The organism is Paenibacillus sp. FSL F4-0097, from assembly GCF_038593125.1.
GTDB lineage: Bacteria > Bacillota > Bacilli > Paenibacillales > Paenibacillaceae > Paenibacillus_AQ > Paenibacillus_AQ odorifer.
Genome location: NZ_CP151965.1, coordinates 4,556,044 through 4,786,729 on the forward strand (window position 1 = coordinate 4,556,044; position 230,686 = coordinate 4,786,729).

218 protein-coding genes, 3 riboswitches and 1 other annotated feature (1 of these 222 cut by a window edge) are annotated in these 230,686 nt (G+C 44.8%); of the genes, 36 read left to right on the forward strand and 182 right to left on the reverse strand.

Annotated elements, in window-relative coordinates; translation table 11 throughout:
• Window positions 1-321: 321 nt before the first annotated feature.
• The gene (locus MHH86_RS20450) at window positions 322-546 is read left to right on the forward strand and encodes a hypothetical protein (protein ID WP_143758706.1); all 225 of its coding nucleotides are present in this window, start codon (window positions 322-324) and stop codon (window positions 544-546) included.
• 323 nt (window positions 547-869) lie between these two features.
• Here MHH86_RS20450 and mglC read toward each other — a convergent pair whose 3' ends face one another.
• The 17 genes from mglC to leuC form a co-directional block, all read right to left on the reverse strand.
• The gene (gene mglC, locus MHH86_RS20455) at window positions 870-1,877 is read right to left on the reverse strand and encodes a galactose/methyl galactoside ABC transporter permease MglC (protein ID WP_036685697.1); all 1,008 of its coding nucleotides are present in this window, start codon (window positions 1,875-1,877) and stop codon (window positions 870-872) included.
• Window positions 1,878-1,969: 92 nt separating this feature from the next.
• Complete coding sequence (locus MHH86_RS20460; RefSeq protein WP_076101437.1) at window positions 1,970-3,481, reverse strand: sugar ABC transporter ATP-binding protein; 1,512 nt, start codon at window positions 3,479-3,481, stop codon at window positions 1,970-1,972.
• Window positions 3,482-3,627: 146 nt separating this feature from the next.
• Window positions 3,628-4,698: a galactose ABC transporter substrate-binding protein gene (locus MHH86_RS20465; RefSeq protein ID WP_143758707.1), complete on the reverse strand. Its 1,071-nt coding sequence runs from the start codon at window positions 4,696-4,698 to the stop codon at window positions 3,628-3,630.
• Between the two features lie 198 nt (window positions 4,699-4,896).
• Complete coding sequence (locus MHH86_RS20470; RefSeq protein ID WP_076101440.1) at window positions 4,897-5,919, reverse strand: substrate-binding domain-containing protein; 1,023 nt, start codon at window positions 5,917-5,919, stop codon at window positions 4,897-4,899.
• Window positions 5,916-7,745 (reverse strand): sensor histidine kinase, encoded by a 1,830-nt coding sequence (locus MHH86_RS20475; protein ID WP_081382622.1) that lies wholly within the window; start codon window positions 7,743-7,745, stop codon window positions 5,916-5,918. Before MHH86_RS20475 ends, MHH86_RS20470 begins: the two co-directional genes overlap by 4 nt.
• 2 nt (window positions 7,746-7,747) lie before the next feature.
• A complete protein-coding gene (locus MHH86_RS20480) occupies window positions 7,748-9,400 on the reverse strand; it encodes a response regulator (protein WP_076101442.1) in 1,653 nt (550 codons plus the stop codon).
• Window positions 9,401-9,594: 194 nt separating this feature from the next.
• Complete coding sequence (locus MHH86_RS20485) at window positions 9,595-10,059, reverse strand: GNAT family N-acetyltransferase (RefSeq protein WP_232061416.1); 465 nt, start codon at window positions 10,057-10,059, stop codon at window positions 9,595-9,597.
• On the reverse strand, window positions 10,049-11,239 hold the full coding sequence (gene purT, locus MHH86_RS20490) for a formate-dependent phosphoribosylglycinamide formyltransferase (RefSeq protein ID WP_038572395.1): 1,191 nt from the start codon (window positions 11,237-11,239) through the stop codon (window positions 10,049-10,051). The genes MHH86_RS20485 and purT overlap by 11 nt, the downstream gene beginning before the upstream one ends.
• 149 nt (window positions 11,240-11,388) lie before the next feature.
• Window positions 11,389-15,081: a dynamin family protein gene (locus tag MHH86_RS20495; protein WP_342479408.1), complete on the reverse strand. Its 3,693-nt coding sequence runs from the start codon at window positions 15,079-15,081 to the stop codon at window positions 11,389-11,391.
• A 338-nt stretch (window positions 15,082-15,419) separates the two neighbouring features.
• A complete protein-coding gene (locus MHH86_RS20500; RefSeq protein ID WP_036676334.1) occupies window positions 15,420-15,686 on the reverse strand; it encodes a hypothetical protein in 267 nt (88 codons plus the stop codon).
• Window positions 15,687-15,718: 32 nt separating this feature from the next.
• Window positions 15,719-16,399, reverse strand: coding sequence for an endonuclease III (gene nth / locus MHH86_RS20505; RefSeq protein ID WP_036676333.1), 681 nt, complete (start codon window positions 16,397-16,399; stop codon window positions 15,719-15,721).
• 313 nt (window positions 16,400-16,712) lie between these two features.
• Window positions 16,713-19,445, reverse strand: coding sequence for an S-layer homology domain-containing protein (locus MHH86_RS20510; RefSeq protein ID WP_081382623.1), 2,733 nt, complete (start codon window positions 19,443-19,445; stop codon window positions 16,713-16,715).
• Window positions 19,446-19,532: 87 nt separating this feature from the next.
• A complete protein-coding gene (locus tag MHH86_RS20515) occupies window positions 19,533-20,192 on the reverse strand; it encodes a GerMN domain-containing protein (RefSeq protein WP_036676330.1) in 660 nt (219 codons plus the stop codon).
• A gap of 116 nt (window positions 20,193-20,308) precedes the next feature.
• A complete protein-coding gene (locus MHH86_RS20520) occupies window positions 20,309-21,748 on the reverse strand; it encodes an N-acetylmuramoyl-L-alanine amidase (RefSeq protein ID WP_036676328.1) in 1,440 nt (479 codons plus the stop codon).
• A gap of 149 nt (window positions 21,749-21,897) precedes the next feature.
• Complete coding sequence (locus MHH86_RS20525) at window positions 21,898-23,490, reverse strand: N-acetylmuramoyl-L-alanine amidase (protein WP_342479409.1); 1,593 nt, start codon at window positions 23,488-23,490, stop codon at window positions 21,898-21,900.
• 186 nt (window positions 23,491-23,676) lie between these two features.
• Window positions 23,677-24,279, reverse strand: coding sequence for a 3-isopropylmalate dehydratase small subunit (gene leuD, locus MHH86_RS20530; RefSeq protein WP_036676325.1), 603 nt, complete (start codon window positions 24,277-24,279; stop codon window positions 23,677-23,679).
• Window positions 24,280-24,308: 29 nt separating this feature from the next.
• Entirely contained in the window at window positions 24,309-25,733 is a 1,425-nt protein-coding gene (gene leuC, locus MHH86_RS20535; protein WP_036676324.1) for a 3-isopropylmalate dehydratase large subunit, read from the reverse strand.
• 773 nt (window positions 25,734-26,506) lie between these two features.
• On the opposite strand from leuC, the gene MHH86_RS20540 reads away from it, so the two are divergent.
• Entirely contained in the window at window positions 26,507-27,418 is a 912-nt protein-coding gene (locus tag MHH86_RS20540) for a LysR family transcriptional regulator (RefSeq protein ID WP_076101451.1), read from the forward strand.
• Window positions 27,419-27,502: 84 nt separating this feature from the next.
• Here the strand turns inward: MHH86_RS20540 and MHH86_RS20545 are convergent, their stop codons facing one another.
• Window positions 27,503-27,700 carry a hypothetical protein gene (locus MHH86_RS20545; RefSeq protein ID WP_076104453.1) on the reverse strand — a complete coding sequence of 66 codons (198 nt, stop codon included), beginning with the start codon at window positions 27,698-27,700 and terminating at the stop codon, window positions 27,503-27,505.
• Between the two features lie 432 nt (window positions 27,701-28,132).
• On the opposite strand from MHH86_RS20545, the gene proB reads away from it, so the two are divergent.
• The 3 genes from proB to proC are packed head-to-tail and all read left to right on the forward strand — an operon-like array spanning window position 28,133 to window position 31,441.
• The gene (gene proB / locus MHH86_RS20550; protein WP_076101454.1) at window positions 28,133-29,236 is read left to right on the forward strand and encodes a glutamate 5-kinase; all 1,104 of its coding nucleotides are present in this window, start codon (window positions 28,133-28,135) and stop codon (window positions 29,234-29,236) included.
• Between the two features lie 38 nt (window positions 29,237-29,274).
• Entirely contained in the window at window positions 29,275-30,522 is a 1,248-nt protein-coding gene (locus MHH86_RS20555; RefSeq protein ID WP_342479410.1) for a glutamate-5-semialdehyde dehydrogenase, read from the forward strand.
• Window positions 30,523-30,571: 49 nt separating this feature from the next.
• On the forward strand, window positions 30,572-31,441 hold the full coding sequence (gene proC / locus MHH86_RS20560) for a pyrroline-5-carboxylate reductase (protein ID WP_036676316.1): 870 nt from the start codon (window positions 30,572-30,574) through the stop codon (window positions 31,439-31,441).
• Window positions 31,442-31,493: 52 nt separating this feature from the next.
• Here the strand turns inward: proC and MHH86_RS20565 are convergent, their stop codons facing one another.
• The 26 genes from MHH86_RS20565 to MHH86_RS20690 form a co-directional block, all read right to left on the reverse strand.
• On the reverse strand, window positions 31,494-32,219 hold the full coding sequence (locus MHH86_RS20565) for a hypothetical protein (protein ID WP_081388070.1): 726 nt from the start codon (window positions 32,217-32,219) through the stop codon (window positions 31,494-31,496).
• The gene (locus MHH86_RS20570) at window positions 32,216-33,322 is read right to left on the reverse strand and encodes a hypothetical protein (RefSeq protein ID WP_036676314.1); all 1,107 of its coding nucleotides are present in this window, start codon (window positions 33,320-33,322) and stop codon (window positions 32,216-32,218) included. Before MHH86_RS20570 ends, MHH86_RS20565 begins: the two co-directional genes overlap by 4 nt.
• Before the next feature lie 15 nt (window positions 33,323-33,337).
• The gene (locus tag MHH86_RS20575; RefSeq protein ID WP_141240287.1) at window positions 33,338-33,835 is read right to left on the reverse strand and encodes a hypothetical protein; all 498 of its coding nucleotides are present in this window, start codon (window positions 33,833-33,835) and stop codon (window positions 33,338-33,340) included.
• The gene (locus tag MHH86_RS20580; RefSeq protein WP_176462568.1) at window positions 33,826-34,434 is read right to left on the reverse strand and encodes a sigma-70 family RNA polymerase sigma factor; all 609 of its coding nucleotides are present in this window, start codon (window positions 34,432-34,434) and stop codon (window positions 33,826-33,828) included. The genes MHH86_RS20575 and MHH86_RS20580 overlap by 10 nt, the downstream gene beginning before the upstream one ends.
• Window positions 34,435-34,505: 71 nt before the next feature.
• Entirely contained in the window at window positions 34,506-35,258 is a 753-nt protein-coding gene (locus tag MHH86_RS20585) for a DnaD domain-containing protein (RefSeq protein ID WP_038572407.1), read from the reverse strand.
• A 31-nt stretch (window positions 35,259-35,289) separates the two neighbouring features.
• A complete protein-coding gene (gene asnS / locus MHH86_RS20590) occupies window positions 35,290-36,588 on the reverse strand; it encodes an asparagine--tRNA ligase (protein ID WP_036676308.1) in 1,299 nt (432 codons plus the stop codon).
• 21 nt (window positions 36,589-36,609) lie between these two features.
• Window positions 36,610-37,818 carry an acetate kinase gene (locus tag MHH86_RS20595; RefSeq protein WP_036676305.1) on the reverse strand — a complete coding sequence of 403 codons (1,209 nt, stop codon included), beginning with the start codon at window positions 37,816-37,818 and terminating at the stop codon, window positions 36,610-36,612.
• Entirely contained in the window at window positions 37,815-38,687 is an 873-nt protein-coding gene (locus MHH86_RS20600; protein WP_341160154.1) for a 3-hydroxyacyl-CoA dehydrogenase NAD-binding domain-containing protein, read from the reverse strand. Before MHH86_RS20600 ends, MHH86_RS20595 begins: the two co-directional genes overlap by 4 nt.
• A 133-nt stretch (window positions 38,688-38,820) precedes the next feature.
• Window positions 38,821-40,323, reverse strand: a complete 1,503-nt coding sequence (locus MHH86_RS20605; RefSeq protein ID WP_038572410.1) for an AAA family ATPase — start codon at window positions 40,321-40,323, stop codon at window positions 38,821-38,823.
• Complete coding sequence (locus MHH86_RS20610; protein ID WP_036676301.1) at window positions 40,316-40,858, reverse strand: hypothetical protein; 543 nt, start codon at window positions 40,856-40,858, stop codon at window positions 40,316-40,318. Before MHH86_RS20610 ends, MHH86_RS20605 begins: the two co-directional genes overlap by 8 nt.
• 410 nt (window positions 40,859-41,268) lie before the next feature.
• Window positions 41,269-41,787, reverse strand: coding sequence for a DUF5590 domain-containing protein (locus MHH86_RS20615; protein ID WP_036676299.1), 519 nt, complete (start codon window positions 41,785-41,787; stop codon window positions 41,269-41,271).
• A gap of 171 nt (window positions 41,788-41,958) precedes the next feature.
• Entirely contained in the window at window positions 41,959-43,260 is a 1,302-nt protein-coding gene (locus tag MHH86_RS20620) for an amidohydrolase (protein ID WP_076127547.1), read from the reverse strand.
• On the reverse strand, window positions 43,247-43,900 hold the full coding sequence (locus MHH86_RS20625) for a redox-sensing transcriptional repressor Rex (protein WP_036676294.1): 654 nt from the start codon (window positions 43,898-43,900) through the stop codon (window positions 43,247-43,249). The genes MHH86_RS20620 and MHH86_RS20625 overlap by 14 nt, the downstream gene beginning before the upstream one ends.
• A gap of 130 nt (window positions 43,901-44,030) precedes the next feature.
• Entirely contained in the window at window positions 44,031-46,892 is a 2,862-nt protein-coding gene (gene dinG / locus MHH86_RS20630) for an ATP-dependent DNA helicase DinG (protein WP_342479411.1), read from the reverse strand.
• 126 nt (window positions 46,893-47,018) lie between these two features.
• On the reverse strand, window positions 47,019-47,660 hold the full coding sequence (locus MHH86_RS20635; RefSeq protein WP_076223062.1) for a hypothetical protein: 642 nt from the start codon (window positions 47,658-47,660) through the stop codon (window positions 47,019-47,021).
• Window positions 47,661-47,771: 111 nt separating this feature from the next.
• Window positions 47,772-48,155, reverse strand: coding sequence for an aspartate 1-decarboxylase (gene panD / locus MHH86_RS20640; protein WP_036676288.1), 384 nt, complete (start codon window positions 48,153-48,155; stop codon window positions 47,772-47,774).
• Window positions 48,148-49,038 (reverse strand): pantoate--beta-alanine ligase, encoded by an 891-nt coding sequence (gene panC, locus MHH86_RS20645; protein ID WP_076223060.1) that lies wholly within the window; start codon window positions 49,036-49,038, stop codon window positions 48,148-48,150. The genes panD and panC overlap by 8 nt, the downstream gene beginning before the upstream one ends.
• The gene (gene panB, locus MHH86_RS20650; protein WP_038572415.1) at window positions 49,039-49,905 is read right to left on the reverse strand and encodes a 3-methyl-2-oxobutanoate hydroxymethyltransferase; all 867 of its coding nucleotides are present in this window, start codon (window positions 49,903-49,905) and stop codon (window positions 49,039-49,041) included.
• 337 nt (window positions 49,906-50,242) lie between these two features.
• A complete protein-coding gene (locus tag MHH86_RS20655; protein WP_051490911.1) occupies window positions 50,243-51,043 on the reverse strand; it encodes a biotin--[acetyl-CoA-carboxylase] ligase in 801 nt (266 codons plus the stop codon).
• Window positions 51,033-52,382, reverse strand: coding sequence for a CCA tRNA nucleotidyltransferase (locus MHH86_RS20660; RefSeq protein ID WP_038572416.1), 1,350 nt, complete (start codon window positions 52,380-52,382; stop codon window positions 51,033-51,035). The genes MHH86_RS20655 and MHH86_RS20660 overlap by 11 nt, the downstream gene beginning before the upstream one ends.
• A gap of 10 nt (window positions 52,383-52,392) precedes the next feature.
• Window positions 52,393-53,553 (reverse strand): N-acetyl-alpha-D-glucosaminyl L-malate synthase BshA, encoded by a 1,161-nt coding sequence (gene bshA / locus MHH86_RS20665; RefSeq protein ID WP_038572418.1) that lies wholly within the window; start codon window positions 53,551-53,553, stop codon window positions 52,393-52,395.
• A 234-nt stretch (window positions 53,554-53,787) separates the two neighbouring features.
• Window positions 53,788-54,480 carry a bacillithiol biosynthesis deacetylase BshB1 gene (gene bshB1, locus MHH86_RS20670; protein ID WP_038572419.1) on the reverse strand — a complete coding sequence of 231 codons (693 nt, stop codon included), beginning with the start codon at window positions 54,478-54,480 and terminating at the stop codon, window positions 53,788-53,790.
• Window positions 54,477-54,899: a methylglyoxal synthase gene (gene mgsA / locus MHH86_RS20675; RefSeq protein WP_036676275.1), complete on the reverse strand. Its 423-nt coding sequence runs from the start codon at window positions 54,897-54,899 to the stop codon at window positions 54,477-54,479. Before mgsA ends, bshB1 begins: the two co-directional genes overlap by 4 nt.
• Before the next feature lie 15 nt (window positions 54,900-54,914).
• Entirely contained in the window at window positions 54,915-55,718 is an 804-nt protein-coding gene (gene dapB / locus MHH86_RS20680) for a 4-hydroxy-tetrahydrodipicolinate reductase (protein WP_036676273.1), read from the reverse strand.
• Between the two features lie 34 nt (window positions 55,719-55,752).
• Window positions 55,753-56,274, reverse strand: a complete 522-nt coding sequence (locus tag MHH86_RS20685; RefSeq protein WP_036676272.1) for a tetratricopeptide repeat protein — start codon at window positions 56,272-56,274, stop codon at window positions 55,753-55,755.
• A gap of 59 nt (window positions 56,275-56,333) precedes the next feature.
• Window positions 56,334-56,663, reverse strand: a complete 330-nt coding sequence (locus MHH86_RS20690) for a nucleotide pyrophosphohydrolase (protein WP_036676271.1) — start codon at window positions 56,661-56,663, stop codon at window positions 56,334-56,336.
• A 167-nt stretch (window positions 56,664-56,830) separates the two neighbouring features.
• On the opposite strand from MHH86_RS20690, the gene MHH86_RS20695 reads away from it, so the two are divergent.
• On the forward strand, window positions 56,831-57,700 hold the full coding sequence (locus MHH86_RS20695) for a YitT family protein (RefSeq protein ID WP_036676270.1): 870 nt from the start codon (window positions 56,831-56,833) through the stop codon (window positions 57,698-57,700).
• A 60-nt stretch (window positions 57,701-57,760) separates the two neighbouring features.
• Here MHH86_RS20695 and MHH86_RS20700 read toward each other — a convergent pair whose 3' ends face one another.
• From MHH86_RS20700 to ltrA, 7 genes are all read right to left on the reverse strand, one after another.
• Window positions 57,761-58,663 (reverse strand): sporulation protein YpjB, encoded by a 903-nt coding sequence (locus MHH86_RS20700; RefSeq protein WP_038572421.1) that lies wholly within the window; start codon window positions 58,661-58,663, stop codon window positions 57,761-57,763.
• A 153-nt stretch (window positions 58,664-58,816) separates the two neighbouring features.
• Window positions 58,817-59,464: a DUF1405 domain-containing protein gene (locus MHH86_RS20705; protein WP_051490910.1), complete on the reverse strand. Its 648-nt coding sequence runs from the start codon at window positions 59,462-59,464 to the stop codon at window positions 58,817-58,819.
• Window positions 59,465-59,555: 91 nt separating this feature from the next.
• Window positions 59,556-60,428 (reverse strand): menaquinol-cytochrome c reductase cytochrome b/c subunit, encoded by an 873-nt coding sequence (locus MHH86_RS20710; RefSeq protein ID WP_036676267.1) that lies wholly within the window; start codon window positions 60,426-60,428, stop codon window positions 59,556-59,558.
• 26 nt (window positions 60,429-60,454) lie between these two features.
• On the reverse strand, window positions 60,455-61,126 hold the full coding sequence (locus tag MHH86_RS20715) for a cytochrome b6 (protein ID WP_036676266.1): 672 nt from the start codon (window positions 61,124-61,126) through the stop codon (window positions 60,455-60,457).
• Window positions 61,127-61,131: 5 nt separating this feature from the next.
• Window positions 61,132-61,686 (reverse strand): ubiquinol-cytochrome c reductase iron-sulfur subunit, encoded by a 555-nt coding sequence (locus tag MHH86_RS20720; RefSeq protein ID WP_036676264.1) that lies wholly within the window; start codon window positions 61,684-61,686, stop codon window positions 61,132-61,134.
• Between the two features lie 239 nt (window positions 61,687-61,925).
• Window positions 61,926-62,345 carry a DUF2487 family protein gene (locus MHH86_RS20725; protein ID WP_036676262.1) on the reverse strand — a complete coding sequence of 140 codons (420 nt, stop codon included), beginning with the start codon at window positions 62,343-62,345 and terminating at the stop codon, window positions 61,926-61,928.
• Between the two features lie 223 nt (window positions 62,346-62,568).
• On the reverse strand, window positions 62,569-63,831 hold the full coding sequence (gene ltrA, locus MHH86_RS20730; RefSeq protein ID WP_076317345.1) for a group II intron reverse transcriptase/maturase: 1,263 nt from the start codon (window positions 63,829-63,831) through the stop codon (window positions 62,569-62,571).
• Window positions 63,832-64,196: 365 nt separating this feature from the next.
• Here ltrA and MHH86_RS20735 point away from each other — a divergent pair, with 365 nt between their 5' ends.
• Window positions 64,197-64,331, forward strand: coding sequence for a hypothetical protein (locus MHH86_RS20735; protein ID WP_256720279.1), 135 nt, complete (start codon window positions 64,197-64,199; stop codon window positions 64,329-64,331).
• Window positions 64,332-64,426: 95 nt separating this feature from the next.
• Here MHH86_RS20735 and MHH86_RS20740 read toward each other — a convergent pair whose 3' ends face one another.
• From MHH86_RS20740 to MHH86_RS20765, 6 genes are all read right to left on the reverse strand, one after another.
• Window positions 64,427-64,606, reverse strand: coding sequence for an IDEAL domain-containing protein (locus tag MHH86_RS20740; RefSeq protein WP_036676261.1), 180 nt, complete (start codon window positions 64,604-64,606; stop codon window positions 64,427-64,429).
• Window positions 64,607-64,852: 246 nt separating this feature from the next.
• Complete coding sequence (locus MHH86_RS20745) at window positions 64,853-65,938, reverse strand: hypothetical protein (RefSeq protein ID WP_036676259.1); 1,086 nt, start codon at window positions 65,936-65,938, stop codon at window positions 64,853-64,855.
• An 89-nt stretch (window positions 65,939-66,027) separates the two neighbouring features.
• Window positions 66,028-66,615 carry a histidine phosphatase family protein gene (locus MHH86_RS20750; protein WP_036676257.1) on the reverse strand — a complete coding sequence of 196 codons (588 nt, stop codon included), beginning with the start codon at window positions 66,613-66,615 and terminating at the stop codon, window positions 66,028-66,030.
• 178 nt (window positions 66,616-66,793) lie between these two features.
• Window positions 66,794-67,240 (reverse strand): hypothetical protein, encoded by a 447-nt coding sequence (locus MHH86_RS20755; RefSeq protein WP_051490909.1) that lies wholly within the window; start codon window positions 67,238-67,240, stop codon window positions 66,794-66,796.
• A gap of 152 nt (window positions 67,241-67,392) precedes the next feature.
• On the reverse strand, window positions 67,393-67,980 hold the full coding sequence (locus tag MHH86_RS20760; protein ID WP_036676255.1) for a sigma-70 family RNA polymerase sigma factor: 588 nt from the start codon (window positions 67,978-67,980) through the stop codon (window positions 67,393-67,395).
• A gap of 551 nt (window positions 67,981-68,531) precedes the next feature.
• Window positions 68,532-68,669, reverse strand: coding sequence for a hypothetical protein (locus tag MHH86_RS20765; protein WP_342479412.1), 138 nt, complete (start codon window positions 68,667-68,669; stop codon window positions 68,532-68,534).
• A gap of 235 nt (window positions 68,670-68,904) precedes the next feature.
• Between MHH86_RS20765 and MHH86_RS20770 the strand changes: the two genes are divergently transcribed.
• Complete coding sequence (locus MHH86_RS20770; RefSeq protein ID WP_038572428.1) at window positions 68,905-69,471, forward strand: XRE family transcriptional regulator; 567 nt, start codon at window positions 68,905-68,907, stop codon at window positions 69,469-69,471.
• A gap of 219 nt (window positions 69,472-69,690) precedes the next feature.
• Entirely contained in the window at window positions 69,691-70,995 is a 1,305-nt protein-coding gene (locus MHH86_RS20775; RefSeq protein ID WP_081386863.1) for an MFS transporter, read from the forward strand.
• Window positions 70,996-71,485: 490 nt separating this feature from the next.
• Here MHH86_RS20775 and MHH86_RS20780 read toward each other — a convergent pair whose 3' ends face one another.
• From MHH86_RS20780 to MHH86_RS20970, 39 genes are all read right to left on the reverse strand, one after another.
• Window positions 71,486-72,580: a prephenate dehydrogenase gene (locus MHH86_RS20780; protein WP_036676253.1), complete on the reverse strand. Its 1,095-nt coding sequence runs from the start codon at window positions 72,578-72,580 to the stop codon at window positions 71,486-71,488.
• A 46-nt stretch (window positions 72,581-72,626) separates the two neighbouring features.
• Entirely contained in the window at window positions 72,627-73,724 is a 1,098-nt protein-coding gene (gene hisC / locus MHH86_RS20785) for a histidinol-phosphate transaminase (protein ID WP_076223090.1), read from the reverse strand.
• Window positions 73,725-73,784: 60 nt separating this feature from the next.
• Window positions 73,785-74,609: a tryptophan synthase subunit alpha gene (gene trpA / locus MHH86_RS20790; RefSeq protein ID WP_076101465.1), complete on the reverse strand. Its 825-nt coding sequence runs from the start codon at window positions 74,607-74,609 to the stop codon at window positions 73,785-73,787.
• Complete coding sequence (gene trpB, locus MHH86_RS20795) at window positions 74,606-75,805, reverse strand: tryptophan synthase subunit beta (protein WP_036676250.1); 1,200 nt, start codon at window positions 75,803-75,805, stop codon at window positions 74,606-74,608. The genes trpA and trpB overlap by 4 nt, the downstream gene beginning before the upstream one ends.
• Window positions 75,802-76,479, reverse strand: coding sequence for a phosphoribosylanthranilate isomerase (locus MHH86_RS20800; RefSeq protein ID WP_036676248.1), 678 nt, complete (start codon window positions 76,477-76,479; stop codon window positions 75,802-75,804). The genes trpB and MHH86_RS20800 overlap by 4 nt, the downstream gene beginning before the upstream one ends.
• Window positions 76,472-77,302: an indole-3-glycerol phosphate synthase TrpC gene (gene trpC, locus MHH86_RS20805; RefSeq protein WP_341031315.1), complete on the reverse strand. Its 831-nt coding sequence runs from the start codon at window positions 77,300-77,302 to the stop codon at window positions 76,472-76,474. The genes MHH86_RS20800 and trpC overlap by 8 nt, the downstream gene beginning before the upstream one ends.
• Window positions 77,292-78,332, reverse strand: a complete 1,041-nt coding sequence (gene trpD / locus MHH86_RS20810) for an anthranilate phosphoribosyltransferase (protein ID WP_339825220.1) — start codon at window positions 78,330-78,332, stop codon at window positions 77,292-77,294. The genes trpC and trpD overlap by 11 nt, the downstream gene beginning before the upstream one ends.
• A 41-nt stretch (window positions 78,333-78,373) precedes the next feature.
• A complete protein-coding gene (gene trpE / locus MHH86_RS20815) occupies window positions 78,374-79,939 on the reverse strand; it encodes an anthranilate synthase component I (protein WP_036676243.1) in 1,566 nt (521 codons plus the stop codon).
• A 432-nt stretch (window positions 79,940-80,371) separates the two neighbouring features.
• Window positions 80,372-80,746 (reverse strand): chorismate mutase, encoded by a 375-nt coding sequence (gene aroH, locus MHH86_RS20820; RefSeq protein ID WP_036676241.1) that lies wholly within the window; start codon window positions 80,744-80,746, stop codon window positions 80,372-80,374.
• On the reverse strand, window positions 80,740-81,843 hold the full coding sequence (gene aroB / locus MHH86_RS20825; RefSeq protein WP_339210380.1) for a 3-dehydroquinate synthase: 1,104 nt from the start codon (window positions 81,841-81,843) through the stop codon (window positions 80,740-80,742). The genes aroH and aroB overlap by 7 nt, the downstream gene beginning before the upstream one ends.
• Window positions 81,844-81,845: 2 nt before the next feature.
• Window positions 81,846-83,015 carry a chorismate synthase gene (gene aroC, locus MHH86_RS20830; protein ID WP_342479413.1) on the reverse strand — a complete coding sequence of 390 codons (1,170 nt, stop codon included), beginning with the start codon at window positions 83,013-83,015 and terminating at the stop codon, window positions 81,846-81,848.
• Window positions 83,016-83,207: 192 nt separating this feature from the next.
• Window positions 83,208-83,369 carry a hypothetical protein gene (locus MHH86_RS20835; RefSeq protein ID WP_169744788.1) on the reverse strand — a complete coding sequence of 54 codons (162 nt, stop codon included), beginning with the start codon at window positions 83,367-83,369 and terminating at the stop codon, window positions 83,208-83,210.
• Window positions 83,370-83,474: 105 nt separating this feature from the next.
• Window positions 83,475-84,278 (reverse strand): protein-glutamate O-methyltransferase CheR, encoded by an 804-nt coding sequence (locus MHH86_RS20840; protein WP_036676236.1) that lies wholly within the window; start codon window positions 84,276-84,278, stop codon window positions 83,475-83,477.
• A 27-nt stretch (window positions 84,279-84,305) separates the two neighbouring features.
• Window positions 84,306-84,749, reverse strand: a complete 444-nt coding sequence (gene ndk / locus MHH86_RS20845) for a nucleoside-diphosphate kinase (protein ID WP_036676234.1) — start codon at window positions 84,747-84,749, stop codon at window positions 84,306-84,308.
• Window positions 84,750-84,848: 99 nt separating this feature from the next.
• Window positions 84,849-85,817 (reverse strand): polyprenyl synthetase family protein, encoded by a 969-nt coding sequence (locus MHH86_RS20850; protein ID WP_036676233.1) that lies wholly within the window; start codon window positions 85,815-85,817, stop codon window positions 84,849-84,851.
• Window positions 85,814-86,674, reverse strand: coding sequence for a menaquinone biosynthesis protein (locus tag MHH86_RS20855; RefSeq protein ID WP_036676231.1), 861 nt, complete (start codon window positions 86,672-86,674; stop codon window positions 85,814-85,816). The genes MHH86_RS20850 and MHH86_RS20855 overlap by 4 nt, the downstream gene beginning before the upstream one ends.
• A 4-nt stretch (window positions 86,675-86,678) precedes the next feature.
• A complete protein-coding gene (locus MHH86_RS20860) occupies window positions 86,679-87,281 on the reverse strand; it encodes a flavin prenyltransferase UbiX (RefSeq protein WP_036676229.1) in 603 nt (200 codons plus the stop codon).
• Complete coding sequence (locus MHH86_RS20865; protein WP_036676227.1) at window positions 87,281-88,153, reverse strand: UbiA-like polyprenyltransferase; 873 nt, start codon at window positions 88,151-88,153, stop codon at window positions 87,281-87,283. Before MHH86_RS20865 ends, MHH86_RS20860 begins: the two co-directional genes overlap by 1 nt.
• Complete coding sequence (locus MHH86_RS20870; protein ID WP_094901689.1) at window positions 88,146-88,898, reverse strand: demethylmenaquinone methyltransferase; 753 nt, start codon at window positions 88,896-88,898, stop codon at window positions 88,146-88,148. Before MHH86_RS20870 ends, MHH86_RS20865 begins: the two co-directional genes overlap by 8 nt.
• A 3-nt stretch (window positions 88,899-88,901) precedes the next feature.
• Window positions 88,902-89,795, reverse strand: coding sequence for a heptaprenyl diphosphate synthase component 1 (locus MHH86_RS20875; RefSeq protein ID WP_235219377.1), 894 nt, complete (start codon window positions 89,793-89,795; stop codon window positions 88,902-88,904).
• 91 nt (window positions 89,796-89,886) lie between these two features.
• Window positions 89,887-90,429: a hypothetical protein gene (locus MHH86_RS20880; protein WP_036676225.1), complete on the reverse strand. Its 543-nt coding sequence runs from the start codon at window positions 90,427-90,429 to the stop codon at window positions 89,887-89,889.
• A gap of 92 nt (window positions 90,430-90,521) precedes the next feature.
• Window positions 90,522-90,770 carry a trp RNA-binding attenuation protein MtrB gene (mtrB, locus tag MHH86_RS20885; protein ID WP_051490908.1) on the reverse strand — a complete coding sequence of 83 codons (249 nt, stop codon included), beginning with the start codon at window positions 90,768-90,770 and terminating at the stop codon, window positions 90,522-90,524.
• Between the two features lie 115 nt (window positions 90,771-90,885).
• Window positions 90,886-91,158 (reverse strand): HU family DNA-binding protein, encoded by a 273-nt coding sequence (locus MHH86_RS20890; RefSeq protein ID WP_036676223.1) that lies wholly within the window; start codon window positions 91,156-91,158, stop codon window positions 90,886-90,888.
• A 377-nt stretch (window positions 91,159-91,535) separates the two neighbouring features.
• Entirely contained in the window at window positions 91,536-93,014 is a 1,479-nt protein-coding gene (gene spoIVA / locus MHH86_RS20895; RefSeq protein WP_036676222.1) for a stage IV sporulation protein A, read from the reverse strand.
• A 436-nt stretch (window positions 93,015-93,450) separates the two neighbouring features.
• Window positions 93,451-94,197 carry a hypothetical protein gene (locus tag MHH86_RS20900; RefSeq protein ID WP_341031313.1) on the reverse strand — a complete coding sequence of 249 codons (747 nt, stop codon included), beginning with the start codon at window positions 94,195-94,197 and terminating at the stop codon, window positions 93,451-93,453.
• Window positions 94,198-94,227: 30 nt separating this feature from the next.
• Window positions 94,228-94,596, reverse strand: a complete 369-nt coding sequence (locus tag MHH86_RS20905) for a 2Fe-2S iron-sulfur cluster-binding protein (RefSeq protein ID WP_036676220.1) — start codon at window positions 94,594-94,596, stop codon at window positions 94,228-94,230.
• Between the two features lie 34 nt (window positions 94,597-94,630).
• A complete protein-coding gene (locus MHH86_RS20910; RefSeq protein ID WP_036676218.1) occupies window positions 94,631-94,810 on the reverse strand; it encodes a DUF2768 family protein in 180 nt (59 codons plus the stop codon).
• 197 nt (window positions 94,811-95,007) lie between these two features.
• Window positions 95,008-95,283 carry a stage VI sporulation protein F gene (locus tag MHH86_RS20915; protein ID WP_038572437.1) on the reverse strand — a complete coding sequence of 92 codons (276 nt, stop codon included), beginning with the start codon at window positions 95,281-95,283 and terminating at the stop codon, window positions 95,008-95,010.
• Window positions 95,284-95,349: 66 nt separating this feature from the next.
• A complete protein-coding gene (locus MHH86_RS20920) occupies window positions 95,350-96,390 on the reverse strand; it encodes an NAD(P)H-dependent glycerol-3-phosphate dehydrogenase (protein ID WP_036676214.1) in 1,041 nt (346 codons plus the stop codon).
• Window positions 96,383-97,000 carry a glycerol-3-phosphate 1-O-acyltransferase PlsY gene (gene plsY, locus MHH86_RS20925; protein ID WP_036676213.1) on the reverse strand — a complete coding sequence of 206 codons (618 nt, stop codon included), beginning with the start codon at window positions 96,998-97,000 and terminating at the stop codon, window positions 96,383-96,385. Before plsY ends, MHH86_RS20920 begins: the two co-directional genes overlap by 8 nt.
• 12 nt (window positions 97,001-97,012) lie before the next feature.
• Window positions 97,013-98,338 (reverse strand): ribosome biogenesis GTPase Der, encoded by a 1,326-nt coding sequence (gene der, locus MHH86_RS20930; protein ID WP_036676212.1) that lies wholly within the window; start codon window positions 98,336-98,338, stop codon window positions 97,013-97,015.
• A gap of 176 nt (window positions 98,339-98,514) precedes the next feature.
• Window positions 98,515-99,837: a 30S ribosomal protein S1 gene (gene rpsA, locus MHH86_RS20935; RefSeq protein ID WP_170914203.1), complete on the reverse strand. Its 1,323-nt coding sequence runs from the start codon at window positions 99,835-99,837 to the stop codon at window positions 98,515-98,517.
• A gap of 175 nt (window positions 99,838-100,012) precedes the next feature.
• Complete coding sequence (locus MHH86_RS20940; RefSeq protein WP_036676211.1) at window positions 100,013-100,600, reverse strand: lysophospholipid acyltransferase family protein; 588 nt, start codon at window positions 100,598-100,600, stop codon at window positions 100,013-100,015.
• Entirely contained in the window at window positions 100,597-101,307 is a 711-nt protein-coding gene (gene cmk / locus MHH86_RS20945; protein ID WP_036676210.1) for a (d)CMP kinase, read from the reverse strand. Before cmk ends, MHH86_RS20940 begins: the two co-directional genes overlap by 4 nt.
• A gap of 206 nt (window positions 101,308-101,513) precedes the next feature.
• Window positions 101,514-102,167, reverse strand: coding sequence for a flagellar brake domain-containing protein (locus tag MHH86_RS20950; RefSeq protein ID WP_036676209.1), 654 nt, complete (start codon window positions 102,165-102,167; stop codon window positions 101,514-101,516).
• 134 nt (window positions 102,168-102,301) lie between these two features.
• Window positions 102,302-103,660, reverse strand: a complete 1,359-nt coding sequence (gene ypeB / locus MHH86_RS20955; protein ID WP_036676206.1) for a germination protein YpeB — start codon at window positions 103,658-103,660, stop codon at window positions 102,302-102,304.
• A gap of 322 nt (window positions 103,661-103,982) precedes the next feature.
• Window positions 103,983-104,678: a glutamic-type intramembrane protease PrsW gene (gene prsW / locus MHH86_RS20960; protein WP_036676204.1), complete on the reverse strand. Its 696-nt coding sequence runs from the start codon at window positions 104,676-104,678 to the stop codon at window positions 103,983-103,985.
• A gap of 153 nt (window positions 104,679-104,831) precedes the next feature.
• Window positions 104,832-105,446: a genetic competence negative regulator gene (locus tag MHH86_RS20965; RefSeq protein ID WP_036676203.1), complete on the reverse strand. Its 615-nt coding sequence runs from the start codon at window positions 105,444-105,446 to the stop codon at window positions 104,832-104,834.
• A gap of 234 nt (window positions 105,447-105,680) precedes the next feature.
• Window positions 105,681-106,052 carry a hypothetical protein gene (locus MHH86_RS20970; protein WP_036676200.1) on the reverse strand — a complete coding sequence of 124 codons (372 nt, stop codon included), beginning with the start codon at window positions 106,050-106,052 and terminating at the stop codon, window positions 105,681-105,683.
• 94 nt (window positions 106,053-106,146) lie between these two features.
• Here MHH86_RS20970 and MHH86_RS20975 point away from each other — a divergent pair, with 94 nt between their 5' ends.
• Window positions 106,147-107,043 carry a polysaccharide deacetylase family protein gene (locus MHH86_RS20975; RefSeq protein ID WP_076316415.1) on the forward strand — a complete coding sequence of 299 codons (897 nt, stop codon included), beginning with the start codon at window positions 106,147-106,149 and terminating at the stop codon, window positions 107,041-107,043.
• Between the two features lie 151 nt (window positions 107,044-107,194).
• Here MHH86_RS20975 and MHH86_RS20980 read toward each other — a convergent pair whose 3' ends face one another.
• The 3 genes from MHH86_RS20980 to MHH86_RS20990 are packed head-to-tail and all read right to left on the reverse strand — an operon-like array spanning window position 107,195 to window position 109,025.
• On the reverse strand, window positions 107,195-108,037 hold the full coding sequence (locus tag MHH86_RS20980; protein WP_076316398.1) for a metallophosphoesterase: 843 nt from the start codon (window positions 108,035-108,037) through the stop codon (window positions 107,195-107,197).
• Window positions 108,031-108,435, reverse strand: coding sequence for a hypothetical protein (locus MHH86_RS20985; RefSeq protein WP_038572439.1), 405 nt, complete (start codon window positions 108,433-108,435; stop codon window positions 108,031-108,033). Before MHH86_RS20985 ends, MHH86_RS20980 begins: the two co-directional genes overlap by 7 nt.
• Window positions 108,432-109,025, reverse strand: a complete 594-nt coding sequence (locus MHH86_RS20990; protein WP_036676197.1) for a CPBP family intramembrane glutamic endopeptidase — start codon at window positions 109,023-109,025, stop codon at window positions 108,432-108,434. Before MHH86_RS20990 ends, MHH86_RS20985 begins: the two co-directional genes overlap by 4 nt.
• 115 nt (window positions 109,026-109,140) lie before the next feature.
• Here MHH86_RS20990 and MHH86_RS20995 point away from each other — a divergent pair, with 115 nt between their 5' ends.
• Window positions 109,141-110,046 (forward strand): hypothetical protein, encoded by a 906-nt coding sequence (locus MHH86_RS20995; RefSeq protein WP_076316399.1) that lies wholly within the window; start codon window positions 109,141-109,143, stop codon window positions 110,044-110,046.
• A gap of 110 nt (window positions 110,047-110,156) precedes the next feature.
• Window positions 110,157-110,387: a binding site (T-box leader), on the forward strand.
• Between the two features lie 243 nt (window positions 110,388-110,630).
• Entirely contained in the window at window positions 110,631-112,223 is a 1,593-nt protein-coding gene (serA, locus tag MHH86_RS21000; RefSeq protein ID WP_036676193.1) for a phosphoglycerate dehydrogenase, read from the forward strand.
• Between the two features lie 354 nt (window positions 112,224-112,577).
• Here serA and MHH86_RS21005 read toward each other — a convergent pair whose 3' ends face one another.
• Window positions 112,578-113,411, reverse strand: coding sequence for an SDR family NAD(P)-dependent oxidoreductase (locus tag MHH86_RS21005; RefSeq protein WP_076316400.1), 834 nt, complete (start codon window positions 113,409-113,411; stop codon window positions 112,578-112,580).
• 159 nt (window positions 113,412-113,570) lie between these two features.
• Here MHH86_RS21005 and MHH86_RS21010 point away from each other — a divergent pair, with 159 nt between their 5' ends.
• The 6 genes from MHH86_RS21010 (at window position 113,571) to MHH86_RS21035 (ending at window position 119,950) form a co-directional block, all read left to right on the forward strand.
• Complete coding sequence (locus MHH86_RS21010; RefSeq protein WP_038572440.1) at window positions 113,571-114,527, forward strand: YafY family protein; 957 nt, start codon at window positions 113,571-113,573, stop codon at window positions 114,525-114,527.
• 121 nt (window positions 114,528-114,648) lie between these two features.
• Window positions 114,649-115,899 (forward strand): HAMP domain-containing methyl-accepting chemotaxis protein, encoded by a 1,251-nt coding sequence (locus MHH86_RS21015; protein ID WP_036676188.1) that lies wholly within the window; start codon window positions 114,649-114,651, stop codon window positions 115,897-115,899.
• 174 nt (window positions 115,900-116,073) lie between these two features.
• Window positions 116,074-116,170, forward strand: a riboswitch (cyclic di-GMP riboswitch).
• A gap of 155 nt (window positions 116,171-116,325) precedes the next feature.
• Window positions 116,326-117,966, forward strand: coding sequence for a thiamine pyrophosphate-binding protein (locus MHH86_RS21020; RefSeq protein WP_143766110.1), 1,641 nt, complete (start codon window positions 116,326-116,328; stop codon window positions 117,964-117,966).
• A gap of 10 nt (window positions 117,967-117,976) precedes the next feature.
• Complete coding sequence (locus tag MHH86_RS21025) at window positions 117,977-118,345, forward strand: carboxymuconolactone decarboxylase family protein (protein ID WP_036676184.1); 369 nt, start codon at window positions 117,977-117,979, stop codon at window positions 118,343-118,345.
• Window positions 118,346-118,552: 207 nt separating this feature from the next.
• Window positions 118,553-118,903, forward strand: a complete 351-nt coding sequence (locus tag MHH86_RS21030; RefSeq protein WP_051490905.1) for a hypothetical protein — start codon at window positions 118,553-118,555, stop codon at window positions 118,901-118,903.
• Between the two features lie 54 nt (window positions 118,904-118,957).
• The gene (locus MHH86_RS21035; RefSeq protein ID WP_076316402.1) at window positions 118,958-119,950 is read left to right on the forward strand and encodes a ketoacyl-ACP synthase III; all 993 of its coding nucleotides are present in this window, start codon (window positions 118,958-118,960) and stop codon (window positions 119,948-119,950) included.
• 76 nt (window positions 119,951-120,026) lie between these two features.
• On the opposite strand, the gene MHH86_RS21040 is transcribed toward MHH86_RS21035, so the two are convergent.
• From MHH86_RS21040 to mscL, 21 genes are all read right to left on the reverse strand, one after another.
• Entirely contained in the window at window positions 120,027-120,242 is a 216-nt protein-coding gene (locus MHH86_RS21040) for a DNA-binding protein (RefSeq protein ID WP_081384042.1), read from the reverse strand.
• A gap of 14 nt (window positions 120,243-120,256) precedes the next feature.
• Window positions 120,257-121,750, reverse strand: a complete 1,494-nt coding sequence (gene glpK, locus MHH86_RS21045; RefSeq protein WP_076273541.1) for a glycerol kinase GlpK — start codon at window positions 121,748-121,750, stop codon at window positions 120,257-120,259.
• A 118-nt stretch (window positions 121,751-121,868) separates the two neighbouring features.
• Window positions 121,869-123,305, reverse strand: coding sequence for an ATP-binding protein (locus MHH86_RS21050; protein ID WP_036676176.1), 1,437 nt, complete (start codon window positions 123,303-123,305; stop codon window positions 121,869-121,871).
• Window positions 123,306-124,022 carry a response regulator transcription factor gene (locus tag MHH86_RS21055; protein WP_036676174.1) on the reverse strand — a complete coding sequence of 239 codons (717 nt, stop codon included), beginning with the start codon at window positions 124,020-124,022 and terminating at the stop codon, window positions 123,306-123,308.
• Window positions 124,023-124,098: 76 nt separating this feature from the next.
• Window positions 124,099-125,361 carry a cytochrome c biogenesis protein CcsA gene (gene ccsA / locus MHH86_RS21060; protein WP_036676173.1) on the reverse strand — a complete coding sequence of 421 codons (1,263 nt, stop codon included), beginning with the start codon at window positions 125,359-125,361 and terminating at the stop codon, window positions 124,099-124,101.
• Window positions 125,358-127,043, reverse strand: a complete 1,686-nt coding sequence (locus MHH86_RS21065) for a cytochrome c biogenesis protein ResB (protein ID WP_076141320.1) — start codon at window positions 127,041-127,043, stop codon at window positions 125,358-125,360. The genes ccsA and MHH86_RS21065 overlap by 4 nt, the downstream gene beginning before the upstream one ends.
• Window positions 127,043-127,564, reverse strand: coding sequence for a redoxin domain-containing protein (locus MHH86_RS21070; protein ID WP_038572444.1), 522 nt, complete (start codon window positions 127,562-127,564; stop codon window positions 127,043-127,045). The genes MHH86_RS21065 and MHH86_RS21070 overlap by 1 nt, the downstream gene beginning before the upstream one ends.
• Window positions 127,565-127,684: 120 nt before the next feature.
• Window positions 127,685-128,443 (reverse strand): pseudouridine synthase, encoded by a 759-nt coding sequence (locus MHH86_RS21075; protein ID WP_036676166.1) that lies wholly within the window; start codon window positions 128,441-128,443, stop codon window positions 127,685-127,687.
• Window positions 128,444-128,463: 20 nt separating this feature from the next.
• A complete protein-coding gene (locus tag MHH86_RS21080) occupies window positions 128,464-128,808 on the reverse strand; it encodes an N-acetylmuramoyl-L-alanine amidase (protein WP_038572446.1) in 345 nt (114 codons plus the stop codon).
• A gap of 60 nt (window positions 128,809-128,868) precedes the next feature.
• A complete protein-coding gene (locus MHH86_RS21085) occupies window positions 128,869-129,402 on the reverse strand; it encodes a spore maturation protein (RefSeq protein ID WP_036676158.1) in 534 nt (177 codons plus the stop codon).
• Between the two features lie 7 nt (window positions 129,403-129,409).
• On the reverse strand, window positions 129,410-130,075 hold the full coding sequence (locus tag MHH86_RS21090; RefSeq protein ID WP_038572447.1) for a nucleoside recognition domain-containing protein: 666 nt from the start codon (window positions 130,073-130,075) through the stop codon (window positions 129,410-129,412).
• 36 nt (window positions 130,076-130,111) lie between these two features.
• Window positions 130,112-131,311 (reverse strand): D-alanyl-D-alanine carboxypeptidase family protein, encoded by a 1,200-nt coding sequence (locus MHH86_RS21095; protein WP_179088394.1) that lies wholly within the window; start codon window positions 131,309-131,311, stop codon window positions 130,112-130,114.
• Between the two features lie 250 nt (window positions 131,312-131,561).
• Window positions 131,562-132,050, reverse strand: coding sequence for a GerW family sporulation protein (gene ytfJ, locus MHH86_RS21100; RefSeq protein ID WP_036676154.1), 489 nt, complete (start codon window positions 132,048-132,050; stop codon window positions 131,562-131,564).
• A gap of 89 nt (window positions 132,051-132,139) precedes the next feature.
• A complete protein-coding gene (locus MHH86_RS21105; RefSeq protein ID WP_076101497.1) occupies window positions 132,140-132,847 on the reverse strand; it encodes a DUF2953 domain-containing protein in 708 nt (235 codons plus the stop codon).
• A 181-nt stretch (window positions 132,848-133,028) separates the two neighbouring features.
• Window positions 133,029-133,631 carry an SMC-Scp complex subunit ScpB gene (scpB, locus tag MHH86_RS21110; protein WP_036676149.1) on the reverse strand — a complete coding sequence of 201 codons (603 nt, stop codon included), beginning with the start codon at window positions 133,629-133,631 and terminating at the stop codon, window positions 133,029-133,031.
• A complete protein-coding gene (locus MHH86_RS21115; RefSeq protein ID WP_036676147.1) occupies window positions 133,600-134,391 on the reverse strand; it encodes a segregation/condensation protein A in 792 nt (263 codons plus the stop codon). Before MHH86_RS21115 ends, scpB begins: the two co-directional genes overlap by 32 nt.
• Window positions 134,392-134,527: 136 nt before the next feature.
• The gene (gene ribE, locus MHH86_RS21120; protein ID WP_036676377.1) at window positions 134,528-134,995 is read right to left on the reverse strand and encodes a 6,7-dimethyl-8-ribityllumazine synthase; all 468 of its coding nucleotides are present in this window, start codon (window positions 134,993-134,995) and stop codon (window positions 134,528-134,530) included.
• 36 nt (window positions 134,996-135,031) lie between these two features.
• Complete coding sequence (locus tag MHH86_RS21125; RefSeq protein WP_051490904.1) at window positions 135,032-136,285, reverse strand: bifunctional 3,4-dihydroxy-2-butanone-4-phosphate synthase/GTP cyclohydrolase II; 1,254 nt, start codon at window positions 136,283-136,285, stop codon at window positions 135,032-135,034.
• A gap of 62 nt (window positions 136,286-136,347) precedes the next feature.
• A complete protein-coding gene (locus MHH86_RS21130; protein ID WP_076104433.1) occupies window positions 136,348-137,016 on the reverse strand; it encodes a riboflavin synthase in 669 nt (222 codons plus the stop codon).
• A 54-nt stretch (window positions 137,017-137,070) separates the two neighbouring features.
• Window positions 137,071-138,171 carry a bifunctional diaminohydroxyphosphoribosylaminopyrimidine deaminase/5-amino-6-(5-phosphoribosylamino)uracil reductase RibD gene (gene ribD, locus MHH86_RS21135; protein WP_036676143.1) on the reverse strand — a complete coding sequence of 367 codons (1,101 nt, stop codon included), beginning with the start codon at window positions 138,169-138,171 and terminating at the stop codon, window positions 137,071-137,073.
• Window positions 138,172-138,389: 218 nt separating this feature from the next.
• A riboswitch (FMN riboswitch) is annotated at window positions 138,390-138,563 on the reverse strand.
• Window positions 138,564-138,751: 188 nt separating this feature from the next.
• Window positions 138,752-139,147, reverse strand: a complete 396-nt coding sequence (mscL, locus tag MHH86_RS21140) for a large-conductance mechanosensitive channel protein MscL (RefSeq protein WP_036676141.1) — start codon at window positions 139,145-139,147, stop codon at window positions 138,752-138,754.
• A gap of 459 nt (window positions 139,148-139,606) precedes the next feature.
• Here mscL and MHH86_RS21145 point away from each other — a divergent pair, with 459 nt between their 5' ends.
• Both MHH86_RS21145 and MHH86_RS21150 read left to right on the forward strand, forming a co-directional pair.
• Window positions 139,607-140,317 carry a response regulator transcription factor gene (locus MHH86_RS21145; RefSeq protein WP_342479414.1) on the forward strand — a complete coding sequence of 237 codons (711 nt, stop codon included), beginning with the start codon at window positions 139,607-139,609 and terminating at the stop codon, window positions 140,315-140,317.
• On the forward strand, window positions 140,314-141,417 hold the full coding sequence (locus tag MHH86_RS21150; RefSeq protein WP_076223036.1) for a HAMP domain-containing sensor histidine kinase: 1,104 nt from the start codon (window positions 140,314-140,316) through the stop codon (window positions 141,415-141,417). The genes MHH86_RS21145 and MHH86_RS21150 overlap by 4 nt, the downstream gene beginning before the upstream one ends.
• Window positions 141,418-141,846: 429 nt before the next feature.
• Here MHH86_RS21150 and MHH86_RS21155 read toward each other — a convergent pair whose 3' ends face one another.
• Complete coding sequence (locus tag MHH86_RS21155) at window positions 141,847-145,314, reverse strand: collagen binding domain-containing protein (RefSeq protein WP_340892121.1); 3,468 nt, start codon at window positions 145,312-145,314, stop codon at window positions 141,847-141,849.
• Window positions 145,315-145,557: 243 nt separating this feature from the next.
• Between MHH86_RS21155 and MHH86_RS21160 the strand changes: the two genes are divergently transcribed.
• On the forward strand, window positions 145,558-146,313 hold the full coding sequence (locus MHH86_RS21160) for a TIGR02206 family membrane protein (RefSeq protein WP_036676136.1): 756 nt from the start codon (window positions 145,558-145,560) through the stop codon (window positions 146,311-146,313).
• A 55-nt stretch (window positions 146,314-146,368) separates the two neighbouring features.
• Here the strand turns inward: MHH86_RS21160 and MHH86_RS21165 are convergent, their stop codons facing one another.
• The 12 genes from MHH86_RS21165 to MHH86_RS21220 all read right to left on the reverse strand — a co-directional run bounded on the left by MHH86_RS21165 (window position 146,369) and on the right by MHH86_RS21220 (window position 164,135).
• On the reverse strand, window positions 146,369-146,800 hold the full coding sequence (locus tag MHH86_RS21165) for a peptidylprolyl isomerase (RefSeq protein ID WP_036676135.1): 432 nt from the start codon (window positions 146,798-146,800) through the stop codon (window positions 146,369-146,371).
• Window positions 146,801-146,945: 145 nt separating this feature from the next.
• On the reverse strand, window positions 146,946-148,280 hold the full coding sequence (gene lysA / locus MHH86_RS21170; RefSeq protein ID WP_036676133.1) for a diaminopimelate decarboxylase: 1,335 nt from the start codon (window positions 148,278-148,280) through the stop codon (window positions 146,946-146,948).
• Between the two features lie 126 nt (window positions 148,281-148,406).
• A complete protein-coding gene (locus MHH86_RS21175) occupies window positions 148,407-150,041 on the reverse strand; it encodes a spore germination protein (protein ID WP_051490917.1) in 1,635 nt (544 codons plus the stop codon).
• 636 nt (window positions 150,042-150,677) lie between these two features.
• A complete protein-coding gene (locus tag MHH86_RS21180; protein ID WP_036676132.1) occupies window positions 150,678-151,103 on the reverse strand; it encodes a stage V sporulation protein AB in 426 nt (141 codons plus the stop codon).
• 2 nt (window positions 151,104-151,105) lie between these two features.
• Complete coding sequence (locus tag MHH86_RS21185; RefSeq protein ID WP_076316406.1) at window positions 151,106-151,762, reverse strand: stage V sporulation protein AA; 657 nt, start codon at window positions 151,760-151,762, stop codon at window positions 151,106-151,108.
• A 318-nt stretch (window positions 151,763-152,080) separates the two neighbouring features.
• Complete coding sequence (locus MHH86_RS21190) at window positions 152,081-152,959, reverse strand: carbohydrate ABC transporter permease (RefSeq protein ID WP_036676128.1); 879 nt, start codon at window positions 152,957-152,959, stop codon at window positions 152,081-152,083.
• Between the two features lie 27 nt (window positions 152,960-152,986).
• A complete protein-coding gene (locus MHH86_RS21195) occupies window positions 152,987-153,877 on the reverse strand; it encodes an ABC transporter permease subunit (protein ID WP_036676126.1) in 891 nt (296 codons plus the stop codon).
• 234 nt (window positions 153,878-154,111) lie between these two features.
• Window positions 154,112-155,830 carry an extracellular solute-binding protein gene (locus MHH86_RS21200; RefSeq protein ID WP_076316407.1) on the reverse strand — a complete coding sequence of 573 codons (1,719 nt, stop codon included), beginning with the start codon at window positions 155,828-155,830 and terminating at the stop codon, window positions 154,112-154,114.
• 107 nt (window positions 155,831-155,937) lie between these two features.
• The gene (locus MHH86_RS21205) at window positions 155,938-157,578 is read right to left on the reverse strand and encodes a response regulator (protein WP_038572455.1); all 1,641 of its coding nucleotides are present in this window, start codon (window positions 157,576-157,578) and stop codon (window positions 155,938-155,940) included.
• A gap of 18 nt (window positions 157,579-157,596) precedes the next feature.
• On the reverse strand, window positions 157,597-159,342 hold the full coding sequence (locus MHH86_RS21210; RefSeq protein ID WP_038572456.1) for a histidine kinase: 1,746 nt from the start codon (window positions 159,340-159,342) through the stop codon (window positions 157,597-157,599).
• Window positions 159,343-159,481: 139 nt separating this feature from the next.
• Window positions 159,482-162,934 carry a glycosyl hydrolase 53 family protein gene (locus MHH86_RS21215; protein WP_339809718.1) on the reverse strand — a complete coding sequence of 1,151 codons (3,453 nt, stop codon included), beginning with the start codon at window positions 162,932-162,934 and terminating at the stop codon, window positions 159,482-159,484.
• Between the two features lie 244 nt (window positions 162,935-163,178).
• A complete protein-coding gene (locus tag MHH86_RS21220) occupies window positions 163,179-164,135 on the reverse strand; it encodes a DMT family transporter (protein ID WP_036676118.1) in 957 nt (318 codons plus the stop codon).
• Between the two features lie 126 nt (window positions 164,136-164,261).
• Window positions 164,262-164,410: riboswitch (FMN riboswitch) on the reverse strand.
• 209 nt (window positions 164,411-164,619) lie between these two features.
• Between MHH86_RS21220 and MHH86_RS21225 the strand changes: the two genes are divergently transcribed.
• A complete protein-coding gene (locus MHH86_RS21225; RefSeq protein WP_036676115.1) occupies window positions 164,620-165,792 on the forward strand; it encodes a substrate-binding domain-containing protein in 1,173 nt (390 codons plus the stop codon).
• A 207-nt stretch (window positions 165,793-165,999) separates the two neighbouring features.
• On the forward strand, window positions 166,000-167,502 hold the full coding sequence (locus tag MHH86_RS21230; RefSeq protein ID WP_036676366.1) for an N-acetylmuramoyl-L-alanine amidase family protein: 1,503 nt from the start codon (window positions 166,000-166,002) through the stop codon (window positions 167,500-167,502).
• A 48-nt stretch (window positions 167,503-167,550) separates the two neighbouring features.
• Here MHH86_RS21230 and MHH86_RS21235 read toward each other — a convergent pair whose 3' ends face one another.
• The 4 genes from MHH86_RS21235 to MHH86_RS21250 all read right to left on the reverse strand — a co-directional run bounded on the left by MHH86_RS21235 (window position 167,551) and on the right by MHH86_RS21250 (window position 171,228).
• Entirely contained in the window at window positions 167,551-167,955 is a 405-nt protein-coding gene (locus MHH86_RS21235; RefSeq protein ID WP_036676109.1) for a VOC family protein, read from the reverse strand.
• Between the two features lie 23 nt (window positions 167,956-167,978).
• A complete protein-coding gene (locus tag MHH86_RS21240; protein WP_036676107.1) occupies window positions 167,979-169,451 on the reverse strand; it encodes a carboxylesterase/lipase family protein in 1,473 nt (490 codons plus the stop codon).
• A 19-nt stretch (window positions 169,452-169,470) separates the two neighbouring features.
• A complete protein-coding gene (locus MHH86_RS21245; protein WP_036676105.1) occupies window positions 169,471-170,625 on the reverse strand; it encodes an AI-2E family transporter in 1,155 nt (384 codons plus the stop codon).
• Between the two features lie 243 nt (window positions 170,626-170,868).
• The gene (locus MHH86_RS21250) at window positions 170,869-171,228 is read right to left on the reverse strand and encodes a (2Fe-2S) ferredoxin domain-containing protein (protein ID WP_036676102.1); all 360 of its coding nucleotides are present in this window, start codon (window positions 171,226-171,228) and stop codon (window positions 170,869-170,871) included.
• Window positions 171,229-171,377: 149 nt separating this feature from the next.
• Between MHH86_RS21250 and MHH86_RS21255 the strand changes: the two genes are divergently transcribed.
• The 3 genes from MHH86_RS21255 to MHH86_RS21265 all read left to right on the forward strand — a co-directional run bounded on the left by MHH86_RS21255 (window position 171,378) and on the right by MHH86_RS21265 (window position 174,457).
• Complete coding sequence (locus tag MHH86_RS21255; protein ID WP_051490902.1) at window positions 171,378-172,964, forward strand: AraC family transcriptional regulator; 1,587 nt, start codon at window positions 171,378-171,380, stop codon at window positions 172,962-172,964.
• Window positions 172,965-173,067: 103 nt separating this feature from the next.
• Window positions 173,068-174,084: an ABC transporter substrate-binding protein gene (locus tag MHH86_RS21260; protein WP_341070622.1), complete on the forward strand. Its 1,017-nt coding sequence runs from the start codon at window positions 173,068-173,070 to the stop codon at window positions 174,082-174,084.
• A 142-nt stretch (window positions 174,085-174,226) separates the two neighbouring features.
• Window positions 174,227-174,457 carry a hypothetical protein gene (locus MHH86_RS21265; protein ID WP_036676096.1) on the forward strand — a complete coding sequence of 77 codons (231 nt, stop codon included), beginning with the start codon at window positions 174,227-174,229 and terminating at the stop codon, window positions 174,455-174,457.
• A 6-nt stretch (window positions 174,458-174,463) separates the two neighbouring features.
• Here MHH86_RS21265 and MHH86_RS21270 read toward each other — a convergent pair whose 3' ends face one another.
• The 10 genes from MHH86_RS21270 to MHH86_RS21315 form a co-directional block, all read right to left on the reverse strand.
• Entirely contained in the window at window positions 174,464-175,561 is a 1,098-nt protein-coding gene (locus MHH86_RS21270; protein ID WP_038572462.1) for a GerAB/ArcD/ProY family transporter, read from the reverse strand.
• Window positions 175,562-175,597: 36 nt separating this feature from the next.
• Entirely contained in the window at window positions 175,598-176,803 is a 1,206-nt protein-coding gene (locus tag MHH86_RS21275; protein ID WP_038572463.1) for a Ger(x)C family spore germination protein, read from the reverse strand.
• Complete coding sequence (locus MHH86_RS21280; RefSeq protein ID WP_094902289.1) at window positions 176,800-178,314, reverse strand: spore germination protein; 1,515 nt, start codon at window positions 178,312-178,314, stop codon at window positions 176,800-176,802. The genes MHH86_RS21275 and MHH86_RS21280 overlap by 4 nt, the downstream gene beginning before the upstream one ends.
• A gap of 156 nt (window positions 178,315-178,470) precedes the next feature.
• Window positions 178,471-179,484 (reverse strand): iron-hydroxamate ABC transporter substrate-binding protein, encoded by a 1,014-nt coding sequence (locus MHH86_RS21285; protein ID WP_339809714.1) that lies wholly within the window; start codon window positions 179,482-179,484, stop codon window positions 178,471-178,473.
• Window positions 179,485-179,616: 132 nt separating this feature from the next.
• The gene (locus tag MHH86_RS21290; protein ID WP_076147000.1) at window positions 179,617-180,627 is read right to left on the reverse strand and encodes a helix-turn-helix domain-containing protein; all 1,011 of its coding nucleotides are present in this window, start codon (window positions 180,625-180,627) and stop codon (window positions 179,617-179,619) included.
• Window positions 180,585-181,241, reverse strand: a complete 657-nt coding sequence (locus MHH86_RS21295; protein ID WP_052097205.1) for a hypothetical protein — start codon at window positions 181,239-181,241, stop codon at window positions 180,585-180,587. Before MHH86_RS21295 ends, MHH86_RS21290 begins: the two co-directional genes overlap by 43 nt.
• A 144-nt stretch (window positions 181,242-181,385) precedes the next feature.
• Entirely contained in the window at window positions 181,386-182,426 is a 1,041-nt protein-coding gene (locus MHH86_RS21300; protein WP_036676089.1) for an NAD(P)/FAD-dependent oxidoreductase, read from the reverse strand.
• A 42-nt stretch (window positions 182,427-182,468) separates the two neighbouring features.
• Window positions 182,469-184,184 carry an ABC transporter ATP-binding protein gene (locus MHH86_RS21305; protein ID WP_036676085.1) on the reverse strand — a complete coding sequence of 572 codons (1,716 nt, stop codon included), beginning with the start codon at window positions 184,182-184,184 and terminating at the stop codon, window positions 182,469-182,471.
• Window positions 184,185-184,226: 42 nt separating this feature from the next.
• On the reverse strand, window positions 184,227-185,264 hold the full coding sequence (locus MHH86_RS21310; RefSeq protein WP_036676084.1) for an iron ABC transporter permease: 1,038 nt from the start codon (window positions 185,262-185,264) through the stop codon (window positions 184,227-184,229).
• Window positions 185,264-186,322: an iron ABC transporter permease gene (locus MHH86_RS21315; RefSeq protein WP_036676077.1), complete on the reverse strand. Its 1,059-nt coding sequence runs from the start codon at window positions 186,320-186,322 to the stop codon at window positions 185,264-185,266. The genes MHH86_RS21310 and MHH86_RS21315 overlap by 1 nt, the downstream gene beginning before the upstream one ends.
• Before the next feature lie 213 nt (window positions 186,323-186,535).
• Between MHH86_RS21315 and MHH86_RS21320 the strand changes: the two genes are divergently transcribed.
• Complete coding sequence (locus MHH86_RS21320; protein WP_036676075.1) at window positions 186,536-187,543, forward strand: ABC transporter substrate-binding protein; 1,008 nt, start codon at window positions 186,536-186,538, stop codon at window positions 187,541-187,543.
• 88 nt (window positions 187,544-187,631) lie between these two features.
• On the opposite strand, the gene MHH86_RS21325 is transcribed toward MHH86_RS21320, so the two are convergent.
• From MHH86_RS21325 to MHH86_RS21385, 13 genes are all read right to left on the reverse strand, one after another.
• A complete protein-coding gene (locus MHH86_RS21325) occupies window positions 187,632-187,853 on the reverse strand; it encodes a hypothetical protein (protein WP_036676074.1) in 222 nt (73 codons plus the stop codon).
• A gap of 46 nt (window positions 187,854-187,899) precedes the next feature.
• Window positions 187,900-189,861: an ABC transporter permease gene (locus MHH86_RS21330; protein ID WP_342479415.1), complete on the reverse strand. Its 1,962-nt coding sequence runs from the start codon at window positions 189,859-189,861 to the stop codon at window positions 187,900-187,902.
• A gap of 4 nt (window positions 189,862-189,865) precedes the next feature.
• Entirely contained in the window at window positions 189,866-190,633 is a 768-nt protein-coding gene (locus MHH86_RS21335; protein WP_036676070.1) for an ABC transporter ATP-binding protein, read from the reverse strand.
• 134 nt (window positions 190,634-190,767) lie between these two features.
• Complete coding sequence (locus MHH86_RS21340) at window positions 190,768-192,183, reverse strand: MFS transporter (protein WP_051490900.1); 1,416 nt, start codon at window positions 192,181-192,183, stop codon at window positions 190,768-190,770.
• Between the two features lie 199 nt (window positions 192,184-192,382).
• Window positions 192,383-193,387, reverse strand: coding sequence for a helix-turn-helix domain-containing protein (locus MHH86_RS21345; protein WP_038572467.1), 1,005 nt, complete (start codon window positions 193,385-193,387; stop codon window positions 192,383-192,385).
• Between the two features lie 165 nt (window positions 193,388-193,552).
• The gene (gene cheB, locus MHH86_RS21350) at window positions 193,553-194,656 is read right to left on the reverse strand and encodes a chemotaxis-specific protein-glutamate methyltransferase CheB (protein WP_341160166.1); all 1,104 of its coding nucleotides are present in this window, start codon (window positions 194,654-194,656) and stop codon (window positions 193,553-193,555) included.
• Window positions 194,657-194,697: 41 nt separating this feature from the next.
• On the reverse strand, window positions 194,698-196,296 hold the full coding sequence (locus MHH86_RS21355; protein WP_342479416.1) for a methyl-accepting chemotaxis protein: 1,599 nt from the start codon (window positions 196,294-196,296) through the stop codon (window positions 194,698-194,700).
• Between the two features lie 208 nt (window positions 196,297-196,504).
• The gene (locus MHH86_RS21360) at window positions 196,505-197,167 is read right to left on the reverse strand and encodes a response regulator transcription factor (RefSeq protein WP_036676060.1); all 663 of its coding nucleotides are present in this window, start codon (window positions 197,165-197,167) and stop codon (window positions 196,505-196,507) included.
• A gap of 37 nt (window positions 197,168-197,204) precedes the next feature.
• A complete protein-coding gene (locus MHH86_RS21365) occupies window positions 197,205-200,135 on the reverse strand; it encodes a PAS domain S-box protein (RefSeq protein WP_341160169.1) in 2,931 nt (976 codons plus the stop codon).
• Between the two features lie 96 nt (window positions 200,136-200,231).
• Complete coding sequence (sigF, locus tag MHH86_RS21370; RefSeq protein ID WP_036676059.1) at window positions 200,232-200,987, reverse strand: RNA polymerase sporulation sigma factor SigF; 756 nt, start codon at window positions 200,985-200,987, stop codon at window positions 200,232-200,234.
• Window positions 200,988-200,998: 11 nt separating this feature from the next.
• Entirely contained in the window at window positions 200,999-201,454 is a 456-nt protein-coding gene (gene spoIIAB, locus MHH86_RS21375) for an anti-sigma F factor (RefSeq protein WP_036676058.1), read from the reverse strand.
• On the reverse strand, window positions 201,451-201,804 hold the full coding sequence (gene spoIIAA / locus MHH86_RS21380; RefSeq protein ID WP_036676057.1) for an anti-sigma F factor antagonist: 354 nt from the start codon (window positions 201,802-201,804) through the stop codon (window positions 201,451-201,453). Before spoIIAA ends, spoIIAB begins: the two co-directional genes overlap by 4 nt.
• A gap of 175 nt (window positions 201,805-201,979) precedes the next feature.
• Complete coding sequence (locus MHH86_RS21385) at window positions 201,980-203,116, reverse strand: D-alanyl-D-alanine carboxypeptidase family protein (protein ID WP_235219379.1); 1,137 nt, start codon at window positions 203,114-203,116, stop codon at window positions 201,980-201,982.
• A gap of 364 nt (window positions 203,117-203,480) precedes the next feature.
• On the opposite strand from MHH86_RS21385, the gene MHH86_RS21390 reads away from it, so the two are divergent.
• The gene (locus tag MHH86_RS21390; RefSeq protein WP_052097210.1) at window positions 203,481-204,494 is read left to right on the forward strand and encodes a serine hydrolase; all 1,014 of its coding nucleotides are present in this window, start codon (window positions 203,481-203,483) and stop codon (window positions 204,492-204,494) included.
• A gap of 110 nt (window positions 204,495-204,604) precedes the next feature.
• Here MHH86_RS21390 and MHH86_RS21395 read toward each other — a convergent pair whose 3' ends face one another.
• The 9 genes from MHH86_RS21395 to MHH86_RS21435 form a co-directional block, all read right to left on the reverse strand.
• On the reverse strand, window positions 204,605-205,936 hold the full coding sequence (locus tag MHH86_RS21395) for a pyrimidine-nucleoside phosphorylase (protein ID WP_036676056.1): 1,332 nt from the start codon (window positions 205,934-205,936) through the stop codon (window positions 204,605-204,607).
• A gap of 161 nt (window positions 205,937-206,097) precedes the next feature.
• Window positions 206,098-206,916, reverse strand: a complete 819-nt coding sequence (locus MHH86_RS21400) for a purine-nucleoside phosphorylase (RefSeq protein WP_036676055.1) — start codon at window positions 206,914-206,916, stop codon at window positions 206,098-206,100.
• A 49-nt stretch (window positions 206,917-206,965) separates the two neighbouring features.
• On the reverse strand, window positions 206,966-208,144 hold the full coding sequence (deoB, locus tag MHH86_RS21405) for a phosphopentomutase (RefSeq protein WP_076223027.1): 1,179 nt from the start codon (window positions 208,142-208,144) through the stop codon (window positions 206,966-206,968).
• Window positions 208,145-208,386: 242 nt separating this feature from the next.
• A complete protein-coding gene (gene xerD / locus MHH86_RS21410; protein WP_076223025.1) occupies window positions 208,387-209,280 on the reverse strand; it encodes a site-specific tyrosine recombinase XerD in 894 nt (297 codons plus the stop codon).
• Window positions 209,281-209,439: 159 nt separating this feature from the next.
• Complete coding sequence (locus MHH86_RS21415) at window positions 209,440-209,673, reverse strand: DUF4227 family protein (RefSeq protein WP_036676052.1); 234 nt, start codon at window positions 209,671-209,673, stop codon at window positions 209,440-209,442.
• 162 nt (window positions 209,674-209,835) lie between these two features.
• The gene (locus MHH86_RS21420; protein ID WP_036676051.1) at window positions 209,836-210,300 is read right to left on the reverse strand and encodes a Fur family transcriptional regulator; all 465 of its coding nucleotides are present in this window, start codon (window positions 210,298-210,300) and stop codon (window positions 209,836-209,838) included.
• A 90-nt stretch (window positions 210,301-210,390) separates the two neighbouring features.
• Window positions 210,391-211,041 (reverse strand): stage II sporulation protein M, encoded by a 651-nt coding sequence (gene spoIIM / locus MHH86_RS21425; RefSeq protein WP_036676050.1) that lies wholly within the window; start codon window positions 211,039-211,041, stop codon window positions 210,391-210,393.
• Window positions 211,042-211,123: 82 nt separating this feature from the next.
• Complete coding sequence (locus tag MHH86_RS21430; protein ID WP_076223023.1) at window positions 211,124-212,323, reverse strand: endonuclease Q family protein; 1,200 nt, start codon at window positions 212,321-212,323, stop codon at window positions 211,124-211,126.
• Window positions 212,314-212,886 (reverse strand): NUDIX hydrolase, encoded by a 573-nt coding sequence (locus MHH86_RS21435; RefSeq protein ID WP_036676048.1) that lies wholly within the window; start codon window positions 212,884-212,886, stop codon window positions 212,314-212,316. The genes MHH86_RS21430 and MHH86_RS21435 overlap by 10 nt, the downstream gene beginning before the upstream one ends.
• Window positions 212,887-212,963: 77 nt before the next feature.
• Between MHH86_RS21435 and MHH86_RS21440 the strand changes: the two genes are divergently transcribed.
• Window positions 212,964-213,137, forward strand: coding sequence for a hypothetical protein (locus tag MHH86_RS21440; RefSeq protein ID WP_155288161.1), 174 nt, complete (start codon window positions 212,964-212,966; stop codon window positions 213,135-213,137).
• Window positions 213,138-214,384: 1,247 nt separating this feature from the next.
• On the opposite strand, the gene MHH86_RS21445 is transcribed toward MHH86_RS21440, so the two are convergent.
• Window positions 214,385-215,512 carry a tripeptidase T gene (locus MHH86_RS21445; protein WP_036676047.1) on the reverse strand — a complete coding sequence of 376 codons (1,128 nt, stop codon included), beginning with the start codon at window positions 215,510-215,512 and terminating at the stop codon, window positions 214,385-214,387.
• Between the two features lie 94 nt (window positions 215,513-215,606).
• Between MHH86_RS21445 and prli42 the strand changes: the two genes are divergently transcribed.
• Window positions 215,607-215,708, forward strand: coding sequence for a stressosome-associated protein Prli42 (prli42, locus tag MHH86_RS21450; RefSeq protein ID WP_094872112.1), 102 nt, complete (start codon window positions 215,607-215,609; stop codon window positions 215,706-215,708).
• Window positions 215,709-215,778: 70 nt separating this feature from the next.
• On the opposite strand, the gene lipB is transcribed toward prli42, so the two are convergent.
• From lipB to lpdA, 5 genes are all read right to left on the reverse strand, one after another.
• Window positions 215,779-216,498, reverse strand: a complete 720-nt coding sequence (gene lipB / locus MHH86_RS21455; RefSeq protein WP_076146996.1) for a lipoyl(octanoyl) transferase LipB — start codon at window positions 216,496-216,498, stop codon at window positions 215,779-215,781.
• A gap of 54 nt (window positions 216,499-216,552) precedes the next feature.
• Window positions 216,553-217,923, reverse strand: a complete 1,371-nt coding sequence (locus MHH86_RS21460; protein WP_340940703.1) for a dihydrolipoamide acetyltransferase family protein — start codon at window positions 217,921-217,923, stop codon at window positions 216,553-216,555.
• A gap of 144 nt (window positions 217,924-218,067) precedes the next feature.
• Complete coding sequence (locus MHH86_RS21465; protein ID WP_036676034.1) at window positions 218,068-219,054, reverse strand: alpha-ketoacid dehydrogenase subunit beta; 987 nt, start codon at window positions 219,052-219,054, stop codon at window positions 218,068-218,070.
• Between the two features lie 3 nt (window positions 219,055-219,057).
• Entirely contained in the window at window positions 219,058-220,089 is a 1,032-nt protein-coding gene (locus MHH86_RS21470; protein ID WP_036676031.1) for a thiamine pyrophosphate-dependent dehydrogenase E1 component subunit alpha, read from the reverse strand.
• Window positions 220,090-220,230: 141 nt separating this feature from the next.
• On the reverse strand, window positions 220,231-221,652 hold the full coding sequence (lpdA, locus tag MHH86_RS21475) for a dihydrolipoyl dehydrogenase (protein WP_076146989.1): 1,422 nt from the start codon (window positions 221,650-221,652) through the stop codon (window positions 220,231-220,233).
• A 167-nt stretch (window positions 221,653-221,819) separates the two neighbouring features.
• Here lpdA and MHH86_RS21480 point away from each other — a divergent pair, with 167 nt between their 5' ends.
• The gene (locus MHH86_RS21480; protein ID WP_036676028.1) at window positions 221,820-222,125 is read left to right on the forward strand and encodes a DUF2627 domain-containing protein; all 306 of its coding nucleotides are present in this window, start codon (window positions 221,820-221,822) and stop codon (window positions 222,123-222,125) included.
• 241 nt (window positions 222,126-222,366) lie between these two features.
• On the opposite strand, the gene MHH86_RS21485 is transcribed toward MHH86_RS21480, so the two are convergent.
• From MHH86_RS21485 to MHH86_RS21495, 3 genes are read right to left on the reverse strand one after another with little or no spacing between them, the layout of a single operon-like run.
• Entirely contained in the window at window positions 222,367-224,226 is a 1,860-nt protein-coding gene (locus MHH86_RS21485; protein ID WP_340892164.1) for an ABC transporter ATP-binding protein, read from the reverse strand.
• A complete protein-coding gene (locus MHH86_RS21490; protein ID WP_036676023.1) occupies window positions 224,207-225,940 on the reverse strand; it encodes an ABC transporter ATP-binding protein in 1,734 nt (577 codons plus the stop codon). The genes MHH86_RS21485 and MHH86_RS21490 overlap by 20 nt, the downstream gene beginning before the upstream one ends.
• Before the next feature lie 17 nt (window positions 225,941-225,957).
• The gene (locus tag MHH86_RS21495; RefSeq protein ID WP_139329853.1) at window positions 225,958-226,167 is read right to left on the reverse strand and encodes a hypothetical protein; all 210 of its coding nucleotides are present in this window, start codon (window positions 226,165-226,167) and stop codon (window positions 225,958-225,960) included.
• Between the two features lie 156 nt (window positions 226,168-226,323).
• Here MHH86_RS21495 and MHH86_RS21500 point away from each other — a divergent pair, with 156 nt between their 5' ends.
• Window positions 226,324-226,893: a thymidine kinase gene (locus MHH86_RS21500; protein WP_036676019.1), complete on the forward strand. Its 570-nt coding sequence runs from the start codon at window positions 226,324-226,326 to the stop codon at window positions 226,891-226,893.
• 64 nt (window positions 226,894-226,957) lie between these two features.
• Here the strand turns inward: MHH86_RS21500 and MHH86_RS21505 are convergent, their stop codons facing one another.
• Entirely contained in the window at window positions 226,958-227,476 is a 519-nt protein-coding gene (locus MHH86_RS21505; RefSeq protein ID WP_038572491.1) for a DinB family protein, read from the reverse strand.
• A gap of 137 nt (window positions 227,477-227,613) precedes the next feature.
• Between MHH86_RS21505 and MHH86_RS21510 the strand changes: the two genes are divergently transcribed.
• Genes MHH86_RS21510 through MHH86_RS21525 form a run of 4 tightly spaced genes read left to right on the forward strand, consistent with a single transcriptional unit; the run spans window position 227,614 to window position 229,260 of the window.
• Window positions 227,614-228,279: a hypothetical protein gene (locus MHH86_RS21510; RefSeq protein ID WP_076104397.1), complete on the forward strand. Its 666-nt coding sequence runs from the start codon at window positions 227,614-227,616 to the stop codon at window positions 228,277-228,279.
• Window positions 228,260-228,787 carry an accessory gene regulator B family protein gene (locus MHH86_RS21515; protein WP_342479417.1) on the forward strand — a complete coding sequence of 176 codons (528 nt, stop codon included), beginning with the start codon at window positions 228,260-228,262 and terminating at the stop codon, window positions 228,785-228,787. The genes MHH86_RS21510 and MHH86_RS21515 overlap by 20 nt, the downstream gene beginning before the upstream one ends.
• Complete coding sequence (locus tag MHH86_RS21520; protein WP_143759017.1) at window positions 228,784-228,903, forward strand: cyclic lactone autoinducer peptide; 120 nt, start codon at window positions 228,784-228,786, stop codon at window positions 228,901-228,903. The genes MHH86_RS21515 and MHH86_RS21520 overlap by 4 nt, the downstream gene beginning before the upstream one ends.
• Before the next feature lie 21 nt (window positions 228,904-228,924).
• A complete protein-coding gene (locus MHH86_RS21525; RefSeq protein WP_036676016.1) occupies window positions 228,925-229,260 on the forward strand; it encodes a LytTR family DNA-binding domain-containing protein in 336 nt (111 codons plus the stop codon).
• Between the two features lie 574 nt (window positions 229,261-229,834).
• Here MHH86_RS21525 and MHH86_RS21530 read toward each other — a convergent pair.
• Both MHH86_RS21530 and MHH86_RS21535 read right to left on the reverse strand, forming a co-directional pair.
• A complete protein-coding gene (locus MHH86_RS21530) occupies window positions 229,835-230,143 on the reverse strand; it encodes a hypothetical protein (protein ID WP_036676014.1) in 309 nt (102 codons plus the stop codon).
• A 122-nt stretch (window positions 230,144-230,265) separates the two neighbouring features.
• Window positions 230,266-230,686 carry the 3' portion of a helix-turn-helix transcriptional regulator gene (locus tag MHH86_RS21535; protein ID WP_036676012.1) on the reverse strand. It continues 239 nt past the right edge of the window, so the window shows 421 of its 660 coding nt (coding positions 240-660); the start codon falls outside the window, past its right edge — the gene reads right to left on this strand; it ends in the stop codon at window positions 230,266-230,268.

Below are 230,686 nucleotides of genomic sequence, written 5' to 3' on the forward strand. Positions count from 1 at the left end.
GCAACTATTGGGTCGAGTAAATCCTATTGGTGGAATATTAGATTTGATGGAGCAAGGGTGGCAATGTTGATTGAAGTTTGTGGTGGTAAATAATGTTGATGTTGATGTTGATGTTGATGTTGATGTTGATTTTAGTGTTGCTGGCGCTGTTTAGTTGTGGTTACATTTTCGCGGGTAGTTTTTGTGGTGTGTTTGTTTCATGTTGGTAGTAGCCATTGTTAATCTGTGTGTTGGTGGTGTTGACGCTATTTGGTCGTGGTGTCATCTTAGTGGGTATTTTTGGTGTTGTGTGTAGTTGGTAGTACTTTAGTTAGTGGTGTTTTGGTTGACAGTCCTGTGGTTGACAGTGCTGTGGTTGGCAGTACCGTAGTTAGTAGTACTTTAGTTAGCAGCGCTGTAGTTAGCAGTGCTGCTAGTGGCATTATTGGTGTAATTAATATTATTGGTGTAATTGATATTATTGGTGTAATTGATATTATTGGCGTAGTTGATGGTGGTGCCAATGGTACTAGTGGGAGCGGAATTGGTTTATCCCCAACTAATTAAACCAGTTTTTGTGGGTAGTTTTTCATACATAGTTATGGTGGGTAGTTTTCGTGCTCGTGCGTAGTTTTTCTATGCGAGGAGGAAGGGGGCGACGTTAAGTACTTGTGAATTGGTACTTGTGAAATTGTACTTTTAAATTGCTTTTTATGAATCGGTACTTTTAAATTGCATCTTATGAATTGGTACTTTAAATTGGTTCATATGAATTGCATCTTATGAATTGCTTCTTATGAATTGCTTAATCTCAGCAAGCGAAATGGACAAACCAAAAAGCGTTTGCCATAAATAGCAAACGCTATGATCACCATACATCCAACACGCAACTATTTCTTCGAAGAATACTTCCGCATATCAAACGCGACGGCGGCGATGATGATCAGACCTTTGATAATCAACTGATAGTAAGGGCTGATGCCAATGAAGGTCAGGCCGTAGTTGATTAAGGTAAAGATAATAACACCGACCAGGACACCTGGCACCGTTCCGATACCACCGGTTGTAGACACCCCGCCCACTACACAAGCAGCAATCGCATCAAGCTCATACATGTTCCCGTAGTTATTGGTTGCGCCACCTGTTCTTGCAGCCTCTAGCACACCCGCCAGACCATAAAGGGCTCCAGCAATGGCATAGATATAGATCAAGTTCTTGGAAACATCGATGCCAGATACTTTAGCTGCCTGTATGTTACCGCCGATAGCGTACATGTTCTTACCCAGCTTGGTTTTATTGAATACCACCCATACGATGGCGGCGACACCCAAGGCTATCAGCACAATATACGGGATTGAATATTGCCCCTTGCCAATAAACCCGGAACCGATTGTAGTGAAATCTGGACGCAGACCGCCAATCGGCTGCGATTGGTTCGGATCCATGTCAAAGTACAAGGAATTCAAGCCGTAGACGATAACCATCGTACCCAGTGTTGCGATAAACGGCGGGACGTTCAGCTTGGAGACGACAATACCATTGACGAGTCCGCAGAGAAGACCAGCGATGATAGCTATAAGGATCGGAAGCCACACTTGCACCTGCGGCAGATCAGGAAAAAACCGCCGGGAATAATCCGGAATTTGCAGCATCGAAGCAGAGATTACCGCCGTAAAACCAACCACACGTCCAGCAGACAAGTCCGTCCCAGCTGTGATAAGGATGAAGGCAACACCAAGCGCGATGATAATCCGTGTTGACGACTGAATTAGAATGTCCCGTAAAGTATTTACAGAGATAAAGGCCGGCTCATATAAGGCAATACCCATAATCAGAATTACCAAGACAATATAAATGGCATTTTGAGTAATAAAAGATTGGGCTCTTTTAGCGTTCATTAGTAGTGTTCCTCCTTAAAGTTACGCGAAGAGTAATTCTCTTCGTAAACCAATCTAGTTTCGCCCAGCAAAACTATCATTGAAATCCTATCCTAATGCTGTGCAGCGAGCCGCATAACTTCGGTTTCCGTAGCTTGCTCGCCTTCTAGTATTCCGGTAAGCCTACCTTCCGACATGACCATTACACGGTCAGACATTCCGAGCAGCTCCGGCATTTCTGAGGAGATCATAATGATGCTTTTCCCTTGCTGCGCCAAGTCGGCAATAATCGAATAAATCTCGAATTTAGCCCCTACGTCGATACCGCGAGTCGGCTCGTCCAGAAGCAGGATTTCGGGCTCGGTTAGAAGCCATCTGGCGAGCAGCACCTTTTGCTGATTACCACCAGAAAGATTCATGATCAGCGTTTTGGTTGTTGGAGTTTTGGTCCGTAATTTTTCAATCATTTTATCGACTTCTTCTTTTTTCTTTTTTCCATCTAGTAGAAGTAGTAGTTTCTGGTATCGATGCAGGTTAGCGATTGCGCCATTCTCATGAACAGACAAGACTGGAAAAATACCGGTGACACGCCGTTCCTCCGTAAGCAAAGCCATTCCGTGTTTCTTAGCATCCTTGGGAGATTGAATATGAATGCGCTTACCATCGATAGAAATCGTCCCCGATTTAATAGCCCTCAGGCCAAATAATGCTTCAATAACCTCTGTTCTCTGAGCGCCTACCAGACCACCAATCCCTAAAACCTCACCTCGTCTTAATTCAAAAGAAACATCTTTAAACGATCTTTCTTCAGGGGAGGTTAACCCTTCCACCTTCATATATACTTCGCCAGGCACGTTAAAGCGTTCTGGGAATCGATTGGTCAAGTCGCGGCCGACCATTTTGGAAATGATAAGGTCTGTAGTCAATTCCGCCGCTGGCCAGGTTCCGATTTTTTTACCGTCCCGCATAATGGTAACTTCGTCAGAAATCTCGAGAATCTCTTCCATTTTGTGGGATATATAAATAATAGCTACGCCTCTACTCCTAAGATCCCGTATGATCCGAAATAAATGCTCCACCTCCACACTGGTCAGGGAGGAAGTAGGTTCATCCATTACAATAACGCGGGAGTGAAAAGAGACAGCCTTCGCAATTTCAATGGATTGGATTTTGGATACAGACAGCTTACCCACTAATGTCTCGGGATTCAGATCGATATCCAGATCTTTAAACAAATTCTCCGTGTCAGTGTACATTTTCTTATGATCAATAAACTGAAAAGGTCCAATCCCTTTGGTTGGGAAACGTCCTAACCAGATATTCTCCATCACACTTCGGAACGGCACGGGATGCAGCTCCTGGTGAATCATGGATATCCCATTTTTCAAAGCGTCATTTGAGCTTCCGATAGAGGTCTTCTCACCCTCCAAAAAAATCTCACCGGCATCCGGTGAATAAATACCAAAGAGACATTTCATTAAAGTGGACTTACCCGCACCATTCTCGCCCATAAGGGCATGCACCGAACCTGGTCTGACCTTTAAACTAACTGCATCCAGCGCTTTGACGCCGGGGAATTCTTTAGTAATGTCATTCATTTCTAGCAAAAACTCAGCTTTTTCCATGTTGTTACGCCCCCTACGCTTTTTTCTTTTTTCATGAGAGGCACAGCGGTTTCATCCTGTTCCCTGCCTGAAAGAAATCCGAGGAGCGAATATCCGCTCCCCGTTGCTGCTATATGATCATGAATTCCATCTAGATTAGAGCGTTATTATTTGGCGTCATCGATATTATCTTTGGTGATCTTTTTATAGGAAATCCACACGTATTGGTTGTCTGTGATATCAAAGCCTACGTTATCTTTTGTAGGTGTCTCTCCTTTAGCAAGCAGAGCAGCAACTGTGATTGCAGCTTTACCTTGGTTGTTCGCATCATTCAGCACGGTACCAAGCATCGTTCCATCTTGTAGTGCTTGAATCGCAGGAGCAGTAGCATCTACACCTACTACCGGCATAAATTTATCACCCGTGAAGTAACCTGAAGCTTTCAGAGCTTCGATTGCACCGAGAGCCATATCGTCATTGTTCGCAAGCACAGCTTCAATTTTGTCACCATGGGAGCCAAGGAAGGCTGCCATTTTTTCTTGCCCTTTTACGCGGTCCCACATCGCAGTATCTTCAGCCAGCTTTTCTACCTTGATGCCGGCATCTTCAATTGCTTGGATGGAGTACGTAGTACGAAGTTCAGCGTCTTGGTGCCCCGGTTCGCCTTTTAGCATTACGTATTGGAGGACACCGTCGCCGTTTTTATCCGCTTCAGGATGTGCCTTCCAGTAGTCCACGATCAGTTGACCGGACATAGTTCCGGATTCTTCCGCTTTAGCGCCTACATAATAAACCTTATCCCATTTCTTCATATCTTCTGGCAGCGGCTCGCGGTTCAGGAAGACCACCGGAATATTTGCCGCTTTTGCTTTTTCGATAATAACGCCAGCCGCAGTACGATCTACCGGATTGATCAGCATGCCTTTATATTTTTTGGTGATGAACAAGTCAACTTTGTCATTTTGTGTGGGTTGAGAATTTTGGCTATCTACGATATCTACAGTAGCAATGCCTTTGGCAGCAGTGTCGATTGCGTTCCGAACACCTGTCATGAAGGTATCGTCAAATTTGTAAATGGCTACCCCTACTTTTGGCGATTCAGTGGAAGAACCCGCATTTTCAGTTTTTGGAGCATTGGTAGCTTTACCACTGTCTGCATTATTGTTGCTATTGCCACAGCCTGCCAGAACGGCACCCAGTATTGCGCTTGCTAAAAGAACGGAAGTGATTTTTTTCATTATTCATTGACCTCCTGTTTATACTTCTTTTTTTTGGTTTAACCCCGAATTCTCTCGGGCACATCCATATTATGCCTTAGGTGAAAACGGTTTCGAATATAAAATCCTACTCACTTTTATAAAAATTCTACTGAACCCAAAAAACGAATACCTCCCATTTTAAGGATGGCATTCGTCTTTTCAAAAATAAACCGTCCACTATCTGACGAAGGGAAATAACAATTTCTGATTCTCGGGCCACAGCATATTGTCCAAATCAATGAGTTTAGTGCCCGTATCGACACGATCAGGAACATCCATTCCTTCGATTACCTCAACGGCATGTTTTACGGCTAAATACCCGTTACTAAAAGGATTTTGGATTACGGTCGCTTGAACCGTACCCTCCTGCAGCAACTCCATCATTGACGGGGAGCTGTCGAACGCAACCATTTTAATATTATGCAGCCCTCGGCTCTGGATAGCTTTTGCCGCCCCTTGTGAAGCTGTCTCATTCAAGCTGGCGATCCCGCGAAGATTTGGATGTTTCAGCAGCATTAACCGTGTCAGCTCTTCAGCATCACTAATACTCGAAGTGGTATACGAAATCTCTACTACCTGTATGTTCGGATATCGGGCAGCGTAATTTAAAAATCCCTTTTCCCGTTCCTCTGCATCTCTTGCACCATATTCAATGCCGTTTGAAGACTCCTGCTCCGCCCCCAAAGATGAATTTGTGAAGTTAATGATGCCGACCTCCCCGTATCCATTTAGCAGCTGAATGAGTCTTTCTGCAGACTTTTGTCCTGCTTCATAGCCGTTTGAACCCACATAGGCTCTTACTCTGGCCGAACCGACTTCTGCATCCACAGACAATACGGGAATCTTGGAATATGCCGCCCGATCGACTACTTGTGCAAGTCCCATGTAGCTGCTGGCAGCTAAAATAATTACGTCCGCCTTCTCTTTAATGGAGTCTTCAACCATTCTGACCTGTTCCGCAATATCACTCTCAGCATTCGGAGCTTTGAACGTTAGTTTCACATTAAATTCCTGTGCCGCGGCTTCTGCACCCAATCTAACTGTATTCCAATAGTCGCCTTTGTTCATTTTCACAATAAGATGAATATTGCGGGTTTTGTTCGTGTTGATATAATTAGGTGCCGAATTAAAACAAGACGTGATCGTGGTCCATAACACCACACATACCAGCAGGGTTAGCCAAAAACGAACGATTCTCATACCGATGTCTCATCCTCCTCATGTCCAGGCTTGCCCTCGCCTGCTGCGAGTGCCGGGAAGATAAGAGTAACCGTAGTGCCTTCTTCAATTTCACTTTCAAAAGAAAGACCATAATCACGCCCATAATACAACTCAATACGCTCGTTTACATTTCTAACGCCTACCCCGGAGCCATGCATACTCTTACTGCCGCCAGTTAAAAGAACCTTCATAGTCTCCTCGGACATACCCAGTCCATTATCACGAATGCGGATGATGACAAGATCATCCTTCAGCTCCGCTTGGATCGAAATAAAACCTTCATCAGGCATCATTTCAATCCCGTGATACAGGGCATTCTCCACAATAGGTTGTAAAATTAGCTTAATAGTCTGACACTGCAGCACTTCATCCTGAGCCTCGATCTCGTAGCGGAACTTATTTTTGAACCGAAAGCTCTGAATCACAAGGTAATGACGAACATGATCAAGCTCTTCCTGCACGGTAATCATATTATTCCCTTTACTAAGGCTAATCCGGAAAAACTTCGATAAGGACTGAATCATCGTGACTACCTCCTCAGTCTTGCCGCGTTCAGCGAGCCGGATCACAGAATTCAGGGTATTGTACAGAAAGTGCGGATTGATCTGGGATTGCAGCACTTCAAGCTCACCTTTACGTTTGGTTTCCTGTTCATAAATAATCTGATCCATCAGTTGGCGGATACGTTGCAGCATAAGGTTAAACCGTTTGGACAGCTGTTCCACCTCATACGCGCCGCTGACATCTATTCGGGTGTTGAGGTCCCCTTCGCCCACCTGCTGAAGCGTCCGTTCCAGCTTGCGGATAGGGCGGGCAATACGTGCAGACAAAAAGACGGATACAATAATTACGCATAAAATGACTACCGCTAAAAACCAGGATAAAAAAGTGTTTAGATCACGTTTGGTGGTTACAATCTCATCGTAATAAGCCACGCCCACGATCTTCCAGCCTGTCTGTTCCAGTGTCCTTACGGTGATAAAACGTTTTTCACCCGTAGACTCATCCAAATAGCTACGAAAAGCATATTCCAGTACTGGCTCCACATTCTCATATTTTAAGCCAGCGTAAATCAGCTGCTGCTGGGGATGGTACACAATATTTCCTAGCTGATCGAGGATGTAAGCGTATCCTCTTTTGCCAAGCTTAACCTGCTTGCTCAGCTCATCAATGGTTCGAAAGTTAAAATCCATCAGCAGGATGCCGGTTTTTAAGACTCCGTTCTCCTTATATTGAATTAATTTGCTGATAGACACGACCCAGATATATTGACCTTTGAATAAATTCTGAATATGAGGTGCGGAATAGGAGAGCTCTGATGTTCTTTGCGCCGTCGTAAACCAGCTCTGAGTCTCCAGCTGTGTGTTGCTGCGCAGCTTCTGACCGGGTGTACCCACGACATATTTCCCCTGTGGTGTAAAAACAGCCGCCGAGACCAGATCCTCTCTGCTCCCCATTAGCATAGCCATTCTTTCCGTCAATAAAGCGGAATCCACGGAAGGGCTATTCGTAATCTGCTCCTCCGCTGTCTCAAAAATATTGCGCATTCCCTTAACATAAAGACCCAGATTGTAATTCACTTGCTCAATGATCTGCTGCATATTCATATTGGCATTCTCTTCTGCGGTCTTGGCAAACTTGTTGTACAGCATAAGACTGACAACGACAGCTACCAGCACGGCAACAGATGTAAAAGTGAGTGTAATCGTAACTTGAATGCTTCGGAGCTTGGAGGACAACCGACGTTTTCCGCCTTTGGGATGCTGCGGTCTTAGAGGAAAGGAATATGGTTTATCCTTCAGCATCTTTACCCTCCTCTGGAGCTGTTTTTATACTCTTTAGGAGATTGGCCATATTTTTTGCGGAAACAAAAGCTGAAATAGTTAGGATCGGCAAAACCTATTTTTTCTGCGATTTCAAAAGCCTTTAGCTCTGTGGACCGCAAAAGTTCCTTGGCTGCCTCTAACCTAATTTGCAAAAGATAACTAACGAATGTCATTTTCATTTCCTTCTTAAAAATACTGCTAAAATAGCCGGTACTTATATGTAAATGCTGACAAACCTTGCCGATGGAAATATCAGATTCAACATAGTGGCTGCGTATATATTCTTTAGCTTCATCAATAAGCAGCTTATAGGAAGATTGACGTTCTAATGCAATCGTATCCATTAAACCGCTACAGACTGCAATAATCCATTGCTTGGCTTCGGCCATACTATTAAATTTATTAATGGCAGTTAGCGACGAAATGCCAGAACCAATATACTTTGCAGCCTCACTGCCGGATTCTTTAGCCACTCGCAGGATAGATGTAAAAATCTCCAGCAAAAAAATCTGATAATCCTGTGTAGACACCTGCTCTGCGTCAAGACCAGCAAATAACTCCTCAACAACCTCTTTAAGTTCTTGCACCGTACCTAGTTTAATCGTCCGAATTAAGGATTGCTGGGTTAGTTCATCATAGGTTAGCAGTGTGCTGGAACGTGACTCAACGTCCTCAATCCAGATCACCCGGTTATTGCCGAGAATAAGCCGATAATCTAATGCCTGCATGGCATCCCCAAATGAATTAAATAACAAAGCAGGCGATGAACAGACCGTTCCGGAGCCTGCCGTTACCGTCAGCTTCAGAAAACGCTGTACGTTCTGGCGGATTTCTTCAAGAAGCTCAAAAGTCTTTCCAGTGATATCAGTTTCTTCCCCTTCTTCATGGATTGTGAGCAATACGACCTCATCACGATGAATAAACACCCTTCCAAAACCATGCTTCGAGCATATTTCTTCAGCAATATTCAGCACAGCGAATAGCTGTAAATTCTTTTCACCAGTGTCTCGTAAAGAAATTTGCCTGCCTGTTGCACCCCCAGCCGATTCCCGCTCAGGACGAATATAATCCACACTAATTACCGAAGCCTGAAACCACCGTCCCGTTAATTTTATGCCATATTCAGAGCTCTTCTCAGCAATTTCATCCGTACGCAGTCTACGCGAAATAAGGGACGATAAAAATTGCTCCCTTAACACAGGCAGACTTTTCCGGTAATGCTCACTGAGTACAAATACATTTTCCTTTTCTGCAATTTCAGCCTCAATAGTGACCCTAACCTTAAGCAGTACATCAATTAATTCCTGCGAAGAGAACGGTTTCAAAATATACTCGTCAATTTGCAATTTTATCGCCTTCTGAGCATATTCAAATTCATCATACCCAGTCAAAATGATAATCTTAGTGTTAGGATGATGACTACGAATCCATTCAGCCAGCTGAAGTCCATTCATAAAAGGCATTTGGATATCGGTAACTACCACATCCGGCAGCAAACGGTCTATGGCATCCGCAGCTTCCCGTCCATTCTCCGCCTGCTCAACAATCTCAAATCCGTAACGCTCCCAGTCAATCTGCCCGATAACGCCTTCCCTAACGTCTTCTTCATCTTCAGCAAGAACTAGCTTATACATGTCTCATCCCTCTTTGGAAACGTTTTAGATGTCATAAATTTTATTGTATATGATTCAAACCAATCCATCTATGGTTAAGTTATTTAAATAGTTTTAGGTATTAATATATTAAATACATATAAAAAAAGAGTTCCAGAGCAAAAAAAAACCATCCCGCCGTAGCTGGGATGGGGATGATCGGTAACCTATAAGTATTATAGCAACGCTTTGTTAAAGCGATAGCCTGCTGTCTTTTCGAAACCGATATGACGATAAAAAGCATGTGCCGGTGCGCGTTCTACGCGGTTGCCACTTCTGAGGAAAAGCTGACAGCAACCTTGCTCACGTGCCCATTCTTCTGCTGCGGCCACAAGTCTTTTACCGAGTCCGTTTCCTCTGAGTTCTTCTGATACGATAAGTGCAGTAATCTCTGTGATACAATCTGTCTGTTTGTAATACGAGCTTACCTGTCTAAGGCCGATCATACCCACAACTTCATTATTCAGCTCTGCTACAAGTGTGCATTGGAGATTGCTGTTCTCCATGCTTTCCAGTCTCTCTTTCATCACGCTTAGCGTTGTTGGATAGCCGAATTCCCGCAGAAGCGCTGTAACTCTCTCCAGATCATTCAAGCCGCATTTGCGAATTTCCAGTACAGGTGCCATGGTACTACTGTTCATCCTCATATACCTCCACTTTTAGCATAGACGCCGCCTGCTTGGCTATCGTCCGCGCGATTTCCACATCTTCCGCCGCACTTAACGCTACTGCCATCCGCCGACCAGGACGAACTTCCGGTTTACCAAATACGCGAACCTGAGTCCTGGGCAGTTCCAAAGCTCCTCCAATTCCGGTCACAGCAAAGGCTCGTCCTTCTCCATCAGCCTTCAGCGTAGCTGAGGCACCAGGTGTCAGCAATTGTATTGACTGGACAGGAAAACCAAGAATAGCTCTGACATGCACTGCAAATTGAGATAAATCCTGCGTCGCCATCGTGACCATCCCCGTATCATGGGGTCTAGGTGACACTTCACTGAACAATACGCCTCGATCTGTCAAAAAAAGTTCCACTCCAAAAATACCGAAACCTCCGAGCTGATCCGTTACTGCTTTTGCAATAGATTGCGCTTCTTCAAGCAGCTCTGGCTTCATAAAGTGAGGCTGCCAGGATTCCACGTAATCTCCATCCTTCTGAATATGTCCAATAGGTGGACAAAATACCGTTCCAGATACAGAACGCACCGTCAAAAGAGTAATCTCGCTCTCAAAAGTAACAAAAGCCTCCACGATAACTCGCGTTCCTTTAGCTCTCGCTCCATCCAAAGCAGTGTTCCAGCAGTTTTCTGCATCCTCAGGGCTTTTGCATACGCTCTGACCCTTGCCAGAAGAACTCATAATCGGCTTAATGACACAAGGAGTGCCTAGCTCGGCTATAGCTTGTTGCAGCTCTTCCAGACTATCCGCAAAACGGTAATCAGCGGTTGGCAGTCCAAGGTCTTCAGCCGCAAGACGACGAATCCCTTCTCTGTCCATGGTCAGCCGAGCCGCCCGCGCCGTCGGAACAACGAAAAAGCCTTCTTCTTCAAGCTCTTGAAGAGCATGAGTGGCAATTGCCTCAATCTCCGGAACAATGACATCCGGTTTCTCAGAGCGAATCAGCGCTTTCAGCGCCTCTGCATCCAGCATATCAATTACATGTGAACGATGAGCTACACCCATCGCCGGTGCATCGGTATAACGGTCTACAGCTACGGTCTCTACGCCAAGGCGTTGAGCTTCAATTATGACTTCCTTACCCAGTTCCCCGCTGCCCAGCAGCAACAGCTTGCGGCTTTGAGCTGAAAAAGGAGCTCCCCACATTGTCGATTCCAACCTCTTTCGGCAAATTGACTGTCTCGTTTTTATGAATTTCAGAAAACGTAACAGTTTCATTGTATATTTTCAGGCTTCTTTATTTTCATCCATCATACGCCAGATTGCAAGTGTTCTTCGACATTTTCCTACAAACTTCACAGAACTTTGTCGACTTTATCAACGAAAGTTTGTTCTAGACGTGATAATTGGTGGCTTATTTGGCCCCAATGATCTGCAGTCTCACCCCCTTTAAGGAGATCTAACATCGCTTTCTCTTGCTCCGCAAGCCCTTCTTGCAGGCTTTCGGCAGCAGATTTTAATTCTCTGCTGATATTCTCGACGTAATGAGCAATTAATTTTCCCTTCTGCACTGCCGCTGCAAGATTAACCGCTTCTTTCAAAAGCGGCTCTGCCGCACCTTTGACCAATTCCCGCCCAGTTCCCTCAAAGAAATAACGCGGGGATTTGAAATGGCCCCATAAAGCGGACCACTGCACAGGCTGAAGCTGGCATTCCAGATCCTTAGGAGATGGCCAAGCCTGCTCCTCATTCTCCATAAGATGAAATTCCTCCGTGGAAAAGAGTAGCTCTGTAGCTGCCGCTTCAGCAGCTTCATGAACAAGCCTGCGTCCCGTGCTCTCTAGCCGCAGCGTTGTTGCCCATAGCTCTTGCTCAAGCTCGCGCTGAGTAGTACGCATTAGTTCGGCACTACAGGCAGAGAAAATGGCTTTTAAATTCCCTGCATCCTCACGCAGTAAGGAGGGATGAAAAGATTCCTGAAAATTTCTATTGAAGGAGAAGCTAATCCGCTGGCACACATGATAGATCAGTTCTTCACTTTCGTGAATAAGATCTCTGCTAGGACGTTCCTCAGTCTCCAAAAGAGACAACCGCTTCATGGCGAACTGACGCCGTTCCTGCAGTTCTTTTAACCCGGCTTCACGCTCGCCCGCCGCCTTGGAAGCCAGATTCTGCCATTCCTCAGCCCGGCGCCGAACCGATGCGATACTCTCAGCAGCTGCGTTAAGTGAAAGCTGAGGAAGCTCATCACCAGCAAAGCTGGATAATGCTTGCTCAAATTCATTGAAGCGGGAGGTTCCATAAAGATCGTGATTATGTTGAGTTTTAGCTTCTAGAGCAAGCAAGCTGGACAAAGCATAGATTCTCGGAGACCGCAAACCTCCGGCACGCAGATTTTGAACGACATGTGCTTTAACCTCATCTAGTTCTTCTTCGCTTGAAGCGAGATCGGAGGCATTAATAATAAAGAACATTTTATCGAGAGCAAAGCTGTCTTTAATGCGGCCCAGCTGGGCCAAGAGGCCGCGATCCGACTTCGAAAAAGCGTGGTTATAATAGGTCACAAAACAGATCGCATCCGCATTTTTCATGTAACTAAAGGTTACGCCAGTGTGGCGTGCATGCAGTGAATCTGCTCCTGGTGTATCTACGAGCACAATCCCGCTCTCCGTCAAAGGACAGGCATAATAGAGGTCAATCCCCTGCACAAAGCAAGCTCGGGTCTCTTCCGCAACTAGGTTTCGATATTCTTCCAAATCAACGGTCCGCACCGTTCCTAGCAACGGCTCCGCTTCAGCCCAACCGGATGCTGCGGCTCTTAGAAATCCTGCATGCGGCAGCGCAGAGGGGTGGATTCCCCGTGTTGGCAGGCTCGCAAGTACTGCTGTCCACGTATCCTGTTGCGGCTCTCCAAGCTGCAGCACGCTAAAGGAATGGCAGATGTCATCCCAGAAATCGGCCATGCTCTTCATCGTTACAACCGCGCTGGCATGGCGGAAGTCTCCTTCCGGCGCCAATATGCGGTTAACTGCGGCCGTGGCAGGGTGTGGCGACACGGGCAGCACTTCTTCGCCGAGTAAAGCGTTGGCGAAGGAAGATTTGCCTGCGCTGAACGCACCGAACAGCGCAAGGGTAAAGCGGCCGCCGGCGAGATCCTCCGCCCGTGCGGCCAGACTGCGCGCCGCCGATGCCATCGCTGGCTCGCGGCGCAGCAGCTCTGCCGCAGCCGCCAGCGCGTCAGCGGCTGCCGAGAGCCGGCGGCGTCCGCCCGCCGGCGAAGCCGTTCCCGCCGCCCAGCTTGCGGCGGCGGCACTTCCAGCCGCGGCGCGTTCGCGCGGCTGGGTCTCCCGCGGTGCGGCGCTCTGCGCAGCCGCACGCAGGGTGACCTTCACCTCCGGCAGGATGCCGGGGGTGAGGGTCCGGCGCGGCGGCAGCAGCGCCGCTAGCTCGTGCGCGCGGGCGTCAGCCGCGCGGTCCAGGGCGGCTAGCGCGCGGGCAGCACTCGCCTGCCGCGTAAGGGCCTGTTCGCGGCGCTGGAGTTCCGCGCGCTGCTCCTCGATAAGCGATGGCAGCTTCGCCAGCAGCTCATCGCCAACTAACAGCGCAGCGCGGCGGAATTGGCTCTTCAGATCTGCCGCAAGTGTGCGGCAGAAATTGAGCAGCGCCTCGCCGCTATACCCCGTTCCCGGCTTAACTGCAGCCGCCAGCCATTCCTGGCTCACCGCCGGGAACCCTTGCTTCAGAGTCGTCTCTGCCTCCTCTGCCCACAGTCCGAGATTCTCCGCCCATTGACGTACCAGCTGAATCAGATGCCATTCCAGCTGTGCGGAAACCTCTCGGACCAGTAATCCTTGCCAGGCATCCAGTCGTTTGTCTTGTTCCTTCTCCCGCCGTCCGGCTGTAGAGAACAAACCTAAGCGGAAGCCTGGGCTGACACTCTCCACATAGCTCCCTGCCGCCTCTCTAATATCCGCAGGCATTAAGTTAGCATTATTGAGTAAGGCATCAAGATCACTTCGCAGGCTCGCTCGTGATTGCTGAGGCAGCTCCTCAAGCAGTGCCTTCTCTTCCTCCAGCGATTTCAGCTCTTCCATCACAACTGTAACCTCTGCACCCTCTAGCTCAGCTAAAAGAGTTTCCCGTTCCTCCTGCTGGTCTTCACGGAACGCGGTCAGCGAAGAATCTGCTGTATGATGAATGGAACGTGACAAGCTATATTGAAGCAATTGTTCCCTGTGCTCCAACAGCTCTGTTATAAGGTTCAGCAGATTATCCCAATGATTCAATGGGTGCTCTTTCATTTTGAGTGAGGTAAACAGAATCCCCGCACAATGAATCCCCCACTGCTCAAAAGCATTTTCAAGCTGGCGTTTATATTCTTCAATGGAAATTTCTTGTTCTCTGTGCTTGTCTATCTGATTAACAATAAGATAGAGCGGTTTGCCCCAGTCACTAAGATTTTTGGCAAATGCCAAATTATTCTCTGACTGTACATGGTTATAATCCATAACATAAAAGACGACATCAGCTAAATGCAGCGCGGAACGAGTGGCCGCCTGGTGGCCATCATCCGTCGAATCCACGCCAGGTGTATCCAATAGAACACCATGCTTCCCTAGAAGAGGAATCTCATTCCAGACTTCAATAGCGGAATATTCTCCGCCATTTCGACAATATTCCTGTAATCTTTCTGGTGTTGTCTCTACAGGGGCAGATTCATTTTCACTTCCCTCAACTCTTGGATAGATAAGCACTCGTGGAGCCCCGCTGCGGATTGAAACAATATTGGCACTAGTCGGCACAGGTCCGGAGGGCAACACTGAGCTGCCGCATAAAAGATTAATCATGCTGGATTTCCCTGCCGAAAAATGCCCACAAAAAGCAAGGGTCAGTTCATTCCCACCCTCTTTATTTTGTAAATCTTCATATATTCGTTCAGCACTCTCATCGCGCCAGTGGCGCATTAAATCTTTCAGTTGGGAAAGCAGCGATGCTGTTTCACTTAATGTCTCTCTCTGAATTCTAACCCGTTCCGCTCCCACAGACATTCCACCTCCACAGTTACCTTCTAATCATGCACTGATCTTAATCCATTCATGAATACTGATTTAAGCTCTTTTTTATGCAAAACTTATATAGGTGCAATTTCTGAACTTTAGCGCGGAACATTTTTATAAATAATAATTACAGTTTATCACCAGTTTGACACAAATTAAATACACACTACTTACAAAATAACCTATCATCTCCTACGAAATGATACCAAAAAAAGAAGCGACGTTGTCGTCCTGTAAAGCCAACAGTCGTTTCTCGTAGAAATATAAGGATATTCAATAAAAAAAGGAGCCAGCCCCAAGGGCTGACTCCATTTCAGGTCACTTCTCAATTATGCAGTTTCCAAAACAGGCAACAGAATTTCGAATACTTTTCCGTGCTGCAGAATAGTCAATCCACGAGATTTGTCTCTCATTACGACAACCTCTGGTTTTACAGACATACGCTCCAGATAGTGCTCAGGCACATCACCGGAATGACTGATCGTAATGCCCTCTACTTCTTGCTCTTCATTTTCTTCCAGCGGGCTTTCCACTACGCGGTCAAAAATATCCGAGAATACCTCAAAATTATCTGTGTATACAGAAATGCATTTCATCTCTATCCCATCCTCTTCTTCAACTCTAACTTTTAACTTTTTGGCGTATGATCTTTAGCTTTCCTGACGACAGCCGTTTTCATACGTTTTTTGCCCTCTCGACATACATCAAGGAGCGGACAAACCTGACATTTTGGATTCTGAGCCTTACAGTGATATCGTCCAAAAAAGATTAGCCGGTGATGCGTGAGCGTCCATTCATCACGTGGCACAGCCTTCATCAGCTTTTTCTCCACTTCCAGCACAGAATCTTTCCAGCCTGCCAATGCAAGTCGTTTAGCAACCCGCTCCACATGAGTGTCCACAGCAATGGCAGGAACTCCAAATGCGTTGGACACTACTACGTTAGCGGTTTTACGACCTACTCCTGGCAACGTTACAAGTAAGTCATGTGCCTCAGGCACTTCTCCGCCATACTGTTCTATGAGTATAGAGCACAGGCTTTGGATATGCTTAGCTTTGTTACGATATAAGCCGATGCGCCGGATATCCCCCTCCAATTCCTCCAGCGGCACAGAAATATAATCGATGGGGGCTTTGTACTTTTGGAACAGGTCCTCGGTCACTTTGTTCACCGTTGCATCCGTACATTGGGCTGACAGCAGCACCGCTATTGTTAATTCAAAAGCGTTACTGTGATTTAGCTCGCAATGTGCATCCGGAAACAAATCTCCAATCGTATCCAAAATGTGGCGGACGTCTGCAGCTTTCATAGTGTCCCCTCCACGGAGCAAAAACGCTCAGAAAATTCTAACGAGCGTCTCACCTCAAATGTTAGAAATATAAGCAAAGTACGTATTATAACGTATGGATTCATACATTTCAACACATACGATACTGGCATTATATTTCAAGTATTAACGCCTTGAATGTCCTTATAAGAACAGTAAGCGTTTAAGCGAGAAATATAAGACATACAGTATAGGAGCAATACTTATACTTTCTTATATTTCAAAAAAAACGTCTTGACGCAGGTAAAGCCCCCTGTGTCAAGACGGTGATTCACTCAGAAATCCACCATTGCAACTATTGTTTCACAATTTCAACCAATATATCATTATTGAAATACATTATAATATTATCATTTTCTTTCAAAGATTGCACGGATAAAGTCGAATCTCCCTGATGAATATATACATTAGCAGGAACAAAGAATTGATATTTATCGTTCAAATTAGGTCTCTTCGTCACCAATGAGTTTGTTGCACTCTCATAACGTGAGAATGTTCTACTGAGCTGAGACATAATACGAATCGTTGTAGATCCATCCGGATCCTTGCGAATCTCTACTCTGTCCCCTGCTGTCAAGTTGCTAAGAGCAGTCGTTGTCGAACCGTCACGAATGATTTTGACTCCTCCACTTACCGCTAAGGTCTGTGCTGCTCCAGCATAATCCTTCACAACTACACTATTCCCCGCGGCATCTACAGAACTTACCTGACCTGTTGTAAGCTTAACTGCTTGAATAGCCAGCGGTGAGCTACCATCAAAAGTCACATTAAGATAATCTCCCGCTTTTAAATCCGTTAGCTTAATGCTCTCACCAGCTTCATTGGTCAACGGGATTGCCAAAGTATTAATATCACTGGTTCCCCCATTCCATTTGATGCCCAAACGGTTGGTTCCAGAATTCACGGTTGCCGCTTCAACTTGCAGCACAGTCTTCACTTTCAATACCGCTATCAGATCCTGACCTGTAGTCAGTGAAGCCGTTACATTGCTTCCAATAGGAATATCACTTAGGGAAGGACTAGTCTTACCAAAGAGATCAACAAGTTGCGGATAAGGCATCGTTAAACTTTGTCCATCATTAAGCTTCAAAACAAGAGTTTTCGACGTAGAATTAACAGCTGTTAAAGTTCCTTCGTACTTTGTGACAATTTCCAAAGACAAAGCCCGCTGTCCTATTGCCTTCAGATTAACTTTGCGGTTCTCGATAAGTTTCGCACCCATATTAGTTAAGTTAGGCAATGCACCTTCATAAATCAGCTTTGTTTTCTCATCCAACTGAACCACATGGGCTTTTTTGCTGCTATCCATAACTGTAAGGAGCTGTGTTTTGCTATTATAATCCACAATTGTTGCTCCACTATACTGCTCAATTTGGCGGCTTAACACTTCAATTTTGGTGACTTGATCGCTGCTGTTTAAGGTAACCTGAATCTTGTCCCCACCTACTGCATCAGCAATAAGATCATCAGCTACTGCTCCACTCATGTTCGGAATAACAATCGTCGGTTTAGTGCCAAGCAGTTTAACCTCACGATTTCCGTCTGCTTTTTTGTAAACAACTGTGGAACTAGTCAGCTCGGTAAGTACCCCGTCAACTGTCCGTTCAACACCTTCTGTCACTTCTACAGTGCGGATCACATTATCTTGAATCGTATATTTGACCGCATTACCTGTCTTCAAATCTGCAGGTTTCAGCACTGATGCTTGAGAGCTGAATAATGAAGTCCCATCTTCCCATTTAAAAGTTTCTACAGTACCCGCAGTATTTTTGAAAGTAATGCTTTTACCAGTAAGATCTACACTTTGAATAGTGCCTGTTGTTGTTTTGTTAACAACCCCTGAAGTCACTTGAACCTTTACTACTTTATGTGAACCACTATACGTTTCACGTTGCAGTGAAACTACACTATCTGTTACCAGCGAAGCAGGTTCAATTCCAGCTCCATTTACATCCACAAAGGAAGTAGTCTCATCGTAGTAGTATTCTGTGAACCCTGTTGGTGACTTTAACCAAAGCTTATTACCTGGAGCTACCATGGCGAAGTTTCCTGACAGAGTCTCTACTTGTTGTGTAGGGTCAGTCACTTCAACATAAGCCGCGTTATATGTCGCGCCAATTACAGTAACCTTAGTGTAGGGTTGGACATCACTTAGATTGATTCTGCTTTCAGAAGCACTTGTGTAATAAGCAGTGCTTGCTCCCAGGGTATATGTAGAAGTCTTTCCGTTGTTATAGACGGATAGTTTCCCATCTGCTAATTGACTGATCGTTCCTGATACCGTGTTGTCGTATTCAACCGTATTGTGAGCTTCAGCGCGACTGAAAAAAGTCGCCAATTGCGCACGTGTTACAGCGCCTTGCGGATCAAAACGATTGCCATCAAGTCCATTGGCTAGGCCTAAATCAACGGCAACGTTGATGTAACCACGTTTGTTGGCAGACACTTTGGTATCATCTGCAAAGCCAGTTGGCTCACTAGCAGCCCCTGCTGCATCTGCGCTTTTTCCAAGGGAGCGGATTAACAGCTCCGCAATCCATTCCCGGGATGCTTTACGCTCTCCCCAAGAAGTCTTCAGATTATCTGGAGCCATTTCGGTTGCTTTATCGAGTAATCCTTGTTGAAAAGCCAACACAACATAATCCTTGTAATAATTCGTAACCTTAAAATCGGTAGGCAATGCTACCGCAGAAGAAGCATCCACTTTATCCTGCAACTTCATAAACCGCAGGGCCATAAGCACTGCTTCCTGTTGAGTTACAGAATCTCCAGGACGGAACAATCCATTATTCCCAACCACAATTCCTTGTGAAGCGAGTTTGTAAATATGTTTTTCAGCCCAGAAGCCTGTCTTCACATCGCTAAAAATCCCTACAGATTGAGTAGTGGTTGATGTCGGTGTAGTGGCAGCTGTGTCTGCAAACACTGCACTTGCACCACCAAAAACCATAACACCAGCCATAACAGCCGACACTGCTTTATTAGAATAAGCCTTCAATGGACGTTTTGACCTTTTTTGCGCGGACAATAGATTATTCCCCTCTCTATGACTCAAATAAATAGTATGTTTAAAAATTCGTCAGCTAGATGCCTAATTCCTTTGTTGCATGACCAATTAAGAATTATCTCTAGTCATAGGATGCAATAGGTCCACATGGCCCATCAGACTTTCTACCTTTTCACCATCAACTAAAACTTCGATACTCTTTACTTCCGCAAATTGAAAATAAGTTTTGGCAAGTGAAGTAATGGCAAAGGATTCTCCACCCGCACCAAGCTGAGCTTCATCTGGTTTATGAATATCCATTACGATTTGACCCTCTACGAATTTCAATGATTTCAGCTCAATTTTACCCCATAAAGGTACAAGATCTGTATTCTCATTACTTTGCAGTGCTTTGAACGTCTCTGTATATTTCTCAACATCGTCAGAGTAGTTAATCGTAGTCTTAGCAGGCACTAAATCCATAATTTGCGAATCTGTGTAATAAACTTCAATACTCTGGCTTTGCTTTTGTGTCTCATTTTCTACCGGCTTCGATGACGGCTGTGTTTCTGCATTAGTATTATCTGCTGTCGGTTGCGGAGTGCTAGCCACTTCGCTTTCCTGATCATCAGACGGAGCTGGGGTACTTTCTCCCGCACCACTTACAACGTTTGTAGTATCTTGCTCCACTCCATTAGCAGGAGCTGCAGTAGGCTTATCTCCACAGCCAGCAATCACTAGTAGAAGCAGCGCAGCAACCCCAACCATAGTCCATTTTTGTTTAAACATTAATAAACGCCTCCTCTAGATGAATACGGGCAGACAGGTACCGCAAAACCACTTCTTGCCTTTTTATAGATAAAAGCAGAAAGCTGACTTTGCGGCGCTCGTCTGCCACTGGTCTGTTATTTTATACCCAAATATTCCTTGATTCCACTCACTATTGAAGCAGCAACTTTGTTTTGTAATGCTTCCGTAAATAGCAATGTCTCATCCTTCTTATTGCTAAGGTATCCTACTTCAAGTAGAACAGCAGGCATTTTCGTTTCACGAATGACATGGAAATTCCCGTATCGTACACCGCGATCACTAAGCCCTGTAGCCTCAACTAGATACTTATGCATCACTTTCGCTAAGGCCTTACTGGCTTCCCGCTGATAATACGTTTCTGTCCCGCTTGCCGCAGAAGATGCGGAACTGTTGGCATGTACAGAAATGAATAGATCTGCTTTTAAATTATTAGCCATAGCCGCCCTATCCTTGAGCTCCAAGAATGTATCGTCACTGCGTGTCAGTACGACGTCGATATTACTTTCTTTTTTCAGCAATGCTGCTGTCTTAAGTACTATAGCTAAATTAAAATTCTTTTCGTATTTTCCTGTTACTCCTACTGCACCAGAATCTTTAGCTCCGTGCCCTGCATCCAGTACTACGAGCTTCTTGCCATCATTACCTGGCTGTGTTGAAGTATCATCCGTACTTTCAGCATTCAGGTCAATGATAACCAACTTAGAATCAGTTCCAGATACGCTTATGTTATAATTTTTAGGATAATTCAAATCAATTACAAAACGTACAGTATAAGGGTTGGAGCTATAAAGCGAATACCGGACGCCTGATACATCAGGATAATCCTTCACTTCCAGTTTGCCATTCAGATCAGGATCAAGAACTTGTCCCGTACCAAACAGATCTGAGAAAGTGGCATTAGGAAAATCAATAACTAACCGATCCGGCCCTGTCATTACACTTACTTTTGGCGCTGAATTACCTTCCATCGCAATGCTCAAACGATTCTCACTAAAGCTCAAACCATTTATCATGGTTAAATTCTTAGTAGGATCTACCGGCGGAACAACCTCAGATCCACCATTTCCAGAGTTTCCATCTGAACTTCCGTTTTCATTTGAGGATCCTGGGGTAATAAGGTACACGATCTTCTTTGCATTATCCCAAGTGACGGTGAGACCAAACTGCTCACTTATGAACCGTATAGGTACAAGTGTCGTATCACTCCGCAGGACAGGTGCAGTGGTAAGCTGTACTGTTTTGTCATCAACCGAAGCTGTCTTTTGATTAACAATAAGTTTGATGACCTTACCTTGCTGTTCAATCGTCACCGTTTTGCTTTTTTGATCCCAGCCCACGGTATAACCAAGACTCTCGGAGATCAATCTCAACGGTACCATGATAGTATCATTCACATTTTCAACCGGTACTTTTTGCCCTGCAGTAATCTCTTTGCCGTCCAGATAAATCTTGTTATTCGCGGCAGCAGCATGTCCATGCTCAGGCAAAACCAACACAAAGAGCAACAAAAACAACATCAAACTGAATTTCTTCATTCTTCACCTCTAAGAATCTAGTATTCGCCTGTGAATGGCGATCGTGGTGCCCTGTCTCCGTCAACCTCAGACCTCTATTAGACGCTGGTAATCTATAAAGGTTGCGAATATATTCCATAAAAATTGAGAAATCTCACCAACCTCAAGTCTTAAAGCCCCAGATATTCCTTAATCCCGGCAACAATTTCTCTCGCTAATTTCTCTTGAAGCTGCTCACTATACATCGCCGACTCATTCCCTGAATTTGTAAGATATCCTACCTCCAGCAAGACTGCCGGCATAGTAGTTTCTCGTGTAACATGTAGGCTTTTCGTACGAATCCCGTTGTCTTTAAAACCAGTAGCGGCTAATAAATGCTTATGCATAATCTGAGCAAGAGGCAGACTATCACTGCGAGAATAATAGGTTTCACTGCCATTTATTTTATCTCTATTTGGATATCCAACATCTAGCGAATTCGCGTGCACTGAAATAAAGAGATTCGCTTTAGCAGCCTCCGCAATTTTCACGCGATCCTGAAGCCCCAAGGTAGCATCATCCGTTCGAGTAAAGACCACGTCAACTAATGCTTCCTGCGTTAACAGCGTTTGTACTTTGCGGATGACGGCCAGATTGAAGTCTTTTTCCAGCTTGCCTGTGAGACTGACAGCTCCAGATTGAGTTCCGCCATGCCCCGCATCTAGAACTACAATGGGTTTACCTAACGTTCCATTAGCCCCTGGGGTGTTGCCTCCGCTGCTAGTTACATTCAAATCAATCGTAACCAGCCCGGTGCTTTCATCCGTACTAAGCTGGTACGGTTGATTTCCAACCGTTTGAATTACGAATCTGACAGTGGACGGACTCACACTGAACAGTGCATAACGGATCTCAGAAACGAGTGGGTAGCCGGCAACGTCCAGCTTACCTTGAGGACCGCCAGTGCTGGTAACACCCGAAAGACTTCCAATGAAATTCGGATCGAAAGCAGCACCCGGAAAATCTACGACGATTCGATCAGGGTTGCTCATTTTTGTAACGTTTGGCTTAGTAGCCCCCGATACAGCGATAATAAGCCGATTCTCAGTGAATACTGCCCCGTTTACTAGAGGGCCTGTTGGAATTCCTGCTGTGCTTCCTGGTGCCGTAGTTGTTTGTGGAACTGGTGTCGGGCTGGGTGAAGTTACTACACTGCCAGCAGTTGTCCCGTTGTCACTTCCCGGCGTAGCACTTGGAGTTGGGACAGGTGTAATAGTTGCTGTTGGATTGGTAGTATTCCTCTCAGGTGTCATTGCAGAATTGCTAACTTGTCCACCTGTCAAATAGACGGTTTTATCAACATTATCCCAGCCCACCTTTAAGCCGAACTGCTCGCTTACGAAACGAATTGGAACGAGTACTGTGCCGCCACTCTGCTTAGGAGCTGCATTTAAATCAAACGTCACCCCATCTGCATCAGCTGTTTTCCGTCCTACCGCCAGCTCAATGCTTTTACCATCCTGGTGAACGGTTACTTTCCGGGTCTGCTGCTCCCATAACACCTCGAATCCAAGATTCTCTACTACCACTCTGACCGGAATCATAACGCTACCATTTACGTTTTCGAGCTTAATTCCTTTTGGCAAAGCAAGTTCCTGATTGTCCATAATAATTCTGCCTGCGCTGCTACCAGCTGCGGCAGCTTCTTGTCCGGTGGATGATAATAATAATAATGGCAGTAACAAAAGCAGCAATATACGAAGCCCAGCTCTTCTCATTCTCATTTTCCGCTCCTTCTGCAAGTAATAGATCCTAGATAAGTATTTAGACGACAGAAATCACCAAATGTTTCCTTAATGACCAATGAATATATCGATTATAGCAAAAAAACTTCCATTTCCGACACCCGGAAATAGAAGTTTTGCGTATTTTTTGTAAAGTTTAAGAATCAGACCAGTTATATCCTCTTTTTAAGAGAATAGCTTTGCAGCATGACGCTCTTCATAAGCAGCAATTTCATCCGCATGTTGAAGGGTCAAACCGATATCATCCAAGCCTTGCAGCAGGAATTGACGACGGTGCTCATCCAGATCAAAGTTGATGCTCAGTCCGAATTCATCTTGTAAAGCGTTGTTCTCAAGATCAACTGTCAGCTTGTAGTCCTCATGCTCAGCTGTCCGTTTGAACAATTCATCCACTTGCTCTTCCGAAAGCTTAATCGGCAGAATGCCGTTCTTAAAGCAGTTATTGTAGAAGATATCCGCATAAGAAGGTGCAATTACAACTCTGAACCCGTAATCCATAATCGCCCATGGTGCATGCTCCCGAGAGGATCCACAACCAAAGTTAGCGCGTGAGATCAGAACAGAAGCCCCTTGATAACGTGGTTTATTCATTTCGAAGGCTGGATTATCGTTACCTTCTTCATCAAAACGCCATTCATAGAACAAAAACTGTCCAAATCCCGTCCGTTCAATCCGTTTCAAAAACTGTTTCGGAATAATCGCATCCGTATCTACATTTACCCGGTCAACTGGTGCAACAATTCCTGTTAATTTTTTAAAAGCATCCATAGTTTTATCCTCCCGTGTTCTCTCTAGTTCTATGAGCTGACGGCTTCCGTCTTATAATTCCAATCACGTACATCAGTGAAACGACCTTTGATCGCAGCTGCGGCTGCCATAGCTGGAGATACCAGATGTGTACGTCCTCCGCGTCCTTGGCGTCCTTCAAAGTTACGGTTCGAGGTAGATGCACAGCGTTGTCCAGGCTGCAGAACATCCGGGTTCATGGCCAAGCACATGCTGCATCCCGCTTCACGCCATTCAAAGCCAGCTTCAGTAAAGACTTTATCAAGTCCTTCTTTCTCAGCCTGCATCTTAACACGGCCCGAGCCTGGAACAACAATGGCAGTAACCTTTTCAGACACCTTATGACCTTTAGCTACCACTGCTGCAGCTCTCAAATCTTCGATCCGTCCGTTAGTGCAGGAACCAATAAATACATAATCAATCGGAATTTCAGAAATAGGTGTTCCAGGAGTCAAATCCATATATTCAAGCGCTTTTTCAGCAGCTTTACGTTCATTTTCAGTGGTGAAGTCAGCCGGATTCGGTACGCTGGAGTTGATGTCAGTACCCATGCCCGGGCTAGTCCCCCAGGTCACTTGTGGAATCAATGTTTCCACATCAAATTCAACAACCGTATCGTACTGAGCGCCCTCGTCGCTTACAAGACTCTTCCATGCTTCTACAGCAGCATCATAAGCCTCGCCTTGCGGTACGTATTGACGTCCACGCAGATAATTAAAAGTAGTTTCATCAGGGGCAATCAAGCCAGCTCTTGCTCCACCTTCGATCGACATATTGCAGACAGTCATACGTTCTTCCATCGACAATTCACGAATAGCTTCGCCTGTATACTCAATTACATAACCTGTGGCAAAATCAGTACCGTACTTAGCAATAACACCTAGGATCATATCTTTTGCTGTTACGCCAGGGTTACGTTTGCCTGTAAAGCGTACTTCCATTGTCTTAGCTTTGGATTGCTGCAAACATTGCGTAGCCATTACATGTTCAACTTCACTAGTTCCGATACCGAATGCCAGTGCGCCGAATGCACCATGCGTTGAGGTATGGCTGTCGCCGCAAACGATAGTTTTGCCAGGATGTGTCAAGCCGATTTCAGGACCCATTACGTGTACAACGCCTTGATCAATATCATTCAGATCGAACAGTCTTACACCAAAATCAGCACAGTTCTTAGAAAGGGTATCAATTTGTTGCTTGGAGATTGGATCTTTAATGTTAAAACGATCTTTAGTTGGTACGTTATGATCCATCGTTGCGAAAGTCAGCTCAGGACGGCGAACCTTCCGGTTGCTGAGACGAAGCCCTTCAAAAGCCTGTGGAGAAGTTACTTCATGAACCAAATGCAGATCAATATAAATAATGCTAGGTTTACCTTCCTCTTGATGAATAACGTGATTCTCCCAAATCTTCTCAAACATTGTCTTGTTGCTCATAATTTCACCTCATTAATAGAATCGTTCATTGGAAGAGAGCGTGGAGTCTCTCTTGAATGATCTAAATATAACACCCCTGTCTTTATAATTCCAAGATATGATATCTATAAAAGTGATAGCCTGAACCTATAAGCCGAGTTAGGGTATGTTGAGGCGCAATATGTAGGAGCGATGAGCAAGTGTGAGGTGTTGGTGCGATGCGCAAGCGTAGTGTGTAGAAGCGATACGCAAGTGTGATGTGTAGGTGCGATTCGCAAGCGTAGTGTGTAGAAGCGATGCGCAAGTGTGATGTGTAGGTGCGATGCGCAAGTGTGATGTGTAGGTGCGATGCGCAAGCGTAGTGTCTAGAAGCGATGCGCAAGCGTAGTGTGTAGGTGCGTTTAGTTGTATTTTGTACAGCTATATTCCTGTGAATCATTCGTTAATGAATATAGCTGCATTTTGTACAGCTATTTTCATGATTTATCGCGTTATAGCTGGGAACTCTAGTTTTTAGTTGTATAGAATACACTTAAAACCAAAATGATCCCTTTTGCATACGAAATAGCTGTACAAAATACAGTTATTTCATAGATACTCTCAAGATCCGGCGCTAAAAATATACTGTTAGAGGATATCGGATACTTCGGTCAGTGTTGGAGGGTTAATCTCTTGAAATCAAGCCCGCAAATCCTGAGGAGCGATGAAGTGAAAGCTCTTTCGGGTTGCCTATACAAAACTATAATCCAATAGGATATACTTATAAGTAAATCATTTTCCTAAGGAGTTCATACATGGAACTGAGACAACTGCAGTATGTGCTGCAAATCGCAGCCGAAAAAAACTTCTCACGTGCAGCGGACAAGCTGCATATTGCCCAGCCCTCGCTCAGCCAGCAGCTTTCCAAACTGGAAAAAGAGCTCGGCGTAATGCTGTTTCAGCGTAATACCAGCTCAGTTGAGCTGACCTACGCAGGTTCTAAATTTGTTGAACAAGCCCAGATTATCATTGACGCAGTGGAGCTGCTGCGGCAAGAAATGTCCGACATATCAGAACTGCGTACTGGACGTGTAGTTGTGGGTAGTATGCCGATTACAGGTGCACATCTTCTGCCGCATGTACTTCCAGTTTTTAAACAAAATTATCCTGAGGTAGAAATAACGCTGCTCGAAGACTCGTCAATGAACCTAGAGAAGCTCACGGCAAGTGGCCAAACCGATTTAAGCCTGCTCTCCTTACCCCTCGAAATTCCTGCACTAGCTTATGAAGAGCTTGGAGAGGAAAGAATCGATCTCGCTGTTCCTCCTGAACATCCACTCGCTAAACGAATCCTAGATGGAACACGGACCTCACTTGAAGAGCTTAAGGACGAACCTTTTATCGTACTTAAGGAAGGTCAGGGCTTCCGCAAAATGACTGTGGAACTATGCCGGAAAGCCGGATTCGAGCCACGAATCGTTTTCGAGAGCAATAATATGGAAACCGTTCAATCCCTAGTGGCAACAGGTATGGGCGTGACTCTTGTTCCTCGTTTTATCGCTCGTGCACCGCGGAGTGAATTTGTTCCAGTCTACTTACCGCTTGCTGATCCAGTGCCTAGTCGTACGCTAGTTGTAGCATATCGACGCGGACGATATTTGTCCAAAGCCGCAAAGGCTTTTGTAGAAACATTCAAATCAACCGTGTCTGAATTAACGGAAGAATAGAATATATACAAATAAAGTGCCCCAGTAACCATTCGTGTGGTTGTCGGGGCACTTTTCAGGTGAACCTCTTGTAACAGTACTAGATTATTTACGCAAATTACGCTGTGTAATCAGGCGGTTCTGATCATCCGACACACGTGCTTTACTTGAATCAGCCAATCCCTTATCAACTGGAGCCCCGGTGTGCTCTTCCACAAATTCACGAGTCACACTATTCTGAAGCTCTGCAACTTCGTTTGAATCTTGATTCTGTCCCTGCTCGGCTTTATTGTCTTTAGTCAATTTAATCCACCTCCTGGTAACAGATTATAAGTTCTTTACCCCTTCTCTTTGAGGTTAAACATAATATATAGAGCTTTCTGCATGAAGAAATATATCCTACGTTTTCCCTTTGCAATGCAACCAGCTCCATGGTATTCTATTGAAAATAAGTGAAACGTGCAGACGGGACCAGTAAGAATGAGTCTAACCGCGCCTAGAGAGTAGATTCCGACAGGCTGAAAGAATTTACCGCGGTTTTCGTTCCGAATCCTACCCCCGAGCGGCCTGTATCAAACAGGACGGATCCTCCCGTTATGAGAATGAAGTCGGATGATCCCTCATCAATGAAGGTGGTACCGCGGAAGTTTATAAGCTTTCGTCCTTTGCTAAGTCTAAGGATGGGGGCTTTTTGTTGTTTTCAGGACTTAATAAACGAAGAGGATGTGGACAGAAATGACGACGCGAATCGTGGTCAAAATAGGCAGCAGCTCGCTGACCGGACCCGAGGGCGGTTTGAATCGTGAAGCAGTCTCCTTTTTTGCCTCAGAGATTGCCGAGTTGAAGAAAAACGGCTGTGAGGTGTTGTTAGTAACCTCTGGTGCGGTAGCCGCAGGCTTCCGCAGTATCGGTTATCCAGCACGTCCGAAGCTGCTGCATGAGAAGCAGGCCGCTGCGGCTGTTGGCCAGGTGCTGCTGATGCAAGCCTATCAGGAAGCTTTTGCCCAGCATGGAATTACTACCGCGCAAATATTGCTGACTCGCACCGATTTCTGCAGCCGCAGAGCCATGAATAACGCTATGATGACTGTAGAAGAGCTGCTTCGCCAAGGAGCGGTGCCCGTATTTAACGAAAATGACACTGTCTCCGTAGATGAACTGAAATTTGGCGATAACGATACCCTCTCTGCGCTAGTAGCCAACCTGTTAAAAGCCTCTAGATTACTTGTCTTAACCGACATGGATGGTTTATACAGTGGAGATCCCCGCAAGCATCCGGATGCTGTCCGCTATCAGTTCGTAGATGACATTACACCGGAGATATATGCTATTGCTGGTGGAGCTGGCTCTAGTGTTGGAACAGGCGGTATGCGATCCAAAATCGATGCGGCCAAGATCGCTACTCGGGGTGGTGTTCCTGTCTTTGTCGGAAGAGCCACCGAACCTGGAGATTTACAGCTTGCTGCAACAGGAGAAGGTAGGGGCACTTATTTTGCAACGAAGCTATCCTCTCTCCCCGTCAAAAAGCAATGGCTTGGCTTTATGTCTACCCCTCTCGGCTCCCTGTACGTGGACGAAGGGGCTGTAGAAGCTTTGCTTCATGGCGGTCACAGCCTGTTGCCTGTAGGCGTCAAACAGACAGAGGGTAGCTTTCACGCAGGAGATGTTGTAGAAGTACTTGGACCCGACTCCAAATTGCTTGGACGTGGGATTGTAAATTACGATGATGCTCAGCTGCGCAGCATTCAAGGTCTACCAAGCCGTGAGATTGTACCAAAGCTGGGAGAAGTACACCGGCTTGAGGTCATTCACCGTGACGAATGGATTACACTGAGATAAACAATTTTTTTTCAATTCAAATATAGGGAGGAATCGTCATGAGTGAAGTAATTAATAAGAGTAAATTAGCCAAGGTGACTACAGGAGTTCTAGCAAGCTTAACAACTGGCCAGAAGAATGAAGCACTGCTGGTCATGGCCGATGCGCTTCGCCGCGAAGCTCCCGCCATTATCACCGCCAACGCGGAGGATTTGGAACGAGGAAGACTCAATGGAACTCCGGAATCCATGCTCGACCGGTTAGCGTTAGATGTGGACCGGATTAACAGCATTGCCGAAGGCCTGCAACAAATCGCTGTATTACCGGATCCTATCGGTGACACGCTAGAAAGCATTGAACGTCCTAACGGCCTCAACATCCAGAAGCTGCGTGTTCCGCTTGGTGTGATCGGCATCATCTACGAGGCACGTCCCAATGTAACTGTTGATGCTGCAGGTCTATGTCTCAAAACCGGCAACGCTGTTGTGTTGCGCGGGGGCTCCTCTGCCCTGTCCTCCAACCGTAAAATTGTCGAGGTTCTGCACAATGCTCTTGCTCAAACCTCAATGCCGCCTAACGCGCTTCAGCTGATTGAAGATCCTAATCGTTCTTCAGTAGATGAAATGCTAAAGCTGAACGGACTTTTAGATGTGATTATCCCGCGCGGAGGCAGCTCTCTTATTCAAAATGTAGTCCTTAACGCAACCGTTCCTGTAATTGAAACTGGAGCAGGCATCTGCCATACTTATCTCGACACAACTGCCTTGCCAGAAATGGCACGGGACATTAGTTTAAATGCCAAAGCTCAGCGCCCTTCGGTATGTAACTCTATGGAAACACTACTCGTTCATCAGGATTACGCGAGCAAATATCTGTTATCCTTAGCCGAAGCATTTCGTGAGGTTCATGTAGAACTTCGTGGCTGTCAACAAACTATCTCTCTTGTCCCATGGGTATTACCTGCAACCGTAGAAGACTATGCTACAGAATACAACGATTATATCCTTAATATTAGAATCGTCAGTGATTTGGAAGAAGCTATGCAGCATATCGCGCAGTATGGTACGAAACATTCGGAATGTATCGTAACAGAAGATCAGGAGAACGCCACACGCTTTTTACAAGAAGTGGATGCTGCCGCTGTTTATCACAATGCCTCAACCCGCTTCACGGATGGCTTTGAATTTGGATTCGGTGCAGAGATTGGTATTAGTACCCAGAAACTCCACGCTCGTGGCCCGATGGGTCTGCCTGCTCTAACTTCAACCAAATATAAGATCTACGGAACGGGACAAATTCGGGGTTAGTATACACGTTTAAGTTTTCTATCACACAACTTTTAGGAGGATTTTAGCCATGTGTCAGCAACCATCAGTTCCACTCATGAATCATAATATTGTTTTTTATGGCGCTGGCTCCATGGCAGAAGCCATCGTTCGCGGGATGATTAGCCGCAATATCGTGAAGTCCGATAATGTCATCATGCTCAATCGCAGCAGCAGTGAACGTCTGGCAGAACTAAAAAGCCGTTATGGTGTAATAGGCACAAATGATCCCGAACAAAAAATAGAATACTTACGGAACGCACCAGTAATAGTACTGGCAATGAAACCTAAAGATGCTGCAGAATCCTTACGCGGACTAGGTCCAATTCTTTCTCCGGATCAGATCGTAGTTTCTGTCATTGCAGGTCTATCTATTCGCACCATGCAAGGTCTACTTGGCAAAGCACAGCCTATTGTTCGCACAATGCCTAACACTTCCAGTTCCATCGGTCTGGGTGCCACTGGTCTAGCCTTCTCCAAAGAAGTAGACGAAAGAGGCCGTCGCCTTGCTCTTAATATCTTTGAGGCTGTCGGGCTTACAACAGTCATTGATGAGGAACGTATGGAAACCTTGACCGGAATTTCAGGCAGCGGGCCTGCGTATATCTATTACATGATGGAAGCCATGATCGCCGCTGGTATCCGTGGTGGGCTGCCACTTGATCAAAGCACCGAATTAACTGTTCAAACAGTGCTGGGTGCTGCCCGAATGGTACAACAGACGGGAGAAGAACCCGCAGCACTCCGTAAGAAGGTTACTTCCCCTAACGGTTCAACACAAGCAGCTATAGAAGTGCTTGAACGAGGGGAATTCTTTGAAACTGTGATTGCTGCAGTTAACCGATGTGCCGAGCGCTCACGTGAAATGGGTGCTGCCCTAGAGAAAGAGCTTCGTTCTTAACAAAAAAAAGATCGCAGCCCATCCCCTCATCGGGTGGGAAGCGATCTTTTTTTTATCTTGTTACAACATTTCCATAATTATCTCTTACGATTACCTTTAGATTTACAGGAGCCGCAATGGTCACGTTCAATGCATTCCTGGAGTTATCGAATACTAGATGTCTAGGTATGTCTCCTAAAATGACGTAAAATGTGTCTCCGACTTGTTTAGTTTGCAACAGCCGCTTCTCTTGCTCTTGCTTGAGTTGCCCTTCTGCCGTGGAATAACTCCCAAATACATTCAACTCGTTCCCAGCCGTTCGATCAACCATAATTCCATAAGGTTCGGCAGCCTGGATTATAAGTGTGCCTACACCCTGTGGAACATTCCCCTTCCATTCCGGCAAGGAATAATTCTCCTCCGTAGATGAGATCACATGTCTAAGTTCTTGTGTTAATCCTAAAGAGCTGACTCCTGCGAATACTAAACAGCACAATGCCAGAAATCCGACGAACAGAACACTTAGCACATCATAGTACATTTTCCCTTTACCACGGAACCATAAGGTGTAAATTACAATTTCTAAACCAAGTAAGATAAAAATGAGCGGCCACCAAGCAAGCGTTGTCTCGAACACATCCGCTCCTTTCCACTGAGAGACCATTATTAATGCCCCGAGAAATAAAAGGCTCAGTCCCATCGACAACGTACCTACACGCCAACTTCTAGATTTCCCTTCGTTCACTGGAAACTCGCTAGTTACCATGACTCCCGGCTCTACTTCTACTGGATTATTCAAGATTGACCCCCCGCCCCTTTTCTACTCTTATTATTCTTACTTCCAGTCATCAGCTTCACCCCACCACCAATCAATAACACGGAGACGACAATGGTCTTAAAATATTCATTTACGCGATATTCCAGCCGCCATTCTGGAAATCTGATATCGATGGCAGGAACTGCGACATTCACAACAATAAAGTATAATCCGAGACACATCAGGACTGCTCCGAGCCAGCCTTGATGATTTAAGAAACCTTCGATAACCGGCTTATCCTGCAAAGGTTCACGTCCATATCGGCTAACTAACTGTAAGCCATCGAATAAGCTATAGAACCAAATGACCGGGATAAGGAAAAAGAGCAATGTTAACCGCAATAGATCCATGACATAAATACTTCCTAAGAAAAGAAGCATGAGCTGGAGCCCTCTTTTTTGCAGTCCCAGATACATCTGTCCAGCACCAGGAAATGCGGATAGTAATGTCGCTAATACTTTGCTGCGTCGTCCTTCCTCACGTCCAGCCTCCATCTCTTCGAATAATGTGCGGTCAACAAGCATTTCTCCTGCTTGTTTACGATGGATCAACTGAACTGCATCAAACATGCAATACAGCCAAATTACTGGCAATACTCCAAACAGCAGCAAAAATGCATCACTCGAAGTAATTCCGGCCAAGAACAACATAACGGTCATGAATCCGAAAAAAGAAATCAGAAAGGATAGTCCACGCTGCATCAGCCCCATATGAAAATGACCCAATCCAGGAATGAAAGACAATAAGATGACATGCACACGTTCATTATCCTCCGTCTTTACGGGCATAGTAGAACTAAAATCCAGCATTGATCCATCAGGCGCTACAATTGGAGTGGGCATTTGCAGTAATTTAATTACCAGATGAATCATCGAAAGGATCCATAGAAGTAAGAATCCGATCACTCCCAATGCCAGAATTCCCTCATCCCCTTCAGCCATAGCGATTAAGAATGACATAAATAACACACCAAAGCTTAGCAAAAAATAAACAATCCCTTGTGGGCGTCTTCCCATATAATAATGACCTGCTCCAGGAATCATATTAAGAAAAAGACCCTTAATTTTATTACGCTGCTGTTGCATTGTTCATTTCTCCTCTCATTTCTGTCTTCCGTCCATAATCCGGCTCAACCATCCGCTGGTGGCTTGCATGAATTGTTCGCTATAAGATGGCGAATTATCTTTCTTAGGGACAATAAGCTCCATTTCACCCGTGAGTAACTTATCAAACATCCCGGAAGACATAATCAACAGCGTTAACGAAGCAGCAACGGCATAATGAAAGATTGTTTTTTCATACCAGCGATAACGCCGTGATCCTTCTTCTTTCCCCGCTACTTCTTCTATGACTACTGAAGATCTCACCGTAGCAACCCAATCTCCCATAACTCTCTCTGTAAAAGCAGACGAATTCTCCAATGAAGGCAGATCCTCCTTTAGCTCATCCAGCATCTCCATGTATGAAACAAATGTGTCTTCATCCTTGAGCAGCATTAGTTCCCATTCTTCTCGCTCTATACTATCTTCTTGCCCTTCAAGATAAGCTTTTGCCTGCTCGCGGCGAATTAGGTTTTCTCCACTCTTCATCATAGCCATTCGTCCTCCTTCCAATGTTTTCGCATCCATTGTCTCGCCCTATATAGTCTGGACTCCACCGTCTTCAGAGTAATTTCATTTTCAGCAGCAATTTGCTCATATTTTTTATTTTCCAGATAATAAGCCACCATAATTTCCCGATGACCCTCCGGTAAATTGTTGATCTCACCCGACAGACGATTCATCCGGTCACGACGGACAACAGTGGCTAGTACATCCTCCTCATTAGAAGGTGTCTGGCTCAGCACAAGCTCATAGTCAACAGGTAACTCTCGTAGCCGATCACGTTTACGTTTGGCATCAATAGCCTTATTTAAGGCGATCCGCGTAATCCATGATTTTAAGCCTTGATAACGGTAGTCAGGGAGAGATTTATACATCTGGAGAAAAGCTTCCTGAGCAGCGTCTTCAGCCCCTTTAACTTCACGTAATACAGAATAGGTGATTTTGTATATATGCTGACTGTATGTATTTACAAACTGGCGAAACGCATCTTCGTCTCCTTGGCAAATCCGCTTGATTAATAGCTCTTCCTCAATGACTCTCCCCTCCTTCCCACAGCAATAGACGCTGAGTTCTTCGCCTACCCCTGCACTTATCTAAAAAAATAAAAAAAGAACCGTACAGACTCTAGCAATAGCTAAAGCAATACGGTTCTCTCCTAAACGATCTATCTTCCACCATTGCGGAATTTTTGTGTATACGTCTTTACATCCTGAGCGTTCTTGACCCGGTTACGGGCCCATTCCAGCAATATCCGGTCGATATAACGAAAATGAACCTTCCCCGCAAATACGGATTCCTTGAGTGCTAACAGAATCAGCTCCTCAGGATATCGGTCTTGATCCACCCAGCTGGAAATCGTCTCACATTCCATTGGAGACAGCGGGCGCCCGAATTCCTTCTCGAAAATACTGAATAGATTCCGGCTCTCCTCTTTATCTCCAAGTGAAGAAGGAGATGTGGGGGGAGTTCCGAATCCTCCACCTGACGCAGCAGCCCGGGGAGCTGATGTTCCATATGCTCCCTTGTCCTTATCTTGCTCATTTTCTTGTACAGCTGTCGCAAGATAAGCACCTAGCTTTCCATATAGCCCTGAGAAATTGTAGCGTTCATAATGGATATCTCTTAGCTCATCGTTGTCTCCATCGATGCTAATGAAACCTTCCTTCATGAGCTTCTGCAATTCTCCGGCGAGAACGGAAATGCTACGACCAGTTACAACCTGAAGCTCCTCCAGAGAAGGGAACTCAATCCCTTCTACTTGCCTGAAGGAGAGCAGATGAATCAGCAGCATGGCTTCACTTCCGCTTAAATTCAGCTTCCGGTAATACTTCAGTAAAGCGTAAGGTATGACGGCCATTCCGTTCTCCAGACCGAAGGAGACGCCTTCGCTCCAGGTACTCCATGTCTTGCCGTCCATGTGCTTCCCCCTTTGTTCAAATCCTAAGAACTTATGGGTAGAGGCGGTACAGTGTACGTGGGAATGGAATAGTCTCACGTACATGGTCAAGACCACAGATCCAAGCTACAGTACGCTCAAGCCCAAGTCCAAAACCGGAGTGAGGTACAGATCCGTAAGTACGCAGATCCATGTACCATTTATAAGAATCCATCGAAAGATTGTGCTCTTTATAACGCTCTTCAAGCAGCGCAGGATCATCGATCCGCTGTGAACCCCCAATAATCTCTCCATAACCTTCAGGAGCGATCATATCAGCACACAGTACGACTTCAGGACGATTTGGATCCGGCTTCATGTAGAACGCTTTGAATGAAGCAGGATAATGAGTAATAAATACAGGTTTATCGTATGCTTCAGCGATTGCTGTTTCATGAGGTGCACCGAAATCATCACCCCAAGCAATATCTTCAAAGCCTTTATCATTCAAGAACTTGATCGCATCGTCATAAGTAATGCGTGGGAATGGTGCTTTGATATTCTCCAGCTTGGAAATATCGCGGCCTACCGCTTCCAACTCCGCACGGCAATTCTTCAATACGGATTGCACTACGAAGCTAATAAACTCTTCCTGAACCTTCAAGCTTTCTTCATGATCTGTGAAGGCCATTTCAGGCTCGATCATCCAGAACTCGATCAAGTGGCGACGAGTCTTAGATTTCTCCGCACGGAAGGTTGGTCCAAAGGAATATACACGGCCCAGTGCCATAGCTGCAGCTTCCATGTATAACTGTCCGCTTTGGGTCAGGTAAGCATCCTCATCGAAGTATTTCGTGTGGAACAAGTTAGTAGTTCCCTCTGCTGACGTTGGCGTCAGAATCGGAGGATCCACCTTTGTAAATCCGCTCTCGTTGAAGAACTGTTGGATTGCCCGGATAATCTCCGCACGAATAACCAGAACAGCCCGCTGCTTCGAGGCACGGAGCCAGAGGTGACGGTGATCCATCAAGAAATCAACGCCATGCTCTTTCGGAGTAATTGGATAATTCTCTGTAAGGTGCAGAACTTCAATTCCGGTAACAGTCATTTCAAAACCGGATTGACTGCGAGGCTCCTCACGAATAATACCAGTCACATACAATGAGCTTTCCTGCGTGAGGCTCTTAGCTGCGTCCCATACCTCTTCAGGCACTTCTGATTTCACTACAACTCCCTGAATATAACCTGTACCATCGCGAAGCTGCAGGAACTGAATTTTACCACTGGAGCGCTTGTTGTTTACCCAACAACCGATAACAACACTTTCTCCAACATGTTCATTCACGTTCTTGATTACACTCTTGTTAGCCATGCCTTCAATCTCTCCTCTAATTTAGCCGTTAATTCCTTGCACAATACGGTTTGTATCACGTGCGATGACAAGTTCTTCGTTAGTCGGAACTACAAGCACCTGCACTTTGGAATCTACCGTAGAGATACGACGCGGGTCGCCGGAGCGAACTTTGTTAGCTTCAACATCCAACTCAATACCCAGGAACGTAAGGTTATTTAGCAGTTTCTCACGTAGCAATGAAGCATTTTCACCAACACCAGCAGTGAATACGATAGCATCTACACCGTTCATAGCAGCCGCATAAGAACCGATATACTTGCGCAAGCGGTACTCATACATTTCAAAAGCTAGCGTGGAATTAGGCTCACCTTTTTCCATACCCTCAATAATATCACGCATATCACTGCTTACGCCCGAAATTGCTAGGAGTCCACTATGTTTGTTCAACATGGAGTTAACTTCTCCTACGGACAATTCTTCCTTGTTCATCACGTAAGGAACAATTGCTGGATCAAGATCACCACTGCGAGTACCCATCATCAAACCTTCCAGAGGAGTCATACCCATGGAAGTATCCACAGACACTCCATCTTGAACTGCAGTTACGCTACCTCCGTTACCGATATGACAAGTAATGATCTTCAGATCTTCCAACGGACGCTCCAAGTACTCCGCAGCAGCTTTGCTTACGAAGTCGTGTGATGTACCGTGTGCGCCATAACGACGAACTTTATATTTATTGTACAGTACTCTAGGAATCGCGTACATATAAGCTTTTTCAGGCATTGTTTGATGGAATGCAGTATCGAATACAACAACCTGCGGTACACCCGGCATATTTACTTCAGAAGCCGTAATCCCCATCATTGCTGCTGGGTTATGCAGTGGTGCAAGGTCAAACAATTGACGAATTTTAGTCTTGGCATCAGCGTCCACAAGTGCGGAAGCTTTGAAGAATTCACCACCATGTACTACACGGTGACCCACAGCATTGATTTCTTTAATGGATTCAATAACGCCATGCTCTTTATCCGTTAGGCAAGCTAGAACTTTACGAATCGCTGTGTTATGCTCCAAAATTTCACTTACTTCTGTTACTTCAGCTTTACCAGTAGGTTTATGGTTCAGAATGGAGGAATCCATCCCGATACGTTCCACCAAACCTTTAGCCAAAACGGATTCATCAGCCATATTGTACAATTGATATTTTAAAGAAGAACTACCGGAGTTAATTACTAGAATATTCATATACGGTCACCATCCTTGTCGTACTGGAAGAAGCCTTCGCCTGATTTCATACCTAATTGTCCTGCACGCACCATCTTCTTAAGGATCGTGGAAGGACGATATTTCAGCTCACCATATTCACGGAACATATTTTCGAGTGCAGCAAGAACCGAATCCAGACCAAATCTGTCAGCCATTTCAAGCGGTCCATATTGGAATTGATAACCAATACGCATAGCATCGTCAATATCCTGTGCGGAGGCAACGCCCTCTTGCAGTACATGCATAGCTTCGTTGATAAACAAGCAAATGAGGCGTGATGTTACAAATCCTGGGGATTCATAAATCATTACACCTTTTTTCTCAACAATTTCATCAACAAAGGATTTTGTATCTTCAAAAGTAGCATCTGAAGTTTTCAGACCGCGTACAATTTCAACAAGATCCACTTTAGCTACAGGGTATATGAAATGCATTCCGATCACGCGTTCCGGATACATTGTAGAACTTGCAAGTTCAGTCAAGCTAAGTGTTGACGTATTGCTGGCAAGAATAATGTGGTTTGGACATACTTGATCCAGTTGATTCAATATTTTTTTCTTTTCTTCTAAATCCTCAACGATTGTTTCGATAACCATGTCACAAGAGCTCAGCTCTGCGAAATGTGTCACTTTTTGAATGCGGCTAAGAATCAGCTTCTTCTCAGCTTGAGTGATCGCCCATTTCTCCAGTTGCTTATCTAGACTTGTCTCGATCATTTCGTAGGAGTAGTCCAGTTTCTCAGGGGATTTCTCCACCAGCAATACATCCAGGCCCTTGGCTGCCAGCATTTCGGCAATCCCTTGTCCCATTGTGCCACCGCCGATGACACCAATTTTCTTGAAATTCATAAAAAAGTCTCCATCCTTTCAGGTATCTATACTTTTGTATTGTACCTTGTCTGTCGCAAAAATTTATAAAGCCCGACATATAATGATATCTTAGCATGCCTGAAAAGTAAAAAAAAATAACCAGCATAAATATTTATGCTGGTAAACGCACGCTGTCACGAAATTGACATCGAAATTGCTCTCCAGAGAGCACTTCTTCCTTCATTAAAATGTCAAGGGAGTAATCAAATACATTTCGTTGCTTTTCAAGGTGATCGTGAGTACGAACCATCAGTTCATCCAAAATTTTACTGTTTTCCTTCATAAGCTCTTCAGTGGTAACCATTTCCAGCTTGGCGATACCCAACGAAGTCAATCCGGATTTCATCATGGTTTCGACAATATTCAGGGCCTGATCAAAATCACCACGCGAACCTGTGCTTCGTCCGCCATAATACATTTCTTCTGCAGCCGCTCCACCAAGTGCGATCATAATCTGATCTTCGAGATAATCTTTGGTGTACAAATACTGCTCTTGCTGAGGATTGTGACGTACATAACCAAGGGCTTGCCCCCGCGGAGTCAGCGTAACCTGACTAACACTTCCCGGACGCAGCAGCTCTGCCATAATGGCATGTCCCAATTCGTGGATCGCCACCCGTTTTTTCTCTTCGTGGTTAGTTTCTCTGTCCGTTTTTTCCCCCATCATAACCTTGTCAATCGCCATCGACAGATGCCGCTGCTCAACCTCTGTCAATTCCTCACGCATCATATAAATTGCTGCCTCATTCATAACACTTTCGAGCTGAGCACCGGAAAAACCATAGGCTTCTTCGGAAATTTTGTCGAGGTTCACATTTACATGAAGCGGCTTATTTTTGGCATGCAATTCGAGAATCGATTTACGGCCTTTTTTATCAGGCATGTCGACTTGAATATGACGGTCAAACCGTCCAGGACGCAGCAATGCTGAATCAAGCATTTCTTTACGGTTAGTGGCTGCTACCAGCAGAATGCGCGGCGTTTCGTTGTTATAGATCCCGTCCATCTCGGTCAACAGCTGATTCAAGGTCTGATCATATTCTCGCTGCTGTCCGCCTTCACGCTTACCGCCAATTACGTCAATTTCATCTATGAAAATAATAGCGCTTTGCTTGTTTTCCTTAAGGGCGCGGGTACGGGCATCCTTAAACAAATCGCGGATACGGCCGGCACCGACACCTACGTACATTTCTACAAACTCACTGCCTGATGCTGCCACAAATACAGAGTTCGTATAATGTGCTGCTGCTCTAGCCATAAGGGTCTTACCTGTTCCTGGAGGGCCTGTAAGCAGAATCCCTTTCAAAGGCCGAATCCCGAATTTGCTGATTTCCTCATGCCGGATCAGAAAATCCAACGCTTCACGAAGCTCCTGCTTTGCATTGTCTTGCCCGCCAATTTCTTCAAAAGTAAGCTTTGAAGGTCCATCCTTCTTGCGTTTCTTCCCGGCACCTGCATTCACCGCAAGTCCGCCTCTTAAATGAGCAATGATAAGTAAAGCCGTGAGCATCCCAGCAGCAATAACGATCGGGAATATATTAATGCCTAGAAAAGCCATAAAAATAAACAAGACAGGAACAAATCCGATTAGAATTTCTTTAAGGTATTTAGGCATTATTCCATACCCCCAATGTCGCAGGTTTGCGCGGCAAAATAATAAATTTGCTTTCTTTTCCATTACTTAAGCTTACATAGACATTATTGTCGTCAATTTCTGTTGAGGCTATCACATTTTTATATTGCGGATATTGCGCTTTGAGTCCATCAAGTTCTGTGGGTATAAGTGTATATTTACGGCTCTCCATGGCTTCAGCTACAGAGAACATCGCTTTATCCCAGTATTCATCCAGCAGTTCACTGGAGTTCTGTTCTACATCAAGTTTCAGTGTACGTCCATCAATCATCGATTTTCCTTCTTTAGAGACGTACTGAACCAGTTCACGTAATTTCGTGCCTGGCTGGAGATCAAGTTTCAAAGTGACCTCATTGCGGTTAATACTGATATGAGAATCATTGACGCCCTCATATTGAGATACAATCTTCTGAAGTGGTTCCTGCATTGCAAACTGACGATACAAAAAGAAGCCACCAAACAATAGAGTAGCCGACAGTAGAGACGTTATCAGCACAGGTACAAGACGTAATTTCAAGAAACGTCCTCCTCTCAAAGATGACAAAATATAAAGCTCAGTATAATAATTTATAGCTACTTGAGAGCTCATCAGAGAGACTGAAGTCTCTTATTGCTGTTCTAATTACAAGTAGTAGTATATCACAGGTGTATATACTAATTTCAAAATAAATGTGAATATATTTAAAATTTAATTTTTTAAATATTTCCATCAATACCAAATATATTCCTCGTTTTCGACAAAATCGGCCTTGATTTTTAATCAATCGGCCTATTTTTGTATGTGAATTTAAGAGAATATTCGGTGATAACCACCCATTCAGTATATCACTTAGTATATCACTTTTGTACATCAAATAAATGTAAACAAGCGAACTTATAATAAGTTCGCTTGTTTACATTGCCACCCTTAATTTCCTTATGTTCGGCTTAACTTTTAGGTAAACTGTAACCTTCACCCATTCGGGACCCATCCGAAAACCGATAAAATTGATAATAATACCGACCGCTCTGTTTATAAAAAAGCTGCCAAGCATACTCTCCGTTATATACTCCCGGCAGCAAGCGTTCAATCGTTATGTCCGGAAGATCAGCTTTGATAATGCCGCGTATTTGGGCTTCTGAGGTTCCTTTACTTAGTTCCTCAGCAAACACTGCGTCGTCGCCTTCAGCAAATTTTCCATCTACCGTAAAGCGGACCCAGACCATAAGAGCAGTCCCGGCTTCATTTTTTCCTGTTAAAACCCAGTACACTGCATTTTCATCCCAAACCGATTTTTGTGCTTTGGTTACCTCTGTTAGACCCGCTCTGGTTTTGGCAACATCCTTGGCGATATCCCGCTCGTTCCATTGATCTTTCATAATATAGGCATAGAACTGGATAAGTCCAAACCCCAGGAGCAGAATCAGAACTGACCCCAGGAGGATCCATTTTTTCCTTTTCTTCAAGGTACAGCTCCCTTTCTAGTAATATATCTTTTTTGATTATATAACACACCCGCGTGTTTATCCAAAATTTCATAATTTTCTAGCTTTCCCAGCCTTAAAATGTACAAAAGGCCGCAACTTTTGCTAAAAGCAAAAAGTCGCAGCCTATTATTTATTCGTTATTCTCCAGACTTAACGCTTCAATAAACCTTCGAAGGCTTCTTGCGCTTTACGCCGGATAGCTTCCTCATCCAGGGTTAAGCATTGTCCATGCTTGATGACCTGTTTACCATTCACCCACACATGCTCAACATCCTTAGCGCTAGCAGAGTAAACTGCATGAGACAACAGATCTGTGTGTGGCAGCAAATGCGGCTGATCTATATCAATTGCAATGAAATCAGCTTTCATCCCAACAGCAAGTCTACCTACATTATTTAAAAAGATGGACTGGGCGCCATATTCTGTAGCCATACGTAGAGCTTCTGGAGCTGGAACAGCCGTTGGATCACCGCTGACACCCTTATGAATGAGAGCTGCAAGCCGCATCTCTTCAAACATATCCAAGTTATTGTTGCTTGCCGCGCCATCCGTGCCAAGAGACACCTTCACACCAGCTTTTAGAAGATCAGTAACCCGAGCCACTCCGCTAGCCAGCTTCAAATTACTGCCCGGATTATGAGAGACACCCACATTATGGCGAGCCAAGATCTCAATCTCTTCATCATTTAAATGAACACCATGTGCAACTATCGAGGGACGTGTGAACATTCCAAGCTTCTCTAAGTGAGCTACAGGACGCAACCCGTAATCCGCCACATTTTGTTCCACTTCACGTTTCGTTTCGGACATATGCGTATGCATCGGTAAATCCAGATCATGCGCTGCCTGCACGAACTTAACCAGGAAGTCCGGAGGGCAAGTATAAGGGGCGTGCGGCGAGATCATAGTAGTAATTCTACCGTCAGCCTTTCCATGCCAGTTACGGGCAAAAGAAATCGCTTCCGCAAGCTTGTGATTCTGTACATCCTCTGGACATAACCCAATCACACCACGCATCAATACGGAACGGATACCTGATAACTCAGCTACCTCAGCTACTCGGTCCATATGATCATACATATCGAGGAAGGTCGTAGTTCCACCCTTCAGCATTTCCAATACAGATAAGGAGGTTCCCCAGTATACATCATCACCGGTGAACTTTTCCTCCATCGGCCACATCTTCTCCTGAAGCCACACTTGTAGCGCTAAATCATCTCCATATCCACGCAGCAAAGACATCGCCGCATGACCATGTGTGTTTACAAGTCCAGGCATGAACAGCAGACGGCTGCCATCAACCACTTGCACTCCAGCTTCCATCTGAGGCTCTTCTTTTCCTATGTAAGTGATTAAATCATCTTCAATAGTCATATATCCACTCAGAACCGGCTCATCCGTTCCCGGAGTCAGAAAATACCCGCCCTTAATTATCGTTTTATTGTTGTTCATGTTCGCTTTCTTCCTTTCCATCCCGCAAGTAATACGCAAGACTTTGCAGATCAGTTGTAAAATCAGCTGCATGCACCCGGATATTCGGTGGTGTCTTCAGAATCACAGGGGCAAAGTTCAAAATTGCTTCAATCCCAGAAGAAATGAGAATATCTGCTACATTTTGAGCTTCTGAATCAGGTACGGTAATAATGGCAATGCGAATACCTTGCTCACGAATCGTGCTGCCTAGTTCATCCATTGGTTGCACAGTAAGGGAGTTGATCTTACGTCCAACCTTAGGAGCGTACGAATCAAATATAGCGGTGATTTTCATAGTATCTTTGAGATATGCATTGTAATTAGACAAGGCATGTCCGAGATTACCTGCTCCAACTAAAGCTACATTAAGCTGTTGATCCAGCTTCAGGATATGACGGATTTTCTCAATAAGATACGTTACATCATAGCCGATACCTTTTCTGCCGAAGTCACCAAAATACGCTAAATCCTTACGAATCTGTGCGGGATTAAGATCAAGCTTTTGTCCAAGTTCCTGAGAGGAAACTGTTAATATTTCGCGATTCTGGAGATCATTCAAAAAACGCAAATACACAGGTAGTCTGCGAACAACGGCTTCTGATATTTTATCCGATTTCATATTTTTCCTCCTAAAAATAGTAATGTTCTTGTGAAAATCCATATTCAAACGTATACCTCTCCTTATTAAGGGCGGTACTGTAACTTACCGCCCTTAAGGATAAGGAGGAGCTAAACTGAAGACGAGCATTTTAAGAAGCGCCGCCATCCTCTAGCCATTCCGCTATGCGGGGGACCATTTGATCAGTCAGCATATGCTCCATTTTGGGACCAGGCAATGAATAAAGGAAATACTTCCCGTAATGAGATTCAATAACCCTTGTATCATAAACAATAACTATTCCGCGATCCTGCGCCGTGCGAACCAGTCTTCCGAATCCCTGCTTAAAGCGAATAACCGCTTGAGGAACAGACAATTTCATGAACGGATTCTTCTTCTGAGCCTGCAATAACTCCGACTTCGCTTCCGCCAACGGGTGATTCGGCGGTTGAAACGGAAGTCTCACGATGGCCAGGCAAGTCAGTGCTTCACCTGGAATATCTACACCTTCCCAGAAGCTGCTCGTCCCCAGCAGAACGGATGCTGCACTGTCCTGAAAGCGGCGGATCAGCTTGCTCCGGCTGCCACCTTCCACGCCTTGACCAAGCACCGTAATCTCTTGTGAGGCCAAAGCCTCTTTAAGCGGATCATATACCTGACGCAGCATTTTATAAGAAGTAAACAGAACCAGCATCCGCCCACGTGTTGTTTTGGCAGCTTCTGCTAACGACTGTACGAGTGTATCGACAAATCGAGCATCGCCCACACTGCCCTTCACACTAGGAAAATCACGCGGTATAACTAGAAGCGCCTGCTCGCGATACTTAAAGGGAGAAGGAAGGAGTGAGGTCATTAGACGTCCCTCTTCCGCAGCTTCGTTAAGTCCGAGATTATCAATCATAAACTGAAAAGATTTATCTACAGACAGCGTCGCCGAGGTAAGCACGATGCTTTTTTTCTTATCGAAGAACAACTCTTTAAGCTGGCTGCTAACATCCACAGGGACGGCATACATCTGCAGTGATTTGCTGCGGTAATTTCCATTTGCCTCCAGCCAATATACTACATTATCGTCATTCAGCCCCATAAAGAATCTTACTTGCTCACGTATGGAAGCCAAATCCTTAAATAAACCGCTAATATCAGTAACAAGACTGTCTGCTGAGGATTGGCTTTCCTGGTCACGCATCTCATTAAGCATTTTATCACCCTTACGGATGATGTCGCTTAACGTCAGATTCATAGTGTTCTCAAGCGCAACTAATTCATCCCAATCCTTCGACTTACGGGCGGGAAGCAAACGCATAACCAGTTGTCCCGCTTCCCCTGCTGCTGCATCACTGCGTTCCGGCAAAAGGCTGAACAGCTTGTCGCTGAGTGCATCCCAGGTTTCTTTGACAGTAAGCAGATCCGGGTAGATCCGATCGATGACTCCGCTCCATTCTGAAGCCTCTTCACTGCCTGACGACTGTAAGATCTGGCGCAGAGCAGGAAGCTGTCCGTTTCGGCTATCTTTATACAGTCGCGATAACGTGTGTGCCACAGTGAAATGCTTCATATGCATGCCAAGATGTTTACCAGCCACATCTTCTAAATGATGTGCTTCATCAATTACAAGATGCTCGTAAGCTGGAAGCAGCTGGTGCCCAGCTTTAACATCTGCGAATAGCTTGGAGTGGTTCGTAATGACCACGTCAGCAATCCCAGCTTCATGCTTGGCCCTATGATAATAGCATTTGCGGAACCAAGGACAGGAACGTCCCAGACAGGAATCGGTATCGCTTGCCACCGTCTCCCAGAAATCACCGCCCCGGCCGCTTAAATTCAGCTCTTCATCATCCCCTGATTCACTTTGAGTGAGCCATACGATCATCTGAGCTGCAGTAAGCGCATCTTCCCTTGGGCTTATAAAGTCCTTTTTATTAATTTTATGCTCAAACTTACGCAGACACAAATAATGTCCTCTTCCCTTAAAAATAGCAGCTTTAAACGGAAAAGGAACTACCTGCGTTAACAAAGGGATATCCCGCTCGCGCAATTGGTCCTGCAGATTAATGGTATGAGTGCTGACCATGACTTTTTCATTGGTGCGAACGCTTTGATAAATGGCAGGCAACAAATAACCGAGCGATTTACCGGTTCCTGTGCCCGCTTCGATCAGTAGGTGTTTGTCTTCGGCAAGTGCCGTCATCACCTCATTGATCATAATATCCTGAGCTTCCCGGCTTTCATACTGCGGTAATGTGTCTCTAAGTCGTTTGGTTACTTCGTCCATATAATCAGTAAAAGATAAATTCGCTAGCGGATTCTCTACATGCTCATCTCTAGGTGGCGCTAACTCCGTCCAGTCTCCTACTGCAAGCGCTAATTGACGATAGAAAGTCAGATCACCTTCGGGCTGTAGCGTCTCCGCTTCCCGCTCTCGCAGCAGACCATCAAAGTACCAGCCCAGATCACTATCCTCTTCGGTAAACAGCTCACAGAGTCTCTGGATCGTAAGCAGCGGCAGCTCGTAGAGCTCCTCCAGACATTTCAACAGCACTAAAGCAGTCGCAAGTGCATCACTATCTGCCTGATGCGGACGATCATGTGTCACTCCAAAATGAGCACTGACAGAGCCTAGCTGATAAGATGTGAGCGAAGGAAAGCAAATTTTCAGAAAATCAATCGTATCCAAAATCCGCCCTTGAAATGGCAAATAACCACAACGATCTAAAGCATTTTGTAAAAAATGGAAGTCGAAAGCGACATTATGCCCTACAAGCACAACATCATCCAAGAGCGGAACAAGCTCCATCATCATCTCATCCAGCTCAGGCGCATCCTTCACATCATCATCGGTAATCCCCGTCAGACCTGTTATAAAAGGAGGAATCGGCGTTCCGGGCTTGACATAGGAACCATATACCCGGGAGATGGACCGGTCTTCTTCTATAATTGCAAGGCCAACCTGGATAATTTCACCCACGGATTGGGTTCCTGTTGTTTCAAAATCAAGCACGGCAAATTTCATTATAATTCTATTCCCTTTCAATTGAGACTCTTAATCAGCATAACAGAAGTTGCGAAAAAAGGCGATGCACACCACTGGTTCAGGGGATGCATCGCTTGAATAGAAATTTCCAAAACCGTTATTCTTTTACAAGAGGGAAACCAGCTGATTTCCAAAATGCAGCTTCCCTCCACGACGGCGGCATACCTCTAAGTTAACGTTTGGCTCCGGAAGCGCCGGGTCATGCTGCAAGGCAAGGTCAAACAATTCCTGCGCTTCATTAAAACGTTCCTGTGAGGCTCGTATGCAGCCTAAAGCATTATATACCATGGCTTTCAGCTTGGTTTCCCGTATCAAGCCCAGCATATGGCTCAGATGACTCCAAGCGGCTTCACCGTCACCTTCCTGCAGATAAGAGATGGCTAAATATAATCGAGCAGCCAAGCTATCCGGGTATTGCGCAATAACTTCTTTAAACTGATCAATACACTTTCCATACATCAGCAGCTTATAATATCCCTGACCTCTTACAAAGGAATCCATACACAGCTCTGGTGCTTCCTGTTCCGGCACTTCCTCTTCGACCACTGCTGTAAAATCCGCACTTTCGCGAAAGTGACTTAGCTTCTCAGCAAAAGCGAGCCATTCATCCATCACTTTATCGCTCAGTCTATGCAGCATATTATAATTGCATAAAAGCTCGTTCCGGCGGGCACCCTCCGCTGTAGGGTAATCTGTTACGATCTCCTGAAGCACCTTGTTCATTTCAGCAAACAAATGTTGAAACATGGGCTATCCCCCCTTACTGAAGATGAAATCAGTTCAGCTTGCCTGACTTCATTTTCTGCGAGATCGGGGTCTTTCATCCCTGCCATTCATTACATGGCGTAAGTCCATACATTAAGCGATTGTAGCATGCAATTCATGATCAGCCAGCTTCACTGGTTTGTTATTCTCATCCACGAATACCACCGTTGGCTTATGTGACTCCAGTTCTTCCGAGGACAACATCGCATACGAAATGATAATTACTGTATCGCCCGGCTGAACAAGACGAGCTGCGGCACCATTGAGACAGATCACTCCGCTTCCACGCGGTCCAGGAATTACATAGGTCTCCAGTCGCGAACCATTGTTGTTATCCACAATTTGAACTTTTTCATTCTCAAGAATGTCCGCGGCTTCCATCAAGCTCTCATCAATGGTAATACTGCCCACATAGTTCAAATTCGCTTCCGTTACTGTTGCGCGGTGAATTTTGGATTTCATCATATGTCTAAACAAGTGCAGCAACCTCCTTTGGAATAAATACATTATTATCAATCAAGCGTGTTCTGCCAAACTTCACGGCAAGCGCTATAATAATTTCCCCATCCACTTCTGATAAAAGAGCTTCATCCTCTAATCCTTCAAGATCAGGGAATGTTAGGATCTCCGCATAATCAATCACCGCTAGAGGAGAGCTGGAAATAACCGATGTCAACAATTCCCGCACTTCAGCAACGGTTCTTACTTTTCCTTCTTCAATAGACTGACGTGCTTCACGTAAGGAACGAGATAACACCAATGCCTGACTACGCTCCTCTGGAGACAAGAATACGTTACGTGAGCTGAGCGCAAGTCCATCCCCTTCACGAACGATCGGACAAGGGATAATTTCGACATTCATATTAAGATCGGACACCATTCGGCGAAGGACAGCAACTTGTTGAGCATCCTTCAGCCCAAAGAAAGCATAATCCGGCTGTACAATATTGAAGAATTTATTAACCACTGTGGTTACACCATCAAAATGCCCAGGGCGGGAAGCCCCACATAGCCGGGTAGTAAGCTCCGATACCGAGACAGTAGTCCGAGTAGGCTGCGGATACATTTCTTCCACACTGGGGATAAATACAATATCTACTCCCTCACGTTCAGCGAGTTCCAAATCACGACGCTCGTCACGCGGATAGGAATCATAATCCTCGTTTGGCCCGAATTGCAAAGGATTCACAAAAATGCTCATTACCACTGTGTGGCTCATTTCTCCAGCCCGGCGAAGCAGACTGGCATGTCCGTCATGCAAGTATCCCATCGTAGGAACGAACCCAATCGGGGCGTGCCCGCCTTGTCTCATATACTCCAAAGCTTCGCGCAGCTGCTCAATGCTTCTGACCACTCTCATTTATTTCCCTTCCTTTCTGGCAGCGCCATATAAAGATTCCAAGACTGTTTCATCTGCATTAAAAACGTGACCTTCATCTGGGAAGGAACGTTCCTTCACTTCCTTCACATACTGGCTGATGCCCTCACGGATCACATTACCCACATCCGCATAGGTTTTGACAAAACGTTTCTCACGATAAGGTGAGGCATAACGCAGCAAATCATGGAAAACCAATACCTGTCCATCACAGTAACGGCCTGCACCAATCCCAATGGTTGGGATGCTAAGCGCTTCAGAGATTGCATGGGCTACTTCTTCCGTTACCAGCTCCAAAACGATTGCAAAAGCACCTGCTGCCTCAAGCGCCTTAGCTTCATCCATCAGGCGTTGGGCATCCTTGGCGTCTTTGCCTTGAATCCGGTAGCCACCAATCATATTCACGGATTGAGGAGTAAGCCCGATGTGTCCCAGCACAGGGACTCCCGCAGCCACAACCGTAGCTACAGTCTCACAAATCTCAAGTCCACCTTCCATTTTGACGGCATGAGCCCGCCCTTCCTGCATCAATCTGCGCACACCCCGCAGGGTTTCATCTATACTCCCGTGATACGTCATAAATGGCATATCAGCCACGATAAATGTACTTTGTGCTCCTCGAGTTACCGAGCGGGTATGGTACACCATATCTTCAATCGTTACCGGTAAAGTTGTATTGTATCCAAGGACTACATTCCCAAGAGAGTCACCAACCAAAATAAGGTCGATACCTGCTTCTTCTGCAAGAACTGCAGATGGATAATCATAAGCGGTCAGCATGCTCAGTGGCACACCTTCTGCTTTCATTTTTTTCATTTTTACAATATTTAGTGCTTGTTTGTTTGTCATTTCTCTTTTCGTCCTCCTTTTTTAAGTAACCTGCCCGTAAAAATCGCAACAAAAAAACCTTTTAGCAATCATTTGCTAAAAAGGTCCGAAGGGCAAAAAAGAGTCACTTGCGATCGTCCCTTCTGTCTCGGTCCTTACGGCTCAGAGCAGAATCCAACGTAACCGTCAAACGCAGTTATGAAGGTACTTTCAGTAATAAAAAATATAAAAAGTTCTACAATTCAAGAGTACAGTTCGATAAACGATACCGCCTCCGACCCATAGTATATCAAAAAGAGCGCGGAATTACACGAAAAAAATATGACAAGGGATGATACCCCTGTCATATAAATAAATCTTATAAAAGTTCAATTTCACCTGAGCATACGTTAGAGATCTCTCCTGAGCTGTTTTTAAGCAGTAGACCACCTATTTCATCCAAACCCACTACCACACCTTCAGAACGCCCCTGAGGGCTGTTCAGTGCGATCTGGCGCCCCAAAGTCACAGACATGGACTCCCAAAGCTCCTTTATAGGTTTAAAACCTTGCTTCATGTACAGATTGTAATGCATATCCAGTTCGTCCAAAACCGCCCTTACCAGCTCAGAACGGTCAACTGGAGCACCCCCCCGCTCAATCCGAAGTGAAGTGGCGACCTCCTGCAGATGATCGGGATAATCTTCCTCTGTCATGTTCGCGGAAATGCCAATTCCAGCAATGCAATAATGAAGCTCCCCTTCTCTTAGAGAAGATTCGAGTAAAATTCCACAAATCTTACGACCGCCTGCGAGCAGATCATTCGGCCATTTGATGCCGGCATCTACACCGGTCACCCGTCGAATTGCCTTGCAGACGGCAACTCCAGCCAGCAATGTCAGCTGCGGAGTCTCCGACAAGGGTAATTGGGGCCGTAACACAATACTCATCCAAATGCCCTTGCCACGGGGAGAGAACCACTTTCTTCCCATTCGGCCTCGGGCACCCGTCTGTTCTTCTGCGATGACGGTTGTTCCTTCCGGCGCGCCGTTTTCCGCTAAAAACTTAGCTTCTTCTTGAGTGGACACCACAGATTCCAGCAACTGAACGTTGCCTATCCAATTCGAAGCGGAGGTCTCTCGCTTCAGCTCAGTTAGCGACAGCGCTTTATCATCGCTCATGTCCATCCATCCTTTTTGCTTCAAGCAGCAATAATTGTTTATCGTTAGGTAAATCACCTGAAGCGACCGCTTGCAGGAGTCCATTTAACATTTTGCCGAGCCATGGTCCCGGACGTTTGTCCAAAGACTCCAGCAGCTCATTGCCTGTAATCTCAAGCTCCGAAAGGCTGGTTAGCGGCATTTGCGCGATCCATTCTCTTGCCGCTTGTACATTTACAGCGGCAGGTGCGGTTGCAGCCTCTGGCGATTCCACGATGGAAAAGGCAGAAGAGGCCGCAGTGGGAAGAGTAGGTGCGGCTGCTGGCAGTATCGCCAGCAGCGAGAGCCACCCTTCGGCGGCTTCCACGCCGAAGGCCAGCACGGCGGCGATCCATTGCCGCCGCAGACCTTCCATGCCGCCCATATCCGGCGGCATGCCCTCTAGCGCAGCGGTCCAAGCTTCGCGGACCCGCAGCACCTGGACGACGCCGCTCCGCGTCGTCCCCGAGAACGTCCATGCCCGCAGCAGCACATCGGCCTCTTGGGCCGACTGCTTCAGGGCATGGAGGAGAAGCGCCCACCGCAGGCGGGCGCTCTCCAGTTCCCCGATCCCGGCCGTTAAGGCGGCAGCAGCCGCCATATCGGTTCCGGTCCAGGGGAACGGGGCTTTGCCGCGCGCCAGCAGCTCACAGCGCGCTAGCATGCCGAGGCCGCGCAGAGGATGCGGCCCCTCGACGATGCGGTCCAGCTCCGCGCGGACACGCTCCACAGCAATATGCGCCAGCTTATCCCGCTGGCGCATCAGGCCCCTCCACGTGTTCTTCGCGATGGAGAAATCCAGCACCGATGCAAAACGAATGCAGCGAAGCATGCGAAGCGCATCTTCGTCAAACCGCTCCTCCGCATCGCCTACACAGCGAATCACCTGTAGCTGTAGATCCTTCTCACCTGCGAATGGATCAATAAGTTCCCCATTTAATCCACAGCAAATCGCGTTGATCGTGAAATCACGACGACGAAGATCCTCCTTCACATCGTTCACGAAAAAAACATGTTCAGGACGACGATGGTCTACATAACCACTTTCTGTCCGGTATGTCGTCACTTCAAACCCGCAACCATCCTGTATCACGGTGACCGTACCATGAGCTAATCCTGTTGGCACACTGCGCGCAAAGATAGCTATCACTTCCTCCGGCAGTGCTGAGGTTGTAATATCCATATCGTGCACTGGCCTACCTAATAGCTCATCGCGAATACATCCTCCAACCCAATAAGCCTCGTGGCCATTTTGGGTTAACTCGGAAATTACAATCTCCGCTGCAATTGCCATCGCAGAAGGTGCCATTGTCCATTCCATATGTGACTCCTTACCCCCGAACTGGGTCCAGTCCAAGTACCTTGCGCCCCAGCACCCGGTAATAAATATCTTCATATTGTTTCGTTATCGAATCCTTACAGAAATCTTTGCAGGCCGTTTGTAAACAAGCTTCTCTGAACTGTTGCACCATACGTTCATCCGACAGGAGCTTAACTGCATATTTAGCCATAGTCGTTGTATCGCCAATCGGTGCAAGGAATCCAGTCTTTCCATGCTCTATAAGCTCAGGAATGCCTCCGGTTTGCGAGCCAATCGTCGGTACGCCGCAAGCCATTGCTTCCAGAGCAACCAGACCAAAGCTTTCCTTCTCGGAAGGAAGCAGAAGCAGATCAGCTAAAGAGATCACCTGAGCGATTTCATCCTGCCTTCCCAGAAAACGAACTTTATCTTCCAGACCCATTTCGCTAATTTTGGCTTGAATTTTGGGAAGATCCGGACCTTCCCCTACAAGCAGCAGGCGGGAAGGCAGTTCACGATTCACTTTGGCAAAAACGTCAACAACATCGCTGACTCTTTTTACAGGACGGAAATTACTGATATGCATCAGAATCTTCTCATCAGGCGCTGCGAAATCTCCCCGCAGATCCGTTACATCACGCGGATAATAGACCCGATGATCCACGAAGTTATAAGTGAGATCAATGTCGCGGGTAATATCGAGGACATCCCTTGTTTCTCTAATAAGATCCTGAGAGACCGCCGTAACGGCATCACTTTCATTAATCCCCAGGCGAATCAAATCTTTAAGCGATTCATCCTGACCAAGCACCGTTATATCCGTGCCATGCAAAGTCGTTACAACCTTCATATCGTTCCCAAGCATTTGCTTTGCAAGGAAAGCACACACTGCGTGTGGCACTGCATAGTGAACATGGAGAAGATCCAGATTTTGCATTTTGGCAACCTGAGCCATCTTCGTAGCAAGCGCTAGATCGTACGGGGGATAGCGGAATACATAATAATCGTTTACTTCTACCTCATGGTAAAAAATATTTTTCTGAAACGTTCCCAACCGGAACGGGATACTATGTGTAATAAAATGAACTTCATGACCCTTCTCGGCCAAGAGTTTACCTAATTCAGTCGCAACTACGCCTGAACCGCCAAGAGACGGATAACAGGTAATTCCTATTTTCAGCATACGATCCATCTTCCTGTCTCCTTCTTCTCCAGTATTGATTCGTGTAATGAATCATCTATTGTTTGTCGGCCGCTTTCAAAAAAGCGAAGCGAACACCGTTTCTTTCAAAATCACAGGACTTCATTTCTCTAAGCTGTTCAAAAAAAGCTCTCAGGAGCGCAATGGCGTATTAATTCCAAGCACTCCTGGATCAATCATAATCAGCTTATTATATTATCATACAAACTTCGTTATATCCGTTCCTTAAGTAAACAATTCCACCGTATGAGGTACCTTGGTTGCAAACCCTTCTGCATAAGGAATCAGCCTGCGCTGGCCAAGCAGCATATCTCTCGAACGGACTCGTTCAATGTAGCCTTCCGTTAACGGTGTGGATACAGCATCCTCACCCGGAGGTTTGGTGAACTGGGAGCGATAGCAGGACAACGCCTGCTCCTTCAAGCCATATTGCTCAGTAACATCAACAATAAGATCGGTACGTCCTAAATCATTGATAAAATAGAAGTACAGCTGTGGAGCAGGAATTGCCGGCTTGTCCGGCATATATTTACGTAGCTTGGCATTAAAAACAGCCTCTTCCACCAGCTTGCTACAGGCGATATGATCGGGATGACGATCCTCCCAATAAGGAGCAAAAACTATCGTAGGAGAAAAGCGGCGAATTTCAGCAGTCACAGCCGCAACATGCTCTGCTGTAATAAAAAGCCCTCTATCTGGCAGACCCAGGTTTGTCCGCACGGATGCTCCGAGAAGGTCTGCAGCTTGCTGCGCTTCTTGCTTGCGAAGTTCTACTGTACCGTTCGATGACATTTCCGCGGCTGTTAAATCACAAAGTCCCACCTTAAGTCCCGCAGCGGTATGTTTTGCAATTGTTCCTGCCATACCGATCTCCGCATCATCTGCATGCGCACCAAATACAAGAATGTCCAGCTTCATTCATCAACACCTGGTTTGTATTTATGAACCAGTGCACGCCAAGCAAAATCACCACGATCAATCGCCTTCACAAGAACCTCCGCTGTGGCAATATTCGTAGCTACCGGTATCCCGTATACGTCACATAGACGAAGTAGAGCTGAAATATCAGGTTCATGTGGCTGCGCCATTAATGGATCACGCATGAAAATAATAAGATCCAGTTCATCCTGTGCTACCATTGCACCGATTTGCTGATCTCCACCTAATGGACCAGACATGTAACGATGAATTTTTAAGTTAGTTACATCCATAATCCGTTGGCCAGTAGTCCCTGTAGAAAAAAGTTCATGACCTTCAAATACATGTTCATAAGCTAATACAAAATTTACGATTTCATCTTTTTTACGATCGTGGGCAATAAATGCGATCTTTAACATGGTGTTCTCTCCTGTCTATTCTATAAAGTGCTCGAATCCATAGATCAAGCCTGTATATCCCATTACCTTTTCAATACCCATCTTAACGCCTGGCATATATCCCGCACGCTCATAAGAATCATGGCGAATCTTCAAGGATTGTCCGAATCCGCCAAAAATCACTTCTTCTTGAGCAAACACACCAGGAAGACGGACACTATGTATCCGGAATCCGTTATAGTAACCACCACGGGCACCTTCAATGGTTTCTTCCTCTTTAGGATTACCTTGACGAAGTTCCTCACGAACTTCCGAAATCATCTCTGCGGTTTTGACCGCAGTTCCAGATGGAGCATCCAGTTTCTGGTCACCATGATACTCTATAATTTCCAGATGCGGGAAGTACTTTGAAGCTTGCGCCGCAAATTTCATCAATAGAATAGCCCCAATGGAGAAATTCGGAGCAATAAGTCCGCCTATCCCCTGTTCTTGACACTGCTTGTCCAGTTCCACCATCTGCTCCGGTGTGAATCCGGTTGTACCGATAACCGGACGCACTCCGTACTTAATAGCTAGCGCTGTATTCGTATACGCTGACTGTGGTGTAGTGAAATCCACAAGGACATCTCCGTTGCTTCCCGCGAGGGCGGCCTCAAGATCAGAAGTTACAATAACGCCTGAGTCTTCCAGACCTACCAGACGCCCTGCATCAATATCGCCCGAAGAACGATCTACTGCTGCTGCTAACTCCAGCTCTTCGTCCTGCAATACAAGTTTAACAACCTCTTTACCCATTCTTCCGCCTGCGCCGGATACAACGACCCTGATCTTGTTATTCATATTTTTTCCATCCTCGCTCTCACTAGTTATATAGTTATTGCATATACGATTGTATGGATTTCTGAAGGTCTCTCATCAATTCCCGCAAGCCAGAATCATCCGGATGTAACGAAATCACTTCTTTTAAGGCAGTCATAGCCTGTAAATGTTCATTCACTCGACTATGCGCGATAGCAAGCCATACATAAGCATCCCCATATAATGGATCAAGGGTAATCGCCTCTTTGAGCAGTGTAATCGGATGATAAGGGTTGCGAGTTTTGTTGTCTTCATCTTCTATCAACCGTTTGGCTTCCTGTACATGCATCATAGCCTGCAAATGCTGCAGATGCAGACTATACTCAGGTTTGCTGGTGTCCAGCTTTACAGCAGCCTGAGCATGAACTAAAGCTTTATCTAGCATACCACTGCGGGCATACGTTATGGAACAACGATATCTAACCTCGGCATCAGCAGGGCTTGCCGCAATTGCAGACTCGAAGCAAACAATAGCTTCGGCAAAGTCACTGCGCAATATCGAGCGGTAAGCCTCTCTTACATAATCCTTATGATCCATATACTCACCATCCTCACGGCTAAATCCCGTTCGTTTGGTACAGCATATGTTATAGAGGCCTAATCGGTGTCTTTCGGTGTCCAACGTCCCGCATCACGGGTATTAAATTTATGCATTACCTTATTATGCGCTTCCGTCAGGTCTATCCCGAGAGAATTTGCAAAACAAACGGTAATAAACAGAATATCTCCCAGTTCAAGTTCAATGGAGTTCTCAGCTTCATCAGACTTCTTAGGCTTCTCACCGAACTCATGATTGACCTCTCTAGCCAGTTCTCCGACTTCCTCGGACATGCGGGCCAGCATAGAGAGTGGACTGAAGTACCCTTCCTTAAACTGCGATATATAAGCGTCTACTTCACGCTGTATGTCACCAAGACTTTTGTCCATAAAATGTAACTTCTCCCCCTCTGTATATCTTGCCTTCTGTTTGCCCCTATGTTATCGTAAAGACGTTTTGAAGACAATCTTTTTTGAATATTTTAACACACGCAAGAAAAGGTATACTTATTATAGGGAAAGAAAAACTGCCTACAAAAGGCCTAACGAGGGATTTCATGAATTCAAAAAAGGTAATTACAATCAGCAAGACAGTCGCTCCCATCTTGCTCGGAGCCGCAGTATATGCCTTCGGGCTACTGTATTTCATCATTCCAAATCAGTTGATGGAAGGCGGCGTAACCGGGATCACACTTCTCCTTAATTATGCCTTTAGTATTCCCATCTTTTTATCCACACTGCTGATCAACCTTCCTTTGTTTCTGCTGGGCTGGAAAGTCCTAGGCGGGCGGCAAATTGTGTATACAGGTGTAGGGATCGGGGCGTTGACCTTTTTCCTGTGGGTTTTCGAACGAATGATTACTGCGGGATGGATTATCCCCTTCAGTACCGAACACGACTTTATTCTTGCGGCACTGTACGCAGGAGTAACGCTTGGAACAGGGCTTGGGCTAGTATTCCGTTTTGGGGGTACAACAGGTGGTGTTGATATTGTCGCAAGAATTCTGGGACGGAATTTTGGCTGGAGCATGGGGCAGATTATTTTGGCCATCGACATTATTATTATTGGCTCTTCCATCCTCTACATTCCTAAAGAAAAAATACTTTACACACTTGTCGCAGTTTTCATCTCATCACGAGTTATAGATTTTATCCAAGAAGGTGCCTATGCTGCCAAGGCATTTACAATTATCAGTGATGATGCACCGCAAATTGCCGATCTGATTACAGCGGAAATGGATCGTGGTGTAACCCTCATCCCTGCCATTGGTGCTTATTCCAAGCAAGCTAAATATATGGTGTACTGTGTAGTCTCAAGGCAAGAAATTCGCCGGCTAAGTCTGCTGGTCAAATCCGTTGATCCACGCGCCTTCGTAATTATTAGCGATGTACACGACGTACATGGAGAAGGCTTTCGAGAAACCTAAATAAAAAGGAGTGTAGGCCATTTCAAGCCCACACTCCTTTTTGCTGTTTATAATTTCACCCTACGGAATCGGCTTCCAATTCTGATTCTGACCACGGTACTTGCGATAAGCTACATAGGCTAACGCAGCTATAATGAAGCTTGCTGCTAACCCTCCCCAAATCCCAAATTCTTGCGATGCCAGCGGCAAGGACAATGCGGGTTCATCCTTCTCTTTTCCGAACATCACTCTTACCGCATCCTGACCATAAGATACAATTTCAAGCAGGCGGGCACGTTCAACTTTTTGTGAGGACGAAGGAATGCCGGCCGCATATGAGAGCCAAGAATCAAAAGCACTCACAACTTCAGGCTGGCGGGAGACAATCACTGCCGGCCGGATGTTATCATACCTGCCCTGCAGTCTTTCCAGAGCTGTTTTCCAGCCCGCCAAATCATTTGCAACCGCACTTTGCTCCATCGCATTTAGATCCTCACGAATCAGCTTGTAGTACTGAAGCCAGATAGGCTGACGCGGATGATTAAGACTATTGGCAGCTAGACGTAGCTTGGCGGCTGCCGCTTCCCATTGCTGTGGATTTATTTTCGCGCCTGCCACGGTAGCCTTCAGGTCCATAATGACCCCTGACAACGCATTAATCCCCTCCACAGAGGTCATTCCCTCAAAGGATGTGGACACAAAGATCTTGGAGATCGCTTCGGTCTCCTGTCGAACCTTCATTACATCCCCTTCCAAAACATACCCATACAACGCCTCAGCGGCTTGTTCCAGCTGCTGTGCTCCAGTCTTTCCGCTCATTACTGCCAAACCGTTACCCGAACTAACGTCGGCGCTTTGCTTCGAAGCATTGCCAGACCCTTCGCCATCATCCCCTAGCGCTGCTGAAGCCTTTACAACATCCATACTGGTCAGTAGCCAGCAGAATACTAGCACAACCACTACATAATATCTCCCGCGGAGCATGAAACTCCCCTCCTACCCAAGAAGAAACGACGTTGTCGTCTTTTAAAGACGATATTCGTTTCTCGTAAAATTATAAGGATAAAGTATAGTATAAAACTTATACTTCTTATAATTCTAAATGTATGGCAGGGGGACAAGGGATAGAACTGCTTACTAACGTCTATTCTTGAACTGATAGATTGACTCTACCGGTCTTTGTCTTCTACTAAACAACCAAGCAGCTGCAACACTAAGCAGCGTAAGCGCCATAGTAAAGTACTGTACCTGAATTACATAATCGTTCAAAACAGAAGGTAACCACGGATAGATTCCGTAAGAATAATCCAGCATATCGTTGGCGAGTGTCCATAGTAAGGCTAATGGAATCATTTTGCGGAAAGAAAAAAACCTTGCATAAATCAACGCTTCAACTGCCATCCCCGTATGGGAGATTACCAGCATCCAATCTTTCCAAACCAAAACATCACCGTGATAACCCCCGGCAAAAATAATGCTCACTGCCCATATCCCGTACTTCACTGACGTAACGACCGCCAAAGCCTCAATAAGTTCCCTTACATTGTTTCCTGTGTAGCTTTTTGGAGGGAAGAGCATCAGCAACAGAGCTAAGGTAAAAAACAAACTTGCGGTTGGGCTATCCGGAACAAATGGAAGCAGCCAGTGTGGATAATTAGCCGCAGTGAACTCCAGTTGATTGCCATACCATATGTAGCCATAAATTGTGCCCAGGAAATTTACGATAAATAACAACCAAATAATTCCCCGGTTCTTAAACAGTTTGTTAAACCAATGAACTGGCATACAGATTATTAACCTCCCCAAGTAGTGGCACTTTACATTTAGACATACAAAAACCTGACCGCATGCACGATCAGGTTGCGTTATCATTATTTTACTGTTCGCTTTTTTGTTTGGCAAGCCAGCCGGCCAAGGTATCGATATCCGCTTCTGACAGACCTGCTCCCAACGCGGTATCGTACATTTTTGGCATCTGCCCTTGACCCTCTTTTATAATAGTAAGGATTGCTTCTTTGTCATGAGTGTCCCCAACTCCGCGAAGCGAAGGTCCGCCTGCCCCTTTCAAATCCGCTGCGTGACAGGTGATACAAGTGGCTTGTTTGTAGAGCCCCATAGCTGGATCATCCTTGTCCACAATCGCTACTTCTTTTGCCTTAACGGCGCTGGAGGTTGGAAGACCTTTTGCCCTGTTCTCCGCCGCCTTTTCTTCCCGTTGAACATCTTCAGGAATCTGACCCGTTTCAGCCATTTCATGTTTATATTCAGTCCAGGCTGTATTGGTCAAATAAACAATTGCTGCTAGGGACAAGAACATCAAAGATGAAGCAATCGGCCTACGGTAAAAGCGACGCTCTCTACCCGTATCCAGAAAAGGAGCCAACAGAAGTGAACCAAAAGCCACACCAGTAACTCCTAGTGTACCCAGAACGATATAATCGCCCGAAGCATAAGGGAGCTTCAAATACTGATAGAGAAACAAGAAATACCAGTCAGGAATCGGGATAACCGTAGCACTAGCATTTGCTGGAAACCCTAGCGGAGCTGGCTCTGAAATAGTAAGTACTAATATTCCTACAAGTACAACGACTCCGACCATCCATTCCTTCAATAGAAAGTTAGGGATAAAGGCTTCCGATTTGCCGGGGTAAGCCGTGTAGTCCGGAGGTGTGATAAATCCGTTCCCTTTGCGAACTCTGGAATCACCGACATATACAACCTTTTCCTTAGAATTGTTTCCATGCGCCATCCGTATTCCTCCTCTCTCAGATTAACTTACAACGGTCCGGAAATCCCTTGTCTGCGGATCATAATAAAGTGTCCTACGAGCAGACTAAGAAGCACCGCTGGGAGGAAGAATACATGTAGTGCGAAAAACCGAGTTAAGGTTTCGGCGCCAACAATCGTTCCGCCTTGCATCAGTTCCTTCAGCACCGGCCCCATTACTGGAACAGAATTGGCTATTTCGAGAGTTACTTTTGTTGCGAAATAAGCTTTATTATCCCAAGGCAACAAGTAACCTGTTAAACCAAGTCCCAACATTACGAAGAAAATCAGCATTCCAACTACCCAGTTCATCTCACGCGGCGCTTTGTAAGAGCCTGTAAAGAAGACGCGCATCGTATGAAGGAACATCATAACAATTACTAGACTTGCACCCCAGTGATGCATCCCGCGGACAATCTGTCCAAATGCAACACTTGTCTGTAAATACTCAACACTAGCATAAGCATTAATAATGTCCGGAACATAATACATCGTTAAGAACATACCTGATAAAATCTGAATGACTGTAATAAAAAAGGTCAGTCCGCCAAAGCAATACACGAACGCAGAGAAATGATGGGCCGGATTAACATGCTCAGGAACCTCGTGATCGGCCACGTCTCTCCAAATTGGCGTAACATCCAGACGTTCGTCAATCCAGTTATAGACATTTTTAAACATCAGAACTACGCCTCCTCACGAGCTACTGTATTTGGCACAATGTCTCCCAAAAGCACCCACCCGTTATCGAATTTCGTTTTATACTGATCAAGCGGCTTAGGAGCAACCTCGAGATTTTTGCCAAGCTTTGTATAACGTGCACCATGGCAAGGGCAGTGATATTCGTCCGGATGAGCTTTATTGTTGTTCCACCCGACCGTACATCCCAAATGTTTACAAATCGGTGAAAGCGCATAAATATCACCCTTCGCGTCTTTCCGGATCCACGCAGTGAGTGTCGCTGTACTGTCGTACCATCCGTCCTTCTGTTTCAATTCAAAAGTAAATTCCTGGGGCTCTTCGGTGATTTTGCTTATCTCAGCAACCTTGATAAAATCTCCAGCACCCTTCTTATGTAATATCGGATCTACGACAAAACGGACCATTGGAAGAATTGTACCCGCCCCCATAAAAGCAGTGGCGCCACCAAGCGTGTAGGTCAAAAATTGCCTGCGCGACATCTCTTTACGGCTGGGTGGTTGTTCAGGCCATGTCTCCTGTTGTTCATTATGGCTGCTCATACTGTTATATAACCCCCTTCTCAAGATATAAGAAAGTATCTGTGGTGTCCGATCAGAGATGTCTCAATATAAATAATCCGTTTTCAAATCTTTTCAATGAAATACATCACATACCATTTGGATTCAACCTAATAATAGCTTAGGCTCCAAAACCCGTCAAGAATATTGTCTAATTTGTGACAGGCTAAAAAGCGGTTTCAACCTGTAATTGTTGAATTTCTGTCACATTTATAAGGAGTTCATCTCCGCCACATCTCTTGAATTTTGATACTAATTCCACTGTTATTCTTCCCTTCTGGAGAAGCCTCAATGATAGGCAGAGAGAGAACTAAATCGCTTTCATAGATTTGGCTTTCTTGGAGAGGTACATCCGCTGTCAACACCACAACATGCTGGAAACCACTGGATTTGACTTTTTGGCAAATCTCATTAATTAAATTCACATAACCCTCTCCAGCATACTGAATGGCTGGGTAAGTCACGATCCGCCCCTTGAACGGTATTTCCACCATATCCATGAAATTACGTAATCTTTCGAGTGCCTGAACGGTCTCAGGAGGACTCTCAAGTCCAGTCAATCCTGTAAAAGGTATGAGACATGTATCATAGAATTTTCGATTTTCTTCCCAAGTGTCCACTTCAAAATCGCTGAATTTCATTCCCATTCATCTCCCTATGTATAATTGTTAATCTTTTTGATCTTTCGCAGATCTTCCTGAAGTTATAGAACCCATTATATTGAAGGAGGAGGATGAACGTCCAGATTTAGATTTTTTATTTTCGTTCGTTTAAGCAAAGTGAGTAGATTATAAATCGAGTAGGAGGGGGCGGCTAGCCCCCGACCTCTCACACCACCGTACGTACCGTTCGATATACGGCGGTTCATGAAATATTCCGTAAGGAGTTGTATCTGTCCAATACACTCTTTAATCCATTGGCTTCCCAATATTGGTTATTCAATACATGTTGTAGAATTGGACTCCCTGCAATTCGCCAATACCCTTTTCGGGTATTTCCCCACTCATAGGCTTTATCCTTAGGTACCCCTAAGGATATAAGTCTTTTGACTTTGGTTCTAGGGGTCTTCCACTGCTTCCAGAGGCACATTCGTAGCCTTCTTCGTATCCATTTATCCATATCTCGAAAGGTACTTGGGGTATCCGCCAGCGAGAAATAACCGCACCATCCCATGAGGTAGTGGTTTAGTTCCTTGATTCGCTCTTCCATCTTCATCGATCTCTTTCGAGAGGATATCTCCTGTATTCGAACCTTGACTCTCTGTAAGGATTGCTTCGCAATTCTCACCTTTGGTTCTTTGTCCACACTAAAACTAAATCCTAGAAACTTTCGTTTCCAGGGACGGTCTACCGCGCTCTTTACTTGGTTCACCTTCAGCTTTAGCCTCGTCTCGATGAATCGGGTGACCGTTGTCTTGACTCTCTCTCCTGCTCTTAGCGTTTTCACGTAAATATTGCAATCATCCGCATAACGAACGAAGCGGTGCCCACGTTTCTCGAGTTCTTTGTCGAGCTCATCTAGGACAATGTTAGATAATAACGGACTCAGTGGACCGCCTTGCGGGGCACCTTCCGTTGTCGGGGTTACTAACCCGTTCTCCATCACACCTGACTGAAGATATTTGCGGATAAGCAGGAGAACTTTCTTGTCCTCCACTTTCTCCGAAATCTTCATCATCAGTCGGTCATGGTTGACGCGATCAAAGAATTTCTCCAAGTCTAGGTCGACTACGAATCGATAGCCTTCTTTCATAAAGGTTCGAGCTTTCCTCACCGCATCATGCCCTCGTCTTTTCGGACGGAATCCATAGCTATGGTCGGAAAACTCTGGATCAAACAATGGAGTTAACACCTGCGCGATTGCTTGTTGGATCATTCGATCTGTCACGGTAGGTATTCCTAGTAACCTAACACCTCCGCCACCGGGTTTCGGGATTTCGACTCGGCGCACGGGGCTCGGTTCATAGGTTCCTTCTTCTATGGCATGCCGCAAGGTCTGCCAGTTTTGTACGATGTGTTCTCGTAAGGATTTTACGGACATCCCATCTACGCCATGACTTCCTTTATTCGCTTCAACACGCTTTAAGGCTTGCAGAAGATTTTCCCGTGATAGCAGTTGCTCCAACATTTTTTTTTTAACCTCTCTTTACGTGATTTATACCTTCCATTTGTGCCAAAGATGAACTCCGCCCTGCTGAAGTCCCCCACGGGATTCACCGTTTCCTTCTTCAGTCAGGTCCTTTCGGATTTTTTTTTCTGCATTCATCGCTCATCTTGAACGCCTGGATGTATAAATCCTATTCCATGTTCAGCCCTTCCGCAGCTGTTGCAACAGCTTGCGTACTATGGCGTCTGCTGACTTCTGTGCACTCAGCCTACTCTCACAAGTAGGGTTACGAAGTATACTCGCCTATCACACAGATCTCCCCAGGTAAGAACGCTATCTTCCCCTCCATCTATCTGCTTCATTTACTCTCGTACGCCTTTGGCAGTATGGACTTTGGTTTGTTGTGCAACCTCATCCAGCCTACGTTAGCCTTGTATGAAGTTCGTATTCCTCAGACCGGAGATTTGCCGCTGGCTTCCTTCAGATTCCACCTCGCGGTGGACACCCTTGCCTTAAGCTAATGGCTACTACTGCCTTCGCCATTCGGGACTTCAACCCTATAGATAGCGCCCATGCTGGGCGCACGCAAAAAAAGAAATGCGCTAAGCGCATTTCTTTATGCCAAACTTTTAAGTTCCTCAGTAAGATTTCGGAAAGCCATCTCATCTCCGGTAGCCAGCGCCGTGTCAATCTCACGGTGCAAGATGTCGGAGCGACGCTTTCGCAGCGCTTCATCCCACACCATTTCTGCCGCAAGTCCTAGCATCACTTCATACGTAGCCTTCATTTTGTCCATTCGATACACCTCCGCTGTTTAAGAGATCCTTTTTTCTTGTTATTTGATATTTTGATATCCATCAAGATGATTATGTTTTCGGTTTCAAGAGAAGCGGCACCTACTAAAGCATATTCATCAATCCTGTCTTCGTTCTACATATTTGCCCATTACGCTCAATACTTCTTCTATTGTACCCATCAGCAGCATTAACGGATTCCTACATCTGCGTATGTAATCCCCATAAGCCTTTTCGCATGCGCACCTCTACCGAAGATACTTAGGTACGGCTGTCTCTATCCCCCATGGCGTCATCATCACAGCGAGTCCACCAGAAGTCTCGCCCAATTTAAGCATCCCTAGGTGCACCATCATCCGTATTATTCGTTGCTCTAGAATAGAAGCAGCACTGTCATAATAAAACGGTTTAATTAGCCACCCCACACCATCCACTAAAGAAGGTACTGTCACCCAATTACTGGCGCTGATGCTTATCCAATACACAAGTGAAGGTAGATTTGGCACAGCCCCTTTATATAGTCTTAACCAAAAAGAGAATATCTGCATCAACGAATCACATTTTCCATCGTTTAACACAGCCTCACCGGTCGCAGTAAGCCTTAGCCGGAAGCCTTCCTCAGAGATCCAGCGGCGGTGACGAATATAGTCATACAAAAGCGCAAATCTTGGAGGATAATGCTCACAAGCTCTCCCATAACCAAATCTCCAACCGCCTTTGCTAAGAAGCTCCTCCGGAATATGAAGCGCGTTCATCACACCTTGCTGGTACCGCCTATACATTGCCCCTTCCTGATTCAGTTCTGGCTCATTGTCCTTAATATATCTCAGCAGCATTACCAGATCACTGATCATTAATTCTCCTTCACTGCGATACATAACAGGTTCAGGGCTAGTTGCGATGCTCTCTTTGATATGTGCACTCATCGTCTCCCGAAAACGTTCTTTTAAATCCTTGGGTACCTGGTACAAATATCTGGTCTGCTGTGAGGAACCACTAAAAAGCCAGCCTCCACTTTTGAAACGAGAGACCATCTCCCGGAAACCTCCAGTTTTCCCTTCAGGTGCATCAAAGGACGCTTGCCTTGCCACGGCCAACAAATCCTCAAGACTAAAGTAGGTGCGTTCATCAAAAAGCAATGTATTCAAAAACCGTAAATCCTCCGGAGCGCATTCCCGGATATGAGACTCCATAAAACTTCTGCTTCCAAGCATAATCAAAATACTTTGGATCAAGTCGTGTTTGGAATTCTGTTTGCATTCACACCGGTAGCGGCCCGCTATGGCGGTCAGCTGTCCAATATCTGCATAAGTAAGCATATCCGCCAGATTCATGTTTTATCGCCTCACCGTTTTACTACCATTATGGGGAATACTGCCTATTTTATTCCCTTTATTGCAAAAAAAATAACCCGAAGCCCGGGTTAATGCTGATTTTGCAGGATATGGCGAGTACAATTATATAAAATAGGATTCCATTCCCGCTCTTTCTTCTCCAGAATCGTCAAGGATAGATTGCCAATTCGTTCAGAATACTTATCCTTGTAAAGAGCAGTATACAGCTGAGCAAGAAATCCTCCATGGGATATGACGAGTATATTCCGATTGGGATGCAGTGCAGAAATATCTTCCATAAAAGCAAGAGCCCGAGCCTGAAGCTGTTCGTCGGTTTCTTGACCGAGGGAGAGCTGGCTCCATTCCTTACCCCACTTCTCTTCACGTTCTGCGGCAGTAAGCCCTTCTACCTGCCCATAAGCACGTTCCCGGATACGCTGATCAGGTTCTAATAGCGGAATTCCTAACTTGTCAGCAATAATCTTACCGGTCTCAGCAGCGCGGGAAAGATTACTAGTAACGCAGTAGTCCCAGCTGTACGGTTCCTGTAATAAGCGGTCAGCAAGCATTGCAGCTTGCATCCGTCCTTCATCATTAAGTGGAATATCACTTTGTCCCTGTATTTTCCCTATCGCGTTCCAGTCCGTCAATCCATGGCGTATCAAGCCGATTAGCATGTTGCCTCCCCCTTTTCAGCAAAGTATTTGTCTCTTAATGTAACATGGATGAAATAAAAAGTCTTCTTTTTATGAGTTTTACAATGCAAAAAGCCCCTCATTACATTAAGTAAAGGGACTCCTTCAATGTTCTGAATATTATAAACAACGGAAGCAAAGACATACGTCTAATAACCCTCTATGATCGGCGATAACGATTCAGCCTAGTTAATGAAAATACTGCAAAGCCTACACCTAACATCGATAACATCATCCAGTATTGAGGATGAGTGGGTCCCATACTTACAACAAGGGGTTCAATGATCCCACCTTCAGAGCCCAAGATTGGATACGTTGATTGCCATTCCATCGAGGATCCAGCGACACCTGTCTCCACAATTCCACTCTGAGCAACAACTGCATCACCTGGAGTTCTGAACATCGTAAAATAAAGAACGCTGGACAGAAATATTGCCAGAAAGCATGCGATCCATAAGCTAAGCCGATGGCGAACAATAGCAGAGGTCCCAGCAGATTTCCCGTCACCGGGCATCAACCATGGACTCTCTAAATAAATCCGCTCCATGACTTTAACATTTATGGCTTCAGCACGCTCTTCACTGATCTCTTCCCTCAAATCTTGCATAAGCAGGCTGCTCTCTTGCCATAGAGCCCATTCTGCAGCGCAGTAAGGACAAGTTTCAATATGTCTTTCAAGTAAAATCCGCCTAGGATGTGTGGGGGGAGCGTCCCACAAGAGCGGAATACATTCTTGCGCTTCCCTGCAATTCATTCGCCTTACACCCTCTCAACCTGCTCTTCAACTTCAGGCTCATTGAAATAGGATTCGAGTTGAAGCTTCACACTACTCCTGGCACGAAACAATAATGATTTCACTGAGCTTACACTCTGATCTAAAATTTCTGCGATTTCTTGATAGTCCATTTGATCATATTCACGTAGGATAAGTGCAGAGCGTTGTTTTTCGGGAAGATTATTTATCGCCTCACGGACCAAATTCATCCGTTCATTGCGCAATGCAGCCTGCTCGGGTGCAACTTCAAACGGTGCTACTGGTGTATATCCACTCTCTTCCAGAGATACATTACCGGCACGGTTCTTGCGAAGCTCACTTAGCACAGTGTTGCGGGCGATAGTGTACAGCCATGTTGAGAATGAAGCATCTACCTCTCGAAAGGAATGCAAGCTACGAAATGCCTTGTAGAAGGTCTCCGAACAAAGGTCCTCTGCGATAAGCTCCATATGTGAATTTCTAAGCATATGATATACAAATGCTAGTATTTTACGTTGATAACGACGCATTAATTCTGAATATAATTCTGTGTTTCCTTGTTTGATTTGCTGGATCAACTGGGAATCCGTCATGGTGAGATTGGCCCTCCTCGCCCTTGCACGTCTTTTCCCATCCGGTCCGTACTTATTATACCGGTTTGGGCTTTAAAAGTTGCGGTGTTACTGCAAATTTTTAGTTTTTTTATGAAATACACCTATGTATATTCAACTACCCGATAATTAAGGCATGATGTATATGAAGAAGACAAAAAGAAATAAGGCATACTTCTAATTTTAAATAAATATAGAAACGAATCTAGAAACATACCTGCTCTATTGTACCACATATTCTCATAGGATGACATTAATAGACTTAAGATAGGTCCTCTCGCCAACAAGACCCGACATTGGATTTCTGACATAGATTCCGGCTTTAAAAATAACACATTTATCAATTTTTAAAAACTGTTGACAAAATGTAAACGTATACATATAATAAAAGTACAGTATGGTTTCTCTCCACTCCTATCCAATACTTAACGGTTCCAATTTATTGTGAACTGTAGCCGCTTACTTTGTAAGCGGTCTTTTTTTGTCCTGAAAGCGCTCTACCTTTTTTAGATGGTCAATATCAGATTATTTTACTATAGCGAGCGAATTAGCTTCCACAAATCCCCACAATCATCTATTACCCCGTCTGCGTCCACTTGAAGAGGTATATGCTCATTACGTTTCCAAATGCCTTGCAGCCCTGCGTTACGGCTCGCTTGTACGTCATTCATTGGATGATCAACTACAAATATAGCCTCCTCTGCGCTCACCCCATTGGTATCCTTCCTTTTTCAAAAATAAAGGATTAAACCGGGGACGGTGATAAACCTACGGGCAGGTTCGTTACATAGACGTCAGATTTTGTTTAGCTGCGTGTGTTATCCACCCTCTAATCCTAATCGTATGGAAAAGAGTCAAAATAAACAATATACTAGCTATAAAGTTATTTATTGAGGTGAATTTGAAATGGATGAAATCGATGAATCAAAACAACTGGTACTACAAATCGGCGGTGCCTTGAAAAAGTACAGAAAAGAAAAAAACATGAGCTTAGATGACTTAGCGGAATTAACAGGCGTAAGCAAACTTACTCTGGGGAATATCGAACGTGGCGAGACAAATCCAACTTTGGCGATAATATGGAAAATTTCAAAAGGCATATCTTTGCCCCTATTAGCTTTGTTCAAATCTGAAGACCCTGTTAGTCTGTATCGAGCAGGTGAAGGTCTCCGGTTTTCTAATGATCAAAAGAATTGGATCATTGAACCCGTCTTTAAAAACGTAAGCAACGATATTGAAATGTGTCGGGCTTACTTACAGCCAAATAGTTCGTATCACCCTGAAGGTCATCATGTGAATACAACTGAAATTGCGACAGTAATGACTGGTTCCATTGAAATTCGAGTCGATGGAGAAATGTACACATTGAATCAATATGATACGATCAGTTTTCGTGCAGATCGCCCTCACTCTTATACCAATCATACAAATAGCGAAACAGTGCTCCATATCTCCTTAAAATATGGTTTCTAAAAGTCGAAAATTTCACCTATAAAATGCAACTCAGTATTCCATTCTATATGGATACTCTGAGTTGTATTTTTTTTAACTAATATAAGCATTTCAAGTTATAGAACTATCTCAACAAAAGTAAACTTTGAAATACTTATTGTTAAATTAAATATATTATACTATACTTTCATTGTCCGCGCGGATATTAGTACGCATTAATTCTGGGAGGGAAAATGAAGAATGCCGAATAAAAAATTTGTAACATCATCTTTAGGGCTGCTACTACTCGGCATTATTATTATTGCCGCAAATTTACGTGCTCCCTTAACCTCGGTCGGTCCTTTAGTGGGTCTCATAAGGGGTGACGTTCATATTTCCAATACTTTAGCAGGCCTGATAACAACGGTACCTTTACTTACCTTTGCTTTAATATCGCCTCTAGTACCAAAACTAGGACGTAGGTATGGAGTAGAACTTTTAATTTTGTTTGCCCTGATCTTTTTGACTGTTGGTATTGTAATACGTTCTTTATCTGGGGCTGCAAATCTGTATATTGGAACTGCAATTCTTGGATTTGCAATTGCCGTTTGTAATGTATTAATGCCAAGTTTAATCAAACGCGATTTCCCTAATAAAATCGGTGCCATGACTGGTGTATTTGCAATTTCAATGAGTTTATCTGGAGCGATCGCCTCGGGAATCAGTGTACCGCTAGCTGCAAACGCAGGTTTAAAATGGCAGGGTGCATTGGGAATTTGGGCGATCCTAAGCTTTATATCGATCCTCTGCTGGTTGCCTCAATTAAGAAAGCATACGAAGCAAACAGCCTCGACGAGTCAACAGATGGCCGGCAATGATGTGAATGTTTGGCGTTCCCCTCTTGCCTGGCAAGTAACCTTGTTTATGGGGATGCAGTCCATGATTTTCTATGTGCTAATCGCATGGTTGCCTGAAATTTTAAAACAGCAAGGCATTGACTCAAGCCAATCAGGATGGTACCTCTCAATAATGCAGTTAGCGCTGCTTCCATTTACCTTTATTGTCCCCGTTATTGCAGGGCGAATGTCAAATCAACGTTCGTTAGTGTTCATCACAACCATTTTGCTTTTGACGGGAACGCTCGGACTGCTTTACGGAAGCTCCAATATCATTCTGTTGTGGATTATCATACTCGGAATTGGTGGAGGCTGCGCCTTTAGCTTGTCCATGATGTTTTTCGGTTTACGTACTAAAAGTGCGCATCAAGCAGCGGAACTGTCTGGTATGGCGCAATCGATCGGATATCTGCTTGCCGCAATTGGTCCTGCCCTTATAGGATATTTGCATGACACGACAAATAGTTGGAACCTGCCACTTTTCATACTGCTTGGCGCTTCGGTTTTACTCTTTATTGTCGGTCTAGGAGCAGCAAGAAATCGTTTTGTAGGTAGCCAAGCTAGTTACGACGAAGAAAATTCAAGTACCAGAGAATTTCTTGGAAGAAATACTGATCGAAATGAAGAAAGCGAGTTTGGGAACAGTTGCAACAAACCAAACCTAAATTAGAGTCTGCGGGTATAAATCCGGAAGCATTTTGCGGCACTCCTTTCTTTTCTTCGTTGATCCAATAAACATTTAGCTTGTACGAAGACGCTATCGGACACAGATGACCTTAAATGCAGCATTAATCCACATTTGGGATGCTAACGGACCCCATAGCAGCTATTGTCACGAAAAACACACAATATAAGCCTCTTCATATGAAATAGTGTCAGTGGAGTCCGAAAGACTGCTTCAAAGGCAAAAAACGAGCAAATAACGTCATTAGGGTCCGTAAGTACTAGGTGGTACTTATAGTGGTACTTATAGTGGTACTTATACTGGTACTTATAGTGATACCGATGGCGATGGCGATACCGATGATACTGACGGCGGCATGTTGAAGTAAGCAGCCAACAAACCAACAAACAAAAAAAATAGCGATTCTCTATTCACATGAGAATCGCTGTTTTGCTGTTTATTACGATTTGAAAATGAACCTGAGCGAACCTTAATACTACACGTATACCGTATAATCATGATGCTGCAACAGGATCTTCGCCCGCTCCATATCGTTCTCCTGACGGAAAGAGAGACGCATAATCCCCGGAACATCTTCACGGCTTTCGATAATTTGTACGTTGCTAAGGTTAATTCCTTGATCCCCCAGCTCTGTAGCAATACGACCGATAATCCCCGGATGATCGGGTACATCAATATGTAGGTCAAATAAAGGTGCTATCATACCTTTACGCCGTTCAGGCAATTGACTACGGAAGCCATTAGCTTCATGAAATGCCTCTTCAATCCCAACACCATCTTCACTTTCCAGCAAACGAACAAAAGAAGAAACTTCCTCGTTCCAATCCTTCAACAATCGAAGCATCACTGAACGATTGTTTAACAAGATATCACGCCAAATAATTGGATCACTGGACGCAATCCGTGTAATATCCCGAAAGCCCCCTGCAGCTAACGTACTATACAAGGAGTCAGTATCATCATAAGCTTTAATCTGATTTACCAGCGCAACCGCAATAATATGTGGCAAATGACTAATGGCACCTACAATCTCATCATGACGTTCTGGATTAAGGCGTACAATCTGCGCTCTAGTAAGGTGGAGTAAGGACTCCAACGCGTGATAAGCCTCGTCTGGCACTCCCGGTGGAGGCGTTAATACGTAATAGGCATTCTCAAACAACAGCGATGAAGCTGCCTCAACACCTGAACGCTCTGATCCTGCCATAGGGTGACCGCCGATAAAATGTACTCCAGGAATATCCAAAGAGACTGCGCATGCGGCAATACTAGCTTTCGTACTTCCAACATCTGTAATGATGCAGCCGGGCTTGAGCGGCAATTTGCTTAACTGCTGCAAATAATCCTCTAGCATACCCACCGGCACACATAAAAAAATGAAATCGGCATCGATTGCCGCTTCCTCCACAGACAATGTGGCACTATCGACCACACCTCTGCTAATATACTTACTCGCGGATTCAGGACGGTGGGCATGGCCAACGACGGTCAGGCCCTCCTTGCCTTTAAAGCAAAGGGCCAGTGAGCCTCCGATCAGACCGACACCGAATATTGCTATTTTTGTCGTCATGTTCTTTGAACTACCTGCCTTCTTTAGTCTTGACTTGCTGTTATTACTAGGCGCGTACTCCACTCTCTATAAGAGTTTGTTCCAGCGCGGTGATAAAAGCTGTATTCTGCTCAGCCGAGCCCACAGTAACCCGAATATAAGTCGGATAAACCTGATGACCCGCTCTTACGATGATTCCTTTACGCATCAAAGCATCAAAGACCTCTGCAGCAGGCTTACGAACATCTACCATAATGAAGTTACCGTGTGCCGGGAAGGATTCTAGGCCCAGGCGTTTGAATTCACCTTGCAATTGAACAATACCCGCGCTATTAAGACGACGGCATTCCTGCACATAATCTTGGTCATTCAAAGCAGCAAGAGCTGCAGCTTGAGCAATACGAGAGGTATTAAATGGCTCGCGTACCTTGTTGATCAACGAAATGATCTCAGGACTTGCAACACCGTATCCAATACGCAATGCAGCTAAGCCATAAATTTTGGAGAATGTGCGAAGCACAACCAAATTCTTGTAACGAGTCAGTAACTGGATGCCATTGGAGTATGAAAGATCTGTTACATACTCACAGTATGCCTCATCAAGGACAACCATTACATTGGAAGGCACAGCATCCAGGAAAGAAACCAAAGCTTCCTCTGGTACAATCGTACCTGTTGGGTTATTCGGATTACAGATCCAGATAACCTTAGTACGGTCTGTTATACGGGCCAGCATTCCATCCAGATCATGTGTCCCTTTTACAAGTGGCACCTCAATAGATACCGCACTTTCGATGTCTGCGTTACTCTTATACACGGAGAAGGTCTGGTCCGCCATGATGGTCTCATCACCTGGCAAGAAAAAGGCACGAGCAATAAGTGCAATAATCTCATCTGAGCCACAGCCAAAAATAATATTGTCGTTATTCACGCCAAGACGGCTGGAAAGTGCTGAAGTCAATTCAACGGCTGAGCCGTCCGGATAAAGATAAAGATTCTCAAGTTCTGCTAGAATTGCCTCTTTTGCACTCGGTGAAGCTCCATACGGGTTCTCATTGGATGCAAGCTTAATAACCTCACTTAAGCCAAGCTCCTTCTTGACTTCGTCTATAGGTTTCCCTGGTTTGTAGACAGGGAGATTAACTATATTCGGTTTTGGATTCATTGAATAGTCCTCGCTCTCCATAGTTGATTACTCCACTATACACAGGTCAGAATGACACTGTTATGGTCTTTTTAATTGTGCCACAAATTCTCGAATTTGCAACAGCCCCTCATTCCGCGTAGCAGGATGATCGAGCAGCGGAATTACTTCTTCTATTTTGCGGACAATGGCACTCCCTACTACAACACCATCGCAAATCTGAGCAAAACGGGCAACCTGTTCGCCAGTAGAGATCCCAAATCCTACAGCCACTGGCAGATCCGTAGCTTGACGAACGGAAGCAATAAAGGCTTCTACATCCGCATGGAAAGAGGATCTTTCTCCAGTCACCCCTAATGAAGATACACAATAGATAAACCCGCTCGCACCGGATACAATCTTTGCAATACGTTCGCTTGAGGTTGGTGCAACTAAAGGAATGAGGTTGACTCCAACTTCATCACTACGGCGCCGCATCTCCGCTGATTCCTCAACGGGAAGATCCGGGATAATAAGTCCACTAATTTCATGCTTGTTCAGATCAGCAAAAAACGTATCAAGACCCATTTGCAGGATAGGATTGTAATAAGAAAACAAGATAAATGGCAAACTGCTGCCGGCTTCACGAGCCTTTAACGCGGTCTCCATGCAAGTGCGCAGGTGAACTTCACCCCGCAGTGCCCGGGCAGATGCTCGCTGAATTACAGGGCCGTCTGCAAGCGGATCAGAGTAAGGTACTCCCAGCTCCAGAATATCTGCACCTGCTGTCTCCAGTTCAGTAATGATGGCAAGAGTAGTCTCCAAATCTGGATCTCCAACAGTCAGAAAAGGAATCAATGCGGTCCGGTTCTCAGCTTTAAGCTTCCGGAATACCAAATCCATCCGGTTTGTAGTTTGGGTTGTCATTCAGTTCCCTTCCCTTCTGTATACGCCATAATGGATTCTACATCTTTGTCTCCCCGGCCTGACAGGCAGATGACAACAATATCATCCTTAGTAAGGGTTGGACCCATTTTTACAACATGTGCTATCGCATGCGCCGATTCTAACGCTGGAATAATGCCTTCCGTTACGCATAGCAGCTTCAATGCATCTAGCGCCTCTGCATCTGTAATCGGTACATATTTTGCGCGTTCGATATCTTTTAGATAGGAGTGTTCAGGACCCACACCAGGATAATCCAGGCCTGCGGAGATGGAATGTGCTTCTGTTACTTGTCCATGCTCATCCTGCAGGAGATAACTCATCGAACCCTGGAATACGCCATGAGTTCCTTTACTCATTGTTGCCGCATGAAAAGGGGTATCAATGCCTTTACCAGCCGCCTCTACACCAATCATACCGACACTTTCATCCTCAACGAATGGATAGAACATACCGATGGCATTACTGCCACCGCCTACAGCAGCTACGAGCAGATCCGGCAGCCTTCCTTCAGCCTCCAGAATCTGGCGCCGTGTTTCATCCCCAATAACCCGCTGAAAGTTACGGACCATCATCGGATAAGGATGCGGTCCTACAGCTGAACCCAATATATAGAAGGTATCGTCTACATTGCTAACCCAGTAGCGAAGCGCTTCGTTGCCGGCATCTTTTAAAGTGCGCGATCCGGAAGTAACGGGAATCACTTCTGCACCAAGCAGCTTCATCCGGAATACATTAAGGGCCTGGCGGCGCGTATCCTCTTCCCCCATAAACACCTTACATTCCATACCTAGCAGAGCTGCAACTGTAGCTGTGGCTACACCATGTTGACCCGCGCCAGTCTCAGCGATTACCTTCGTTTTTCCCATCATTTTGGCCAAAATCCCTTGACCAATCGCGTTGTTAATCTTATGGGCACCTGTATGATTCAAATCTTCACGCTTCAAATATATTTTAGCTTCTCCCAGATGTTTGCTCAGACGTTCCGCATAATACAGCGGGGTCTCCCGTCCGGAATACTGCTTTAATAGATAATCTATTTCTTCCTGAAAAGCTGGATCTGCCGAAAACTTACGGTAGGCCTCCTCCAACTCAATCAATGCATTCATCAAAGTCTCGGGCACGAAGCGGCCTCCGAATGAACCGAAACGTCCATGCTGGTCCGGTACTTGTATCATGATTGCTTCACCCTTTCCACAAAAGCTGTCATTTTTTGAATATCCTTAATGCCGTCAGTCTCTACTCCACTCGATACGTCTACCCCATACGGGACATAGGTATCAAGCAATTCACCAACATTATCTGAATGAAGCCCTCCAGCCACAAACAAGGGCAAGCCATGTCGTACTGCAATTTCTTGGTACTCAGGTAATTTGTTCCATGCGAAGGTTCGGCCAGAGCCGCCGCTCTGCAATGGATCATAAGTATCTAATAAAACCGCATCTACTGCAGCTGCGTAATCTTCCAAGGTATATTCATTTTCAGCTTTATCCCGCTCTTGATCAGCAACGGACAGTGCCTTCCATACCTGAACCTGTGGATAAGCTTGGCGAACCTGCTGGCAAAAAGCCGGGCTCTCCTGTCCATGGAGCTGAATTACATCTAAATGCACCACAGACAACAATTCGTTCAACTCATCCAGCTCCGGATTAACAAAAACTCCTGCAGCCTTAGGAATTTCACCAGTCTTCCAATTTGGAAGTTCTGCAATCAGTTCGGCAGCACGCTCTATGGATACCTTCCGGCGGCTAGGTGCAAAAACAAATCCGATATAATCTAGTGGTAAGTGTAACATAGATTTTAGCACTTCAACGTCCTGAAGTCCACAGATTTTTACTAATGTCTCAGCCATGCCGGACACGGTCCTTTCCGTTAGGAAGCTCACCGAGCAAACCGTTAACCGCATCCTCTACGTTAGCTTGACGCATTAGATACTCCCCAACGAGCACTCCGTGAGCACCAGTAGTTCTTAGGTAGCCGATGTCTTTTGACCCGGAAATTCCACTTTCGCTGATCACTGGAACACCTTGCGGCACAAGAGCTGCCAGCTCGGCTGTTGTCTCCAAAGAGGTCTCGAAGGTACGTAGATTACGGTTATTAATTCCTAGCAGGACGTTAGGTTGGGTTATCTTTTCTGTGCTCAGTACAACCGCCAGTTCATTTCGGTCATGCACCTCAATCAAGATATCCAATCCAAGCCCTGAAGCTATATCTATAAAATGAGACAGTTGTGCCGGTGTCAAAATAGCGACGATCAACAACAAGGCATCCGCTCCGAGAAGACGTGCTTCGTAGATTTGCTTCTCATCGATAATAAAATCTTTGCGAAGCAGCGGCAGATTTACAGCTTCCTTCACTTGCTGCAGATAAGCTGCGCTGCCCTGGAAATATTCTGTGTCCGTCAGAACAGATAAACAATCAGCGCCTCCAGCTTCATATCCTTTTGCAATGGAAACAGGATCAAAATCTTCACGGATCAACCCTTTGGAAGGAGAAGCCTTCTTCACCTCAGCGATCAAGCCCATATCTCTGTTCTTCCCTTGGGTCAGAGCCTTACGAAAGCCTCTTGTTGCCGGAAGAAGCGCAATATCACGCTCTGCTTGTGCCAACGAAAAGTTTTTACTGAGCAATTCAACCTCTTTAATCTTAGTCGCGACAATTTTATCAAGATACATAATTAAGTTCCTCCGTCATAGCTACAAGCTGATTAAGCTTGGATAATGCCTTGCCTGAATCCACTACATCTTTTGCTCTCTCTACGCCTCCGGCCATGGTATCTGCCAGACCAGCAACATATATACAGGCTCCGGCGTTAGCAAGAACGATATCGCGATAAGGATTAATCTGCCCTTGAAGGACCGAGGTAATAATCGCTGCATTTTCAGCTGCATCTCCACCCAGCACAGCTTCCAGTGGATGTCTGTTAAGACCTAATGCCTCTGGCGTTACCTCATACGTGGTTACGATGCCCTCTTTTAGCTCAGACACTAATGTAGGGGCCGAGATGCTGATTTCATCCAGACCATCCAAGCTGCTGACAACCATCGCACGCTTGGACCCCAGCTCCTTCAGTACATTAGCCACCGTCTCTGTCTTATTCCGATCATAAATCCCCAGCAGCTGACGGTCAGCACCCGCGGGATTCGTAAGCGGACCAAGCATATTAAAAATCGTCCGCACTCCAAGCTCTTTACGCGGTGCCGCCGCATGCCGCATCGAAGGATGATAGATTTGCGCGAATAAAAAACAAATGCCGATTCGATCCAAGCATTCCCGAGCCTGATCCGCATTCAGATGAATGTTGACGCCCAAAGCTTCAAGTACATCTGCACTTCCTGCTCTACCGGAAGCTGAGCGGTTGCCATGTTTGGCAACTCGTACAGAAGCCGCTGATGAAATAATCGCTGAGGCGGTAGAAATATTAAACTTATGGATGCCGGAACCGCCCGTACCACATGTATCTAGCAGACGCGCTTTTTCAGTAAGGACAGGTGTGCCGAAACCTCTCATGGCTTCCGCAAACCCCGTAATTTCCTCCACGGTCTCTCCCTTAATCCGTAAAGCGGTCAGCAGTGATCCGATTTGCGCCTGAGAAGCCTCTCCCAGCATGATTGCACCCATTATATCCCGTGCTTCTCCACGTGTCAGACTTTTGCCTTCGATTAGTCCAGCGATTCCTGATTGTATCAATTTTGTTGCATCCATAATGTTCATCCTCCCAGCCTTAATGTAATCTTTTATATTAATCAAACCACCTGTTCAGGGGTATATGTGTACATGTAATCTTGATTGATGACTTGTTTCTCTTTTATCTCGGGTGGGAACATAGCCTCTGCCATACGAATAGCTTTTAGCATGCCCTTCGCTTTATTCACCGTCTCTTCATACTCTTTCTCCGGAACCGAGTCCCAAACGATACCCGCCCCAGCCTGCACATATGCTCTGCCCTTACGGAAGATAATTGTACGGATGGTGATACAAGAATCCATATTTCCCGAGAATCCCAAATATCCAATCGCCCCCGCATAAGCACCACGGGCTTCTCGCTCCAATTCAGCAATAATCTCCATTGCCCGTAGCTTAGGTGCTCCTGAGACAGTACCGGCTGGCAGACAGGAGAGAAAGGCATCAAAGAAATCTTTATCCTCGCTAAGCGTGCCTGACACATTCGATACCATATGCATGACATGAGAGTATCTTTCAATTTCCATAAAGGAATCGCATTTTACAGAACCGAATTTGGACACTCTTCCTAGATCATTACGACCTAGATCAACTAGCATCAAATGCTCTGCACGTTCTTTTTCATCCTCCAGCAGCTCCGCGGCGTAAGCACGATCCGAAGCTTCACTTTCACCTCTTGGTCTTGTTCCGGCAATCGGCCGTGTCTCCACACGGTTTCCATCTACCTTTACGAGCGCTTCCGGTGAGGTTCCAACAATAATCTCTTCATCCATTTTCAAATAATACATATATGGAGATGGGTTAAGCGTCCTGAGCATCCGGTATACATGCAGTGGAGAAACCTCCGTTTCAATATGCAGGCGCTGCGACAACACCACTTGAAAAATATCGCCAGCCCGAATGTATTCCTTCGCTTGTTCTACGTTGTTGATATATTGTTCTTTAGTCAGGTTGGAATGAATCTCACCCAGCTCAATATCCTGCGGAATGCTGCGGCGGTTCACATTTTCCTTTGGCCCTTCCTTTTGCAGCTCTTCGGCCATATCCTCAAGCTTACGACTTAAGCTTTCGTAATTGGATTTGATATCTGAGTCCGTATCACCGTCTTTAACATGCAGGTTGCCAACTAGGAGAATTTGTTGTTTCACATGATCAAAAACAATGATGCGATCACAGAACATAAACCGGATATCATCCATTTGGAGATCATCTACTGGATGCTCAGGCAGCTTCTCATAATATTGCAGCAGATCATATCCAAAAAATCCGATAGCTCCTCCAGTAAATGGCGGCATCTCATCCAGCTTAGGGCTACGGTATGAACGAAGCAGTGCTTTAAGCTCCTCAATCGGCTTTCCATGCAGCTGTTTTTTCTTACCGTCGATCTCTACGTTAATTGCACCCTTTTTTCCCGATATCATTAAAAAGGGATCGCTGCCGATGAACGAGTACCGGGCCCATTGTTTGCCGCCCTCTACACTTTCTAGTAAGAACGCGCGGTCACGTTCAGCAAAACGTTGGAATAACCGGATAGGTGTTTCCATATCAGCCAGCAGCCGCTTCACAACAGGAATCAGATTATAATCCTGCGACAGCTTTACCACCTCTTGAACACTCGGATTCGTCATTTTTAGATGCCCCCTTAGTTATATAAATCTTTCCGAAAAACAGAAAAACCCTCTACCAAAGTAGAGGGTTTGTGTAAGTAAGTATATGTTTTTGAGCAATGATCAGCATCGTTATGTTGTGCCTACAGACTTATCTCTAAATAAGATACATCACGGATGTGAAATAACACTCCAGTACATATCAAAATAAAGACTCTGCGTACACAAAAACTGCTAATCAGGCATAAACGTCTTCAGCGTCCTTATAAGGACGGTAAGCGTATATGCGTGAAATATAAGAATGTATAGAACAAAGCTTATACTTTCTTATATTCGCAAAAATTTCTTGCACTCTGCTCAACTATACTCATCTCAACTCAACTAAACTCTTCTATACTCGGCTAATTACACTATACATGATGACAAGGGTCATTGACAACCCACAACTCAAATTTAAGACTTACTCTGCGACAAATCCGGACGAAGCTTCTGAGCTTCATTCAGATATACATGGCGGATCTCACGCTGTGATTTATCCGTATTAAACTGCACCATTAACCGGATACACATCGGCAGACTGCCTTTAACAGGGATCTCCGTTGAACACATAAGTGGCACCATTTCCCAGCCCTCAATCTCACGAATGGCTCTTGCCGGAAAAGTAGCATCCAGATCATTGGTCATCGTAATCCATACATTGCTAATATCCTCAGCTATAACATCATTACGTTCTACGATCTCCCGCAGCAGCACAACGGTTTCACGCAAAATCTCTGTTTCTTCGTTATTAATCACGGTAGTTGCTCCGCGAATCCCTCGATTTACCACGGTTTCCCCTCCTTTTTAAGCTCTGCGAGAACCTCTCGCACAAGCGATTCCTGTACATCGTTTACAATGCTTACGGCTCCTATGGCATCAGGCACAATAAAAGTCATTCTGCCTTCTTTGAATTTCTTATCATGCATCATTGCTTCCATTAGCTCCTCTTCATCATATTCAGAAGGAAGCTGTATAGGCAATGAAAGTGCAGATAACATAGATACTGTATCCTCATAAATGGATCGATCATGTCCAAGCTTTACAGCCAGCAGCGCCGAACCCGCCATACCAATCGCAATCGCTTCACCGTGCAAAAATACGCCATATCCGCCAACCGCTTCAATAGCATGTCCGATCGTATGTCCTAAATTCAGAATCGCCCGAAGTCCATGCTCACGTTCATCGTTCGCTACGACATGAGCCTTGATTGCACAACCGCGCTCAAGGGCATAGCCGAGTGCTTCAGCATTCAGAGCAAGCAGCTCATCAGCATGTTCACGGCACCAATATGCGAATTCTTTGTCCATAATCAGACCATGCTTCACTACTTCAGCCAGGCCAGAAGAGACTTGGCGTGGCGGAAGCGTGCGAAGGGTATCCAAATCGTAAAGCACCAGCGAAGGTTGATAGAACGCACCAACCATATTTTTGGCTAGTGGATGATTGACAGCCACTTTGCCGCCTACGCTGCTGTCATGGGCTAGAATCGTCGTTGGAATTTGTAGAAATCCTATTCCGCGCATGTAGGTAGCTGCTACAAAACCAGCTAAATCACCAACAACCCCGCCACCTAAAGCCAACACAGCTGAGTTGCGATCCAGTCCCGCTTGAATCGCGGTCGTCATAACCTCTTCATACACGGTTAATGATTTGGATGCTTCCCCTGCCGGCATAATATGGCTGACTACGGTATAGCCTTGCTGACGTAGAGCTTCTTCAAGCGACGGTAAATACAGTGGAGCTACTTCACTATCACTCACAACCAGTAGTGGGCTGCGAGTGGACAGTCCAGCCTCAGCACAGTACTGGCCAATGTTCTGCAGCAGACCACTACCGATGTGAATTGGATAAGAACGATCTCCTAAATCTACATTGATCGTACGCATGATTAATAACTCTCCAATTGTGCAAGATAGTTTTCATAGTTCGCTTTAATTTCTTCGAGAGAATCCCCGCCGAATTTATCAAGAAAAGCTTTGGCAACTTCCCATGCCACTACGCTTTCCAGAACCACACATGCCGCTGGAACTGCACATGCATCCGAACGTTCTACTTGAGCTGTAAAAGGTTCTTTCGTATCGATATCTACACTTTGAAGTGGCTTATACAAGGTAGGAATAGGCTTCATAACACCACGAACCACTATCGGCATACCATTCGTCATCCCGCCTTCAAAACCGCCTAAACGATTGCTTGCGCGATAGTATCCTTTAGAAGCTTCATACATAATTTCATCATGGACTTGCGATCCACGCAATTTACCTGCTTCAAACCCAATGCCGATTTCAACGCCTTTGAAGGCATTAATCGACATCACTGCCCCAGCGATCGCCCCGTCCAGCTTCCGGTCTGACTGTACATAGCTGCCAAGTCCGATGGGCAGTCCTTCGACGATACATTCAACGATTCCACCGATGGAGTCGCCCTCTTCCTTGATCTGATCTATGTAAGCCTCCATTTTCTGTTCCGTTTCTTTGTCGACAACTCTGACAGAGGACTGTTCTGTGCGTTCAATCAGCTCATCGATAGGCAGATCATTTGCAGGCGCTTCAATTTCACCAATACGAATGACTTGGCCTGCTACTTTCACACCAAAAGCTGCCAGCAGCTGTCTGGCTACAGCGCCACATGCAACTCTGGCTGCTGTTTCGCGGGCACTGGAGCGCTCCAGAACATTGCGAAGATCCGTATGATTGTACTTCAATCCACCATTCAAATCTGCATGTCCAGGACGCGGCCGATTTACCCGGCGTTTTTCTTCATCACTGCCTGGAATAGGTTCAATAATCATTATGTTCTTCCAGTGAGTCCAATCCTTGTTCTCTACTACCAAGGCTACCGGAGCACCTGTAGTATAGCCGTGACGTACTCCACCGACTATTTGTGCCGTATCTTTCTCAATCTGCATGCGGCGTCCACGTCCGTATCCCTTTTGTCGACGATGCAATTGAAAGTTAAGCTCTTCAAAATCCAAAGTTAAATTACTTGGCAATCCCTCAATAATAGCCGTTAGCTGGGGGCCGTGCGTTTCCCCCGCTGTTAAATAGCGTAAACTCATGATGTCTTCCCCCTTTTATACTTTTAAACTGTAAACCGCTAAAATCCTATGATCTTTGCTCATTATAGTATAGGGAATCCGCTTTGACAAGAAAGGGCTCTCCCTAGAAACACTCTATGTATATCGAAATAAAAAGCGCCATCCATACCCTTAAGAGTATGAATGGCGCTCCTCGGCTGGGTCCTCAGCTTGTTAGCTGCCGAGCCGCTGACTTGGTGGAGGGAATGTAGACTTACGCTCTTCCAGCTGCAGAAGGCGCTCCAATTGCATTTCTTCCACACCGAGAATTTGCCCGCACTCACGAACGGTGATAAAGCCTCGTTTGTACGCGGCAATGACCTTGCTTTTGTCCATCGGTTTAACTTTCCTTTCACTTAGCGTACAAATTCTACTATCCAGTATCACTGAACTTTTGCGAAAGTATACCTTTGAAGTTAATGGCGAAGGAGCAAAAAATATTTATTTTTTACGATAGAAAAAAGTTTCCGTCGATTCAAAACCGTATTGAGCCGGTGTAAAGATTTGCTCTGTGCTGCCCACAAACAAATAACCACCCGGACGTAAGCTAGCCGAAAACTTATGATAGAGCTTGTTCTTCGCCTCTTCAGTAAAATAGATCATTACATTGCGACAAATAATAAGATCAAAACCTTCGTCGAACTTGTCCAAGAGCAGATTCTGTTTGCGGAAATCTATGTTTTTCTTAAGTGAATCGCTGACCTTGAAAACAGGGCCTTCCGGTGTAAAGTAACGTGCTGCCACGTCTTTCGGCACATCCTTTAAAGAACGTTCCAAATAAAGACCTTGCTTTGCTTTGGATAAAGCGCCATCATCAATGTCAGTGGCAAGAATGCCTGTCTGCGCCAATATGTTCTTGTCCGACAAAATCATAGCCAGCGTGTAAGGCTCTTCGCCAGTGGAACACGCCGCGCTCCACAGCTTTAATTTGCGGCCCGACTGCTGGAGGTCAGGTAGGATAATATCCCGCAAAACTTCCCAGCGATTCGGATTCCGCCAGAACTCAGAGACATTGATCGTCATTCGATCTAAAAATTCATAAAATAAGTCCTTATTTTTCATCATCGCTGCAAAAAAATCACTGAAGGTATGATACCCATTCTTCATCCGAAGAGTCGTCAAACGCCGCTTCATCTGCGCTTCTTTATATTGAGCCAGATCAATTCCGGTGCTTTGTTTAACGTTGTGAATAAATCCGCTATAATCCGGATCTGTTGTTAATGCTGCAACATTACGATCAGACATGTTAATCCCCTGCCTCCCACCTGGACCTTACATCCAGACTGCGATGTCTTTGTTATACTGATTCAGTTCATCTGGAGCAAAGAAATTAGCAATTTCCCGTTCTGCACTTTCAGGCGAGTCTGATCCATGAATTAGATTAAGTGGTGTATGGCTGGCAAAGTCGCCACGAATCGTGCCTGGCAGAGCTTCTCCAACTTTTGTCTTGCCTATGAGTGTCCGGGATAACGTTACAACATCATCGCCTTCCCATACCATTGCAAACACTGGACCTGAAGTGATGAAAGAGACCAGCTCCGAAAAAAAGTCTTTGCCTGCATGCTCAGCATAATGTCTTTTCGCTTGATCCTCACTAACTGTAATCAGCTTAGCAGCGACCAATTTAAACCCCTTATCCTCAAAGCGGGTAACAATACGCCCTATTAATCCACGTTGAACTCCATCAGGCTTGACCATCAGATACGTCTTTTCCATAGAAGCACTCTCCATTTTCCCATTTGAAGGGTTGTTTTGACGCTATCTTAACAGAAACATTGCTTTCTGGAAACGTTTAATTTCAATCTCACCAGAAGATCAATAACTTCTTCCTGTTATAAAATAAGCAATATCACGCAGATTGCGCTTAGTCTTATTATTAGGCAATTGTTCCAGCGCCGCCAGCGCCTTGTCAATATAACGTGAAGCGAGCTCCTCAGAGCGGGCGATTCCGTCTCCGGAAAGTATAAGATCAATCGCACGTCCTACCGTGCTATGGCCCTCACGTATAGACTTCAGCTCCTCAAGCAATGACTCGCGCAGCCGCTCATCCTCAAGACTATAAATCACTGGAAGTGTAATGTTTCCTTGACGCATATCACTGCCCGGAGGTTTACCGATCTGTTTCTCTGTGCCTGAGAGATCCAGTAAATCATCACGAATCTGGAACGCCATACCCACGTTATATCCATAATTATAAAGCAGGCGAGCTACTTCTGGATCTGCCTCAGCAGCAAGTGCGCCGAGTTGGCAGCTAACTGCAATCAGCAGGGCTGTTTTGCGGCGGATACGCCGTAGATAATGACGTACACTTTGCTCACTGTTGAAAAAGTCACGAATCTGCTCCATCTCTCCGATCGACATTTCGATCATCGCCTTAGACAGAATTTGATGAATTCGTGGATTCTTCAGCTCCGTAGTCATAACCAGCGCTTTTGCATATATGTAGTCACCAGTGTACATGGCAATTTTATCGCCCCATTTTGCTTTCACGGTGAGTTCACCACGGCGCAATTCTGCATCGTCGATCACATCATCATGGACCAGTGAAGCGCTATGGATCAACTCTAACGGTATCGCCACCCGTTTCAGCTTTTCCAGATCATACTTACCGAATTTCCCGCCCATCAGGACAAATACGGGACGTAATCTTTTGCCGCCTGCCTTTAATAAATGCAGGGAGGTTTCTGTAAGCAGATCGTCATCCCCCTGTACACTACGGTACAGCTCTTTTTCAATCTGATCCATATCTCTGTTCAGTAATCCGAATATTTGCAGTCGTTTCATTCTTTCACCCGTGTCAACAGTTTATGGCTCCAAATCTCCATCTTCACTTCCTGCGGCAGCAGGCCCATCTCATAGGCATAGCGGAAATAGAGGTTCAAACCTTGCTGCTGCCTTTCTCCAAAATCATAACATAAATTGCGGAAGTACCCTTCCCAATAAGACTTTGTTCCTCCAATGTTAGAACAAGCTGCTTGTACAATAGGATCTAAATCTCTCAATCCCCGCATTTTACTCTCGGCAAAAGCCTCTGCAATCTCAGAAATAGCCTCCGGTTTGTCCTCAGCAGCCTTTCGGTTCACTGCCCAGACCGCAAAGGTCATCCCTAAGCCCGTCCATTTCTTCCAAACCTCAGCTAGATCTGTAACGATATAACCTTGATCCTGCCATGAGGCTTTAATAGCATTATCACCAATTAATAAGCAGGCATCCGCTTCATGCATCATGGCATCCAAATCAGGATTAGCGCTAATATATTCCGGTTTATTGCCAAAAGCTTTTTCCATTAAAATTTTCAGCAAATTTACCGAGGTTGCAGAAGTATTCGTAACAGCAATCTTACCGCTACCAATCTGAGCAAATGGCACCCTGGAAAAAAGGAATATTGATCTCACAGGACCGTCCGCGCTAACCGATAAATCAGGTAGTAGTAATAATTTGTCACTGGCCTCAGCATAAGCAAAAGAGGATAAAGCACCTACATGAATAGTTCCACGGCTCATCCCCTGATTAAGAATGGCAGGTACCTCACTCACCATCTCTGCAGGATATTTTAATGCAGAGGGATGAAAATTGTGAAATACCGGCCATGAGTTGGTATAGCTGATTTTGCCGATGATGGTGTGGCTGTTATTGTCCATCCTTTCAATCCCCCCATCTTCGAAATAAATTGTGTTCAATATTAAAGCTGTCAAGCACTTTGCCCACCATGAAATTAATCAGATCATCCATACTTTGCGGCCCGAAATAAAAAGCCGGCATTGCGGGAATCATCCGAACTCCCAGACGGGACAGCTTCAACATATTCTCTAGATGAATGGCATGCAGTGGAGTCTCACGAGGAACAAGCACCAGTGGGCGTCCTTCCTTGAGCATAACGTCAGCAGCACGTGTCATCAGATTATCAGAGGTCCCATTCGCTACCGCGGACAATGTTCCCATAGAGCAAGGCATAATAATCATCCCTTCCACACGAAACGAACCACTTGCAATGGATGCGCCGATATCCGCAACAGGATGATAAAGCAGAGAACCGGGATAGCCTTTGAACCTTTCGTTCAAAAAGCCCTCCCGGTCTGATGCGATATAGCCAAGTTCTTCTTTAAATACGCGCCAGCCCGCATTGCTAACTACCAAATGCACGGAGTAGCCTAGTGACAGCAAGGTTTCAGTTAGACGAACACCATATATCGCACCGCTTGCTCCTGTAATTCCAACCACGATGTTTTTCGGTTTAGTAAGCGTCATTAGTAGAACTGCACCACCAAGTCAATCAAAGTGAAAGAGAACACTACGATGCTCAATACGCCGTTCATAGTGAAAAAAGCAGTCTGCAGACGGCTCAGGTCACTCGGAGATACAATGTAATGCTCATAAAAGAGAATAATATATGCGATGATCATGCCTGCTACATACCACCAGCTTAAATCCGTCATAAACAGCAACGATACGAATCCAATCGCCGTGAGAATGTGAAATACGCGGGCAATAATGAGTGCACCTTGAACCCCGAACCGAACCGGAATGGACTTCAAGCCCTCTTTTAGATCAAACTCAACATCCTGACAAGAATAAATTACATCAAAACCTGCAGTCCAAAACACAATAGTGAAGTAAAATACCATTGAAGTCCAATTCACGCTACCGGTCACAGCTACCCAACCGCCTAAAGGTGCAAGCGCAATGGTCAGACCGAGGATAAGATGGCAAGCCCATGTAAAGCGCTTCGTAAATGAATAAATAACAAGAAGGAAAACTGCGATTGGCAAGAGCTTGGCCGACAAAGGATTCAGCTTAAAGGCTGCCCAAAAGAGTAAGAAAAACGAAATGCCGATAAAAATGACGACTTCACCGATCTTCAATAATCCTGCAGGAATAGCCCTTCCCGCTGTGCGAGGATTCTTAGCATCACTTATCCGGTCAATCAGTCGATTCAGCCCCATAGCAGCGCTCCGTGCCCCAAACATAGCCACTACGATCCAACCAATCTGGCTCCAGGAAGGTAGCGTGCCAGACATGACAACGGAACCAAGTAAAGCGCCCATAAAAGCAAAAGGTAAAGCAAATACCGTATGTTCAAACTTGATCATTTGTAAAAAGATACCGATTTTCTTAAACATTCCCGTTCTCCTTGAGCCCAATATGTAATGCCGCGATGCCTCCGGTCAAGGGGAAGGATTCCACTTTTTGCAGTCCGGTTTCACGGAAAATAGCAGCTAATTGCTCCCGGTCAGGGAACAGCGCCAGCGATTCTGGCAGCCATTTGTATTGCTCATACCTTTTAGCGAATAACTTGCCCAGCAATGGAAGTACACGCTGAAAATAAAAGAAATAGATACCTTTAAACGGTTGTTTCATCGGCTTGGAAAGCTCCAGGCAGACCACCATTCCTCCGGGTTTTACCACGCGTTTCATCTCGTTCAGCACTTGAACAAGATCCGGTACGTTGCGGAGTCCAAAACCAATCGTTGCATAATCGAATGCGTTGTCTTCAAAAGGCAACTCCATAGCATTGCCCTGTACGAGAGAGATCCGGTCCTGAAGCTTGCGCTCCTCCACCTTACGGCGCCCCACTTCAAGCATGCCAGCACTAAAGTCAAGTCCTATCACATTCCCTGTCTGTGTGGCTTCTGCCAAGGCAATGCTCCAATCGCAAGTGCCGCAGCATAAGTCTACAGCTGAATCCCCGCGCTTCATGCCCATCTTCTTCATCGTGAACTTGCGCCAAGCCTTATGGCGGCGAAAGCTTAAGATATCATTCATCAAATCATATTTACCTGCAATACTCTCAAACACCGAGTGCACAAACTGTTCCTTCGGCTTGCTGTTATCACCCACAGCAGTTGTAGTTTTGTCCATAGTCATCCACTAACCCTCCACGGCTGCTTGTCCTGAGACTTTCATCTGCAGGAGAATACGATCCAGCGCTATCTCAAGCTCTCTAAGCAGGCTTTCGTCTTTAACGCTTTGTAATAGTCCCTGAATCGACTGAATCGACTGATGGAGCTTGTCCGTCAGCAGAGAATCACATTTATATTTCATCTTCAGCATCTTCCAGTCCTTCTGATCAAGGTTCTGGTCTTGAAGCTGTTTGCGTTCTTCCTCTGTCGCTGACTCCAGCATCTTCCAGTAGCAATAACCATTGCTAGCATTCTCAAGGTTATCACAACGCTGAAGCTCTATGGCAACAGTTTCGCACTGACTGAATTCTGTCAATAACTTCTCCCACAACTCCACTAAGGAATTCTCGATCATGGGCGTAAAAGAAAGGAACAGCCGCATATTGAGCTGTACCATGTGCCGCAAGTATTGTTCAGCCGAAAGACGGATTCCTCTCATCTTCACATAGAGGTTCGCTTTCAAGACATTGAAATCAGCAATCGCCTTACTCAAGATTCCAACCATCTCAATTTGATCACTCTTTGCAAGCAGATGGTAAAACCAGCTACTGAAATAATCGCCAGCCAATACCTTTAATTGACGGGAACGCATAGGATCTCCACCGCGTCTATCATTCGAGCGGTCAATTACCTCATGTGTATCTAGTCCAAGTTGAATAAGTGCTGTTACGAGCGTATACAACTCACCAGCATTTCCTTTAACAGAAGATCCATGGTTTAGAAAAATATATAACAAATGACCCCGGCCATCAGAAAACGGTGGCAAATCCGTATGCTTCTGAATCATGTCGTAGTCGGTGTAGGGTTTTGCCAGTTGCGGTATGCAGTACGGTTTCATTTCAGCCTCCGAAGCCATTGACATTAATAATAATTCCTTTGTTCACAATCTTGTCTATTATATCACATGTTTTTTTGTCACGCACTGTGGTACGACTGAGTTTCTTTTATTCTTCTCAAGGATAAATGAACTGCTTCTTCCAGAGCTCAGTCTCACTAATACGGAAGCCCGTCTTGAGTCGCTCGGATATGGGGAGATTACCCGCAGACTGAAGTTCATTCTGGAGTTCAGCCGACCACTCCGTGCGTCTGATATCCCCTGCTAGCAGCAGCCGGCGGCTATCCAGCCATTTATCCATGACCACGATGCGCAGCAAAAGCTGATCCACATTCGAGGTTTCTTGAAAAGCAAAAGAAATAGCCTGCGCCATATTTCGATAAAGCTCCTGGGGTTCATGATCATTTCCGCTCACTTTTAAATCCAGTGACAGAACGTGATCCTCCCAGCCTACGCTATCAATGGATAAGGTCAATGGAAGTGCGCCAAGAACATCAACAAGATTATCATTGTCTAGCACTGTGTTATGGCCGCCAGTAAAAGTCTCTACTGCACCATTGCGTTGCTGTAAGGTAGAATCCATATCTGCCACTTTGGGCAATATTACAGCAGAGGTTGCAGTCAAGAGTAATACGGCTCCGACCCACCAGACCTTGTTCATGAACACGCCTCCTTATCCATAATTCCCACTCTTAGCTAATACGATCATTTATCTTTACTATATTTTGAAAAAAAGCAGGCTATGCCTGCTTTTCAGCTTTCACTTTCCAATTGTCCGTGCTTTGTCCATATTTCAGCCTTACCGCGAATCTTCATCGCTGAGGTATGATCAGTAAACTGGGCAATCAATACCTCGCCCTTATCCAGCTTCTCTGTATGATGAAAACGTGTATCTGTACCTCTGGTTAGCCCAATGACCTGAACGCCATTATCTTTAGCTTTAACCACAATATAGTCGCTGCCCGTTGGAAGCGGAGTAGTACCCGTATTTTTATCCATCATCACTCATCCTCCTCTAAACCTATTATACAGTTCATAGTATTTCAAAAAACAAATGCCGCCTTGGAGGGCGGCATAGTTGTTCTTAAAAGACTATGGGATAGGTATGTAGAAATCTTTATTTGATTCCGTCTTTCAGCGCCTTACCGGGTTTGAATGCCGGTACCTTGCTTGCAGGAATTTCGATTTCTTCACCAGTTTGCGGGTTACGGCCTTTACGTGCAGAACGCTCACGCACTTCAAAGTTTCCGAATCCAACCAGTTGTACTTTATCACCGCTTTGCAGTGCTTCTGTAATTGCTTCGAAAACCGCATCTACAGCTTTAGTAGCATCCTTCTTGGGAAGTTCAGTTGCTTCTGTAACTACATTGATCAAATCTGATTTATTCATGTTTTCTCACCTCCCTGAGTAAATTCTCCGGTATCATACACTGTTTCCGTTTCAACGTAAAATATACGTGATAATCCCGTTTAAAACTTAACTTTGGCGCCCTTAGACCTTGAAGCGCAACAAACTTATAGTAATACAGCCCATCCATAAATTCAAGCTGTTACTCAAAAAAGGAGCAGGAATTATCATCTATCCGTGCATATTTATCTAAATTCGATCTAATTTGTTAGACCTATAGGAGCAGTTTAGGTCTTTATTTCATCAGAATAATTGAGTCAGATTCACCGTTATTATAGGAACTAGGAATCAAGTTTTAGGATATATACAAATAAAAAGAGCAGGATTTCTCCCACTCTTTGAATTTATTTATATTCAGCTTAGAGAATAATTGCAATAAGTCCGCCGGAACCCTCGTTAATAATGCGGCCAAGCGTTTCTTGCAGCTTGTAGCGTGCATTATCCGGCATCATAGCTATCTTGCCTTGAATGCCTTCTCTAACAATGGAGTGCAGGGAGCGGCCAAAAATATCGGATTCCCAAATCTTAATAGGATCATTCTCAAAGTCCTGCATCAGATAACGAACCAGCTCTTCGCTTTGCTTTTCCGTTCCGATGATTGGCGAGAATTCAGACTCCACATCCACCCGAATCATATGAATGGACGGTGCAGTAGCCTTTAAGCGAACCCCGAAGCGAGAGCCCTGACGTATCAGTTCTGGCTCGTCGAGCGCCATTTCGGCTAAGGATGGAGCCGCGATACCATAACCTGTAGTCTTGACCATTTCCAATGCTTCTGAGAATCGGTCGTATTCTCGTTTCGCATGCGAGAACTCCTGCATAAGCTGGAGCAAATGATCTTTACCGCGGATCTCAACCCCGACCACTTCCATCAGAACTTGATCGTACAGCTCTTCTGGAGCATACAGGTCGATCTCTGCTACGCCCTGACCCATGTTCATACCACTTAGGCCAGCTTTATCAATAAAGTCATATTCGGTGAACTGAGATACGAGGCGGTCAACATCCCGCAAGCGGCGAATGTCTTTTACCGTATCGCGAACGGAGTTCTCATAACTACTACGCAGCCAGTGGTTTTCTCCAAGCACCATAACCCAGCTTGGCAGGTTTACATTTACTTCATGCACTGGGAATTCATAAAGCACTTCCCGCAGCACACCAGTTACGTCATCTTCGCTCATGTTTGCGGCGCTTAGCGTCATAACTGGGATATCGTATTTGATGGCTAGCTCGTTACGGAGCTGCTGCGCTTCCTCACTGCGTGGCCGGGTGGAGTTAATGACAAGCACAAATGGCTTACCCACTTCCTTCAGCTCTGCAATGACGCGCTCTTCAGAGTCCACGTACGAGTTCCGCGGAATTTCTGCAATCGTACCATCTGTTGTTACCACTACACCTAGCGTTGAATGCTCCTGAATAACCTTACGTGTCCCGATTTCTGCCGCTTCCTGAAAAGGAATAGGCTCTTCAAACCAAGGTGTAGAGATCATTCGTGGTCCATTTTCATCCTCGTAGCCTTTTGCACCTTCTACAGCGTAACCCACACAGTCTACCAGACGAACATTAACCTCAAGCCCTTCCGCAACCTTGATTTGGACTGCGTTGTTAGGCACAAACTTCGGTTCTGTCGTCATAATCGTTTTGCCTGCTGCGCTTTGCGGAAGCTCATCCACAGCTCTTACTCGATCAGCCTCATTCGTGATGTTTGGCAGGACAATTGTTTCCATGAAGCGCTTGATAAATGTCGATTTCCCCGTGCGAACCGCGCCGACGACGCCAAGATAAATGTCTCCGCCGGTACGCTCGGCAATGTCCTTGAAAATATCCACTTTTTCCAAAAGAGATCCCCTCCTCATATTACTCCGAAGAAAAAATGCCTGAAGAGCATCGACTTCGCGTTCCGCCGGTAATCTGACCCTTGCAGGACATCAACCGGACTTATCGTATGCCCGCCCGAAGCCTAGCTGCTTTCGACCGGGACGTACTTGCCCCGCGCTAAACTCCGAATGCTCGGACATGCATTTGGACTAGTATCATCATATGTATCCGGAACGAATTTATGACCCGTATTCGCGCATTTCCCAATGTAATTTCAAAAAAGTTAAGTCTGCGCGCCGCAAGGCGTCTGACGCCCGGAAGCTTACTCATCCATCTTATGAGCTAGGATTCTTTGATAGAACTATTTTTAGTGGATGCTGAGATTAAAAGGTTATAAACAAAAAACGCCTAATGCCCCGGATAAAACCGAAGCTTAGACGCTTTTAAACTATAACTCTAACTTGGAGGCTGTGGGATCGGCTGATTATTAATCCATAGATACGGCAAAGACTTTACGGGAACGTAATATGAAGCTTCCTCCAGATCCAGTCGCAAGTCCTGATTCTTGTCGCGCTCTCCACCCTTCTTATCGACGGCAGCCATGATATCAAAAACATAATCTACGTAGACAGTTCCATCCTTATCCATGATAAAGTCAAGAACTTGACCGGAATAGACACTAGTTAACGTTATAGAGCTTGTACCCGCCTGCTTATGATCAATAGTATACAATCCGGGGTATAGCTCATCAAGCACAGGCAGGTTGCCGCCATGAGCTGATTTATAGCGGTTAACCTGTCGTTGCACGTCATTCACCTTTTGAACCGTAACAAGGTCCATCACCTTCACCACAGGATCAATTTCCTCATTCAAAATAAGAAAATAAGCACTTCCACCCTGCTCAAAAGCGGTAGCCGGTATATCATCCAAATATCCCTTATTATTCAGCTTCCCCAAGTCGATACGAAACTTCTCATACCTTGGAGTAGTTTCATCCGCATTAAGAATGGGCAGTACCCCTTCCTCCTGTTGATAATCATCAACGGCTGCTTGTATCCGTTTAACACTTTCCCGATAATTAACACTAGCCCGCTTCTCTTCACCTGGGTATAGACAGCCCGAAAGCGTAAGCGCGAGCGATACCATCCCTAGCAAAATCTTGGCCTCTGCCTTCAGTTTCATTTTATATCCTATAAACTCCAACCGAGTCCCTCCCACGGTGACATTCTTACGCTACCACAGCTCATCTTCTTCCCCACGCCGCGCTGCTTCAAGCTTACGGCGCACCGCAGCCTTCAGTGGATCTTCCGGCACCTGAACGGTTACGTCGCTCCATACGGCAGCCTGACAGGCCAAACGCGTTCCTTCTTCTAAGGCCGATCCAAGCTTACGCCGCTCAATATCACCGGGAGGCCTTACTGCAGCAGCCTCTTCCTTCGCGACTGTAACCTTGCACATCAGACAGCCTGCTTTGCCTCCGCATCTAGTTGTTATTGGCACTCCTGCTTTACGAGCAGCCTCTAATAACGAAATGCCACGGTTCACAACAGCTTTACGGCCTTCTGGTTGAAATACAACGGTAACTCCTTTTTGAGATTTCATGATGTTACTTCCTTCCTCAACACTATGTAATTGCTTACATAATTGAAACAACTCCGCCCAATAGGCCCACTAACATGATGACAAAAGCAAGTATAGACAGTACAGCCTTAAGCAAGCCCTTGGTTTTGCTCCGAGCAAAAGTTATAAGAAATACTGATAATCCCATAATCAGCATCGCAATCAGGGATAACCACATTTTTGTCATCGGATCCATGGTCAAAGCCCCCATTCGCCTGTAATTTATTAGGGACTATTATATCATGACCTTATCCTTTTCTGTAAAAAAACATCATTTTTTATGTATTATTTTAAATAAACTACGCTTCGTGAAAATTATCAGGAATATAAAAAAAAGCAAAAGACGACGGAATCATTCATTGATCCGTTTTCTTTTGCTCACCCAACATAAAGCTATTTTTTAAGCATCATTTTCATTAAAGACTCCATTGTGCTGGAACCTGCGCCGCCTTTTTTAACGGCATTGATAATCTCCTGCACAGTAGCTTCACTGACCGGCACTTTCGCCATTGATGACACCTGCTTAATTAACTGGCGGAGCTGGGCTTCATTCTGCGTAGTTCCTGGCTTTACCGTACTGGCTAGCTTTTTGACGGCACTTTCCGTAATGTTCTTGCCCGCCTTTTTGTTAATGGCGTTCAATGCATCCTTGGAAAAATCTCTGCTCACTTTTCATCCCTCCTCCGTCAATCCCCATTACAACATATGAGAATTTGCGGAAAAAGGTGAACAGGATCAGGAATGCCACTGCTCCCAAGTTTCCTGGGAGATCGACTCAAGCTCAGGTTTACGATCACGACCCATCAAGGCTTCAACTGCACTGCGTGGGCTTCTTCCTTGAAAGAGCACATGATAAATCTGATCCGTAATCGGCATCTGCACACCCAGTTTGAGCGAAATTGCATAAGCTGCTTCGGTAGTACGAATACCTTCGACTACCATCCCCATGGATTCCAGCACCTCGGCCAGCGGCTTACCTTGACCAAGCATGGACCCAGCGCGCCAGTTACGGCTGTGCTGACTAGTAGCTGTCACAACAAGATCGCCAATTCCGGCAAGGCCGGCAAAGGTCAAAGGATTGGCTCCAAGCTCAACTCCCACCCGAGAGATCTCAGCGAGTCCACGGGTTAAAAGCGCTGCTTTAGCATTGTCCCCATATCCAAGGCCATCGGATAGGCCTGCACCAAGGGCAATAATATTCTTAAGAGCACCGGCAAGCTCTACCCCAACCTGATCACGATTCGTATATACACGGAAATCGTTGTTGATGAACAATTCCTGCGCTTCGGCGCTACGCTTGTCATCAGGTGAAGCAACTACAACTGTTGTAGGGCACAGACGTACAACTTCCTCTGCATGACTTGGACCGGAGAGCACAACGATCTGCCCTTCGTCACAGCCCAGTTCCTCTGCAATTACGATAGACATCCGCTTATTGCTTTCCGACTCAAAGCCCTTCGTAGCATGGACACATAACATGTCATCCTTCCAGAATGGCTTCAGACTGCGAGCAACCTGCCGCATTCCTGAAGACGGAGCCACAATTACAACCGCCTTAGAACCGGACACTGCCGTTTCCATATCCGTAGTTGCAATAATGTTAGCTGGCAGAGCGATGCCAGGTAGATACTTATTATTCGTATGAGAGCCATTGATCTCGGCAGCTTGATCAGAGTTGCGTGTCCACAGATAAACTTCCGAGTGGTTTGCAGCCAGCACACTAGCCAGCGCAGTTCCCCAGCTCCCCGCTACAAGTACGGTAACTTTATCAGACAACACGATTCCCTCCTTTAACTTTTGAGCCTATCTTGTTCTCACGGCCTTCTACGATCTTTACAATATTCGTCCGGTGCCGCCAGAAGGCGAAGACCGCAATAATAATACTGGTCCAGAGCACAGGTTGTGTAAATCCTGTCAACAATAAAGCCACTGGTGTCAGTGCTACAAAAATTAATGAGCCAAGGGACACGTAACGTGTGATAAAGATAGACAGGATGGCGATGATACCGGCGAGCAGCGCTGGCCATAAACAAAGCGTAGCCATAACACCGATCGTAGTAGCAATGCCTTTCCCCCCACGAAAACGAAAATAGAGCGGCCAATTATGTCCGATGATGGCAGCGATTCCGCAAAGAGCCGGAACCCAGGTTCCCCATCCGCCGACCCAGGTTCCTAACCATACAGCGGCAACCCCTTTCAGCACATCCAGCAACAGCACTAATATTGCAGGACCTTTACCCAATACACGCAGTGTATTGGTAGCCCCCGCATTTCCGCTTCCGTATTGACGGATATCAATTCCCTTTAGCAACTTTGCAAGCAGTACACTAAAGCTGACAGAACCAAGCAAATAGCTTACAACGATAACCAGAAGTTCAAGCGCCACACTTCTTCTCCCCTAACCTTCGTTTTCGGATTTGCGCCGTGTAAAGAGACGGATTGGTGTTCCTTCGAAATTAAACGCTGCGCGAATTTTATTCTCCAGATAACGTTCATAGGAGAAGTGCATCAGCGATGGATCATTCACGAACACCACAATCGTAGGCGGCTTCACCGCAACCTGCGTTACGTAGTTAATACGCAAGCGACGGCCTTTGTCAGTTGGTGGAGGGTTAATCGCGATTGCATCAGATACAACGTCGTTCACCAAATGTGTAGTAATGCGCAGTGCGTGCTGTTGAGATACATGCTGTACAACAGGCAGCAGTTTTTGCAAACGCTGTTTGGTTAAGGCCGACAAAAAGACAACCGGTGCGTAACTCATAAACAAGAAATGGTCACGAATCTTAGTCTCAAAGTTTTGCATAGTCTTATCGTCTTTCACAATGGCGTCCCATTTGTTCACAACAAAAATAGATGCTTTACCAGCTTCATGTGCATAACCAGCAATATGCTTGTCCTGATCGATGATGCCCTCTTCGCCGTTAATTACAACGAGGACCACATCAGCCCGTTCAATCGCACGCATAGCACGCATAACACTGTATTTCTCAATGTTCTCGTATACCTTGCCTTTTTTACGCATACCTGCCGTATCGATAAGCACATAACGTTGCCCATCACGTTCAAAAGGAGTATCGATAGCATCTCTTGTTGTCCCTGCAATATCACTGACGATAACACGTTCTTCGCCCAAAATCGCGTTGACCAAAGAGGATTTCCCTACATTCGGACGGCCAATCAAAGCTACACGAATGACATCCTCATCGTATTCATCATCTATTTTCTCAGGTAGGCGCTCAACTACAGCATCTAGCAAATCGCCGAGTCCGGTTCCGTGACTACCAGAAATTCCGATTGGATCCCCAAAACCAAGGCTATAGAACTCATAAATATCATCCGCACGCTTCATATTATCCACTTTGTTGATGGCAAGAACGACCGGTTTACCTGAACGGAACAGAATCTGAGCTACCTCTTCATCTGAATTCGTCACACCACTCTTTGCCTCACACATAAATACAATAACATCCGCTTCTTCAATCGCCAGCTCCGCTTGAACGCGGATTGATTTCAGAATTGTGTCTTCTCCATCAATTTCAATACCTCCGGTATCAATCACACTGAACGACTTACCGTTCCAATCTGAAATACCATAAATCCGGTCACGTGTAATCCCCGGTTTATCTTCTACAATGGCTAATCTATCGCCAATCAGCCGATTAAATATCGTCGATTTTCCGACGTTAGGCCTCCCAACGATTGCCACAACGGGTCTTGCCATATTCATTCCTCCTGTCATCCTTACGTTACTCATCATAGCAAAAAACATTTAAATTGGCTAACAATCATGTTAACTCTCATCAATCCTGCCGGTTCCGAAAAAAAGACAATCGGCGAACCCCCGTATCGAGGGCTCGCCGATTACTTTACCCGTATATTCAAAAGCTCGTTTAGGGATTAGTTATTACCCTTAAATTTGTCCAGCTTATCACCAAAACGTTCAGCAAGCGTAAAGCTAAGGCCTTCGTTGCTAAGGGAAACGTTAGGGTTGTTCAGAACTTCTTTAGGAGCTCTGTCTCTGCTATTGCTGCGTTCAGGTCTAGCAGATGGAGCTGGAGCTTCTTCAGTTTCTTTGATGCTCAGGCTAACACGTTTCTCGGATGGATTGAAGTCCAGAACTTTCACTTGAACTTCTTGTCCTTCTTTCAATACTTCGTGTGGAGTAGCGATGTGTTTGTGGGAGATTTGTGAGATGTGCACAAGACCTTCCACACCCGGAAGCAATTCTACGAACGCTCCGAAGTTCACAAGACGTTTTACAACGCCTGTTACAACATCACCGATGTTGATTTCGCCAGCAGCAGAGTCCCAAGGACCTGGAGCAGCAGCTTTGATGCTCAGGCTGATTTTTCCTTTTTCAGGATCAACCTTCAATACTTTAACACGTACTTTATCACCTTCGGATACTACATCAGAAGGTTTCTCTACGTGACTCCAAGCGATTTCAGATACGTGTACAAGACCGTCAACTCCGCCCACATCAACAAATGCGCCGAATTGAGTCAGACGTTGTACTGTACCTTCGATGATTTGGCCTTCAGATAGCTCAGCCATAATTTTCAGCTTGTTAGCTTCGAATTCTTCTTCAAGAACTTCTTTAGCAGACAAGATTACTTTGCTGTTCTCACGGTCAAGTTCTTTCACTTTAACACGCAAGGTACGGCCTTTGTAATCGCTGAAATCTTCAACGAAATGACGCTCTACCATGGAAGCTGGAATAAATCCACGAGCTCCAACATCAGCTACTAGGCCGCCTTTAACAACGTCAGCCACAGTAACTTCGAAAGCTTCTTGGGAAGCGAAGTATTTCTCAAGATCTTCCCATGATTTTTCACTATCAACTGCACGTTTGGAAAGAACAAGGCTTTCCTTGTTGTCGTTGATGCTGACAACTTTACATTCTACTTCCTGTCCAACTTCTACTGCTGCAGCAGCGTTGTCCAGTTGTACTGCGGACAATTCGCGAATTGGAATCACACCGTCGTATTTATATCCAATGCTTACATAAGCTTGGTTATCTTCGATTTTGACGATTGTTCCTTTCACGGTATCGCCTTTTTTCAGAGAAATGATTTCCAAGTCAGCTTGGTTAGTCACTTCTTCTTCGTTAACGGCAGCAACTTCTTCTACAGCTCCGTTATTTTCTGTCACAGCGGAATCCACCGCTTCTACGGATTCATTCTTTTCCGCAGCTTCCTGATTTTTAATTTCTTCAGACATGTGATTAGCCTCCTCGATTCAAAACCCCATTTATTTAAACCTGCGTATAGCAGAGTTCAAAACAAGCAATGCTTGATATTGCCACTTACACTTGATGATAGTATGTTCCAAAAAATAGCGGCTATGCCGTTATTTAATCAAAACATTGAGCAAAATTTATTGTTCTGCTCATCCCTTAACTAGCACTTGGTTTACCTGTCTCTTTCATCTCACGGATGCGATCCATAATGACATCGGTAACAGCCTCGAGAGATTCGCTCCCCGCACCGGCAAATTGACTAAGGTCTACAGGAGCACCGTAGACAACGACCATGCGTCGAAAGGGTTTATACTGGCCGATAATAGCCGCTGGAATAACTGCTGCGCCACTTCGAAGTGCAAAGCTAGCAGCACCCTTCTTGGCCACTCCGGCATCAGAGTTACGCGTACCCTCCGGGAAGATACCCATGACATTACCATTACGAAGTGTGTTAAGGGCCGTTTTTATGGATTCTTTGCTTACGCCGCCACGTTTCACCGGAAAAGCACCCAATTTATTAATGAGCCAGCCAAGCACCGGAACCTCAAACAGTTCAGCCTTAGCCATATACTTTACCTGACGGTCCAGCTTAATTCCAATAGTCATTGGATCAAGCAGACTAATGTGGTTAGCGCAGAGCAGTACCCCGCCCTCCTTTGGCACATTTTCTTTCCCCACAATCTTAAGCGGGAAAAGGATTGCGTAAATCAAGCGAAGCAATCCAACACAAATTGCATAAATCATAAATGATTTCTCTCCCCGTCAACATGAGATCTACAGTGGGATACAATGGCCTCCACAACTTGATCGATATTCATTAAGGTCGTATCCAGAAGAATAGCATCCTCTGCACGGCGCAGCGGTGAAATCTCCCGTCCTTCATCCAGACGGTCCCGCTTTGCAATATCGTGTTCAAGCTGCTGAAGCGTCACCGATTCCGCGTCTCTCAGTTCCTTATAACGACGGAGAGCTCGTTCTTCCACACTTGCCGTCATAAAAATCTTTACCTCGGCATCCGGCAGCACGGTTGTACCGATATCGCGGCCATCCATTACCACGCCTTTGCGAAGCGCCATCTGACGCTGCAATTGACTCAGTCTGGATCTTACATCCTCGATCTTCGCATACTGCGACACAAGGCCGCTAACCTGAAGGCTCCGAATATGTGGGGTCACGTCTTCCCCATTAATCAGCACCTTCTGAATGTCTCGTTCCGGAATAAGTTCAATCACCATGTCGCGAACCTTCTCGTTCACTCGCTGCTGATCTTCCGGTTCAATGTCTTCTTGGATCATATACCAGGTGATTGCCCGGTACATTGCACCAGTATCAACATAGATATAAGACAACTTCTGGGCTACCAATCGGGCTACAGTGCTCTTGCCTGCCCCGGCAGGTCCGTCGATGGCGACGTTTATTCTGTCATAAGTATGTGTACCCTGCCTATCCAACGGGGCATTCCTCCTCAAACACTCTTTCATAAAAAAACATCTAGCGTTACGAAAACTATTCCTGCAATATCAAGGAGCACACATAAATTGTTATGCTTGATGATATTATCAAGAAAAAAGCAGGCATTGCCTGCGACTTATAAAATTATACCACAGTTTATACTTCAGTGCAAAATCAGACAGCTTAATAGAGCTGTTAAAAATGCTTATCTGTTGCGGAAATCAAACTGACGTTCGAAGCAATAACGGATAATTTTCTGGCGTTCCAAATCTGAAATAGCGACAAATTTCAACATGGCTAAAAGACGTCCATTCTCAAGCTTTTTAATGCGCACTACTTCACCTTCAAAATTGACATGCTCCGTGCTTCCGTTTCGATAAGGAACCAGTACCCAGCAGGACAATTTATTACCAACCTCCAGCTTAACCTGGTTATCCACCAAAAAGGAGATTCCTCCGCCACCAATATCATCTGTACGAACCAGGAACCGTTTGCCAAGGCTATCCTTCACAGCAAGCTCTAGATCAGCATTCACTCGGAAAAAGCTTCTTCTCTGGATCTTAAATATCGAATCTGTCTCCGGCTTTTGAATCCTGACCATACGAATTACATCTTCTTTAAAGCCCAGCACATAAGTATTAAAGTAATTTTTAATGCCACCCTCAGTTAAAAAATAGACCGAAAGCTCGTCCCCCATAAAGAGCCTTTTTAGACGACCATTGCTCTCCTGCATAGGAATTTCAATCAGAAATGCGTCTTCTTCCGTCTCTGCAATTCTGGATCTATATTCAACTTCTGCTTCAGCAGCGTCACTGGAAGCAACCTGTATGTATAGATATTCGTTAATTTTAGGATACAAAGATGTCACCGCCACATCAGTTTAGTAATTATCACTAAGCCTGATTATAGCATGGGAATATCAGCCAGTCAGATATATTTTATAGATATTGCAAAAAAAAGGGACGCACCCAACTGCTGGATGCGCCCTCCCTTTTATTTTGCCTCAGACCCCGAAGAAGGTCTGATTTCTTCCACAGACTCTTCAATTCCATCCTCAGCGTTAATATAAATACGATACTTTGAGCCATTGACCCCTCCACCGAACTCGTAAGTCAAGACCTCGACGGAATCATCATTTTTAATCCAGGACAAGCGATTGTATTGCTCCTTGAAATCAGAATTCAGAAATTTTCTCGCCTCAGCAAGAGTAAGCTTTGGTTTTGGAAGCTGACGGTTGTCCTTATGCTCTTTAACATATTCGCTGGCCTCAAAACCGATGGTATCACCTGTATCCAGCCCCATACGAATAGTCATTTTTTCAGGATAAATCAATACATCATTCTGTTTGGTCACAAAGGTCAAATTCCCGATATTATCATAACGATCAGCGCTGACTGCAGTCATATGGGGATATCCTTTTTTCTCAAGAAACTTCTCGGCTTTGGTAACTGCTTCTTTAATAGATACCTTGGCAGGTCCAATCTCACGGTTATCATAATAAGAGATCAGCAATCCGCCATTTTTTGTGAAATCCATACTGATGGTGTGCTTTTCATTCGAACCACTAACTGTTGCCGTATAGGATGGCCATTCGGTGTTCTTCCCATTTTCTTTAACATCGACTTTAGCGTTGGAGCCCGCATCCGCGAACTTCAATGCCTTACGTTTGATGTCTTCGGCAGTCACGGGGTTACCTCCGAGCATTTTGACGGAACGTTTATCGTAAATGCTTGCTACTGAAGGGCCCCAGTCTAGCTCAGGGTATGCGCCAACACGTTTATCCACCGTTTTGAAACCGTCAATAATCGTGTTGTCCTCCGCTTTATTTTCTGTTGCCAATGCCGTTTCAACATCCATCCAGCGCAGCCGGTTGCCAATGACTTTATTCTGTACCTCTTGCAAATCCTTAGAGATTTCTCCCGAGTTCTTATACAATGCTTTTAGATTACTCAATTCTCCATCTGTCAGAGGTTTTTTAGTGAAGTCACGAATCCCGGCTTTATAAGAAAAGTTGGAGATTTTGGACAGAAACTCCTCTGTTTTGCTAAATGGCAGCAAGGTCAGCGGCAGCTGATTAATCTCATTTTGGGCCTCACTGGTCATCCGCCACACATTGACGAGTCCTTTGCGGTGCATTCCGTTAGAAGCAGAATTAACCGCAAGCGTATTTCCAAGCTCACCATGAAGACGGTCCACATGATAGGACAAATCGTGAAAGGCGCGTTGATATTGGTTTTCCGCCTTAATTAGTATTGAATTCTTCTCCTGGTTCTCCTGATAACCCCACACAAGCGCACCAATCAGCAGCAGCGCGGTCAGCGGGAACATTACAGCACTTAATCTTTTGTACATAGGGCTACAAGACTCCTTTCGATAGCTTATTGGCGTTAGTTTGACAATAAACTAGGAGTCTTATGCACTGAAGTTGCTACACCATGTGACTATAACGTCCGCTCATGCTCTTTCTTCAATCTCAAAGCCACTGCTATTACTGCAAAGGCATTGTTTAAAGCCGGTTTGAATGATACCATGCTCTTTAATCCCTCTTAATATGTAGGTCTCACCGCACTGTTTGCAAACGATACGTACTTTTATACGCAAAAAAAGACACCTCTCTCCTCTCTGGAATTCCTTACTAGGAACTGCCCTTCGAATATAAGTGTGTCCATCTCGATTATAGGTTAACCTCTTCTTCACGTTTCAGAAAGCGGAAAGGAGAACGGCTGTTGGCCCTAGCTACCTTTCCCATACCTCCATACCATAGGATAGCCATCAGAGGCACAATAAACCATATCCAATAGTTAGCTGTCGTACTCAAAATAAAGTCATATATCCCATGCCACATCCATGGCAACAGTAGCGAAAAAACCAGAATTCTCCGGGTCTTAACACCTTTTGTGAACTTCGCCCTCCCCATATGGTAGCCCATGATCACACCAAACATAGCGTGTCCAGAAACCGGAAGAAGTGCTCTCAGAAACATTGATCCGATTGAAGCGTTGCTATACCAAGCGTACATTACATTTTCTATTGTTGCGAAGCCGAGCGAAATCGCCACAGCGTATAGTATCCCATCATATGGCTCGTCAAATTCGGTATGATTGTAAATCATATGGTAAAGCACAAACCATTTTAGACATTCTTCCACGCCAGCGGATATGAGAAACGACTCCACATACGGACCGCCATTTAGTCCCAGCATCAGCCCTCTCTGAATGATCATGACAGGAAACACAATCAGAAGGCCGAGCAAGAATACTTTAATGACTACATGAAGCGGTTCTTGATCATACTTGTCTTTCAGATAAAAAAAGGTCAACAGAGCAAGTCCCGGCGCCACTGCCGACGAAATAACCGATAACACGAGCACCGAATAACCTCCCTACACCCCTAAACCCTATTACTGCCGTTACACAGCAAGGTAGATGATAACTTTGATACAAGAATGACCGACATATCACCAACAACAAGACTAGGGCTGATCGGCCTAAACAATGGTCATCAGCCCCTAGATCTTGCCTAATTACTCCTGACGCTTAAAATGAGTGCACAATAACTGGACCGCATTCTCCGGCATCACTGTTTTCCCATATTCATCGAGAACAGCTTCTGTGACCGGTGAGGAATCTCCAAACTCAGCTAGTACGCCAACAAGACCTGACAACGCCGTTTCTTCAAATTCCTTTGGATCGAAATACAGATACCATTTATTGTTATAAGAATACAGTTTCCCCTGGGAAGTAATATTACCGATGAGCACATGGGCCGCTTCAACCAGAACCTCGAAATCGCGGAATGCATATACAATGGAGTCGCTTTGTTCAAGAGTAACTTCCATTTCATAAATCTCTTCTGGCAATTCTTCTTCCCCGGACGCACCGTACTGATGGTGATCATATTTTCCTCGGGTCACTATAACGACCATACCTTGCGCGGGCAATGCGAAAACTTCTACGGCAAGCGGACCCGTGGCATCAAAACCTAGTTCACTATATGCTTGATCCATCATCTCCGTAAACAGGTCATGAACCTTAGGAACTTCCTGCCACATGTCTTCCTTCTGGATGCCCCGCTCGCTCAGGTCGTCAAAAGTGAGGAAAATCCGTATCTTATCTTGACTTAATCGCTCTATTCTCATGACAGGATCCTCCTTTTGCAAGCTCATTTATTATAATGTATGATGAGTCCCGAGTAATGAGCCAAAAATGGTTACTATGTAAGTATGTTATCATTTTGCCGAGATAAATGCACGTAAATAAATATATAAAATCCTCTCTATTGAATAAACCATTTTCAGAGCCCTGAATAATAAAAAAGAATCATTCTGCGGAATATTTCATCCCCAAAATGATTCTGATGGAGTCCTTTACGGTTACAATCCCGGTATGGTTGTATGCGTTTCTTTAAGAATCTGCTCTACTTCGCTCTTCACTTCAGGATTGCTGCGAATGAATTCCTTTAACAATTTAAGATTGGATTCCTTCGACTTCACTGGTGATTCAGTCTTATGCTCAGTGGTTCCGCTACTTGAACCGTTACTTTGAGCATTACTGCTTGAAACAGCAGTGTTACCAAAACCAGTCGTGGCCATACCGATTATTTTTTCTTTTGCTTTATCTGCAGCTCCACTCATGGAACCACCCGATTGCCCTAGCGAAGACATTAAAGAATTCCGCTTTTTGGACATAATCATACTGGCTGCGGCGCCCATCAGCACCCCGCATAAAAATGACGAAGTATTCATATTTCCAGCCTCCTTGTATGGTAAAATCATGTTTAGTGTTCGCGGAAAGATTCCGGCTCATACAACCTAATAACAAGAAAGCGAGTTGAAAAAAGTGGGTAAAATGACATCAGTGCTCCTATTGGCTACCTTGTTGCTTACTGCCTGTGGCAACAGCGGTGCAAATGGAAATACAGCTAAGGAAACAAATGCCTCAAACAATCCGCCCACGGCGGCAGCTACACAAAGCGCAGAAACTACGGCGCCATCACCTGAAGCAACAGCCAGTCCTACCCCTCAAGCAACAGCAGATGGAGGTACTACAGGAAATAGTACAGCCAGTAAGAGCGAAGCATCCGCTGAAATTCCACTGCTGTACCATATGAACAAAAATTACGATATCGTCCCTAATGAGGAAGCTACAAATAAAAAAGTGGTTTTGCTCACCTTTGACGACGGTCCTAAAGATGCGGCAATGATTAACCCTTTGATGGATGTTCTGGACAAACATCAAGCTAAAGCCATCTTTTTCGTGAATGGTTATCGTGTTAAGGAGCATCCTGAGCTTCTGGAGTTAATACATAACCGCGGTGGAATTATCGGCAACCACAGCTGGGATCATATTGTATTGAAAGACAAGTCCTATACTGAGGTTAAAAAGCAAATCGAAAATGTTCAAAATATTGTCAAAGAAACGCTGGGAGAAGCTCCTCACTTTTTCCGTCCGCCACATGGTGCTGGCGGGGATGTTGGCAAGAAGGTCGCTGCCGAGAATGGAATGTTATACATGACCTGGTCTGTAGGCTCTCTTGACTGGGAAATGAAAGAAAAAGAAACGGGTAAGACAGAAAAATTGATCAGCAATGTTACCGATCAGCTGCATTCTGGCAGTAATATCCTGATGCATGAGCTACCATGGACCGTTGAAGGTCTGGATACCCTGCTCACTACACTTGAGGGCAAAGGATATAGCTTTGTTGATCCGCGCAGCATTGAGCTAAAAATGCGTTGATCTCATTATCCGTACATGTCCGATAATTGCTTCGTCAGTGCAAATGTTTCAAATCAAACGAAAAATAGAAGGGGGTTCCAAAAGCCATTTGCATGGCTTTGGACCCCCCTTTTTTTACGCTACCTATTTTTCTTACTGGAAAGAGCAAGCACTATTGGGTTGATTTACGCAGTGTCAGCACATGCATTTCAGCAGGACTGCCCCAGCGAATTGGCAGATGTGCTGTTCCAAACCCTCTGCTGATCAGCAGCAGCGCATTTTTTGCGGAACCGTCACCTCTTGGCCAATTAAACTTTCCAGCGTCATATTTATGATAGAAATGCTCAACATGTCTTTGACCCACAAACGGAAGGATCACCTGGCCCCCATGCGTATGACCTGCCAGAATCAGGTCCGCTGGCACACTTTGGCGCTTGGATAACCAAAGCGGATCATGTACAAGAATTATACGACAGGTATCTTCAGCAGAAGTGTTTGTGGTTAATTGCGGAAAAGGACGGTATGGAGTTTTGCCCCCATTTTTCGGAAAATCAATTCCGGTTAACCAAAGTTTAGCTCCCTCACGTTCAAAAGCCACATTTTCATCCATTAACAGTTTTGCACCACTGTCCTGAATAATCTCATCCACCCTTGTAATATTAGCCCGATAATCATGATTTCCATGCACTACATAGGTAGATGCAATAGAAGTAACTAGAGTCATATTATCGACAAGACGATTTAAAGGGCTATCTTTTTCCGTTAGATCTCCTCCCAGAAAGACAACATCTACTCCACCCTTTAATGGCATCAGAAGCGCGGACGGAAGGCGGCGGCGATGGATATCTGTTATAAACAAGATACGAAATCCATCGAACTCTTCAGGTAGCGAATCTAGCATTATTTCCTCGGTAATAATTCTGTTTCTAAACGCGTTGATCACCATGATTATAACAACAGCCGCAGCTATCAATAGAATGGCCAAGACCACTCCCCATGCCCATGTACTCACCATAATGTACTCAGCGGAGGCGCTCCTTCAATTCCCCACCAAAGCAGCCCTATTAGCAAAATAACAAAGATAAAAATCAAAGAGTTCACAAACATCTTGCTTAGACGAACTTTTTCTGAAGAATAAGTATCTGAACGAGAAGGAACCGATTCTTCGTCCTTCTCTTTACTTCCTGTGGAAGAGCGCTTTGCAGAACCTGCTGGGCGGCGAGCTTTTCTTGATAAAGTTGCCGTAGAGACCCGAGCGGTAGCATTTTTCTTTATAGGAGTAGACTTCTTTTCAGGAGTAGCCTTTTTTACAGCCTCCGAAGTCCGCTTCTCTTTTTTACTTTTGCCAGGATGTTTGCTTTCACTTTTGTGTTGTTTTTGTCGAGACTTTACCCGGCTTAATTCCTCACTCATGATTCCCTCCTATAGCGGATCACCAGACCTGAGATCAGGTCGATGAAGAAGTGACATAGTATAGGGGCCCAGAGGCTGCCCGATTGAATGTAAATATATCCAAGACCATAACTGCTTAAGAACACCCAGCCGGTAGGTACAAAGTGACGTAAATAACGGACATGAATAAGAGCAAATACTATACTCGTCCAATAAGGGCCAATGGAATATTGGATGGCACCGCGGAATAAGAGCTCCTCACATACCGATACAATTGCTGCTATGACGATAATATGCCACACAGGGCGATTTCGAAATAAAAGGTCGTTTATTCCACCATCATCCATGCTTTCCTCAGGGACAATATGTGTCAATAAATAGTCAACAATTAGCATTGCAGCAGCAAGTCCGAGGCCCCATGCCACAAAATGTACTTTTTCTGGAATAATTAATAGCTGAAAAGGATTTCTTTTCTGAAATAATATCCATATCAAACCGATAATTAATGTGAGCCCCTGAGTGATATAGAGATTGAGCAGCAGAAGACGGTCTGTCAACTGGCCTGGTTCTACCTTTTTAACCTTAATCTCGCCAAATTTGAATTTTTTCATCGTGACCTGCCTGTTCTTTATTTTTTTCGGGCAGCTCCGAGAGAGAAACCGTCCATAGTGTTGCTATCAATACATAATACATAGGATAATCCCCCCAGAAAAAGGAGCATTTATTATGAGCAAACGTAAGTCCCGCAATCAAATGTTATACACGCTAGTTTTTTTGTTTTTCCTAGTTTGCGCCTTCGCCGCATTTTTTACTGGTGTCAAGGTTGGCGCAGACAAAACTGAAGCCAAATATGACAATCAATCAAGTATGAATGGTTTAGTAGAATTCACGGGCTCTTATCAACAGCAGGATCTGGTTACTTTCTATCATAACGTATTTTTGCCCTATCGGGAATTCAAGCGGAATTGGAACATTCAAGTAGATAAGTTAGCGCGCAGCACAGATGCTCGTATGAATGCGGCAGTAATGAAGAATCTAAGTATTCTAGCAGACCAGCAATATAAGAGAGTTAATCAAGATTCTATTTTCACTAGCTCTCCTCTATTACATCAGTCACAGGTCAATGTACTCAAAAGCTTAACTTTATTTTCTAAGGCCTCCGGCAAAGTCTCTACTAGTGCATCTGGTGCAGAGACCGCAAAGTTATTGAAAAATGATGAATTTACAACTGGCGCCGTGAAGTACGGTCTGTTAGCACAAAAGAACTTCTATGATTCTATGCTAAAATGGGGCTCTAAGACAAACCAGAAAATACCTTCTGCACCTGGCGAACTAAAAACGATGTCTTTCATTCAGTGGAAAAAAATGCCCCTTCTTTTGAAGAATGCTTCTATCGCTGACATGATGTTGAATCGCGGAATTTTTGCAGGTTATGATCCTCAGGACATCACTGCTAAAATAGACGATATGATTTACTCAGGCACTGCAAACTCATTAAATCTTTCGGATATCCAGTCCTCAGTAACCTTGTTGATTTCTACAGGTGCTGTGCAGGAACAGGATTTTATAAAATGGCGGGAACAGTATTATAACAGGGAGACACTCCCTCAGCTTCCGTTCTTTTTTGAATAGAACCAGTTATTGAATCATAACGAAAAATGAAGTTCACTTCAAGAAACGCTACTTGTAAAGCCTATTGACACAACTTGCATACCGTGTTACATTATGAAAAAATTAATCATTCAAAACCGATGATGGAACAAAGATCCTGGAAGTCTTCAGAGAGCCGGTGGTTGGTGCAAACCGGTGACGAACAGCTATCTTTAGCGCTCCTGAGATATTGTATCGAACCTTAAAGTAGGTACAATCGGATCAACTCCGTTAACAGTGTGGCCTATGCAGGCCAATGAGGCTGCTTCTTCCAAGTTGCAGTGAATTAGGGTGGTACCACGAAGATAACTCTCGTCCCTTACTACGGCAGTAGTATGGGGTTGGGAGTTTTTTTAATTCCCTAATCCCCCATAAATACTACCTTATGCCCAAAGTTACCGATTTCGCGGTACTCTTGCACGCTGTTTCTTTTGTGCGACACCGCGTTGATCTACTATTATTACATGTTTTTCTCTACTAGTTCGTGAACCTTCTGGTATTGTGGACTGCCCATCAGGGCGTCCTCGACATATAAAGCTTTTCAACTTTAAGGGGGATAAGAAACCATGTTTAAAGTATTAGTATCGGATCCAATCAGTGATTTGGGCATTCAGCAATTGATGGACGCAACAGATGTAGTTGTAGACAAAAAAACAGGTCTCAGTGAAGATGAGCTCGTTGCAATCATCGGTGAATATGATGGTCTACTCGTCCGCAGTCAAACTACAGTAACTGAAAAAATTATCGAAGCTGGAAAAAACTTAAAGGTCATTGGTCGTGCAGGTGTGGGTGTAGATAATATCAAGCTGGAAGCTGCTACTCAACGTGGGGTTGTTGTTATCAACGCTCCTGATGGAAATACCATTACAACTTGTGAGCATGCTTTTGCAATGATGATGGCACTGGCCCGTCACATTCCACAAGCTTATGCAAAAACAATTGGTGGAACCTGGGATAGAAAAACCTTCGTGGGTGTAGAGCTTCGCGGCAAAACTTTAGGTGTACTGGGAATGGGCAGAATCGGTAGCGAAGTGGCTAAACGTGCCAAAGCTTTCGGCATGGAAATCCTTGCTTTTGATCCTTTCTTAACTGCTGAGCGTGCTGAGAAACTGGAAGTGAAATTAGCTTCCGTTGACGATGTAGTCCGCGGAGCAGACTTCATTACTGTGCACACTCCACTTACTCCGGAAACACGCCATATGATTTCCCGCCCGCAATTTGAAGTTATGAAAAAGGGAATGCGCATCATCAACTGTGCCCGTGGTGGTGTAATTGATGAAATGGCGTTAGTAGAAGCTATTGATAGCGGTATTGTTGCTGGCGCTGCATTTGACGTATTCGAAAAAGAGCCCCCACAAGCAGATCACCCATTCTTGTCGCATCCAAAAATTATCGTGACTCCTCACTTGGGCGCTTCTACAATTGAAGCTCAGGAGAATGTAGCGATCGATGTATCGGAACAAGTACTGCATATTCTGCGTAATGAACCGTTCATCAATGCTGTAAATATTCCTCCAGTTGCTCCAAGCGTAATGAACAAACTCCAGCCTTACTTCACACTTGGTGAGAAGCTGGGCAGCTTTGTTACCCAAATTACAGATAGTGCTATTCGTGAAATCCATGTTGAGTATGCGGGTGATCTGTCAGATGTCGATACCCAACCACTTACTCGTTATATTGTGAAAGGCGTGCTCTCCCGCCACTTCGCTGAGGATGTTAACATCGTTAACTCCATGCACTTGGCAAAAACACGCGACGTTAATGTAGTAATAACTAAAGCTTCCAAAACTAAAGGGTTCACTAATCTGATTACCGTGACCCTTAAAACAGATCACGACCAAGAACGTCTCGTAGCCGGAACATTGCTGCAAGGTTACGGAGAAAGAATTGTTCAAGTGAACAAGTTCCCAGTTGATATCGCTCCTGAAGGACATCAAATCGTCGTATCCCATAACGACAAACCAGGGATTATCGGACTTGTGGGCACATTGCTGGGTGAAAATGATGTCAATATCGCCTCCATGCAAGTGGGACGTAAAATCGTTGGTGGCGAAGCAATCATGCTGCTGACCGTTGATAAAGCTGTACCTACTCATGTGCTTGTGAAGCTTGCTGGCCTGCCAGAAATCAACACTGCCGAAGAAATCATTCTTCTGTAAGCAATAAGATAGAAATCAAACAACAGAGCAGCGACTCTCCCCTTATAGGAGTTTCGCTGCTTTTGTTGTTGATCGTCGACCTATTTCGGCTTCATTTACAACACCGAATCGAGTTCCCCTGGAGACTTACGGAACCAGATGGCCTTATAAGCAATAACTTCACCTTTGAAGCAGTGTTTCGGACTCCAGTGCCGCTATTCCTCAAAAAGAGAGCTAAATCAGGTGTTTTGCCTATCAATAGCGTCTATGGGGACCGATAGCGTCCTAAATATACGAAAATGCTGCATTTAAGATCAGCTCTGTCCTTTACTGCTTCGTACACAGAAATGGGATCAAACAGATCAAGTTTGCTGTTTAGACTAAGAATGCGGGAACAGTCCGCCCATCGATGTCGGTAAATCCATACTTTTCAGCGAGCTTAGCAACCTGCTGCGGTTGACCGGTCATAGACATAACCTCAGGATCGGTTGCGAGAGCAGCGGCTGCCCTACCGATATAGGTTGTGGATTCAGTCATCTGCAATTCTTCAACCTCATGCCAATGCTCCTCATCCGTGTTCATGCTCTCCAACACCGCCTCTGTCCTCATCCAGCCCGGAGTAAGAGGAATAACTGCAATGTTGTCCTCTTTAAGCTCAATCGATAACCCGTAGGCCATGCGCACAAGTGTATTTTTAGAAAGATCATAATAGAAGTTTCCGAGATATTTGTAATGATCCCAAAAGGTTGTGTGGATGATTAGACCGCCAGCTTTTGCCTCGCGCATTAAAGGTATGGCGTTATAATTTGTTACCAACTGTGCCCTCACACCCGCATTAAACATATTGTCCCAATGCGCTGTTGGAAGCTCCCAGAAAGACTTCTGCTCAATAAGTAAATCGTTGCCGCCCCATACATTGTTGACTAAAATATCAAGCCGCCCTTGCTCTGAAGCAATCTGGCGAATGACCGTCTCTGTCTCCTGATCTTTTGTATGATCACATCGTATGGCGCTGCCGGACCCTCCCTCCGCTTTTATTTCCCTAAGCACGTTATCAATGCTCCGCTTGCTTTGCCCTGTGCCAGAGGCCTCTGTCGTTCTGCCCGTAATATAAACGAATGCACCTTTCCTTGCCAGCTCCAATGCAATTCCTCTACCAGCACCTCTGCTGCCTCCGGTGACCAATGCTACTTTTCCTTTTAAAGTCATGTTCTCAATCCTTTCTACATTTGTTTTTCACTAAATGTTCTATATTTAATCCTTACCTTATATAAGTATAATTCTTTAATATGACATCAACTGACATATATAATATAATAATTAATTAAGAACTGACTAACATTTATTAGGAGGAGGAATGTTCCCTTAATGAGAGCCGATCGTTTGTTATCCATCTTACTTTTGCTGCAAAATCGTGGAAAGATGACGTCCCGTGAGCTAGCCCAGACCTTAGAAGTGTCTGAACGAACTGTGTTTAGAGATATGGAAGCCTTATGTACAGCAGGAATACCGATTCTTGCCGAACGGGGACGCGAAGGGGGCTGGATGCTCACGGAAGGATACCGAACCTCGTTAACGGGTATGAAGCCCTCAGAGATTGCTACTCTGCTGCTGTCCGCAGACTCCTCGATTTTAAAAGATCTGGGTATACAAAACGACTTTTCTTCTGCCGTACTCAAGCTGGAGGCTGCTTCGCCATCTAGGACGAATAATCCAGCCAGTTACCTAAGCCAGCGCATCCATATTGATGGTGCCAGCTGGCACCCTTCCGACGAGACCTATCCGTTCCTATCTATCCTGCAGGAAGCTGTTTGGGAAGATCGTAAAGTAAAGATCACTTACCCACGGAATGACGAGACGAAGGAACGTTTTATTGAACCTCTTGGGTTAGTCGCAAAACGTGGAGTTTGGTATGTAGTGGCACGAACCGAGGATGAAATGCGGACTTTTCGCGTGTCAAGATTAATACAAGCTGAAGCAACTAATGAATCATTTGTCAGACCTGAGACTTTTGATTTAAAAAGCTACTGGGAACAGTCGACTTTAGCTTTTAAAGCAGCTCTGCCAAAATATGTAGTGAAATTAAAGGTGAATGAGTCTATTCTTAAAGAATTACAACGTGAAAGATATGTAACTATAACTTTAGTAGAACCCTCTGCTAATACTGGGTGGATGAACGTAGAGGCCGAGTTTAATACTATAGAATCTGCCTGTCGTATCGTACTCTCTTTTTCTCCTTCAGTTATTGTTTTAGCTCCTACCGAACTAGTAGGGATGGTAAAGTCTGCTATTAAAACAATTTCCACAATATATGAGGAATTTTGACATGAATTCTAAATATCTACTACTTAAAGAAGATTTATGACACTTCTCTATAGACCAATGACCTATAAATCCCCTATAATAACACCATTACATAAAATTTAATAAGGGGGACATTTTACCAATGAGCTGGATGCACAAACTTCCGTTAAAACAAAGAATTGTTGCCGGATGTTACCTCGTTGCCGCACTGTTTGCTATTCCTGTCTTAGTTACGTTAATGATTCTAGGTCAATTTCTCGTAGGAATTATACTAGTAGTTGTTCTTGCAGGTCTGACTTTACCTGTTGCTCGCTTCGTGGAGAGAACGCTTACATCATCTTTTGATGATATTGCTAATGTATCTCACAGTATTTCGAAGGGGGATTTCACTAGCAGAGCGGACGAAAATGGTTCAATGGGTGACGTAAGCCGCTCCTTTAACACAATGATTGATAAGCTCAAGAAGATTCTGACCGATGCATCGCAGATCACCCGTCAAGTAATGGATGCAAGCCGCGGAATCGAAGATAAGAACCAGAACCTGAAAATTGTTATGGCACAAGTAGCCTCTTCTTCTACCGAGCTCGCTCTTGGTGCAAATGAAATATCTACGGATATCGCTGATATGACAGAATCCATTAAAGACATTGAGACCAAAGTATCCAATTATACGAACTCCACCAAAGAAATGAACAGACGTTCAATACATACCTTAGAACTTGTTGAGCAAGGGCGCCAATCCGTAGATACACAGGCTGAAGGCATGCGTAAAAACATAGAGGCTACACAAAAAGTGGCTGATACTATTGAAGCTCTCTCACAAAATGCCCGCGGGATTACGATGATCACCAAGACCATCACAGAGATCGCTGAGCAGACCAACCTGCTGTCACTCAATGCCTCCATCGAAGCTGCTCGTGCCGGAGAGCATGGTCGGGGTTTTGCCGTTGTCGCTCAAGAGGTTCGCAAGCTTGCTGAGGAATCTACGGCTTCCACAAAAGAAGTATTCGGTTTGGTCCGCAGCATTGAGTCAGATATTAAACAAGCCATCGATAATATCGCCATCAATGAAGAGGTTGTGCAGGTTCAGAATGAAATGATCACTCAATCTGCCCATATTTTCGCACAAATTGTACAAAGCGTGCAGTACATTACCGAGCAAATCTCTTCATTCTCTGCGGAGAGTGATCTTATGCTAGAAAGTGCCTTGAAAATTTCCAGTGCAATTGAGAATATCTCAGCAATCACCGAAGAAACCGCTGCAGGCACTGAAGAGGTATCGGCGGCTATGAATGAACAGATTAATGCCCTGCAGTCTGTTGCAGAAGAAACGGAAAAAATGACCCAGGCCGTATTTAATCTGCAAAAAACCATTCATATCTTTAAATTCTAGTTCAAAACTATCAACTGCCACCTAAGCTGAGTCTTAGGTGGCAGTTTTTTTCGCGAGGCAAAACTTCATCTCTTGGACAAGACTTTCGTCAAATTTCGAGTTTTTTTAGCGGATTATGTTGACAAAAATTAATGAGGAATATATTGTAAAGGAAAATTATTCTTATCAACTATAAATTAATATTGGCAAAATCCTCGAAAGAGGATGACGCAAAACCATGGATCTACAGCCTCATTTTTTCGTTTGAGGCCATGATTGCCAGGTTGCAGAGGAACCAGGACGGCTGAACTATTGTTCAGTCTTAGCGGCGCCTTATGCCACCAACCTGTGCTTACTATAGAGCACAGGTTTTTACTTTTTGAGTATATTGATCTATCGTATCTATTCGGTAGATTAATAACTAATATATATCAAAAAACTTGTGAGGTGTTTCTTTTGAAGACAGTCGCAGATTACATGGCGGAAGCACTACGTAACCTAGGAGTCACCCATTCTTTTGGGATCATTGGCAAATCGATTTGTCCAATAGTTCTAAAGATGGTCGATTACGGTATTGAATTTATTCCCGGCAGACATGAAGCAAGCTCCGGATTCGAAGCAGCAGGGTATGCGCTGAAAACGGGTAACCTAGGCGTAGCATTTGGTACTTCTGGTCCTGGTGGAACTAACCTGCTCACAGCAGCAGCTCATGCGAAAGCTAACAACCTACCTGTCCTGTTTATTACTGGCCACCAATCCATTACAGAGCTTGGAATTCCTCAATGTCAGGACTCCACCTCTTTTCTGGCTGATTTAGCTGATATGTTCAGACCTGCCACCTTGTTCAGTAAATTGGTTGAACGTGGGGATCACTTTGGTACTATTTTTAATCATGCGATTTCTGTGGCCCTGGCCAAACGGGGTCCTGTTCATCTTTGTATTCCTTTTGATGTACAAACTGAAGTATTGGAAGAATGCAATATTGTAATCCCTGAAAGAGAGTCTCTAATTAGTCAAGCAAATATCGATAGAGTCATCGATGCTATTCAAGCTGCTAAGAATCCTTTGATTATTGCGGGTAAAGGAATTAACCGCTCCGGAGCACATAAAGAGCTTGTTCAACTCGCAGAAACTTTTAATATTCCTGTAGTAACATCTCCTGGTGGAAAAGGGGCTATAGTCTGGGATCACCTGCTCTATCATGGTCCTATTGGCGTTGGCGGTTCGACCCACGGGGATGATTTATTGAATAAAAGCGATCTGTTTATAGTGCTTGGATCACGTTTAAGTGATATGACCATCTGTAATCTTAAACGGGAGAATCATCCAGCAACTTTAATTCAATTTGATATTGATCCAACCTTTGTCGGAAAAATCCTATTGTCCAAAACGATACCGGTCACTGGGGACCTGCGCGATAATTTGGTGCACTGCCTAAATCATATTGACCCCAGCACAATCACCAAACGTGAGGCTTTGGCCGATGCTGATTATTCAGAAGAGCTTCCAACCCTCAAGAATCTTTCACTGGCTTCAGTAATGAGCACTTTAAGTGATTTGATCCCTTATAATAATTCAATTTTCGTTGATGATGGAAGCCATGGATTCCACGCTGCAAAATGGTACAAGGTTAAGAAACCGGGCAGCTTTGTTTTTGATGCTTATTTTGCTTGCATGGGTAATTCGATCGGCATGGCTATTGGTGCAAAAGTTGCAGCTCCTGAAGAAACTGTCCTCTGCATTACAGGTGATGGTTGTTTCATGATGCTCGGCGCTGAGATTAACACCGCTGTCTGCAAAGATATCCCTGTCATCTTTATCGTGGTCAATAATAAGCAACTAGATATGGCTCTTAAGGGTATGGAGAAAACCACAGGTCGTATCGATGGAACTCTATATGAAGTGCCAATGGACGCCGTGAAATTCGCTGAATCTCTAGGTGCTAAAGGCTACAAATGTGAGACTGCGGATGAATTCACAGCTGCAATTAAAGATGCGGTAGCTCTAAACCATGTTGCCGTTATTGAACTACTAACAGACCGTGATGAAGTCCCTCCGACTGCACACCGTACTTTGAACCTAAACTAGGAGGCTAACCATGAAGGAAAATATCAACAGTGGTCTCAACCACTTCACGAATCTATCAGGAGACTATGGCGCAAAAGCACTAGCTCCAATTAAAGACCACTTCCCTGACTTGGCTGAATTTATTATGGGGAATGCCTATGGCGATATTTTTCAACGTAATACTATAGCCCCTGACTGGAAGGAAATCGCAGTCATTTCATCTTTAATTTCAATGGGTCAATTCGAACAGCTGGGTGTTCATTATGTTATGGCCCTTCGTGTTGGAGTCACCGTAGAACAGCTTAAAGGCATTCTATTACACTTAGTACCCGTTATAGGGGCACCTAGAATCATCACAGCTTTTAATATCCTGCTTGCAACCATAGAAGAAATCCAATAACCCAACAGTTCGACAACAATATACAAAATTCGACTTTATTATTGCATGCACTTGAAAAATATGCCTATAATAGAGTCGGAATATCCCAATACTTGCTGTATAGTGTCGAATTTTGACTTTTATAAAACAGCTAAGTGGATATATAAAGGGCTGGATATTGCAGTCGAACTGTTTTGGACAAATTCAATCTATGGGAGAGATTTAGGCATGGGAAGTTTCGTTTTGAAGACAGACACTGCAAATAAGGTTATTAACATTGAGTTGGATGGAACATTTTCTGAAGAAGATGGTCTAAAATCTATTCAAGCTTATCAACAAACTATCAATCCAATTACTCCAGCTGACTATGAACTAAAAATCGACTGCAGAAAGCTAAATGTAACTGCACCAGATGTGGTACCACTTTTAGAAAGCTGCTTTGTAATGTTTAAGAATGATGGTTTTGTAAAAGTAAATCTAACGCTAGAAAATAACCCGATCCTCAAAATGCAGCTTTCCCGTCTTGGCCGTAAAGCTGGACTCGATAACATCGAGATCATTTCTGCGGTTACAGTCTAGATCTTTTAATCTTAATATGTAGGCCACATTTTACTGCTTTCCTGGAGGCGTATTATGACCGGAATTCGTATTAAAGGCATTGATATCTATCATCCCAGCAATATAGTTGGTAACGACTTTTTCATTAAGCATTTTGACGAAAAAGGCATTGATATTCGAGGTCTATTATCCGCATTAGGTCGTATTACACGGTATAGTATTAAGGATGCGGATGAGAATTCCCTTACGATGGCTTTTGAGGCTGCCCGGAATGTTCTGGAGAAAAGTGGTCTCACAGGTGCCGATATCGACCTTATTGCCTATGCAAGTCAAACTCCTGAGTATATCTTTCCTACCAACTCATTAATGATTCACCGTTTGATCAAAGGCGCATCCCATACAATCTGCATTGACAGCAATGCTAATTGTGCGGGTATGACGGCTTCAGTGGAACAGGTTAGCCGTCAGATGCAAGCGAATCCTAGGATTAAACGAGCGTTGATAATCGGCTCCGATTATGTAACCCCTCATGCCGATAAGAATGATCCAGTCTACTACGCTAACTTCGGTGATGCAGCGGCGGCAGTCATTCTTGAACAAGCTGAGGATGTAGTCGGTTTCATTGACTCTATCTACCAAACGAATCCTTGTGTTTGCGATAATTCCAAGTTCCCGTGCGCAGGCCTGGCTAAACTGGGTAAACAAGGTGTAGCGGCTGGAGAGTTTAATGTGAAGTTTATTCCTTTTGATGATTCCATTTGCATAGATGCTGCTTCTGAGTCTATTCGTACTCTACTGTCTAACAACAATATCGCGCCTGAAGCCATTAAAGCAGCCTGCTTCTCACAGTTTTCATTGCCTAATATCTTAGAGATGTGTGAGAAAGTCGGTATTGATCGCAATGTAGCGGTATACATAGGGGATGAATTCGGATATACCTCTACCAGCAGCCCATTTATTGCTCTACATAAAGCTTTAACTACTGGAAAGATCGAACGTGGTGATAAAGTCCTGTTCTGGACAGTGGGCGCCGGTTGGCAAAATGTAGCATTTGTTATTGAATATTAGGAGCTATATAACAAAAAGCGGCAAGCTAGGGATTCACCTAAGCTTGCCGCTTTTTGTTATAAATATGAACGCAACATCAGGACTTACTTGCAAAGGTGAGCCCCTTTTCCGCGAGAGCACTCCGCAGTAGAACGATCGCCTTTGGCCCCAATCCATGTAGCTGCAGAAGCTCTGCCTCCGTAAGCTTGCTGAATTGTTGAAGCTGAACATATCCAGCCCCATGCAGGGCTCGAAGCGCCGGCTTAGATAGTCCGCCCGGCAGATCAGATTCGTTTCCGTTAACCATAGACATATACAGCCCCTTTATCACTGATATCCTTCATGCTTCTCCCAACCCATGGTACGCGCTACAGCGTCCTTCCAGGCGTTGTAACGACCTTCCCGCTCAGTAATACCCATCTCAGGCGAGAAGACCCTCTCAGCCTTGTTGAAGCTCTCTAGCTGGGCACGTGTCCAGACTCCGGACGTTAACCCGGCCAGAAGCGCTGCACCTAGCGCTGTTGTCTCCGCATATGTGGTTCTAGTAACCTCACTGCCCAGGATATCAGACTGGAACTGCATCAGCAAATCGTTACGCACAGCTCCGCCATCCACACGAAGGCCGGTCAATGGCATGCCTGCGTCTTTTTCCATAGCTCCTATTACATCTCTAGATTGAAAGGCTAAGGACTCCAATGTAGCTCGTACCAGATGTCCTGAGGTAGTGCCTCTAGTAAGACCAAATATGGCTCCACGGGCATACATATCCCAATAGGGTGCCCCCAGTCCGGTAAACGCAGGCACAACGATAACCCCTTCACTGTCCTCTACTTCCCGTGCTTTATCTTCTGAGCCTGATGGCTCCTCTATAAGACCAAGCCCCTCCTGCAGCCACTGAACGGCCGCTCCGGCCACGAACACACTGCCCTCGAGAGCATAATAGAGTTCATCTCCCATACCCCAAGCTACAGTGGTCAACAAGCCATGGCTGGAGGCTACAGCTTCTGTGCCTGTGTTCATTAGAATAAAGCAGCCTGTACCATAGGTGTTTTTGGCACTGCCGGGTTCTAGACAAGTATGTCCAAACAATGCGGCCTGTTGATCTCCAAGTACAGAGCGAATTGGAATATCCGCCCCAAACCACTGTTTGTCTGCTATTCCAAATTCGCCGCCAGACATTCTTACTTCTGGCAGAATGGTACGCGGAATACGAAGCTCTTGCATTAGCTCTTCATCCCAGCACCGTTCATGAAGATTGAACAGCATCGTACGTGAGGCATTGGTAACATCAGTCGCATGTACGGCTCCGCAGGTAAGTCGCCAAATTAGCCAGCTGTCGATCGTACCTGCCAGAAGCTCCCCTCGATTCGCCCGCTCTCGGGCACCATCCACGTGATCCAGTATCCAGGAGATTTTGGTAGCTGAGAAATAAGCATCTACAACAAGGCCCGTCTTGCTCGCAATAACTTGCTCCAGCCCTTTACTTTTAAGTTCTTCACATTGCTCTGCAGTACGCCTGTCCTGCCACACGATCGCAGGGTATATCGGTTTGCCCGTTGTTTTATCCCAGATTAAAGCCGTTTCTCTCTGATTGGTTATTCCGATGGCAGAGATCTCCTCAACCGCTATGCCACCCCGCGCAATCGCGTCTCTTGCCGCTGCGAGCTGTGACTCCCAGATTTGCTCAGGGTCATGCTCTACCCAGCCTGGATGGGGGAAGGATTGCTTAACATCATATTGACCTTGTGAGACCCATTTAGCCTCCGTATCGAACAATATGGCTCGTGAGCTGGTAGTACCTTGGTCTAAAGATAAAATCATTCTATGCCCTCCCAAGCAAAACCTACAAGATATGTTCCACGATGAACAAGATTAATGTGTTTGTTTCAACAAAAAGCACCTCTGCTGTCAGAGGCGCTATCACACATTGTGTTTGGAATTACTGTTTTTCGACAGGAAGTCTTAGCGTAAAGGTTGTACTTTCGCCTAGCTTGCTTGAAGCTGAGATGGTCCCGTGATGCGACTCTACAATATTTTTAACAATCGCAAGCCCAAGTCCTGTTCCACCTGATTCTCCCCGTACACGCGCCTTATCAGCTTTGTAGAAGCGGTCGAATATATACGGCAGATCCTCTGGTGGAATTCCCACCCCTTCATCCTGAATTTTAATCTCAAGATAACGACGACCTTCTAATACACAAGTTCCTGTATGAACTGTGATTTTTTTGCCACCCTGTGTGTGGCGGAAAGCATTATCGAGTAAATTGGTTAGGACTTGTTCCAGTTTATCCTCATCCGCTGCCTTCAGAACAGCAATATCGCTCTGTTGCTGCAAGTGAAGATGGATATCGCGCTCTTTGGCACGTACAGAAAATTTACGGTAGACTCGTTCCAGCAGTTCATTCATGTCCACCTGAGCTTTCATCATATCCGTATGTCCGGCTTCCATTCGGGCAAGATCAAGCAAATCCTTAACCAGACGCCCCATACGCAGTGATTCGTCATGAATGACCTGGATCAGCTCACTGCTTTCTTCGGGGGATGAAGCCATCCCGTCCAATAAAGCCTCACTGTACCCTTGCATCATCGACAATGGAGTGCGTATTTCATGGGAGACGTTAGCAACGAAGTCTCTGCGCATCTTTTCCAGACGCACCTCTTCCGTCACATCCCGCAGTACAGCAACTACTCCCCGGATGCTGCCTTCAGAATATAATGGTGCCATATGAACAGACCAGACGCCCTGCCGCACATGTACATTGGAGCGGTCATCGCCACCTTGTTTAAGGGTGCTTAAAAATAAAGGACGCAGGGGAGGCGGAACACTGCTCTCAGACGTTTCGGGATGGAGCTCAGCATCACTCGCATGTTCCCACTGCAAATCGCTCCAGCTCTCTAGCAGAGCTTGGCCGTGCGGATTGGTCAAAATAATCTGCCCTTCAATATCAAAGGTGATCACAGCATCGCTCATACTGCGCAGTACGCTAGATAAATGCCCCTTCTCATGATGCAGACTGCGAATATTCTCTTCAAGCTCCTCAGCCATATGGTTAAAGGAAGTCGCCAACTGGCCAATTTCATCACTTGTGACAAGCGTAAGCCTTGTTCCGTATTCTCCCCGGCGAATGTTATTCGCAGCTTCAATGACACGCTGCATCGGCTGAGTGATTTTGGTAAACAAAAATAACGCAAAAAATGTAGTCAAAGAAAATCCGATCATACAAGTATACATAAATAAACGTTTGATATCTCCGGAATTGGCAAAGTTACTGTCTATGTAGGGAAGCAAAAATAACCCCAAGGTAATAAGTACGACAGCGACCAGGCAGATGATCGTAACCCACAGTTTGCCGACAAGACTTCTCCAGAAGTTCACTTATTTAGGTACCTCTAGTTTGTAGCCTACGCCCCATACGGTCGTAATCATCGCTGCGGATTCCGGTGATACTTTATTCAGTTTTTCACGAAGGCGTTTTACGTGAGTATCTACAGTACGCAAATCTCCGAAAAATTCATAATTCCAGACATCCTTAAGCAGTTCTTCACGAGAAAATACTTTATCCGGCGAAATAGCCAAATAATGCAGAAGTTCATATTCTTTAGGTGTCAAACTCACTTCTTCACCACCAGCAGTCACACGGTGAGCATCATGCTCAATAATAAGATGAGTAAATACAATGTTATTGCTGGAATTGCTCTCCTTGGACAAGAAAGCAGTTGCCGAAGAACGGCGCATAATAGCCTTCACCCGGTAAATGACTTCACGTGGACTGAAGGGCTTCACAACGTAATCGTCTGCGCCCATCTCAAAGCCCTGAACACGGTTGATCTCTTCGCCTTTAGCTGTAAGCATTAACACCGGTGTTGACTTCACTCCTCTGAGTCTTGTCAGCACTTCCATCCCATCGATGCCAGGTAGCATAACATCCAGCAATATTAGACCGTAGTCATTTGCTGTTGCTTTACGAAGAGCGATTTCTCCGTCTTCCGCTTCATCGATTTCATAACCTTCTTTTTCAAGATACATCTTTAGCAGGCGGCGAATACGTTCCTCATCATCCACTACCAGAATTCTGTTTAAATGATCTGCCATTTCACTACAACCCCTTCATCAATACAGTAGAACGTAATCTTTAAACCATTGTGCAACGTTAACAGGTAAACTATGCTCAGTCCGTCCCCGCGTAAGAATGAAGTCCGGCGATGACTAAATTAACGCCAACCAGAGTAAACATTACGACCAGGAAGCCAAGCACAGCCAGCCAGGCAGATTTTCTTCCTTGCCATCCACGAGCCAAACGTAAATGAAGATAAGCGCTATAGAAGAGCCAAGTGACAAGCGCCCAGACTTCCTTAGGATCCCATCCCCAGAATCTTCCCCAAGCGATTTGCGCCCATATCATTGCAAAGATCAAAGCGCCTAATGTGAAAATAGGAAAGCCAATGGCTATCGCCCTATACGTAATCTCATCTAGATCGCCCTCATCAATTCCGTCCATCACTGGGTGTAAAGCAGTGCCCAGCGGTTTACGTACGATCAAGCGAAGAACTCCGTAGAGGATTAATCCGGAAAGGAGTGACCAAATTACAGTATTAAACTTCCGTCCAGCATTTACACCATTCATCCAAGATGGTGCCTCAAAGAGTGGTTCTTTTATGCCAAGAAACGACTGGAAGCTCTCAATTTCGCTATTGTGAGGTGCCACAATCGGCGGCATTCGATAACTCACTTTCTCTATTGTACTATTTTCCTGCCCGGGGCTGTCAATCGTAACGTTCGGACGGACAAAAACAGTTTCGTAGCCTGCTCCGCGGAATGCAAAAACAGAACCCAGAAACCCAATTATAACAATGATTGAAAAGAGAGTAAATTCGACCAGCCTCTGTTGCTTGCGATCCGCCTTCTCTTTACTGGAAAAATTGACTGTTCGCAGCAGATACATCAGTCCCGCCGCAAACCCTACTGCGAAGAAGGATTCACCTAGTGCAGCCAGTGTTACGTGAATCTTTAAATAGTTCGATTGAAGAGATGGAATCAGCGGCTGTACTTCCTGTGGAAATACTGCGGCATAAGCCATCACAATAATACTGATTGGAACTGCAAAGAGACCCAAGATTACCTTACGATAAATAGCGTACATCACAGTAAAGGCAACCATGACCATCATCGATAAAAAAGTCATGAACTCGTACATGTTGCTGACCGGAATATGCCCTGAGCCCGCCCAACGTGTAAAGAAATAAATAAGATGAAAGATAAGACCTATTGAAGAGAAAATAAAAGCAATTTTGCCCCAACGTGCGGTATGTTCCTCCGGCTTGCGGCCTGACCACTTGCGACCCATGATGGCGATAGTGAATAACATAAACGAACCGCTGTATAATAAAAATGCGGCAATAAAGACAGCGCTGCTGATGTCGAGCAAGCTCATGAAAGGCCTCCTCCATTATCTAATGATTTTTCATCGACTACCAGATCTACTTTTTCTAAAATAGAAACGATCTCACGGCGGAACCCGAACCAGTTCTTGTTCGTATGTCCTCCGAGGATAAGCTCCCCGTTAGCAACGGTAAGCCAGATACGTCTATGCTGCCAGTAGAAGCCAAGCACTAAACCCAGCATCACGATTGCTGCACCTAGCCATACAAACGGCATTGCACGATCAATACGTATATTCAAGTAAGTAGTCGATTCCGAAAAATCAACGTCGCTCATGTTGTCCACTTCAAGCTCAAGAAATCTATTGCTCCCGCCAAGCTTATCGTTAATGGCAGCCTGTTGAAACTGCGTCTTATCCACCTGTTTAGGAAAATAGAAATACTGCTGCCCTTCCGCCGGGAGATCCGGACCTTGTATCAGGAACAAAAAAGCAGGTGCATTCGGATAAGGTGATTTGGAAATCGGCTGTCCATCCTCATTTAGACCAAAATCCATATACTTTTCTTTCAAAGTTAAAGTATAAGGACCCGCCTGAATTGCCCGCGGAGGATTCTTCATGTCCAGCTTAAATTTGCCGAACGCCTCGCCAGTGGTGGAATTCTTAAGCTCAGGCTGTACCGAACGCAGCACCGGGGTCAGATCATAATCAAACTGATACGCTTTCAATCCTTTATAATCCAAAGGTGAATTTACTTGGATATCATGTTTCGTCACCTCGGATAGCTGTGGTTCCTTCGAAGGGTCTCCACAATCCGCGGTGCATTCATAAAGCACAGCTTGGGTCTGGAATAGCTTTGGAAGTATTTTTTTGCCTCGAAATTCCTCAGGCATCTCTTCCTCCGTATAAAACTCCACGGTGAATTTCTCATTTTTCAAATAATAGGTGGTGTCCGGAATCTGTGTGATCTCCCCTTGCGGGAAAGCAAGATGCTGATCCATGTTCAGTCCCGGCAATCCTCTTGCTAATACAGCAAGTAAAAAAATAATTAAGCCAATATGTATTACATAAGGTCCCCAGCGGCTGAAGCGATGTTTCTCTGCCAGCAGAGCTCCTCCATCCGTCTTCACGCGATAGCCCTTTTTACGCATTGGCTGAATTACCCGGGCTACCCAAGCTTCTGGTTCCTCTTGTACTTCAGTCACTAACACAGCTTTTTGCCGAGTTAAGAACTGGCGATGTTTCCGAATCTTCTGTCTGGTTAAGGCCTTATAGAGCGGAAGTACTCGATCCAAGCTACAGATCACAAGTGAAGCGCCGATCATTACGAGTAGAGTTACAAACCACCAGGATTCGTATGTATGTGAAAGTCCAAGTTTGTGATAAATATATCCGGCTGTTCCGTACTCTTGCTTGTAATAAATTGAGGCATCAATATTAAGAAAAGTACTCTCCTGCGGGAAAATCGTCCCTAACATAGAGCCTATAAGTGTCAACACAATCAGATAGATCGCTATTTTGACGGAAGAGAAAAAGTTCCACACCCGATCAATAATCCCCGGGTTAACGCGCTGAGAACGGCGAGCTACGCCATCGTAACGCATTTCCAAATTCTCGCCCCAGTCTGATTCTTTACCCAACGGCTTCCCGCATGCTTCGCATAAAACAGTGCCTACAGGGTTCTGGTGACCACATTCACATTTGGTATTGGTTATAAATGCCTCGCGTTCACTCATCAATCCACCAGCTTCCCAATTTGATCATCAAGTGAATTCAAATCAAGCTGGCCGATATGAATGTTGTCAATTTTACCCTTGGAATTAATGAATAAGGTAGTTGGCAGCGGAGAAATACCATAACTTCGTACAGCATCACGTCCAGTGTCCATCAAAATCGGAAAATCGATGTTTACTTGCTTCACAAAATTCTCGACAGTCATCCGGTCTTCGCCCACATTAATGCCTAAGACCACTACGTCCTTGTCCTTCCATTTCTCCCATTGCGCTTGGAGAGCCGGCATTTCTTTGACACAAGGTGCACACCAAGAGCCCCAGAAATTAAGCACAATAGTCTTGCCCTTATATTCGTCTAGGGTATGAGCCAGACCGTCAAGCCCAAGCAAATCAAAGGAAGGTGCTTTGCTCCCTTCCTCTGGTTTGCCGCTTCCCCCAAATACAGAGGAACCGATGGCATAACCGCCCACTATAACAATTAGAAACAGAATCACGATTTGAATTGGTTTTCTTGCTTTACCCACACGTAAAGCCCCCTTCTGTGACGCAACTCATACTTATGTTGTAAGGTGTGAACATCCTATGAACATTATAGCGAATTTCGTCACAGCTTTAGGGGGTTTAATTGTGAATATTTTGTGTCTTTATGACTCTTTACGTGGAGTTCTTTCTTTAAGCAATCCTGCTTTGGCAATTTGCTGCAGATGGTTAATTTCATCCTTGGTCAAATGACGGTATGAGCCACGTTTGAGATTTTGCAGCATAATATCCCCGAATGAAATCCGTTTCAGACGGAGTACGGGGTGTGAAATCGCATCAAACATGCGTCGTACCTGACGATTACGTCCTTCGTGAATCGTGATGCTGATTACCGCTTCTTTATTTGCTTCATCAATATCCTTGTACTCTACTTCCGCAGGCGCTGTCATGCCATCTTCCAGCTTAATGCCAGCTTTCAGCTTGTCCAATGCAGTACCATGCGGTATACCCTTGACCGTAGCATGATACGTCTTAGGTACATGGTGCTTCGGATGGGTTAGCAAGTTAGCAAAGTCCCCATCATTTGTCAGCAGCAGCAAACCTTCCGTATCGTAATCGAGCCGGCCTACAGGGTAAACCCGTTCAGTAATTCCTTTTAGGTAGTCAGTTACAACCTTACGACCCTTTGGATCGGAAGCGCTTGTGATAACTCCCTTAGGTTTGTTGAACATAATATAGATTTTGTTCTCGCCCCGGATCAGTCTACCGGAAACTTTAATAATATCTGTTGCGGGGTCCACCTTCGTGCCAAGCGTAGTTACGAGTTCCCCGTTGACTTCCACTTTACCGGCCAAAATCATTTCTTCACACTTACGTCTGGACGCCACACCGGCCTGCGCCAAAATTTTCTGTAATCTTTCCATATTCGACTAGTCACCTCAGATCAATGATAACCATCAGAGGGATAAATCACAAGTTCATTCCAAGGAAAAAATGCTCCTGGGCAGGAATTATTGTGGGGTTCGATGATTAAAGGGGAGATTTGGTAGCGTTCTACTAATTCTAAAACAAGTTTAGCCGTTGCAAAAAGCTGCTCCTGCCTTCCGGATATTGGAGGATCGCCCACTTCCTTACCAAAATCACCTTCCAAACAAATATGAATATACTCCGGATCTGTCAGTAGCGGTGCTGCATAAATCGCGCCATCCACTCCTACCCAGAAGTCAAAACCTTTACCGTTAATGGATGTGCAGCTAGAATGATGCAGAATAAAACCTTTATAGTTCATTGCGGAATGCCCCCCTCCACATTGCTGCAATAGCATATGTTCAGGGGGGCAAAGGGGTGATTATCCAAATAATAGCAAACACACAGCGATCGCGGCGACAAAGCCGACAACATCGGAGAACAAGCCAACCTTAAGCGCATAACGCCCATTCCGTACGCCTACAGCTCCAAAGTAAACGGTCAAAACATAAAGCGTAGTATCTGTGCTCCCCTGTATGGTGGAAGCAATCATACCAATTAAAGAATCCGGGCCATGTACACGGATTAGATCCGTAGTGTAAGCAAGCGACCCAGTCCCCGTAAGCGGCCGAAGAAGACCAAGCGGCAATACTTCGGCAGGAACACCAAGCCCCCGTAGGGCTGGGGATATGAAGCCCATAAAAAAGTCCAGCGCACCAGAAGCGCGAAAAACACTGATCGCAACCAGCATCCCCACAAGATGGGGAATAATCGCAATGGCCGTGCCAAACCCATCTTTCGCGCCTTCAACAAAGGATTCGTAGACTGGCACTTTGCGCGTAAAAGCATAGAGCGGGATGAACGTGATCATGACCGGAATCGCCCATGCCGATATGAGACTGATGAACTGGTACAAATCACGTTCACCCTTTCAATGAGGAATTAGGGAGTATTGTCTTCGTCAAAGGAGGAACCCCAGACTTTGCTGAAGGGGGCTTCGGCGGTTTGCGCAGTAAAGTCAGCCTTCGGAAAAACCGGTCTGCCGCAATCGCTGCAAGTGTCGCCACGGCCGTTGCTGCAAGTGTTGTACCTACTATGCCTGCGGGATCGGCTGAACCATAGTTTAACCGGATGGCAATCAGTGTGGCTGGGATAAGCGTAATGCTTGCTGTGTTAAGTGCTAGAAGAGTACACATGGCTGGTGTGGCGGTCTCTTTATCAGGGTTGAGCTTTTGCAGCTCCTGCATCGCCTTGATGCCCATTGGCGTTGCGGCATTGCCTAGTCCCAGCAGATTAGCACTCATATTGGAGAGAATATATCCAATGGCAGGATGCCCTTTCGGCACATCAGGAAATAAAAAAGCTACGACAGGGCCAAGCACCTTGGCAATCTTTTTAAGCAATCCTGCATCTTCTGCTATCTTCATGATTCCAAGCCAGAACACAAGCACACTGATTAAGCCAAAACTTACCGTTACCCCACTCTTGGCTCCGTCGAATACGGCGGCTGTAAACTCATCCATTCTGCCGTTAACGGCGGCGAACAGAAAACCGATGATGATCATTCCTAGCCAAATCCCGTTAATCATGGATACGCCTCCTTCTTCATTCATCAGCCCATTTTCTTATTTCGAACTCGCTCCCATTTCAAATAGAGCTTTCAGCGCACTGCCCAGCGCCTGGAACCAATTGTTTGCCGGATAAGACTGGGCTAGTGTGGGACTATACTTTTTCATATAAGCAGATTGCTCAGGAGGCAGATTCTCAGGAGTATACAACGGCACGCGGCCTATTTCTTTTCCGCCCAGCTCCAGCACAAGCGCCCCTTGCAATCCAAAATTCGCTCGCGTAGCTTCGGCTGAAGCCGTTTCCTTCTGATTTAAAACAAGTTTCGTAATCACTCTATTTTGTTCACCTTGTCCAAGTGGATAAGCAAAGGTTTTGGAGGTTACAAAGTTATAGCCCGTCACGGCATCCCCACGTTCAATCAATGTTTTGAGCGGATAGTGATTAAACCCAAAGTTTAGCAGGGAAGCATGATCATTCCAGTCATCGCCATCATTTATAGTAACTGCGACAAGCTGCTGGCCGTTTCTGGTGGCAGAGCTGACAAGGCAGCGCAGAGCTTTTTTGGTATAACCTGTCTTTACACCGTCCGCTCCCTCGTATAAATACAGCATCTTATTTTTGTTTCTCCATTTGTAATCCCATTTCTCATTTGGATTGTCTGCAGTTTTCTCCTGCGTCTTCACAATTTCTTTAAATACAGGATTATGAAGAGCATAAGCGGTCAGAACAGCCAAGTCGTTGGCACTTGAATAATGCCCTTCAGCGTCAAGACCATGGGGATTAGCAAAATGAGTATGGGTTAGCCCTAGCTCCTCAGCCTTAGCGTTCATAAGGTATACAAAACCTTCCTCAGAACCACCGATATGCTCAGCGATCGCCGTTGCTGCATCATTCCCTGAGCGCAGCATCAGGCCATACAGCATATTTTCCAGCGTCATCTCTTCCCCCTGCTGCAAGTAAATAGAAGAGCCTTCTTTCGCATAGGCATTTTTTCCTACTTTGACTTTAGAGGCTAAATCACCATTCTCAATGGCGACGAGGGCGGTCATAATTTTGGTCAAGCTGGCAATAAGCATAGGCTCATCCCCACGGCTGCTGTACAAAATACGCCCGGATTCCACATCAATCAGTGCCGCTGCTCTTGCATGTGTAGAGATAGAGCTGTTCTCGGCCTGAATTGAAGATAGCGGCGCCAGAAGCAGCAGCGAAAGGCACAATATTAAGGCGAATGGCCATTTACGGGTTATTGTCTTCATGTTCATCCTCCGGCTTCTTATCGGATCTTAAGTAAAAGTGTTTATGTTGTACAAGTGTATGCGGACCAGCCTTAGGGTATGTCCACTCCTTGGGATGTTCCACACAAAATATCCCCACAACGTGAGGCCTTGCTTCGATATTTTCTCAGGTAATTTGCGGGAAACAAAATATCCTTTCTGATACGTCAAAAAAGGGACACCGCCTGATGTATGGCGATATCCCCGAGGCTATTTGTAGAATTATGTGTACCTAATGAGTTGAAGATTGAGATGTACTTGGATCGGTTTTAACAGGTGCTGCTGCTGGTGTGGCGGGTGTTGGCGGCGTTTGAGCTGCAGCATTGCTGGTTTGGAACATGGTTTGAATTTTGTCGATGAGCCCTGGTGTTGCGTCGATGATTTTTTCGAATAGGTGAGTTTGATTGTCCAGAGGGACAATATTCACTCCATCCTTACCTACCACTAAAAAAGCGATCGGTCGAATGGAGACGCCTCCCCCGCTACCTCCACCAAATGGAAGCATTTTGACTCCACCTTGGGAGCTTGAACCACTTATAGAATCTTCTACTCGATAATCACTACCACCAGCAGCAAATCCAAAGGCAACTTTACTGATAGGCAGGATGATGCTGCCGTCAGGAGTTTGTACTGGATCTCCGACAATGGTATTCACATCTACCATGCCCTTGATATTTTCCATCGCTGTTTGCATTAGGCCTTGAATAGGATGGTCGCTCATATTGTTTCCTCCTTTAATTGAGTACGATTTCTCTTTCTTCTACAGCGTATATCATCCCCACTTCCGCCCATTTGTATGTAACTTTCATTTTAAACTTTCCCATGTGGCTCCTGACGCATCTGTTTCAGCAGATTTCTCCAATGGCCGATCCCACCTTTTTCACGCAAGACACGCCGAGATAGCCGCATTAAGGCATACAAAGTATAGCCGACTGAGATTTTCCCCTTACAGACAAACTCCATTGCAAAACAAAGCTCATCTTCAAAAACAGGCTTAACAAAAATTCGAGGGTGCTGCTGCAATTTCACCCACTGCGAAATAAAACCAACAATACTCCACTTCAGGCCCCAAACCGCTCCCGATGCGGTCGCAGTATCTGCTGCATCACCAAGAGAGAAATCGGTGGACCAATCGAGCTTTGATATTTTCACATGAGCTACAGTCTCTTTTAACCATTCCTTCAACCCGCGTGTAGATTTTACAGCTTGGTTAACATTGTCGCGCCAGTGCATTACTCTTTCTTTATCGAATATCTCTTCTTTTACGGTATCTACACCTGTCGTCGCAGTCCCTGTCTCTTTAAACTTTCCCCACACACCCTGCTCCAATCCCTTAAAAACCAATTGGGGAAGTTCATAGTGAAGCTTTATCAGACCAAAAAGAGAGGTAATATCTAATTCGAGCAGGTCATTTTTTCCATGTTTATAACACCGTATGCGGAAATCGATAGATGAAGACAGGACCAGGATCAGTGCCAGCACAAGCAAAACGAGGGGAATTGCAAGCCATAACGTCACGTATTTACCTCCAAGAAACCTTAATAATGGGAACCTTTGGTTTAGTATGGCAATTTAAGCTGGAAAAAATTCGGGGTTTGCATAAAAAATATGAGCTTAAATAAAAATAGGGACTGTCCCAAACCACATAAATGGTTTAAGGGCAGTCCCTTCAATACAATTATTAGCGTTCTCGTACGAACTAAGGCAGCTCGACATCCTCAAATGTCATTTGAGTATCCAGCTTATTGAACAATAGCTGCGTCTCTTCTTCCAAATTATCCGTGGACTCAAAGTTTGTTGGTTCCGGCAGATCCTTTAGACTGGCAAGACCAAAGCTCTCCAAGAAGGATTTAGTCGTCCCGTACAAAATTGGCCGGCCTACCGCTTCCGCACGACCAACCTCATGAATCAAATCCTTATTATTCAGCGTATGAATTGCGCGTTCCGACTTCACACCCCGGATTTCTTCAATCTCCACCCGCGTAATCGGTTGGCGATAAGCCACGATTGCGAGAGTCTCTAAGGCAGCCTGAGACAAGGTTGATCTGGATGGTGAATAGGCCAGCCGCTCAAAATAGTGGGCATGATCAGGCAATGTAGCCAGCCGATAGTTCCCGGCAATTTGCACTACCTGTAAGCCCCGCTCCTGTGCTACATAATCTTCTTTCAGTTCCTCTAATGCTCCGGCCGCAAGCTCTGGGCGCTGTTCCGTAATTTCAGCCACTTGGCGTACAGAGATTCCTTCATCCCCTGATAGAAACAGCAGGCCCTCAATAATCGATTTCAGCGTTTTGTAATCCATTGAAGTGTTCTCCTCCTCTCCACTCCATTACGATGTCATCAAACAATTTCTCTTGGTAGCAAAAAATCGCCTTCATTTTCATCAGTTCCAGAATTGCAAGAAAAGTAACTACGATTTCGTGCCGTGCCATTTCATCGTGAAGCAGTGCGGAGAAATGCAGCTTACCGCCTGTTCCTCTACGCTGCAGCGCATCTGATACATCACGTATACGATCTTTTACCGATATTTCATCCCGGGTGATCCGCTGGTAAGAAGACCTTCTGGCAGCCTTACTTAGCGCTTTACGAAAAGCGGCTATTAAGTCTGAGGTATGTAGTCCTTTTAGCGTTTGATCAATCTCTTCTGGCACGAATGGACCCAAATCCTCAGGCTCCTTCGTAAAAATCAAGCTCCGCTCGCTCTCCATATCCATTAGATGTACAGCAATACTCTTGAACTTACGATACTCAATCAGTCGCTGAACAAGTTCAGCTCGTGGATCAAATTCATCCTCTTCGTAATATTCAAAATCATCGATCTCAATGACCGGTGGTTTGGGCAGCAATAGCTTGCTCTTTATAGATAAAAGGGTAGCGGCCATCACGAGAAATTCACTCGTAATATCCAATTCAAGCTCCTGCATGCTACGCAGGTATTCCATATACTGTTCGGTGATCTCGGCGACCGGAATGTCCTGGATGTCGATTTCCGCCTTATCAATTAAATGCAAGAGCAGATCCAGCGGACCTTCAAACGTCTCCAGCTTGTACAATACAGTCACGAAGCATCCTCCCGCCAAAAAAAGTAAAGTGCAGCGCCCGTCTGGACGCTACACAAGTAGAAAGGGCTCTTATAATCCATGCTTTCTTCTTATACTATAAATAAGCACGAATTCGACTGATTCGTCAATAGCTGACTTACTTAAACAGTTTGTTAAGATTCGCCATTTCAATCGCAGCAGTCGCAGCATCCCAGCCTTTATTGCCTGCTTTGGTTCCTGAACGCTCGATGGCCTGTTCAATATTTTCAGTAGTAACTACGCCAAAAATGGTCGGCACGCCGGTCTTAAGATTGATAGCGGCTACTCCTTTGGCAACTTCATTACATACATAATCATAGTGTGTAGTGGAACCACGGATAACCGTTCCTAAGGTGATTACAGCGTCGTATTTGCCGCTTTCAGCCATTTTTTGCGCGATCAATGGAATTTCAAATACCCCTGGAACCCAAGCAACATCCACTTCATCATCACCGACACCATGGCGTTTAAAGGCATCAAGTGCACCTGACAAAAGCTTACTGGTAATAAATTCATTAAAACGCCCTACAACAACTCCGTATTTTAACCCCTCAGAAACTAAGTGTCCTTCTAAATATTTCGGCATATCCATCATCTACCCTTCGTTTTTTATAATGTATGGTTAAGCTTTCGAATCCTCATTTTGTTCAATATCGTCAAAAGACAGCATATGTCCAAGCTTCGCTTGCTTCGTGTGAAGATAGTTGGTGTTGTCCTTGTTCTCCGGCATTTGTATCGGCACGCGCTCAACGACTTCCAATCCATAACCCTCCAGCCCTTTGATCTTACGCGGGTTGTTCGTGAGCAGACGGATTTGGCGCACACCCAGATCCTTCAGAATTTGTGCTCCAATTCCATAATCACGCAGATCTGCTGGAAAACCAAGCTTTAGATTCGCATCTACAGTGTCAAGACCTTCCTCTTGCAGCTTGTAAGCCCGAAGCTTATTGATAAGGCCAATGCCTCTGCCTTCTTGGCGCATATAGAGCAACACGCCCCTGCCGGCAGTTTCGATCTGCCGCAGTGCAGCTTCAAATTGCGGGCCGCAATCGCAACGATGGGAGTGGAATACATCACCCGTCAGGCATTCGGAATGAACACGTACAAGTACTGGCTCATCGCCGGAAATATCTCCTTTTACCAAAGCTACATGCTCTTTATCATCCACTTCATTTGTATAAGCTATGGTCTGAAAATCCCCAAAGTCGGTAGGAAGTCGAACAGACACTTCTCGCGTGACGAGTTGTTCTTTTTCATTGCGATAATGAATAAGATCCTTGATGCTGATCAGCTTAAGATCATGCTTGCGGGCAATTTCGATTAGATCAGGTAAGCGGGCCATTGAGCCATCTTCCTTGATAATCTCGCAAATGACACTGGCTGGATAAGCGCCACACATCCGCGCTAGATCAACAGCAGCCTCCGTATGTCCGGAGCGGCGCAGAACGCCACCTTTTTTCGCAATCAGCGGAAACATATGCCCCGGTCTGCGGAAATCAGCAGGTTTCGCTTTTGGATCGATCATGGCCTTAACGGTCAAAGATCTTTCCCCCGCAGAGATCCCAGTGGTTGTATCAATATGGTCAACAGATACGGTAAAAGCCGTACCGTGATTATCGGTATTGTGGGTTACCATGGCTTGCAGTTCAAGTTCTGCCGCACGCTCCTGGGTAATAGGCATACAAACCAATCCACGTCCCTCAGTAATCATAAAATTGATGACCTCTGGTGTCGCCCGTTCAGCAAGGGCTATAAAATCCCCTTCATTCTCACGATCTTCATCATCCACTACAATGATGACTTTACCGCGCATTAAGTCATATATTGCATCTTCAATCGGATCCAAGACACTTTCCTTTTTCGATTGCTCGCTCATGATCCTATCCTCCTAAAAGCTTTACGAAAGATTATTCCCTTCTTCGTAAGCAAACTCTTTATTTAAACAAACCCGTTCGCCGCCAAGAAATCATGACTAATCCCGGAGCTGCTCTCGCCTTCCTCATCTTGGGCGGCTGAGCCATAATGCAACAGATGATCTACATATTTGCCAAGTACATCACACTCGATATTCACACTATCCCCGGCCCGTTTGTGCGTCAGTACTGTTTCCCCTAACGTATGCGGAATAATGGACACTGCCAGCGATGAGGCCGTAGTCTTCACTACAGTTAAACTAATGCCGTCGATCGTGATCGATCCCTTAGGGATAATATATTTAAATAGTGATTTACGATCCGGTGCAATCTCGAATACGACAGCATTTTGATCACGTTTTACACTCTTAATAATGCCAGTGCCATCAACATGTCCTTGAACAATATGTCCTCCAAAACGCCCGCCAGCTGCCATCGCTCGTTCCAGATTCATCCGGCTGCCGGGCTTCAGTTCCTTCAGGTTGCTATTCCGGTAGGTCTGTGGCATTACATCCACTGTAAAGGAATGATCGCCCAAAGTTGTCGCCGTAAGGCAAACCCCATTGACGGACACACTGTCACCGATTTTTAGATCATCCATGATGACCGAAGCGGCAATATTCAGCACCATCATTTCCCCACCGGCGGAGACACTGCGCAAAACACCAACCTCTTCAATTAATCCGGTGAACATGATATCCCTCCTAAAAAGCATTACTTCCTCAAATTCACTTCGCTTAAAACTTTTTTAGCGTACCGGAGTACCGCTGATACATACATTATCTCCTAGCACTTTTACTTCCAATCCTTCAAGTGAGATCGCATCCTTCATCAGCTCTACACCCGGGAATACGAAAGTCCCTTTCGCTTCTGTACCACCACCGACAATTTTTGGAGCGAAGAAGAGAATCACACGATCCACTAGCCCGCTTTCCAGCATCGCACCGTTCAGCGTTCCCCCGCCTTCAAGCAAAATAGAGCCAATTTCCATTTCGCCAAGGGATATCATGGCCGCCTTCAGATCCACTCTTGGACCTGCTCCGCACACAACGATTTGAACACCTGCTTTCAGCAGTGCAGCCTTCTTAGCAGGATCTGCAGCATCGGTTGTTACAATAAGAGTAGGCGCTAGGCCATCACATACAACTGCCGAATCCAGAGGAATACGTAGCCCGGAATCAATGATGATCCGCGTCGGGTTAATGCCAGGCACTTCTGTTCTTGTTGTCAGAGAGGGATTATCAGCAATCACTGTATTCACACCGACCATGATGCCCTGATGCCGATGCCGCAGCGTATGTACGATCTCCCGCGCTTCCCCATTCGAAATCCATTTACTGTCACCAGATTTGGTAGCCAGATTGCCATCAAGCGTGCTAGCACTCTTCAGCGTAACAAAAGGTTGTTTTGTCAAAATATATTTGATAAAACGCTCATTCAATCGAAGCGCGCGATCACGCAGCAAACCAACTTCGACCTCAATCCCTTGGTCTCGCAGCATTTGGATTCCTCTTCCTGCCACCTGTGGGTTGGGGTCTTCACAAGCAACCACAACTCTAGCTACCCCTTCATCGATCAGCCTTTGGCTGCAAGGTGGAGTCTTTCCATAGTGGCTACACGGTTCTAGTGTGACATATGCCGTACTGCCCTGTGCCTGCCCAGCTGCCATATTCAAAGCGTGCACCTCGGCATGCCCCGTACCTCGCTGCAAATGAGTTCCGAGTCCAATCATTGCTCCATTCTTCACCACAACGCAACCAACAACAGGGTTAATTCCCGTTTGCCCTTGGGCACGTTCGGCCATGTCCAGTGCTAGCGACATATAAAACTCATCATTCATGTTGTCCATCTCTTCCTCCTATCCACTGCTGTCTATTCTTAAGCTAAAAAAACAGAAAAACCCATCTCATTCTCCAGGAGGAGTTCAAGATGGGTTATGCGAGAGTTAATCGGCAGTCCAAATAAAAGTGTGCTTAAATAGCCGTCAATCGACGGGCATTGTGAAATATCGCACATAATTATATGAAAACACTGCGATCCGCCAGTCCATTGCAGACAAGCGGTCAACCTCTCCTTCTTCCATCCAGACTATACTGTCGGTCCCGGAATTTCACCAGGTCCACCGTTCGCGTCAACAACGCGAGCCGGGTAGCGGACTGAGCACTGTAGATGAACTTAATAAGTTACTTCTACAACAGCATCACCGCCGGTAGGGAATTACACCCTGCCCTGAAGGATTGATCCTTTATTTAATTGAGGTTCAAGTTTTCCTTACTAACAAAATTATCACTTACACCAGCGAAATGCAAGTGCGTTTATTATATTTACTTAAAATTTGTAACTAGATTATAGATTGTACTGAGTTTATAAAAGGAAACCAAGAAGCGCCAGGGCAAGGACTCCTGGCGCTTCTTGGTTATATTTCATGATTACAAACCACGTTCTTGTTGTTTCAAAAGATCACGAATTTCCGTAAGCAGCACGATATCCTCTGCAGGTGCTGGAGTCTCCACCACTTCAACTTTAACGGCTTCTTTGCGCTGAAATTTATTGGCCAGCTTGATAACCAGAAAAATGGAAAATGAAATAATAAAGAAATCCACAACCGATTGTAAAAATAGTCCATAAGGTATTTTCAGGTCCGTACTGACTTCAAGCACCCGATCCTTCAAATCTATCCCACCAGTAAGCAAACCTGCAATTGGCATAATAATGTCATTTACTAATGAAGTTACAATCTTTCCGAATGCAGCTCCAATAATGACCGCAACCGCTAAATCAAGAACATTTCCTTTCAAGGCAAAAGCTTTAAATTCCTTCCACATATTCCAAATTACCCCCAACATATTTAATTTGAAATTATTATAGCATAGTAGCTTCCTAATTCTTAAGACTTGTTAAGAAACTATTAAGTTTCCCTTTACTTTTATCTGCCAGCGTTGTTAAGAAGTCTCCTGTTAAATAGGGTTTAAGCACTACAAGGAAGGAAGATTTCTATCATGACAACTCTTAAAAAAGATTCCAGAACTGCATGTTAGGGGCATGGCTGGGAATGTATTATCACAGATCAAAACATGGATTGAGGCACAGCGATCAGAGCAAGCTAAAAAGAAAAAACAAACTGGCATAATGCTGTGGGCGATTTGGTCTTTTATTCCACTAATTTATGAGCTGCTATACAGTTCCTTTGCCTTCACCGGTCTTCAAATGAGGCTTCCAAACAAGAAAATGTTGTATACTTCTTATAGCAAGATTGCTTTACAAGCAAGAAAGGACGCTGAGAAATGCACAACGCAACGCTGCTATTGGTGGACGACGAAGCCGAGATTATTAAACTAATGCAGATCTATCTGGAGAACGAGGGCTACCGGCTGTTAACTGCCAGAGACGGGCTGGAAGCACTCGAAATTATCAATAGAGAGACTATAGACCTAATGGTTCTTGATATCATGATGCCTAATATGGACGGCATTGAGGCTTGTATTAAAATTCGTGAAACGCAAAAATTTCCGATCATCATGTTATCTGCTAAAGGGCAGGAACTTGATAAAATCACCGGACTTAGCGTAGGTGCAGATGATTATGTTACGAAACCTTTTAGTCCGCTGGAGTTAGTTGCCCGTGTTAAATCCCAGCTGCGCAGAACTCGAAATTACATGGCAGATCTAAACGCCAAACAGGATGAAGTCATCATTGATGGCTTGGTTATTAATTCGGTTACGCATGAAGTTAGTGTGGATGATCAGCCAGTTAAACTTACCCCGCGAGAATTTGCGATTCTAGAGCTGCTCGCCCGTAATAGAGGACAAGTCCTAAGCATGGAGCAGATCTACGCCAAAGTATGGAAAGAACAATTCCTGGAAAGCACCAATACACTCATGGTGCATATTCGTAAAATCAGAGAAAAAATAGAAGAAGATCCGCGTAAACCACAATACTTAAAAACGGTATGGGGCGTTGGCTACAAACTGGAAAAAGGAGGTCCTTCTAGTTGAACTTTAAACGATTCGATACCCTATCCTGGAAAATAGTTGGCTTCAGCTTAACAAGCCTAGCACTCACCGCTTTAATCTTAATGGGCAGCTATTATGGCACTTCACTATTGCTGTGGTTAAATCCTTCGCGCTCCTTTTGGGGAGTCAGACTCATTCTCTGGGTGATCAATACTATTGGATCGACGCCAGTTGTAATTCTTATAGGGATTCCTTTATTTATTTTTTTCATCCTAAAACTGTCCAGAAATACAACTAAGAATCTTCATAACATTACGAGCGGAGTTCAGGCCATTGCGGATGGCAATTTGTCTTTCAAGGTGCCGGTATCAGGTACGGATGAACTCGGAAAGCTCGCTGAAAATATGAACACAATGGCTGGCAAGCTAAAATCTGCTATAGAGGAAGAACGAGCCGCTGCAAAAGCCAAAAATGACCTAATCACAGGTGTGTCCCATGACCTCCGAACCCCACTAACCTCTGTTCTCGGATTCCTTGAATATGTGGAGAAGGATCGTTATAAAAACGAGGTTGAGCTGCGTTATTATGTGAATATTGCCTATGAGAAATCTCTGACTCTTAAAAAGCTAATCGACGATTTATTTGAATACACACGCGTCAGCAGCAGCGGATTACCGCTAAATATTGAGCCTGTAGATCTCGGCAAGCTGCTCGAACAGCTGATTGAGGAATTTGCACCCGTACTGGAACAAGCAGATATGATCTACCGCATTCATACGGATACAGCTCCTCTGATCATCAACGGAGATGCGGACGAGCTGGTGCGATTGTATGAGAACCTATTTACCAATGCCGTAAGATACGGAAAGGAAGGAAAAATTCTAGACATTTCTGTTGTTAGAAAAGACGGTAGAATAGTTGCTGTATGTACGAATTATGGTACTCCTATCCCTGCATCCGACCTCCCCCACTTATTTAAACGCTTTTATCGTGTCGATAAATCCCGCTCCCGAGAGACAGGCGGAAGTGGCTTAGGGCTCGCCATAGCCAAGAGTATTGCAGAGCTTCACGGCGGAACCATTACAGCCAAAAGCACACGCAAACAAACTGAATTTGAAACCTCTTTCCCTGTGAGCGAATGATGCTTGCGGGGATTTTTTGTACAATCTCATCCATTAAGAAAATGATAAGATTTCATAACATAAAGCCTTAAGATCATTTCATACCAACTCTGCTATAAGTGAGGAATTCCTCTAATATTATTATCCATCTTATTTAACTATGCTAGGGGCCATTTCATTCATACCGCGACAGCTAAGCATCGCCGACCGCTACTGATCTTTAGCTTAAGCACGCCGAGAACACCGTTACTATGACTGTGGGCAGTGTCAAAGCACTCGTGAACGGGAAAGCTCTCACCATTGATGCTGCGCCACTACTGCCAGGAGGAAAAGTTTTAGTCCCGGTACACTTAAGAATCAGCCATAAATTTTTCAAAAAAAGCACAAAAGCACCCGGCATTTATCATGCTGGGTGCTTTTGCATAAAAGCTTAAATCACACTAATCTCAATCACTCCGTCTTACCCCTACGTCTAAATACTCGGTTCAAAACAAAGCCTATCGTTATCAACCCAATTCCCGACAGATACAGTGGCATTGGACTATTCTCACCTGTCTTCGGCAGCTGAGGAGCAACCGAAGTGCTATTGTTCACCGTACCCTTTGGTACTTCTTCATCATCGATATCAACTTCTCCTAAAGGAATTTCATCTTCGGTTATCTCTTGCTCAGGAATTCCCTCATCGGTTGATGTCGCGGATCCTAGATCGGCGGCAATTCCAGGACCAGCAGGAACAGCTGGATCATTAATAATTACCCCTGGTACGGGCGAACTTGTAGACGTGGGTACCACCGAACCTCCAGATGTGCTGCTTGTAGGGATTGGTGTAGGTGCAGTAGTCGCTTCTGGTGATGGAGAAACCGTCGGTTCTGGCGTTGTTGATGGTGCAGGTATTACGGTTGGCTCTGGTGTTGTTGTTGGAGCATCGGTTGGTTCTGGTGTTGCCGTAGGCGTTGGCTCCACTGCTTTTTGATTCGTAATCACCAGTTGAATCGCTGACGAGGAACGAATCTCCACTGGATGCTCGGATGTATCGAGCACGTAACCATTTGGAGCTGCTGTCTCCACCAATACATAGCTACCCAGCCATATTTTATTGAATGTAGCTGTACCCTCTGCATCTGTAGTTAGACTGTTAATCAATACACGTTCCGCTCCATTTAGTCGATACAATGCAAAAGTCGCATCACCAAGCGCTTTTAAGTTATCTGCAGCATCTAGCTTCTTAATATTGAGGGTGCCTCTAACCCCGCTGCCTGTGCCAGAACCGCTGGAGACCCCGACAATAATTTCTTTGGAGGTCTCTTTACTTATTTCGCTGCCGTTAAAACCACTGAAATGTACAGTATTTATTACTTTGTCTCCAGTGTTAGCCACAATCAGGGATTGATATTCGAGAATGTAAGCCCTGCTGATTTCCTTGGCAAAGCTTAACTCAAAGGATTGTTTTCCATCGGCATCCGTTGTAATAACTACGCTATAATCAATACCCTGAATCAATTCAGGGCCGCTTTTCGTGATATCTCCGTTCACAGCTACAGCCGTAGGATATAGATGGAATGAATTCTGCAGCAAAATTTGATTAGCACTAGGAGTATCTTTGATTAAAGCATCCTTTACAGTAGACTGCCCCCGGTTAATTTGCAGGCTCCAGTCGATTTTATCCCCGTTTTGTGTACCGTCCTTCAGCACATAATCCTCTCCAAAAGGAATTTTTACGGAGGCGGTCAAATCTTTGGAAACCATTTTTGTTCCATCATAGAGAGTAGCTTTATTATCAATAGTAGTGCCTATTATTTGCCCTTCAAGACTTGTGTTAAATTCAATGTAGAAAGCGGAGTTAATCTTTTCTGTAAAAATAACCTTTAATTCATTATCGCTATTTACGCTGTGGGTATATTTATTAGGATTCACTTCTGTACCCATGGTAGGGTCACCATTCTTTGCAATATTCATAGTGTAAACTTTAAGTGAACCAGGAACCAAGGTCTGGCCTGATTTTAAAATATCTGCAAGCGCCGGAGCTTCGAGGGTTTTGCCGTTATAATTGGCGCCTATCGTCCAAGTAATTTCTTTAGTTGAAGCATCGTAGGCTCCCCCTTTAAATCCATTGTTTTTCGCTTCAGGTCTAGGAATGAATAACCCTTCTGCTTCTATCGTGCGTAAGGCTTCAGTAGAGTCCATCCAGTCTAAGCGAACTTTGTTGTTGAAATTTTCAGTTTTAGCCCAAATCCAATCCTTGTTAAATTCTGTAGAATAGCTAATCGTGTAAAGTCCAGATATTGGTGAATTAAACACTACCTTGAAGCCTTTATTAGGCTCGACAGGTAAGTTGTATACTAGATTATAGTTATTCGGATTTAAAACATTTCCATTCAGATTTCTAATCACCAGTGATTCCGGAATAAACTTTAGGCCGCCAAATGGGAAGGATTCGGTAACTGCAACATGGCTCATCGGGTAATTGTCACTATTCAATGTGACCTTCCAGCCCAATGTTTTATTCTGATAATCTACGGTTGATAAAGTCTTATAAAGAATGGAAGACCGGATTAATCGGGTAGCCTGATTACTATACGTACTATCGGAGACTGTATTAGTTATGGTGACATCCTCAAACACGCGCTTTATCGCTTTTGTCTTATATTCGATTCGATATGGTGAAGTAACATCGTGTACAAATTGCAATACAAATCCAGCCTTATGAACGTCTGAGGTGGAAACAACCGTGTAGTCAACATCCTTTGTCAAAACATTGCCTAACGTTGCACCACCGGAAGAATCCAGCTGCACAGCATATACTTTTAATGAATCGGCTACCAGCTCTTGAGAATCATCGAACAAATCTGTTAACACAGCGTTTCCTTGCGGGATGTTCTTTTCACTGTAGTTATATTCAATTGCCCAGGAAATGATCTGCTTGCCCCCATCATAGCTTGTGGAATACTTTTTCAAGCTTCCTCCACGTTCTACACTCACTGTGGCAGAGGAGCTGGCAGGCTCTTGCCCATCTCCTGAAAAAGTTGCAGTATTGGTGAAGCTTAGCTGATGGTCATTAGTAATCCCTGTGGAATATACAATACGGTAAGCCTCTTTAATCACAGGCTCCGTAAAACGGACAATCAGTGACCCTCCGGAGAGCTCTGCAGAGTATTTGCTTGTGTCGAGCAATGCTCCTTCCGTTACTGAACCATCCAATTGAATGCTCAGTTGATACACGCTCACAGTGACTGGAGTATTTAATGATAAGCCTGAAGGGATGGGGTCCGTCACAATGGCATTCCCCACGGCTTCCAAAGACTTATTGACATCAACAGTCCATAATATTTGGTTCGCATTGAAGCCTTCGGGAATACCTCTCTTCTCTATGGTCGATCCAACACTTGGCTTAAAATTCACTGTCACTGTCTGAACGCCACCGCTCACGGGAAATAAAATATTCTGAATAGTACTGCCCGAGATTTTCTGTTTATCGAATTTAGTATTTAACCGCAGCGTTCCCTGCACGTCATCATGCATTTCTATGTAGTCATTAAAAGTCATTATCACTTCATGTGAATTTTGCCTGACTTCAAAGCTCCCTACATCTCCATCCTCAGAGACTAAGGGTCCGTTAAAATCATTAAATAGCTGGAACTGTTCCGGTAGCTGAAAAGTAAAAGTGTCGCCCTGCTTGTAATTATGATTTTTAGGAAGAGACCAATTATAATCCAAGGTAACATTAGCATCTTGTTCGTATACGCTATTCGTGACTGTGATTCCATCCGGCCCGTAAACAGCCATCGAAACACTGGTGATGATATTTCTTTCGTCATCAATCGCAGCCGCTTTTACTTGCGGAGCAAATCCGATGCCATAGGCATATTGTGCCACAAGCATCAAAATAATGACCATTACACTTATTTTTTTCTTAAACATGTTCTTTTTGCCTCCATTTTCTTGTTCTAATTGTTTTCCACCCCTGTTTGTTCAAAAGCTTCATATGTAATTCCGCACCCAGCGCCCCATCTTATGTTAATATAATGAAAAGTCTTCCTTATGTGGTGGAGTTGACAGAACATATACATATATACCCAATTTATGGATATCTAGAATCAATATTATTAAAATTCTCAAACTTTATTTTTGATGGATGTTTTCACGTTCAAAGGAGGTTTGTCTATGCAGCTTTCATCTTTTTTTGATCGCCAGCACGCGGAGGATTTCATCATGTTCTCATCTTCGCATTGGGTTGCGCTGTCTATCATTACGTTAAGTTGTCTACTGCTCTATGGCTTACGGTTTGAAATTCGTGCAGATTCAAGACTTCGGCAAAGTGTGCGTTTGCTGCTAATCATTCTACTTGTAGTCTCAGAAGCCGGGCTGCAAATGTGGTACATCTCTCAGAACATCTGGCGCTCCAGCTCCTCATTACCGTTCGAGCTCTGTGGAATCACTCTACTGCTGTCTATTATCATGTTAATTTCACGCAGTCGAACCCTTTATTCCTTTCTCTACTTTGCCGGGATCGGCGGAGCATTTATTGCTTTGCTTACCCCTAACCTAGTTTATCCGTTCCCTCATTTCCGCTTTCTCCTGTTTTTTATAGCTCATGGTTCTATTATTCTGGCGTCTCTTTATATGACCTGGATTGAGGGCTACAAGCCGACTTGGAGATCGTTACTCATCACCATGCTTGGCCTCAATATTGTGGCTGCCTGCATCTGGACTGCTAATTACTTCCTAGGCTCAAACTACATGTTCCTATCCCAGAAGCCTAGCACCTATTCCGTATTGGATTATTTTGGACCTTATCCTTATTACCTGCTTGTTGAAGAGCTGTTTGCCTTCACTGTGTTTCTTGCCATGTATTTGATATTCTTCTGGCTGCCAGAACGGCGCAATTCGCGGCGTACACAGGTTAGGCGGATTCTTTAACAACACAAAAAAGCCAGCCCCGATATTCGGAGACTGGCTTTTTAACTATTAAATCTTAAGCTTCGATGATTTCTACCGAAGTCATTTTGTCGCGTCCTTTGAAAGCATCAACAAGATCCATGCCTTCTACTACTTTACCAAACACAGTGTGTACTCCATCCAAGTGTGGTTGTGGAGCGTAGCAGATGTAGAACTGGCTTCCGCCTGTGTTCTTACCCGCATGTGCCATAGCAAGTGTTCCGCGTTCGTGTTTGTTTGGGTTAATTTCGCAGTTGATTGTGTATCCTGGACCGCCAGATCCAGTTCCGTTAGGGCATCCGCCTTGAGCAACGAAACCAGGGATAACACGGTGGAATGTTAATCCGTTGTAGAAACCTTCTTTTGCCAGCTTTTCAAAGTTGGCTACAGTGTTAGGTGCATCTTGATCGAACAAGTCCAGCAGCACTACGCCGCCATTTTCTAGAGTGATTTTCGCTTGCTTTGCCATATGTAAATGACCCCTTTCAAAATTAACAAATTTAGAATACCTCAATTATATTACTATGAAACCACGCACAAAGCAAAGCAAGCAGGAGACTTTCCTGCTTGCTCTGTATGCTGCTCAACCTTACCCACCTTACAGCAGCAGGCTTTTACTTAGCAACAACTGTCTGTTTGGCGATACGCTCTGGAACAATATCGTTGGCAATAAGATCCGTATAGCTTTCACGACGCACTACAAGATCGCTTTGTCCGTTCTGTACGAATACTAAAGCCGGACGGCGAAGACGGTTATAGTTGCTGGCCATGGAGTAATTATACGCACCTGTGCAGGCTACAGCCAACAAATCGCCGCTTTCAGCCTTCGGCAGCTCTACATCCCAGATCAACATATCTCCGCTCTCGCAGCATTTACCAGCGATGGAGACAGTCTCAGTTGCGTCTTCGTTAGCACGGTTAGCAAGCAATGCCTCGTATTTAGACTGATACAAAGCAGGGCGTGGATTATCGGTCATTCCACCATCAACAGCAACGTACTTACGCACGCCAGGAATGTCCTTGTTAGATCCTACAGTGTACAATGTAGTACCTGCATCTCCAACAATACTACGGCCCGGCTCCACCCAAATTTCCGGCAAAGCACTATAAATTCCCGCAAAATGAGTCTTCACTGCATCCGTAATCGCTGCAACATATTCAGAAACATGTAGTGGGGTATCTCCCTCAACATAACGAATGCCGAAACCTCCGCCAAGATTGACTACACGGAAGTCCACTTCCAAGCCTTCTTTAACACTGCGGGCAAAAGTTGCCACACGCTCAACAGCCAGCTGGAAACCATCGGTTTCAAAGATCTGCGAACCAATATGGGAATGCACACCAAGCAGCGTGATATTCTTTTTGCTGACTGCTGCTTTCACTGCTTCATAGGCCGATCCGTTACCGATATCAAAACCGAATTTGGAATCCGTCTGGCCAGTTGCGGTATATTCATGAGTATGCGCTTCTACACCTGGTGTCACCCGCAATAAGATGTTCACATTAACTTCTTTACGTGCGGCAATGGACTGCAAAAGGTTAAGCTCTACCAGATTATCGACTACAAAGCAGCCGATTTTGGCATCAATCGCCATTTCAATCTCTTCAGATGTCTTATTGTTGCCATGAAAATGAATACGTTCTGCCGGGAAGCCAGCTTGCAAAGCTGTATATAGTTCGCCGTCAGATACAACATCCAGTGACAAACCTTCTTCATCAGCCAAACGAACCATTGCCATTACTGAAAACGCTTTGCTTGCGTAAGCTACTTGGAAACCAAGGCCGGAGGCTTTAAAAGCATCCATATATTCCCGGCAACGTTGTCTAACCAATTGCTCGTCCAATATATATAGCGGGGTTCCATATTCCGCTTTCAATTCAGTTACATCACATCCGCCGATCTCCAAATGCCCAGCATCGTTAATGCGGCTAGTACCGTGTAGAAACATTCTTTAGTCCTCCAATTTCTGTGGAATATCAAGGTTCCACCCTGTCTTAGTGTATTCAGTATAACAGACAGTGGGAACTCCATTGAATGGACTAATTTGCAGTAGTTTTGTATTTTCCTACGATTGTTACTCATTCTCTTGAGATGGCGGCATTCTAGTATTGTCTCTGGTTTTGTTAAAAGACGGTCTTTCCTTCGAACTTAGGACCGGTTTACGCAATAGAATTTCACTCATTGCCTTTGCATTAAAGGGTATAAACGGCCACATATATGAGGAGTTATAGGACCGATGAGTGGTTAAGAAGATAGTCAGCAACGTCGTGCCAATCATAAAGCCTGGTACCTGGAACGCCGCTACGGCAATTAATAACACAAGCCTGACTATACGATTCGCCAGACCCAGCTCATAACTCGGAGTCGCGAACATACCGATTGAGGCTACCGCCATATATAGTACTACTTCGTTTACAAACAGACCGCTCTGCACCGCTATATCACCAATCAATATGGCTGCAATCAGACCCATCGCTGAGCCTAAAGGTGTTGGGGTATGCACGGCGGCCATCCGCAGTAAATCAACCCCAAGCTCTACAATCAGAAACTGAGCGAGAATAGGAATTCTCGCTGTCTTTTGCGGCCCGATAAAATCCAGCATAGCAGGCTTTAACTCAGGATGGATAACAAGCAGCATCCATAACGGGAGCAGGAACATGGAGGCGAAGATGCCGATGAAACGGACCCACCGCAGATATGTCCCCATAAAAGGAGTCTGACGATTCTCCTCCGCATGCTGGCAAAGATCAAAAAAGGTGGTCGGAAGAACAATTACAATGGGTGAGGTATCCACGAATAATATGACCCGTCCCTCCAATAAATTGGAGGCAACAACGTCAGGGCGTTCAGAATAACGCACCATAGGATAAGGGTTCCACCCTCCGCCGATAATCGCTTCCTCCAATTGCTTATCCGCCAGTGGAATACCATCGATATCGATGCTGTTGATTTTATCGATGACAGACGTAACCTGTGTTTTATCAACGATATCATCGATGTAAGCCACACAGACATCTGTCCGTGTCCGCCGTCCCACTTGAAACATTTCAAGCTTCAGCCCCGGATCACGTATCCGTCTTCTTACAAGTGAAATATTACTAAGCAGGGTTTCTGTAAAACCATCACGCGCACCACGTACCACCCGATCAATCGAGGGTTCATCAGGACTTCGCATTGGGTAAGATCGAGTATCCATTAGGATAACTTTGTTCTCACCCTCAATAAATAGTGCGCTCATTCCTTTTAATACTTTATCGAAACATTCACTTAATACACTACCCTCTTCAACTTGAATATGAGGGATGTATTCGTTCATAAAGCTACCTAACACACCTGCGGACAAATTTTCTGAAGAAAGGTAGGTTAGTCGTTTCAGAATTTCATCCGTTACATCTTCGTTGGTGAATCCGCTTAAACAGAGTAAAGCTGTCTTATGTCCCCCAAAGGACATTTCTCTAAACGTCACATCAAAACTTGATCCCAGTCCCATCACTTCGGTCAGCGTGTTTTTTGTTTCTTGTAGAGAACCTGGGATATGATCATTGCCTTGCCAATAAATAACGGATTCCTTTAATGAGTTAGAATGCTCACTATCGCGTTTGTCTTGCAGCTTATTTTTCCCTTTGTTCTGAGTCTGCTGCTTCGCCTGCTTCTTCGAAGGCTTCGGTTGAGCTTGAGAACCCTCCCCGGTTCCGGTACCGTTATCTATGCCTCCTGCTGCCTGAGCATTCTGATCCTGTGCCTCATCATCTGATTCCGAATCCTCTGAATCCATACCAAATAACCTGGCAAAAAAACCTTTACTCGGCTCATTGGGCTCCTGATTGCCGAGCTCATCCGATGCTTCTGCATCCTGCTGCCCTGTTCCCTGCTCCGCAGTGGCATCTGCTGCATCCTGCTGCCCTGTTCCCTGCTCCGCAGTGGCTTCCGCATCCTGCTGCCCTGTTCCCTGCTCCGCAGTGGCTTCCGCATCTTGCTGCCCTGTTCCCTGCTCCGCAGTGGCTTCCGCATCCTGCTGCTCTGTTCCCTGCTCTGTAGTCGCTTCTGCATCCTGCTGCTCTGTTCCCTGCTCCGCAGTTGCATCTGCGTCTTGCAGCTCAGTGCCTAATTCGGCTGACGCCTCTGCATCCTGCTGGTCTTGGCTAGTTTCAGATGTTGTAGAATTTTCCGCTGAATCTTCACTTTCCCCGATAGCTGAAGCTCCTACAGGTTCTGTGTGATCTGCAACTAGATCCGCTGCAGTTGTCTTCATTGCTGCAGCAGCTGCAGCATTATCTTCCAGATGGTCATCTTCCGGTGCAGAATCACCGCTGTGAATAAACTTGCTCATTTCATAACCCCCTGTTTACTGTCGGTATACAAACCAGTCGAACAAAGAACCCGCGACCTTCCCACTCACCATCGCCATTAACAGACCGAATAGATAATGTGTCATATTTAAGCGTTTAGCAAGTATCGGCAGCACATTTAATACCTCGGTCAATGCTGCAGCGAGCATCCCGACAAAAATCCCATCAAATAGTCCTACACCAAGTTCAACTAGAGGACCTGAGGTAATCTTCCAATTCCAAAAATCACTAACAGTACCTACTAAAGATCCACCTACCATCGCGCCTTCGTACCAATGAACTTTATCGTAAGAAGAGGTTAATTGCGCCAGACGCGGCACCATATCGAGCACAACAAATAGAGCGATCACTCCGCCGCCTACAGCAATACCACCCGCAATGCCCAGCAGCAAATTTAGTCCCAGTGCTATGGGTGCCGTCATCTTCAGTCCTCCGTATTCTCAGATTCGTTTTCACTTCGGCGCCTCATCTTGCTGTATTCCTCATTGATGACATATTGGTCGATGTTCTTCTGATACAGATACATTTCCACTTCCAGCGGAGTAGGCTCCTCGTTCCACTTCTTTTTAAATAAATGGTTGAAAAAAATGACCATCCCAAACCCGATGCCCAGAGAATAAGCAATCTGAAATATATAGGGATGCTCATCCCGATGACCCGTTAGCATCTCCACAATTCGAATTTGTACCTCCAGCATATTTACATCAGCATGAAAGTTCATAATTGTCAGAGCAGACCCAAAGAAAAGCAGCAGCCACACTAAAACAAACATCGCCACCGAAGGTTTCCGTCTCTCCACCTGACTCTCAATCTGCACAATCGTCCTCCCTTCACCGATCGGTTCAATGTCCGCATTCGGTATAAGTTCATATATCCGGGGGATAACCATCAACAGATCAATCAAAATCAGATTGCCGTCACTTTGCTCCGGCTTCATTAAGAGAATTGTCTCCAACGACTCTTTCAGCTCAGGCTCCGCTATCAAAAAAGCAATATCACCCAATGTGACACCTTTACCCTTGGGAACCATCACCCGATTTTTAAGCTGTATATAGATGGTGGGAGCAGAATGTTGTTTCATCCGCATTCCTCCTAAAGGTTATGGTGAAGCTCAGGTCCAAGATAACGGTAGTATGGGAGTAAAGCCTTATTTTTACTCTTGCTGCTCTGAATCAATTTCCTGAAATACTGAAATGTTGCTTGTTTATAGGTATCAGGAAAGGCCAATCCTTCTTCTGGAAATTAAAAAGAAGACAGCTCAAGGTAATTAACCTTAAGCTGTCTTCTTGTTTCTGCCAATTCATCAGTTAGATCGCAAGTAATCCAACATACCGTGCCTGTTCAATTTCATCCAGAAACGAGATATCCATTCCATTGATAAATGTGGTTGTCATCATTGCTACTCCTTTACAGAACCAAGTGTCATCCCTTTAACAAAATATTTTTGCAGGAAAGGATATACGATCAAAATTGGAGCGGCTCCGATAAATATTTGCGCGGCTCTCACCGTCGTCTGCGAGATCAGCTCCATTTCCTTTGGATTGATGCTCATGGAGCTCATATCCCGTTGAATGATAACCGTCTGCAGGAATGTCGCCAGTGGAAATTGTTTGGAATTATTCAAATACAATAGTCCATCAAACCAGGAGTTCCAATGGAACACCATACTAAACAAGGCAATCGTAGCGATCGATGGTAAAGAAATCGGCAAGTAAATGCTGAACAACGTACGGAAATGTCCGGCTCCGTCTATAAGCGAGGCCTCCTCCAGATCTTTTGGAATACCACGGAAGAAGTTCAGCATCAGAATCACCAAGAACGTATTTACCGCACCTGGCAGAACAAGTACCCAGAAGGAATCCATCAAACCAATCTTTTGAATCACAATGTAAAATGGAATCAATCCGCCGTTGAACACCATACTGAAAACGAACAACCAAGAGTAGACATTACGGCCCTTGAAAGCTGAGTTTTCTTTGGACAACGGATAGGCTGCCAGAAAAGTGATTAAAAGTGTAAGTCCAGTCCCGAGTATGGTTCTTTGTACAGATACCCAGATGGAGTGTAGAAAGATCGGATTGTTTATTGTCTTTTTATAAGCTTCCAGAGAGAATTGCTTTGGCCATAACCCTACCAAATTGGCATCCGCTGCCGACTTCGCACTAAAGGATACAGCCAGCACGTGAATCAAAGGTACAATACACATCAGTGCGAGCAGGATTAGAAAGCAAGTATTAAACACGTTGAATATACGATAACCTCTTGTTTTGTAATACATAAGTTGTCTCCCTCTTCCTTTGGTAGATTAGAAAATGCGATATCCTGCCCACTTCTTAGCCAAACTGTACGAGACGAGAATTAGGATCATGCTAATGGCCGACTTAAACAGTCCGATTGCCGTACCAAATCCCATCTCACCATTCAGAATAGCCGTGCGGTACACGAAGGTATCAATAATATCGCCTTTCTGATAGACCAGTGGATTGTAGAGGTTGAAGATCTGGTCAAACCCTGCGTTCAATACATTTCCGAGAGCCAAGGTACCTACCACCACAACCATTGGCAATAGAGATGGCATTGTGATAAAACGTGTCTGCTTCCAGCGGTTAGCGCCGTCTATTTCAGCAGCCTCATATAATGAAGGATTGATTCCTGCTAGAGCAGCTAGGAAGACGATCGTATTATAACCAAATTCCTTCCACACATCTGTGAGAATAACTGTGAACCGGAACCAGTTGTTATCCCCTAAGAAAAAGATGGGTTTGAAGCCCATGCTGCCTAAGATCTGATTGACAAAACCATCTGTAGCAAGCAAATCCAGCAATATCCCGCCGAGAATAACCCAAGATAAAAAGTGAGGCAAGTAAACCAGCGTCTGAATAGTGCGCTGTATGTATACCTTGCGAATCTCATTTAACAAAATGGCGAACACAAACGGTACAGCCAGATTGAAAATCATTTTTAGAACAGCAATAATCAATGTATTCCAAATGACCTGCATACTGTCATTACGTTCAAATAGATAACGGAAATTGTCCAATCCAACCCATGCCGAGCCTGAAATTTTCAGCCATGGCTTATAATCCTGAAATGCCATCACAATTCCGCCCATTGGAATAAAGCTGAAGATGATCAGGAATATCATCGCCGGCAATAACATCAAGTGAAAAGGCCATGTTTTTTTTAGTGTTCTCATCCTTGGTCCCCCATATCGTGTCAAGTTCTTCTGTAACCATACTCAAATTATAGCAACGCCCGAATTCCTCAAATAGCGAGCAAAACCAATATATATGGTACAAAAGCAATCTCTTTATCACATTGAAAAAAGAGGACTTCAAACGCAAACAGGGACCCTCCCTAAAGCCTAATGCTACGGCTGAAGAGATGGTCCCGTTTACTGCTTTTTACCTAGTTAAACTTAATCCAAACCTTATTTTACGCTGTCATACCATTCGTTAACTTCTTTAGTGATTTGATCGCCACCACCTGATTTCCAGGTTGCTACAAAGGAATCAAATGCATCCAGCGGTTTGTTGCCATAGATGATTTCATTAAACGTTTGGTTCTCAATTTTGTTCAGATAGTCCATCTTCGATTTCATAGTTTCGGTCGTAGGACCTGTGAACATATTCTTAAAGGATTTATCCTCTTGCGCCAGCAGAACTTTGGCAGCCGCAGGGGTATCTTTACCATAATTCACAGCTACGTCCTTCTCCAGTCGGGTTGTTGGCTCTGCGCCATCTGCCAGGTTAAGGAGTGCTTTCATTTGGGCATCCGGGATCCGGGCACCGTCACGAACCAGCATATAACGAACGCTATTCACATAACCGCCAGCAATTTTATCATTTTCGATCATCTTGCCGTTCGCGTCTAGCTCATAGTCGTATCCTGCAAAAAGACCGTTATCCAGTTCACTGCCTGGCGTTGGATTAGCAAAGTTATCGAACAGATAGTTTTGATAAGTAAAGAAGGCTTCTGGATTTTTCATTTTCGTGCTGATCAAAGTTACACCGTTAGTGAATTGTGTGCCATGACGCATAACTTTTCCATCCGGACCCGCTGGAATTTCAATTGGAGCCCATACTGCATCTGGAGAGTTCTTCACGGTATCCTGAAGCGGCCAGCCGCTCATCCAGTAAGGACCCGGGAGAATCCCTGCTGTACCTGCAACTGCTGGTTCGGCAGTTTTGTTCTCATCCCAAAGAGCTGCTTCCTGAGGAATATAACCTTTCGCCAACCATTCCTTCAGTTTTTCTAGCCCTTGCTTCATGCCAGCATTTACCGAGCCGTATTCTAGTTTACCATCAGCATCTAGATTCCATTGCTGTGGCAAGGTTCCGTAAGCACCAAAGATCCAAGAAGGGTCGCCCATCCAAGTGTTCATCGTTGTTTTAAAGCCGATACTAAGTGGAGTTACCTTGTCTGGTGCCAAGCCATCAGGGTTCTGATTCTTGAACGCATCCATCACTTTTTCCAGCTCATCGATCGTCTTCGGTGCTTGCATATTCAGCTTATCCAGCCAATCTTGGCGGATCCACAGAATGTAATCATGGTTATATGCATAATCGAGAACAGGCAGACCCATTCTTTTTCCATCACGGCTGTATTGGTTCCAAACGTTAGGATCCTGTGCCATCGCTTCTTTCCATGTATCTGAAGCATATTTATCAAACAAAGTTCCTACATCAGCATACATGCCGGAATCGATCAAATCCTGTGCAATTGTGTTGTCGGCTGTACCGATGGTTACGACATCAGGCATGTCCTGACCTGAAGACATGGATAAACGCAGCTTCGTACCAAATGAGCCGTTCGTATCTGTGATGGACCAAAGGGACTTAATGTTGATGCCGAATTTTTCTTTAGCCCATTTTGTAGCCACGTTATTCTCAATGCTTTCACCGTTTTTGAATTTAAGCTCAGGGTCCACGCCCCATGCGGTTGTAAATGTCACCTCAGGATCGTATTTATCCTTGTAGGCGTTTTCAGAATTGGAAGCTGTATTTGCAGTCGCTTCACCAGCTGTTTTATCTCCAGCAGTGTCTTTACTATTAGCAGCGTTATTGCCTGAACAGCCCGCAAGGCTACCCGCCAAAAGCATGCTCATACACAGGAGCGGCAGCCATCTTTTTCTCTTCATCGCGCTCATTTTGTTCCCCCTTGGATTCCATAAGTGTTGGTTACAATTTAATTATAGGGAACGATTCTAAGCCCGAATACGTCATTTAAACAAGGTTTCTGCACCTTTCTCAACCTCTATCCGTCCCGGAATTCATTTGGTGTCATATGGTAGTGTTTTTTGAACATCTTACTGAAATATTGCGGATTTTGATATCCAAGCTCAGAGGTGATTTCATAGATTTTTTTATTCGTATTTTTAAGCAGATAAAGTGCCCGTTCCATCCGCATCCGAATAATATAGTCCCCAAGCCCTTCCCCAGTCTCAGCCTTATAAATCTTGGACAAGTAGACAGGATGCAAATATACATGATCGGCAATGGTTTTGACGGACAGCTCATGACCCGAATGGTTTCCTACCAGCTCATGGACCTGCTTGATAATATAACTTTTCGTATTCTGATCGCTTTCGGATAGCTCCTTCTGAAGCTTATCGAGCATATCAAACGCCCATTCTTTAAGCTTATCAAAAGAAACAATAATACTCTGCGTCAACAACGGATCTAAAGCGTATTGGTCAATCTTGGAGATGAACTGGCCACTCTTATGCGCTATATACATAAATGCATTCGTTATCGATAGAAAGACCTCGTACAGATGTTCACTAGAAAACCGTGCATTCTCCATATCCCGGAACACGTCAGCAATTTTTTGCCTTGCTGTATCCCATTGTTTGGATTCCAGCAGATGAATGAGTGTAGGTGGACGATAAAGACATTCGAGCGATTTGATGCTCATCGTCTCCTGATGCTGGCGATCATCCAAAAACAGCACGGAACTGGATTCATCATGTGCTGCCAAATACATCGAGCTAAGGCCGCTTCGATAGGCAGCCGTCATCCCCTCTGGAAAGGTGAACCACTCCGTTACAATCAGTGAAATCTCACCCTTGAGGTAATTGCTTACACTAATTTGGAAATTCGCGATCACCGCTTTTAGGACTTGCTGCCTTGCAGCTTCATAGTTAGCCATTTGCTCCAATCTCTGCTGAACTGCCGGCTTTAATTCAACAAGCAGAATCAAGCAATCATGCGGCGCTTTGCAGAACCAGACATGGAACTGCTCCTTAAAAAGCTCCTCGGCAATGTTACCGATCGCATATTCCATTAGAGAAACCGAATGGTGATCCATGGCGGCATAATGTTTACCAAGCTGAATCAGCAGCATCGCCGCTTCAGCGTCCGGCTGGAAGGAGATTTCATATTCCTTCAGCTTAATGGCCAGCGTCCGCTCGGACAGCACCCTGCCGAGAAGCAATTCGTGCATCAGATTAGCCCGCAAAACACTGTAATCGGCTTTGCGATTATACAGCAGCAAATGATATCTATCATGGGCTTCCCATTCATCTTTCAAAGATTCAATCGCACCGGATACGCTTTTGATAAACTCGTCATCACTTACCGGCTTCAAAATATAATCAAATGCCTGCAGTTGAATAGCTTTTTTCGCATATTGAAAATCGGAATAACCCGTCAATAAAATGGACCGAATATTTGGCCATTTCTCGCCTACGGCTTCTATTAATTGCAGGCCAGTCATTCCTGGCATTGAAATATCAGTAACCATAATATCTATAGCCTGCTGTTCCATAATTTGCAGAGCTTCAGCACCCGATGCCGCTTGATGCACCTGCTTCACCCCGATTTCAGCCCATGGAATAGTACGAGCTAAACTTTCCGTAACATAGGGCTCATCATCAACTAACAACAGCTCTATCATTCTTTCCCCTCCTAGATGTCATTCCATTTCATTGTCTGTGTAGGGCAGCAACCACTGCAGTGTCACCTGTAACCCTCCGAGTGGAGAAGGCGAGATGCGCAAACCAGACGTCTCCCCAAAACGCAGCCGCATTCTCTGATGCACATTCCATAAACCGCAGCCCATTTCTTCATCCATCGCCCTGCTTAGTTTATTTTCCAGTTCTATAATTCCCTCTGGCGTCATTCCCTGACCATCGTCCTCAACCGTAAGCGTCATTTCTCTGCCTACACATGAACCCGTAATCCGCACCAGGCCCTCTTTGGCGATGGGCTCAATTCCATGTATAACCGCATTCTCCACCAGAGGCTGCAGTACGAGCGGCGGAAGCTCTCTTTTGCGCATTTGCGGTGGGATATTGATCTCATAACGAAGTCTGCTCATCCTCATCTTCTGGATCTCCAGATAATGATTCACAAATTCCACCTCTTCAGACAGCGCAACCAAATCACGTTCCTGACGAGTGGTGTATCTGTAATATCGGGACAAATTATGCGACATTCCAACGACCGCACCCATATTATCGAGCTTCGCCATACTTGTAATAAAGGAGAAGCAATTATAGAAAAAATGTGGATTAATCTGTGATTGAAGCTGCTTTAAGCGGGCTTCGCGAACGTGGATTTTCTCCATCAGCACATTCTCGATCAGCATCTGAATCTGTTCTACCATACTGTTAAACCGGCCGGACAGAAAGCTGAATTCATTCTTCCCTTTAATCTCCACTCGCGTAGAATAGTCCCCTTGCTTCAACCGTTGAAAGCCTCCAACCAATAACCTTATAGGTACCTGCACTTGAACATATAACAGATAAGCTACGAGACAGCTCATTAACAACAAAGCACTGATCGCAAAATAAAATAAACGATTAGAGGTCAGGATCGGATGTAAGATTTCAGTTAGCGGCATATAGTCGATCAAATACCAGCCCATTTTGTCCGAATAGACGATATTTACACTGTAGGATTCACCTTCTATTTTGACCGTGCGATTCTCACTAGGTTTCAGTTGGGTCTCTTCCAGCCTGTCTACCAATTCTTTGGCTAACACCTTGTCGGCACTGCGGTTAAAAATAAGTCCTGTTCCCTGCTTATAATAAAAAGGATCTCTTCTGCCATCACTCTTGAATTTATCCAGCATATCTTCTATGTTCCGGCTGTCGAACTCTACCTTCATAATCGTTTTGACTTTTTCCGGAGCGAATTCTGACATAAAAGGTGTAAAAGAAAACCACGAGAATACGAAGCGGTCACCCTCCTGCCCTTCAATCTTCTCCACATGCCAGCCTGACTTCACTTCCCGCTTCAGATCCTCATCTTCGTATAATTTCGCATCATTTTCAGATACCATACGGTGAATGGATGGGGAGTATAAATACAGCTTACTTTTCCAATTGGAGGAGCTTTCTTGAATGCTGATTTTGGTCTGAATCCGTTTGATCAGGTTTATCGTATCCAGATTCAAACGCCCTTTTTCCAGATAAGTATCCTTAAGGCTGAGGATATCAGGATCATGGATCAGCAGAATCGGCCACGAGGACAATAACTCCATATTACTTTCTACCTGATTCTGAAAAAAACTAAGCTGATTATTATTCGAAGTATTTAACTCCGTACGCAGCACATCCGTGGTCGTTTTATTGGAATAGAAGTAAAGGATGGTTATCGGGATCAGCATAATGACCATGATACTCACGATTTTGGTAAATAAATTATATCTATACACGTTCCTTCACTCTCCGGCTCAAATGTCATAGCCCCTATTGTACAAACAATCCCTACTTGCGAAAAGATAAATATCTAAAAAATGTGGTAAAGACAGGCCCTAACTGCCTTTTCGAGCACAGTTATTGCCTGTCTGCCTATTATTGCTGCAAAAGATTGAGTATGATGTAAGCTGCTTCAGCGCGTGTTGTATGGGCTTGCGGGCGGAAATTGCCATCTTCGAATCCATTGATAATCCCAGCCTGCGCAAGCGCTGTTATCCCTTCACTGGCATACATCGAGATCAGGTCTTTATCTTTAAAAGAAATAACGTTCACATCCGTCTGATCGTTCACTTTCTCCACCAACTTAAGCGCACGATACGAAATAGCTGCCATTTCTTCACGGGACAATTTATCATTCGGGCCAAAGGTGCCATCCGCATGTCCTTGTACAACACCCAATTTCCCAGCAGTAATCACAACAGAGCTATACCACGCATCAAGGTTCACATCTTTAAAACTGCCTGTTCCTCTTTCTGCTTTTAGCTCCAGCGCGGACAGCAGCATGCTGACAAATTCAGCGCGTGTAACCTCCCCTTGCGGATTAAAGATCCCGTTTCCTATTCCTTGCACGATCCCTTTAGCCGTCAAGGATTCAATCGCTAACGTGGCCCAATCTGCTGCTTTTAAATCTGTGTACCCCACCTCTGCGTACCCCGCAGCATAAATGCTGAAATGACTTGGATTAAACACAATCTGTTCCGCTGTTGGGTTGTACCGCACAGCTTTGATAACTTCGAGTTTTCCATCAGCAAGTATCGAATAAACAGCAATCCGCTGGCTCTGCTCCCCGAGCTTCAGCTTGTAGTGGAAGGCTACCGATATTGCTCCTTTTTTGAAAACATCGATAGAAGTCCCGTCTACTGACACATGGATGTTATAGGCCGGGTAGTCTTTTGCTCCAGTTGCCAATGGTGAAGGCAAGGTTGGCGTAGCTACCTGAACCAGTGAGAGCGTTAGTTCCTTAGCTCCCGTCTTTATAATTCCTGCACTAGCTTCCGTAGAAACCGTAACAGAGGCCGCACCATATACAATTACTATTTGAGGATGTTTGCCCTGCTCTAGTATAGAACTCAACGGAAGATGAACGACTGCTCCCTTAAGCTCTCCCGTCGATGGCAGAACAGAAATAACCAGTTTTTCATCCGCCGGAAGCGTCGATAGCGCCTTATTGATATCCTCTATACTTAGCGTGATATCAGCTATGCCGGAAATTCCTGCTTGTGCCTTCACCTGAAGTTGTCCTGCCGCTGTATGTTCGACCACTGCTTTATTTGCTGAATTTACAACGCTTGAATCTCTGACCGTGATGACAGGATCAGGATTAACTCCCGTTCCGGGTTCTTCACCAGTGCCAGGATTTCCTCCCGTTCCGGGTTCCCCACCAGTGCCGGGATTATTTCCTCCCGTTCCGGGTTCCTCGCCAGTGTCAGGATTTCCTCCCGTTCCGGGTTCCCCACCAGTGTCGGGATTTCCTCCCGTTCCCGGTTCCTCTTCGCCCCCCTCACCGGCCACCGGGGTTTTGAAGACATTTAATGAAGAGAGTGCATTCCCTGCAAAATCGAACATTGCCTGATTCTCCCAAGCATTTCCTTCGCCTACCTTCCAGCCTACACCTTGCACTGGAATCCAAGCTGGTTCCCAATAGAACAAGCCTGTTCCTTTACCATCGGGTACTTTGGACAATACATTCATTACTGTTTTGACCTCAGCCATTTGACCTGCAACCGTAGCTGGGAAGCCACTGCCGTCTAGCTGATCCTGACGAGCGATGTTATTCTCAAAGTTGTCGCCGTCCTGCAACGTGTAAGGATATGCGGTTTCCGTCACAATCACTTCTTTACCATATCGTTTAGAGATATCGTCCAAGTTAAACTGCAGGCTATCCATCGTTCCGCTCCAATACGGATAAAAGGACGCGCCGATCACGTCATAATCAAGATTCCGCTTCGTTAATTCGTCAAAGAACCAACGAAACATATCATTTTTGCCACCTTCAGCAAGATGGATCATAATTTTGATATCCTGATCTGCACTCTGGCTGTCTCTAACTCCCTTCACTCCACTCTCTAGAAGCGGAACAACCTTCTCAAAAGCATTCTCTTGATCATAGGATTTGCCGTCAGGCCATAACAAGCCACCATTAATCTCATTTCCGATTTGGACCATATCGGGTGAAGCTCCCTTTTCCTTTAGCTCATCCATAACATCTTTGGTATAGTCATATACCGCTTGCTTCAATTCATCATAGGAGTAATCCGCCCATGCTCCCGGCTTGTTTTGCTTTCCGGGGTCAGCCCAGAAATCAGAATAATGGAAATCAAGCAACAGCTTAAACCCTTTGGCTTTGACGCGCTGCGCCATTTCCACAACATGCTCACGGTCATTATAGCCGCCAGCTTCCTGAGGATCATTCCATAAACGTAGCCGAATGTAATTTACACCCCGGCTTTTAAGAATATCCAGCAAATCCTTTTCTACTCCATTGTCGTAATACTTTCCACCGGCATCCTCAATCGCTTCCAGTGTGGAAATGTCCGCACCTTTTATGAACCCGGATTGCAGCACAAGCGGAGTAACCTGAATATCAGCTGTGGGTTGTAGGTCTGTCCCTGCAACTTTCCCCATTACGCTGTAAGTTCCTTCAACCGCGTACTCCGCCTCAGTAAGGTAATCCCAGGTTACAGGCAGCTGTTTGCTTGACCCATCTTCGTATATAGCCGTTACCGCTGATGGCAATAAAGCAGGCACATCCGTAATTGTGCTGACATTTATGCTCTCAAATCCGACAATAGGCGTACTGCTGTCACCTACTACTGTTACCTTCGCCACTGCCTTCTGCACAGTACCTGAGATAGAACCGCTTACTGTAAAGGTTCCGGGACGGGAATACTCTGCTGGCAGGATCACATCCCAAGCAACCTGAGCATCCTCCGTGTCAGAATTGCTATATACCACAGTTACAACACTTGGAAGCTCAGGGGCTTGCCCAATTTCCGTGTCCAACCGTACTGGCAGTACAGTTTGTATTTCACCCTGTGCCGGCTCATGCGGCGCGCTGTCTGCGGGAACACCCCAGACCTTCAGATCATTAATGGCTGCCCATTTTCCGCCGTTGATGCCGGTCAGGTTGACCCTTACATAAGAAACATTCCGCAGCTTGAAAGCATTGTACTGAGTTTGCTCTACACTGCTGCTCTGACTTTTGTCCACAACTGTTGTCCATACCTTATGATCACGTGATACTTCAATCGTATATTGATTAATGTAACTCCATGCATTCCAGATGACGGTTGCACCTGACAAGTCATATGCTCCTAGCAAATCAACTTCCAGCCAATGAGGAAAGCTCCCGTCATTCGCCGTCCAATGTGTGTTCCATTCATCGGAATCTACTGCGTTACCCGCTTCATACCCTGCAAGCTCACTATCGGATATAGCAGGCTTTCCTAGGGCAATATTCTCATCTCCTGCCGCTTGAGCAGACTGCCCAAACGTAAAAGGGGAAATAAGAAAGGTCAGAATCATAAATAATACAAATGATTTCTTCAATGTCTGCTTCCTCCTAAATAATTTAATCATGGATTATGTACTCAGCGGCACAGTCATTTTGTGCACTTCCTAATTGTAAACGCTTTATTAAATCTGCTATATGTTACGTTAGAAACATTTCAGCAGTTTTTGCAGTCGATTTGATCTAAGCAAGGAGTAAAATCACATACAAAAAAAGATGATCCGAAAGCCATACGGCTTCGAATCATCTTTATATAGGTAGAACCATTCCACTACAATCTGCTCAGAGCGTTTGTGGTTTGGACTGTTGATTAGATAAAAAGAATAAAGCGACCCAGATCAAGGCAAATCCGAGAATCTGCGGGATAGTGACCAGCTGTTGGAACACAATCCAGTTGATGATTACTCCCGTCATAGGAAAGCTGAGTTCAGCCAATGTGGCGAAGGAAGCTTTGGTCGTGCTAAGTCCTTTGTAATACAACAACATACTAAGAAGTCCTGGCAGCAAAGCTTGCAGCAATAGATTAACCGCAATAGCTGCCGATGCACCAAACCCGCCATGAATCTGCCACGGGGCACCTTCTAGCGTAGTGATAACGAAAAGTAAAGGAAGCGCAAGGATAAAGCGCAGCGAAGTCACTGTCTCATATTTCATAGAACCGAGCAGATAACGTCCCATGACTGTCGATCCCCCCCACAGTGCAGCTGCTCCCAAGGCCATCAGACTGCTAACCCCAATAAAGTTATTCACATGTCCGAAAGGGATACTCCAGCCAAAGGTCAGCAGATAGGTTCCTACCAGCGCCAACACAATGAGTGGTCCGAAATTTTTTGGCAAACGTTCTTTAAGAATTAAAGCAGCGAGACCGATAGCGAATATTGGCTGAAGCTTTTGCAGCAACAGCACCGCATTCAAATCCCCACTGGAAAGTGCCATCGTAAATAGGATCGTCGCCCCGGCAGAACCTCCCCATGAAACAATCAATAAAGCACCAATCTGGCGAAATCCAATTCCTTTAAGCTCCGCCCGGTGACGCCAAAGAACAGGTGAAGCAGCCAAGAAAAGCACCACATGCTCCAGAAGAACAATTTGCGATGAGGTCAAAGATTTTAACAGGATGATACGAAAGAGCGGATCAACGCCCCATAATGCTGCACCAATCACAACGAGCCAAAATCCACTGCGTAGCGCTGATGTACTGCCAACCTTAGATGATGATGAAGCTGTAACATTACTCATAATTTCATTCTCCTTGTCGATACAAACCCTCGATAAGAGACCAAAAACCCCCGAATTACCAAAAAGGTAAACTCGGGGGCATTATCAATAAAGACGTACAAGGATAGACTCCTAGCGTCTTTATCTTATGATCCTCTCCCATCCGGACTTTACCGTCGGCTCTGGATTTACACCAGATCAGTCACTTCTCTGCAAGCAGAACAAGTGAGTCGCGGGCTCAGTTCGCTTTGAACATTACCGCCGGTCGGGAATTTCACCCTACCCCGAGAATCTTGTATTCCGTTGTTTTTTTCACAATCTCAGAATAAACCTCTTCTCGCCATTCGTCCAGTACTTTATGAAAATGTACACATTACTTTCATGTTTCGCAGCATTTTATTACATGTTTGTTCGTAATTGTCCTACTGCTTCATCCAAAAAACTTCTGTATAATGAAATTATGTTGATTTTTCCATAGTTTAGTAATCATGTCGAGGAGGTTGTTATGAAAGAAGCATTCTGGACGAAGTTATTGTTCTCCATCTTTGCCGTTGGAGGAATAGCCTTTTTAGGATTCATAGGTGCTATAATTACTGCGCTTTACGGAGGACTGCTGTTTTATACCCCACTTGTGGCGATCTTAGCAATCGTATTAGCCATCTATGTTGTACTCATCATATTTAATGTGTTGTCCCGAAGAACAAGCAATATTGTATTGTTATCTATCCTCGGACTTAGTCTGCTCGCGACCGCAGGATATGAGATCAAGCAAGCGTACGTCAACAGAATTGCCATGGTCGATGATCGGGAGGTTAATCTGCTACAGTATGAACCCTTTGCTGAGAAGACCAAAGCAGTGAATCTGGACGAACCTTCTTCCTATCATATCGATAGCGATCTTCCAAGATTGGACGGCGCAACCGCACTTTATCCACTGTATTCAGCTTTCGTTCAAACTACTTATCCTGAGGGTTATTATAATCCGTATGATTTTCAAGCAAGTCAAGTAATTTGCAGCAGCACACCTGAAGCTTACAAGAGATTAATTGAAGGAGAAACCGATATTATATTTGTAGCGGCTCCGTCAATTGCACAACAAAAAGAAGCTAAGCGCAAAGGTGTCGAACTGAAGCTAACGCCGATCGGCCGCGAGGCCTTCGTATTTTTTGTAAACAAACGAAACGACGTAACCGGACTTTCCACCGCTCAACTTAAAGATATTTACGCAGGCAAGATCACAAATTGGAAAGATGTAGGCGGAGCTAATAACCGAATCCGTGCTTTTCAACGACCTGAAGATAGCGGAAGCCAGACGATGTTGCAAAAGTTTATGAAGGACACTCCACTCATGAAGCCGCCTCAAGAAGACGTAGCGGATATTATGAGCGGTATCATTCAACAAACCTCCAGCTATCGCAACTATAAAAATGCACTGGGCTACAGCTTCTTATTTTACGCCTCAGAAATGAATCGAAACGGGGAAATAGCCCTGCTGGCCATCGATGGTATTCAACCAGACAAGGAAAGTATTCGTAGTGGACAGTACCCTTTGGCAACAGAATTTTATGCAGTGACCGCGGGAAGCGACAACCCTAATATTCAGCCCTTTCTGGATTGGATTCAATCTTCTCAAGGTCAGAAATTGGTAGAGAAAACAGGTTATACATCGTTAAAATAAAATCCCTCTATCAAATGAGAGCTATCCCAAATGTTTGGGAAGGCTCTTTTTCTATTTTTATACCGAAAATTTTCCTTTTTATTTGTTGTAGAGCGCAACTTTTGGAAACTATTGTCGTTTATACTTTATACGAGCCTTAAACGGCATCAAAGGAAGAAAAAGTAAGAATTGCTAGAGACCAATAAACGGGGATGGTAGGGATTGCAGATGAAAAAGTTTGGTTTTTTGGCGTTACTGCTGCTTTTGTTGGTGCTGGTTCATCCAGGAACTGGTTATGCCGGCTCTGCGGAAACACACATCAACCTAGACGGCAACGATCTTAAGATTTCAAAAGAAGCACAGGTACAAATTGTAAATGGCAGTGTAATGGTTCCTCTTCGTGTTGTTGCGGAACAGCTTGGTTATACCGTGAAATGGGATAATGTGGCCAAGACGGCGATCATTGAGCAAAAGGGAACTACTTTAAAGCTGATCGTGGATAATACGATGGCAGAAGCTTCAGGGAAACAAGTCAAACTGGACAACCCTCCGTTTCTCAGTGGCAGCACAACCCTTGTTCCTTTAAGATTTGTTGGGGAACAGACAGGAACTACTGTCGGTTGGGACAATGTAACCAAAACCGTATATTTAACCTCTCCAGTACCTGAGATTGGGGGAAGCGATCCGGAAATTACGGTTCCACAACCCACTCCAACAGCACCTTCAGACAACGGATCAAACGGGAATACAGCAACTGAAGGGAATAGCTCAGTAGCTACAGTCACCAATCTTAGCTTCATCGACAACCAGCTGGTTATTGCAGTGAACGGCAGTATAAAACCTACCGTGTTCACTATGACAGACAAAGACCGAATTGTCGTGGATTTACCGAATACTGGCTTTGGAACCGACTTCCATCAGAATCTGTCCGTAGGAAAGAACCAAAGCGGACAGTTAACGGTTACCGACTATCCTAATGTTACTGCCGTTCGCTATTCATTGTTCAGCAGTTCCCCATCGACCATTCGGATCGTCATTGATCTAAACAGCGCTAATAGCTACAGTCTGATAAATGCTAACGATGGACTTATTATTGTGGATCTAAATGGGACTAGCGTTACGCTTCCTGAAACCACCTTACCAGAAGTACCGGTTACAACTCCTCCACCTTCTACCGGCAACACAGACAAGAAGATAATCGTCATTGATGCAGGACATGGTGGGAAAGATCCAGGGAGTTCAAGTGTTAACAAGCTTAAAGAGAAAGATTTCACCTTGCCGACAGCACTGAAAATTGCAGAATTACTAAAGAAAGAACCAAATATCGAGGTTATACTCACGCGCAGTGGCGATACATACCCAACTCTACAGGACAGATCTAACCTCGCCAACAATGTAAAAGCCGATCTATTTATCTCTGTTCATGCCAATAGTATTCCGGCGGGCAGTAAAAGTAATCCTAGTGGCACAGAGACCTATTACACACGTAATGATAGCTTATTATTCGCTCAAACCGTTCACAAATACCTCGCAGTTGCTACAGGACTGCAGGACCGAGGGGTTCGTCAAGCTAACTATCATGTAACAAGAGAAACCAAAATGCCTGCAATATTATTAGAATGTGGTTACTTAAGCAATACCAAGGATGAAGCATTACTCTTTACCCCGGACATCCAGAATAAAATAGCCGAAGCAGTAGTTTTAGGAATCAAAGAATATTTAGGTCGTTAAAAAAATGGGTGTCCCATTAGCCGTTTAGGCTGATAGGACACCCATCTTTTATTCGGTAGCAGTGTTCCAAACACTCATTCGTTCCCGCAGATTCGAGGTATGCAGCTCTAGCTGTATACCATCTGGATCTAGAAAATTGACCGTCCAGCCTATACCCCGTTTGATTGGCCCTCTAATTATGAGCACATTCTGGGTTTGCAATCCTTGGACGGCTTCCTCAAAATGTTCCTCTGCAATACTAAAAGCGATATGGTCTACCCCAACCCCTTTATCTGCAATCGCCATATAATCAGACTTTTCAAGAAGACATATCCAGGCACTTCCCCATTCCAGATAAGCATCAGTTTTACCTCTATGAACTAGCTGAAGGCCCAGAATTCCTGTGTAGAAATTCAGGGAATTTGCTAAATTACTGACATTTACGGTCACATGGTTAAAGCCTTCTACCTGCATTTTTATTCAGCCTCTCAATCTTCTTAAGCCAGCATAGTGACAATTCTTTTGCGTTTCTCTGATTCAGGATCATAAGCTACATGCGTATCTTCATCAAAGATCAAGGTAGCCCGTTCCTCCAGATTGTATTTCGGCCATAACCTCGCAGCTGTAGCCGGATTTCCTTGATGAGCGAAAGCAATCCAAGCGTCATGCATAACCTCAGCCAACTTCTGCATTGTTGGATTAATTTCTGCCCTAAGATGGGTTAGATGAGATAGATTATTAAAGGCATAAACGATTTCTGCACTATGCACAGCTTTATTTAACAAAGGATGACCTGGGATCGTGCCGTCAAAACGGTACATCCAGACAGGTGCATAATTCAATTGGTTTTCCGCTAGAGACACCGAGGCTGCCCAGAAGTAAAGATCCGTTAGAATTTCGGCTTGTCCCTCCCAGGTGGAAGAATAATGGTTAGCAATCTCTTTCAGACTCCCAGTACCCATCATCTGCTCCAGCGCCTTAAGTGATTCGTCAAAGTCTGCCTCAGGTGATTCTTCTCTGAAGAACAAGTTGCCCTCATCACGATTGGTTCCGATCAATAGCGGAATACCATGTGCCGATCCTTCTGCCACAGCCTGTGCAGGTTCTACAGGAAGTGTATCCCCATCAATGACAGGCTGAAATAACATGCCAATTGAGCCACCCGTTAACTTTTTAGTCATTCTTGCGGCTGCATCGATAATTTGTTCAGAAGAAAATGTTTGCAGAAGACTGGCATCTCCATCTGGAGCAATCCCTAATTCAGCTAGCAGTGCCGCTGCAATGTACTTTCCTTGCTCGGAAGGCAGTGTCTGAGCAGCTCCACTTTGCATAATCGCACCAGCGAACAACCCCTTCGCTGCTGGCATGGCCAAAAGAGCTGCGATACTCATACTCCCTGCTGACTCTCCGAATATAGTTACCCGCTGCGGGTCCCCGCCAAAAGCAGCAATATTCAGCTTTACCCATTCCAACGCGGCGATTTGATCCAATAATCCTTGATTAGAAGCAAGCCCATGGCCAAATGGAGACAAATTCATGAATCCAAATGGACCCAGCCGATAGTTAATGGTCACTAAAATTACTTTGCCGCGCTCAGCGAAGCTTGTGCCGTCAAACTGCGGCTGACTTCCAGCCCCGGTCACAAACGTCCCCCCGTGAATCCAGAACATAACAGGCAGGGGCTCATCATGAACTGCTGGCGCCCAAATATTTAAATACAGACAATCCTCGGAATGAAGCGGCGTCTTGCCACCGAACCGAGTACCTCTCGTATCCGCTGGCTGATGACTAACCGGACCAAATTCAGAAGCATCTCTAATCCCATCCCAGGCTTCTGGTGGCTGTGGTGCACGAAACCGAAGTTCTCCAACAGGTGGAGCTGCAAAAGGGATCCCGCGCCAAATGTTCACTTCCCCCTCCTGTATTCCTTGAAGCTTACCATAAGAGGTTACTGCTATTGGTGCTCCCATTACATTTCACCCTTCCACATTATTCCTTATTCTCTTCAATCTGTTTATATAAGCCGGATCGAAACCGGAACCATTCAAAAAGATGTGTAAATACCACCTTAAGTACCGCATAACCCGGAACTGCAAGGATAATCCCCAGAATTCCAAACATTTTACCTGCGAATATAATTACAAAAATAATGGTTATCGGATGAATCTTCAACGTCTTGCCCATGATCTGTGGTGAGATAAATTTCCCTTCAATCAGCTGAACAGCTGTCCACACGATAATCATCTTCAACAACATAAATGGAGAAGTGACCATCGCCACAATTAGGGCAGGTGTAATCGCGATTGCCGGGCCCAGATAAGGAACAACTGCTGTACAAGCAGCAGCAATAGCCAGAACGAGAGAGTATTCCAAACCAATGATTAAATAGCCAATATAGAGCAGCAGACCAATACAGCAGCTGACAATAATTTGCCCGCGTATGTAAGAGGATACCTGACTGTTCATCTCCGACATGACCATACGAGTCTGCGGCTGCAGAGAAGTAGGTACAAACTTCAGAATATAATCCGGCAATTTTTTTCCATCGCGAAGCAAGTAGAACAAAATAAATGGCGTCGTTACAACCGCCAAGACAATCTCTGTAAGGGCTCCTACAAAGCTGCCAACACCCGTCAAGGCATTATTCAGAAAAGAACTGCCCCACGCCGTAATCTTAGATGTTATCTCACTAAGGTTCGTTCCGATACTATCTTGAACTTGCCCAAAGAACTCCGTTCCGGTCAGATCCATAAACCGTTCTTGAATTAATTCACTATACCTTGGAAAATTGTCGATCAAACCTGATAGCTGAGTCCGTATAATTGGAATGACCATAAACAAAACCAGCGTGATGAGACCAGCAATCAACAAATATAGGATGATTATTGCATATACACGTTTTATTCGGGATCTTTTCTCCATCCGATCTACCAACGGATTCAGCAAATAATAAGCTATACCTGCCAGTAATAATGGTGCGGCCACGGTGTGCAGCAATACTGATATCGGCTTAAAAATAAACGGTATTTTGGAGAATACCAGAATATTAATTCCAACCAGCAGCATAATGAGCAGCACTACTACAAATTTATTATTCAGAAAAAATTTTTTGAACTTCTCTGGCCACACCTGCAGCCTCTCCATCGTACCCTCTCCCCTATAAACCATCATATATACTGTGTTATTTCATTCACTTTTTAATAGCATAGTCAACGTTAGCCCTGCAAGTCAAATTTGATGTCCTTAATTAAGCACACAGTCCTATTACGAGTCTGGTCATGATCCGATTCAATCATAATCCTCCCCTGTTTATAAATAAATAACCCTGCACGAGATATTCCTCTGTACAGGGTTAGAACCGCAGCTAAAAGGTACTTACAAGCCTTGCTATTTTTTCTTTTTCCCTTTAGCGCCCTTTTCATTTGAAGCAATCAATTGTCCATCATAGGTGTATAACAAGTGATCTTCAAGCTTCTCCCCCTGCAAATGTTTCCGCACTAATGATTTCGCCAGCTTAGGTGTAATCTCTTTGTACCACACACCTTCGGGATAAGCGATCACCACACAAGCATCTGAACATCTTCCATTACAACGGGTCACAGTCGTATGTATAAGACTTTGTGCGCCCTGCTTCTCAATCTCGTCTTCTATCGCTTCAGCTACCTCTTCACCTTTGTGTTTCTTGCAGCTGCTACCGTTACATATTAATAAGTGACTTACAGTTCCTTGTAAATTCCAGGTCGTCATGGATGACTTCAACCCCTTCTTATCAGCTAACCCTATTCCGTTCGTGGATTATTTTAAACACTATCATAAGCATCATTATAGTCAATAGTAAGAAAGACTGTTATACTATAAATGAGAATGATTATCAATGAAAAGAAGGGGATTACTACATGCAGATCCAATCTGACGGGATGCCTTATCCATCCCATCCTTTTTATATGCCCCTTCGGGTCATCAGCTTATCGGGAATAACCAACTACTCAGCCTCAAACATTTCTTCTACTAATTCCAGCCTTATGATGATCTGGGATGGGAAAGGTTTTCTTGAAATAGACGGTAAGATACACAAGGTCATGGCCGGAAGCTTAATAGCCCTTAGTAGTTCTTCTTTATTGAAGATGGAACCTGAATTACAGTTAAAGGGGATATGGATTGAGTATTCCTGTATACCCCAGAGTAAAAATGAGGACATTTTTATAAATGACAACTCCCCTGTCCACCATGCCTCCACTCGTTTGATAGCCTTGGCAGGTGAGCTTTACAGTGCCTGGATAGACGCTGATAAACAAAAGCCGTTTAGGGTCCAGCAGCTATTCACCCAGTTCATCGTGGAGCTTCATGGTGAACTGACATCCCATAAAGAAAGATCAAGCAGTTGGATGGAACGGGTGACTGAGTATATAGAAGCTCATTACAATGAAGATATCACGCGGGATCAAATGGCTGCTTTAGCTGAAGTGAGCCCCGAGCACTTTTCGCGAACCTTTCGCAAATCAATAGGTCTATCCTTCAGTGCTTATATTACACTACTAAGAATCCGTAAAGCCCAGCAACGAATCCTCACCAGTTCTCCCAATCTGACAACATTGGCACATGAGGTTGGTTACGAAGAGGGAACTTATTTGAGCCGAAAATTCAAGCAGCTTGTTGGCGTTTCACCTACAGCCTACCAGAATAAGAATAAACGGGTCGTTGCCCTGAACTATAATCACACCGCTAGCCTGCGAGTACTGGAAATCATGCCTCAACTCGGGGTTTATTCCGAATGGCAACATAGCTTGGAACAAGTTCCCGCTTCCAAACAGCTTCAAATGAGCGAAGGTAAATTTTCATTACTCTATGACTCAGTAGCTGCGGTAAAACCAGATGTCATTATCGGCTACAGTCTACCCGACAATAAGATTCTGACTCCTGTTGCTCCGGTTATCGAGCTGCCCTTTATGCAAATGAGTTGGCGAGAGCAATTTGCTCTGATTGCCGAGGTTGTGAATCGACGACAGCGTGCTGAACAGTGGCTAAGTCATTATGACAGACTTTGTCTTACCGCCAACGGGTTATTAAACCATGCTATAGGAATGGAGAGAGGTACGGCTATCGTGTGGGAGGTTAGCTCCCGATCCGCCTACTGTTTCAGTAGCAGCTTCGGCAGAGGTTGCCAAATTCTATACGGTGATCTTGGCTTCAAGCCCCCCTCCGTAATTATTGAAAAAGGGATCACAGATTCCGGGTACTTAGAGGCATCTATTGAGGATATCGTATCGTTTCCTGCTGACCATATTATTATCACTAGCATCCCTTCATCATCTGAGGGAAGACAACGTTTTACTCGCCTACTACATTCTAAAGCTTGGAAGCAATTAGATGCAGTCCGAAACGGACGGGTATATATTCTGAACCAGGCTGATATGTTCTACGGATTTGACCCACTGTCCTCACAGGCACAGCTTCAAGAATTGCTACGGGTAATGACATCATAAATTTGCATAAGCTGAGATCATATCCGTCCATAGTAAATACCCGGTGAAGCTTGTAAAGTTCTTATTGAGAATGATAATCAATATACATAGGGGGAACAACAAATTGCATAATCCAGGAAAAAATAGCTCCAAACAAACCCATTGGCTTCTTTTTCCCTTCATGCTGGCATTAATTCTAGTCATATCAGCTTGCGGGAATTCCAATAATTCTGTGGGGAATACAGGCAGTAACACCAGCAACACATCATCGGCAACTGCAGTACCTACCGAAACTAGTCAACCAACAGAAACTACGGAAACAGCTGCTCTTAAAAAGGTCACTACTATAAATGGTGATATTGAAATCCCTGTTCAACCTAAAAGGATTGTCGCTGAGGAATATCTGGGCAGTCTGATTGCGCTAGATACCATTCCTGTTGGTGCTCCCGGATTAACACTGGAGAATATGTATTTTAAGGAGGCACTTACTGGAGTTGCAGACACTGGAACTTACGGCAAAATGTCACCTGAAAAAATCATCGCACTTAATCCTGATTTGATTATTTCTGGACAAGCTGAAAGCTATGAAGCACTAAGCAAAATTGCTCCAACCATCGTTGTGCCATATGGTGATCTGAAAGATGCTCATGCCGAATTAACCTATTTCGGAGAACTCCTTGGTAAGGAAGAGGCAGCCAAAAGCTGGCTTGCAGATTACGACAAACGGATAGCTGAAGCTAAAGCCAAAGTAGACAAAGTAATCCCTGCAGATGCAACATTTTCCATCATGGAAGACGGCGGAAAATCCATTTGGGCCTATGGCGATAACTTTGGCCGAGGCGGACAGCCTGTCTATCAGGCGCTGGGTCGTAAGCCCCCTACAGCTGTGGCCGCAGAAATTATGGAGAAGCAATGGGCGGAAATCTCTACAGAGGCACTCGCTAAATACGCAGGAGATTATATTATCTTAACTTCCAATAACCGTACAGAAGCTGATTACAAAGCTGATCCAATCTGGAGTAGCCTACCCGCTGTAAAAAATGGCCATCTCTATGTATGGAAAGAAGAACGGTCTTGGTACTATGATCCAATTGCCGTGTTATCCCAGACCGAAGAACTGGCTGCTTGGCTTATACAATAAAATGCGCTTAAATTAGAATCCCCTACTGCTTCCAACAACGTTGGAGCAGTAGGGGATTTGTTATTTCTTTTGACTACAAACACACTCAAGAGGTAATAATACATTTAGCCTAAGGTTAATCTAGCAAATGGAGTTGATCAATATGAAATTACTATTACTATATTTCATGCTTGCTTTTATGGGGTTGCTGATGGCAGTAATCATCGACCTTTTATCAGGAGAAAACCTCACCGCTTCAATGCGGACGATCTATGACTCCTTTGCAGCTACAAGCATACAGGAATCAATAACTATGCTCGTTTTTATCTCCTTACCTTTTGTTATTACAATTACATCCTCTATCCGAAATAGAAGCAATAAATCCATCAAATAAAATAAACTAACCTATGCTCCCTAATTTTCTGCGGATGTAATGAACGATGCACAAGAGAATAGGTACAGCGGCACAGAAATACGGCAAAATATATTTCAGAAATATCCTTCCTTCGTCCATATGTATCGGATAATTCGCTGAACTAATAAAAGCCCCGAACAAAACAACAATACCAACGGGAACGGCGAGCTTTCTGCTGTCTTGCACCTTGAATAGATCCGCGGTGACTACCATTGCAGCGTAGCAATATACTGACATTTTAAAAAAGACTCCAATGATTAAGGTTAAGAGCACAAGCGCGTCCAAACGTTGAATGAAATTGGCCAGGTTTACTAACGTTATCGTAGTGAACATCGGAAAATTGGCTCTACTGTAGATTTCTGTTCCTAGAACGGATATTTCGATGGCATGGGTAAAACTGAGTAATAATCCGCATAAAGTAATTGCGATGATTCCGGTTCTTTTTGCTACCTTGGTTTTTTTGATATGAGGTAAAATCGTAGTGAAACATACCATCTCCCCGAACGGAAATAGCCATATATTTAGATAGGCTGATTTCAATGCATTCTTCCAATCCGAGGCCTGTAACGGAAACAAGTTATCTAGTTTTACAAGTCCGGCGGCAATAACCAAAAAGCAACTGGTCAAGCCCAACAATATTATAATCAGCATATAAATCTCAGCCGCCCGCGCAAACACCTCAATCCCCTTATTTAAGATGTAAATTACCGCAACAACCATCATTGCATAAATGATGAACACGGGTGTTCTGTCGTAAGAAGCAGCTATTAACAACTCACCTGATTCATGCAGATTTCGGGAGCCATTGAAGAGAAGGATTGGAATATATGTTAAGCTTAACGGCCAGCCTATAACATTGCCCAGTATCTTTCTTGTATAACCGCTAATAATCATGCCCGGATATTGCCGGTATAAATAAACATAAATCAAATACAAAAGAAGTCCACCGGGCAAAGCTAACAGAATAGCAATCCAGACAGCATGGCCACTTTCAAGTCCAATCGGTACCACAAGGGCCGTTCCCAATTCAAACAAAAAAATCAAAGCAAATAATTGACTCGCGCTGATGGTTTCTTTTTTCATAAAGTGGCCTTCTCCCACCTTTCTCACTGAACACTTTCATTTTTCCTTTAACAATTTCGGCTCTAATCTCATTCCAACACTGCGAATATAGGCTTCTACAGAAACATCCACTTCCGCTTCCGCGAACACTGACTCCCAATCGTCCTTAACAGTCTCCCATGCTTTTGGATTTGTGCGCTTCAGTTCATTCCCGAAATTGAAAATATCGCATTTCATAGTTTGAGCAGCCTGTAAGGCTTGGGTTATTTCCTGTTTAGTTTTAAGAGCCACTTGTTGTTCCAACTGAACGATTACCTCTCTATCACTTAGCTCAATATAACTCTGTGCCTCACTAAGCGTCCCCTCTTCCACAACATTTACATGAATGACGGGTACTTTATTGCGGAGTTCAATCTTAATTTTTGTTTTTGAATAATTAATGTTAACGGCTATCGAATCTTTAACCTCATTTGAATCTACATTAATACTGGTTTCATTAATCTCGTTCTGTACCCATAGTGCCCCCCGAGCAAGAGGGCCATCCAGCCACCCCTGAAAAACCCCTTTTTTCAATACGCTAAGCCCGCTCATTGTGACAAGTGCTTTTACTTTAGTTTGCTCCATCCCGGATTTTTTAGTTCCTTCTTCAGCGTCTCCAAGAATTCTGGCTCCGGATATCACCACTGACCCTTCTCCACTGAGACCATTAATTAGCTCAAAAACATTGATATCCCGGCTTTCTCCATATATTCTAGCGGTATTTTTACTCTTTTTAATAATCCCAATTGCAGGCAGGCTTTCTACGGGAAGCAATAGTTTCAGAATAGAGGATGCTTCCGTATCTCTGGCTACAATAACATTCGTGTTGAGCCGCAGCTCATGGGACCTTTCAAAGATGTCAAAAATCCCATCAATACCGCTCTTCACTGTAGATTCGCCTAAAACTAATAGCTGCGTGTGTGCAAAAAACATCTGTCTTGCCGCCTTTTTTGAAGTCTTGCGAAAAGCGCCAAAGATCGTACGGTCCGTAGAAGAATAAATAGTGACCGTGGGTTGTCCGGTGCTAGCTCCTGCACTTGTGGCTGTTGAGGATGGATTCACAATCTGAAAAGTAACATGATATTCCTCTTTATTCGGCACCTTATCCACACCTATACCAGTCACAATGCCTAAATTGTTTAATTCCCGACTGTTCCAGCAGCTTGTCAGCAACATTAAGCAGCATATACAAATAAATGAACGCATCATCCATCCGACCTTCATTTGCCACTCCCCGGCTTCCCATCATTCACCTTAAGTCGAGTATTATTTTTTTGGCTAACAAGACGCGGCCGAGTTTTCATATATTTCAAGGGCACACGCAAGATCGAGTCCTTCTGATTCTCAGCGATAAAAGGACCAAATGGAGACATATACGGAAAACCCAACGATTTCAAGCTACACATATGAGCAACCAAAATAAAAGTAAAGATCGTTATTCCATAAAGCCCCATAAAGGCTGCGATAAACATAATGATGAAACGCAAGATACGTATGGAAAGAGCCATATTAAAAGCGGGAGTAGCAAAGCTGGATATTCCTGTAAGTGAAACTACAATAACCATTGCAGGAGAGACAATACCGGCTTGTACGGCTGCCTGTCCTAACACTAAGCCCCCAATGATCGACACAGTTTGGCCTATAGGGGATGGCATACGAATTCCTGCTTCACGTATAATCTCAAAGGTAAATTCCATCAGCATAGCCTCAATAAAAGCCGGAAATGGAACCCCCTCCCTTTGTGAAGCAAAATTAATAAGTAAGGCCGTTGGGATCATTTCTTGATGAAAGTTTAGAATTGCAATAAATAACGCTGGGCCAAATAACGAAATAACAAGGCAAATAAATCTCAATAATCGGATCAAAGTCGTAATATCATAACGCTGGTAATAATCTTCTACGGCATGTAAAAACATAAAAAAGGTTGTAGGTGCAATCAGCACAAACGGGGTCCCGTCCACAAAAATAGCAACTCGACCTTCTAAAAGATTTCCTGCAACACTGTCAGGACGTTCCGTATTATATAATGTTGGGAATGGAGAAAAGGGAGTATCTTCTAAAAATTGCTCAATGTATCCAGATTCCAGAATCCCGTCTATATCAATGCTTTGCAGCTTAGTTCTGAGCTCCTTTAAGGTATTATCATTGACGATTCCATGAATATACATAATAGATACATTCGTTTGCGTGACGTCACCTATCTTCATCGACTCCACCCAGAGATTAGGGCTTTTTATTTTCCTGCGCACCAGAGAGATATTCGTCCCAATAGATTCTGTGAAGCCTTCCTTGGAGCCACGAATGGCTACTTGAGTTGTAGCGTCCGATACCGCTCTAACCTCACCGCCGCTTGTATTCCCTCTGATAGCTGCCCTTATCCCGTTGACCCAAAGAATGGTATCACCAGAGAATAAAGCCTCAAAAAGCACATCCCAATCTTCAAGTGTCTGTTCTTCTCCGATCCCTCTCGCCACTTCTTTCATATACAAAAAGATATCTTCAGCGGATGTTACCACCGGGTTTTCTTCACTTAGCTTATCGAACGACATCGCATGCTCCACAAACTCGTTGACCATTAATTTTTCTATTAATCCCTCAATATATACAGCAGCTACCTCAACCTGTGTGGTAGTGGATTTAATTCTACGAATAACAATATCAGGGCTATGGCCAAGCCTTTCTTGAAGCTCTTTAAGATTATCGTCCAAAATAGTAGAGTTAAAGGGGTCCATCATTAACACCTCCTGCTCATACTATTTGTTCTACACCGCTTTTTTATGCAACAAATGGAATCTATAACCTCCCTTAACTTGGAATATAAATACGCAAAAGGGATGTCCTTGAGCTACTATAGCTCAGCGAACATCCCCTTTTACTCTTTTGAAATTAACTTATTGAAGAGACTTCAGCAACGTAACTATCTCATCCAGCTGCTTGTCCAGCGCATAAGCATCGGATAGATAATAAGTTTTTAGATCGTAGGTGAATACATGACCCGACTTGACAGCAGGTAGGTTCTGCCAGAAGACACTGTCCAGAATGTCCAGCTTATCCTGCTCCACACCACGGCTGAAGCCTTGGAAGATATAATCAGCTTCACCTAAGTACTCGGGCAACGCTTCAAGTGAGAGGGAAGCCCAGCCTTCTTTAAAGGCTGCCTCTTGGACAAGATCAGGTGCATGCAGCCCCAATCCGTTATATATAATCTCTCCACCGCGCCCATATGACGAACCGTATAAATACAGCTCTTTACCGGCAATTTCAAAGATCGCCACCTTTTTGTCAGCTGCGATCAGATCAGCCAATTCCGCTTTTTTCGCTTCCAGCTTCTGATTGAAATCCGCCACCCACTTTACAGCCTGCTGCTCCTTGTTCAAGATTTTCCCGATCTCGATCAATCGTTCCTTATAGTCGTATTTGCCCCAAGGAATAAAGACAGTCGGAGCAATCTTAGAGATTTGCTCATAGGTATCTTCCTGATAAGTGATAATCAAGTCCGGTTCGAGGCTCGTTATTTTCTCCAGGGACACCGTCATGTCATCGCCTACTACTTCTACACCTGTCAGCGCCTCTTTGAAATATGGATGGTTCAAGATGTCATTCCCGGCAACGGCAATGGGCGTCACGCCAAGCGTCAGAAGATCACCAATAAAGTCTTGTACCGGAATCACAACTCTTTGTGGATTGCGTGGGATCTGCACCGGGCCTTTGTCGCTTTCGTACGTCCAATACTCTGCATCAGCAGCCGGCTCCGTGCTGGCAACTACAGAATCATTATTAGTAGCCGACGTGCTAGCTGGAGCATTCCCCTGATTAGCAGCTTGTCCGCATGCGCTCAACAGCAGCACCAGCGTAAGCATAACAGCTATCATGCTTGTTTTTCCTAACGATATAATTCTGTACAATGTAAATCCCCCTTGAGACTTTATATTATTATGATATTGATAATCAATATCATTAAGATCTTTGTTTAATATACCGTCTCCGCGGAAAAACATATATACACGCTAATACATCAATTTAGCTATGGACGATTGTCAGCTTAATTTATGGCCGGTTAACAAATCTGTCTGTATTTCCAGCTGGCGTTCGAGCGCAAGCCCTTCGCTGCCCCAAAATTCCTCAAGCTTCAGGTAATATATGCATTCATTCCTGAATGCTGGAAGATTGCGCCAAACCGCGCTTTTACTAATGCGTTTACGTGTTCTCGACATCCAGTCCTCTTGTCCTGATACAACCACAAACATATGGTCAGCCGCGTATATTGGCAATTCCGACAGTGAGATGCATAAATGATCATTCCGCTCCAGAACATCTGACCTTACCTTGTCCGGTGGAGTTACCCCCAGCATTGGATACAGATTGTACACCCCTCGGGCTGTATAATTCCAGATATAAATACTGTTATCTTGCCTAATCTCATACACCGCTACCGTTTCACCAGATTCAATTAATGAGGACAAGCGCTGCTTGGCCAAATCTATTTTCAAATGATAGTGCCTTATCCATGCCTCTGCCCGCTCCTCTTCTCCCAGCAGTCTGCCGAATAAACGAATCTGTTCCAGGCGGTCCATTTTATCACACTCCACAGTAACTAGTGGACCCAACTTTTCCATGCATTTAAGCTGACGAGGGCTCAGATAGGTCGGTGCAATAACTAGATCGGCATCTAGCCCAGACCAGTCCGCTTCCGCCGGACATCCCTGCAACTCAAATGATCGCACACCCGCCAGTTCCGGCAGCAAAAGCAAGGAGTAGTTCATCACATCTTCTTCAACCGCGACAGGCTTCACTCCCAGCGCAAGTAAATCCCCTAAAAATTGTAACGCTACTATCCGCTTCGGTTTGGGACGTAAACGGAATTCTGTTGGGGTCATCCCGGTGACTTGCTTGAATTTGCGGCTCAGATATAGTCCATCTGTATAGCCTACTTTTTGCGAAATTTCCTGTATTGTTGCTTTGCTGGACATCAAGTGTTTTTTCGCTTTATTTACTCTTAAATGAGTTACATATTCGGTGAAGCTCCAACCCGTCTGCTTGCGAACCATACTGAGAAATAACGAGGATTGAAGCCCATCATTCGAGACATCATCTCCCGCGTAATCTCCCTTTGGAAATTCTGGTGGATATAAGAGAGCATTCTGAAATATGAACTATCCGTAATGTCTGCTTCAGCGTCAGCCTCTACGACCAGTTGATGTAGCTGATACAGCAAGGATTGAATTCTATCTGCCTGTGCTTCTAAATTATTGGCAGCAACATCTTCCAATTCGCTGAATAAGCGGGTTATTTTATTCGTCGTACGTATAGGTAAAATCCCATTGACCGGAAAAATTTCACGGCAAAGTCCATAGACCAATTCTTGCTCCGTGCTATTGCTTAGCCCATATACCTCATAGGAAATTGCTAGAACAGAGATAACAGTCTCTAATGGAGCATTAATTTGATAAGTCGCACCTGCGCTTAGAAAAAGAATTTCACCATTTTTCAGAGCTACTGTCTCTCCTTCTATGGTTATTTGAACGATAGCTTCTATTGGTGTCAGGAAGAGTGGGGACTGGGCAATCTGGGGTTTATTGATGTGACCGCCGCCGCATTGGCGTTTCCCTGCCTCTTTTAACAGATAAATTCTATGAACCGGGTTATTATTTGATAGCTTCATTCCTGCTCCCTTCCAGACTGCTAGACTTAATAACCCATAAAATAGAAAGCAAGCGTATAAGGGTTCTCTCCGCTCGAAATGGATAAGATCCCCTATACGCTTTATATAAAACTTCAGATTTTATGGTTTGAGAAGCCTCTATCCTTAGTGGTCGTCAACGACTCCAAGCGCTTTATTCTTCTCTTTGAACCGTTCATTGTGAGAAGATACGTAAGCGACTTTGGCCGCGGTCGGGTCAATGTACAGCTTTGCGCTATTAAGCGCCAGAGCCGCATCAGTGAAAGCGCCTGCGATCAAACGAACCTTGCTCGCATAATCCACAAAGTCACCTGCTGCGAATATACCCGGAAGATTGGTCTCCAGCTTATCAGTTACATTCGCACACCACTCGCCCATATCAAGGCCCCATTCTTTTAACGGACCAAAATCGCTCTTCAGACCATGATTCACAATGACAGCATCCACTTCAAACTGCTCTGTTTCACCTGTCTCTATATGGCTGATCGTAACCTGATCTATCGTTTCACCATTACTGCTGTGTAATTGGCTTACTGCATATGGCGCACGGACATTGACTGAGGATTCCTTCATCCGCACAATGTTTTTCTCATGTCCGCCAAACTGTTCGCGGCGATGCGCAATCGTCACACTTGCAGCGATGGGCTCCAATTCATTCGCCCAATCTACTGCGGAGTTGCCTCCACCGGAGATTAGCACTCTTTTACCGCGGAACGGCTCCAGCTCTTGAACGGTATAATGAAGATTCGTCACCTCATAACGATCTGCACCTTCAATTTCAAGCTTTGCCATCTGTAGAATTCCGTAACCAATTGCCAAAATGACTGTGCGGGTCCAATGTTGTTCCCCAGTAGAAGAGGTCAAGATGTACGTCCCATCTTCTTGTCTCTCTTGATTCATAATTTGCTGACCCAGCACAATAGTCGGATCGAAGGTTTGAGCTTGCTCCTTGAGCTGACCGATCAGTTGATGGCAAAGAGTTGGGGTTACGCCTCCTACATCCCAGATCATTTTTTCGGGATAAATAAGCATTCTTCCTCCGAGCTCATCCTTCGCTTCAATTAACTTTGTCTTCAAGTCTCTCATTCCACTATAAAAAGCTGTATACATCCCAGCAGGTCCGCCACCAATAATGGTTACATCGTATAATTCCAGTTGCTTATTCATCGTGTCCCTCCAAAATTATATTCTAGTGATCCCTTCAGCTACTTAAGCTCCAAACTGCGCTTCATGCAATCGGCTGTAAATTCCGGCAGTCTGCAGCAGTTCCTCATGCTTACCTTGTTCTGCGATGCCGCCTTCCGCAACGACAACAATACGGTCCGCATTTCTGATCGTTGCAAGGCGATGAGCAATAACAAGTGTTGTGCGTCCTTCAGACAACTCGGCGAGAGCCTCTTGTATAGCGGACTCCGTTTCAGTATCCAATGCAGAGGTTGCTTCGTCCAAAATGAGAATCGTCGGATTCTTCAAGAACATCCGGGCGATGGACAACCTCTGCTTCTGGCCGCCAGAAAGCTTGACGCCTCTCTCACCGATCATTGTATCCAGCCCAGCAGGCTGAGATTTGATCAGTTCTTCCAGCTGAGCGCGTCCCGCAGCCTCCCAGATTTCTTCATCGGAAGCTCCCAATCTGCCGTAAGCAATGTTCTCACGGATGGTTCCGTCAAACAGAAATACATCTTGTTGTACAATCCCGATATGGGAACGAAGTGATTCTAACGTCATGGAGCGAATATCTATTCCATCAATAGAGATGTTGCCTTCGCTTACATCGTAAAAGCGTGGCAGCAAGCTGCAAAGTGTTGTCTTACCAGCACCGGATGGACCCACAAGTGCAACCGTCTCTCCTGCCGAAATCGATAAGTTCACATTGGTTAGCACCTTTTCTTTATCACTATAAGCAAAAGCTACATCCTGGAAGGTTATATTCCCTGACAGATGAGACACTGGCTTAGCGTCTTTTGCGTCATCAACATCTGGCTCCGTCTCCAGCAGTTCAAGATAACGTTTGAAACCAGCGATCCCTTTAGGATAGGTCTCAATGACCGAGTTAATCTGTTGCAAAGGTCCTAAGAAGACATTAGACAACATCACAAAAGCAATAAATTCACCGTAAGTCATTTGCTTCTGGATTACAAAATAGGTTCCGCACACGAGTACGAATAATGAGACCAGTTTCATAAGCACAAAGCTAAAGGATGAATTCCAAGCCATAATTCGATAGGTCATAAGCTTCGTAATACGGAAGCGTTCGTTATTAACTGCAAAACGGGAAATTTCATGATTCTCATTAGCAAAAGCTTGCACAACACGGATCCCACTTACATTGTTTTCTACGCGTGCGTTATAGTCAGCAATGTCCGCGAACATGATGTGGAACGCTTTGGACATTTTGCGACTGAAGTACATGGATAAATAAATCATCAGCGGGACAATTACAAAGGTTAGAATAGCTAATTGCCAATTGATGCTAAGCATGATACCGAATACACCAAGCAGCGTCATCACTGCTATGAATAAATCTTCAGGACCATGGTGGGCAATCTCACCGATGTCCATCAGATCATTTGTCATCCGCGAGACCAAATGGCCTGTTTTGTTATTATCGAAGAAGTTGAAAGAGAGCTTCTGCACACGATCAAATAGCTTTTTTCTCATATCCGACTCGATATTGATCCCCAGCTTATGCCCCCAATAAGTAACGACAAAATGCATAAAGGCGCTGACGATATATATCCCCAGCAAACCGAGGCAAGAATAGAGAATCCATTTCCAATTCCCACTTGGCAGCATATCATCCACTACCCGGTTAACCGCCAGCGGGAAGACTAGTTCCAGCAGTGCAGCAGCAATAGCACAGGAGAAATCAAGAATAAACAATCCCTTATAGGGTCTATAGTAAGAAAAAAAACGACGCAACATTGTAAAAATTCGCTCCTTCCGGTGATTGACCATCCTCTTTCATCAAGATTTAGTACGGGCTAGCAAATACAAAAAGTATGGCGCTCCAATTACAGCAACAACAATTCCAGTGGGGATCTCAGATGGCTGTAAGATCCAGCGCCCAATGGTATCCGCTATAATAACTAGCAGTGAGCCGAGCAGCGCTGAGGTTGGCAGCATGAGCTGATGTTTGGGTCCAACTAGTCGTCTCGCCAAATGGGGGCCGACAAGGCCGACAAAGCCAATCCCACCACTCACAGCAACACTTGCCGCAGCTAGACCAACCGCAGCCGCAAGAAGCCGGAATTGTTCTTTCGTTACAGCAGCCCCAAGTCCTACAGCTGTCTGTTCACCCAAATTAAGGACGTTCATTACCCTTGCTTTATAGATGACATACGGCACGAGAATTACGATCCACGGTAGTAAAGAAAGTACAAACTTCCAGCTTGTGCCCCAAATACTTCCTGCAAGCCAAGTAGCCACAAACTGATACTTCTCCGGATCCAGCCGAAGAGTCAGCACGATCATCGCTGCACTCATTCCAGCTGCAACCGCTACACCGGTCAGCAACAGTCGCATGGGTTTTATTCCTTCATGCCGTTTATAAGCTAAGACATAGATCAAGGCAGCAGTAATTCCCGCACCAACAAACGCCACCATAGGCAGCAGATACACCGGAGCCGCGGTTGCCGTCGGATAAAAAGATATTAACAGCATAACCATAATTCCTGCACCAGCGTTAATCCCTAAGATGCCGGGGTCGGCCAAAGCATTACGAAAGACGCCCTGCATCACAGCTCCGGATACAGCCAAACCTGCGCCTATCAGAACGGAGATCACAATACGCGGTAGCCGAAATTGAAACAAGATTAACTCTTGCTTATCCGTCCCTTTACCGAATAACGTATTAAGCAGCTCCATAGGTGTCAAACGTATGTATCCTGTATTCATACTAATAATAAAAGCAATAACAATCAGTACAGCTAAAATAATCATTATAACTAAGCCACGTTTATTTTTGGCGGCTTGGAAGGAATCGAATGAAGTTTTCTCTATCATTACAGTTCCCTCCTTTCTTTACGTGCAAGATAAAGGAAGAAAGGTACACCGATCAGTGCAATAATTGCTCCAAGCGGCGTTTCATTAGGGGGATTAATCATCCGTGCTGTTAAATCTGCAAATACTGCAAGCAGACTGCCAAGAATAGCTGAACATGGAATGATCCATCTGTAATCCACACCTACAAAAAAACGGGTCAAATGGGGAATAATTAGTCCAATGAACCCAACGGCTCCTACTACTGCAACTGATGATCCAGCCAGAATCAATACGATTAAAGTCCCTGCCAGCTTAACAAGCCCTGTGCGCTGGCCTAGCCCTTTAGCAACATCGTCACCTAGGCTGAGCATTGTAATCGATCGGGATATTACCATAGCCCCAATTAACGCTGCTCCTATCCAAGGGAACATGACTTTAAGCTGAATCCATTTCGTCCCAGCCACGCCTCCCGCATACCAGAAAGCCAAATCTTGCCCAATGTGAAAATATAAAGCTACCCCTTCACTCAGCGCTGACAGCAGTGCACTAAAAGCAGCACCTGCCAGCACCAGACGAGCAGGAGTCAGCCCTCCCTTGGCCAATGATCCGACCCCATACACAACCCCAGCCCCTACTCCGGCACCAATGAAGGAATATAGGATTAAATACATAAACGATAGATTCGGGAAAAATGCAAAACAAAGCGCCAGCGCAAATCCTGCGCCTGAGTTGATGCCCATCAAACCTGAATCTGCGAGTGGATTTCGGGTCATTCCCTGCATAATGGCACCCGCAACTGCAAAGCTGGCCCCTATCATGGCCCCGCCAAGTACACGGGGTAATCGTAATTCTCTAATAATCTGATGATCCATGATCTCCGGATCAAAGTGAAACACAGCTGCCCATACCACAGAAAGTTTAATATCAGCCGCTCCAAAGGAGACTGAAACAGCGATACCTAGTGCTAATAGTACCAGACCGCCAACCAAGATTAACGTGGCAGCCCAAGGACGTGAACGGAACTCTTGTATGGCTGACCCTTTATTAGGTCTAATCTTGGAAGATATCTGTTGATTCATGAATGCCACCCTATTTCTATGAAATTGATTCTCATTATCACTATGCTATTGTAAATGAGCCTTCCTAGGTTTGGCAATAGATAGATTTAATAGGAGGCATTTATTTTATTGCATTGACAGGAATTCTAGGATTTGATAAAGTTCAAATTGAAAATAATAATGATAATGATTCTCATTATTATTTGTTGGTACACATATATAGGGAGGTTTATCATGCTAAAAAGAAAGACCCTCTTCCCCATCCTGGCACTCATAATGTTATTGTCTGTATTTGTGACAGCTTGCGGGGGAACAAACAATGCTTCATCTAATAAACCAACAGAAACAACAGAAGCAACTACAGCACCGAGCACTGAGCCAACGACTGCTCCTGAGGCTTCAGCTGCTGAAATGCGTAGCTATGAAACCACTAAAGGTACTGTGCAAATACCTGTAAAACCACAGCGGATTATTACAGATTATTATGGTGGGGAGTTGCTCTCCGTAGGAGCAAATGTTGTAGGTGTCGAACCTAGTACCTTTGATAATCCCTTCTTGAAAGACCTGCTCACAAACACACAAGATGTCGGTGCTCCAGTTAACGCCGAGAAAGCTCTGGAACTTACACCTGATCTAATCGTCGTTATGTATGATGATAACTACGATGCTTTATCCAAAATTGCTCCAACCATTCATATTCCATACGGAACTGCTACAAATATCTATGAAACTGTTAAACTGTTCGGTGACATTGTAGGTGTGCCTGACAAAGCTGAACAATTTATTGCTGACTTTGAGAAAAAGGCTGCTGAAGGCCGCGAGAAGCTTAAAGGTGTCGTAAATGAAAATGATACTTTTGGAATCTATGAGCTGACTGATAAAGGTGAGCTATGGACCTTCGGAAATAATGCTGGCCGGGGTGGACAAGCCCTTTATAACGCACTGAAGCTAAAAATGCCTACTAAAAACAGCAACGACAACCAAACGTTGCAGCTGTCCATGGAGCTATTGCCAGAATATGCAGCTGACTACATGTTCCTCACCACTTATGATCCTGACAAAAAAGGAGATAAGCTGAAAGAACTGAAGGAATCTCCAGTTTGGAACGGACTTGATGCTGCGAAGAACGATCATCTATTCTACAATGATTTTGATACCTACTACCGCTATGATCCGATTGCGATTACCGCACAGATTGATCTGTTCGTAGATATGATTCTTGAACGCAACGGTAAGAAATAAACATAGGCACATACAAAAACACCCTACTTTAGGCACTGTCTAAAGTGGGGTGTTTGGCTATACATAATAAGCTTCTGTTAAATTTATATCATCTAGTATATTCATTATACTCATCGGTGTTATTTAATTTATTGTACATATACTCATCATTTTTAAGCTTATAGAGCTGTCCCATCCCCGCAAATACGAAAAACAGCACCAAAATTAATCCATACGCATAGGTGAATTCACCAATATAAAAGCAAGTGACTATCGCAACAAGGGTCAAGATCATTAATGCGACTGCAATTCTGGAAAAAATCTTTTTCAAATGGAATCCCCCCACGTTTTGTGCACCAATATTATCATATTTGGGATTAAATTGAAATCTCATTTTGTTCTATTAAGGGAATATCGAGTAGCTTAATATGTGCCAGCATATTGTGAGTGTATATTTTGGTGTATATACGATAAAAAAGGACTTGAAATAAAAGATATGCTCCGCCCACCAACAAACAAAACCACATCGGCTCCAGAGCTGTAGACATTTCAACCCTGGAAGAACTGACAACATAAAAAGAAGACAATGCAATACCTAATGCATAAGGGAGAAAAAACAGCACTTTTAAAGGGCCGCCTATAATACGAGCCACGTCCTTAGTAGTAATTCCAATCTTGTTCAGCTTCCTGAATTTGATCCGCTCACGCTCTAAATCGGTCTGAATACTGAAATGCAGCACTATCCCGGAGGCGCCGAAAAATATTAAACCAACAAATGAAATTACGAAGATTCCAAATCGGCCAGACTCCTGTAACTGTAGATAGTCACTTATTCTAGACTTCGTAGAAAATACGAGGGCCTCTTGCCGCTCATTGCCATACCAGGACTCTGTATTGTCTTTGTTATATTTGGCTAAAGCGGCATTTAACTTAGCATCTATATCCGCAGTTTTTTTCCAATCCTTAAAATTCAGGAGCTGAAGGATACCGATCCCTTTTCTATTTTCCGCTTTCAGCGCCATATAATCCTCTTCGTTTACAATGATATGAAGACCATTCATTAAATTCGGCACAGGGTTAAATACCATGTGAAATAGGATACCTTGTGAATACAGCGTATACTTCCCGGAAGCAAGCGTCAGGTCAAAGGTCGGCATTTCCGGTCTTTGATTCTTCCACTCTTCTCCTTGTGCAACTGTGGCCAGATTTAGAAAGTGATCTTTCTCCACATGATAATCAGAGCCGATTAATGCGTTTATATTCTGGTCCAGAAATATTTTAAAATTAAACAAGTCGATATACTCCAGCTTTTGGTGTGAAAGCAGCGGCGTAGCGCCATGATCCGTGATCTCACTTAGTATTTTTGGTGAGATGCTATTTTTTCCGAATACTTCTGAATAGGCAATATCATATGGATTGTTTGCAACCGGAATTTCCTCAGCATTCCAGGTCAAATAAAAAATAATCCCGCTTAGAGAAATCGTGATGAAGACGAGAAAGGTGATGAGAGAAAGCACTACTTTGGAGCGACCAAGGGTATAGATCAAATTGGAACTAAACAGCAGGTGCTTGTGATATGCTCTGCTTGATCGCGATATAAAAAGTTTCATCCAGTCCCCAAGTCCTGACAGCAGCAAATAAACGCCCAACATACTAATTCCCAGATTTATTAACATCATGCGAGCATCGGAAGGGTTGTAATGAGTGAGCATATTATAAACGGAGATTCCCAACAGTAAAACTCCGATGACTCCGGTGATTTTCCCATGAATCAGGTTGCGTTCTGCGGTTCTGGATTCTTTTAAAAGACGTAAAATGCTGTATCTCAAAGTGAATAGGAAATTGATTGCAATCACAACTATGTAAATCACCGCGAAGAATTTAATGGTATACAGATAACTATCCGGCGTCAGTATAAAAGCACTGTCCCCAATATTTACAAACAACGAAACAATGAAGAAAAAAATACCGGAGAAAACCGTCCCTGCACCTAAACCAGTGAGAATCGAGGCTAAAGCGATCATACTATTCTCGAACAAAATGATTTTGCGGATATTGTGGCTTGTCATTCCAAGTACCATTAATAGCCCGAAGTCGCTTTTTCTAAATTTCAAAAAGGCCATTTGCGCATATACAATAAACAGAACAGCAAACACTCTTATCACCAAAAAAGGAGCATATAAATTACCCGACACCATCCCATTCACTTGATAAGGGTCATTAAAATCAGGATTACTGTACAGCGAATAAAATGTAAAAAAGATCATGACTGTAAAGCTGCTGCATAAGAAAAACAACAAATATCTTCTAAGATTCGCCTTAAATATCTGAAATGCCATTCTCCTAAAGGTCATCTTCTCCCCCTCCAATAAAGGCCAGGTTCTCCAGAATCAGATCAAAAAATGCTCTGCGCTCTTTATTCTCTCTAGCAATCTCTAGTAGAGCCTTCCCATCTTTGATAAAAAGCACGCGATTACAATAGCTGGCCGCAAAAGGATCATGCGTGACCATCACTATCGTTGCTCCTTTTAGAGTGTTGAGCTTGGCGAAGGTCGCCATCACCGTACTCGAGGATTTGGAATCCAAATTCCCCGTCGGCTCGTCCGCAAAAATCACATCTGGATGATTAATAATCGCCCTGCTGATCGCCGCACGCTGCTGTTGCCCCCCTGAAACCATATAAGGATATTTGTCCTTCACCTCATCCAGATCAAATAGCGATAACGTCTCATCTGTCTTGGCATTGATATCTTCTACCTCTTGATCATCCAGCACCATGGGCACCATGATATTTTCCCGTAGGGTCAGACTATCCAGCAGATTGTAATCCTGAAAAACGAATCCCATACGCTGCCGGCGAAAAAGCGCAAGCTCGTTCTTGGACATCTCACTTATACTAGTCTCTGCAATTCTTACAACCCCACTATACTCCGTATCGATTCCGCTTAGTATATTTAAAAATGTCGTTTTTCCGCTCCCCGAGGGTCCCATAATCGCCACAAACTCGCCACTGTCCACAGTAAGACTAATCCCGTTCAGCGCTCGATACCGATTCGTTTTGCCTTTTCCTTTGTATTCTTTTGAGAGATTCTCTACTTGCAGTATGGACATCCTGGCACCTTCTCATTGATAGGTTTGGATTGAGTTACATTAAATGGAATTCAATCACTCGGTATTACTATAAAGCTAAGAAGGGCGTTCTTTTGTTAGATTGCTCACAGCGCAAAAAAAGCAGGATACCTCCTCTATAATTTCCGCTCCCGCAAAAAACAAAGGCAAAGAAAACCAGTAAAAGCAAGTCCTCCGATTGCTGCTAATGAGAAGGAAAACGCCCTTACATAATCCGCTAGATCTGCTTCCAAAAGAGAATGCTTTAGCGAAGCGGAGAATAAAATACCGATTAACGCCACTCCTAACGAATTCGCAAAATACATAAAGGTAGTGATCAAGCCTGAACCCGTGCCCGTGATCTTTGGGGGTACTGAACTAAGCGTGACGTTAACTAGGGGCGTAGTAGCCATTCCGAGACCGAAACCATATATCAATAATATTAGGATATTACGGGGGTCCAGCAGATTCGTAACGTCCACATTTAGCTCTAACATAAGCAGCAGGCTACAGCTACCCATCATCAGCGCTCCTATCTTAAGTACACTCATCCCCCATCTTTTGACCATTCGAGACGAGATTAAGGAAGTCAGAAAAAAGCCTATCCCTATAGGCAAGAAAACCATACTCGTATCTTGAACACTATAGTGCAAACCAAATTGCATATAATAGCTCAAAATAAAAAAGAAAGAGAACATACTTAGATAAAGGACAAGAACGGTTGCCAGACCTGCGCTAAATGTTCGATCTCTGAAAATAGACAGATCGACTAACGGTAACGCCCCCTGCTTTCCCTTTCGATTTTCAACCCAGATAAAAGTAAACAACACGAAAAGAGCTAACATTAGACAGCCAAAAATCCACAACGGCCACCCTTGTTTTTGTCCCTCTGACAACGGATAGATCAGCAGGAACAAACCGATCAGCAGAAGGAAGCTTCCAGTCCAATCAATACTGTGCGCCTGCTCAGCCCGTGTTTCAGGTACAATCGGCATTAACAGCAGGACGAGAAGTCCAAATGGCACATTGAAAAAAAACACCGTCCGCCAACCGAGATCGAACGGATTCCAATTCACAATAGTGCCTCCGAGGATGAATCCGAATGCAAATCCAAAACCAATCATGGCGCCGTAAATGCCGAAAACAAGCCCTTTTTCCTTTGGCAGAAAGCTGACCTGCAGCGTAGATAGAACCTGAGGTTGAATAAGCGCCGCAGCCAATCCCTGCACAATCCGAATAACAATCAGAAGAGCCGGATCTGAGGTCACTCCGCCCAATACTGCCATGACCGTAAACCCGCTTACCCCGATCAGCAACATCCGTTTCCTGCCGTATATATCTCCAAGCTTTCCACTAATAATCAACGCCACAGCTAATCCTAGCGAAAATCCGGTAACGATAAGCTGTGCTTCCGAAAAGCTTGCGTTCAAGCTATATTGCATAGATGGAAGCGCAACTTGAATCATATAAGTATTTAATGAAATAAGTAATGTTGGCAGTAAAATAACCCCCAGCGCATACCACCGGCGCGAATCTACTTGTTGTTGTTCCATTGTATAACCACCTTTTTATCTGCAATCTATGTAATTATTATCATTTAGAGTGGTCTTTTTCTCTACCTGTTAAGGGAGGTGCACTCCTTGATAAGGGAGCAAACACAAAAAAACCTCAAGCAGACAGAATATAACGTTCGATTCCGAACCCTATGTTCTAACACTTGAAGCTTTAAGCTTTCTGCATTTACAAATCTTCCTACAGCCTGTTTCGTTCCAAACTCTGTTGTTCGATACGTTTTAAGTATTCGCTTGGATTGCAGCCATAATGCTTACGAAAGGTCGTCGTGAAATTGCTGACATTGCTATATCCGACCGAAACAGCTGTTTTCCCTATATTCAAACCTTCAACCTCCATATACCAGAGCGCTTTCTCCATCCTTTTTATACGTACTAGCTCGAAGATCGTCATGCCAAATAATTCGCGGAAGCCTTTTTTCAGCTTGAATTCGTTGATACCTACCCGCTTAGCCAACTCACGTATAGATAACGGTTGTTCGAAATGGATTTGCACCAATTCATGTACCCGCTTCAGATTGGTAATATCATCGTGCCGCAGCGTCATACTATCGCTAATAGAACCGTAACCATCAGACTCACCAAACAAAGCAATAAATTCAAGGGCTTTGCTCTCCATATATAAACGTCTCAATGTTCCATGATAGGTACAGTGGATTATTTCGGAGACACATTTTCGGATTGCCGCAGTATCTGGATAACGATCAATATTGCCACGATGATGTCTAAGCCAGGTTTCCATTTGCTGTGTCTCCGATAAATCTCCGGCGTAATTCAGCAGTTCACTAGGAGCTAACCGTATTTCCAGCAATTGATTGGGGACACCTGCTTTTTTCTCTTCATACACCTGAACATCCTCTAGAAAAAGGACGTTGCCCATTTGTTTATCCGTGTAACTTTCCTTGCCGTTCCATTCGCAATAGATTTCTCCGCTTAGATTATAGCTTAGTTCAAACAACGGACAAGCTTCTTGAATGTAGAGCTTCATATCTTGTTCGTAAGTTATGTCCGTATACATAATCTCCATACCTGGACGAATCCGTGTACGGGTGACAGTTCCCTTACCAATATGTGAAGGAATAGTAAGCCGTTGTTCCCATTGGTTATGCTCAACATGCCCCTCTATCCGTTCTGTAAATTGATCAAAAAGATCATGAATTTCCATATTCAATATATTTAAAGTCATCGCAAACCTCTCCTTCTTCGCTCCTTGTATACGATGAGTTACATAATCTCTACTCTAGCTCCGTAAATGATAATTGTTATCACTTGAAAGTGTCAACCTGAAATACAAAAAAGCATTGGCGGATTTTATCCTGCCAACGCTTTTTCAGAAGTAAAATAAGACCGTTCAAACTGATGGAAATGTGTCCCTTCGGTATCTCAGCTCCCCCGTAACCTCCATAATCTTCGAGGCTAACAAATGCGAGGGCAGCTCGTAATCCACACAACCCAGCTTCGCCGCTGCTTCAGGCATTTCACTTTCAATAGAAGTTTCTTGCGATTCTACAAGCGTTGATTGGGCACCAGCATGTTTGGCAGCTAGCATCCCTTTAGCGCCATCATTTCCCATTCCGGTCATTAGGATTAAATGCTGCTGTAGACCAGTTAATGCAGATATAGACCCAAACAAGACATCGACCGAAGGACGGTGCCCATTCACTGCAGGCTTTTTCATAAGTTTTATTCTGAGATCTTGCCCCTCCTGAATGATGGTCATATGAAAATTACCTGGAGCGATATAGACGGTTCCCCCGAGCACCGATTGCTTGTCCTTGGCTTCCACCACCCGTACACTTGAGAACCGATTCAGTCGTTCCGCCAATGCTTTTGTGTACTTAGGCGGCATATGTTGCACAATTAGCAGGGGATACGGGAAGCTCGCTGGAAGTGAGGTAATTAAGATTTCTAATGCCTTCGGCCCTCCTACTCCACATCCAATTCCCACGATCTGCTCAATGACTTCTGTACATCCACTCTTATCGTTTTTTTGTTTCTCTTGTCGAGCTTTCACTTTGGAGATGTTTATATTGTTAAGAATAAGAGTTCTTAAAGGAATTTCAGCGGCTTTCTTAATTTTGAATAATAACTCATCTTTTATGCTGTATAGACCAGGTCCATAAGATTGAGCTGGCTTGGAGATGAAATCCACTGCACCATTTTGTAGAGCAGTAATGGTTGCAGTTATACCTTCCTTTGTAGCTGAGCTCAGGATAAGTATAGGTGTTGGCCGCTGTGACATTATGCTTGTGAGTGCTACCAAACCGTTCAATTCCGGCATTTCTATATCTATAGCCACGACATCGGGCCTGAGTTTTTGAACCATGCTGATCGCTTCGGATGCATTTCGAGCTACTCCAATGACCTCGAGGGTTGAGTCCTCCGAAATTAGGTTCGAGATCTGTTTACGCATGGTTACTGAAGCAGCTACAACTAGCACCTTTATTTTTTGCACTACTTCTCCTCTCCTATCAATGATAATACCCCTGACACTGTTTATTTAACTTTAAAAATAGATACCAGACTATTTAACTCTTCTGCTAGCTGAGCCAAAGCATTGGCCGTCGTTGCCGTTTCACTGCTGCTTGCCGCCATTTCTTCAGTTGCGGCGGATATGCTCTCAATTGAGAACATCACCTCAGACGATTGTGCAGCCTGTTCTTCACTGGCAGCCGCAATTTCTGTTACTTTATGAGCGGTATCGTTCACCATCGTAAGGATATGTTCAAAGGCTTCTCCATTTTTTTGTGAAAAAGCTACTCCTTCTACTACGGCATTTACACTATGCTGCGTATTCTTCTGCATTTCTTTGATAATGCCCGTGATTTGTTTCGTAGCCCCACTGCTCCGCTCAGCTAACTTTCTTACTTCATTCGCAACAACGGCAAAACCTCGACCTTGTTCACCTGCGCGGGCCGCTTCTATCGCTGCGTTCAGGGCTAGCAGATTTGTCTGTTGGGCAATATCTTCAATCACCGCAATAATCTCACCAATCTTATCGGAATCTTCCGCAAGTCTAGACATTTGAGTATCCAGTACTGCCATTCCTTGTACGGAGTTCTTAACCACGATCCCTCCATCTTGAGCTATACGCATCGTTTGATCTGAAAGCTCAGAGGCCTGTTCAGCACTCTGGGCTACTGAATTAATCGCCGCAGATAATTCTCGGAACAACTCATTCATCGTTTGCGCTGCACTAGCTTGACTCATACTTCCACTAGCTACTTCCTCTGTACTTGCTGAGATTTGCTGTGCAGCAGCTGAGACACTTTCCGCAGAAGAAGAAATGCCGCTCACAGTTCGTCTTAGGTTCAGAACCATTTCATTAACAGAATAAGCTAGCATTCCAATCTCGTCCTTAGATTCCAGATTCGACGTTTCGCTTAAATCACCATTAGCCACTTTACCTAGCAGGCGCATTACTTGATTTAGAGGCCGTGCTATGATCTGCGATATTAGAAGACCCAGACCAATACTGATGAGCAGCGCAACAATAGTAACGCTAAACGTAATCAAACGAGAGGACTGATAAAGGTCATTGGCATTAACAATCGAACCTTGAGCCTGCTTCATATTGATGTCTATTAAATTTTGCAGAAAGTCAGTCAGCTCTGTTGTAGCTGTTTGCAAATCACTTACAAGCAAAAAATTTGTATATTTCTCATTACTAATATTTGTATTATTTAATTCAATAGCCTCATCCAGGCTTGTGATATACCGTTTCCAGATCTCAGGATAATCCTTCATTATGGCTAATTCTTCAGCTCTCAACGCAGTCTTGCTATATTTACCCATGATCTCTTCAATAGTTTGAACGTTTTTATGTATTTTATCTTCGTATTCTTTCTTTTCTGCCACTGTTTTAGCCATCGTGTTTATATCACGGATATTGATTCTATTTGTTAAAAATAGTTCATTCGCTTCTCCCAGATAAGCTATAGGTGTTAAGCGGTTTTCATACATGTCCACGATAGAGCGGTCCATCTTACTCAAATTCGTAATTCCATAGAATCCTACAAAGCACAATATTGCGGATACTAACAGAAATGCGGAGATTAACTTCACTGCTGTTCTTAAATTATAAAACCACTTCATTTTCCTCAGCCCCTCATTGGCGTTAGTCATTTTTTAGTAATTCTTAGGAACTATTTCATCATATACGGTAAGCAGATTAAGGTAACCGAAAAAAAATAGCGCGACCACGCAAAAATATTGCGTCATCCCGCAAAAAAAGCGCAGACCAAAAAATCCCGCCTCACAGAACCGTGAACGGGATTTTGATCTATTTGTTTGTTACGAATTTTCATAGTGAATTGTTGAAATCGGACTCCTTCAATATGCCCAGTCGTTTAGCTTTTATTGCCGCTTCAATTCTTGATTTCACATTTAGCTTCTGGAACAGACTCGTTAAACTGTATTCCAGCGATCGTTGACTCATAAGTACAATCTCTGCTATTTCCTTGTTGCTTTTTCCTTTTGCAATCTCTGTCAGCATTTCATGCTCTTTTTTGCTTATCTTCGGGTTTGCTTGGTCAACATTAATCTCCATTCCTTTAGATGATACTTTTCTTAACTGTTTAACTAGGGTATGAGGCAAAATGACATCTCCCCTTAAAGCACAACGCACTGCTGCAACCAACTGCTCTCTATTGGTCGTTTTTGAAATAAACCCAAACAGACCCGATTCGATCATCAAGTTAAATTTGTTAGTAATTTCGTATCCGGTATAGATTAAGATAATCGCGTCTGCGTTTATTTTTAAGACTTCCTTCGCCAAATCAATCCCATTCCCATCAGCGATATGAAGATCAAACAACATCACGTCAAACGTATGGCTACCCACCATGTTAAGCGCCTCATGGGCTGAATTGGCTAGGGTAACCTTCATATCTCCCTCTTGTTCCAGTATCATCTTAGTCCCTTCCATGACAGAGGGATGGTCGTCCACTAACAAAATTTGAATCATGCCTAATACACCCCTATCCCCTTATTATGCCCCATGATTAATCTGCAGGTATGGATATAAAGACAGCTAATCCCTTATTCTCTGGCGAAAGAAATCGTATGGTCCCATCCATACTGCGAACCCTTTCTTTCATCCCATAAATCCCCATACTCTTAATAGAATCCTCTCCTAAAAGGCTCATTCCAATTCCGTTATCTTCATAATCCAAAAGCACCTGTTGCCCTTCACTAGCTAAGGAGATACGTACTTCTGTGGCACAGGAATGTTTAGCTGCATTAGCCAAAAGTTCCTGCACAATACGGTACAGACCTATTAGAATCTCGTCTTTTAACTTATGCCTGAAAGCGTTTGACTCAAAATATATCTGATAGTCGTTCCGCAACTGAGCAAATTCAAACAATGTCTCAAGTGAGGAAGCAAGCCCCTCATTGATTAATGCTGGTGGCCTAAGCTCATTGCAGATAATCCGCAGTTCATAGATAACATCGAGTAAACCTTCTGTGATCTGTTCTAACTGCTCCTTTAGTTCCCCCGTAACGGATTTATCACTTAAAAAATTATCAAGCTTACGATACCAGATGATCTGTTCTTGAAGTGCTGAATCATGTAAATCTTGAGCAAGCCGTTTGCGTTCATTCTCGGATAAATTAAACATAAAGCGTAGTAACCATGTCGGAGCTTGCTCGGAAGCCGCTAACTCAAGGTCCTTAGTTAGATCTTCTATGAGCAAAAAATTATCAAATAACACACTAACATAACGGGTAATCGTCTTCAGCCACACTCGAACAGAACTTATTTCTAATAAAATAGACTTCTCATTAATGGATAGAATATAGCTTTTTCTTCGGAACTCTCCGATCTTAAGTGAATAGCCCCGCTCGGTCTCAATAATCTCGCATATTTTATCATGGTTATCTTCAACTTCAACCATACAAATATTGGTAACCCGCAAGACCTCTCTAACTTCTTTTAGTAATCGTTGTTCCATGTGACTGATCTTCATCGCACCAAACAAATCTTGCGAGAATTGATCAAGACTCATCTGTAAGTTGAAATACCTTTCCTCGCTGTTCCGAATGATCTGCTCTGTAAGCTGTCTTTCCACCTCAATTTTTTTCCGATCACTGATATCCCTAAAGATAGAGATACATGCAACCTTACCCTTATATAGAATTGAGCTAGCTGTTACTTCTACATCGATAATAGATCCATCTGACCGCACGACCTTTTGTTCAATAGGAGCTAATATCCGATTGGGTCCATAATAGATTTCACGCATCCGATCTCTAGCCAGCGTTATATAGTCTGGGTGGGCCCAATTAAAAATAGAGGTGCCAATCAATTGATCCTCACTGCAAACTCCAAACAATCCTAAACAGGAAAAATTCACATAAAGGAATTTATATTCACTATGGAGTACTACCGCTTCAGGTGACATATCAATAAGCAGCCGATTGAGTTCCTCGCTTTCTCTAAGTTCACTCTCCATCTGGACCCTTTTTGTAATGTCTCTCGCTACAATCACAATACTAACTACTTCTCCATCCTCACCAAGAACAGGTGTACCCAAGCATTCCAGATCTATAATGTGACCTTTGATGTGAATAAACCGATTGTAAAACATCTTACATACTTTTGTCCGAAAAATATCCAAGATCTGTTCCCGCAACACTTCTTGTTCATCAGGATGAATATACTCCAAAATGGTTGTGTTCTTTATTGAACCAACAGGAAGACCAATAATTTTCTCACAAGAGGACGAAGCAATAATGAAGTTCCCTTGCTGATCCAGAACCCCAATCATATCCTCCATATTCTCTGTAATAAGCCTGTACTCCGCCTCCCGCTGAGCCAGCCGCTTTTCCACCTCCACAGATGCAGTGATATCTCTTGCGATAACAAAGGTACCCACAATTTGATTGTTTTCATGTACAGGGATGTTTTTCATCGACCAATGGTTAACTAATCCATTCTCGCGGACAGAAGTAACCGTGTAATGCTGCAGAACTCCGCCAACCGTTTTCTCAAAATAATCAGACATCATATGCGAATTCTCTGCACCAAATAAATTCACAATGGATAAGTTTTCTCCGAATCTATTAAAAGCTTCTCCAGTAATTTGATCTGCCGCTGGATTGATAGCTACAATGCTGCCCTGCAGATCCAATTCACACACGATATCTGGGTTATGGTCAAACAGGGATTTGTAGCGCTGCTCGCTTTTTAATAGAACCTCTTGCATCTGCTTTTTTTCCGTATGGTCGATTAAGATCCCATTGAGCCGTACCACTGCCCCTGTCTCATCCATACTGGGAATGATCCTGACTTGGACCCATCGGAGTTCACCGCTGGCATGGATGACCCGATATTCACTAAGATTGCTTATTCCTTGCCCCACTGTAGTTATAATCTCTTGAATTAAAGGCCGCTCTTCTTTAGGAGCAATTCTTAGCCAAAAGTCATCTTCCTTCGCCTGTTCTGGTGAATATCCCGTGATATTGAAAATGGCATCCGATATGAATAACATTTTCCGTGATACGTAATCGTAAGACCAAATCGCCACATCGATCGTAGCAAACATCTGCTGATACAGAGAAAAGCTACTCTCTATCTGGGCTTGAGCATTTTTTTGTTCCGTGATATCTATGATTACGCCATCTATTCTACAAACCTTATGCTCTTGATTAAAAACGGGCGTGCCTATACTTTGAACCCACTTCAGCGCTTTTGCAGGTAACTGCATACGATACTCAAGATTACATAGGTGACCAGAGTATAATTTATCTATATACGCATCAAACCGTTCAAGATCCTCACTGTACACATATTCACGTAAAAAATTGGGGTTATGCGGTAAAGCATGATCTGAACAGTCCACCCATTTCTCCAAAACATTCGACATTGTCAGCAAATTCGCTTCCATGTCAATAGACCATGAGGTCATATCCTTGTCACCAAGTGAATGCATATTGAGATTCCCTCCACATAAAAAGCCCCCCCTTTTCGGGGCGGCTTTTTCTTCCTATTCGCTATTTCACAAGCGTCTTTACATTTTAGCCATTATCTACTGAGCAATCTGCTCGCGGATATTCTGCAATATTTTCTTCTCCAGCCGGGATACCTGCACTTGAGAAATCCCAAGGCGACTAGCAACCTCTGACTGCGTTTGGTCACGGTAATATCGAAGATAAACAATCAGCCGTTCACGCTCGCTGAGACCTCCGATAGCCTCATTCAGTGCCAGCTTATCAAACCAGCGTTCCTGTGATTCGTCAGCGATTTGATCAATCAGTGTGATCGGGTCGCCATCATTCTCGAACACAGTCTCATGAATCGAGGTCGGTGGCTTGTTAGCTTCCTGAGCAAATACCACTTCTTCAGGGGTAACTCCCAGTGCCTCAGCAACTTCACCGATGGTAGGCAGACGGTCCAGCGTCTTAGACATTTCATCCTTCATCTTGCGGACCTTATTAGCCATCTCCTTAAGAGAACGGCTAACTTTCAAGGTTCCATCGTCGCGAAGGAAACGCTGAATCTCGCCAATGATCATCGGCACGGCATAAGTGGAGAATTTGACCTCATAGCTGAGGTCGAACTTATCAACGGACTTCAAGAGCCCGATGCAACCGATCTGGAACAAATCGTCAGGTTCATACCCGCGGTTCATAAACCGCTGCACTACCGACCAGACCAACCGGATATTGCAGCTAACTAGTGTGTCCCGGGCAAGATTATCTCCGGCCTGACTGAGCGCGATAAGACGTTTGACCTCCGCATCGTCCAAATAGGTCGGCGGAGCTTTTTTTGACTCTGCATCCATGGCTCCAACCCCTAATTGTATAAAGCTTTTTTCGAAACGATGGTTTTCTTCATTGAGATCGAAGTGCCGTGTCCCGGTTCACTAGTGACTTCAAATTCATCCATGAAATTCTCCATAATGGTAAAGCCCATGCCCGACCGCTCCAGCTCTGGCTTTGAGGTATATAGCGGCTGTTGTGCCAGCTCCAAATCCTCAATGCCCCGTCCCTGATCCTCAATGGTTAAATGTACCGTTTCGTTGTCCAGCGAAGCTGAAATAGTCACAATACCTTCCGGATCACTATCATACCCATGAATAATACAATTGGTGACCGCCTCCGACACGACTGTCTTCAGATCATTCAGCTCGTCCATTGTAGGATCAAGCCTAGAAACGAACGCCGCTACAACTACACGCGCGAATGATTCGTTCTCCGAGAGTGCAGCGAACTGCACGTTCATGAAGTTACCAGCCTTACCATTTGTCATAACGCAACCTCCAAATCCGAGAGTGCAGTACTCTCGTCGTCATATAGGGGCATGATCTTGAACAGGCCTGACATTTCCAGAAGTCGCTTCACAGGTGCCGTTGCATCACACACCACCATTTTGCCGCCTTTACTATGGATCAGTTTATACCTTCCCAGAATTACGCCGAGACCCGAACTGTCCATAAACTGCAGATGCTTAAGACTAAGGATCAAATGCGATACCTGACCCCGCATAATCGCTTCATCCATATCCATTCTTACAAAATCGGCGGCATGATGATCGAGTTCCCCAGATAAACGGACAATCAGCACACCCCTGTGATGCTCCATTTCCACATTAGAATTCATGCTTGCCACTCTCCTCTTCGTTGCTTTGAAAACTTGGCCTTAAGAGACAGTACCCATTCTCTTCAAGGACAAGGTTTCTACGTGGCAAATCAGGAATCCTGCCTCACGACAAAACTAGAAGAAAACCCCTATGAATCTACAAAGCACATGGGCGCAATCTACAAAAAAGCTCTTTTTAATCCATGCCGAACATCGAGCCTGTTGTACGTTTAAAGAGCTTCCACCAGCCTGCTTTTGCCACAGCTTCCCCTGCTTTAAGTTCATACTCTTTAATCACTTGGGTTCCTTGGTAGACAACCAGCTTGCCTATGGACTGGCCTTCAGCCACTGGTGCCTTCACGCTTTCTGGAAGTACTAGTTCGTGACGAATGCCTTCTTGCGTCACACCTTTTTTCAAAAGAACACTATACGTCTCTTTCGCCGTAATCGGCAGCTCGGACTTCACACCCTTCTCAATCTTAAGGGTACCAATAGCGTCCCCTTCTTTGTGAATAGTGTGGATCTTATATTGCGAAAAGAGATAGTCAAACATGCCCGACACTTCACTGTTACGTGTCTTCGTGTTCGGCTCACCCAGCACAACAGCAACAGCACGCAGACCGTCTCTTGCAGCCGTAGCGGATAAGCAGAATTTTGCTTCAGCGGTATATCCTGTTTTCAGTCCATCAGCGCCTGTATAGAAACGTACAAGCTTGTTCGTGTTTACCAACCAGAATGGTTTGGTGGAATCCTTACGCAGATAATCCTGATAGGAACCGGTATATTTGATAATTCTATCATGCTTTAAAAGCTCCCGGCTAATTACCGCAATATCGTAGGCTGAGGAATAGTGATTAGCAGCTGGAAGACCGTTGCAATTGGCAAAGTGGGTATCTTTCAGACCCAGCTCTTCCGCTCTTTTATTCATCAGATCGACAAAAGCGCTCTCCGAACCCGCTATTTTCTCTGCCATCGCCACAGATGCATCATTACCGGAGGCCATAGCGATGCCTTTGAGCATCTCATCCACCGACATTTCTTCACCAGGCTCCAGGAAAATTTGCGATCCGCCCATCGACGCGGCATATTCACTCGTGCGCACCTTATCCGTCAGTTGCAGTCTTCCTTCATCCAGTGCTTCCACCGTAAGCAGCATCGTCATAATCTTCGTAATACTTGCGGGAGGCAGCTTATCATGGCTGTTCTTTTCATAAATAATAGTGCCGGTGCCTGCATCCATCAAAATCGCAGAACGCGCACCAGGCGCAAGATCTACAGCGGCAGCATTACTGCCAGAATCCTTGCTTTTTTCCTCAGCATAAGCACCTGACATCGGTCCTAGAACCGACACAACGATACAGAGCACAAGCACAGCAAAACGCATTTTTCTCACAATGGTTCCCCTCCTGAACGTTAACCTTCATATCACAGGTACTGTGTTCCAGTTTCGTCAGAAAGGGTGGAAATTATTCCATTTCTAAGTAAATAACTATAATAATTTATCCCAAGAAGTAATGTTGTTGTCAATTAAAAAAAGCCCAGCAGTAGTTGCAGAGCATTTTTATTATAGGGGAGATCAAAAATTATTTCAAATTTTAAGTATTTCCAATTTTTTCGTATTCACTTTAAAGGAAAATGGAATATTTTAACGAATGCTATTTAAGAACTTAACTGCTTATAGAGGAGTGAATATACAGATGAACCACCTTGCAGATTGTATTGAAGCAGAAGCTACACAGAACAATTTCTCTGGTGTAGTGCTGGTACAACAACATGATAAAGAAGTCAGCAGCAGCTGTTACGGTTATGCCAATAAGTCGGATAAGCGCGAAAACAATATTCATACCCGGTTCGGCATTGCTTCCGGATGTAAAATATTTACCGCGATTGCTGTCTGCCAGCTGGTCGATCAGGGATTGATTTCTTTTGAAAGTAGACTAATAGATTATCTTAAAAAGGTAGAGTTCCCTCTCTTTAGTCCTGACATCACCATTCATCAGCTACTTACGCATAGCTCTGGTATTCCGGATTATTTTGATGAAACAATTATGGATGATTTCGAGGACCTGTGGAAGGCACGGCCTATGTACACCTTGCGACAGCTTGAGGATTTTGTGCCGATGTTCCGAACCCTTCCCATGATGTGGACCCCGGGCGAACGTTTCCACTACAACAATGCCGGCTATATCGTGCTAGGCCTTCTGGTGGAGGAACTGAGTGAAATGTCTTTTTCCGATTATGTAGAGCATCACATCTTTAAGCCTTGCGGAATGGAGCAATCCGGTTACTTCACGTTAGATGCCTTACCTGCCAACTGTGCACTAGGATACATAGAGGAAGAGAACGGGAACTGGAGAACCAACATCTACTCAATCCCGGTAAAAGGAGGCGCTGACGGTGGAGCTTTCGTCACTGCCCCCGACCTGCAGCTATTCTGGATCGGGTTAATGAACCATACATTATTGAGTCCAGTAATCACTTCATTATTGCTTACTCCCCATGTACATGTGGATGGCGAAGGCTATTATGGTTATGGTGTATGGATTACCCTCCGCGAAGAAAAAGTGTTCAAATTTCACATTATGGGCTATGATCCCGGTGTTTCCTTCCGGTCGGCTATTTATCCAGCTAGTGGCGAGACTGTGGTCGTATTATGTAATACAAGCAGCGGGGCTTCGCAGATTTTCAATAAGATCAATAATCAGTTATAAATATTGCACCATTGAGCAAAACGCAAAGCAGCGACCTTCCCGTTATGGGAGGATCGCTGCTTTGTTGTCTGTTTACGGCCATAGCCATGACAATATTTATATTACCTTGACTAGTACCGTGTTACCCCATCTTTAGTAACAAGTGCAAATACCAAAGGTTGGGCAGGAACAGGTTCAGAAGTGATACGGTAGGCTTCTAACACCTTACCTTCAGCTTCCTCAACTTTCTTCTCACTGGCATCGTTGATATGCAAGACTGCAAGCGTCTCGCCAATCTCTACAGCATCTCCAACCTTTTTGGAGAGTTGAATCCCCACAGCCAGATCGATTACAGATTCCTTAGTTTCACGTCCAGCTCCAAGCAGCATAGCCGCAACGCCAATTTCCTCGGCCTGAATACCTTCTATGAACCCCTTCGTTTTCGCCTTCACTTCAATGAATCGCTTAGCAGTAGGGAGCTTCTCCGGAGAATCAATTTGCGATACATCTCCACCTTGTGCCTTCACGATTTGTTTGAACTTCTCTAGCGCACTGCCATCTTCAATATGCGTCATAAGAATCGAACGTGCCTCCGCTTCATCCTTGGCTTTGCCGCCAAGAACAAGCATCTGGCTGCCCAGAATAAGACAGACCTCCTGTAGATCCTTTGGACCATGACCCTTCAAGGTCTCGATTCCTTCCTTAATTTCCAACGCATTTCCGATCCCGTAACCAAGCGGCTGGTCCATATCACTGATGATTGCAACGGTATTGCGACCCAGATGCGTTCCAATGTCAACCATCGCCTGAGCGAGTGCTATAGAATCATCCAGCGTCTTCATAAAAGCACCGCTGCCTGTTTTGACATCCAACACGATCGCATCCGCACCTGCTGCAATCTTCTTGCTCATCACAGAGCTTGCAATAAGGGGGATGGATTCAACTGTTGCAGTTACATCCCGAAGGGCATACAGCTTTTTGTCTGCGGGTGTAATGTTGCCCGACTGACCGATCACGGCAGCCCCGATCTCCCCTACTTGGTCAAAGAAACGCTCACGAGCCATCTCGATAGAGAAACCACTGATTGACTCCAGCTTATCGAGCGTGCCTCCAGTGTGCCCAAGTCCACGACCGGACATCTTCGCTACCGGTACTCCAGCAGAAGCTACCAAGGGTGCCAATACTACAGTTGTTTTATCGCCCACTCCGCCTGTGGAGTGTTTATCGACTTTAATACCTGCGATTGGGCTAAGATCTACTTGATCGCCGGACATCGCCATTTCCATCGTTAGATCGCCGGTTTCCCGCGCGTTCATGCCTTGAAAATAAACAGCCATTGCCCAAGCAGAGAGCTGATAATCAGGCACTTCACCTTTACTATAGCCCTGAATTAGAAAGGAAATTTCCTCACGACTCAGCTCTCCGCCATCTCTTTTTTTCTGAATAATATCGACAGCTCTCATATTACACCTGCACTTCACGGACAATTGCGCGAGCAAGTCCGATAAATTTTGGTCTAGTCAAATTAGTTACCTTCATTATCTGTTCAAACGTCAATGGCTCAAGTTCATTCACTTGTGTCATAGATTGGACCTCCCAAAAATTCAAAATGCAGTACCCGAAATTACATTTTCGGAATAAAGCCCAACACCAGCTTCAGGAAACGCTCACGCACACGGTCTGCAGTTTCCATAACCTCTTCATGGTTGAGAGGTTGATCCAGAATTCCCGCAGCCATGTTAGTAATACAGGAGATACCCAATACCTCGATACCTGCATGACGGGCAACAATGGTTTCCGACACAGTAGACATGCCCACAGCGTCAGCCCCTAGATGACGAAGCATTACGATTTCAGCAGGTGTTTCGTAGCAAGGTCCCAGCAGACCTGCATATACGCCTTCTTTGAATTCGAAATTCTGCTGCGCTGCCGTTTCCTTCGCTACCTTGATTAGGCGGCGACTATAAGCGGTTGACATATCCGGGAAGCGCACGCCCAGTGCAGGATCATTAGGTCCTATTAACGGGTTCCGACCCGTCATATTCAGATGATCCGTAAGGAGCATAAGATCGCCCGGCGTGAAATCTGTGTTCACTCCACCAGCAGCATTAGTTACTAATAGGCTGGCTATACCAAGTTCTTTCATAACCCGAACAGGGAATGCCGTTACCTCCGGTCCATATCCTTCATACATATGAAAGCGGCCCTTCATCATCACGACACGGCGTCCTTCAATCATACCGATCAGCAGTTCTCCCTCATGCCCTTCTACAGTGGACACAGGGAAGTGAGGAATCTCATCATATGGAATGCTGATTCCATCGGTGATCAGGTCTGCCAGCACACCGAGTCCTGAACCAAGGATCAATCCAATTTCCGGAGCCACCGGACATTTGTCTTTTATATAAATGGCTGCTTCTTGAATTTCTTTTTGAGTTAACATGCTATGGATGATCCTCCTTAATGAATGTTGTGGCGCAACCCACATCCTTTTATTGCAGTTTCGCTAAAAAGCTTGTCCCATACTGCGGCGCCTTCGCACCGAAATTATCAGCAATGGTTGCGGCAACATCCGAGAAGGTCTCACGAATACCTAAGCTATCTGGATGCTTAAGGCGTGGGCTGTAAATAAGCAGTGGCACATATTCACGAGTATGATCTGTTCCGCTATGGATTGGATCATTCCCATGATCTGCTGAAATAATCAACAGGTCATCTTCACCAAGCGTGGATAGAATTTCAGGCAGCGCCTGATCGAATACTTCCAGTGCATGACCATATCCTTCCGGATCGCGACGGTGTCCATATAAAGAGTCAAAATCCACCAGATTCGTGAACAGCAAGCCATTGAACGGTTGGCGAAGTTGCTCAATGGTGACTTCGATACCATGTTCATTGCTCTTCGTAGGGTAAGAAGCTGTAACCCCTTCACCTGTGAAAATATCGTTGATCTTTCCTACCGCGATAACATCTTTTCCGATATCAGCCAGCGCGTTCATTACCGTTGGTTCCGGTGGTTTCACGGCATAATCATGGCGATTTGAGGTCCGTACGAACTTTCCTGGTTCGCCAACATATGGACGAGCAATAACACGCCCTACGGAGAATTCTGGAGCCATAGTTAGCTCACGGGCGATTTTACATGCGCTGTACAGCTCTTCCAGTGGAATGATATCTTCATGTGCCGCAAGCTGGAATACACTGTCCGCAGAGGTGTAGACAATCCAAGCTCCGGTCTTCATCTGCTCTTCGCCATATTCAACTAGAATTTCCGTACCGGAAGCTGGTTTATTACCGATCACTTTCCGGCCAGTTGCTGCTTCGAATTTTTCAATCAATTCTGTCGGAAATCCATCCGGATACGTATTGAATGGAACCTCGATCTTCAGCCCCATCAGCTCCCAGTGCCCGGTCATCGTATCCTTACCGACAGATACTTCCTGCATCTTGCCATAATATCCTGTTGGTGAAGCTACAGGTTCAAGCGGCGGCAGCGGAGCAATATTAGCTAATCCTAACTGCTGTAGGTTAGGGAGTTTCAATCCGGGAACACGGTTCAAAATATGACCAAGCGTATGTGAACCCGCATCACCAAAATTCGCAGCATCTGGAGCTTCTCCGATACCTACACTATCCAGAACAATAAAACCAATTCGTTTAAATGAGGACATATTGTCTTCACTCCTTTTTTAATATAGATCGTTAGTTCATTCGTTTGCACCAACAAGAAGAAACGGCTGTACCTTCTCCCGGAAGTCAGATGCTTCCGTAGCTAGCGATACAATGTATCGCCTGTCAGGTATCCGTTTCTGCCAAAGGATAACCTGTGGAAAATTACCCATTCCCCAGTCTATCCTATAAGTATGATTCCATCATAACTATCTTACTCACAAAAAGCATCTTTGAAGCATGATCAGCGAGCTCTGGGATGATGGCTCTCATATACTTCCTTCATATTCTTACGGGCGATACCGTTATAAATCTGAGTCGTCGAAATATCAGCATGACCCAGCATTTGTTGTACGGAACGCAAATCCGCTCCACCTTCCAGTAAATGGGCGGCGAAGGAATGCCTAAGCGTATGCGGTGTAATATCCTGCTCAATGTTTGCTTCCCGTGCGTATTTTTTTATGATTTTCCAGAACCCCTGGCGGGTTAATCGCCCACCTAGGCTATTCAGGAACATGGCCGGCTCCTCCTGATGATCACGAAGCAGCTTGTCCCGCATAAGAGAAGTGTAAGCTGCTACACTCTCAGCAGCAATGGTTCCAATGGGAACCACTCGTTCCTTGCCCGAAGTCCCTGTACAGCGCGCAAACTTCATGTCCGTATGCACATCGTCTACGTTAAGAGAAATCAATTCAGAAACCTTTATTCCCGTTGCGTAGAGCAATTCCAGCATTGCCTTATCGCGCATCCCTTGTACTGTACTCACATCTGGAGCAGCCAGCAGCCGCTCAACCTCCGAAACCGCAAGCACCATAGGTGGCTTCTTATCAGGCTTCATGGTTTCCATGTCCAGTGTTGGATCCTGCTCAATTAAACGTTCCTTCAACAAATAATGAAAAAAGGCCCGCAGGGACACCGCGTTTCTGTTGAGCGTTGCAGTGGCTCTTCCCGCTCCGCGTAAGGAGCCAAGATATAACATCACATGAGATCTTCGGATTTCTTCAGGCTGTTCAGCCCCCCGCTCTTCAGCAAACTCTAGAAACTGCGATACATCCCTACCGTAAGATTCCAGTGTATTCGGGGACAAGCCTTTATCTCCGGACAAATAATGTAAAAAAGGCTGCAAGTGTGACTTCATTATTTCACGCTCCTGTCCTGGCGCAGCTACTCTTAGTGTCTTCCTGCAGCACATTCAGCATGAGGCTTCAGCAGATGTGTACACAACTCTTACTCTGCATAAATCCACCCTAGCTTTCTTCGACATTCTTCTCGCTTGTTCCTGCTTCCTGCGGAGCTTTCATTCTCCGAACCAGTAATAGAAACGTAAGCGCTGCCTTGCATCCAGACCATCATCACCAACCTCGGCGTGATCAAATGCCCGAACAGCAGTGCCTTCAGGAATTCCATAGTTCTCTATCGGACTAAGCCATTCCCCTAGCCAGCTCATAGCATAGTAGAGTAAATAGCTTAGAGCCACAAACATGATCATAAAATACAGCTTGCGCACTGTTTTGGGCACAGAAACAATCATAAGGACGCCTCCTATTACATATAAATGAATTCTGCTCGTCCTTCATTTTATGCTCCAAAAAAGGCTGATATGTATGGCTCTAATAGACTAATCATTTAAAAAGCCCCCTCCGGTATAGGAACCGGGGAGGACTTGTGAAGTTAATTCTTAATATAAGATAACTTAGGATGGATTTCCGTCTGTATTGTTCTTATCAGTACAGCGGTAGCAAATCCCATGGAAATCAAGTCTATGATCAAGCACTGTGAAATTAAACTCTTTCTCCAGTCGCTCTTCCAGCGGACCGAGCCAATCCTCGCGAATCTCATCCATACTGCCGCATTGCACACAAATTAAGTGATGATGATGATGCTTCGCAGTATCTGTTCGCAAATCATACCGGGCTACACCGTCGCCGAAATTGATCTTTTCTACGACATGTAGCTCACTGAGAAGTTCGAGGGTACGATACACAGTCGCAAGACCAATCTCGGGAGCTTTCTCCTTCACGAGCATAAATACGTCTTCCGCGCTAAGATGATCTTCCTCATTCTCCAGCAGCACTCTTAAGGTCGCTTCCCGTTGGGGTGTAAGCTTGTATCCTTGGGATTGTAACTGTTGCTTAATCTTGTCTATCCGTGCTTCCACCTGTCTCCCTCCCCCTTGGATAATTACCGCACCGGTCTTCAAACCACTTCTTCCATTATAGGGGGTGTCGCTTTCAGAAGTCAAACGCTTTTACTGCACAGTCAAGGTCGTCACCGCTTGTACAAGTGAAGGCGTGACCCAACGCATCATGGTTGGTGTAACCCAGGTCTCAAAACATGAAATACCCAGGATCAAAAGCGCCATCACAAATGACAATATAGTGTACATGGTAAAAGGACGAGTCACTGGCGTCCGGCGTTGTCCCATCACCCGGCTGCGGATCATCTGCAAGGAAAAAGCTATCGCAGCTGCACTGCTAACCAGCAGCACAGGGATCAGCACCAGATTATGTGGAGCCACAGAAACTAACGCGAACAACATCCCATGCCAAGAATATTGACTGACCAGACAGCCAACCGTAAAACCGATCAGTACCCCTTTTAAAAAATCAAGAATCAAAATTCCCGGCAGCCCAATGACCGACAACCCAAGAATCCAGATCAGTCCGATCCATTTCAGATTCAAGGCTGCTATACTCCAGTACGAATCAGGTGCGGCTGGCAGACCTTGCTGATCAACCGTAACAAAGAAATTCCCCAGATAATCCCCCAGCTCCTGCTGCTGATCCATCGTAAGCGCACTAACGATAAGAGCTCCAAATACAACACCTACCAGAAATAATACGCCGACAAAAATATACAGAGGCGTCTGTTCCTTCATCATCAGCCGTAAATTACGCATTTGGGACGTTCCCCTTTCCGGTTACATGTTACACCATATGAGAAAACGTCCCGCGATATGACTTGTCCTTTAGGTAATGACTCTACTTTCTGGGCTGTACCACTTTACCGTACGTCCCGCCACCGCCTGCTGATAGCTCCAAAATGCCAGAGCGGGCCTGGACGATCATCGACGCCAGATCCGCACCTACAACGCTGGCAATTTCCGCTTCACCACAACCATGTAAAATGTTCATCTCAGTTCCAAATGCTTGCAGTAACGCGTTCATCTTCGCCTTCCCTAACCCCGGGATAAATTCAAGCGGAACCTGATAATGATAGGGTGGACGGTCAGCAGGCACTATCGGCGTCTTGCGGTCAGCAATATCTAGGATCCGGTCGAAGACACCTCTAACCAGCTTAAGACTGCCGCAATATTGGCAACGATCCGCGTTGACATAAGCCTCATCAATAATACTGCCGCAGCCCCCGCAATAGCTCCGGTGGTATTTGCCAAGCCGTGGATTAAGTCCGAAATTTGCAATTACCTTCCGTCCATCTTTACGTTCGAGTGCAAGCCGCAGTTCAGCGAACGAAGGCTGTGCCAGCTCCATCACATTATACTCACGCCCTAGCTTACCCAGTGAATGCGCATCTGAGTTGGTTAGAAACGTGTAATTATCAAGTTCAGAAAGATATCCAGCCATTTCGGAATCCGCACTCAGCCCGAGTTCAACCGCAGCTATGCGGTCCAGATCAAAGATGTCCGCCATACGCTCTGCAGCACAGCCGTACAAGCCCTTGTGAGGCGTGAAAATATGTGCAGGAATAAGAATGCCTCCCCGCCCGTAAATCTCATCCTGAAGCTCCCTAGCCGGAGCATACAGGCGCTGGGAACTTAGATTCACATTCCGCATATAGCGGCTCATCCACGCACTAAAGTCGGTCATGCGTTCCACGTCCGGCATGTAAGCGAGCACATGGCACTCTTTTCGCCCCGGCTCGCGGATTTCAATCTCTGTCCCCAGAATGATCGTAGTCCCTCGGTAAGCAATCCCTCCACCTTCAGCTAACGTCATCTCTCCAGATTCCAAAGAGCGCTGAATATCCCGCAGTACGCCAGGTGAATGACTGTCTATAATACCGATCATTTCTAGTCCCTTGCGCTCTGCAGCTTCTTTGGCAATGCCCGCAAAGGTAAGCTCGCGGCTGCCGCTAATTTTGACAGCCTGACCTTCCGACGTTCGTCCAATATGAACATGCAAATCGCAATAGAAACTCTTCAGTTCAGTTGTTAATTCCATTGGCCTGTCAGCGTGTATAGATGCCAAGCGTACACTGCCATCATCGTTTTTGCATCCGCGATGCGCCCGTCAGCCATATATTGATACGCTTCCTCCAGGGTAAGCTCCGAAACCTCTAGGAATTCGTCCTCGTCCAGTGACATATCCCCTGGTTGAGCGTTAGTAGTCACATACAAATGAATAATCTCATCGGCGAAGCCGGGAGAAGTATAGAAGGATTTAAGCAATTTCAGATCTCCACTGTGAAATCCAGTCTCTTCCTGAAGTTCACGACCAGCCGCAACTAATGGATCTTCACCTTTATCCAGCTTCCCAGCAGGAATTTCCACCTCAGTGCGTTGCATGGGCTGACGGTATTGCTCTACAACAAGCATTTTGTTGTTGTTTAAAGCAAGCACCGCTACAGCACCGGGATGCTTCACAACTTCACGTGTCGCAGTATTTCCATCAGGCAGTCTCACTGTGTCCACCTGCAAAGATATAATCTTCCCATCAAAAACAGGCTGTGTAGACAATGTCACTTCATCAAGCTCGGGTTTGCTGTGCAAATGTTGTTCTCCCATAAAGTTTCTGGTCTCCTTTTTCTCTATTGTGCATACGGTGTATTATAGCAAACTTAAAGGGAAAGAAGGAATTTCAGATGAACGAAATCTTCAGCCGTACAAGCTCATCCGCAGTTATGATGGTAGGTAAGCCGGAGGAAATAAAGGCCATCTTGGCTGGATGGATCCAGCAGTATGGGCGCGATATGCCCCTGGCATACATTCTTTCCCTGCACGATCAATCTACAATCCTTCCGTCCAAGGCAGGATGAATTCATCCTCTCCTCTGGGACTTAGCCATACATGTTCACACAACTATAGGGGTGTCTCAAAAGCCATGAAATGGCTGCTGGGGCACCCCAGTCTTTTTGCGTCCTCCCCGATTAGAGGGACTTTTGTGCTTACGATGCTGGTATTGGGCACAAGTTGTTTGATTAAGCGACAATCGCGCTTACGATGTTGATATCTAGCACAACTTGTTTGATTAGATCGCTATTGCGCCTATCTTTGTACGCTATCGGACTCAGTTGACCTTAAACACACGTTTTCCCCACTTTTGCTATGCTGTCGGACCCCAGTGCAGCTATCAGCACAAAAAACACACTATATGCTCCTCTTCCTAAGGAATAGCTGCGCTGGTGTCCGAAACTCTGCTCAAATGGCGATAAATTTGCTTTTAGCGTCATCTGAGTCCTTTAGCCTCAAGAGAGGGGGCGGACTTGACGCTATCTGTTGTGTCTCGGTGCTATCGAATGTGACTCGTTGCTGTGTGATGTGTCTCGGCACTATGTGATGTGTCTCGGCACTATGTGATGTGACTCGCGCTGTCGGATGTGTCTCGCACTATCGGATGTGACTCGTGCTATCGGACTCAGTTGACCTTAAACACACCTTTCTCGTACTTTTGCGATGCTATCGGACCCCAGTGCAGCTATCAGCACAAAAAACACACTATATACTCCTCTTTATAAGGATTAGCTGCGCTGGTGTCCGAAACTCTGCTCAAATGGCGATAATATTGCTTATAGCGTCATCTGGGTCCTTTAGCCTCAAGAGAGGGGGCGGACTTGACGCTATCGGACACAGCTGCCCTTAAACACACGTTTTCCCCACTTTTGCTATGCTATTGGACTCCATTGCCGCTATCAGCATGAAAAACACACTATATGCTCCTCTTCCTAAGGAATAGCTGCGCTGGTGTCCGAAACTCTGCTCAAATGGCGATAATTTTGCTTATAGCGTCATCTGGGTCCTTTAGTCTCAAGAGAGGGGGCGGACTTGACGCTATCGCTCTCTGCACATCGATATGCCTATGGACCCCAGTGTCGCTACTGGCATGAAGACTTCATCGGAGCATTCCGAAAATTTCTACTTCGAGACTCGCCAAAAGCGGCGTTAGAGGTCGCATGACTTTTTTTGGATTTACCTTGATATTGCTACACTATACTCCCCATAAAAAAATGCAGAGCAGCAATCCTCCGTTACGGTAGGATCGCTGCTCTGCTGTTTTATAAGGCGATTAGCCCTTTGCGCTCTCTTTTACAATATTCACAACGAGTTCAGCCACTTTAACGATATCTTCGGCTTTAATCCGTTCCTTGGTAGTATGGATATGTTCATAACCCACTGCAAGGTTAACAGTCGGAACATCTAGACCGTTGAATACATTAGCGTCACTACCTCCACCAGAGTGGAACAGACGTGGAGTAAGCCCCATAGAAGTAATGGCCCGCTGTGCAAGCTGCACTACTGCATCATGCTCATTAAAGCTAAAAGCAGGGTAGATGATTTCACTGCGGAATTCGCATTCTGCGCCGTATTCCCGCACAGTTGTCTCGAGCGCTTCGCGCATCGAAGCGATTTGATCGCCAACCTTCTCCTGCACAATACTGCGTGCTTCTGCATCCAACTGAACGTGATCACACACTACATTCGTTGGGCCGCCGCCAGCGAACTTTCCAATATTCGCTGTGGTTTCATTATCAATACGACCCAGCTTCATGGCTGCAATCGCTTTGCTAGCGACTTGAATTGCGCTGATGCCGTCCTCAGGGTTCACGCCAGCATGAGCCGATTTCCCAAAGATTTGCATCGTGATTTTAGCCTGTGTCGGTGCTGCCACCGCAATCGCTCCAACTTCACCATTGGAATCAAGTGCAAAGCCGAAGTCAGCATCCAAGTTACTTGGATCCATCGAACGTGCGCCCAGCAATCCAGATTCTTCACCCGCTGTAATCACGAATTGAATCTGACCATGCGGAAGCTTTTGCTCTTGGATAACACGAATGGCTTCGAACAACGCAGCAAGCCCTGCTTTGTCATCAGCTCCAAGAATTGTAGTGCCATCACTTGTAATCCATCCATCTGAACCAAGTGTAGGCTTGATATTTTGTCCGGGAACAACCGTATCCATATGGCAAGTGAACAGAAGCTTTGGAGCAGCTCCTCCATTCTCAGCTGGCCAGGTAATGAATAGATTGCCTGCTCCATGTCCGGTTCTTTCCTGGGAATCGTCTTCGAGCACTTCTAAACCCAGTGCGTTAAACTTACTCTTAAGGACATCGGCGATCTGCCGTTCATTTCTTGTTTCACTATCAACTTGGACAAGTTCCATAAACTCCTGAATCAATCGGTCTTGTGAAATCACTGGACTTCCCTCTCTTTCGTGAATACGGTACAATGGTTGTACGGCATTACCATCTTCATGTTAATAACTTAAACTAAATCTAAAGGAGTTACCCATGCAACGTAATAAATGGTTCAAGATCTTCATCTACGTCATGTTGTTTGCCATGATTGCCTCTACGCTATTTATGGTTATCGAGCCGTTCCTTGCAGGTTAAACATTGCTCAGGAAGCATTAATAATAGCGGCTAGGAACACCTTGCCGCTATTTGGCCTGCACGTTTGTTCTTAATCAGCCTTTGCCATATCATAGAAAGTATCCATCAGCTCTTCATATGGAAAATGTTTCAAGAAATATGGGACCAGCTCTCTAGCCACCTCTTGAAGCTCAAATCGACGACCTGCACATTCCTCTAGAGAAGTTATTCCAAAATCGGTGATCCCGCATGGAATAATCCCTTGAAACCCGCGCGCCGCAATCCCCTCAGAAATGTTAAAAGCAAAACCATGACTGGTAATAAAACCTCTTCGAAATTTACTCTTATTAAACTTCACACCAATAGCACAGATCTTCTCATCGCCAACCCAGACTCCGGTAAACTCCGGTTTACGATCTCCGACAATTCCGTAGGATGCCAAATAATCAATAATAACAGCCTCCAGACTGCGCAAGTACCCATGCAAATCCACTTTGCCATCCTCTCCGAGCTTAAGGATCGGATAACCTACAAGCTGACCTGGTCCGTGATATGTAATATCTCCTCCGCGATCGATTTCAAACAGCGCGATTCCTTTTTCTTCGAGCTGCTCTTGATCCAAGAGAAGATGTTCAGGATGATTTTGTGAACCGATAGTATAGGTAGGCGGATGCTGCAAAAGAATAAGTCGCTCCGGCTGCTCGCCAGAATCAATGGCATGCACACTTTCTTTTTGCAGCTCCCAGGCCGTCCCATACTCCATAATGGGGTCATATGAAATCTGCAGCTTACGAAAATCCGTATTTTTCATACCGTCAGGTCCCCTTTTCCAGTCTCCTGCCTGCACAGTTTGGCTAGTTATTCATTAATAGAGCTTAGTGTCCGGTGTATATCCTTCTATATTATCCTTGACGCGTTGCAAGAAACGGCCACAAATGACTCCGTCCAGAATCCGGTGATCCAGGGACAGACAAATATTAGCCATTGAGCGAACAGCAATCATATCATTGATGACCACAGGCTTTTTCACAATCGATTCAAAGGTCAGAATCGCTGCTTGTGGATAGTTAATGATTGGATAAGAAAGAATGGAGCCAAACGAGCCTGTATTATTTACAGTGAAAGTCCCTCCCTGCAAATCTTCCAGACTAAGTTTGCCTTCGCGTGTTTTTTGTGCCAATTCATCAATCTCACGAGCCAACCCAGCGACATTTTTCTGATCAGCCTTCTTAATCACAGGAGTGATAACCGAATCTTCTGTACCTACCGCTAACGAGATATTGATATCACGTTTGACAATAATTTTGTCTACAGCCCAGACAGAGTTCATAATCGGGTAATCCTTAATCGCACTCACAACAGCCTTCATCATGAAAGCCAGATAGGTTAGATTGATGCCTTCCTTGCGCTTGAATTCTTCCTTATGTTTATTGCGCAGCGCTACCAGATTAGTCACGTCCACCTCAATCATCGTCCAAGCATGTGGAATCTCCGAGACACTCTGGCGCATTCTTGTAGCAATTGTGTTTCGGATTGGTGTTACATCAATCAGATATTCCGAACTGCTTCCTCGTCCACCCTCAACCTCTATCGTTGGAATACGCGGAGATTCGCTCAAATGTAGCCCGGAATGGCGAAGAGGCTCTTCCGCTTTCTTCACTTCGGTTTGAACAAACTGTGGAGCTGGTGGTTGTGATACAGACGGGGCAGGCTGACTAGCAGGAGTTGAAGCTGCGGATGTAGCTCCACCTTTTTCTAAGAAGGTTAGCACATCTTTACGGGTAATTCTGCCACCCATACCTGTACCAGTAACCAACGATAGATCAATGTTATGCTCAGCAGCCAGTGTCTGTACTGCAGGAGAATAACGAGCACGCATCGAATCGCCAGCATTTGCAGTGGACTTCTGCCCTGCAACATCATTAGAAGCATTCGATGCAATTGTCGTCTGATTCGTACTTGGAGCAGCAGCAGAGGCAGCCACAGGCACGGCTATACGACAAATGACTTCGCCGACATTGACAACCTGGCCTTCTTCCGCTAATAGTTCACCCATAACTCCATCGATCGTTGAAGGTAATTCAGCATTTACTTTATCTGTAATAAGCTCACATATTGGTTCGTATTGCTCTACCGGATCGCCCGATTTCTTCAGCCATTTGCCGATCGTCGCCGATACCAGCGATTCTGCCAGCTGCGGCATGATCACGTCAGTCAACTTTTGGTTGTCAGACATCTTTTCACTCCTTAAAAGTTTTACGAAGCAATGACTCTTAGAAAGACTACGCAGTAAAACTTGCTTCGTAAGCATATTCTTAAAGTTTACGAAGCTTCGTAAGCATCACTTGAGTTTTAGGAAGCTTCGCATCTACTTAACAAATTAATATTGTGCTAGCCGGAGCATTTCCGCCTTCACTTTTTCTTTACTTAGCATGAAAAACTTCTCCATTGGCGGGCTGATTGGCATCGCCGGAACATCGGGACCACAGAGACGGAAGATCGGTGCATCCAGCTCGAACAGACAATGCTCAGCGATAATGGCCGCCACTTCGCCGCCAATTCCGCCTGTTTTATTATCTTCATGCACAATCAATACCTTACCGGTCTGACGGGCAGCAGCAATAATCGCATCACGATCCAGCGGTTGCAAGGTACGCAGATCAAGAATATGTGCTGTAATTCCTTCCTCGCGTTCCAATTCTTCCGCAGCCTGCATAGCAAAATGCAGCGGAAGACTGTAGCCAATCACCGTAATATCCGTTCCCTCACGCAACAGATTAGCTTCGCCAATTGGAACGGTGTAATCCCCTTCCGGCACTTCTTCCTTGATCAGCTTGTAACACTTTTTGTTCTCAAAGAAAAGAACCGGATCAGGATCACGTACGGCTGCCTTCAACAAACCTTTAGCATCATAAGCGGAGTAAGGCGCTACAATCTTCAATCCAGGTGTACCAAAGAAAATCGATTCTGGACACTGTGAATGATACAAACCGCCGAACACCCCGCCGCCAATAGGGGCACGAATGACAACCGGGCAACTCCAATCGTTATTTGAACGATAACGGATTTTAGCCGCTTCACTAATGATTTGATTCGTCGCTGGAAGCATAAAGTCGGAGTATTGCATTTCAGCAATTGGTTTCATTCCGTACATAGCTGCTCCGATGGCTACACCAGCAATCGCTGATTCAGCGAGGGGTGTATCCATAACCCGCTCTTCGCCAAACTGTTCCTGTAGACCTTTAGTTGTGGTAAATACGCCGCCTTTGAGACCAACGTCCTCACCAAGCACGAACACGGAATCATCGCGCTCCATTTCTTCCTTCATCGCGAGCCTGATGGCATCGATATATTCCATTATAGCCATGGTTTATGCCCCTCCTTTGAGGTCGGAATCACTGTATACATGCAGCAGTGTGTCTTCCGGTTTCGGGAACGGAGCATTATCGGCATATTCGATAGCCGCTTTAAGCTCAAGATTGCATTCAGCAGCAAGATCTTGTTCTTGCTCGTCACTCCACAATCCCAGACCGATCAAGTAATTACGGAATCCTGCTACGCCGTCCTTCTTCCAGTTCTCATCAACCTCTTCTTTGGTCCGGTAAGCCAGATCATTATCTGAGGTGGAGTGTGGAGACAAACGGTACATCATCGCTTCAATCAGCGTAGGACCTTCACCCGCGAGGGCTCTTTCCCGCGCTTCCTTAACGACACGATAAACCTCAAGCGGATCGTTTCCGTCTACACGCACACCAGGAAATCCATAACCCAGCGCACGGTCGCTAACCTTGCCGCCTAACTGTTTATGAACAGGAACAGAGATTGCGTACTGATTGTTCTGGCACATGATAATAACCGGCAGCTTATTCACTCCGGCAAAGTTACAAGCTTCATGAAAATCCCCCTGATTGCTGGAACCTTCACCGAAGGTTACAAATGAGACGAATTTCTTCTTCTGCATTTTGGCCGCCAGAGCAAAGCCAACCGCATGAGGGACCTGCGTGGTTACAGGGCTTGACCCTGTCACAATACGCAGACGTTTGCTGCCAAAGTGACCTGGCATTTGCCGCCCACCACTGTTTGGGTCTTCTGCCTTTGCGAATACGGACAACATAAGTTCGCGTGTAGTCATACCCACTGAGAGCACGAAAGCATAATCGCGGTAATACGGTAAAAAATAATCATTTTGCCGGTCCAGCGCGAACGCCGCCGCCACCTGACCCGCCTCCTGGCCTATGCCGGAGACATGAAAGTTGATCTTGCCAGCGCGCTGAAGCAGCAGACTGCGCTCATCGTATTTACGAGCGAGCGACATATATCTGTACATATCGATGACCTGGCCGTCACTAAGTCCAAGCTGCTTATGTCTGTTAATCGTTTCTACAGTACCTTGGGATTCCATAAAGAGATACCTCCTTATTCATAAAGCCTGAAGTCTTACAGGAATTAAGACCAATTGTGCCCTGATCTTAAAACCTGGTACTAAGACTTGGCTTGAGTATATTATAATCCCTTTCTACCCAAAAAGAAAAGCTAAGAAAAACTAAAATCCAATAGATCTTCCATCCACAGCTAACATTGCTTCTCCGATAATCTCCGAAAGGGTAGGGTGAGCATGTATAGCTTCACCAATCTCCCAAGGTGTTGCATCCAGAAGCTGTGCCAAGGCCGCTTCTCCAATTAAATCGGTCACATGAGGACCAATCATCTGCACACCAAGAATATCTCCACTGCTACGATCCGCTACAACTTTGACAAATCCGTCCTTCTGGCCATATACAATTGCCTTACCAATGGCGGAAAATGGGAACTTGCCAATCACTACATCATGTCCAAGCTCTTTAGCTTCCTTCTCGGTGTAACCCACACTTGCTACCTCAGGCCGAGTATAGACACAACGTGGTACTAAATGTATATGATAAGGATGTAGCTTCTCACCAGATAGATGGTTAACCGCCATAATCCCTTCATGACTGGCTGCATGAGCCAATTGAAGCCCACCGATGCAGTCGCCAATCGCATAAATATGCGGCTCTGCCGTCTGCATACTAGCGTTTACAGCAATAATCCCTTTGTCAAAGCGAATGTCTGTGTTTTCCAGACCAATATTCTCGATGTTGGCCACTCTGCCTACGGATACAAGCAATTTTTCTGCGGATAGGCTTTGACTTTGCTCTCCCTTACGGGCTTCGATCGAAATTCCATCCTCCGTTACCTGGCAGGTTGCAGCATCCACTGTAGTTTCAGTCAGTACCTTAACACCACGCTTTTTCAACAACCGTTGCAGTTCCTTAGCTACCTCTTCATCCTCTTGAGGCAGTAACTGACCTGCCGCTTCAACCACAGTCACCTGCACTCCAAAATCAGCCAGCATTGAAGCCCATTCGACCCCAATTACACCGCCGCCCACAATAATGATAGAGGATGGCAGCTCTTCGAGCATGAGCGCTTCATCACTGCTAAGAATCACTTTCCCGTCTGGTTCGAGACCAGGCAATACTCGTGGGCGTGAGCCCGTAGCAATAATAAGATGGCTGGAAACTACTGTTTCCATCTCCCCATCTTCCAGTTCCACAGCTACAGCACCGCTGCGCGGAGAAAAAATAGAAGGACCCGTTACGCGCCCTTTACCTTTGACAACTTGTATTTTATTTTTGCGCATCAAATATTGTACGCCTTGATGAAGTTGCTCAACTACAGCTTCTTTGCGTTTCTGTACCTTTGGGAATACCAGCTGTACACCGCTTGTCTCAATGCCATAGCTCTCGCTCTCATTGATTTCAGCATATACCTCTGCACTACGGAGCAGCGATTTACTAGGAATGCAGCCCCGATGCAGACAGGTTCCTCCCAGTTTGTCCATTTCGATGACGACAACGGACTTTCCAAGCTGTGCAGCGCGAATAGCCGCCACATACCCTCCAGTACCTCCGCCAAGTATGGCCACGTCACATGAAATTGTCATGATATGTATCCTCCAGTCATTACTCGTAAGTTCATTTTACTTAGTATATTGTACTCTCTTTTTGCTCTATTACAAAACTTATAAACGTCATATGCAAATGGACTTTTTCTTGCTAAAGCGTTATCATATGGGTGAATCTAAAGGGCTAAGAGGGGTAGGAGACACTTATGAAACTGTTAATTTCACGCTTCATTGCCATCCTTATTCTTGTGTTTCCGGGCTTAATAGCAATGAAGGGCTTCCTCATGATGAAGGATGATATTTTTGATTACATATCCATGCATGGTGATGATACCGTTGTGCCCCACTTTGCTTGGCTGCATTTCGGTGGTGGATTGCTGCTCTTCGCAGCTGGCATGACTTTCCTTGGTGGCTGGATTCTGGCTAGGGACCGTAAGAAGAATTACGTAGGTCCAAGGTTCAAGGAGAAGCAAAAGGTGAAACAAGCCGGAACGCAGGAAACGATCTCTTAAGATGCTATGTTAAACTTAGAATCAGCTTTTCATCTCATCATTTGTTCATCTGATCATATGAATCTCGAATCGCACACAATCAAGCCTTATTACCCTGCTGATTGTAATTTGTACAATAGACTTCCCCACATTCAAACCCTCCCAGCTCACCCGATCTGGTGCTCGTTATCTATCACAAATAACATAAAGGCGAGAACTTCATGGACGCAATCTGCGCTCCCTGAAAATTCTCGCCTTTTTCTTAAATACCAGCCTTATCAAGTGCCTCGTTCCGCCGCCCCTGTACCAACTCACTGTACAGTCCGCCTTGCTTCAGCAGCTCTTCATGAGAGCCTTGCTGCAATAATCTGCCGCCCTGAAGCACAAGAATTCGATCAGCCGCACGAATCGTGCCAAGTCTATGAGCGATGACGAAGCTCGTTCGCCCTTTCATCAGCGCCTGCAGCCCTTCCTGAATCTTGATCTCGGTCACTGTATCAATACTGCTGGTTGCTTCATCAAGCACAAGCATAGAGGGGTTAGCAAGAATCGCTCTCGCAATGGAGAGCAGCTGCTTCTGCCCTTGGCTTATACCGCTGCCATCCGCCGAGAGCATCCGTTCATAACCTTCGGGCATTCGCATAATAAAAGAATGGGCATTGGCCAGCTTAGCCGCCTCTTCAACCTCTTCATCGGACGCATCCAGCCTCCCGTACCGGATGTTATCGCGGATACTCCCTTTGAACAAAAAGGAATCCTGCAATACAAAGGCCATATGACTTCTCAAGCTTTCCCGCCGAATCGAAGTGATATCTAAGCCATCCAGCGTGATTTTCCCCTGATTAGGATCATAAAAACGGGATAACAGCCCTATTAGCGTTGTTTTGCCTGCACCGGTAGGTCCAACTAAAGCGATCATCTCACCAGGCTTCGCTTCAAAGCTGATATCCTGCAGCGTGTTAGAACCTCCATCATAAGAAAAAGCTACATTTTCAAACTTCACCGCACCCTGTACAGTTTCAAGTGATATGGCTGCACCTTCATCTTTAGCCTCGGTCTCTTCGTCCAGCACTTCAAACACCCGTTCTGCCCCTGCCACCGCTGAAAGCAAGGTATTCCACTGATTCGCTAAATCATTAAGCGGACGAGTAAACTGGCGGGTATATTCAACGAATACGATGATCACACCCACTGTAATCGACCCACGGATCGCAAGCAGACCACCAATTCCTGCAACAATGGCGAAGCTGAGATTATTAAGACCATTCATAAGCTTGGGGATGAAACCAGAAATGGACTGCGCCCAGTAACCGGACAGCATAATTCGCTTGTTGCGTTCATGAAAACCGGAGATGACCCGTTCCTCTTGTGAAAAAGCCTTGATAATCCGTTGTCCGGATAAGGTCTCCTCAATATAACCGTTAAGCTCCCCTACATTGCGCTGACGTTCTTTAAATAGTGGGCCTGTACGGCGTGTAATCCAGCGCATGCCTAACAACATCAAAGGCACGACGAGGAATGTGAGCAGCGTCAACAAGGGACTAAGCCACAGCATAACCCCTACGGTTCCCAGCAAGGTTAAGACACTTGAAAATATCTGAATAGCCGAGCTATTCAACGTAGAGCTGACGTTCTCGATATCATTGGTAAGACGGCTCATAATTTCTCCCTGCTGTCTCCGATTAAAAAAGGAAATGGGCAGACGGTGTAAATGGGAGAATAGCTCCGTACGCATCCGTAAGACAGTTTCTTGAGCAATTTCGATCATCCATATGTTTTGCAGCCAAGAAGTCAGAGAATAAAAAATGTACACACAAGCAAGGCTTGTCAGAAAAACAACCCATGAGCGCCCGCCGGTACCTTCCAGATAATTATCCACCGCTCTGCCAATCATGTATGGCCCCATCAGCGCTAGCGCTGAGCTGAAGACAACCATGATCAGTACAAGAATAAGCTTGGCTTTACGCTCAGCTAGATAACTCCAGATCCGGATCAGCGTCCCTGACCAATCCTTCGCCTTTGCTTTGGGTTTGCCGCCAGATGCTGTCCCTAGACTTCGTCCCACGCCAAGTTCAAAGTTCGGTTTAGGATGACGAAAAGGTTCAATTAATGCTTTGAACATGCTGCTTCGCCTCCTCTACCTGTGATTCATAAATCTTGCGGTACAGCTCGGAGCTTGCCATAAGCTCCTTATGCGAGCCTTTGCCAATTAATCGTCCCTCATCCAGCAACAGGATCAAATCGGCTGATGCCGTTGAACTGATTTTCTGAGTAATCAAAAAGGTTGTACAGGAGATATCCTTTAGCGCCTCCAGCAAAAGCCCTTCCGTAACCGCATCAAGTGCACTGGTGCTGTCATCAAGGATCAACATAGCCGGTTTCCTAACAAGTGCGCGGGCAATCGTTAACCGCTGCTTTTGTCCGCCGGAGAGATTAACCCCTCGTTGACCAAGCATCGTGTCATAGCCATCCGGCAACCCTTTTACCGTCTCGTGAATTTGTGCAGCCGCCGCTGCTTGTTGGATTTGTTCAAGTGTGGCGTGTTCATTGCCCCATGCAATATTATTGCGGATTGATCCGCTGAAAAGCTGCAATTCCTGAGGCACATAACCTATCGATCTCCGCAGTCTGGAAATATCGATATCAGCACTTTTTTCACCGTCAATCCAAATGGTGCCGTCTGTCTCTTCATACAAGCGCGGAATCAGACTCACGAGTGAGGATTTTCCTGATCCGGTCGCCCCCATAATCGCTACTCGCTCACCAGCAGCTACTTCAAAATGAATGTCCTCCAGGACAGAGATATCACTATTAGGATACTTAAAGCAAACGCCTTCAAATTTAACGTGGCCCTGTATCGGCTCGCCTTGCAAAGTCCCGCCTTCACGAACTCCAGCTCCCGCTTCCATAACTTCTGAAACACGCTGAGAGGAGGCACGAGCGCGGGAAAACGTTACAACAAGACCAGATATAGCTGATAGTGCTCCAATCGTTCGCAAGGAGTAATTAATAACAGCAACAGTCTGACCCAAAGTAGCATCCCCATTGGAAATGGCTATCCGTCCAAACCATAAAATCGCCAAAATCGCCGCATTCACAATAAGCATAACAAAAGGCATCGTCGTCTCAGTCAAACGCAAGGCAGACACCGTTGATCTCATCAAATTCCCGCTAAATACCGTGAAACGTTCAATCTCATACCCCATACGCACAAATACGCGGATCAAGCGAATACCCGTAAGATTCTCCTGAATCACGCCATTAACTCCGTCTAAACGCTGCTGGACCGTACGAAATAATAAGGAAGCTTTTCTCATAATCCAGTAGAGGAAAAAAATCAACAAAGGTAACGCCACCGTCAGCAGTAATCCCAGCTTCACATGAACAACTAACGCCATAATCACACTGCCCACCACTACAAGTGGCACCCGTGTCATAAAGCGCAAGCTCATAAAAATAGTATCCTGCAGCTGTGATACATCGCCAGTCAGACGGGTAATCAGTGACGAAGTAGCAAAACGATTGAATACTTCATACGTAAAAGACTGTACCTTTTCGTACAATTTGTCCCTAAGATCGAACGCAAAGCTCTGACTTGCATGGGCAGCAAAAAAAGAACTGAGTACCCCGGCTGTAAACGCAACTACCGCGCTGCCGATCAATACACTACCCCACAGCCATACTACAGAGGTATCTTTTTCTCGGATCCCCAAGTCAATGATTTTGGAAATGATCAAAGGCTGTGATAATTCTACCGTCAATTCAATGAGCATCATTACAAGGGCAGCTATTGCAGCTACCTTATATTTTTTGAGAAAAGAGAAAATCAAAGCCATTCGCATACCCTCTTTTTCTATTCGTACAGTGCATCCCTTAACCGAGTTGACATCGTGGAAGCCTGTCCAGTTTTCAGTATTGCTCGACGCAGTGCTTTATTACTCCGATTCAATTCCACCAAATCCGCCATCATTTCTTCCAGCAAGCTTTCAGTGTCACTGGATAAATCTCCATTCTGCTGCAAAAGAGCTAACCGTTCCTTATATTCATCTAATCTTTCAGTCACACTTATTACTTCCTTTCCCATCTCTTATTACCACTTATCATACCACATCCAATCAATCGCAATGTTTTCACTGGATACATCCGATCCGAATATGATACTCTAATAAGGTCGCATTTTTAAGATATGATCATTGTTTTTACGAAAGGATAGATGGAAGTGGCACAATTGTTTTTCAAATACGGAGCAATGAACAGTGGTAAATCTATTGAGATACTCAAGGTTGCACATAATTATGAAGAGCAGGGGAAATCGGTGCTTATTTTCACTCCATCCATAGACGACCGGGACGAGGTTGGTTTTATTTCTTCTCGTATTGGGCTTCGGAAACAAGCAATCCCCATCGATGAGAACACAGATATTTATAATATCGTCAGCAGTAACCAACCTAAACCACACTGTGTACTTATTGATGAATGTCAATTTCTAAGCAAGGAATGTATTCTCCAGCTAGTGCGTATCGTTGATGAGCTGGGTATTCCGGTAATGGCCTTCGGACTTAAAAATGATTTTCAGAATCAGTTATTTGAAGGCAGCAAATATATGCTGATCTACGCTGATAAAATTGAGGAAATGAAGACGATCTGCTGGTTCTGCGAGCGCAAAGCTACTATGGCTCTACGAGTAGAAAACGGCAAGCCCGTATATAGCGGCAAGCAAATCCAGATTGGTGGTAATGAAGCTTACTATCCGGTATGCCGCAAATGTCACAAGAATCCACCGCTATAGCCGTGTATAAAAAGCATCCCAAAGCCATAAAGGCTATTGGAATGCTTTTTTGATTAAGAAGATATTACCCTAAATATCTTTCTTTAAGAATATTCAAATGATGATGGTCATGTCCAATCATAATGCAGGCCTGAGCTCTCGCAGAAAGAGTAGCCTCGTTAACAGTTCCCTTCCGGATCCATGCTTCCTCCGGCAGAGTTTCCATTAGGAGTAATGTCGATTCTCGAACAAGATTGTAGTGGGCCAGCAACGCTTTTAAAGTGTGCGCTTCGAAATTGGCGGTAAGTACATAGTCTTTCTCTTCAAAACCCGGCAGTGGAGTCGTATCCCCTCTGGCGATGCACAATAAACGGTAGGACATGATTCTTCCGGTATCAGCCAGATGTCCGACCATTTCCTTGATACTCCATTTCTCCGGAGCGTAACGATAGTCCCCTTGTTCTTCCGTAAGATTCGAAATAAAAGTGCAAATCTCATCCGTCTGCTCTCTAAAAATAGTAATGATGTCTCCTTCAGCTGGCACTAAATCGACATATTTTGATAATTCTTCGAGATACTCACTGCTTTCTGGACGTCGATCCATGTCTAAACCCCTCTCATTTTGAATTTTTTTGAAAAAATAGGAGGAAAATTATACTGTAGTTGTTGTATTTTAGCTCATTTTATACGATACTTGCAATAATAGGGTTGGTTAAACTAGAAGTCATCGGGAGTGTCGGCATGCTAGATTTTATTCTTTTTATGATATTTTCAATACTTGAGACTTATGCGATGTTCTTTCTGGCTTTCAAAATTTTCAAAATTGACTTATATCATAAAGAGATGGTGTTTGCTAGTTTTATTATGGGCTTTTTTTCTTATACCCTTAGAATCAACTATGGGATAGCTTCATTAGATACTTTCTCACAATATGCACTAATGTTTTGCTTTATGTGGATGTTATTCCGGATTCATCCCTTCTACGCTTCCATATTAACCGGAATGGCCTATCAATCTTACTCGGTGATTCAAACCACTCTTTTTTATTTATTGAAATTTATTTTCAAGTTACCCTTAACCTTACTGGACTATTTTTCAGGCAATGTTTTTGTACTTCAATTTTTAACAGCCTTAACAGTAATTTGCATTGGTATGTATGTAGGTCATAAACGTCTTGGATTTGACTTTGTACCTGATAAACCTGATGTTAAAATTAAAACAACGCCAAGCGAAAAAATATTATTCACTTTAAATCTTCCTGCATTATTCATCATTACTTCTTTTTCGTACTTTATTAAGTCCTTTTACTTTTTCTTGATCCCGATTTTTTATGGGGTAATATTATGGGGATATCTTTATCTTTCTTACAAAAAGGATAGAAATAATTATGAATCTTTTAGCTCTTAAAATTGTAGAAGTCATTAAAAAAAACAACCCAGAGCAAACACATTCCATTGAAATCATGCATTATGCCCTTAGCATTATTCTGAATACTTTATTCATTATTATGACTTCTTTATGCATTGGCGGGCTCACTGGACAGCTAAAGGAAACATTCTTAGCCTTATGCAGTTTCGGATTGTTAAGAGCATCCTCTGGCGGTGCTCATTTAAAATCCGTTTGGGCTTGCAATATTATATCTATCTTTATATGTTCACTGATCCCTCATATAGCTAATCTAATACATAACCATTTCATTTGGATTAATCTTTTTTCTTTACTTGTAATGATCTTATTTGCTCCAAATCCTGATGGTAATGCTCAGATTCCCAAAGAATGGCATCTGGGTTTGAAAGTGATCTCCATATCTCTAGTGGCTTTAAATTTCTGGTTCCATTCATCTGTCATAGGATTATCATTTCTATTGCAATCCTTTACAGTCATAATTCCATTACAAAGGAGGCCATTAAGATGAAAAAAACTATAGCTCGTTATGCTTCTAACGCGCTCGCTACTTCTGCTCATGTTTTTGCAACAATTTTAAAACCTTATATGCACAGCCCTGAGATTCCAAAAGAACTGCGCAAGTAATTAAACAAGGATGGGGAAAAGATGCGTGTCTTACAGAAAGACGGTTCCTCTAGTGATATTCTAGAGGAAGATATATTGTATTTCTCGAATTATAAGAATACAATATTCGTCCATACGAAAGAAGGCGAATTTATTCTCCCCACCACGCTCTCCGATCTTTCCGTAGCGTATGAGGGTAAGGGATTCGAACGCCTTGACCGCAGCAATGTCGTCAATATCAACAACATAGAAGGCTATGATCCCGGGCGGAAGATTGTATGCTTTAATCAAGGTACGCAGTTCACTACTGTTTCGGAATCCAATGAACCTCGCCTTAAGAAGTATCTTGCTTCACAAAAGAAAAAACCGTCAGAATAAAATTCAGTTTTTAATAATCCCGGCATGTTCACACATGCCGGGATTATTTTATTAAAAATTGAAACTTTTTAGCATTTTCCTCAAAATCGCACATTATGCCATAATAATCCTCAAATGTAAAGATAAATTCGTAGGATGAATGACAGGAGACGGATCCTATTCCAAATGATACCATATAGATAAACCTATAATAAAAACAATTAATGATGGAGGATCATAATGAATTACTATTTTCATCCCTCTCCACGCCCCTCATCCCTGGAATCGATATCTGACGAGGATTTACTAAGAATCTATGAGCTAGCGGTTGATGCCCATGCATTACCGGATTTCATTGAAATTATTAAAGATATCATGAGAAGTAGAAATCTCATAGATTCTGAAAATATATAACATCCCCTTCCCCATTAAATTCACACTGACGCATGGTACACATTTTTCTCCAGCTTCAACCAACAATAAGCTCCTTAGGTCGCCTTAAGTTAAGTACATAAACATAAAAAAGGTAGAGCCTCCGCGGCCCTACCTTTTTTATATGCACATATGATGGTTAATCTCAGATAAAAATAATGCTCTATTCTGTAATTTCTGTTTTGAAAACATTCTCCAATTTGCCGCCGAGTCTTTTCTTCAAAGGAACTTTAATATCTCTGCCCAATTCTTTAAAGAAAGTTTCAACATCACATTTCACATTTTTTGCAGTTGCGATTACCGCACCATCACCAACAATGTTTTGATTCGCTTCAAGAGGAACATCAACTTCGATGTCATACTTTTTGGATAATGTCTTGATGTAACGTGCGAAGATCTCCAGCAATTCCTCGTTATTAAAATTCTCTATAGCGACTTTGCCCTTGCTGGTAAACTTCATGTTAATTTTCATTATTAATATCCCCTTTTCTGTCAAACCATTTTTAGTTGTTAGTTTATGGATCAAGATGAATAGATGGCTGCAAGAAAGGGCAACATTCATTCATTTTTGAGATCATTAGCAAAAGGCATACATTATTTATAAGCACCCTTTATTTGTTGTACTTTAAACTGAGTAAATTCTTTAAGTGCTTGTATGACCTGATCCTGTTCCTCTTCCTTCAGTTCATAAACGCACTCCCGTAGCCACTCGCCAAATAGAAAGGCTTGACGCCCTTTACGGGGGCTCTTTCTTAAGGAGTCGAGGTTACCCTCAAACTTATCGTTCAGGACATCGGTCAGATTGTATTTCTCAATCTTCTCTATTACCATTCCTGCCCCATATTCCGTTTCGTAAACTATAACTTCATTCGAATCAAAGGAAACGTACGATGTTTCTTTCCCTTCCTTCGCTCTGAATTCCTTAAGCTTGTTAAAGGCTGTCTCGTAGATATAATCTTGAGACTGTTTGAGCTGTGGCAGCTCATATCCTTGCTTCAAGGTCTTGATATATTCA

Excerpts from the sequence above, each read along its gene's own strand:
- mglC (WP_036685697.1), bottom strand. The coding sequence starts at position 1,877 with ATGAACGCTAAAAGAGCCCAATCTTTTATTACTCAAAATGCCATTTAT.
- MHH86_RS20460 (WP_076101437.1), bottom strand. The coding sequence starts at position 3,481 with ATGGAAAAAGCTGAGTTTTTGCTAGAAATGAATGACATTACTAAAGAA.
- MHH86_RS20465 (WP_143758707.1), bottom strand. The coding sequence starts at position 4,698 with ATGAAAAAAATCACTTCCGTTCTTTTAGCAAGCGCAATACTGGGTGCC.
- MHH86_RS20470 (WP_076101440.1), bottom strand. The coding sequence starts at position 5,919 with ATGAGAATCGTTCGTTTTTGGCTAACCCTGCTGGTATGTGTGGTGTTA.
- MHH86_RS20475 (WP_081382622.1), bottom strand. The coding sequence starts at position 7,745 with ATGCTGAAGGATAAACCATATTCCTTTCCTCTAAGACCGCAGCATCCC.
- MHH86_RS20480 (WP_076101442.1), bottom strand. The coding sequence starts at position 9,400 with ATGTATAAGCTAGTTCTTGCTGAAGATGAAGAAGACGTTAGGGAAGGC.
- MHH86_RS20485 (WP_232061416.1), bottom strand. The coding sequence starts at position 10,059 with ATGAACAGTAGTACCATGGCACCTGTACTGGAAATTCGCAAATGCGGC.
- purT (WP_038572395.1), bottom strand. The coding sequence starts at position 11,239 with ATGTGGGGAGCTCCTTTTTCAGCTCAAAGCCGCAAGCTGTTGCTGCTG.
- MHH86_RS20495 (WP_342479408.1), bottom strand. The coding sequence starts at position 15,081 with ATGTCTGTGGGAGCGGAACGGGTTAGAATTCAGAGAGAGACATTAAGT.
- MHH86_RS20500 (WP_036676334.1), bottom strand. The coding sequence starts at position 15,686 with ATGAAATGCATTTCTGTATACACAGATAATTTTGAGGTATTCTCGGAT.
- nth (WP_036676333.1), bottom strand. The coding sequence starts at position 16,399 with ATGAAAGCTGCAGACGTCCGCCACATTTTGGATACGATTGGAGATTTG.
- MHH86_RS20515 (WP_036676330.1), bottom strand. The coding sequence starts at position 20,192 with ATGTTTAAACAAAAATGGACTATGGTTGGGGTTGCTGCGCTGCTTCTA.
- MHH86_RS20520 (WP_036676328.1), bottom strand. The coding sequence starts at position 21,748 with ATGAAGAAATTCAGTTTGATGTTGTTTTTGTTGCTCTTTGTGTTGGTT.
- MHH86_RS20525 (WP_342479409.1), bottom strand. The coding sequence starts at position 23,490 with ATGAGAATGAGAAGAGCTGGGCTTCGTATATTGCTGCTTTTGTTACTG.
- leuD (WP_036676325.1), bottom strand. The coding sequence starts at position 24,279 with ATGGATGCTTTTAAAAAATTAACAGGAATTGTTGCACCAGTTGACCGG.
- leuC (WP_036676324.1), bottom strand. The coding sequence starts at position 25,733 with ATGAGCAACAAGACAATGTTTGAGAAGATTTGGGAGAATCACGTTATT.
- MHH86_RS20540 (WP_076101451.1), top strand. The coding sequence starts at position 26,507 with ATGGAACTGAGACAACTGCAGTATGTGCTGCAAATCGCAGCCGAAAAA.
- proB (WP_076101454.1), top strand. The coding sequence starts at position 28,133 with ATGACGACGCGAATCGTGGTCAAAATAGGCAGCAGCTCGCTGACCGGA.
- MHH86_RS20555 (WP_342479410.1), top strand. The coding sequence starts at position 29,275 with ATGAGTGAAGTAATTAATAAGAGTAAATTAGCCAAGGTGACTACAGGA.
- proC (WP_036676316.1), top strand. The coding sequence starts at position 30,572 with ATGTGTCAGCAACCATCAGTTCCACTCATGAATCATAATATTGTTTTT.
- MHH86_RS20570 (WP_036676314.1), bottom strand. The coding sequence starts at position 33,322 with ATGCAACAGCAGCGTAATAAAATTAAGGGTCTTTTTCTTAATATGATT.
- MHH86_RS20575 (WP_141240287.1), bottom strand. The coding sequence starts at position 33,835 with ATGGCTATGATGAAGAGTGGAGAAAACCTAATTCGCCGCGAGCAGGCA.
- MHH86_RS20585 (WP_038572407.1), bottom strand. The coding sequence starts at position 35,258 with ATGGACGGCAAGACATGGAGTACCTGGAGCGAAGGCGTCTCCTTCGGT.
- asnS (WP_036676308.1), bottom strand. The coding sequence starts at position 36,588 with ATGGCTAACAAGAGTGTAATCAAGAACGTGAATGAACATGTTGGAGAA.
- MHH86_RS20595 (WP_036676305.1), bottom strand. The coding sequence starts at position 37,818 with ATGAATATTCTAGTAATTAACTCCGGTAGTTCTTCTTTAAAATATCAA.
- MHH86_RS20600 (WP_341160154.1), bottom strand. The coding sequence starts at position 38,687 with ATGAATTTCAAGAAAATTGGTGTCATCGGCGGTGGCACAATGGGACAA.
- MHH86_RS20605 (WP_038572410.1), bottom strand. The coding sequence starts at position 40,323 with ATGCCTAAATACCTTAAAGAAATTCTAATCGGATTTGTTCCTGTCTTG.
- MHH86_RS20620 (WP_076127547.1), bottom strand. The coding sequence starts at position 43,260 with ATGAACAACAATAAAACGATAATTAAGGGCGGGTATTTTCTGACTCCG.
- MHH86_RS20625 (WP_036676294.1), bottom strand. The coding sequence starts at position 43,900 with ATGAAATCGGATAAAATATCAGAAGCCGTTGTTCGCAGACTACCTGTG.
- dinG (WP_342479411.1), bottom strand. The coding sequence starts at position 46,892 with ATGAAATTTGCCGTGCTTGATTTTGAAACAACAGGAACCCAATCCGTG.
- MHH86_RS20635 (WP_076223062.1), bottom strand. The coding sequence starts at position 47,660 with ATGTTTCAACATTTGTTTGCTGAAATGAACAAGGTGCTTCAGGAGATC.
- panC (WP_076223060.1), bottom strand. The coding sequence starts at position 49,038 with ATGAGAGTGGTCAGAAGCATTGAGCAGCTGCGCGAAGCTTTGGAGTAT.
- panB (WP_038572415.1), bottom strand. The coding sequence starts at position 49,905 with ATGACAAACAAACAAGCACTAAATATTGTAAAAATGAAAAAAATGAAA.
- MHH86_RS20655 (WP_051490911.1), bottom strand. The coding sequence starts at position 51,043 with ATGAGCGATGATAAAGCGCTGTCGCTAACTGAGCTGAAGCGAGAGACC.
- MHH86_RS20660 (WP_038572416.1), bottom strand. The coding sequence starts at position 52,382 with ATGGAATGGACAATGGCACCTTCTGCGATGGCAATTGCAGCGGAGATT.
- bshA (WP_038572418.1), bottom strand. The coding sequence starts at position 53,553 with ATGGATCGTATGCTGAAAATAGGAATTACCTGTTATCCGTCTCTTGGC.
- bshB1 (WP_038572419.1), bottom strand. The coding sequence starts at position 54,480 with ATGAAGCTGGACATTCTTGTATTTGGTGCGCATGCAGATGATGCGGAG.
- mgsA (WP_036676275.1), bottom strand. The coding sequence starts at position 54,899 with ATGTTAAAGATCGCATTTATTGCCCACGATCGTAAAAAAGATGAAATC.
- dapB (WP_036676273.1), bottom strand. The coding sequence starts at position 55,718 with ATGAATAACAAGATCAGGGTCGTTGTATCCGGCGCAGGCGGAAGAATG.
- MHH86_RS20685 (WP_036676272.1), bottom strand. The coding sequence starts at position 56,274 with ATGGATCATAAGGATTATGTAAGAGAGGCTTACCGCTCGATATTGCGC.
- MHH86_RS20690 (WP_036676271.1), bottom strand. The coding sequence starts at position 56,663 with ATGGACAAAAGTCTTGGTGACATACAGCGTGAAGTAGACGCTTATATA.
- MHH86_RS20695 (WP_036676270.1), top strand. The coding sequence starts at position 56,831 with ATGAATTCAAAAAAGGTAATTACAATCAGCAAGACAGTCGCTCCCATC.
- MHH86_RS20700 (WP_038572421.1), bottom strand. The coding sequence starts at position 58,663 with ATGCTCCGCGGGAGATATTATGTAGTGGTTGTGCTAGTATTCTGCTGG.
- MHH86_RS20705 (WP_051490910.1), bottom strand. The coding sequence starts at position 59,464 with ATGCCAGTTCATTGGTTTAACAAACTGTTTAAGAACCGGGGAATTATT.
- MHH86_RS20710 (WP_036676267.1), bottom strand. The coding sequence starts at position 60,428 with ATGGCGCATGGAAACAATTCTAAGGAAAAGGTTGTATATGTCGGTGAT.
- MHH86_RS20715 (WP_036676266.1), bottom strand. The coding sequence starts at position 61,126 with ATGTTTAAAAATGTCTATAACTGGATTGACGAACGTCTGGATGTTACG.
- MHH86_RS20720 (WP_036676264.1), bottom strand. The coding sequence starts at position 61,686 with ATGAGCAGCCATAATGAACAACAGGAGACATGGCCTGAACAACCACCC.
- MHH86_RS20725 (WP_036676262.1), bottom strand. The coding sequence starts at position 62,345 with ATGAAATTCAGCGATTTTGAAGTGGACACTTGGGAAGAAAATCGAAAA.
- ltrA (WP_076317345.1), bottom strand. The coding sequence starts at position 63,831 with ATGTTGGAGCAACTGCTATCACGGGAAAATCTTCTGCAAGCCTTAAAG.
- MHH86_RS20735 (WP_256720279.1), top strand. The coding sequence starts at position 64,197 with ATGGACTTTGGTTTGTTGTGCAACCTCATCCAGCCTACGTTAGCCTTG.
- MHH86_RS20740 (WP_036676261.1), bottom strand. The coding sequence starts at position 64,606 with ATGGACAAAATGAAGGCTACGTATGAAGTGATGCTAGGACTTGCGGCA.
- MHH86_RS20745 (WP_036676259.1), bottom strand. The coding sequence starts at position 65,938 with ATGAATCTGGCGGATATGCTTACTTATGCAGATATTGGACAGCTGACC.
- MHH86_RS20750 (WP_036676257.1), bottom strand. The coding sequence starts at position 66,615 with ATGCTAATCGGCTTGATACGCCATGGATTGACGGACTGGAACGCGATA.
- MHH86_RS20755 (WP_051490909.1), bottom strand. The coding sequence starts at position 67,240 with ATGCAAGATTTGAGGGAAGAGATCAGTGAAGAGCGTGCTGAAGCCATA.
- MHH86_RS20760 (WP_036676255.1), bottom strand. The coding sequence starts at position 67,980 with ATGACGGATTCCCAGTTGATCCAGCAAATCAAACAAGGAAACACAGAA.
- MHH86_RS20765 (WP_342479412.1), bottom strand. The coding sequence starts at position 68,669 with ATGAATGACGTACAAGCGAGCCGTAACGCAGGGCTGCAAGGCATTTGG.
- MHH86_RS20770 (WP_038572428.1), top strand. The coding sequence starts at position 68,905 with ATGGATGAAATCGATGAATCAAAACAACTGGTACTACAAATCGGCGGT.
- MHH86_RS20775 (WP_081386863.1), top strand. The coding sequence starts at position 69,691 with ATGCCGAATAAAAAATTTGTAACATCATCTTTAGGGCTGCTACTACTC.
- MHH86_RS20780 (WP_036676253.1), bottom strand. The coding sequence starts at position 72,580 with ATGACGACAAAAATAGCAATATTCGGTGTCGGTCTGATCGGAGGCTCA.
- hisC (WP_076223090.1), bottom strand. The coding sequence starts at position 73,724 with ATGAATCCAAAACCGAATATAGTTAATCTCCCTGTCTACAAACCAGGG.
- trpA (WP_076101465.1), bottom strand. The coding sequence starts at position 74,609 with ATGACAACCCAAACTACAAACCGGATGGATTTGGTATTCCGGAAGCTT.
- trpB (WP_036676250.1), bottom strand. The coding sequence starts at position 75,805 with ATGATACAAGTACCGGACCAGCATGGACGTTTCGGTTCATTCGGAGGC.
- MHH86_RS20800 (WP_036676248.1), bottom strand. The coding sequence starts at position 76,479 with ATGGCTGAGACATTAGTAAAAATCTGTGGACTTCAGGACGTTGAAGTG.
- trpC (WP_341031315.1), bottom strand. The coding sequence starts at position 77,302 with ATGTATCTTGATAAAATTGTCGCGACTAAGATTAAAGAGGTTGAATTG.
- trpD (WP_339825220.1), bottom strand. The coding sequence starts at position 78,332 with ATGGATGCAACAAAATTGATACAATCAGGAATCGCTGGACTAATCGAA.
- trpE (WP_036676243.1), bottom strand. The coding sequence starts at position 79,939 with ATGACGAATCCGAGTGTTCAAGAGGTGGTAAAGCTGTCGCAGGATTAT.
- aroB (WP_339210380.1), bottom strand. The coding sequence starts at position 81,843 with ATGCGTACGATCAATGTAGATTTAGGAGATCGTTCTTATCCAATTCAC.
- aroC (WP_342479413.1), bottom strand. The coding sequence starts at position 83,015 with ATGAGTTTACGCTATTTAACAGCGGGGGAAACGCACGGCCCCCAGCTA.
- MHH86_RS20835 (WP_169744788.1), bottom strand. The coding sequence starts at position 83,369 with ATGGACAAAAGCAAGGTCATTGCCGCGTACAAACGAGGCTTTATCACC.
- MHH86_RS20840 (WP_036676236.1), bottom strand. The coding sequence starts at position 84,278 with ATGTCTGATCGTAATGTTGCAGCATTAACAACAGATCCGGATTATAGC.
- ndk (WP_036676234.1), bottom strand. The coding sequence starts at position 84,749 with ATGGAAAAGACGTATCTGATGGTCAAGCCTGATGGAGTTCAACGTGGA.
- MHH86_RS20850 (WP_036676233.1), bottom strand. The coding sequence starts at position 85,817 with ATGAAACGACTGCAAATATTCGGATTACTGAACAGAGATATGGATCAG.
- MHH86_RS20855 (WP_036676231.1), bottom strand. The coding sequence starts at position 86,674 with ATGGACAATAACAGCCACACCATCATCGGCAAAATCAGCTATACCAAC.
- MHH86_RS20860 (WP_036676229.1), bottom strand. The coding sequence starts at position 87,281 with ATGACGCTTACTAAACCGAAAAACATCGTGGTTGGAATTACAGGAGCA.
- MHH86_RS20865 (WP_036676227.1), bottom strand. The coding sequence starts at position 88,153 with ATGTTTAAGAAAATCGGTATCTTTTTACAAATGATCAAGTTTGAACAT.
- MHH86_RS20870 (WP_094901689.1), bottom strand. The coding sequence starts at position 88,898 with ATGACTATGGACAAAACTACAACTGCTGTGGGTGATAACAGCAAGCCG.
- MHH86_RS20875 (WP_235219377.1), bottom strand. The coding sequence starts at position 89,795 with ATGTCAATGGCTTCGGAGGCTGAAATGAAACCGTACTGCATACCGCAA.
- MHH86_RS20880 (WP_036676225.1), bottom strand. The coding sequence starts at position 90,429 with ATGAACAAGGTCTGGTGGGTCGGAGCCGTATTACTCTTGACTGCAACC.
- mtrB (WP_051490908.1), bottom strand. The coding sequence starts at position 90,770 with ATGATGGATAAAAATACGGGTACTACTCCGCTTCCAACGGGCAGCGAC.
- MHH86_RS20890 (WP_036676223.1), bottom strand. The coding sequence starts at position 91,158 with ATGAATAAATCAGATTTGATCAATGTAGTTACAGAAGCAACTGAACTT.
- MHH86_RS20905 (WP_036676220.1), bottom strand. The coding sequence starts at position 94,596 with ATGAAATCTCAAAAAGGAGTTACCGTTGTATTTCAACCAGAAGGCCGT.
- MHH86_RS20910 (WP_036676218.1), bottom strand. The coding sequence starts at position 94,810 with ATGGATCCGATGACAAAAATGTGGTTATCCCTGATTGCGATGCTGATT.
- der (WP_036676212.1), bottom strand. The coding sequence starts at position 98,338 with ATGGCAAGACCCGTTGTGGCAATCGTTGGGAGGCCTAACGTCGGAAAA.
- rpsA (WP_170914203.1), bottom strand. The coding sequence starts at position 99,837 with ATGTCTGAAGAAATTAAAAATCAGGAAGCTGCGGAAAAGAATGAATCC.
- MHH86_RS20940 (WP_036676211.1), bottom strand. The coding sequence starts at position 100,600 with ATGATTTATGCAATTTGTGTTGGATTGCTTCGCTTGATTTACGCAATC.
- ypeB (WP_036676206.1), bottom strand. The coding sequence starts at position 103,660 with ATGTACAAAAGATTAAGTGCTGTAATGTTCCCGCTGACCGCGCTGCTG.
- MHH86_RS20965 (WP_036676203.1), bottom strand. The coding sequence starts at position 105,446 with ATGAGAATAGAGCGATTAAGTCAAGATAAGATACGGATTTTCCTCACT.
- MHH86_RS20970 (WP_036676200.1), bottom strand. The coding sequence starts at position 106,052 with ATGAATACTTCGTCATTTTTATGCGGGGTGCTGATGGGCGCCGCAGCC.
- MHH86_RS20980 (WP_076316398.1), bottom strand. The coding sequence starts at position 108,037 with ATGGTGAGTACATGGGCATGGGGAGTGGTCTTGGCCATTCTATTGATA.
- MHH86_RS20985 (WP_038572439.1), bottom strand. The coding sequence starts at position 108,435 with ATGAGTGAGGAATTAAGCCGGGTAAAGTCTCGACAAAAACAACACAAA.
- MHH86_RS20990 (WP_036676197.1), bottom strand. The coding sequence starts at position 109,025 with ATGAAAAAATTCAAATTTGGCGAGATTAAGGTTAAAAAGGTAGAACCA.
- MHH86_RS20995 (WP_076316399.1), top strand. The coding sequence starts at position 109,141 with ATGAGCAAACGTAAGTCCCGCAATCAAATGTTATACACGCTAGTTTTT.
- serA (WP_036676193.1), top strand. The coding sequence starts at position 110,631 with ATGTTTAAAGTATTAGTATCGGATCCAATCAGTGATTTGGGCATTCAG.
- MHH86_RS21005 (WP_076316400.1), bottom strand. The coding sequence starts at position 113,411 with ATGACTTTAAAAGGAAAAGTAGCATTGGTCACCGGAGGCAGCAGAGGT.
- MHH86_RS21010 (WP_038572440.1), top strand. The coding sequence starts at position 113,571 with ATGAGAGCCGATCGTTTGTTATCCATCTTACTTTTGCTGCAAAATCGT.
- MHH86_RS21015 (WP_036676188.1), top strand. The coding sequence starts at position 114,649 with ATGAGCTGGATGCACAAACTTCCGTTAAAACAAAGAATTGTTGCCGGA.
- MHH86_RS21025 (WP_036676184.1), top strand. The coding sequence starts at position 117,977 with ATGAAGGAAAATATCAACAGTGGTCTCAACCACTTCACGAATCTATCA.
- MHH86_RS21030 (WP_051490905.1), top strand. The coding sequence starts at position 118,553 with ATGGGAAGTTTCGTTTTGAAGACAGACACTGCAAATAAGGTTATTAAC.
- MHH86_RS21035 (WP_076316402.1), top strand. The coding sequence starts at position 118,958 with ATGACCGGAATTCGTATTAAAGGCATTGATATCTATCATCCCAGCAAT.
- MHH86_RS21040 (WP_081384042.1), bottom strand. The coding sequence starts at position 120,242 with ATGTCTATGGTTAACGGAAACGAATCTGATCTGCCGGGCGGACTATCT.
- glpK (WP_076273541.1), bottom strand. The coding sequence starts at position 121,750 with ATGATTTTATCTTTAGACCAAGGTACTACCAGCTCACGAGCCATATTG.
- MHH86_RS21055 (WP_036676174.1), bottom strand. The coding sequence starts at position 124,022 with ATGGCAGATCATTTAAACAGAATTCTGGTAGTGGATGATGAGGAACGT.
- ccsA (WP_036676173.1), bottom strand. The coding sequence starts at position 125,361 with ATGAGCTTGCTCGACATCAGCAGCGCTGTCTTTATTGCCGCATTTTTA.
- MHH86_RS21065 (WP_076141320.1), bottom strand. The coding sequence starts at position 127,043 with ATGAGTGAACGCGAGGCATTTATAACCAATACCAAATGTGAATGTGGT.
- MHH86_RS21075 (WP_036676166.1), bottom strand. The coding sequence starts at position 128,443 with ATGGAAAGATTACAGAAAATTTTGGCGCAGGCCGGTGTGGCGTCCAGA.
- MHH86_RS21080 (WP_038572446.1), bottom strand. The coding sequence starts at position 128,808 with ATGAACTATAAAGGTTTTATTCTGCATCATTCTAGCTGCACATCCATT.
- MHH86_RS21090 (WP_038572447.1), bottom strand. The coding sequence starts at position 130,075 with ATGATTAACGGGATTTGGCTAGGAATGATCATCATCGGTTTTCTGTTC.
- MHH86_RS21095 (WP_179088394.1), bottom strand. The coding sequence starts at position 131,311 with ATGAAGACAATAACCCGTAAATGGCCATTCGCCTTAATATTGTGCCTT.
- ytfJ (WP_036676154.1), bottom strand. The coding sequence starts at position 132,050 with ATGAGCGACCATCCTATTCAAGGCCTAATGCAAACAGCGATGGAAAAT.
- scpB (WP_036676149.1), bottom strand. The coding sequence starts at position 133,631 with ATGGATTACAAAACGCTGAAATCGATTATTGAGGGCCTGCTGTTTCTA.
- ribE (WP_036676377.1), bottom strand. The coding sequence starts at position 134,995 with ATGCCGAAATATTTAGAAGGACACTTAGTTTCTGAGGGGTTAAAATAC.
- MHH86_RS21125 (WP_051490904.1), bottom strand. The coding sequence starts at position 136,285 with ATGAGCGAGCAATCGAAAAAGGAAAGTGTCTTGGATCCGATTGAAGAT.
- MHH86_RS21130 (WP_076104433.1), bottom strand. The coding sequence starts at position 137,016 with ATGTTCACCGGATTAATTGAAGAGGTTGGTGTTTTGCGCAGTGTCTCC.
- ribD (WP_036676143.1), bottom strand. The coding sequence starts at position 138,171 with ATGGACAACATGAATGATGAGTTTTATATGTCGCTAGCACTGGACATG.
- mscL (WP_036676141.1), bottom strand. The coding sequence starts at position 139,147 with ATGTGGAAGGAATTTAAAGCTTTTGCCTTGAAAGGAAATGTTCTTGAT.
- MHH86_RS21145 (WP_342479414.1), top strand. The coding sequence starts at position 139,607 with ATGCACAACGCAACGCTGCTATTGGTGGACGACGAAGCCGAGATTATT.
- MHH86_RS21155 (WP_340892121.1), bottom strand. The coding sequence starts at position 145,314 with ATGTTTAAGAAAAAAATAAGTGTAATGGTCATTATTTTGATGCTTGTG.
- MHH86_RS21160 (WP_036676136.1), top strand. The coding sequence starts at position 145,558 with ATGCAGCTTTCATCTTTTTTTGATCGCCAGCACGCGGAGGATTTCATC.
- MHH86_RS21165 (WP_036676135.1), bottom strand. The coding sequence starts at position 146,800 with ATGGCAAAGCAAGCGAAAATCACTCTAGAAAATGGCGGCGTAGTGCTG.
- lysA (WP_036676133.1), bottom strand. The coding sequence starts at position 148,280 with ATGTTTCTACACGGTACTAGCCGCATTAACGATGCTGGGCATTTGGAG.
- MHH86_RS21180 (WP_036676132.1), bottom strand. The coding sequence starts at position 151,103 with ATGACGGCACCCATAGCACTGGGACTAAATTTGCTGCTGGGCATTGCG.
- MHH86_RS21185 (WP_076316406.1), bottom strand. The coding sequence starts at position 151,762 with ATGAAACAACATTCTGCTCCCACCATCTATATACAGCTTAAAAATCGG.
- MHH86_RS21190 (WP_036676128.1), bottom strand. The coding sequence starts at position 152,959 with ATGTATTACAAAACAAGAGGTTATCGTATATTCAACGTGTTTAATACT.
- MHH86_RS21195 (WP_036676126.1), bottom strand. The coding sequence starts at position 153,877 with ATGAGAACACTAAAAAAAACATGGCCTTTTCACTTGATGTTATTGCCG.
- MHH86_RS21200 (WP_076316407.1), bottom strand. The coding sequence starts at position 155,830 with ATGAGCGCGATGAAGAGAAAAAGATGGCTGCCGCTCCTGTGTATGAGC.
- MHH86_RS21205 (WP_038572455.1), bottom strand. The coding sequence starts at position 157,578 with ATGATAGAGCTGTTGTTAGTTGATGATGAGCCCTATGTTACGGAAAGT.
- MHH86_RS21220 (WP_036676118.1), bottom strand. The coding sequence starts at position 164,135 with ATGAGTAATGTTACAGCTTCATCATCATCTAAGGTTGGCAGTACATCA.
- MHH86_RS21225 (WP_036676115.1), top strand. The coding sequence starts at position 164,620 with ATGAAAGAAGCATTCTGGACGAAGTTATTGTTCTCCATCTTTGCCGTT.
- MHH86_RS21230 (WP_036676366.1), top strand. The coding sequence starts at position 166,000 with ATGAAAAAGTTTGGTTTTTTGGCGTTACTGCTGCTTTTGTTGGTGCTG.
- MHH86_RS21235 (WP_036676109.1), bottom strand. The coding sequence starts at position 167,955 with ATGCAGGTAGAAGGCTTTAACCATGTGACCGTAAATGTCAGTAATTTA.
- MHH86_RS21240 (WP_036676107.1), bottom strand. The coding sequence starts at position 169,451 with ATGGGAGCACCAATAGCAGTAACCTCTTATGGTAAGCTTCAAGGAATA.
- MHH86_RS21245 (WP_036676105.1), bottom strand. The coding sequence starts at position 170,625 with ATGGAGAGGCTGCAGGTGTGGCCAGAGAAGTTCAAAAAATTTTTTCTG.
- MHH86_RS21250 (WP_036676102.1), bottom strand. The coding sequence starts at position 171,228 with ATGACGACCTGGAATTTACAAGGAACTGTAAGTCACTTATTAATATGT.
- MHH86_RS21255 (WP_051490902.1), top strand. The coding sequence starts at position 171,378 with ATGCAGATCCAATCTGACGGGATGCCTTATCCATCCCATCCTTTTTAT.
- MHH86_RS21265 (WP_036676096.1), top strand. The coding sequence starts at position 174,227 with ATGAAATTACTATTACTATATTTCATGCTTGCTTTTATGGGGTTGCTG.
- MHH86_RS21270 (WP_038572462.1), bottom strand. The coding sequence starts at position 175,561 with ATGAAAAAAGAAACCATCAGCGCGAGTCAATTATTTGCTTTGATTTTT.
- MHH86_RS21275 (WP_038572463.1), bottom strand. The coding sequence starts at position 176,803 with ATGAAGGTCGGATGGATGATGCGTTCATTTATTTGTATATGCTGCTTA.
- MHH86_RS21280 (WP_094902289.1), bottom strand. The coding sequence starts at position 178,314 with ATGATGGACCCCTTTAACTCTACTATTTTGGACGATAATCTTAAAGAG.
- MHH86_RS21290 (WP_076147000.1), bottom strand. The coding sequence starts at position 180,627 with ATGGTTCGCAAGCAGACGGGTTGGAGCTTCACCGAATATGTAACTCAT.
- MHH86_RS21295 (WP_052097205.1), bottom strand. The coding sequence starts at position 181,241 with ATGAAGCTATCAAATAATAACCCGGTTCATAGAATTTATCTGTTAAAA.
- MHH86_RS21300 (WP_036676089.1), bottom strand. The coding sequence starts at position 182,426 with ATGAATAAGCAACTGGAATTATACGATGTAACCATTATTGGTGGCGGA.
- MHH86_RS21305 (WP_036676085.1), bottom strand. The coding sequence starts at position 184,184 with ATGTTGCGTCGTTTTTTTTCTTACTATAGACCCTATAAGGGATTGTTT.
- MHH86_RS21310 (WP_036676084.1), bottom strand. The coding sequence starts at position 185,264 with ATGATAGAGAAAACTTCATTCGATTCCTTCCAAGCCGCCAAAAATAAA.
- MHH86_RS21315 (WP_036676077.1), bottom strand. The coding sequence starts at position 186,322 with ATGAATCAACAGATATCTTCCAAGATTAGACCTAATAAAGGGTCAGCC.
- MHH86_RS21320 (WP_036676075.1), top strand. The coding sequence starts at position 186,536 with ATGCTAAAAAGAAAGACCCTCTTCCCCATCCTGGCACTCATAATGTTA.
- MHH86_RS21330 (WP_342479415.1), bottom strand. The coding sequence starts at position 189,861 with ATGGCATTTCAGATATTTAAGGCGAATCTTAGAAGATATTTGTTGTTT.
- MHH86_RS21335 (WP_036676070.1), bottom strand. The coding sequence starts at position 190,633 with ATGTCCATACTGCAAGTAGAGAATCTCTCAAAAGAATACAAAGGAAAA.
- MHH86_RS21340 (WP_051490900.1), bottom strand. The coding sequence starts at position 192,183 with ATGGAACAACAACAAGTAGATTCGCGCCGGTGGTATGCGCTGGGGGTT.
- MHH86_RS21345 (WP_038572467.1), bottom strand. The coding sequence starts at position 193,387 with ATGACTTTAAATATATTGAATATGGAAATTCATGATCTTTTTGATCAA.
- MHH86_RS21355 (WP_342479416.1), bottom strand. The coding sequence starts at position 196,296 with ATGAAGTGGTTTTATAATTTAAGAACAGCAGTGAAGTTAATCTCCGCA.
- MHH86_RS21360 (WP_036676060.1), bottom strand. The coding sequence starts at position 197,167 with ATGATTCAAATTTTGTTAGTGGACGACCATCCCTCTGTCATGGAAGGG.
- MHH86_RS21365 (WP_341160169.1), bottom strand. The coding sequence starts at position 200,135 with ATGCATTCACTTGGTGACAAGGATATGACCTCATGGTCTATTGACATG.
- sigF (WP_036676059.1), bottom strand. The coding sequence starts at position 200,987 with ATGGATGCAGAGTCAAAAAAAGCTCCGCCGACCTATTTGGACGATGCG.
- spoIIAB (WP_036676058.1), bottom strand. The coding sequence starts at position 201,454 with ATGACAAATGGTAAGGCTGGTAACTTCATGAACGTGCAGTTCGCTGCA.
- spoIIAA (WP_036676057.1), bottom strand. The coding sequence starts at position 201,804 with ATGAATTCTAATGTGGAAATGGAGCATCACAGGGGTGTGCTGATTGTC.
- MHH86_RS21385 (WP_235219379.1), bottom strand. The coding sequence starts at position 203,116 with ATGTCAGGTGCTTATGCTGAGGAAAAAAGCAAGGATTCTGGCAGTAAT.
- MHH86_RS21390 (WP_052097210.1), top strand. The coding sequence starts at position 203,481 with ATGAACCACCTTGCAGATTGTATTGAAGCAGAAGCTACACAGAACAAT.
- MHH86_RS21395 (WP_036676056.1), bottom strand. The coding sequence starts at position 205,936 with ATGAGAGCTGTCGATATTATTCAGAAAAAAAGAGATGGCGGAGAGCTG.
- MHH86_RS21400 (WP_036676055.1), bottom strand. The coding sequence starts at position 206,916 with ATGTTAACTCAAAAAGAAATTCAAGAAGCAGCCATTTATATAAAAGAC.
- deoB (WP_076223027.1), bottom strand. The coding sequence starts at position 208,144 with ATGTCCTCATTTAAACGAATTGGTTTTATTGTTCTGGATAGTGTAGGT.
- xerD (WP_076223025.1), bottom strand. The coding sequence starts at position 209,280 with ATGAAGTCACACTTGCAGCCTTTTTTACATTATTTGTCCGGAGATAAA.
- MHH86_RS21415 (WP_036676052.1), bottom strand. The coding sequence starts at position 209,673 with ATGATTGTTTCTGTGCCCAAAACAGTGCGCAAGCTGTATTTTATGATC.
- spoIIM (WP_036676050.1), bottom strand. The coding sequence starts at position 211,041 with ATGCGTAATTTACGGCTGATGATGAAGGAACAGACGCCTCTGTATATT.
- MHH86_RS21430 (WP_076223023.1), bottom strand. The coding sequence starts at position 212,323 with ATGGAATTAACAACTGAACTGAAGAGTTTCTATTGCGATTTGCATGTT.
- MHH86_RS21435 (WP_036676048.1), bottom strand. The coding sequence starts at position 212,886 with ATGGGAGAACAACATTTGCACAGCAAACCCGAGCTTGATGAAGTGACA.
- MHH86_RS21440 (WP_155288161.1), top strand. The coding sequence starts at position 212,964 with ATGAACGAAATCTTCAGCCGTACAAGCTCATCCGCAGTTATGATGGTA.
- prli42 (WP_094872112.1), top strand. The coding sequence starts at position 215,607 with ATGCAACGTAATAAATGGTTCAAGATCTTCATCTACGTCATGTTGTTT.
- lipB (WP_076146996.1), bottom strand. The coding sequence starts at position 216,498 with ATGAAAAATACGGATTTTCGTAAGCTGCAGATTTCATATGACCCCATT.
- MHH86_RS21460 (WP_340940703.1), bottom strand. The coding sequence starts at position 217,923 with ATGTCTGACAACCAAAAGTTGACTGACGTGATCATGCCGCAGCTGGCA.
- MHH86_RS21465 (WP_036676034.1), bottom strand. The coding sequence starts at position 219,054 with ATGGCTATAATGGAATATATCGATGCCATCAGGCTCGCGATGAAGGAA.
- MHH86_RS21470 (WP_036676031.1), bottom strand. The coding sequence starts at position 220,089 with ATGGAATCCCAAGGTACTGTAGAAACGATTAACAGACATAAGCAGCTT.
- lpdA (WP_076146989.1), bottom strand. The coding sequence starts at position 221,652 with ATGACAATTTCATGTGACGTGGCCATACTTGGCGGAGGTACTGGAGGG.
- MHH86_RS21480 (WP_036676028.1), top strand. The coding sequence starts at position 221,820 with ATGAAACTGTTAATTTCACGCTTCATTGCCATCCTTATTCTTGTGTTT.
- MHH86_RS21485 (WP_340892164.1), bottom strand. The coding sequence starts at position 224,226 with ATGTTCAAAGCATTAATTGAACCTTTTCGTCATCCTAAACCGAACTTT.
- MHH86_RS21490 (WP_036676023.1), bottom strand. The coding sequence starts at position 225,940 with ATGGCTTTGATTTTCTCTTTTCTCAAAAAATATAAGGTAGCTGCAATA.
- MHH86_RS21505 (WP_038572491.1), bottom strand. The coding sequence starts at position 227,476 with ATGGATCGACGTCCAGAAAGCAGTGAGTATCTCGAAGAATTATCAAAA.
- MHH86_RS21510 (WP_076104397.1), top strand. The coding sequence starts at position 227,614 with ATGCTAGATTTTATTCTTTTTATGATATTTTCAATACTTGAGACTTAT.
- MHH86_RS21515 (WP_342479417.1), top strand. The coding sequence starts at position 228,260 with ATGAATCTTTTAGCTCTTAAAATTGTAGAAGTCATTAAAAAAAACAAC.
- MHH86_RS21520 (WP_143759017.1), top strand. The coding sequence starts at position 228,784 with ATGAAAAAAACTATAGCTCGTTATGCTTCTAACGCGCTCGCTACTTCT.
- MHH86_RS21525 (WP_036676016.1), top strand. The coding sequence starts at position 228,925 with ATGCGTGTCTTACAGAAAGACGGTTCCTCTAGTGATATTCTAGAGGAA.
- MHH86_RS21530 (WP_036676014.1), bottom strand. The coding sequence starts at position 230,143 with ATGAAAATTAACATGAAGTTTACCAGCAAGGGCAAAGTCGCTATAGAG.